Origin of the sequence: Pseudoalteromonas sp. P1-11 (genome assembly GCF_001399995.1) — a bacterium.
GTDB lineage: Bacteria > Pseudomonadota > Gammaproteobacteria > Enterobacterales > Alteromonadaceae > Pseudoalteromonas > Pseudoalteromonas atlantica.
Map to the genome: position 1 here is coordinate 1,248 of NZ_LJSP01000003.1, position 230,686 is coordinate 231,933.

The following is a 230,686-nucleotide window of genomic DNA, read 5'->3' on the forward strand; positions in this document are numbered from 1 at the left end:
AGATCTATTGCACAAAGAGAAGTGAAAGAGGAGTAAATGAGAAAATACAAACCATTATTTATTAGCTGAGCCCTCTTAAATTAGCTTGTTTTAGCTTTATTACTCCTTCTAAAAGCGCTGCGTCTCTTATCCTCTTTGTGAATATGCGTTTATTAAGGGCTTTGCCCGTCACGCCAACAAGTTGTGCGTCTACAATTTAATATTATTCACGGTGTTAAAGTTCTGCTGGCTATTAAAACCACTTAAAGATCTATTGCACAAAGAGAAGTGAAAGAGGAGTAAATGAGAAAATACAGGCTATTGTTTATTAGCTCTTTCAAATTAGCTTGTTTAGCTTTATTACTCACTCTAAAAGCGCAGCGTCTCTTATCCTCTTTGTGAATATGCCTTTATTACGGGCTTTGCCCGTCACACCAACAAGCTGAGTGTACAATTTTAAATTCACTGTATGAAATTTCGCCCGTAGGCGTGAAGCTTGCTCACGCGAGAATCAGCGTTTTGGTTTTTTTAATTTTTTACTAATAAAAACACTTAAAAATCTATTGCACAAAGAGAAGCGAAAGAGGGGTAAATGACAAAACACATTTCAGGACAAGACAGGTATTAAAACAAAAAAGCCGCGCTATTTTTACATAGCGCGGCTTTTTAATGAGGCTAAGGGTTACTCAGCGCTCATTGTTTTAGTCATGTCTGAACTAGCACGACCTGCAGGTTTAATTGACCCTGCGCGTAAGCCACTATCAGGAACTAACTCACGTTTATCGTGTGCCATGGCAACTGATGTATGCTTTACGTCGCTATCAGCAACTGGTGTCGGTTGAGCCATAGGTGCGCTTGCAGCCCCTTTGCTAATAACTGTTTTTGCATTGGCATCTTTTTGCTCAGCTACTTCAGTCTCTGCTTTAACAGGCTCAGGTTTCGCTGGTTGCTCAGCTACTTCAGGCTCTGCTTTAACAGGCTCAGGTTTCGCTGGTTGCTCAACTACTTCAGGCTCTGCTTTAACAGGTTCTGGTGTTGCTGGTTGCTCAGCTACTTCAGGCTCTGCTTTTACAGGCTCTGGTGTTGCTGGTTGTTCAGCTACTTCAGGCTCTGCTTTAACAGGCTCTGGTGTTGCTGGTTGTTCAGCTACTTCAGGCTCTGATTTAACAGACTCAGATGTTGTTATTGGTTGCTCAGTAACAACAACTGGCTCTTCAGCTGTTTCTGGGTCAACAGTTTGTACTGCATCGTCATTGGCTGTTGGTTGCTCTGCTTTAGGAGCAGCTTCAACTTTAGCTAAGTCTTCTACAGCTAACGCTTGCTCAACATTTTCTGATGCATCGTTTGAGGTTGGCTGTTCAGCTTTTGCTTTTAGCTCTGCCTCATACTCAGCGGCAGCTTGATCTGCTACTGGCACAAATGCCGGAGCTTCATCTGCTTTTTCTTCTGTAGCTTCACCTTGTTCAGGACGACGGCGACGCTGGCCCGAAGCGCGAAGGTGACGAGGAGAACGGCGTGAACGCGTACGTGTTTGCCCTTGCTCATCTTCAGAGTTTGCTTCGTCAGTTGACGCTGCAGCTATTGGCTTTTCTTCTTGCTCAGGTTGTGCCTTAGGCGCTTGCTCTTTCACAGGTGCAGGTTTTGTTTGCTCTGACTTTTGCTCATTTGCAGTTTGCTTTGCTGCTGGCGCTTGCTCTTTAGGCTGCTCTACTTTAGCTGTTTCAGTGCTTTGCTGCGCTTGCTCAGTCGTATCAGATGCTTTTACTTGCTCAGTATTTTCATCTTGGATACGTACTTTTTTACGAACATTACGACGTTGACGGCGAACTTTTGGCTTTTGCTCTTTAGGCTCAGTGTTTTGCTTAGCCTCAGTTTCATTCGCTTTTGCGTCTGTTTTAACTTGCTCTTTGTCGGCGGTACGATTGTCGTTATTACGGTTATCGTTACGCTTACGCGAGTTAGGATTACGACGGCGCTTATTGCGGTTCTCGTTTTTCTCTTGGCTTTCGTTCGCGGTAGATTCAGTTTTCACTTCTTCTTCAGCAGGACGTTCACCACGAGGTTTAGAGCGAGAGTTATTACGACGACGCTGGTTGTTATTGCGGCGACGGTTATCACTGTTACCACGGCGATTGTTATTACGTGTTTGCTGTTGCTTTTCTTGCTCAGCTTTTTCTTTTGCTTGCTTTTCTTCTTCGCTTTCACCAGCAAATAACGACTTAAACCAATTACCAATAGCAGCTAATAGGCCACCTTCAACCTTAGGTACAGCAACAGGCGCTGCTGGTTTGTCTACTTTAGCTTGTGGCGCTGGCGTTGAAGGCATAACAACACCTTTAAGCATCGGCTCTTCACGAACAGGCGCAGCTGCTGGTTTAGCCATTTCGAACGATTCTGGCTCAGGTGCAACAACTTGCTCGTAACTTACTGTTTCTAGTGTTTCGTCTTTACGTAAACGCATCACTTCGTAGTGCGGTGTTTCCATGTGTTGATTAGGAATAATAACCACATCACATTTATGATGTTTTTCAATACGATGAACGCTTCTGCGCTGCTCGTTTAATAAATAAGCGGCAACCGCTACAGGCACTTGTGCATTTACTTGTGCTGTGTTGTCTTTAATTGCTTCTTCTTCAATTAAACGCAAAATAGACAAGGCGATAGACTCGTTAGAACGAATAGTACCTTGGCCGCTACAACGTGGGCATGGGCCTTGGCTTGCTTCACCTAGTGAAGGTCGCAAACGCTGGCGCGACATTTCAAGTAAACCAAAGCGCGAAATTTTACCGATTTGTACACGCGCACGATCTGGACGAGCGGCATCTTTTAAGCGGTTTTCTACTTCACGCTGATGGCGTGGCGGTGTCATATCGATAAAGTCGATAACAATTAAGCCACCTAAGTCGCGAAGACGTAATTGACGAGCAATTTCATCAGCTGCTTCTAAGTTAGTATTCAGTGCTGTTTCTTCGATATCTCCGCCTTTTGTTGCTTTAGACGAGTTGATATCAATAGAGGTAAGCGCTTCTGTTGGGTCAATTACAATTGAGCCACCTGAAGGCAAACGTACTTCACGTTGGAACGCAGACTCAATTTGGCTTTCAATTTGGTAATGCGTAAACAATGGCGTGTCGCCTTGATAAAGCTTTACGCGGCTCATAAAGTCAGGGCGAAAACGCTCAATGTGCGCTTTAGCTTCTTCAAATACGCGTGGTTTATCAATTAAGATTTCACCAATATCACGACGTAAATAATCGCGAATAGCGCGGAAAATTACATTGCTTTCTTGGTGAATCAAAAACGGTGCTTTAGCACTGTCGGCTGCTTGTTGAATTGCATCCCAATGTACTAAAAGTGCTTTTAAATCGTAGTTTAATTCTTCAAACGATTTGCCAACACCTGCTGTGCGTACAATTAAGCCCATACCTTTAGGAAGTTCTAATCGGCTAAGTGCTTCTTTAAGGTCTGTACGCTCATCGCCTTCAATACGACGAGAAATACCGCCTGCACGAGGGTTGTTTGGCATTAGCACTAAGTAGCTACCCGCTACGCTGATAAAGGTAGTAAGGGCTGCACCTTTTTGGCCGCGCTCTTCTTTATCAACTTGTACAATTACTTCTTGGCCTTCTTTAATCACGTCGCGAATATTTGGGCGTCCATGAAAAGTGTAACCTTGTGGGAAGTAAGTACGGGCAATTTCTTTTAAAGGAAGGAAACCATGACGATCGGCGCCGTAATCTACGAAAGCCGCTTCTAAAGAGGGTTCAATGCGTGTGATTTTGCCTTTATAAATATTGGCTTTTTTCTGTTCGTGACCTGGGCTTTCTATATCTAAATCATATAGGCGCTGGCCGTCAACCAGTGCTACGCGCATTTCTTCTTGCTGCGTTGCATTGATTAGCATACGTTTCATATTGTTACTCTACTTATTTTTTGTCGCTGACATGACGAAACGTGTTCGCCTGTTCAGTTGTTCCTTTTTTTAGAATGTGCAGCCTCACGACTGGGTCTGTAACGGAACGCTCTGTAATGTGTATGCAGTATTTTTTAAATGCTGGCTAACAATAACGTACGCTTACGTTATTAAATTCTTTATGGTGCTAAAACTGTCGGCTCTTACGCTCTTTACAAGTTTTACCCAGAAGTTGGCCTGTCATATCAATCTTTTTAGTACGTTTATGTTAGGCGCGTAGGGCTCGTTAAGTAACTTAAATACGATGAGTATTTTCTAAGTACTTGCGAGCAAAGTTCGCTGCCGAATGTTAATAAACGCTTATTTGCTAGATTTTTAGTTCTAAATAAGCTGCTATACGGTACTACGTGTGAGCAAATGCTGAACAACGTTTTTACGTCGTCACTATCAAACAAATTATTTGTTCATTGCTTTTATTTTTACATTAAATGTAAATTCATGTTCAAACTTAACCAGTAATATATTACGCGCATTACTGTTAGTTGATCGCACGTGTTAACTGAGTAGGCATAAAAGCTTTGGAAAACTTAACTCGGATCTGTATGATCGGCTACCCAGAATGTGCATCACGAATGTTTTAATGTGTTAAAAAGCACCGTTGTTATTTGCAAATACTAAATATTTGCGCTGCTGATTATCCCACTATTATAACCGTGTTAGCAACTAAATTATTTTACTTAAATCAGTGATTAGGCAATGTCAGAAAAAACCGGCTTACAAGTAACTTTTGTCACAATCAACGAAGACCATTTAGGTCAGCGTATTGATAACTTTCTTATTACCCATTTAAAAGGGGTGCCTAAAAGCGCTGTTTATAAAATTTTACGCAAAGGCGAGGTACGCGTTAATAAAAAGCGTATTAAGCCCGTTTACAAATTACAGCTTGATGATGTAGTGCGTATTCCGCCAATTAAAGTAGCAGAGCGCGAAGAGTTTGTGCCTAAAAAGCTCGATAAAGTAAAGCAATTAGAAGACGCAATACTCTTTGAAGACAAATACCTTATTGTAATTAATAAGCCCTCGGGTATGGCTGTACATGGCGGCAGTGGCTTAAGCTACGGTTTAATAGAAGCACTACGCGTATTACGCCCAGATGAGCGCAGTTTAGAGCTAGTACATAGGCTTGATAGAGACACATCGGGGTGTTTATTAATTTCAAAGCGTCGCTCGGTACTTACCGCATTGCATGAGCAGCTGCGTGAAAAAACAATGGAAAAAAATTACTGGGCGTTGGTAACAGGGCAGTGGGATTCGTCGGTTAAAAATGTAACTGAAGGGCTGCGTAAAAACACCCTCAAGTCGGGCGAGCGCGTGGTGCGTGTAGATAATAACGAAGGTAAACCTTCACATACTCGCTTTAGAGTACTTGAGCGTTTTAACGAGTGCTCGTTAGTGCAAGCCTCACCTGTGACTGGACGTACTCACCAAATTCGTGTTCATACACAGTGTAAAGGCCACCCTATTGCATGCGATGATAAATACGGCGACCAAGGGTTTGATGTATCAATGCGCAAAATAGGCTTAAACCGCTTATTTTTACACGCCCACGATTTAAGCTTTTATCACCCTAAAAACGAAACTACCATGCGTGTAGAGGCACCGCTTGATAACGCACTTAAAAGTTGTATTTTAAAATTAAGAGATGCTAAAGCGTAATGACCACCGCTGTATTAAAAAAATATAAACTGGTTATTTTTGATTGGGATGGCACTGTAATGGACTCAATTAGCAAAATTGTTAATTGTATTCGTCACAGTGCGCTGGCGCTTAATATTGAGCCGCCGAGCGACACTGCAATTAAAAATATTATTGGTATGTCGCTTGAACTTGCTATTGAGGTGCTATTTCCTGAGGACGTAGCGCACCATCCCGCATTAATTAACGGCTATAAACAGCAATACCGTGTTGATACGACTGCCACTCCTGTATTTGATAATGTAGAAAATGTACTAAGTGCGTTAAAAGCACAAGGGGTTATTTTAGCGATTGCCACAGGTAAAGGGCGTGATGGTTTAATGCGTTTATTAGAGCAAACTCAGTTAGGGCATTACTTTAGTGCCACGCGCACAAGTGATGAAGCACGCTCTAAACCTTCTCCCGATATGCTTGAACAACTATTAGCTGAATTAGCAATAAATGCCGACGAAGCACTCATGATTGGGGATACCAAAATAGATATGGCCATGGCACAGGCAGCCAACATAGATAGAATTGGCGTTACCATGGGCGTACACAGTGCAGCGCAGCTAAGTGAGTTTAGCCCCGTTGCAACCGTTGATAATTACCAGCAGCTGCAACGCATACTACTTGGCTAAGGTTGAGCGGCGAGTATGTCGAGATTAAACTCAGCCAATAGCTGGCTGAGTTTAATAAGAGGCAAGCCTATTAAGCTATTAGGATCGTCTCCGTTTAATTTTTCAAATAAGCAAATCCCTAATCCTTCACTTTTAAAGCTCCCAGCACAGTTATATGGCTGCTCTGCATCGCAGTAGGCTTCTATTTGCTCTTTGGTGAGTGCTCTAAATACTACCTCAAAAGGCTCTATTAACGTTTTTGCTTTATCGCTAGCAATATCGTAAACACACAGGCCTGTTAAAAACGTGACAGTTTGGCCGCTAAACAAAGAAAGCTGCTTTATGGCGTTTTCTTTATTATGAGGTTTACCAAGTATTTGCCCATCAAATACGGCCACTTGGTCGGAGCCGATTGCAAGGCCTTTAACAAAATGATCGCAAGCGGCACGCGCTTTGCGCTCGCTTAGGCGCTTAACAAGTTGCTCAGGGGGTTCGTTTGGTATGGCGGTTTCGTCAATATCAGGCGAAAAAGTACTAAATGGCAGATTAAATTTTTGCAATAAAGACTGCCTAAATGGCGAGCTTGACGCTAATATAAGCGGGTGCTTCATAAATTATTATCCTAATTAAAATTAGTTTGAGTTAGGATAAATCAGATCCGTAATGAAAACACGTGAAAAACCATGTAAAAATGCTTTTTTGCTTTGACTAACCAATTAACTATCTATATGATGCAGCCCCTATGCAAAAGGTAAAAATTCCCATCACTCTTCATCCTGGGAAAGCAGCGCAACACCGTTTAACTTACGATGGTATTGTACCGCTTGAAAAACTTGCTCGTTTACGAGGTGTTGTACAGGAAGAAGTAGGTGAAATAGCGGTAAAAATTCAGTGCAAAACCGATGAGCAAGGTTTAGTTGTGATTACTGGCAATTTGTCTACACACGTAACTGTAACTTGTCAGCGTTGTAATGATGATTTAGGGTTGGATTTGGATCAAGACTTTATGTATTCGCCTGTTGGTTTGGATGCTGAGTCAGATGATCTTCCTGAAGTCTACGATGAAGTAGCGCTTGATGAAAACGGTGAAATTAACGTGTTTGAGTTAATCGAAGACGAGCTAATTTTAGCAGTGCCATTAGTGCCTACACACAACGAAGCTTCGTGCAATTACTCATCAAAGCCTGCTAGCTTTGGTGTACTAAAGGCGGAAGATGATAAACCAAATCCATTTGATATTTTGAAACAACTTAAGAAAGATTCTTAGGAGAAGACTAATGGCTGTACAAAAAAGCAAAAAGTCTCGTGCAAGACGCGGCATGCGCCGTTCACACGATGCGATCAACGGTCCAACTTTAACAGTTGACCAAACTTCAGGTGAGACTCATCGTCGTCACCATGTAACTGCTGACGGTTACTACAAAGGCGTTCAAGTAATTTCTAACTAAGAGATTGCTTTATGCTGACTAATCTAACCATAGCGTTAGATATGATGGGGGGCGATTATGGCCCCCGTTCATCTATCCCCGCTGCCGTTTGCGCAGTAAATGCTCATGCCAATTTAACACTCATTTTATGTGGCAACGAGCAAGTAATTACTAATCAATTAGAATCCCTCGATTCGCTTTCACACCCACGTTTAATTATTCGCCATTGCAGCGAAGTTGTCACTAATGCCTGCGAACCCGCTTTAGCTGTGCGTTCTAAAAAAGACTCCTCTATGCGTGTCGCCCTTGATTTAGTTAAATCGGGTGAAGCACAAGCCTGTGTAAGCTCGGGTAACACCGGCGCTTTATTTTTTATGGCTCATTACGTATTAAAAATGCTGCCTGGCGTTAAACGCCCCGCATTAATATCGGCCGTTCCTACAGAGCGAAAAAATCCAGTTTATCTGCTTGATTTAGGCGCTAATGTGCATTGTGATTCAGAAATACTTTATCAATTTGGCATTATGGGCTCGGTAGTAGCAGGCCAAGCACTTGGCTGCGATAACCCAAAAGTGAGTTTACTTAATATTGGCTCTGAAGACATAAAAGGCCATGAAGGCATAAAGCAAGCAGCGCAGCTTATGCAGCAAAGCCCTTATATTAATTACACGGGTTACAGTGAAGGCAGTGATATTTTTTCGGGGAAAGCCGATGTCATTGTGTGTGAAGGGTTTGTCGGAAACGTTGCATTAAAAACCTGCGAAGGTATTGCTAAACTGATCATGAAAAAGTTTACAAGCGCCTTAGAAAAGCACTTAATTTACAAATGCATGGCGTTTATTTTAAGTCCTATCATAAAAAAACTCTATAATCGGGTGAACCCCGACCAGTATAACGGTGCTTCTCTGGTAGGATTGCGCGGTATTGTCGTTAAAAGCCATGGAAATGCATCAGCAAAAGCATTTCAAGCTGCAATCGATGAAGCGGTAAAAGAGGTTGAACGTCAACTTCCAGATAAAATAGCCGCTATTTTCGAAAAAACACATTCTAAAAACTCGGCGGCCGAATAACGTTTAGGTGCCGTAGTTACACTAAATTTTTGTTTAATTAAAAAGAGCAAAGTATGGCACAAAAAATTGCACTTCTATTTCCTGGTCAGGGCTCACAAAGCGTTGGCATGTTAAGCGAGCTACTAGAGAGCTCTGACATTGTAAAAGCAACCTTTAGCGAAGCGTCAAGCGCACTTGGCTACGATTTAGCAGCGCTTGTACTAAATGGCCCAGAAGAAGAACTTAATCAAACTCACCGCACTCAACCTGCTTTATTAACAGCAAGCGTGGCAATTTACCGCCACTGGTTAGCTGCAAACCCAGATGTGGATGTGGTCATGGCTGGTCACAGCTTAGGTGAATACTCTGCATTAGTATGTAGTGAGGTTATTAGCCTAGGTGAAGCGGTAAAACTTGTTGAAAACCGTGGCTTATACATGCAAGAAGCTGTGCCTGCGGGCGTAGGCTCTATGGCTGCCATTATTGGTTTAGGCGATGAGCAAATAAAAACAGCATGTGAAGAGTCTGCACAAGGCGAAGTTGTTTCACCGGTAAATTATAACTCACCAGGGCAAGTGGTTATTGCAGGGCATAAAGCTGCTGTTGATAGAGCTTCACAAGCGTGTAAAGATGCCGGCGCAAAACGTGCCTTACCACTGAGTGTGAGCGTGCCTTCACATTGTGAACTAATGAAACCAGCGGCTGAAAAACTTGCCAACGATTTAGCCGCTTTAACATTTAATACACCTAAGTGTGATGTAATTAATAATGTTGATGTAAAAGCACAAAGCTCGGCTGATGCAATTAAAGATGCATTGGTACGTCAACTATACAGCCCAGTTCGTTGGACAGAAACAGTACAGGCTTTAGTTGCTCAAGGTATTACGCAAAGCTACGAATTTGGCCCAGGTAAAGTATTAACTGGCCTTGCAAAACGAATTGATAAAGCAATGGTATGTGGCTCAGTAAATGACGCTGCTGCTATCGACGCTGCAAAATAAGAGAATATAAAATGACTAATTTATTTTCATTAGAGGGCAAAGTTGTCCTAATTACTGGCGCAAGCCGTGGTATTGGTAAAGCAATTGCAAACACTTTAGTAGCCCAAGGCGCAAAAGTAGCAGGTACTGCTACGAGTGAGTCAGGCGCGGCTAAAATTAGCGATTACTTAGGTGATAACGGTAAGGGTTATGCTTTAAACGTAACCGATCCTGCATCGATTGAGGCTACATTAGCAGCAATAAAAGCCGACTTAGGCGATGTTGACGTACTTGTAAATAACGCAGGTATTACCCGTGATAATTTATTAATGCGTATGAAAGACGGTGAGTGGGACGATATTATCGACACTAACTTAAGCTCTATCTTCCGTTTATCTAAAGCGGTATTACGCCCAATGATGAAGAAAAAGAACGGCCGTATTATTAATATTGGCTCAGTTGTGGGCACTATGGGTAATGCAGGGCAAGCTAACTACGCGGCGGCTAAAGCGGGTGTTATTGGCTTTTCTAAATCGCTTGCACGCGAAGTTGCATCACGCGGCATAACAGTAAATGTAGTAGCCCCTGGTTTTATTCAAACTGATATGACCGATGAGCTAACAGAAGATCAAAAAGCGGCCACCCTTGCTAATGTACCAGCAGGTCGATTAGGTCAGCCTGATGAAATAGCAGCGGCAGTGTGTTATTTAGCATCTGACGCGGCTGCGTATGTATCTGGCGAGACTTTGCATGTAAATGGCGCGATGTACATGGTTTAACCGCCATTGTTAAAAGTAAATGCTAAAAATAACTTAAGTAAGTGACCTCAAAAACATTGAAATTTTTATGATCTTGCTTTAAACATACTTGAAATCGCTGTGAAAATAAGCGATAAAAGACAAAACAAACACTCAGAGGTTTGACCAGACAATTATTTATGGTCAAATCATTGAATCAGAGAATTATGCGGCGTAAACTACGCCGCAATCTGAAAATAACGCATTGGCGTTTTTAATAAAGGAAAGAAGAATGAGCGATATCCAAGAACGCGTAAAAAAAATTATCATCGAACAGCTAGGTGTTAAAGAAGAAGAAGTTAAAAACGAAGCTTCTTTCGTAGACGACCTAGGTGCAGATTCTCTTGATACTGTTGAACTAGTTATGGCTCTTGAAGAAGAGTTTGATACTGAGATCCCAGATGAAGAAGCTGAAAAGATCACTACAGTACAATCTGCAATCGATTACGTATCAGCTCACGCTGAGTAATTAATCGCATATTAAAGGCAGCATTCGCTGCCTTTAATCTATATATCCAAACCACCTCAAAGTTCATGATTCAAATTCACCTGCTTTTACTCTCTACTGCATTCATTTGTAATAGCACATCTTTAGTTGAATTTGAGACTCGCACTTTGAGGTCGCTTGGGTATGAATTCCCTTTGTAATGCCAATAGATTTAAACTTAGTGAGTTAAACGGCTTACTAAAGTAATACTATTTTAATCAATTGGTTTAAATATCCCTTATTGGAGGCAAACCGTGGCTAAACGTCGAGTCGTCGTAACTGGCTTAGGAATGTTGACGCCGCTAGGTAATGATGTGCAATCTACCTGGCAAGGCTTATTAGATGGTAAAAGTGGTATACAAAATATAACCCACTTTGATACATCAAAATTTGGTACTAAATTCGCTGGACTCATAAATGACTTTGATGCAACTGCATACATGTCGGCGAAAGATACTAAAAAAATGGACTTATTTATTCAGTACGGCATTGCAGCGGGTGTTCAAGCCTTTCAAGACTCAGGCCTTGAAGTTACTGAACAAAACGCAACACGTATTGGTGTTGCTGTAGGCTCAGGCATTGGTGGATTGACCCTAATTGAAGAAAACCACATAAAGCTACTTAACAGTGGCCCACGTAAGCTTTCTCCATTTTATGTGCCATCAACCATTATTAATATGATCTCGGGCCATTTATCAATGATGCATGGTTTACGTGGTCCTAATATTTCTATTGTGACGGCGTGTACTACAGGCCTGCACAATATTGGCCATGCAGCGCGTATGATTGCTTACGGCGATGCCGATGCGATGGTTGCCGGTGGCGCAGAAAAAGCCTGTACACCTATTGGTATGGGTGGTTTTAATGCTGCACGTGCGCTTTCTACCCGTAACGACGACCCGCAAGCTGCGTCGCGTCCGTGGGACAAAGACCGCGATGGTTTTGTACTATCTGATGGTGCAGGGGTTGTTGTAGTAGAAGAGTATGAACACGCTAAAGCCCGTGGCGCTAAAATTTATGCTGAGCTTGTTGGCTTTGGTATGAGCGGTGATGCGTATCACATGACCTCGCCACCGGAAGACGGTGCAGGTGCGGCACTTGCTATGCAAAATGCATTAAACGATGCACAAGTAAATACAGACCAAGTTGGTTACATTAACGCACACGGTACATCTACTAATGCAGGCGACAAAGCCGAAACGCAAGCTGTTAAAACTATTTTTGGCAGTGCAGCGCAAGATGTAATGGTAGGCTCGTCTAAATCGATGATGGGACACCTATTAGGTGCTGCGGGTTCTGTAGAGTCTATTATTTCTATTTTATCGCTGGCCGATCAAAAAGTATCGCCCACCATTAACCTAGACAACCCAGATGAAGGCTGTGACTTAGATTACATAGCCCACACTGCACGTGATGCAAAACTTGACTTTGCATTGTGTAACTCATTCGGTTTTGGTGGGACTAATGGCTCGTTGCTATTTAAAAAGGTATAATCCTTTTTAACAACGAACCACATTATAAGAGCTCAGTTGTTTAACTGGGCTTTTTTTATGCAAGCCATTCAATATGCAAACAATAATAACAACCGATGATACAAGTTCGATTAATACACGCGATAGAGGCCTTAACTACGGTGATGGTTTTTTTACCACAGCCAAAGTAATTGCAGGGCAGGTAGAGCATTGGCAGTACCATAAAGCACGTTTGGTAGAATGCGCAGAACGCTTAGCGTTTCCTGCAATTAACTTTACTGAGCTTGAGCAACATATTGCAAAGGCGATTACTGGCTGCCAATTAAATGTGCTTAAAATAGTGATCACCCGCGGAGAAGGTGGGCGGGGCTATGGATTGCCGCAACACACCCATTTAACCATTTTAATTACCGTGTTAGAGTTTCCTCAAAGCTACCCAGCATTAGCAAAAACAGGGGTGAGTTTAGCCCTAAGCCCAATAAAATTAGCAGCCCAACCTTTATTAGCTGGTTTAAAAACACTTAACCGACTAGAACAAGTGCTGATTAAAAACGCCATGGCAAAACAGCAATGTGACGATGTTTTAGTACTCGATCATCAAAACAATGTGATTGAAGCCTCGGCAGCTAATATTTTTGCTATTCGTGATAATAAGGTATATACGCCAAGCCTTGAGCAATGCGGTATTAAAGGGGTTTATCTGCAATCGTTATGTGATAAATTAGCGGTTGAATTTAAGCAAGTAAGCCTAAATGAATTAACCCAAGCTAGTGCTGCATTTATTTGTAATAGCTTAATGGGCGCTGTGCCCGTTAATCGTATAGAACAACATACATTTAATGTTGAGCAAAGCATGTGTTTATTAAATGAATTATTAGCCAAGGAGGCTAAGTGTTAAAAGTTATTTTATCGGTATTATTGTTAGCTTTAGTTACAACGCTAGTAGGGTATCAGCAATTACAAGCAACAATAACTAGCCCGCTAAATATAACAACGCCTACCCAGTTTGAAGTTAAAAAAGGCATGGGCTTTAACCAGCTATGTAAACAATGGCAAGCTAATAATTGGTTAAAAAGCTGCTGGCGCTATCAAGTAATTGCAAAGCTTGACCCAACACTAACCGACTTAAAAGCCGGCTTGTACGAGCTAACGAATACAAGCGTTATTAATAATATAAAAAAAATAAACAACGGTGAGCAAATCAGTTTTAGCTTTACTATTATCGAAGGGCAAAACTTACGCGAAGTGATAGCAGCCATTAGTAGTGCGCCGCATTTAACTAATAACTTAAATACAGAGCAACTGGCGCAGCAAATAGTAGGTGAAAAAGGCCATTTAGAAGGGTGGTTGTTTCCAGATACGTATCATTATCACAGCGGTGATACTGCCAGTAGTTTATTAAAACGTGCGGCCGTTAAAATGCAGCAAACACTTGAGCAAGCATGGCCACAACGTGCAGAAAACCTACCGTATAAAAACGCATATGATGCACTTATCATGGCCTCTATTATCGAAAAAGAAACAGGCCTTGCCAGTGAGCGCCCGTTAATAGCCGCCGTTTTTATAAATAGATTAAACGCAAATATGCGCCTACAAACCGATCCCACCGTAATATATGGCCTAGGAGAGAGTTTTGATGGTGACATTAAACGAAAAGATTTACGCGATTACACACCCTATAATACGTATCGCATTAAAGGGCTGCCGCCAACACCCATTGCCATGCCCTCAAAAGCGGCTATTTTAGCAGCGCTTAATCCGCCTAAAACACAGTATGTTTATTTTGTGGCGAAGGGCGATGGCAGTCATCAATTTTCAACCACGTTAAAGCAACACAACGCGGCAGTTAAAACGTATATATTAAATAAAACGAATTAAACTTTATATGAAACCAAAATTTATTGTTATTGAAGGCCTTGAAGGCGCAGGTAAATCAACGGCTATTTCGTTATGCCAAGACTTTTTAAATAAAAAACAAATAGACTTTATTAACGTACGCGAGCCAGGTGGGACACCGCTTGCCGAGTCTTTACGTACTTTAGTAAAAGCCGAACATGAAGAAGACATAGCCTTTGAAACCGAACTACTTATTATGTACGCAGCTCGCTCGCAGCTTATGCATAATGTAATTAACCCGGCGCTTGATAAAGGGCAGTGGGTATTAGCAGATCGCCACGATTTATCATCTCAAGCGTATCAAGGTGGTGGGCGCGGGATTAGCGCTAATACGTTATCGTCTTTGTCGTCTATGGTATTAAAAGGGTTAAAACCTGATTTAACCATATACCTAGACATAGACCCCGTAATAGGCCTTGAGCGTGCTAAAGGGCGTGGAGAGCTTGATAGAATTGAGCAAGAAGCCATTGAGTTTTTTCAGCGCACGCGCATGCGTTATGTTGAGCTGGCAAATGACGATAGCTCAATAAAAACCGTAGATGCCAACCAAAGTATTGATAAAGTACACCGCGATATAACCAATGTACTACGCACCTTTTTTGAAGGGTTAAAATAACATGGCATTGCCATGGCTTAATAACGTAGAGCAACAGCTTGCGCAAAGTTATAAAGCGCGGCGTTTTCACCATGCGCAGTTGTTATGCGGGCCAAAAGGCGTTGGTAAGTTTGAGCTAAGCGAGCAATTAGCTAATAGCTTATTATGTCAAAATATTAATACCCACATGCAAAACGAAGGTAGCAAGTTAGCCCCGTGCGGCCAGTGTAAAAGTTGCTCATTAACACTTGCGGGTAACCACCCTGATAAACGGCTAACGCAAGTTGAAGGGCAAAGCATTGGTGTTGACGATATTCGTGCGATAAGCGATTTTATGAACCACTCTGCTGCACAAAATGGCAATAAAGTGGCTATTATTGAAAACTGCGAAAAAATGACCACGGCAGCAGCAAACGCGTTATTAAAAACCTTAGAAGAGCCCAGTAATAGCCGTTTTTTAATTTTAACCACAAGCCACACTGCGCAGTTACCTGCCACCATTTTAAGCCGCTGTGCTAAAACAGACATAAAAGTCGCAAACCCAGAAGCGGCTAAAACCTGGTTAGCCGATTTAAATATTAGTGACTATGTGTGGCTGCCTTTGTTTTATACGCAACCACTTTTAATTAAACAGTGGCAAGCGCAAGAGCAGCTGCAACACATTGATACTTTATATAAATTTGCAACTGAGTTTAAACAAAGCCATAATTTTAGTCCGCTTGTAAATATTATAAACAAACAACCTGAGCTAATACGCATTTTTACATTATTTTTAAGCGAGCAATTAAAACAGCAGCTTATAATGGGTTTAAGCTTTGACGCGTACCAAAGTGCTCAGCAAGCGTTGAATGAATTTTTACAAAATAGCACAGAGGTACTCGGGCTAAATTTACCTCTAGCAGTGTCGCGTTTAGCGCATGCCCTGCGTAACATTAAATAGGAATACATATGCAAGAGCTTTTAGTTGATGTAGATAACCTTGACGAACTTTATCGCTGCTACATGCCTTATTTAAAAAAGGGCGGCCTATTTGTACGTACCAATATGCGTTACGAAATCGGCTACTCTTTAGCGCTTAGAGTGACTTTACCTGATGCGCTAGAAGATGACGTGGTAACGGGTAAAGTTGCCTGGATCACACCACAAGGCGCACAAAGCTCTAATCCACCAGGTATAGGTATTAGTTTTTTAGATGATAAAACAAATTTAAACGCTAAAATCGAAAAGCTATTAGGCACTATGTTAAACTCTGGTAATCCTACATATACAATGTAGTTTTAAACGCATTTGCTTAATAGTAATATGCATAAAGCAGCCGGTTAGCGAGCGCTTAACCCTCGTTAACTTGCAATACTAACTTGTTTATTCCAATTTGTTTAATACCCATTCGCTTACTTAAGTGATTTACTTTGAGGCTGGAAAAACGAGTTGATAGCTAGGTAAAGAATTCGCTATTTAGTTGTGCTCGGCAATTGCTCCTGCATTGCTCTGCATCCATGCAGTCGTAAATAAGCATTGTTTAACGCAGGCAGCGACACACACGTTTAGCTCCGCAAAATGATTAGGTATTATTGCAAATTGGTATAACTAAGTATTTTTGCAGGTTAGTATAATTTAACACCCAAAACCATACAGGCCGTATAGTGATTGTAGATTCTCATTGCCATTTAGATCGTCTTGATTTTGACAAATTAGATTTAAACCTAGATCAAGTACTCGACAACGCCCGCGCAAAGCAAGTAGAGCACTTTTTATGTGTAAGTGTAACGCTTGATCAATTCCCAAGTATGCTTGAAAAAATTAAACATTACGACGATGTATCGGCATCGTGTGGCGTGCATCCGCTTGATCAAAAAGATGCCCTTAATAAACAGCAACTCATTGATTTAGCATCGCATGAAAAAGTAGTCGCGATTGGCGAAACAGGCCTAGATTACTATTATTCGAAAGACACGCACGCAGTACAACAAGCCAGTTTTGTTGGCCATATTGAAGTAGCAAACGAACTACAAAAGCCACTGATTATTCATACCCGTGATGCCAGAGCCGATACCATTAACTTAATGCGTGAGCACAAAGCAGAAAACTGCGGTGGCGTACTGCATTGTTTTACCGAAGATTGGGATATGGCCAAAAAAGCGATTGATATGGGGTTTTATATCTCTATTTCTGGCATTGTTACCTTTAAAAATGCCGTAGAGCTTAAAGAAGTTGTAAAACAAATCCCACTCGATAGATTACTCATCGAAACAGACTCGCCTTATTTAGCACCTGTGCCGTACCGTGGAAAAACAAATCAGCCTGCGTATGTAGAAGATGTTGCCTACTATATTAGTGAGCTTAAAGGCATTAGCTTTAACGAGCTTGCAAAAGCAACAACGGATAACTTTTATTCACTTTTTAAATTAGCAGCAAAAGGCTAACACATGACTACTCAATCGGCGCAACTCCCACTTTTATTAATGGGGCCTATGGTGCGCCGAGCTGAGCAAAGTGGTATATGTATACAGTTTGCTACTTCACGCCCTGGCAATTGCCAAATCACACTTGAAAACCAACAAAGCTACAGCGAGCAGCAAAGCATTGCATTAGGTAAACACCTTTACCTGCATTTTATAATTATAAAACCCGTTGATAGCCAGTTTCCGCTCGACACATTATTAGCTTATACCCTGTATATTAACGAGCAAAAAATTGACTTAACACCTTGGTGCTTTAAAGGGCAGACGGCGCCTTCGTTTGCAATTGCCAACAAGCTTACGCATATTTTACATGGCTCGTGTCGCAACGCCCATCACCCCGCAAAAGACAGCTTAGTATCAGCAAGTGAATGGCAAAACACCCAGCGGAGTAATAAACTGCAGGGCGCACAGCTTTTACTCCTTAGCGGAGACCAAGTTTACGCCGATGATGTAGCCGGCCCTATGCTACTGGCTATTCATCAGCTAATAGATGCATTAGGTATTTATAAAGAGCAACCGCTTGAGCTCAATTTACCAGCAGATATAAATGAGCAGCTTTTTAACCGCCATCATTACTTACCTAAAACACCATGGCAAAAACGTTCAAAACTGGGCGTTGGGTACTGGCTAAAAAAAGACGAGCCGCATTTTTCTAGCGTAAAAGCGCATAATCATTTAATTCACTTTGAAGAATTTATAGCGCTGTATTTACTTAACTTTAGTGCCGCCGCGTGGCAATGCGTTGATATTAAAAATAGCCATTACACACAAGGCAATGAAAAAAATAACACCATTTTTAACGCAGAAAAAAAGGCGTTAATTGACTACGCAAAAGGCTTAAATAGCGTAGGGCGTTTATTTGCTAATGTATCTACCTTGATGATGTTTGACGATCATGATGTTACCGATGATTGGAACTTAACAGCAGGGTGGGAGCAAGCTATAAATCAAAACCCAAGTAGTAAACGCATCATTAATAATGGGCTAATAAGCTATTGGCTATTTCAAGGGCTCGGTAATGATGCGCTACATAAAACCGGCGCGCTTATAAATGATTTTAAACAAAGCCGTAGCGCCAATAATATTTGGCAGTTTAAAGCCTTTGATAAGCCTCTGAACGAATTTAACTATTGGCATTATGAGCTTACCACCACGCCTAAAGTAGTTGTGCTTGATACCCGCACGCACCGCTGGCGTAACGAAAGTAACTTTAATGAACCCTCAGGCTTACTTGATTGGGAGCGCTTAACAGAGCTTGAAGAAAGCCTGCTGAGCCACAGCAAAGTAATTATTGTATCGCCAGCGCCTGTGTTTGGCGTTAAATCAATAGAAGCAATACAGGCGGCGTTTAATATGTGCGGCCAGCCGCTTATGGTTGATGTAGAAAACTGGATGGCACACGAAGGCTCGGCCAAAAAACTGCTTGATACCTTTAGGCGTACAGACACACCCAATGAAACGCTTATTTTATCGGGCGATGTGCATTATTCTTTTTGTTTTTCGGTGCAAAAGCGCTTTGGCGATCACCCAAATAGAATATGGCAGCTCACCGCCAGTGGTATTAAAAATGAATTTCCGCGTAAGCTAATTAATGTACTCGATAAGCTCGACTCAATATTATACGGCCCCAAAAGCCCGCTTAACTTTTTCACCAAACGTTGGCACATGGAAGTAGATAAACACCAAACCAAAGGTGAAGGCCAAAAGTACCTAGTAAGCGACTCTGCCATTAGCTTAATTACACTGGAGCAAGGAGATTTAGCGCGTTATCAACTAATCCACGGCGACGGCCACACCACCGAGTTTGATTTAGAAGAGCAGTAAAACACCCAGAGCCATTGTATAAGCTCTGGGCTACAAATGGCTCTTAGTTGAGCCTTGCGCTAACTAAATACACTTTCGCAATTCTTAGGGAGAAGAAGAAAGTACCTGTAAGTGTAGTTAACTAATTTGCAAAACTCTAAATTTTGTTTGTTTATTAACCGCAAATGATAACAAAGACTTAATAATATTGTGCACAGGTTACCCTTTGTGTTGAGTGATTTATGCCCAGCTTATTAACTGGGTATTTTGCACAAGATCGCGAGGCAAAGAGTTTTTTATTTTATTTTTTTGCCATTTACCCAGCCCAATAGGGCAGCCACACAAAGTTAATATTACTTCGCCGGTGGCTTTTGTAACGTCTTCTAGGCGTATATCTTTACCATTAAAGTAGTCGTTTGCTTGCGCGTTTGTTAAAGCATACGTGTTGCTTTTGCATTCATTCCCAAACACGGTAGCAAACTCGTGAGTAAGCCTTACGCCATTTTTATGAATAATACCTAGTTGAATACCTAAACGTGCGTATTTTATTTTGTTTTGAACGGCTTCAAACCCATCAGGGAATAACCACAGTTCTTTATCGCGCTGCATTAACTTACCTGGCAGCGCTTTTAAGCCAAACTGTTTTTTAAGCTCGCTCATAAAAGAAGTGGTTTGTTTTTTATCAAAGTCGTTAAACGGAAACGCACCTTTTTTAACGCTTTGGGTTGGATTATTGCAGCTTGCGAGTTTTTTAAACTTAGCGATAAAAAAGCCTTCACTGTCGAATGTTTGCGGCCACACATGTAAATAGCCCTCGGCGGTTGTTGCTTTTTCTGCCCCTTCAAATAAGTCACTTAGCGATTGCGGCTCAATATAGTCGCCAAATTCATTCAGTAGGTAGTTGCATACTTGTTGGTTTTCGAGCGGGGTAAGCGTACAGGTTGAATACACCAGTGTACCGCCTGGTTTTAATGCGTAAAAAGCGCTTTTGATTAAATCTTTTTGAACTTGAGCAATTTCTATATTTGATTCTATTGACCAGTTTTTAAGTGCATCGGCGTCTTTACGTACGGTACCTTCACCAGAGCAGGGCGCATCGAGCAAAATGCTATCAAAGCATTCAAACATATAGTTACCAAATATTATGCCATCAAAGTGCGAAAGCGCACAGTTACCAACGCCCATACGTTTAAGCGTAGCGCTAAGTACTTTTAAGCGTGATGACGAAAGCTCGTTGGCAACAAGTACGCCTTGATTATTCATTATTGCGGCAAGTTGCGAAGTTTTAGAGCCAGGCGCTGATGCCATATCAAGTACGTAATTATCTTGTAAATCTGAGTTTTCAATACTTTGTTTTAGTGCCATAGGCGGCAGCATTGAGCTTGCCTCTTGCACGTACATGGCGCCGCTTAAATGTAAGTCGGTATTGCCTAATGCTAAGTTTTGTTCTTCATCGCTTGGGCGTTCTAGCCAAAAACCTTCATTGCACCAAGGTATGGGTGTAAGTTGCCAGTTTTTTTGCTCTGCACGGTGTTTAAATTCAGCAACGCTAATTTTTAATGTATTTACACGAATAGATTTTCTGAGAGGGCGACGGCACGCGTTTATAAAGTCGTCTAAATTGAGGTGCGCAGGTAAATAGGTTTTTACGTCGTCAATAAAATGCTCAGGAATAAAAGTGTTGGCGTTCACGCGTTGGCTCGTACATTAAAAAATAAAGCGCGATATTAGCACTTTTAACGCACTATTTCAGTGTTAAATAGCGGCTTTATAATTTGTTGGTGTGTCGGCATATTGTGTTTTTAGTTTAATTTTAAAGCAATTTTATACGACTTTAGATTAACAGTGTCGACAATGAGTGTGTTTTTTACTCATTTTCACCTTAGGTGGGGTTGACATGTTTTTTTATTAAGCACATAGTTAACTCATCAATTGTCGACAATTTATTTATAAAGCCATGACGCAACCTTTTTTAAACGATACACCTATTACTACAGCATCTGATCAAGTGTTTGTTGATATGCGCCGTGAAATAGTAGAAGGCAGCATACAGCAGGGCAGCAAAATATCGGAGCCTGAGCTTGCAAAGCGCTACGGTGTAAGCCGTGCGACGCTTAGAGAGGCGCTTAATCGCTTAGAAAGCTGTTACTTAGTGGAGCGTAAAGCCAATGTAGGTTGCCGAGTAGTGGCGCTAACCGCAGAGCGTTTAATTGAAGTATACCAAGTACGCAGCTCGCTTGAAGGGTTGGCATGTAGGCTTGCTGCCGACAATATGGCAGCTGACGAAGTTAAAGGCTTAAAGCAATTACTTAACCAACATTTGCAAACGCAACGCGTTAAAGAGGGCGAGTCGTATTATCAAGAAGCGGGCGATTTAGACTTTCACTATCGCATTATTAAAGGCAGTAAAAACGCTCATTTAATCCATTTGTTATGTAACGAGCTTTACCAATTAATACGTATGTATCGTGTACAAATGGGCATGGTCGGTCCGCGCGTATCAAAAGCGTTTGACGAGCATTTAGCCATTATTAACGCGATAGAAAACCACGATGGTGAACTTGCCGAAATGCTGATGAAACGACACATCAGTGCATCGCAAGCAAATATTCAAACCAAATTTGATGTATACCAATCAATATGAGTATTCGAACAATTTAACTGATTAAATCGCTCTATAACGTCGTTAAGAATTTTTTATTTAGAACCACTAAACATAAAAATTATTGCCTAGTTACAGAACGATTTTCTTAGCGTTAAATAGACCTCATACACATACAGATTGGTATTTGTCATAAACAAAAACTTCTAAAAGCTAAAGCTAATAACAGTTAAACAGTCACAATGTAAGATTAAAAATATAAGTTACTCCATGTAGCAACCGTTCAAAGTGAGGAGAAAATAATGTCAGCAGGATTGAAATTTAAACAGGCCATTGCGAATAACCGCCCATTACAAGTGGTGGGTACTATTAATGCCTACACAGCCATGATGGCTGAAAAAATGGGCCACCAAGCTATTTATCTCTCAGGTGCCGGTGTGGCAAATGCCTCTTACGGTATGCCAGATTTAGGCATGACCAGCCTTGATAATGTACTTGAAGATATTCGCCGTATTACCGGTGCCAGCGATTTGCCACTATTGGTAGATGCTGATACAGGCTGGGGCGGGGCGTTTAATATTGCGCGTACCGTTAAAGAAATGACCAAAGCCGGTGCGGCGGGTTTTCATATTGAAGACCAAGTAGCGCAAAAGCGTTGCGGTCATCGTCCTAATAAAGAAATTGTAAGCCAAGGTGAAATGGTTGACCGTATTAAAGCCGCGGTTGATGCAAAAACCGATAGTGATTTTTACATTATGGCGCGTACCGATGCGTTTCAAAAAGAAGGTTTAAGCGCCGCGATTGACCGCGCAGCTGCCTGTGTAGAAGCGGGCGCTGACGCTATTTTTGCAGAAGCCGTGCACGACCTTGCCGATTACCAAGCATTTGCAAAGGCGATTAATGTACCAATTTTAGCTAATATTACAGAGTTTGGCCAAACGCCTATTTACACCAAAGAGCAGTTAAGTGAGGTAGGTGTTGAAATGGTGCTTTATCCACTTAGTGCCTTTAGGGCAATGAATAAAGCCGCGCTTAATGTGTACTCTGCCATTTTAAATGAAGGCTCGCAGCAAAGCGAAATTGAGAACATGCAAACACGCGCTGAGCTTTACGAATTTTTAGATTACCACACATACGAAAACACACTCGATAACCTTTTTTCATCAAAATCTGACAAATAATAACTATTAAAATAGATAACACACACAAATTTAGATAGGAGAAGATCATGGTAGATAAAGCATTAGGCGGAGCAGGTTTACGCGGGCAAGTTGCAGGGCAAACCGCATTATGTACAGTAGGGCAAACAGGCTCAGGTTTAACGTATTGTGGGTACGATATTAGCGAACTTGCCGAAAAAGCACAGTTTGAAGAAGTGTCTTTTTTACTTTCACGCGGGGAGCTACCAACAGCCAATGAACTAGCCGAGTATAAAGCTAAATTAAAAAGCTTACGCGGCCTGCCAGATGCACTAAAAACCGTGCTTGAAAATATTCCTAAAGACGCGCATCCAATGGATGTTATGCGTACCGGTTGCTCAATGCTGGGTAACCTAGAAATGGAACTTGATTTTAGCCAAGCAAACGATGCGATTGACCGCATGGTTGCGCTCTTCCCAAGTATTATTTGTTACTGGTACCGATTTACTCACGATGGCGTACGCATTGAAACACAAACTGATGACGACTCAGTGGGCGCGCACTTTTTAACTCTATTACACGACAAAGCACCGAGCGAGCTTTTTGCGCAAGTAATGAATGTGTCGCTAATTTTATACGCAGAGCATGAATTTAATGCCTCTACATTTACTGGGCGAGTGTGTGCATCAACGCTTTCTGATATTCATTCTTGCGTAACGGGCGCTATTGGTACGCTACGTGGGCCACTGCATGGTGGTGCAAACGAAGCCGCTATGGATATGATTCAGGGTTTTACAAGTGCAGATCACGCTGAGCAAGAAATCATGGGTATGCTAGAGCGCAAAGATAAAATAATGGGCTTTGGACACGCTATTTACCGTGAGTCAGACCCACGTAACGTTATTATTAAAAAGTTCTCTGAAAAACTAGCGGCTGAGGTGGGCGATGATGTGCTTTACCCTGTGTCGGTTAGGTGTGAAGAAGTTATGTGGCGCGAGAAAAAACTGTTTTGTAATGCTGATTTTTTCCATGCATCGGCGTATCACTTTATGGATATTCCAACCAAATTGTTTACGCCAATATTTGTTATGAGCCGTGTTACAGGCTGGACTGCACATGTTAAAGAGCAACGTGCTAATAACCGTATTATTCGCCCAAGTGCCGATTACACAGGACCAGAGGCACGAAGCTACACGCCAATTGAATCAAGAGGCTAATTAGTTACACATAATACCAATCCGTAACAATACTTAATTAAGCGGATTGGTATAGGGTGAGCAATACGCTCACCTCTTGCCTTTTATCTCCCGTCACCTATTAGCGAACAGATATTATGACCATAATTAATAACACCCAATACCGAAAACCATTGCCCGGCTCAAATGTGGATTACTACGATACGCAAGAAGCCGTTGATGCAATAAAGCCTGGTGCTTATGCCACATTGCCTTACACATCACGCGTACTTGCCGAAAACTTAGTGCGCCGCTGTGAGCCTGATATGCTAACTGATGCGCTTAATCAGCTTATTGAGCGTAAGCAAGATTTAGACTTTCCGTGGTATCCGGCGCGCGTGGTGTGCCACGATATTTTAGGCCAAACTGCATTAGTTGATTTAGCAGGCCTGCGCGACGCAATAGCTGCAAAAGGTGGTGATCCAGCAAAAGTGAATCCGGTTGTCCCTACACAGCTAATTGTTGATCACTCATTAGCGGTTGAGCATGCAGGCTTTGACCCTGAAGCGTTTGAAAAAAACCGTGCAATAGAAGATAGACGCAACGACGACCGTTTTCATTTTATAAACTGGACTAAAACCGCTTTTAAAAATATTGATGTTATTCCGCCTGGTAACGGCATTATGCATCAAATTAACCTTGAAAAAATGTCGCCTGTTATTCAAAACCGCGATGGCATTGCATTCCCCGATACCTTAGTTGGTACCGACAGCCACACCCCGCATGTTGATGCACTTGGCGTAATTGCCGTAGGCGTAGGCGGGCTTGAAGCCGAAAGCGTAATGCTTGGCCGTGCCTCGTACATGCGCCTGCCTGATATAGTAGGAGTTGAGCTTACAGGTACTCGTCAGCCAGGCATTACCGCAACCGATATAGTGCTGGCTATTACCGAATTTTTACGCGCTCAGCGTGTGGTTTCGACCTATTTAGAATTTTACGGTGAAGGTGCTGATGCACTCACCCTTGGCGACAGAGCAACTATTTCAAACATGACACCAGAATTTGGTGCCACTGCAGCCATGTTTTATATAGACGATAAAACAATCGATTATTTGCGTTTAACAGGTCGTGATGAAGAGCAAATAGCCCTTGTAGAAAACTACGCTAAAACGGCTGGCCTTTGGAGCGATAGTTTAAAAACCGCAAAGTATGAGCGAGTGCTTAAATTTGATTTATCGAGTGTTGGACGCAATATTGCTGGGCCTTCAAACCCACATCGTCGTGTATCCACCAGCGATTTAGCAAAAGAAGGTATATCTGGCGTTGTTGAAAACGAAGAAGGCTTAATGCCAGATGGCGCCTGTATTATTGCTGCTATTACCAGTTGTACTAACACTAGTAACCCGCGCAACGTAATTGCTGCCGGCTTACTTGCACGTAACGCAAATGCCAAAGGGTTAATGCGTAAACCCTGGGTTAAAACGTCATTAGCACCGGGTTCAAAAGCGGTGCAATCATACCTAGAAGAAGCAAAATTACTCCCTGAACTTGAAAAACTTGGCTTTGGTATTGTGGGTTTTGCTTGTACTACCTGTAACGGCATGAGTGGCGCGCTTGACCCTGTAATTCAACAAGAAGTGATAGATCGCGACTTATACGCAACAGCGGTACTCTCGGGCAACCGTAACTTTGATGGGCGTATACATCCGTATGCTAAGCAAGCGTTTTTAGCGTCACCGCCATTAGTGGTAGCTTACGCTATTGCCGGCACAATTCGCTTTGATATTGAAAAAGGTGTACTAGGGAAAGATCAAAATGGTAACGACATAACGCTAAAAGATTTATGGCCAAGCGATGAAGAAATAGATGAAGTAATAAAGCAAAGTGTAAAGCCAGAGCAATTTAAAAAAGTGTACGAACCTATGTTTGATTTAACCGTAGATTACGGTGAAGACAACGACCCGCTATACAATTGGCGCGAGCAAAGTACCTATATTCGCCGCCCGCCATACTGGGAAGGCGCCCTTGCAGGTGAGCGAACAATGACCGGCATGCGCGCCCTTGCTGTACTTGGTGATAACATTACAACGGATCATTTATCGCCTTCAAACGCTATTATGGCAAGCAGTGCTGCGGGTGAATACTTAACTAAGATGAATGTTCCTGAAGAGGATTTTAACTCGTACGCAACGCACCGAGGGGACCACTTAACAGCGCAGCGCGCTACATTTGCAAACCCTAAATTGTTAAACGAAATGGTACGTGATGAAAACGGCGAAGTTAAACAAGGTTCATACGCACGATTAGAGCCACAAGGTACCAATACCCGTATGTGGGAAGCAATCGAATCTTATATGCAGCGTAAACAACCACTCATTATTGTAGCCGGCGCCGATTATGGGCAAGGCTCATCGCGTGATTGGGCTGCAAAAGGGGTAAGGCTTGCAGGCGTTGAGGTTATAGCTGCAGAGGGCTTTGAGCGTATTCACCGTACTAACTTAATTGGCATGGGTGTATTACCGCTTGAGTTTAAACCAGGCACTACCCGCAAAACGCTTAACATTGATGGCAGCGAAAGCTTTGATGTAAAAGGCGAGCCAACACCAGGTGCAACGCTTGATTTAGTGATTACACGTAAAAACGGTGAGGTACTAACAGTACCTATGAAATGCAGATTGGATACCCAAGAAGAACTTTCTATTTATGCCGCTGGTGGTGTATTACAGCGCTTTGCGCAAGACTTTTTAGAAGCTACGCAATCAGCATAAGGGGCGTGCATTATGTTTAAACCACAAATTAAAGTGCCAGCAACTTATATGCGCGGCGGCACCAGTAAAGGTGTATTTTTTAAGTTAACCGACTTACCCAAACCTGCCCAAGTGGCAGGTGAGGCGCGCGACAATTTACTGTTACGCATAATTGGTAGCCCCGACCCATATGGCAAACAAACCGATGGTATGGGCGGAGCAACATCAAGTACTAGTAAAACGGTTATTTTAAGTAAAAGCGAGCAACCTAACCACGATGTGGATTATTTATTTGGCCAAGTGGCAATAGATAAACCTTTTATAGATTGGAGCGGCAATTGCGGTAATTTAACCAGCGCAGTAGGTGCGTTTGCTATAACGAACGGCTTAGTTGATAAAAGCACAGTACCCGATAACGGTGTAGCCGTGGTGCGTGTATGGCAGGCTAATATTAAAAAAAGCATTTTAGTTCATGTGCCTATCACCAATGGCGAAGTGCAAGAAACTGGCGATTTTGAACTTGATGGCGTGACCTTTGCTGCTGCCGAGGTAAAGCTAGAGTTTTTAAGCCCCGCCGATGGTGAAGGGGCGTTATTCCCTACAGGCAATGTAGTAGATGACTTAGAAGTACCAGGTGTTGGTACTTTAAAAGCCACCATGATAAACGCGGGTATTCCTACTGTATTTATTAATGCTGCGGAGATTGGCTATAGTGGCACTGAGCTGCAAAGCGATATTAATAACGATACTGACGCACTTAAAAAGCTTGAAACTATTCGTGCCTATGGCGCAGTCAAAATGGGGTTAATAGCTAATATTAACGAGGCGCAAACACGCCAACATACACCTAAAGTAGCCTTTGTGGCAGCGCCATTAGATTATAACGCGTCAAGTGGTAAGTTTATTGAAGCTACAACAATTGATTTATTAGTACGTGCTATGTCTATGGGCAAGCTTCATCACGCTATGATGGGCACAGCCGCAGTCGCTATTGGCGCAGCCGCCGCTATTGAAGGTACGCTTGTTAATGTGGCCGCAGGTGGCGGGACATTGAACGAAGTTAACTTTGGTCACCCCTCTGGCACGCTAAAAGTAGGCGCAGAAGCTAGTAACATAGCTGGAGATTGGCAAGTAACCAAAGCAAGTATGAGCCGCAGTGCTCGTGTGCTTATGGAGGGCGTAGTTAGGGCTTTGCAATAAGCTGATTTTAACGTTTTATATTGAGTCATTAACGCTACCCTTAGTCGTTATTGACTCTTAAAATGTTTAGATTTAAAAATAAACAACGTAAACTTTGTGTTTAAATATCCCCCTTCCAAAAACTCTACAGAACTAATTCTTTTTCATTACATCAGTGCTTAGATGTTTTTTTTTAACGTATCCGACGTATTTACTTGAAGAATATTATTAACAAACTAAATTAAATGTAATATTCACTTAATATAGTGGATATATGGTACGTCAGAGCGATGCTTCTTAAAGGTTTTAACATATCCTATTGAAAAATAGTAAAGCCTATGAAGAAGCGTCGTTTAAATTTAGATAAAAACTTGTACTTATAGCGCATAAAAATGTAGCAAAAACTCATTGCTTAATGTTACTTTAATTAATAAGTAACAAAGGTTGTTATTGTGTGTCTGTTTATGTATTTTTGTAAACTTTCACGCGTATATTTTATAAAATAATTTCTGATACTCATTGCAGGCTATCAAGGAGAAATAAATGGCACAGCGTATGAATAAAATTACCCCAATTGCAGCATCTGTTGCACTTACCCTAGGTTTAGCGGGTTGTGGTTCGGACAACGACAGAAACACTTACGTTCCTCCAGTTGAATCTGTTACTTCATCTGATGACGCTCAATTTAACGTAGAAATAACAGGTAAAGCTGTTAAAGGAGCCATGAAAGGTGCCGTTGTTAGCGTGATGACACTTGATGAAACAGGGCAAAGTGTTCCAGTTGCATTTAGATTAGAAGCATCAGCAGAAGCTGAAACGTTTACCGGCGAAGCAACTTCTCAAGATGCGGCGGATGCGGCAGTAGAAGCTAGTAAAATAGCAGGTAACCCAGATGCGCTAGTAACCGGCGATAATGGTAGCTACAGCATTTACCTTGAAGATGACTTTACAGGCCCTGTATATATTACAGTGACTACTGCTGAAGAAGGAGACGATAGCTTCTTGCGTTGTGATGCTTACGTTGGTTGTGGAATTTACGATGAAGCGCCAGAAGCAGATGACGTAAACGATGGCGATACTAACATTGAGTTTGGTGAATGGTACAAAACCGACCTAGAGCTTTCTGTTGTTAAATACGTTACTCCAGCAGAAGCTAACACATCAGGTGCGAGCGGCGCAGCTGGCGATGAAAACGTAGCACGATCGTTTAAAGCTAACGTAACTTTTTTGACTACATTGGTTGCTCAAGCTCTACTTGAAGCCGAAGGTGAAGTTGACGCTGATGCTATTGCATCAACAAGCTTAAACACAGTGATCCAAGTTTTAGGACCAGATGCAGCGGTATTATTATCAGCGCTTATTGGTGACTTATCAAACGGTGGTGCAGTAGATTTAAGTGATGTAGACGGTGAAGAAAGTCTTACGCAAGGCGTGTTGATGATTGCGCAGTTGTCATCTTCGGTTCAAGGCTTACCATCAATCTCTGATGCTATAGCAAGCATTAAAGCCGGTGTTGCAGCAGGCACTTTAAGTACCACCGACATTGCAGCAACCTTACAAACAGCTGTTTCTAGTACTGCAAGTGTATTTGTGGCTATTGCAACGGGTGATGAAGATGCTATTAAAGCGGCATTAGAGGCAGCCTATTTAGCTAATAACCCGGATGCTTCAGCTGAAGATATTGCTGCTTTTGCACAAAATTCTGCGGGTATTGCTGCTAAAGCAAAAGAAGCAAAGGATAATGCAGTTAAAAATGGAGCTGCAACTGATGCAGAGCTGGCAGAAATTGCTACTGTTGTACAAACAGTGCTAGATGAGCTGGGTTGTACTGGTGATGAGTGTGTTGCAGGCGATGACTTTTTTGCAGATTTAGCGGTTGCGTTATCAGCGCAAATCAACACATCTTCTAGCGAACTTACTGAACTTCAAGAAGCGATAGATACTGCTGAAGAAATGCTTGCTGATATTCAAAAGATGAGAGATGCAGTGTCAGACGCAGCTTCTGCGATTGAATTTGCTAATGCTGTCGCAGCACTTGAAAATGAGGCTGAAGCAGCCAGTTTATCAACACTAGTAAATGTTTTATACGCAAAAGCACAAGACTATGTTAGCACCGCCACTTTACTTGTAGAGCAAAGCTCTGACTACCAAGGCATACTGGATTCTGCAACTGATTTACAAGAGTTAGCATTAGTAGAAGTAGAAAACGTAAGCACATACGATGCAGCACTTGCACAGTTAGTGCTTGATGCAGAAGCCGCTATTACTGAATACGAAATTGAAGTAGAAGCCGCTAAAGAAATTGCTTTGAATACTGCAGATGTTGCAGATGAAAAGAAAGCCGCTGCTAATACTGCAGAAGCCGCATCAACAAGTGCACTTGCTGATGCGCGAGCTGCTGTTGACTCGGGTGACGATGCACAAGCAACTGTTGAATTAGTTTATGCTGCGGTAACTGCTGCGTCAGATTTTTCTGCTGCTGTAGATGCGCTTGAGCTTGCGATTGGACAAGCCTTAGAAGCTGCAACTGAATATGCAGACGCAGCAGTGACTGAAGCTGATATGGCTGAAGCCGCTGATTTAGTTGAAAGTGCAGAAATGATGGCCGAAGCTGCTGAAACTCAGGCTGAACTTGCAAACGAGCAACTTGTAACAGCGCTTAGCCTTCAAGCAGAAGCAGAGCTTGCGGTTGCAACGGCATCTGTTAAAGAAACATCAGAGTCACTTTCTACGATGACGGTATTAACAAGTACCGGTGGTGATGCACTTTACGACACAGCTGAAGTGTTATTTGATGTATTTGAAGAGCTTGCCGATATGGGTAACTCTGGTGAAGGGACTTCAACAGCGCATCCTGAATGGGCATACGAATACAGCTTAGATGATTTAACGCTAATGCTTACTAATGCGACGACCGGTAGCGAAATTACAGCGTCAGCAGCGTACCAAGATAATCAACTTGTTGTAGCTTGGGGCGGCATGCTAAATATCGAAAACGATGCTACTGTTGAGCTTGTTACAGGTGATGTAGCCGCAGATGCACTTGAAGAGTGTCAAGCATTTGCTGATGGTACAATTACTGACTCTACACAAATTGATTCGTGTTTAGTATTTACGTTTGACGGTGATGTGAGTGCAGATACCGTTGATGACGCTGAGCTTACGATGGCTCAAGCGTGGAACCGTGTTGAAATTATGGACGGCGACTCAGACTTTATGGGGACGCTAAACCTAAGCGGCATGGAAGAGACAGACATGGCTATGCTAGAACTAGCAGGTATGTCTGGCGACTTAGACTTTAGCGTTATGTCTGAGGTGGATAGCAGTGGTGATGAAGACATGACCATGCTTGAAATTAAAGTTAACGGTGACGCTGCAATGGGTTACACGCTGTCTATGTCGGGTACTGAATCAGCTGGTTACATGGGCGATGTTAAAGCTATGTACGATGGCATGATGATGACCTTTGGTACAGCAACTAAGGTAACAAATGGTGTTTCAATTACTTACATTGATGATGAAGTAATTGAATACACAGATGTGACTTTAATTGACTCATCTAACTAATACTTAAACTATAAAAGGGAAAAGCTGTGTGCTTTTCCCTTTTTTTATAGAAAGCGATTAAATTATGAAAAAAAAAATTCTCTTGTTAGGATTTTCAACTGCTCTACTTTCACCTCTAGCTTCTGCAAATAATCAATTTCAAATATTTACTCACTTTGACGCCGAAATTTACACTGAGGCACAGCCAGTACAAGCATTTGTAGATGATTTTGACGAGCCTATTAAGTCTGGCGACAGTGCATTTACTTATAATATTTTTGAGATTGGCGTGGGTTACAACAATTTTAAAGTTGGTTTGCAGAGCCGTTATGACTACGTACTTAATTTTGATCCCGATACTGCACTTTATACTTATTTAGAAAAAAACGATTTACCCTTTGAAGAGCGTTTTTACACGTATCAGCTAGATGCTAAGCAAGTGACCTCTAATGGGGTGTTTGTTTCATACGATTTTAAATTTTTAGATAAAAACGCGCTAACTATTACACCAAAAGTGTCTGTTTTTGCCAGTACACATTTTCAAGATGCCTCAGTAGATGGGCGAGTGTTTAGTGACGATGTTGAAGGCAGCATTACTGCTGATTATAATTTTTCGAAAGATATTTTATTTAAAAAATTTACTCCTTCGCAAAACCCTGAAGGCCTAGGCTATAGCTTAGATATTTTTGCTGATTGGCAAGTAAATGACGATTTAAAAGTAGGGCTAAGTGTAAAAGATCTGCTTTATAAAACTGACTTTGATGATACCGGCGCGGTAAAAGGGCAAACAACAGAAATCCCTTTCAGTGAAGATGAAAGTGGTAATGTCACCTCTACGCCGACTGTTTCTCTTCAAACATCTGCTTTTGGTAATACCGAGTCGCACACACTTGATATGGAAATGCGTATTACCGCCTTTGCCGATTATCGAATCAACCGTCGATATTCAACGGCGCTTACAATCAAGCAGTACGACGAAGATTCATTTAGTCAGCTAAAAGGGCGTATCCATTTTTGGGATCATTGGAAGGTACAAGCTGGTTATGAAACAAAAAGTGAGGCGTTTTTAGTCGGTATTGAAAACGAGTACTTTGGTCTTAATTTACAAACCGACAGCTTAGATTTAGATAAAGCTTATTATGCGAATGTAAATTGGTACATGAACATTAAGTTTTAAGGAATGAAGATGTTAAAAAAACTTTTACCTTTGTCAGTTGCTCTAGCGCTTAGTGGCTGCGGTGGCTCTTCAAATGACAGTAGTGACGAAGCGGTTGAAATAAGCGTAGTATCTACCTCTACCGTAAACTTTTATGTACCTCAGTGGCAATCAGCCAAAGGTACGCTTAATCAATTAGACAGCCAAGGCAATGTGGTTGAGTCTGTCGCGGTCGAAAACATAAATACCGCCAGCGTGAGTGTATCGCCTCTTAATTTTTATACATTTGAATTTATACCTGACGATAGCGCCTTGCCGTGCCCACGCTTTACAGGCTGTGGCAGAACGCTTCGCGGTGATGTAAACGATATAAACGAAAACCGTTTAATTGATTTTGAAGAGATAACTGGCGTTAATTTAAACTATGCCGCCCGTGCCTATGTTGCGCCAGGCGTTAATGAGGTGTTTTTCTCGCCATTGAGCACCGCAATTACGAATGCAAATGTTGACGCGACCCTTGCAAGTTTATCTGCGAGTCCTTTTTATCAGCTTACACATAGTAGCTTGAGTAATACACTAGAGGCAGAAATCGTTGCTAACGCATTTACGTATAGCGCTATCATCGCTGGTGTGTCTGTTGAAGGATTTGATTTAGCCACTGCATTTGATGATTTTATCACCCAGCAGGATGAGACAAGTGCTTGGCAAACTTACAGCAGTTTAGCTGATCAATACATCGCAGATAACCTTTACAGTGAACAAGGTAATGGTTTAATTCAAAGTGTAGCTGGGCAGGTTAAGCAAACTATTGCGAGCGTGACTAGTTATACCAATTGGCAACAAAAAGTTGAAACTGAGCAAGCATTAGAGTCACGCGAATTACTCGAAAATATAAGAGATGCGCTAGGTGTTATTCGCTTACAGGGCACAACCTACGCTGATGATTTAGACGCGAAGCTTGAACAACTAGAAAGCGCACTTGATGATGATACGCAGCAAACTATTACTGTGCTTGCAGAAGTAATTAATGAGGTACTCATAAATTACTCTCCACTTGCAGAAGTATCTGCGAGCGAAGGGCAGTACACGTTACGTAATCTTGATATTAGCTATTCAACCTCACCCTACGAATGGCTAATTACCGGTACCTATGATGGCTTGCCAGTAAATATAGACATGTCTATCCCCACATTTAGAATAAGCGGTGTACTTGGTGATAAAATAGAAGGGGTAATGAGCGCTTCTGTTATTAATGGCGATACGCGCTTAGATGTTGATGTAAGTGAATTGCTGGTGGAATTTGATGGGGTAAGTGAGCAAAGTGAATTATTACCCGATGCACAAACAGGCATTGCTAATATTACCACTGACGTAGTTATTGCTAAGCAATCAGGCGAGCTTACTGGTGAGATATCATTAGATCTAAATCGATTTGTTACTGCGTTTGCACAGGAAGTTACGTCTTTATCTGCCTTTGATTTTGCTGGCCAATATCAAAGTGATATTCAAACTACGCCTTTTCATATTACAGCATTAGAAGCTTCGCCACTGACGGGTGAGGAAAACGATGATTTAATGTTTGGCCTAGAACTGGCTCTGCCATTAGGTGGTGCGAGTGACTTTAGCTTAGCGTATGTAGGTGATGTTATTGATTTATCGCAGCTTACCAGTAGTGATGTATTTATTAGCGTAAAACAAAAAGCCTTAGATTTACGCATTAGAGAAGTAAATAGCAATATTAGTTTAACCGCAAAAGGTGAAAACGGTCGCTGGCTTGATGTAAAACAAGCTGGCAGCAACTACAGCGGTGGCTTGTATTTAGGCGATACAAAAATTGCGGATGTAACCGCAGTACGTGGTATTCCTGGGGTATTATTTCCTAATGGTGATTTTGAGTCGTTATTTTAATAGCGGTTTAAACCTAAACTTAAGCCCAGCAAGTTGCACATACTTGCTGGGCTTTTTTATTACTCGTGCTTATATACTACCTAACAAGCAAATTGGCATAAGTTATAGTAGCTCTATTTCTACGGTTTCGTCTTTTGCAATATTGCCACTTTCTGCGGGCACCACAATAAGGCAGTTAGCGTGGCTAAGCGATGAGAGTACCCCTGACCCTTGCTTATTTATAGGCGTTACCAGTAGGTTATTGTTTTCGTCGGTGCTGGCAATACCACGTTGAAAGTCGGTACGGCCGGGGCGCTTTTTAATCAGCGCTGTGGTGGTTGCTTTTAAACGTAACTTAGCAGTATGTTCATTTCCTGAAAGCTTTGTAAGGGCTGGCTTTACAAGTCGCTCAAGCGTAACGGCTGCCGATACGGGGTTACCAGGTAAACCAAAAAAGTAGCTGTTAGGTAATTTACCAAAAGCAAAGGGTTTGCCCGGCTTCATGGCAATTTTCCAAAAATGGATATCGCCAATTTCATTAAATACTTCTTTAGTAAAATCGGCTTCGCCAACCGATACACCACCAGAGCTTATTACGGCATCTGCTTGCTCGTTTGCTTTTAAAAATGTGTTTTTAATGAGCGTTTTATCATCGGCAATTATGCCAAAATCAATCACTTCTATATTGTTATCATTAAGCTCGCTTAATATAACAGCGCGATTACTTTCATAAATAGCACCTGCAGGAAGGGCATTGCCAGGCTCTATAAGTTCATCTCCTGTAGAAAATACCGCGACCTTTAGTGTTTCATATACACTTACTTGGTTAATACCAATAGAGGCAAGTAAGCCTACATCTACCGCTTTTAGTTTTCTGCCCGCTTTAAAAACAACACTATTTTTTGCAATGTCTTCACCTGCAAAGCGCACATTATTATTGAGCTCAATATGACCTGTAAATGTTATTTTATCGTTATCTACGCTGGCGTTTTCTTGCATAACTACCGCATTAGCGCCAGGGGGCAGGGCAGCGCCGGTCATAATTCTAACGCATTGCCCAGGTGTTAAGGTGTTTTTAAAGGTTTGCCCAGCAAATACACTGCCTACTTGCTGATAAGTTGTTAGCCCTTCGCTTAGGCAAAGTGCATAGCCATCCATTGCCGAATTATCGTGAGCAGGCACATTTATATTGGATTTAATATCGCTTGCTAAAACACGGCCAACACTGTGCATTATTGAAATGGTTTCTGCGGCTTTATTAAAGTTAATAGCGCTTAGCATGTTACTAATTGCGGTTTCTACTGGCAATAAACCAGGTGCATTGCATACATCGTTCATATATATTGTTTTTTATAATGTGTCTGATTTTTAAAACAATACTTATAATGTTAAAGCTTTACAATACATGGTGTGGTTATTTGTTATTACTGTTAGTGGTATTTAGCAATCCTCTTAACGCAAAAGAAACGCTGCATATAGCCGTTGCGAGCAATTTTAAACCTGTGCTGCAAACGCTGGTAACTAACCCAGCCCTGAAAAATATTAATATTAAAATATCAGCTGCTTCTAGCGGCGTATTACACTCACAAATTATGCACGGTGCACCGTACGATATATTTTTATCAGCCGACGCTGCACGCCCACACGCACTGATCAAAGACGGCTTTGCACTCAAAAATAGCTTAACCACCTATGCGATAGGTTTATTAGCGCTGTGGCAGCCAAGCAACTCAGTTTTTAATAATAAATTAGCCATTGCTAATCCGCGGTTTTCGCCATATGGGCAATCATCGGCGCATTATGCTAAAAACTATATAAAAACACCGTATGAATTCGTGTATGCAAATAATATTACTCATGCGTTTCAATTTGTAGAAACAGGCAATGCCGCAAAAGGCTTGGTCGCGTTATCTACGTTAAAGTCGGCGTATCGCAAAACTAAAAATAAAAAATATTTAAATTACACGCTTATCGAACCTGAAAAACACCCTGAAATAACGCAGCAAGGCGTTATCATAAGCGCTACTAAGCATTTAACGGCAGCTAAAAAATTTATGGCTTTTTTAAATGACCCCTCAACCGCAAAAACATTATTAGAGCTTGGTTATAAAGCAAAGGAAAGTGATGTTAGTAAGTGATGTAACAGCGCTGTGGCTTACAATTAAACTTGCCTTTATAACGGCTGCTATTTTGTTGATTATATGCATTCCGCTTGCATGGCAGCTAGCCAGTTATAAAGGTAAGTTAAAGCCTATATTAGAAGCACTTATAGCAATGCCTTTGGTGCTGCCGCCTACGCTAATGGGCTTTTATTTATTGGTATTGTTTTCACCTACTCATGCATTTGGCCAGTTTTGGTTTTGGCTCACGGGTACGCAGCTCGCGTTTAGTTTTCAAGGGGTGGTTATTGGCTCGTTATTTTACTCTCTCCCTTTTGTGATGCAGCCGTTACTGGCGGGCTTTAAACAAATAAATACTACTTATAATCAAGCTGCTATTGCCTTAGGAATAAGTCCATTTAAACGTTTTATGTATTTAACGTTACCGCTATTAAAGCCAAGCATAGGCAGTGCCTTTGCACTGGGCTTTGCCCATACATTGGGAGAATTTGGTTTAGTGCTAATGATTGGTGGCAATATACAAGGCGAAACCCAAGTGGTGTCTATTGCGTTGTACGACCATGTAGAGTCGCTTAATTATGGGGCAGCGCACCAATTGTCGTTGGTATTGCTAGCTATCTCGTTTGCGTGTTTAGTGTTGTTGTTTAAATTTAATAAAACCGTGATAAACGGAGCTGCAAATCGTGCTTAAAATACAATGCCATCAACGTTTGGACGATTTTGAATTACATGTTGATTTAGCTATAAATCAATTTGATATTTTAGGGGTGTTTGGCCCTTCGGGCTCTGGCAAATCGAGCTTATTACAGGCGATAGCAGGGCTTACGACGGCGCAGAATGTGTGTATAAATAATCATAATATTACCCATTTAAAGCCCGATAAACGCCTACTTACTTTACAGCTACAGTCGTGCCCGTTATTTCCACATTTAAATGTAATGGGTAATTTACTGTTTACTCACAAGCATTGTAAAAATAAAAGTAACAACCTAACGCCTGATCAGGTAATTGATTTATTAGCACTAAACCCATTACTAAATCGTGATGTGTCGGGGCTTTCGGGCGGGGAGCGCCAGCGCGTAATTTTTGCAAGAACACTACTAAGTGGGCAATCTGTTGTTTTACTTGATGAGCCATTTAGCGCCTTAGATTGGTCAACGCGTTTTACGATGTTGGGGGCTGTTCAACAACTTAATAAATCCCATGGTATTAAATTTATTATTGTTAGCCACTCTTTAAAAGAGCTACTTTATTGCAGCGATACATTACTTCATATAGCGAAAGGCAACGTGCTCCAGTGCGGTGCAACACAAGAAGTGGTGCAAAGTATTTATACAAATAAGAGCCAAACGCCACTTAGTATACTTAGTTATAGTAAGCCTGAATTTAATGATGCTTTTGGTCTTTACCAGCTTACTCTTAGTAATAGCCAACAGCATTTATATGCAGTGCCTTCGCTGGTAAAACAAAACCATAAGTTAATTATAGAAAGCAGCCAAATAACCTACAGCAAAGTAAAACCAATTAACGAGAGCAGTGCAAACGTGCTAATAGGTATGCTTGAAAATGCCCAGCAGCTTGATGAGCAATGGCTGCTAACTGTTAACGTAGATACGCAATTACTGTATTGCACGGTGTCTAAAAGGCAATGGCAGCAAAGTGCTGTAAGCCTAGGCGAGCAGATTTATTTGACAATAAATAACCTAGAAACGCTAAGTTAGGATCTAAAAAACAGTCATGTATTTACCATGTACTAAATTAAGCACTGCAAACAGGGCAGTGCTTATTTTTAACAATGTTAAAACGGTTAAACTCCATACTCAAACCATCTACAAGTAATAGCTGCTCGGTGAGTTTACTAGGCAGTCCTGCAATAATTTTAAGTGCTTCAGTCGCTTGAATACTGCCAATAAGCCCTACAATAGGGGAGAGCACGCCTGACTCTGAACAGCTTTGAGTTTGTTCGCCAAAGAGCTGTGACACACACCCGTAGCAATGGCTATTAGGCGCCATTGTAAAGCAGGCTACTTGTCCCTCTAACCTTATGGCAGAGCCCGAAACCAAGGGCGTGCGGGTGTTATAGCAGGCACTGTTGAGCAAATTTCGTGTTGCTAAGTTATCAGTGCAGTCAATAACTACATCTACTTTGCTAAGTAATTGTTCAAGGTGCGAGTTTTCATTTAAAAATTCATCAATAGTGTGGATCTCTATTTCATCATTTAACTGAGTTAACTGTTTTTTTGCACTGTGGGTTTTTAAGGTCCCAACATCACTTTGTTTATAGAGCACCTGCCTTTGCAAGTTAGTTGCATCAACCACATCGTTATCTACAAGCGTTAAAGTACCTACGCCCGATGCCGCTAAGTACTGCGTAACTGGGCAGCCTAATCCACCTAACCCCACAATAAGAGCATGACTTTTCCATATTTTTTCTTGTCCATCTATATCTAGCTGAGGAAGCATAATATGGCGAGAATAGCGTAATTGCTGCTGATACGTTAAAGGGGGTTTTTGCATTAATGAGTTCTCATAATTTTTTTTAACAATACCAATTAGTTAAAACCTAGAGCAAGTAAAGCTTAAAAATTCTTTGCACTGTTTACGCCCAACAAAGCTGCTTAAATAGTGCAAAGCGAAATAAATATTAATTCCCAAAAATATAAGTGACTGAAAAACCTACCTATTAATTATTGGCTTAGTAATTGCTGAAAGCGGTTAACGTTAATTTAACAATCGTCGCAGTGTTATTACTACCAAAGTCGTACTCACTGCTTAAAATAATAATCGTTACAAGGAAAAAAACATGCAACCGAGTTCTGGGTTTAATCTCATATCGTTTAGCGGAAAAATGAAAATACTACATTTAAGCTGGATGGTGTTTTTTATCTCTTTTTTTGTATGGTTTAACCATGCTCCATTATTAGGGGCAATAGCGGGCTCGCTAGGTATAACTATGGCACAGGTAAAAACGCTTCTCATTTTAAATGTGGCCTTAACCATTCCCGCGCGTGTTGTTGTTGGCATGCTGACAGATAAATTTGGCCCGCGTATTGTTTATGCCGCTTTACTTATTTTATGTAGCATACCGTGTTTTATGTTTGCTATGGCCACCACGTTTGAGCAAGCCGCTATCGCGCGTTTTGCACTAGGCTTTATTGGAGCAGGCTTTGTAGTGGGCATTCGTATGGTTAGCGAATGGTTCCCGGCTAATGAGCTTGGAACAGCAGAAGGTATTTATGGTGGCTGGGGTAATTTTGGCTCGGCTGCCGCTGCCATGTTACTACCTGTATTAGCGCTTATGTTTGGCGGCGACGATGGCTGGCGCTATGCCGTTGGTTTAACAGGCGTACTTAGCGTTATTTTTGGTGTTATTTGGTACATAAACGTAACCGATACACCAAAAGGGGGGACGTACTTTAAGCCTAAAAAAGTAGGCGCAATGGAAGTAACCAGTAAAGGTGACTTTGTATTATTGCTTATTATGAAATTACCTATGTATGGCGCACTGGCTTTACTTACTTGGAAGTTGTCTCCTACAGGCGCTAATTTAATTTCTGCCAATTTTGTTTTAGCCGTTTATGCATTTTTAGTGCTGTTATACGCTTACGAGGTATATAAAACCTTTGATATAAACGGACATATCTTTAAACAACCCGTGCCAGAATCACACCGCTACGAATTTAAACAAGTAGCTGTACTTAATATTTTATATTTTACCACCTTTGGCTCAGAGCTGGCCGTTGTATCTATGCTGCCATTATTTTTTATGGAAGTGTTTGGCCTAGATATGGTGTACGCAGGTTTACTCGCCTCTGCTTATGCGTTTATGAATTTAGCCTCGCGCCCGGGTGGTGGTTGGATCTCAGATAGAATGGGTCGTCGTAAAACACTTATTGTTCTTACCTCAGGGTTAGCTGTTGGCTACTTTGTTATGGGCTTAGTTGACGCTAGCTGGCCACTTTGGCTTGCAGTAGCTGCTGCCATGGCGTGTTCGTTCTTTGTGCAAGCTGGTGAGGGAGCGGTTTTTGCTGCTGTGCCACTTATTAAACGCCGCTTAACAGGGCAAATTGCAGGTATGACAGGCGCTTACGGTAACGTAGGCGCGGTGGTGTATTTAACGGCGCTCTCATTAGTGGATTACCAAACTTTCTTTATGATTATTGCTGCCAGTGCATTGTTAGGTTTAGGGGCGTTATTTTTCATGAAAGAGCCAGATGGGCACATGACAGAAGTAAACGAAGATGGCTCTGTTGAACTTATTTCAGTGACTTAAGGCAGCGTTAACCATGTTTGATGAAACCCAACACGCTCAAGTTCGTAATAATACGCTAGATGTTTCTTTTGGTGGGCACAGTGCCGCGGGCATAAAAGATGAAAATCAAGATGCGTTTGCTGCTTTAAATACTGAGCACGAACAACAAGAGACAAAAGGCGCTATTGCGTGCTTAGCGGATGGGTGTTCATCGGCTAAAAATGCCAAACAAGCATCGCAGCTCAGTGTTACTCACTTTATAAATGAGTATTTAAATACACCCGACAGTTGGGCGGTCAAAAAATCGGTTTCTAAGGTTTTAGCTAGCTTAAATCAGTGGTTATATTCGCAATCAGTTAACTATAACCACTTAGGGCAACACCAAGCTGATTGGATGACCACCTTTACGGCGCTTATATTAAAATCAGCTACGGGGTATATATTTCATTTAGGCGATACTCGCATTACGCGTTTACGCGATAATCAAATAGAAGCGATAACGCGGGATCATAAAGTAAACGATACGCTCACTCGTGCTTTAGGCGCGCAGTCACATCAAGAAATTGATGTTTACGAAGTTGACCTAAAAGCCGGTGATATTTACATACTGACTTGCGATGGTGTGCATGATGTATTGCCCTATAGTGAAATTACCAACGAAATAAACGCCCATAACAACTTAGAGCAGGCAGCAAGTGCCATTACCTCACGCGCTATAGCACAAGGCAGTGATGATAATGTGAGTTGTTTATTAGTGAAGGTAAATAGCATTGCGCAGCAAAATCTAGATGAGCTTTATCAATCGTTAACGCAGCGAAAAATACCACCCGCATTAGAGGTTGGCCAAATAATTGATGAATATACGGTTATTCGTAAAATCAACGAAAGCAGCCGATCGCACATTTATTTGGTACAGCAAGCACCTGATGCACCTCCCGTTGTATTAAAGGCACCCTCGGTTAATTTTGAAGACGATATACATTACCTTCAAGGCTTTATACGCGAAGGGTGGGTAGGGCAACGTATTAATCATCCTAATGTAATGAAGGTTTTAAATACGCAATCGCAAAGCCGATTTTTATATCATATTTGCGAGTACATGGACGGACAAACCCTCAGTGACTATAAGCACGACGTCCCTTATTTAGAAATAGCTCAAGTGCGCAGTATTGTAGAGCAAATAGTGCATGCGCTAAGGGCATTTCAGCGATTAGATATGGTACATCGTGATTTAAAGCTCGATAACGTGATGATAGATGCTCACGGTAAAGTTACGTTAATTGATTACGGTACTGTAAGTGTTGCGGCTATGGATGAGTCGGTTAAGCAAATAGCCGATGACTGCCCGCAAGGGACTATAGATTATACGGCTCCTGAAACACTTATTTCGCTGCATGCCGATTTTAAAAGCGATATGTTTTCGCTTGGGGTGATTGCTTATGAGTTATTGTGCTCGAAGCTGCCTTATAAAACATTACCGGCAAGTCATACCCCTATTGATTACAGCCACTGGCAATACACAAGTATTCGCAAGTACCGAGCCGATATACCCTTTTGGTTAGATCAGGCTTTAATGAAAGCACTTGCGCCAAAACCAGCGCTCAGATACCACGCATTATCTGAGTTTTTAACAGATATTAGTAAACCTAATCCACATTTACAGAGCTCAGCCAACAAAATTTCAATAATGAAACGCGATCCAGTATTACTCTGGAAGAGCATTTCGCTGTGTTTATTTATCATTTTATTGTGCGTGCTCATAATTAAAAACTAAGAGACCAAGATGTTAAATTATAAAAATAACTTACCTATAATTTTAATGATAGGGTGCATTGCTGCGCCTTCTATTAGTGTTGCAGCGCAAACCGACCTTAATTTTAGGTTGCGTTATGAAAGTGCAGAGCAAGATAACGCACTAAAAGATGCCAGTAGCTTAACGCTGCGTACTCGCCTTACTCATAAAACGGATGAAATGAATGGCTTTTCTGCTTTATTAGAGGTCGAAGATAGCCGAAGCCTATTAGGTGTAGACGATTACAACAATACGCTGGGTAAAAATACAAATTACTCAGTAATAGCCGACCCTGAAACCACAGAGGTAGATCAGGCTTTTGTTAAATACGCAAAAGATGCTTTATCAATTAAAGTAGGTAGGCAAGTAATAGCGCTTGATGGACAGCGTTTTGTAGGTCACGTTGGATTTAGGCAAGACAGGCAAACCTTTGATGCTGCAACAGTAAATTACACCTTTAATGATATTAACTTGCACTATAGCTACATAAGTAAGCGCAACCGTATATTTGCCGATAGCAAAGATATTGATGCATCCGATCATCTTATCAATGCAAGCTTTAAAACAAGCCTAGGTAAGGTGGTTTTATACAGCTATTTATTAAGTGACGATGCAATAGATAATGACAGCTTAGATACTTATGGTGTTTCTTTTAATGGTAATAAAACGCTCAGCGAGATTAAATTTTACTATAAAGCACAGTACGCCACGCAATCTGCATCAACGAGTATGAGTGATTTTGACGCTGATTACTATGCATTTGAAGGGGGGATAGATTTAGGCGGTTTAGGCATTGAAGCCGTTACATTAAAAGCTGGTATTGAGTCACTGGGCTCTGATAACAGCGATTATGGTTTTGCCACACCGCTTGCCACAATGCATAAATTTAATGGCTGGGCCGATACGTTTTTAGCAACCCCAGCACAAGGGCTTGATGACACTTACGTAAGTTTAAATGGTAAAGCTTACGGCGGTAAATGGCTGTTGGCGTATCACAGCTTTGATGCCAACGATAGCGCCAATGGCGTTGATGATTTAGGCACAGAGCTAAACGTACAATACGTAAAGCCTATTAATAAAACCTATGCTGTAGGCGCAAAATATGCCGATTATTCAGCAGGTGATAGCGCTGCAGGCAAAGTTGATACCCAAAAACTGTGGGTATGGGTAAGCGCTAAATTTTAAGTATTTAACCTAAACCCTCGTTATTTAATTTAAAGCGTTACAAGTTGGTGCAATAGCGCCAGCTTGTGGTGCTTTCACTTCTTTTTTACTGTGTTAACTCAGTTAAGTTATTGAAATGTAGTGCTTATATATCTGGCTTGCATATTGCTATAACCAACACATAATAAATTATACATTTAAAGTACCCATTTAAAGTTAAGTGTATTTTAAATCAAACAGGTGATTTTAATGCCAAGCAAGCAGCGTGTTGTAGTTGTCGGAAATGGAATGGTTGGCCATCATTTTGTACAACAGCTAGTATCACAACAAGGTGATACTCAAAATATGGAGATTACCGTACTCAGCGGTGAAGACCGACTCGCTTATGACCGCGTACAGCTTTCGTCTTTTTTTAAAGGTAAAACCGAAGACGATTTAGCACTTACCTGCAGTAAAACCTATCAAGATTGGCAAGTGTGCTTTCATACTCATTCTAAAGTGGTTGATATAAACCGCGATGCAAAAACAGTCACTACTGCAAAAGGCAAAACATTTGAATACGACAAGTTAATATTGGCTACCGGTTCATTTGCATTTGTACCACCCATTCCAGGCAAAGACCGTGAGCACTGCCTAGTTTACAGAACCATTAACGATTTACACGCCATAAAAAAATCTGCACATGCCAGCAAAGTGGGCGTAGTAATTGGCGGCGGTTTATTAGGGCTTGAAGCAGCCAACGCGTTAAAGCAGCTTGGCTTGCAAACCCATGTAATAGAATTTGCACCACAACTTATGGGCGTACAAATAGATGGTGCTGGTGGTCGATTGCTTAAAAATAAAATTACCGAGCTGGGCGTTACTGTGCATACATCAGTGGCGACAGAGCAAATTATAGAAGGTGAAAACAGCCGTTATAAAATGTGCTTTAAAGGGGGGCAAACCCTAGAAACCGACATGATTGTATTCTCGGCCGGTATTCGACCATACGATAACTTAGCTCGTGAGTTTAATTTAGAAATAGGTGAGCGCGGCGGCATCGTAATAAACAACCATTGCCAAACGAGTGATAAAAACATATACGCCATAGGCGAATGCGCCCTTTGGAATAACTTTATTTTTGGCCTTGTAGCACCGGGCTACGCAATGGCAAAAGTAGCGGCGGGGCATGTTTTACAACAGCTGTCTTCAAACAAAGCTTTACACAATTCCTCAAATAGTGCTGATGAATTTAGCGGTGCCGATATGAGCACCAAGCTTAAATTAATGGGTGTTGAAGTAGGCTCAATTGGTGATGCTCATGCACGCAGTGAAGGCGCAATTAGCTATTACTTTGAAGATCAACTAAGCGGTATTTACAAAAAAGTAGTCACTAATGAGCAAGGCAATAAGCTCATAGGTGCTGTACTGGTTGGCGATACCAGTGATTACGATAATTTATTGCAGTATCACTTAAATGGCATTGAGCTTAGTGTGCCCGCAGAGTCATTAATAATGCCGCTTGCAGGTGACGCGGGCGAGCTAAACGCTGATGATTTGCCACAAGATGCCATTATTTGTGCGTGCCACAAAGTGACAAAACACACTATTGAACAAGCGGTTATACAAGGTTGTAGCGATTTAAATAAAGTGCAGCAAGCCACTAAAGCAAGTACGGGTTGTGGAGGCTGTGAAAAACTAGTGCAAAGCGTTATTAGCAGTGCACTTAATAATAAAATAGCCACGCTAACCCCAGTAGATGAGCCTGTATCCCAGAGCGCTTAACGCAAATAATAAGAGAGCAGTATGGAAACATTAAACACATGTTCAAACACACCTTTGCTTAAACAAACCACCTGCGCTTATTGTGGTGTAGGCTGTGGGGTTGATATTTCATTATTAAATAATACCCCAACAAAACTTGAAGGCACGCGCGAGCACCCCGCTAATTTTGGCCGCTTGTGTGTTAAAGGCACGCATTTGCTTGACACCACAGGCACTGATAATCGCTTAACATCGCCTCTTATTGACAACGAACCCGCCAGCTGGGATACGGCAACTGATTACGTTGCCAACAAATTTAACGCCATTATTAAAGAGCATGGACCGGAGTCGGTTGCGTTTTATGTATCGGGGCAGTTACTGACCGAAGATTACTACGTTGCCAATAAATTAATGAAAGGCTACATAGGCTCAGGCAATATAGATACAAACTCAAGGCTGTGTATGTCATCGGCGGTTGCCGGTTATAAACGTGCGTTTGGTGAGGACGTAGTACCATGTAGCTACGAAGATTTAGAGCAAACTGAGCTACTTATTTTAATTGGCTCAAATGCAGCTTGGACTCACCCGGTACTATACCAGCGTATGGAGCGCGCAAAAAAGCTTAATCCAAACATGAAAGTAGTGGTTATCGACCCGCGAAAAACAGATACAGCCGAACTTGCCGATACCTTTTTAAATATAAAACCAGGCAGCGACGGGGCTCTTTATAACGGCTTGCTTACTTATTTAAGTGAACATAACTATTTAGATACGCAATTTATAAACGCGCATACAAACGGCTTTGAAACAGCGCTTGCAGAGGCTAAAAAGTGGAGTATTAAAGCGGTCAGTGATTTTTGTGATATTGACGCGCAGCTAGTCAGTGACTTTTACGCCTTATTTGCACAAAGCCCAACCGCTATTAGTTTTTATTCAATGGGTATTAACCAATCAAGCTCAGGGGTTGATAAGTGTAATGCCATTATAAATGCGCATTTAGCCTCGGGCAAATTGTTAAAACCTGGATGTGGCCCGTTTTCAATAACGGGGCAGCCTAATGCTATGGGTGGGCGTGAAGTAGGGGGTTTGGCAAATCAATTAGCAGCACATTTAGACATTGAAAACGACGCGCATCAACAGTTAGTGCAGCGTTTTTGGCAATCGCCAACAATAGCTAAAAAAGCAGGGTGTAATGCGATTGATATGTTTGATGAAATCGCCAAAGGGAAAATAAAAGCTATTTGGGTAATGGCAACCAACCCGATGGTGAGCCTTCCTAATAACGCAGCCATACAACATGCACTTGAGCAATGTGAGCTGGTGGTTGTGTCTGACTGTATTGCTAAAAGTGATACGCTAAAATTTGCTAATGTGGCGTTCCCATCAACCGGATGGGGCGAAAAAAACGGCACAGTGACTAATTCAGAACGCAGAATATCGAGGCAGCGCCCGCTAGTTGAGCCATTTTCGGGGGCTAAAAACGATTGGCAAATAATGTGTTTAGTTGCTCAAAAAATGGGTTTTGAAGGATTTGACTTTACAGACCCCAGTGGCATTTTTGAAGAATGGGCACAACTTACTGATTTTGAAAATAACGGTGATAGGCTATTAAATTTATCAGCCTTAGTAGGGCTTTCGCAGCAGCAATACGATAACTTAAAACCGGTTATGTGGCCCGTACTAAAAAATGAGCCATATAAAAACGGGCAGGTTTTTGTTAATAATCAATTTAGCACCGCAGATAAAAAAGCCCGCTTTATTCCTATAACGCCCAAACTTCCTGTGCAACAAACATCAAGCGATTACCCTTTTGTAATGAACTCAGGGCGAATACGCGATCAGTGGCATACAATGAGTCGCACCGGAAAAAGTACAGCCCTTTCTACTCATATAACGCGCCCATATATTGAAATAAACCCCATAGATGCCAGCAAATTAAACATAAAAGCAAACGATTTAATAACTGCCAATGCTAAAACAGGGCAAGTGACGGCTCATGCAAAAGTAACGGATGCTGTGCGTAAAGGCGAATGTTTTATGCCTATTCACTGGAACAAGCAATTTGCCTCATCCGCTACGGTAAGTGGGCTTTATCAATCGGTTGTAGACCCTATTTCGGGCCAGGCTGAGTGTAAGCATGGTGCTGTTGATTTAGTTAAAGTGCAGTTTGCTCAGTATATGCAAGTTTTTAGCAAAACAGAGCTTAAAATAACCAGTGATTTTTGGCTTAAAGTTAACGCAAGTAATTGTGTTAACTACCAGTTAGCGCTCAATGAGCCGCAAAATGATTTGCTTTATTATTGTCAAACACTGACAGGCTTACAAGGGCAGTGGTCGGCAATGGGCAGTGCAAAAGCGATGCATGTTCAATGTATTCAAAACGAGCAGTTAGTGTTTGTTGCAGTTATTTCGTCGGCTCAAAAAGACATATCACTTGAGTGGATAAATCATTTATTTGCAGAGCCTTTAATAACCTTTAGCCAATTACAGTCATTATTGTATGCCACGCCTGATGAAGAATTTACTCAAGGCGCACAAGTATGTAGTTGCTTTAAAGTACGTGAACAACCCATTATAAACGCCATTAAAAGTGGTGAAAATACAGTAGAACAATTGGGGTCTAAACTAAAATGCGGCACTAACTGTGGGTCGTGTAAAACCCAGTTAAGCCAATTAATAAAGCAGCATACTACGCAAAACGCTAACAGTATTAATGTTGCAGTTGAAATGTAAATAAACAAGGAAGTATATGCTTAATGATCAATTTGGTCGGCAGTTTAACTATTTGCGCCTCTCAATTACCGATGTGTGTAACTTTAGTTGCACCTATTGTTTACCAAACGGGTATCAGTGCGATACCCCGCGTAACTTTTTAAATAAAACCGAAATAAAAACCTTAGTAAATGCTTTTGCTTCACTTGGCACAAAAAAAGTGCGTATTACGGGCGGTGAGCCGTGTTTACGCAGTGATGTAACCGACATTATAAAGCAATGTAAAAATACTCCAGGTATAGAAAAAGTCGCCATAACAACTAATGGTTTTAACTTATTTAATAAAATTGATGAGTTTTACAGCGCTGGCCTAGATGCGCTAAACATTAGTATAGATAGCTTAAACCCGAGTATGTTTAAATTAATTACAGGACACGACAAGCTAACCCATATTTTAAAAGGGATAGACCGGGCAATTGAGCTGGGCATAAAAGATATAAAAATAAATGCAGTGCTGGCTAAGCAATTTAATAAAAACCAATTAAATGATTTTTTAGACTGGGTAAAACATAAAAAAGTAACGGTACGCTTTATTGAATTAATGGAAACAGGTAATGGTGCCACCTTTTTTGAACAAAACCATTTAAGCGGGCAAAGTGTTAAAACGCAGCTTTTAGCACAAGGTTGGTTACAGGTAGTAAGAGGTAAATTAAACGGCCCTGCAGAAGAGTTTTGTCATCCCGATTTTAAGGGGCGCATTGGCTTAATTATGCCCTACAGTAAAGACTTTTGTAAAAGCTGTAACCGATTAAGAGTTTCGTCATTAGGCAAACTACATTTGTGCCTGTTTGCCGAGCAGGGAATAGATTTACGCCCGTATTTAAATGCGCAAGATACGCCAGCCACTGTAAACGCTATTCAAGCAGCAATGGGCAATAAAACTATTAGCCATGAGCTTGATAAGCGCTTAACGGGCGCCACAACCCATTTAGCTATGTTGGGCGGCTAAAATGAGCAATAAAGCCGTGTTTACAGGGGTTGTACTCGCTGGTGGGCAATCATCAAGAATGGGCAGCGATAAAGCCAACCTCATTTTAAAAAATAAAACATTACTGCAAAATGCATGTGAGTTATTAACAGCAGCAGGGGCAAGTGATGTACTTATAAGCCGTAATGTACAAAGTGCTACTGCGCAATACATACCTGATATATACCCAGGTTCTGGCCCGCTTGGGGGGATTTATTCAACTTTAATGGCAACAGAGCAAGATATACTTGTAACCGCTGTTGATATGCCGTTGCTGACTTGCACGTTGTTATCGCAAATTGCATCAGCAGCAAGCGATAACCCCCACTTTCAAACAAATCAGCCACAAATACATGCGTGGCACTTTGAAAATGAACCGTTACCCCTGTATATTCGTAACACCCAAAGCGTTAAACGTCATTTAAAACAATTACTCATAAACGCAAATAGTCATAAATCAGTTAAACAGTTTACCCGTAGTATTGGTGTGCAAATGCTAAAATGTAATAAAGCTCATGCACTTGTTAATACCAATACACCGGCGCAATTTAAAGCTGTTAACGAGCAATTTGACCAACACAAACCTAATTTATTGAGAAGAACCCTATGAGCCATACCACAGAGTCACAAATTGCATTAAACATTGCCGTAATGACAGTAAGCGATACACGCGATGAAATTACAGATACTTCAGGCCATTATTTAATTAAAGCCCTTACTGAAGCAGGCCATCACTTAGCGGATAAAGACATAGTTAAAGATGATGTTTACCAAATGCGAGCAGTTGCATCGCAGTGGATTGCCGATGACACCATTCACGCCATTTTAGTAACCGGTGGTACGGGCTTTACCGAGCGCGACTCAACACCAGAGGCATTTACACCGCTGTTTGATAAAAGCGTAGATGGATTTGGAGAGCTATTTAGACATATTTCGTACGGCGAAATTGGTAACTCAACTATTCAATCACGTGCGTTGGCGGGCCTTGCCAATAACACCGTTATTTTTTGTATGCCTGGCTCTACAGGCGCATGTAAAACAGCCTGGACAGGTATTATAAAAGATCAGTTAGACTCAATGCACAAGCCATGTAACTTTGCCCCGCATATTACTATTGGTAAAAAATGCGAATCGCGAGAGCAATAATATGCTGAGCCACGTAGATGAAAACGGCCAAGCAAACATGGTTGATGTATCGCTAAAAGAGGTCACTCTGCGCGATGCATCTGCCGAGGCCTACATTAAAATGAGCAAACAGGCTTTTGAGCAAGTGTTGCTTAATCAAAATAAAAAAGGTGACGTGTTAGGCGTAGCCCGTATTGCGGGTATTCAGGGCGCTAAAAAGTGCGCTGATTTAATTCCGCTTTGTCACCCGCTGGCACTGAGTAAAGTAGCCGTTGATTTTGAACTTGATGAAGCAAATAGCCAAATTAAAGTTACTAGCTACTGTAAATTAGCAGGTAAAACGGGCGTTGAAATGGAAGCACTCACCGCTGTATCTGTGGCGACCCTTACATTATTTGATATGTGTAAAGCCGCCGACCCGCTTATGGAAATACACGGTATGCGTGTAACGCAAAAAGCAGGAGGCAAGCATGGTAGCTGGCAGCGAGACTAATTTAAATGATACTGATGCAGCTGCAGGGCATGTAAACGTACTGTTTTTTGGCCAACTAAAAGAGCGCCTAAAGTGCGATAAGTTAACCGTTGATATAGCGCATACCCTTAGCATTAAAGCGTTTAAACACATGCTGGTTGAGCAAAACCCACATTGGCAGGCATGGCTTGAAGAGCGTGATGTATTGTGTGCGCTTAATCAAACTATGTCATCAAGCGATGAGCTTGTAAAAGCAGGGGATGAACTTGCTTTTTTCCCACCAGTGACAGGTGGCTAATGAGTATAAGCATTAAAGTACAAACGCAGGATTTTTCAGTAGGCGAGCAACATGACGCACTTTGCAGTAATAACAAAAGTGATGGTGCCGTAGTGACGTTTACAGGGCTTGTGCGAGAATTTAGCAGCGGCGATAACGTAATCGCCCTTGAGCTTGAACACTACCCAGGGATGACTGAGCAACTACTGCAATCTATAGCCGAGCAAGCGCAAACACGCTGGCAACTTGCTCGCATAAGCATTATTCATCGAGTAGGTTATTTAGCCCTTGGTGAGCAAATTGTATTTGTTGGTGTAACCTCCCGCCACCGCCAAGCCGCGTTTGAAGGCGCACAATTTATAATGGATTACTTAAAAAACCACGCCACGTTTTGGAAAAAAGAACATTTTAAAGACTCCTCAAACTGGGTTGAGTTTAAACAAAGCGACAAGCAAGCGTTAAACAAGTGGGAAAAGTAGGTCTGTGTAAGCCTATATAAATGCGTTTATATAATATTAATGAAAAAATTTATCTCAAAAAGAGAATCAATAGAGTCAGCTTACCTTTGGATAGCGGCTCTACTTATTTTTATAATTATGTTAGAGCTATTAACTGGCTGGTCAATTGGGTCCAAAAGCTCTCCGAGTCAATCTTTAAATATTAATCCGGAGCAGTTTTGGCTGGAAATAAAACTTCAATGCGGTTTTGTTTCATGGGCAATTTTTAGAGCTTTTATTACATTCCCACTTTTTAGAGCGACTTACAATGGAATGCTTCGCTTTAGAGAAAAACACAAAACCATAGCAAATATCCTTTTCTATGTACTTACCCCTGTATTTGTAGTGTTTCTTATTTTAACTTTGTTATATATTTTTGACTTATAATCTTACTTTGTTGACCATCAAGGATGAATGATGAAACTTACGCACTCTTACTTTTAGCTATAATCAAAGGTTTAAGATGAAAATAATCTCTACCAACATCTCTAAAATAAAAACGGTTGTGCATAACGGCAAAGAGGTCAAAACCGGTATATTTAAAACGCCAACCAAAGAGCCGGTTGTTATTGAAAAGCTAAATATAATAGGTGATGAGCAAGCCGATTTAGTTAATCATGGCGGGGTGGAAAAAGCGGTTTATGCGTTTTCGCACAATCATTATGATTATTGGAAGCGCACCCTTAAAAATGATGATTTAGCAGTCGGTGCCTTTGGCGAAAACTTCACAATTTCAGACCTTGATGAGCAAAACATTCACATAGGGGATCGTATTCGTTTAGGTACTGCACTGCTTGAAGTAAGCCAGCCCCGTGTGCCGTGCTTTAAATTGGCTATTGCACTTAATAATAAACAAAGCCTAAAACTGTTCACTCAGTATTACCACACGGGTGTTTATTTTAGAGTGCTTGAGCAAGGTGTTGCTAAAACGGGCGATGCAGTGACTATTGAACATAAAGCTGAGCATAACATTTCGGTTAAAACGTTGTTTCAGGCGTTTTTTGATAAACAATACCCAGATTATGAAAGCGTATTATTAGCAGCACTTGAACTACCCGAGCTTGCACTTGAGTGGCAAACTAAAATCAAAAAGAAATTGGGGAGTTAAAAGAGCGTTATTAAAGCTGTATTACTTTTAATAAAAGCTCACTTTTAGCTGTATTATTTAGTTTGTTAAGTGAGCGACCGCTGATATGTATTTACACACCAATTGGCTTAATGTGTCGTATTGCTGTTTGTTATTTACCGGCTTACTAAAATCGCTACTTACCGCCACTGCGCATGCCCCCGCTGCAAACCAATGTGTTAGGTTGTCTAAATTAATGCCGCCTACGGGCATTAATGGCACATCAGAAAAAGGCCCCGTTAGCGCTTTAAAGTAATTAATCCCCATACTGCCTGCCGGAAAAACTTTAATAATATCGGCGTTATACTCTATGGCATTGGCAACATCGGTAGGAGTGAGTGCGCCCATTAATACAGGTAAACCATGGCGGTGGGCAAGCTCTACCACGGCTTGATTAGTACTTGGTGTAACTATAAATTGCGCACCGGCATCAATCGCTTGTTGCGCAAGGGCGGTGTTAATTATTGTGCCAGCGCCAATGAGTGTATTTTTATAAGCAGCGCGTGCTTTTGCTATTTCTTGCTCAAAGCCAGGTGTATTTGAGGTGATTTCTAGCGCGTTAATGCCTGCATTGACTAAGCAATTAATTAAGGGGGCTACATCGCTTTGTTGCTTTAAGCGAAGTATAGCAACTAACTTATGTTGCTTTATTTGGTTGCTTATTTTTATTCTGTTGACATTTAAAATTTGGCTCATAATGTCACTTCACTTTATTTAATCCAGAGTCACACGTGTAACAGCAATCGGCAATAATACTTAATCATTTTGGGGTTAAACGCGTTAAAAAACTCTCATCTTGATCATTTTGAATAATTAAATAGCGAGTTTTTGTCTAGTTATCAACACGCTTTTGCACCCTAAAAATAGCACACTTAATTAAGCGGATTGGTATAAACATTTCTTTTCTCATAAAAAAACCGCTGAAATATCAGCGGTTTTTTATAAGTAATAAATTACATTACACGCATGCCTGGCTCTGAGCCATCGTCTGGGTTAAGAATGTAAATTTCTTTACCGCCAGGGCCTGCAGCTAATACCATACCCTCTGACATACCAAAGCGCATTTTACGAGGTTTAAGGTTTGCAACCATTACAGTCAGTTTGCCTTCAATGTCTTCTGGTGCGTAAGCCGATTTAATACCAGCAAACACTTGGCGTGTTTCGCCGCCTAAATCCAGCGTAAGTTTAAGTAGCTTATCGGCGCCTTCAACATGCTCTGCTTTAGCAATTTTAGCAACGCGTAAGTCTACTTTTGCAAAGTCATCAAATTCAATTTCATCCGCAATTGGCTCTTTTGCAAGTGGGCTATTAGGGTCAATTGTTACTTTTGATTCTAGGCTTTCTTTTGATTCTTCAACCATTTTGTTCACTTTATCCATTTCTACACGTTGCATGAGCGGCTTAAATTTATTGATAGGGTGTGCAACAAGTGCATTTTTAACGCCATCCCATGCTAAGTCGTCATTTAAAAAGGCTTCTACGTTTGCAGCCATACCTGGTAATACAGGTTTTAAATAGGTAATTAAAACACGGAACAAGTTAAGGCCAAGCGAGCACACTTCGTGCGCTTCTTGTTGTTTTGCTTCGTCTTTAATGAGTACCCATGGCGCTGCGGCATCAATAAATTGGTTGGCTTTGTCGGCTAGGGCCATAATTTCACGAATCGCGCGGCTGTATTCACGGTTTTCATAGTGGGCAGTAATGCTCGGTGCAGCAGCTTGAAATTCTTCAAGTAGTTCTGGCTGCATAATTGTGCTACTTAATTTACCGTCAAACTTTTTAGTAATAAAGCCTGCACAGCGGCTTGCTATGTTTACTACTTTACCTACTAGGTCTGAATTTACACGTTGTGCAAAGTCTTCTAGGTTTAAATCAAGGTCAATAATACCGCTGTTTAATTTAGCTGCGTAGTAATAACGTAAGTACTCTGGGTCTAGGTTATCAAGGTAAGTACGTGCTTTTATAAACGTACCCTTTGATTTAGACATTTTTTCGCCATTGACGGTTACAAAGCCATGTGCAAACACGTTAGTTGGCTTTCTAAAATTAGCGCCCTCTAGCATGGCTGGCCAAAATAAGCTGTGGAAGTAAATAATGTCTTTACCAATAAAGTGATAAAGCTCAGCATCAGAACCTTCAGCCCAAAATGCATCAAAGTCGAGGCCTTTTTCGTCACATAGATTTTTAAAGCTTGCCATGTAGCCAATTGGCGCATCTAGCCATACGTAAAAGTATTTGCCCGGTGCATTTGGAATTTCAAAACCAAAGTAAGGCGCATCGCGGCTAATATCCCACTGTTGCAGGCCATCGGTAAACCACTCATCTAACTTATTCGCCATTTCTTGCTGAATAGAGCCCGAGTGTAGCCACTCTTTAAGCATGCCTTCAAATGCTGGCAGGTCAAAAAAGTAATGCTCTGAATCTTTTAAAATTGGCTCTGCACCTGACATTACCGAGCGCGGGTTTATTAATTCGGTTGGGCTGTAAGTTGCGCCACACGAGTCACAGCTATCGCCATTTTGGTTTTCAGACTTACAAGTTGGGCAAGTGCCTGTTACAAAGCGATCTGGTAAAAATATGCCTTTTTCAGGGTCGAATAACTGTGAAATAGTGTGCTTTTTAATATGACCCGCATCATTAAGGCGGTTATAAATAAGCTCACTCAGCTCTTTATTTTCTGAGCTGTGGGTGCTGTGGTATTTATCAAACTTGATGTTAAAGTCGGCAAAGTCGCGCTGGCGTTCAATGCTTACATTTTTAACCATTTCTTCAGGCGTGATCCCTTGCTTTTGCGCATTAAGCATAATTGGCGTGCCGTGAGCATCGTCGGCGCAAACATAATAAGCTTCGTGGCCTTGTAGCTTTTGAAAACGTGACCAAATATCAGTTTGAATATATTCCAATAAATGGCCTAAGTGAGTAGGGCCATTTGCATAAGGTAATGCGCTGGTAATGAGGATCTTTCGCTGCGTCATAATCATTCCGAATTGAGGATAAACCACCATTTTTACTACAAAAAAGGCGGTTATCATTAATTTATCCATAAGCTTTGGACTAACGGTACGCGCAGCTTATGGATTTTTGTTAATTGACTGGTGTTAATGCCCTGAATGTTACATAATTCTGTGGCACTTTTCATCAAAGAAACGCTATTTAATTGCTATGTTTGGACTGTCGAAACTATTCTCCTCTAAATCGGTGCAAAAACAACCGATTATTACTGCCTTAGCGGCGTATCGAAGCGCGGCATTTGCCGTAGGTATTGATGAAAGTTTTATTGATACCATTTCGCAAAATGACGATAAATCAATACACATTAAAATAACGCTGCCATTTGCGGCTCAATCAGAAATGCCGTTAGTTGAGCAGCACGTAAGTGAAAGTATAAATACACCGGTTACCATAGACTCTGTGGTGACTATAAAAGAGCCTGCAAAATTTAAAGCCATTAAACACATTGTGCTGATTGCCTCAGGTAAAGGGGGGGTAGGAAAATCCACGACCGCTGTTAATTTAGCTGGGGCGCTTAAAAACGAAGGCGCAAAAGTAGGGATTTTAGATGCTGATATTTATGGGCCATCTATTCCTATGCTTTTAGGGCTTGTGGGTGCAGAGCCACAAACCAAAGATAACAAACTGCTTCAGCCATTTGATGCCAACGGCATTAAAGCGCAATCAATCGGCTTTTTAGTGCCAAGTGATGACGCAACGGTATGGCGAGGGCCAATGGCATCGGGAGCGCTCAACCAATTATTAAACGAGACAGATTGGGGCGAACTTGATTACTTAATTGTTGATATGCCACCGGGTACGGGCGATATTCAGCTAACTATGAGCCAAAAGGTGCCTGCCAGCGGCACTGTTATTGTGACGACACCGCAAGATTTAGCCCTTGCCGATGCGCAAAAAGGCATTGCAATGTTTAATAAAGTTAACGTACCTGTGCTTGGGCTTATAGAAAATATGAGTCACTACATTTGTAGCCACTGCGGTGAAGCCAACCATGTATTTGGCAAAGATGGCGCAGAAAAACTTGCCCATAAACACGGCGTACCGGTGTTAAGCCATATTCCACTTGCCATAGATATTCGTGAATACTCAGAGCAAGGTAAATTAATCGCCAGCGATACCAGCGCGGCTATTAGCAACACATACAGCGCAGCGGCAAGACTGATTGCCAGCACGCTTTTTTATCAGCAGCACCAACACAGTGTTGAGATAGTGATAACGCAGGACTAAGAAAAAATGAGACTCTCAGATACCCATATTAAAGAATATTTAAGCGATGGCCGCATAGTGATTGAGCCTGCGCCGACTAATGAAATGATTTCGGGTGTGACAGCCGATTTGCGCTTAGGTAACAAATTTAGAACCTTTAACGCACATAACGCAGCGTACGTAGATTTAAGTGGCCCTAAAGATCAGTTAAATAAGGCTATGGAATCAATAATGAGTGAAGAGATTGAGCTTGCCGACGGCGAAGCTTTCTTTTTACACCCAGGTGAGCTGGCATTGGCCATTACCCATGAAAAAGTTACACTTCCTGCCGACATAGTAGGCTGGTTAGATGGTCGTTCATCACTTGCCCGCTTAGGTTTAATGGTGCATGTAACAGCGCACAGAATCGACCCAGGTTGGAGTGGTAATATTGTTTTAGAATTTTACAATTCAGGTAAGTTGCCACTAGCGCTGCGCCCAATGATGAAAATTGGTGCAATGAGCTTTGAAATGCTTTCAGGACCCTGCGAAAACCCATACAACATTCGTAAAGACGCAAAATATAAAGATCAAAGTAGTGCGGTAGCAAGCCGCATTAGCGACGATAACCTATAACAATATAAAACTATTAAGCGTTTAAATGGCTTTTTTTGCTAGCTTAAACGCTTAATAATTTATACCAATGTACATTATTGCTTAAACTGATATTAAATGTGTTTTTTATTTCTGGCTTTATAAACGAGTAAAAACTCGACTAATATAGATAATAAAATAACTATAATTACAATGCCTTGAATAGTGTGCAGCCTTTTAACCCTGTCAACACTCTCTTTTTCGTACTGCATAACTACCGTATTAAACGCTTTTAAAAGCGGCTCTTTTGCTAAAGAAAAAAAGCTTTCTTGCGCTGTATCTAAATTAAGTGTTTGTGTTTTTAACTTGAGTACTTCTTCAACTCTATCCGAAAACATACTTAATTTTTTATCGACATTAATAGGCTCTTTAAAATACATTGCTAACAACTCCTTAGATAGCGGGCTTTCATCGCCTAATACTTGCGCCCCATAATGCTCACTTAATAAGTATTTATGATTATTTTTTAAAGAGTTTAAAGCATTAATGGCAAGTAATTTAGAATCCTGCGAGCCATACATTAAGTACTCTAAAGTAAACATGCTCACCCGTTGCGAAAGCATTCTTTGTTGACCACTTACATTTACGAGTTTTCCAGTATCGGTTTGCGCTTCAATGACTTCATCAAGCATAAAGTGAATACAGATAGATAAAATTGCAATTACAGTTAAGGGAACAATATAAACAAAAGAGATAGCGCCATGCTTTTTATTTGAAAAATCAGTATTTACCATTTAATTGCTACTTATTTTAAAATTATTAATGCTTTAGGATAGGATAGATTAAATGTAAGATTTTTCACGTAATTAAAGTTTACAAGGTAGTTTGTGGCTTATTGAGATTTATGAAGTGCATAACCTAGTAGTTCAAAATACTTATTAAGCGCTTCATTTGCTTTATTAATATGCTGAGCACTTGGGTATATTAAATTACTGCTTTTTAAGCCACTAACCAAAAAGCTATTTTGAATAGTGCTGTGAGCATCTATACAGGCTTCAAAGCAGCGCGCGGCTAACTCCTCAGGCATACTCATGTAGTTCATGTTATGCGCTTGGTCGTGTTTTATGCACGTTTGTACAAATTCATTCGCATCTTCCCCATCAAAATCTAAAAACACGTTTTTGTAAAAATCGTTTAGCGCACTATTAAGTGGGTGCGATAAATTTGGCGTATTTGAAAGCCATAATTTTGATGCAAAACCAAAGCGAGGTTTTGCATTAAATAAATGCTCGCTTATATGGTGATCAAACGCATGAAACCATTCGTGAGCCAATGCGCCACCGCCGGCGTTTTTTGCTAAAGCAAGGGTTTGTGAAGCTGCGTTATAATGCGCTTGTACGCCTTTTTGACCACCATGCCCAAAGGCAAAATTTAGTTTGCCGCGCAGACCAATAGCTTTGGGCGGTAAATGTAATATTTGAGCAAGGTCGGCGAGGGCGTCGTAAATTAAGTTTGCACTAATAAAATGCTCTTCTTTGGTCACCCATTTTCCTACAACCATAGATCTAAAGCCAAAGGTGTCTCTAATATCACTAAAGTCAACTTGGTCGTCAAAGCGGTAGTCTGGCCCTTTACGAGTGAATCCGCGTTTTAATCTGTTTGGGTAATTACGCATTTACATTTAATGGTGGCTAATTTAAGTAACGTGCTTTTACGTGTTCGGGCATGTGTTGGGTTTGTTTTTGTATTAATTCATCTAATAAATTATAAAGTGGAGCAGGGTTTAACTGCTCTATTAACAACAAACTATGTGCAACGGCCTCAAGCGTAGAAAGACTGTCGGCTCTAGGGGCTTTTCGAATAGCGTAACGGCTTTGCGGTAACTGCTTAAAGCTCACTGTTTTAAATTTAGTGAGTAGCGGGGTCAGCTGCAAAATTTTATAGGCTTTTTTCCAGGTGCCATCAATCACGACCAAATGCGTAATGTTACTTAAGGCTTGCTTTGGGTTTGTATCATCTAAGTTGGTGGCGTGCTCATTAGGGTAGAGCAGTACCGTGGACTTAACAGGTAAAGAGTTGAGCATGGCAAAGTCGGTGTTATTTTCCCCTTTGATTATTTTACAGTCAGTTAGGCTCAAATTAAGCAATTTTGCCGTGTTTTTCGCTATTTTTTCTTCACTGGGGTGTTGTAGAATAACCACGCTAACTTTATTTGTTAAACGTTTAATGGCCCCGCATATACAGGTAGAGGGCGTAAACAAACAGCGTTCACAAACTTGGCGAGTCATTAATTAAACTTTTTATTGCGAGTGTATTTTGATAATTATACATTTATAAAGTAATAAAGTTGGATTTTTTTACGCATAGATATACAGTAATACTATTAATTATAAAATGACACGGAATGTTTAGAAGGGCTTAAAATATGACAGAAGTACAAATAGATGAGGCTGCTTTAGAAAGTATGCAGTCGTTACTTGGTGAGCAGTTTAAAGATACACTTGAATTTTGCTGCAGTGAATTTGAGCGCCTTGGTAATGAAGTAATTGCAACCATTGGTAACGATAAAGAAGCGGCGATTCGTCATGCCCATAGTTTAAAGTCGAACGCGGCACAGTTTGGTGCCACGAGTTTATCTGATGTAGCCCGTGATATTGAGCTTAATCTAAATCAAGATAACTTAGCGCAAGCTGTTACTGCATCAACTGATTTATTGGCGCAAGTAAGTGCTTCGCAGGCCCAATTAAGAGCGTGGGTAGAGTCTAATTAACTTTATTTGTTAACGTGAATTTATTTCAGTATTAAGCAACTAATTACGCTGGCATTTTACGCCTTTACTAGGGTAGTCTTAGACTTTACTAGGGCGTGTTTGGCCTCTCGATAATAAATTTGATCACGCATTGCCCAAGGACCACCCTTGGGCTAGTAACACAATTTTACCGAGCCCATTAGGTTATAACCCTCACATTGAATAAAACCCACTCCTAGTTAATTATTTTTTTCCATAAAGCCAGTTCGCCCCAAAGAGGTAAAAATGTCAGATATTAAAAAGAGTCACAAATTAGAAGGTGTATGTTATGACATTCGTGGACCGGTTTTAGCACAAGCCAAAAAAATGGAAGACGAAGGTCAAAAGGTACTAAAGCTTAATATTGGTAACCCTGCGGCGTTTGGTTTTGATATGCCAGAGGACATGCACCGCGATATTATTCGTAATTTGTATTCGGCCCAAGGCTACTGCGACTCTAAGGGGTTATATTCAGCCCGTGTAGCGGTTTATCAACATTACCAGCAACGAGGTTTACATAACTTAGATGTAGATAATATTTATATTGGTAATGGGGTGAGCGAGCTTATTCAAATGATCACCCAAGCGTTATTAAATAACGATGATGAAGTGCTTATTCCTGCGCCTGATTACCCTCTGTGGACCGCGTCAGTTAAATTAGCAGGCGGCAACCCTGTTCATTATTTATGTGATGAAGAGCAAGATTGGTTTCCGGATATTGCCGATATAAAAAGTAAAATTACGTCCAAAACAAAAGCGCTTGTACTAATTAACCCTAATAACCCAACCGGCGCGGTTTACAGTGACGATTTACTTTTAGAGTTAATTAATGTGGCGCGCGAGCATAAGCTGTTATTGCTTAGCGATGAAATTTACGAAAAGATTTTATACGATGGCATCACCCACACTTCAATTGGTGCGCTATGTGACGATGTGCCCATTATTACCTTTAATGGCTTAGCTAAAACCTACCGTGCGGCAGGTATTCGAATGGGCTGGATGGTACTAAGCGGGCGCACCTCAGCAATGGAAGATTTACGCAAAGGGCTAGATATTTTATCGTCTATGCGTTTGTGTGCCAATGTACCCGCGCAATATGCGATACAACAAGCGCTAGGGGGGGTGCAATCAATAGATAGCTTAATCGACCCAGGCGGGCGATTATATGTTCAGCGCGATATTGCTTGGCGTGGGCTTAATGCTATTGAAGGGATAAGCTGTAAAAAGCCAAAAGGGGCGCTTTACGCCTTTGCTAAGGTAGATACGGCTCATTTTAATGTCACTGATGATGAAAAAATGATGTTTGATTTACTAAAAGCAGAAAAAATATTGTTAGTGCATGGGCGTGCATTTAATTGGCCAGAGCCTGATCACTTTAGGTTAGTGTTTTTACCTAACAAAGACGATTTATCGAGTGCGATGCTTAAAATGCAGCGCTTTTTTAAAGACTATCGCCAAGTTTAGTTAATTCCAACTAATGCGCTGTAAAATAAAAAACGAGCTTAAATAGCTCGTTTTTTATTTACGCGATAATGCTGATAGGGCTTATTAGTACGCGCGGTCAACTCTTACAGTATTATCACTTAAATAGACCAACCGTACGTTATCACCTTTACTAAAGCGCATTGACTGGTCTTGGTCTTGTACCACCATGTATTGATCGCCGTTTTCTACCTGAATCAATAACTCTACTAGGTGTGTTTGCTTATAATAGCTTTTTTGCTGATTATTATGCGCCACGCTTCCGCCAATGACTGAGCCTAAAATAGTGGCGACGGTACGACCGCTCCCACCACCAAATTGATTACCGACAACACCCCCGAGTAGGGCGCCGCCAAAGGTTTTCCAGCCATTGTTTTTGTCTTGCACAAGCTCTTGTTCGGTAATTTTACGTACAGATTTTACATCGCCAAATAAAACCTGTTGTACAGGCACGGCTTTGTTTCGCTCATAGTTAGCAAAACTTGGTGCACTGAGTGTAAGCAATGCACACATTGCTATGGTTAAGGCTTTCATAGGTGTCTCCTATTGGTGTTACGCAAAGGCAATATTTTTGCCTTTGCGTGGAAATGTATACCAATGCGCAAAAATACTTAAATATTTTGGGGCTAAACGTGTCACTACCGGTGTTAAAAATTCTCATTTAAAAACAAACTAAATAGTATTTTCTGCCGAACTCTCAACGCGTTTATCCAGCCTCAAAATAGATCAGTTAATTAAGCTAATTGGTACTATTACCAACCAAATGTCGATTTTTCTTTTGTTTTACGAATTTCAGTTTCGTCTGCCCACTCGACTAGACCGCTTTGCATATCCATTAAGCGCATTGTAAATTTGTAATACACATCTGATTTATCAGCATTTGATTTAACAATGCTCGATAAGTTGCCGTACAACATGTATTGCGCACCAATTTGTTTACCAAAGGCAACTGCGGTGGCAGGGTTTACAAGGGCATCTTCGTTTTGAAAGTTAAGCTGCTCACGTACTGATTCAACACGGGTCATGTCAACAAAACGAAACTTACCGCTGCGCAACAGTTGCGTAGAGATTGAGTCGGTAATAGATTCAGTGTCTATGTGTTCACTGGTTTTATTTTTAATGCGCTCAACAAATACCACAGGGCGTTTGTTTTGGGTCATTGTGCCAATAACCGGCGAGCTAAGTAGTGAGTCGGTCATTTGGCTGGCTACTTTTTGTAAATCGGTAGAGCCAAAGTTTATATCGGTGGTTTCTACTGCTTGCGCGTCGCCATAACTAACTACGGCTTTATTGGCACAACCGCTTAAAATGAGTGCGCTGAGGCCAATAACTGCATAACTCGATAACGTTTTAAATTGTGTAGTGATCATTTTTATAACCCTTATTCTTTAAATTCTTGTGCGTCGGTAGACACTTCTCTTACAGCGAGCGAAAATGTAACCGCATCCGGTGTTGGCGCTAAGCCGGGTAATTGTGTTTTAGAAAAACCAAACAGTGTTAAGGCTTGCCAAGGTGAGTGGTTTCCTTTAATTACAAACCCGTCTTTGTCGTACCAATTAAACTGATACTGTAAATATTGCGACTTTTTATATTGGCTGCTTAGTGTTACTACCACGTCGGTTAACTGGTTTGTTTGGCGTGTTTTAACGTCGGTAATGGCAAGCTTTTCACCTAGAGCAGGATTATCAACATGTAACTGCTCGTTAAATGTATTTTTGCTTTGCTCAACCGAAATGCCTGATGTATCAGGTTGGCTTGCACATGCCCCAAGCATTAATGCAGCCACTAATGGCAAAGTATATTTCATGATGACTCCTAGAGTTGAACCACATGGTAGTTAAAATAGTTATTAATAGAGGTTAGGTAAATTAAGGTTAACCCTTGCTTACTAACGATAAAATTAATAGGCGCATGGTTGCCTATTAAAAGTGTATGCGACCCTGCATTTAAACTGCTACGTGCCATGCTTATTTGATTAGGTAAAGTGAGCCAGCTACGTGTATCAGCCTGCTCAGACGCCAAATTATAAATATTAGCAATGATATTGCCTACATCGCCTGTGCTACGTGCAAGCTCTGCGCGCACTTTTTCTTTGGCTACTAAGCGTAATACTTGCCTAGATACGCGAGCCGGTATTTGTTGCTCTAATGTTTTAGCCGCTAATGCTTCTATATGCACTAACGGGTTGAGCTCTAAATTTTTCGAACCTATATTTACGCCATTAATATTAGCTATAAACGCATTATCTTTATAAACCGGCATTGCTAAACTGTAAAAACGCGCATCGCCACCTGAGGTATAAATAGGCAAGCGTAATTTAAATTCATCTTGTTTAGGCACTAAGCCTTGTTCAACCAATATAACCACTTCACCGTGATTAGCATGAAGGGGCTTTAATGGGCTAAAGCGGCGCTCAAACTCTTCTAAATCTTGGTTAAAACCTTGCTTTTTAGCTAATCGCATTACATCTTGCTGTAAGTAGTGATTGTCAGGTTGAATCTCTAATGCTTTTTTATAATCAATGTAGGCATCATCGTATTGTTTATCACTTTGGTACAACAGCGCAGACAAATAAAACGTAAAGGCATTTTGAAAACCATTTTTAATACCGCGTGTCACATTACTCATACTTGGGTAATGCTGTTGTGCTTGCTCTATTGTGTCGTTTATTTGTGTTTTATTATCAGCAAGCGCATCGACTTGTACTTTGTTAGCGCGACGTATTTCAACCAAGGCACCTTCTAAATCACTGTTGTATACATAATTAAGTGCTTTGTAGCTATGTAGCATGCTCATTTCATATGCCGGTGGTACATAAGTAATAGCAGAGTCGTTAGTAAATAAGGCGTTACTTTGTTCAAGCCCTGCACTTAATTGAATTTTTGCTGCTTCTCGTTTTGTTTGTACCTGGGCGTATACGTTTTCAAATTGTTGTTGTGAAAGACTTTGCTCGTTAGCAAGGTCTTTTAAACGGGCTTGCTCTAATTGGTTAAGTAAATAGCTACTGTGTAACTTACTATTGTTGGCAATAAGTGATTGAGCCTGTTCAATATTGTTATTTTGAATTGCGTTTCTTACAGGCGTCATTTGGCTTGCATAGTCGTTAAATAAATCATTAAAGCCTATGGTGCTGCATCCACTTAATATAAAACAAACACTTAAAATTATACTTTGGCGCACTGAGCACTCCTATATAGTTAGGTTTTAAAGATTAACATACTCTGGTTTTGGATTTGTGTGAAATAGTGTAAAAAAGCGTAGCCTACTTTAGGGTATATAGACCTGTGAGGATTTAAAAATTATCCTCCCTAAGGTCAGCGCGCGTTAGTTAAATTACGTGTATTTAAGGTAGGCAAATCATCATGAATAGCTTGTGAATACCAGAGGATAGACGCTTAATTACAGCAATTTAGCAGTATATAAAGTTATAATGCTGCGAATAAGATTAGAGTAATTACAACAATGCCGCTTTACAGCTAAATGGCTCAGCTGTTTAAATACAGCGCTGGCTGAGCAAGCCAATTTAAAGCATCTCATTATAAGGTTTTAGTTAAGGAGCGATTTTGAAAGCCACTTTATACACCCTCGTTGCATTAATAGCCTTTGCGGCAAATTCTTTACTTTGCCGTATGGCGTTAGCGCAAGGTTATATTGATGCGTGGAATTTTACAATTATCAGGCTCGTAAGTGGTGCCGTGTGTTTAGGCTTAATTATGGCTGTATATACGTATAACCTTAAGCGTAAGGGCGCGCTGAATGATGCTATTTTAAGTGATACCGGTAGTTGGCGAAGCAGTATTAGTTTATTGGTATATGCACTTTGTTTTTCTATTGCTTATATAGAGCTAGATACAGGCACCGGTGCGCTTATTTTATTTTCAGCGGTGCAACTTACCATGATTGGTTGGGGCATATATAAAAAAGAGCAGCTGAGTAAATTGCAGTGGGGGGCTTTTTTTGTCGCGTTAGCTGGATTTGTGTATTTAATGTTGCCTTCTGCCGCTGTGCCTTCTTTGTTAGGGGCCTCGCTTATGGCGTTAAGTGGTGTTGCATGGGGCGTTTACAGTATACGTGGTAAAGCGTGTGTATCGCCGCTGCGGACCACCGCCTTTAACTTTATAAGAAGCTTAGTGGCTATTCCTGTTTTATTACTTGTAGCAATAGGCTATTTAAAAACAGTAAGTATGCAAGGTGTGTTACTAGCGTGCGCCTCGGGCGCCATTGCATCAGGCATTGGTTACAGTATTTGGTATGTGGCCATGCCGCTACTAAAAAGCACGCAAGCGGCGGTTGTACAGTTATGCGTGCCTGTACTAGCTGCTATTGCAGGTATGTTGTTTTTATCTGAGCAGGTAACAGTGGAGTTTATTATTGCAAGCTCACTAATACTTGGCTCGGTATTGGTGTTTATATTAAATAAGCATACAGCGCGGTAATGCCAATAAAAGTTGCCACGTTTTATCAGTACTGATGGCTTTTAAAGTGAATAAAAGCCCGCTATTAAGGCGGGCTTACATTTGTTATAAAACGTTTATATAGCGCGGGTAAATTATCTAAAATAGCTGACTTACCCTCTAAATCGCTGTTGCTTATACATTCGTAAAGCATCGCTTCACTCAATGTGTTTACTAACCGCTGAGATTGCTTAATATGGCTAATATGCCAAAGTTCAGGTGCTACGCCGCCTAAATCCTGTTTGTAGGGGCGATAAAAACCATATTTAGCTAGATTTTTATCAAGCCACTGGCTGAGTGGCGCAAATGGCCCACCATGTTGGTATTCATCAGGGGTAAGTTGCAGCTTATAGTCATCGTTAATTGCAGCGGTATCATACACATCAAGGTCGGTACCTAAATGATGCCGACTAGCCCCTGGCAAGGCAGAGTAGAGCATAATAGCCGTGCATTTTTCCAGCTCATTTAGTTGGCTTAAATCCACTACCTGTTGCTGTTTATTAAAAATAGGGCGTATACCTAAAAACTTGTTATTCCAAATCATAGCTTGGCGATTAAAATCGCGAAAACTTGAGGCAATAGTCAACTCAAAACCAGCATTTTTAGCGCCATTTTGCAGGGCTAAAAAGTCATCAATAATATCAGTATGTAACCGATGCGATTGAATCTCAGTGAGGTGTGTATCACTTTGTCCAGTGATACACATTGCTAATGTATTGGTATCGAGTGCCATTAGGTTAACAATTGCTCTAAAATTTGCTCGTAAATATCAGCTAAAGCGATTAAATCATCGGTGCTTACACATTCATCTACTTTATGAATAGTGGCGTTGCGCGGGCCTAGTTCAATCACTTTTGCGCCTGTTTGCGCTATAAAGCGCCCATCTGATGTACCCCCGGTGGTTTCGAGGTTAGTGGTTAACCCCGTGACAGATTTAATCGCATTTACAGTGGCATCAACTAACGGACCATGCTCGGTAATAAACGGCAAGCCATTTACTATCCAGCTTAATTCGTAGTTTAAGTCATGCGTTTGTAAAATAGCATTAACCCGTTCTTGTAGTTGCTGATGAGTTACTTCGGTACTAAATCTAAAATTAAATTGCACCTCAAGCTCGCCCGGTATGACATTCCCGGCCCCCGTGCCACCATTTATATTTGATACCTGGAAGCTGGTTGCAGGGAAAAATTCATTGCCGTTGTCCCACACTGTTTGGCTCAGTTCAGTAATGGCGGGGGCAGCCAAATGAATTGGGTTTTGTGCTAAGTGGGGGTAGGCTACATGGCCTTGCACACCTTTTACTTTTAAAAAGCCAGTAAGGGAGCCACGACGGCCATTTTTTACTACATCACCGAGTACATCTCGCGATGAAGGCTCACCCACTAAGCACATATCAATTTTTTCGCCGCGTGCTTCAAGCGTGTCTATTACTTTGGTTGTGCCGTTGATAAAGGGGCCTTCTTCATCGGAGGTAATTAAAAATGAGATAGAGCCTTTGTGATCAGGGTTTTTAGCCACAAAGCGCTCAGTAGCAACAAGCATTGCCGCCAGAGAGCCCTTCATATCAGCTGCGCCTCGGCCATGCAGCAAACCATCTTCAATTAAGCCTGAAAATGGCGGGTGCTGCCAGTTTTGTGCAGGTCCTGTAGGGACTACATCGGTATGACCAGCAAAACAAAAGTGTGGCGACTGGTTTCCTTTTCGGGCCCATGTATTGAGTGTATCGGTAAAAAATAACGACTCAATATTAAAGCCTAGGGCTTTTAAACGCTCGTTCATCATTGATTGGCAACCCGCATCTTCAGGGGTTACCGACTCGCGCTGAATAAGCGCTTGTGCAAGTGCAATTACTTCATGTGTCATTATTTAAATATCTCATCGTATTGCGCAGCTTTAAAGCCTAAGTGGTAGCTGTTGTCATTAACAAGCACTGGGCGCTTGATCATAGCTGGTTGCTCTACAAGTAATGTTATAGCAGTGTCTTTGCTTAGGTTTTGCTTTTGCTCATCACAGAGTGCGCGATAGGTTGTGCCACGCTTATTAACTAATTGCTCCCAGTCAATATGCTCAGCAAATTCACTTACAAGCTGCTCGTTTACACCGTCTTTTCGGTAATCGTGAAAGGTAAAATCTATGTTGTTGTCGGCGAGGTATTTTTTGGCTTTTTTAATGGTGTCGCAATTACTAATGCCGTAAAGAGTGATCATAGGTTTAGTTCTTCTTAATAATAGTTAAAAGGGGGTCTACACCCGCATTTACTTGCGTGTGTGAATAATGAAAAGTGCCTAAGTTATGGCCATTTAATAGCACCAAGCTGGCTAGTAAGGGCGATTTAAGTTCGCGTAAATCAAAGTAAGCTAAGCGCTGCCCTTTACTTATTTTGCTGCCATTTAGCTGTGCAATATGTGTGTGTGTAATAGGCTGCTGCGCCGGTAGTGACAAGTTAATGAGAACCTTTAAACCGTTATTTGCTTGGAGAATAAATTCACATCCTGCATTTTTAACCTGCACTAGAGTGCCATCAAAGGGCGCTAAAATTTTATGATTACTTAGTGCAACCAACATGGTTGGCCCAAGGGTAGAAAATTTAAAAAAGGGCTCAGGGTGCAGGTTCAAATCAATGACTTTGCCGCTAAAGGGGCTGGTAATTTTTAATGCGCTGGCGGGGAGTTTATTTTGCGCTAAAAACTCGATAGAGGCTGCTCTCATTTATTGATCTACTACTAAATTGTAGCCATCGTTTTTAAGTGCAGTGATGGCTTGCTGCGCAGTGTGTTTTTTTACCAAAATATAATCTGTGTCGTAGGTTGAGATGGAAAAAATAGAAATATTAGCCTTTGCAAGCACGCCAGATATATTGGCCATAATCCCCGTTAAAGAAAACCCCAACGGGCCAACCACTTCAAGTGCTTGCCAATCAGGCTCTGTATCTAAACACTCAATAGCAAAATGACTAGGGCAAACAATAGAAAGCTCATCGTGAGTTTTAGAAATAAAAAATAGGGGTAATTTTAATAGCGCTACAGGAATGTCTGCATCCACTTCTAAACTATGAATTGACAACAGCGTGCTGTGTAATTGTAATGTTTGTTTTGACATTAATAACCTGCAAACAGCGTATAGAGTCAGTTAATAGTATAGATTATTGGCTTTAAATTAAAGGTGTAACAGCCACTAAAATAAAGGCTGTGTGGCTGTGGGTAATAAGGATTTAAAACTTACCCACAATTTCTGTGGATAAGTATGGGAATTGGTAGGTATAAATAGCCTAACTAACTAATTAATAAGTAAATATTAGCTAGGCTATAAAAAGCACTAGTTTGATTTAGGCGTTTTCGAGCGCTTCAACTTGAGCTGCTTGAATAGCCGTAAGTGCAATGGTGTACACTATGTCATCGACTAATGCGCCACGGCTTAAATCGTTAACGGGCTTTCGCATACCTTGTAGCATAGGCCCTATGCTGATTAGATCGGCACTACGTTGTACGGCTTTGTAGGTTGTGTTACCGGTATTAAGGTCTGGGAAAATAAATACCGTAGCTTTACCGGCTACTGGGCTATTTGGTGCTTTTTTAAGAGCAACATTTTCCATAATCGCAGCGTCGTATTGCAATGGCCCATCAATAATTAAATCAGGACGTTTTTGTTGAGCAATTTGCGTGGCTTCACGCACTTTTTCAACATCGGCGCCAGAGCCAGAAGTACCTGTGCTGTAGCTTATCATGGCAACACGTGGCTCTATGCCAAACGCGGCTGCAGAGTCGGCTGACTGAATAGCGATATCTGCTAATTGTTCTGCATTAGGGTCGGGGTTAATTGCACAGTCGCCATATACCAGTACTTGGTCAGGCAGCAGCATAAAAAACACAGACGATACAAGTGATGACCCTGGAGCGGTTTTAATTAACTGCAGCGGTGGGCGAATTGTATTAGCTGTTGTGTTAACAGCGCCAGATACTAAGCCATCGACTTTACCTTGCTCAAGCATCATAGTGCCCAGTACAACATTATCTTGTAATTGCTCTTGTGCTACGACTTCTGTTAAGCCTTTGTTTTTACGAATTTCGACCATAGGTGCAACATAGTCGTTAATCACCGATTTTGGCTCAACAATACTTACATGTTCGTTAAGCTCAATACCTTGTTGCTCGGCAATACGCATTATTTCATCGCGATCGCCAAGTAATACTGTTTTGGCAATACCACGTTGTCCACAAATAGCCGCGGCTTTAATAGTACGCGGCTCATTTCCTTCAGGAAGTACCACTGTTTTAGCTGCTTTACGGGCTTTATCTGTAAGTAAATAACGAAACGCAGGAGGAGAGAGCTTACGTGTTTTACCAACATTTTTTGCAAGCGTATCGAGCCAATCAGAATCGATATATTCTGCGTTGTGATCTTTTACTTTTTCAATACGTTGGTCATCATCGCTTGGTACTTCCATATTAAAATTATGCAGTAGTAATGATGTACGCCAAGTATCGGCCTCTGTGGCTAAAATAGGCAAGCCTGTTTGCATTGCTTGTTCACACAGCGCCATTATACGCGGCTCTGGTTCAAAACCACCGGTAAGTAAAATAGCACCAATTTTAGTGCCGTTCATGGCCGACAAACACGCAGCGACTAAAATATCTGAACGATCGCCCGGGGTGACTAATAATGCGCCCGGTGTAAAGTGGTTCAAAATGTTTGATACAGTACGCGCACAAAATGTAATACGGCGTAAGCGACGGTGTAGCATGTCGCCTTCGTTAATTATGGTGGCTTTTAAATACGCGCTTAAATCTTTAACGCGCGGCGCAACTAAATCAAAGTCCCACGGGATGGCGCCTAACAGCATAAATGGGTTTTTTCTAAAAATAGGTAAAGAAGCTAAACGGTTTAATTCGTTATCGAGCTCTTCTGCTTTGTATGAATCGACCAAATCAGCGCGGGCGCGGCCTTCTTCATCAAGCGGGGCATTCACTTTGTTAAAAATACAGCCTAAAACACGCGGGTGATCAATGCCACCATAATACCCAGCAGCAATTTCTAAACGGTCTTCAATTTGCGTAATGGTGTAATTACCAGGGGTTAATACAAATACAATATCGGCACCCAGAGTTTGGGCTATTTCGCGGTTTACACGCCCTGCGTAAGGTTGGCGGCGAGTAGGCACCATGCCTTCAATAATAGCCACTTCGTCATCGTTAATTTTACTTTCAAAGCGCTCTACTATTTCTTCAAGTAAATCATCGCCTTTACCATCTCCAATCATTTGCTCTGCATAGCTTAATGCAAAGGGAGTTGGTGGGGTAATTGATGAGCCTTGCATAATAATTTGAGTCGACTTTTCAGGGCCTGTTTCACCCGTACGTGGTTGGGCAATTGGCTTGAAAAAGTTAACTTTCACGGTTTTTTGCTCAAGCGCACGCACTAACCCGACAGAAACAGATGTTAAACCAACACCCGTAGAAACCGGAATTAACATAATACGACGTGCCATAATTAAAGCTCCTTCACAATGTTAGCGGCATCAAGGGCAATTACCCATTCTTCATTAGTTGGCATTACAACCGCTTTAGTGATCGTGTTGTCAGAGCTAATAATGCCTTCATTACCAAATCGCGCATCTAAGTTGGCTTGTTTATCGCAATCTAGGCCTAAAAACGCCAGTTGTGTGATTACTTTTTCGCGGATAATATCTGAGTTTTCGCCTATACCACCGGTAAAAATAAGCGCATCTAACTGCTGTAATGGCACCATGTAGGCGGCAATTTGTTTAGCAAGGCGGTAGCAAAAAATGTCAAGTGCAAGGGCGGCTTTTTCATGGCCAGCTACAGCGGCTTCTTCTATGGTTCTGCAGTCGTTAGACAGTTCACTAATACCTAACAAACCACTTTCTTTATTAAGTAAGTTGTCGATTTGTTTTGCATCATAATTAAGTTGTGTTGTTAAAAAGTTAAATAAACCAGGGTCGATATCACCACTGCGGGTGCCCATTACTAACCCAGCAAGCGGGGTTAAGCCCATGCTAGTATCTACACTTTTACCGCCTTTAATTGCACACACAGAACAACCATTACCTAAATGCGCACTAATAAAATTGCTTTGCTCAACAGGCTTATTAATTAATTTAGCGGTTTGGCCTGCTACATAATAGTGGCTTGTGCCGTGCATACCGTAACGGCGAACACCGTGCTCTGTGTATAGCTTGTAAGGGAGTGCATATAAGTAGGCTACTTTATCCATGGTTTGATGAAATGCAGTGTCAAAAACAGCAACCTGTGGCAAACCAGCAAACGAAGCCTGCGCTGATGAAATACCCAGTAAGTTTGCATGGCCATGTAAAGGGGCAAGGCTTGAAGCATCTGAAATACCCGCAATAACTTTTTCATCCACTAATGCAGATTGAGTAAAGTGCTCACCACCGTGTACAACACGATGGCCTACGGCAATTAAATGCTCATCTAAGTGGTGATCTTTAATTAGGCTTACAAGCGTATTAATGGCTTCATCATGCGCCTGATTAGCAGCTAAGGTGATAACGGTTTTATCACCTTGGTATTTATATTTAATAGATGGATTTTCTGAACCTAGGCGTTCAGCTAAGCCCGAAATAATTTCATGCCCGTTATCAGCATCAATAATGGCAAATTTTAAACTCGAACTACCACAGTTTAATACTAAAACGTGTTGTGATTTAGAGGGCGTAGTTGGCATAGATACAGTTTCCATAAACAATAAATTTAGTAAGTGTACGTTAAGATATGAACAATACACTTATGGTGCAAATTAAAGGTAAACTTAGCCACCATATAGGTGATAAAAAAGCGACTAAAGTCTAATTTATAAGATGAGTATTTTAACCCAGTTAATAAATTTAGTTTAGTGTTTAGTTGCTTATATATACAAAAACAATAACTTTTACTGCTAAAGTGTGAAGCTATTTATTTGTGTTACACTTACAGGCAGTGGCAAGCAGGCGCTACGGGTTTAAAAGTTTAGATGTGAGGAGTCATGATGCAAAAAAGTGTGATGTCACAATTACAAACGGGTAGGGCATATGCAAAAAAATGGCCTATGCGTAAAGAGTTAGCACCGTTGTTTAACGAATTTAAAGTAATTAAGGCAACCGAGCTGGCAATTACTGTAATGCCAATATTAGCCATGCTTACGTTATTTTTTCAGCTTAACTATTTAGGCCCCGATTTTTTACCGCAAGCGATTGCCAGTGCATTGTTTTTTTTATCGTTGCCGTTGCAAGGCTTGTTTTGGTTAGGTAAGCGAGCCGAAACACCATTAGAACCGAGCATGCAAAAATGGTACAACGAGTTATATACCAAAATGGTGGCAAATGGCTATCAAGCCCAAATAAGCGAAAACAAGCCCCGTTATATGGAACTTGCACACTTATTAAAAGACATGTTTGATAAAATGGATAAAGCGTTTACTAAAGAGCAATTTTAGAGCGCATTTATCTATAAGTGTATGAGCAGAGCGCACGCTTTGCTCTATTTATTTATAACACTCCCTCTGGCATATGAGCTGACTCAATATAGCCTGTTAGTAATTTCCTCACAAACACTCGTTATTAAAACATCAATCGGCTTTACTAAACTCGGTAATGTAAAACGATAGGGTGACGCTTTGGGCGCCTTTTTCTTCAAGAGTTTGCCAATGTTCAGGTCTAAATTTCCACGCAAATGGTGTCATCATTATTAAATTTTTAATATCTGAAAAATTAAGCGTAACCTGCTCTGTAATGAGCTTTTGATCTGCTTTTATAAAGCCGCTTGGCGTGTCAATTTCAGTGTGTTTTGCTACATCTGCATAAATATATTCTTTAAGCTCTTTTAAATGCCACGGCCCTGGGCTTGCAACTACTAATGTGGCATTTGGCGCTGCTAAACGCGCCAGCTCTTGCTCAAACAGAGGCGCAAAAACACTCAGTAATACGTCAGCAGTGCCTGACTTAAAAGGCGCCTGGCTAATTGATGCAACGCTAAAATGACATTGTGGGTATCGCTTTGCTGCATATTTTACGGCTGATTTAGAAATATCGACGCCGTATACCTGCGCCTCTATTTTATCGGCAATGGCATGAGTATAAAATCCTTCGCCGCAGCCTAAATCTATTAGCACGTTTGGTTTGCGCTCACTAATTATATTACTTAGTGCGCGCTGTAAAAATGCGTAAAAGCCTTGCTCTAAAAAAGCACGTCTTGCTTGTACCATTTCAAGCGAATCACCCGGTTGCTTTGAGTTTTTGTGTTGCACCGGTAATAAATTTACATAGCCTTCTTTGGCAAAGTCGAAGGTGTGATTATTGTCACATCTAAGTGATGAATTATGTTTTAAAAGTGCGTGGTTACATAAAGGGCATTGGTATTGCAGACTCATGAGTCTAGGTAGTCCTTATCATAAAAAGTTTTGACCCAGTGTGGCCGATAAGTGATCAAAAGCGTAATGGCCATACCGTTGAGCATTGCCTCAGGAAACCAAATGATAGCACTTAGGTATACGTAATTATCTGCCAATTCTTGCCAATTATATTGCCCTATAAGCAAATAAAACAAAGCCCCTAAGCTTATTTTTAGACATGCAATAAAGCCTGCCAATATAAAAGAGCATACAAAAATATAAACAAAAAAGTGACGCGGTAAATACTGATAACTCATTATAAAGCCAAGGTAGCTTAATAATGTAGGAATAAATGCACCAAACAGTATTTGCATGGGCAAAAGGTTAAGATCAATGTTTGCAAAAGCCGCCAATAGGGCACTGGCCAGCAGGCTACTTAAAATAGCAAGGCGCCACCCTAAAATTAGCGTTGCGGCAGTTACACCTAAAATGTGTAAATCAAGACCGCTTAAAATACCCGCTTTAATTTGCCATAACATGGCAAACACTAACGCACACGCAAGTACCCCTATTTGCCGTGCAGGCGTTTTATAAAGTGCTTTATAGGTATTTTTTTCTACGCTTATAAAGGTAATAATTAAAACAAGGGCCCAAAGTAGCCCTTGCATTTTAAGCGTTAACATAGCAATTATTTAAAAGTTGACCAAATAGGGGCATGGTCAGAGGGCTTTTCTATGCCGCGTAATTCGTAATCTATGCCGGTATCAATACAGCGCTCGGCAAGGGCATGGGTAGCAAGTACAACATCAATACGTAGGCCACGATTATCCACAAACCCTTTAGAGCGATAATCAAACCACGAGTATTTGTCGCTTGTATCAGGGTTTTGCTCTCTGAAGGTATCTTTAAAGCCCCAATTTAATAATTTAGCAAGCCATTCGCGCTCCTCTGGTTGAAACGAGCACTTACCTGTTTTAAGCCAGCGTTTAGCGTTTACTTCACCAATACCAATATCTAAATCGGTAGGCGAAATATTGATATCGCCCATAACGATAACGTCTTCATCGGGCGTGTGGTTTGTTTGTAAATGGGTCATTAAATCTTTGTAAAACTGGCGCTTATAAGGGAATTTTGTTTCGTGATTTATATTATCGCCTTGTGGAAAATAACCATTCATTACCGTTAGGTCGCGGCCATTTTCTTGCTCAACTGTCACACTTATCATGCGTTTTTGTGCTTCTTCAGTGTCGCTGGCAAAACCTTTTAAGACCGATTTAGGCTCATTTTTGCATAACATTGCCACACCGTAGTGCGCTTTCTGACCATGAAAATAAACGTGGTAACCCATTTTTTGTACGTCCTCGAGAGGGAACGCCTCATCATGAACTTTAATTTCTTGCAAACCAATAATGTCTGGCTGGTGTTTATCTATAATTGCTTGTAACTGGTGTAAGCGAGCTCGCAGACCATTGATATTGAAAGAAATAACCTTCATAAAATTTACCTTTAATTAGACTCTGTTTTTATAACTAAATTGTATCAGTAAATAAGCCTACATAACATGATCGAAATGAGAAAATAGCTGCGCAAATGTTGATCAATTGGTGCGTAAAGTTTAAACATTGTAAATGCTTTATTAATTATTTAAATAAATAAAAAATTCAATTGATCTCGTAATGATTGAATATATAATGCGCAAAAATTACTTGTTTAGTCGTTCAAATAGGATCTCTCTCATGAAAACACAATTACTTTTAGCTACTGCTTTATTAGCCTCTGCGTCTGTATCAGCAAAAAGCAACACTTACTTTAGCCAAGATAATAAACTTGAATCTAAATTATGTGTATTAAGTGCAAATGAAGGCTTTAGCGCAGCGCGTAAAGAAGCAGCACAACACGGTGTATACTTATCGCGTTTTTCTAAAAGTGTTTTATGTAATGGTCAAGATATTCGCGACATTGCTAAAAAAGTAACGTCTAACCAAGCTGCTGAATCAAAAGTTGAAGTGTTTGCAAAAGATGCACACCAAGAAACACAGTTATGTATCACAGCGTTAAAGCAAGGCCTTGCGCCTGTTCGCCAAAAAATTGGTAACTTAAACTCATTAAAGTGTAACGGACAAAACGTAACTGAATTTGTAAAGCGTTACCAAAACGCAGCAATCTAATTGCGCGGTAACATGTAGATTAAAATAATGCCCAGTTTGTACTGGGTATTTTTTTGCAAAAATTACAAGGTATGCAGCAATCATTGCAAAGCTAAGTAATTGATTAATGTATATAAAATAAGCTAAATACACGTAACTTATTGATTGTTGGCGGCTTGTGCACTTTGGCATTGGACTTGTATTAGTTAAAGTGACATTTACTAACTACAAGGATACGTCTTATGAAAAAGTTAACACTCGCAACAACTATTTTAGCTTCGTTAAGTTTAGCCGCTTGTGCCTCAAACCAAGGCCTTGAAAAAATCGATAGCGATTTTGCAAGTTTAGATAACGACAGTGATGGTTATATTTCAAAAGTAGAAGCAGATGACGATAGCATCTGGGGCCACTTTTCAAATATTGATACCAATATGGATAACGAGATCAGTCGTAAAGAATTTAACACTTACATGCAGTTAAATACCGGTAAGGTAGCGACTGATAGCGAAGTAAGTGAGTCGGCGTTTAAAGCTAAAATAGCTAAATTTGATAAAATCGAAAATGATTTTAGAAGTTTAGATAACGACAAAAATGGTTACATCTCAGTAGAAGAAGCTGACGATGATGATATTTCAAACCATTTTGGTTACATGGATGGCAACAATGATAAACGCATCAGTAAAGGTGAGTTTAAAGGCTACATTAGCAAATACGGTAAAGCCGTTGCTGAAGATGATGCACTAAAGCATTATAAAAACAGCTAATATTAGCTAAATACGCTACACATAAGAGCCAGCATTAATTGCTGGCTTTTTTGTGCATTTAATTTGTTTTAAAAGCAGATATATTTTCCCCCTTTTGCGATGTTCTGTCATAATAGATGGCTACGTATTTTAAAGGGCAAAGCAAATTATTATGGCGGGTCGTCGAATTAGTGATGAACAATTAATTGAGATCATTGAAGCGGCTATATTTGTCGCAGACAAACCTGTTAGCAAACGCCACTTAAAAGATACCGTATTGGCTGATTTAGCTATTTCAATGTCACGAATTAACACTGCAATAGACGCTATACATACCCACTATCAAACACGTGGCATTAAGCTAGTTGAAGTAGGCAGTGGCTATCGCTTTCAAGCGTGTAGTAGTTTAAGCCCTTGGCTTAGTAATTTATGGCAAGAACGGGCACCTAAGTACTCTCGCGCACTACTAGAAACATTGTCGTTAATTGCCTACAGGCAACCAATAACGCGTGGTGAAATAGAGCAAGTACGAGGCGTAACAACCGGATCAGCAATTATTAAAACCCTCCTTGAGCGAGAGTGGGTTAAAGTAGTAGGGCATAAAGAAGTACCTGGTAAACCAGCGCTTTATGCAACAACAAAATTATTTTTAGATTATTTTTCGTTAACCGGTTTAGATGAACTCCCTGCATTGCCAGCGCAACAGGAAAGTAAAATAAACCAGTTATTAAGTGATCCTTCTGTGAGAGAACCATCCGAATGAGTATTCAAGGTGAAAAGTTACAAAAAGTCCTAGCCCGTGCAGGGGTAGGCTCACGACGTGAAATGGAAAAATACATTGATGCAAACCGCGTTAGTGTTAATGGTAAAGTGGCTAAATTAGGTGACCGTGTTGAGGAAACAGACTTAATACGTGTTGATGGCCACAGCGTAAAAATTGAAGAAAAAGCCGACCGTATTTGTCGTGTAATTATGTACAACAAGCCAGAAGGGGAGTTAAGTACACGTAAAGACCCTGAAGGACGTCGTACCGTTTTTGACCGTTTGCCACGCATAGAAGGTGAGCGTTGGATTGCTGTTGGTCGACTAGATATTAACACGGCAGGTTTAATGTTATTTACCAACGATGGTGAGTTAGCGAACCGTTTAATGCACCCAAGTTATGAAGTTGAGCGTGAATATTCAGCCCGTGTATTTGGTGAAGTGACCAATGAAACCATTAAAAACCTAACGCGTGGCGTAGAGCTAGAAGATGGTCCAGCTAAGTTTTTAACGGTTAAATCTTTGGGTGGTGAAGGCATTAACCGTTGGTACAATGTAACGCTAAACGAAGGACGTAACCGCGAAGTTCGCCGCTTATGGCAATCGCAGGATGTAGAAGTATCGCGCCTTATTCGTATTCGTTACGGAAAATTAGAGCTAGATAAGCGCCTTCCTCAAGGTGGCTGGGCTGAACTTGATTTAGAAACCGTCAACTATTTACGTAAAACCGTTAAATTAGGCCGCGAAACACAAACTAAACTGTCGGTTATGCCTGAAAAACGCAAAGATAAGCGTGCTAAAATTAACCAAATTCGTAAAGCGGTTAAAAAGCATAACCAACGTGTTAAGCAAACTAAGCGTAAGTAATACCAATACGTAATAATACTTAATCATTTTGCGGGGCTAAACGTGTCGTTACCTAGGTAAAAAAATGCTCATTTAGCACAGCTAAATAGCGAATTTTTTGCCAAGCGAATAACACGTTTTTCTAGCCTCAAAGTAGCTCGCTTAATTAAGCGAATAGGTATAATTACAAAAAGATTACCGACAAAAAAGCCGCAATGTATGCGGCTTTTTTTATAATTAAAAATGTCTTGTCCTGAAATGTGTTTACACATTTAGGACTTATTTTATGAAAACCACTAAAACTAAAGACGTTAAGCGTACTCAGCGAGATTATACATTAGGCTTTAAATTATCTATTGTTGAGCAAGTAGAAAAAGGCGACTTCACCTATAAACAAGCGCAAAGTCATTACGGTATTCAAGGCCGCAGTACCGTTCTGGTATGGCTGCGAAAACATGGTAAATTAGATTGGTCTAAACCAACTTATATAGCCAACATGCCTAAATCGAAAGAAACCCCAGCACAAAAAATTAAACGTTTAGAGCGCGAGATAGAAGAGTTACGCCTAAAGGATTTAATCAAAGATGAAATGATTAATATTATGGATGAAGAATATGGAGCGGGCTTGCGAAAAAAGTACATATCCGAGCTATCACGCGCGCAAAAGAAAACCATCAAATAAAGCTTACTCCGTTATGCCGTGCATATGGCGTAACGCGACAAGGTTACTATCAAGCTATGCGCAGAATAGATGCTCGGAATAAAGAATTGGAGCCAGTCAAAGAATTAGTGATGTACTGGCGGCAATTCATGCCTCGTATTGGTGGGAAGAAACTTTATCTGATGATAAAGCCAGACCTGCAAGAGCGTGGCATTAAACTAGGTCGTGATTTTTTTTTTTGATTATTTGAGAGAGCATGACTTTCTTGTAAAACCAAAGAAAAATTACACTAAAACAACAAACAGTAACCATTGGATGCGCAAGTATCCCAATTTACTAAAGTAATACATGCCTACTGCGGCCGAGGAAGTCTTCGTTAGTGACATTACATACGTAAAGTCAGCGCAAGGCGTGCATTACCTATCGTTAGTCACTGATGCTTACAGTCGAAAAATAATGGGTTATGAGCTGAGTGATGAAATGAAAGCAACCGATGTAGTCAGAGCATTAGAAATGACAATTAAGCAACGCGTATATAAACGTGATGCCATTCATCATTCAGATAGAGGTTTACAATATTGCTCTGAAGTATATCAAAATGCGCTATTAAAAGAGGGCATTAGACCATCGATGACCGATGGGTATGACTGTTATCAAAACGCATTAGCAGAGCGTATTAACGGGATATTAAAGCAAGAGTTTTTACTGTATAAATGTCGCAATATGGCAGAGTTAAAACAGCTCGTTGAAGAATCGATATTTATATACAATGAAATGCGACCGCACTTAAGTTTGGATATGAAAACACCAAATCAAGTGCATAAAAAAGACCTGGCGCTTTCGCACCAAGTCTTTCATTAAAGCCGTCAACCTATTTCAGGACGGGACAAAATGTAGTTTACTTTTTTTGTTGCGCATCGAGAGATTCACCGTTTACATCGCTCGAGTCATCACTCATTAAATATAAATACGTTGGCATTAAATCTTCGGGGGTAGCAAGCTTATCGCGATCCTCCCCTGGGTAGGCTGATGCGCGCATAGAGGTACGCGTTGCGCCAGGGTTTATACAATTTACACGGATATTGGTTTTACCTACTTCGCAGGCCCATGTTTGCATCATGCCTTCAACTGCAAATTTAGATATTGCATAAGGCCCCCAAAATTCGCGCCCTTTACGGCCAACGCTTGATGAAGTGAAAACAATAGAGGCATTTTCTGATTTACGCAGCACAGGGAATAGCGCTTTGGTGATCATTGCTTGCGCAGTAACATTCACTTTCATGATGTTTTCAAACGTAGAAGAGCAAAAGTGCTCAAGTGGCCCTAGCGACCCTAAAATACCGGCATTATTCAATAAGCCGTCTAATCGGCCAAATTGACTTTCGATTGTAGCTGCTAAATCGCGGTAGTTTTGTTTTGTCGCGCCTTTTAAGTCCATTGGCACAATAGCAGGCTGAGGGTAACCAGCATTGACAATCTCATCGTAAACGCATTCGAGCTTATTTGTAGTTTTACCAAGTAAAATAACTGTCGCGCCATGCTTTGCGTAGGTAATTGCTGCTACGCGGCCAATACCATCGCCGGCACCTGTAATTAAAATTACTTTATTTTGAAGTGCATTTGGAGTTGCTTGATAAGTTTGCATATAAATACCAATTTATAAAATTTTTTTGATTTTAACATAGCAAATCGTCAAGTAATCGAATTTATTGAAAATTTAGGTGGCGGAATTATAAACTTTACGTTAAGTTTAACTGGTCTAATGTCTCATTAATAAACTGATTACATTGTTTTAACTTTACTACACTGATTAAACACACTTACTTTGAACGAACACACTATAAAAATAAAGATATGTGCGGAGCCAACAATATGAAAAAAATGCTACTCTCACTCTCGGTTACAGCTGCGTTAGCAGGTTGTGGCGGCGGAGAAACATTAGAAGATGTTAAAAACGATACTGCAACCATAATACCTAATGCCACGGTGACCTTTGACCCTGCGAATGGGGTTTTATCTGTCCCTAACGATTTATTAATGAGCGGCACTCAAGACGGCACAATTAATATTCCAGGTGAATTAGACGATGATAACGTCTCTGTGCCTCGCACTGCTTATGCAGATCCGCAATTAGCGCTAGGTGCGTTAGATGGCTGGTCATCGCAAGTGCCTTACAAAATTGATTTAACTTTCCCTACAGGTGTATCGCTTGATGAAACCTCTGCAGCGTCGCCTGGTACAGTAAGAATTTTTGAAGTGGTTATGGGCGCAAGCTTAACTGACGCAGAATGTGCTGTTGTTACAGCTGGTTCAGCGTGTAAATTGGTAGGTGAATTAACCTACGGCGTAGACTTCATTTCTCAAGCCTCTGGCGATGCAGTTGCTATTATCCCATTAAAACCTTTCACACCAGGAAGTTCTTACATAAATGTATTAACCACTGGATTAAAAGACTCTCAAGGGCGTTCTATTCAGCCTTCTTCTACTTACGCTTCTGTAAGTGAAGAAGCGCCATTGATTACTGATGCTCAGCTTGGTCTTCAAGCGGCAGTAAATAGCTATGAGAATGTGGTTGTAAGCTCAGGTGATATTACAAAAGATGATATTATATTTTCTGCTGCTATGACTATTCAATCAGCGGGTCCTGTGCTTGGCACAATTAAAAACTTACTGGCAGCTAGCTTACAAAATGATGCTTTGCCAACACCAATGGTAAGTGTACCTGAACAAGCAATGGTAAATGTGCAGCAAGTATTTGCAGCTGCGGGTGTTAGCGTATCGGATGCGTTCTCTGGTGTGCAATATTTAAAAGGTAGCGTTATGTTACCTATGTATTTAGGCACCCCAACAGGCACTGAAATAAGCGATTTAAATGATACATATTGGCAAGGTATGTGTGACAACGCGGTAGCTGTTTTAGGTTACAAAGCTGCAGCAGGCGAGGCTTTCCCTGCAGAGCCAATTAGCGATAATGATGGGCTTTGTGCTGCGTTAAGTGACGGACAGTTGCGTGATTTAGGTTTAGACACTACGCGCCATTTAACTAAGTATAACTCTATTCCTAAAGTGCAAAGCATGGCGAATGTGCCAGTGCAAATAACCAAACCTATTTTACCGGTTATTAATTTTATTCGTGATTCACAAGGTCTTGATCCAATTGAAATGCCAGAAACTGGCTGGCCAGTTGTTATTATGCAACACGGTATAACAACAGACAAAGAAAGCATGTTGGCACTCACTGCACAACTTTCAATTCAAGGTTTTGCCACAGCGGCGATTGACCATCCTCGCCATGGTGAGCGTGGTGTAGATGTTGATGCTGATGGGACAGATGACTTTAATGCAACAACAGGTTCAGTACTAAGTTACATGAACTTAAACTCGTTGTTAGTGGCTCGTGATAGCTTGCGTCAATCATCAGCAGATTTATTAGGCTTACGCTTAGGTTTAAACTTTATTAATGATGCGACAATTAACGCACAAGATGTAACCTATGTAGGGCATTCTTTAGGCTCTATTGTTGCACCTGCATTTATAGCTCAGGCTAATACTCCGCTTGCAGATACAGTTGACCCATTATTTAAGGTAAACACGGTAGCACTTGCCAGTGGCGGTGGCGGTATAGCAAGCTTTTTACTTGAATCGGCTGCGTTTGGGCCATTTATTCAAGGCTCTGTATTATCGCAAGCTGGTACAGCAGAGTCGCAAGAGTTTAACGAGTTTTTACAAGCAGATGCTATTTCAAACTGTGGTACATTATTACCAGATATGGAAGCGTTTTTAACTTGTGGCTATCAGGCGTATGTAACCTCACTTACTACGGCAGGGGAAACTACAAAGCTTGCTAACATTCAAGCGGTAATGACCGAGTTTGCTTTTGCAGCGCAAACCGCACTTGATAGCGGAGACCCAACAAATTACGCAGCAGCGGTAAATGCATTAGGTACCCCTGTATACACTAATGTAGTTGTAGGCGATGGCGCAGATAACAAACCAGACCAAGTTATTCCGCCAGCGGCAGCAAATAACCCTATATCGGGCACAATTCCGTTAGCAACATTAATGGGGCTTGAAACAGTAAGCACTTCACAAGCACTAAGTGAAACCCCGGCGAGTTATTTGGTGAAATTTACAAAAGGGCACCATGGCTCAATTTTAACGCCAGCACAAGACGATGCCCAAGCGGCAACAGTTGAGGGCAGTGCAGCAGCAAACGCTGAAATGCAGCTCCAAGTAGCTACTTATTTAGCTGCACGCGGGCGTATGTTATTAGTCAGTAACCCAGAGGTTGTGACTGATTAATCAGCAAAAACCTTATTAACCTTGAAAAGCCACTGTTTAGTGGCTTTTTTTTGTTATAAAGCATGATAAATTAGCTTAAATTTATAAATGGAGAGACCAGTTGGAATTTTTATACGAATACGGTTTGTTTTTTGCTAAAACGGTTACCTTTGTTATTGCTATTGCAATTATTTTAACTCTTATTGTGGGTTCAGCAGTAAAACCTAAAGCTAAAAAGGGAGCCATAGAAATAGACGATTTGTCTGAGCAACTAGATGACTTAAAACACAGCTTTTTAGAAAATACTTTAACTAAAAAAGAGTTAAAGGCGCATCATAAAGCGCAAAAAGTCGAGTCTAAAAAAGCGGCAAATGATGAGCCGAAGCCACGCCTATATGTTATTGATTTTATAGGTAGTATGGACGCTCATGAAGTTGAAAGCCTACGCGAAGAAGTGACCGCAATTATTGCCATTGCTAATCCTGAGAAAGATAAAGTATTAGTTCGCTTAGAAAGTGGGGGCGGCGTGGTGCATGGCTATGGTTTAGCTGCATCGCAATTACAGCGTTTTAAAACTGCAGGTATTAAGCTTTCGGTTTCTATTGATAAAGTAGCAGCGAGTGGCGGTTACATGATGGCCTGTGTGGCCGATGAAATATTAGCGGCTCCTTTTGCTATAGTTGGCTCTATTGGTGTAATTGCACAAATACCTAACTTTAATAAAATTTTAAAGAAAAACGATGTAGAGTTTGAGCAAATTACAGCAGGCGAATTTAAACGTACGTTAACCTTGTTCGGCGAAAATACAGATAAAGCCCGCGAAAAGTTTCGTGATGAAATAGAGCAAACACATGGTTTATTTAAAGAGTTTGTAAGCAGCCAACGGCCAACACTTAGTATTGATAATGTGGCAACGGGTGAGCATTGGTTTGCAACACAAGCAATTGAAAAGGGCTTAGTTGATGTAATTAAAACCAGTGATGATGCGTTATTAGAGCAACAAGCTGAGCGTCAAATATACAAAGTAAAATACAAAATTAAGAAAGGGTTAAGTGATAAGTTAGCAATTGGGCTAAGTAGCTCTGTAAATAAAGCAGGCGTTAATTTAATGTCGCGTTTTAAAGCAATGAACCCATAAAACGTTATTAAAGGTAATAAAAAACCCTTGCATAGCAAGGGTTTTTTATGGGCTTAAATAATTACTCAGTAGATTTGTGGTAATCTTCTAAGTCTTTAGCTGCGTTCGGGTCGTTAAATATTGTTTCATCTAATTGACCTTCTGATTTAGCAACCACACAAGTTACCATACAGTCACCCGTTATATTAACGGCTGTGCGCGTCATATCGAGTAATCTGTCAACACCAATAATAATTGCAATCCCTTCTACTGGTAAACCTACTTGGTTAAGTACCATTGCAAGCATGATTAAACCCACACCAGGCACACCCGCAGTGCCTACCGAGGCAAGCGTTGCGGTTAGAATAACCATTAAGTAATCAGAAATCGTTAAATCAACAGCAAACACTTGTGCAATAAATACTGTTGCCACGCCCTGCATAATGGCTGTGCCATCCATGTTAATGGTAGCGCCTAGCGGAATAGTAAAAGAGGCAACCGAGTTATTAGCGCCGAGTTTTTTGGTCGCAGTTTCAAGTGTAATAGGCATAGTCGCGCTTGAGCTTGAAGTGCTAAAACCAAATAAACACGCATGTTTCATTTTAGCTAAAAAGGTAAGCGGGTTAAGGCCTGTTAATACTTTTAAAATAATACTGTAATTAATAAACGCGTGAATTAATAACGCCGCCACTACTACAAGGAAGTACTTAGCTAGGCTGAGTATTAATCCCATTTCGATAGTGGTAAAAAGTTTAGCCATTAAAAAGAACACACCGTAAGGTGCAATGTTCATAAGTAGCGTTACTAGTTTTAAAATAACCGTGTTTAAATCTTCAAATACTGCGGCTACACGTTTACCTGCTTTGCCACTTAGCGCCATTGATACACCAAATAAAAGCGCAAACACAATAACTTGCAGCATGTTCCCTTTAGCCATCGCTTCGAATGGGTTAGTAGGGAACATATCGATAATCACTCGCGCTAAGGTAGGGGCTTCTTTAGCATTAAAGCTTGCATCTGATGGCAGTGCAATGCCTTGACCTGGGTTAAATAATAACGCCAGTGAAATAGCTACGGTAATTGCCACGGCAGTTGTAACTAAATATAAGCCAATCGATTTACCACCTAAACGGCCTAATTTTTTAGGATCGCTTAAGCTACACGTACCACATACAAGTGATACAAATACCAGCGGCACAACCAACATTTTTAAGCTGGCAATAAAAATTTGTCCGCCAACATGGAAAAGGCCATCTACAAAAAAAGCTTTAATTGGCAAAGAGAATAACCCAAGAGGAATTAGATAATCGTCTTCACCAGCTAATATAGCCTGAAATAAAAAGCCTACTGCAATACCTAGTGCCATGCCAATCATGATACGGGTAGTTAAACTCATTGAACGTATTTTAGACATATTCCCTAATCTATTTTTTCAAATTTGCCATAGACTACCAGCAAGGAAATATTTACTACAGAAAAAAATAGCCTTTGCGGAATTATTTACATAAAAAAGTGACAAAAAACTGTGATATTAGACTAAGTTATAGGTTAATATTAGGTAAACAACTATTAGTAAATAATAACAACGCTAGGGAGAGGTCCATGCCTTTAACGCGACTACTCAGCATTACACTATTTAGCATTTTGCTTTGCGCTTGTGGTGGTGGTGGAACAATCGAAAAAGACGGCACCATCGGAGATGATGACGATTCTACTACAGAAACATCCACTTACACGGTAACTTTAAAAGGTTACTTACAATCTAGTGACACTGAGTCAAACACGGTCACAGCGGCTGCTCCTTTAGAGCTTAGAGCTACTTTAGAAGATGAAGATGGCGATGCAGTCTCAGGTGAGCGTATTACTTTTACCCTTGCTGACTCAATCGGTGAACTAAACCCTACAGCAGGTACAGCGTTAACCCAATCAGATGGTATAGCGATACTGGAACTTACCGCGGGTGAAAATGCAGGAGCTGGTGAAGTAACAGCAACCTATACAGTAGATGGCGAAAGTTACACCGATACGTTTGCATTTGAGTCGGATGGCGCACAATCAACAGATCCACAATTGAGTGTAACGCTTGTTGATTCATCTGGAGCTACGACTCGAAGTGTTGATTATTTAAACCCTGTTACCGCGCAGGTTGAACTATTAATTGATAATGAACCCGCTGCTTACCAATTAATTGAGTTTGTACTTACTGGTTTAGGGAGTATAAATCCTACAAATGGTACAGCTTTAACAAACGAACAAGGCATTGCAACAATTAGCTTGCTTGCAGGGACTGAAGCTGGGGCTGGCTCTATTGTGGCCACCTACACCGATAACGAAAATACTGTTTATAGCTCTGAAGGTTATACATTTACAACTGAAGGGGATGCGCCCATTCAAGGTGAATCATTAGACTTTTCTATCGGTTTAAGTCTTACCTCTTCAACGACGTTATCAGAAATTAGCACAATCAGCGCTGCAGATAGCGCAGTTGTTAAAGCAACTATTCTTGACGGAGATGGCGTTGAAGTTGAAGGGGCAGTTGTAAACTTCTCATCAACTTTAGGTAATTTAATCCCAAGTATTGGTACTGCACTAACGAATGAGAGTGGTGTTGCATCAATTAACTTAACTTCGGGTACTGTAGAAGGTGCAGGCGTTATAACAGCCCAGTACGAAGGTGTTGAGCAAACGCTGGGTTTTTATACAAAAGGTGATGCTGTAAATCCAGACCAAAGTACTGCAGATATTAGTTTTTCAATCCTAGAAAATTGTCCAGCAGACTTTAAATCTCAAAGAGATGCAAGCCAGTGTGATCTAGTAACTAGTATCTCAGGTGATTCAACGGCGATTCTTTATATCGAAGTGACTAACGAGAATTCGACAACTCCTCTTACGCAGACCCTAGTAACAGCGAGTACAACAATTGGCTCAATTACACCTTCAACTGGCACGGCTATTACCGATGCAAATGGTATCGCACTTTTAGATATAGTTCCTGGTCAAGATGTAGGCGCCGGTGAAATTACTGTGTCAGTGCTCGATAGCGATTTAACTAAGGCATTTCAAATTGCTGCTGTAGATGTTGAAATTGCTATTAGCAGCTCGGTTGCAGACGATGAACTATTAGCTGCAGGTGCAACAGCACTTATCTCAATTGAAATCTCAAAAGACGGTGAGCTATATACCACACCACTTACTGTTGAATTTTCATCTGGTTGTGTTGGCTCTGGCCAAGCACTTATAGACGAAACAGTAACCAGCATTGGCGGCTTTGCACGCTCTACATACCGTCCGCTTACTTGTGTGGGTGGCGACATAATTACGGCTACCGTGATCACCGGTGGCGATACGGTTTCTGCTAGTACCACTATAAATGTATCACCTGCCAATATTGGCTTTTTACAATTTGTAGAAGTGACTGAGCCAGTAATTGCATTAAAAGGTACGGGTGGTGCTGACAGAACTGAAATCTCTGAAGTAACATTTAAACTTGTGGATTCAAATGGCAATGATTTAGCTTCAAGAACGGTTAACTTTGAGCTGTCAACGGCAGTCGGTGGTATAACGTTAGGCACAGCCAGTGCAATTACTAATGCCAGCGGTGAAGTGACTACCTCAGTTCAATCAGGTTCAATTGCTACGCCTGTGCGTGTTATCGCTTCTAGCGAAGAAGACGTAGATGGCGACACGGTTATTGTAACCGCCCCTTCAGATATTCTTGTAATTAGTACAGGTATTGCTGATCAAAATAGCTTTTCGCTATCGCGTTCAATATTTAACCCTCATGCGTTAAATGTTGATGGTAATACGGTATCGGTTAATGCTCGCCTAGCTGATCACTTTAACAACCCTGTGCCAGATGGAACAGCTGTTAGCTTTATCACAGAAGGGGGCGTAATAGAGCCCAGTTGTACAACAACCAATGGTACGTGTAGCGTAACGTGGACCAGCAGTAACCCACGCCCGTTTACTGACTCTATGTATGAAAATACCATTACGCAAAAGTGTGATGGTGGCTTACCATGCCCATTAGGAATTTTAAATAATGACTTAACGGTAGATTTACCGTTAGGTGGACGTGCAACTGTACATGCTTATGCAATTGGTGAAGAAACGTTTTCTGATTTAAATGGCAACGGCTACTTTGACAGTGAAGACTTTTTTGATGATTTATTTGATATTCCAGAAGCCTTTATCGATAACAATGAAGATGGCACCTATGGCGGTAAAGACTGTAATGATGGAACCGACCCCTGTTCACGTGATAACTCAACCGGTGATGAGTTTGAAGAATTTGTCGATTTTGATGGCAATGGTACATGGACCACAGAAAACGGCCTATACAATGGTTTACTGTGTCGTGAAGAAGACGAAGCCGCAGGTATTTGTAGTCGTCAACTGGTTAATGTATTCCAAAATCAAGAAATAGTGATGTCAGGGGATGCTGCGTTCTTCAGGGTTGTTACGTTTGCTGATGACTGTGCCGCAATACCTGGTGTTACAGCGACCGAAGTACGCGTTAATAGTGACCCTGCAAGTCCACTCGTACGTAGGAATCCTGTAGATCCAACAAGTGCGCAAATGTGTCAAATATCGCAAATTGATTTAACCGAAGGCACCGGGGTTACTACTGCTGGGGTGACGGTATTCATTGCAGATATTTATAATAACCCTTTACCAGCGGGCTCTGAGGTGAACGTCAATACGGATCAAGGAGAACTTTCAGGCACGACGAATTATACTTTCCCTAACACGACAAGTATTCAACCTGCTAATCTTTCATTTAGCATATCAAGAGTGTTAGTTGAAGATAGAAATGCGGTAGTTAGTGGTGCTTTAACTATTACCACAACGGCAACATCAGGTTTGATTTCGTCGTCGTCAATAACAATATTACACGATGCAAAACTGTAATTCGGTAATGATTAAACAAAAATGCCAACCTTAAGGTTGGCTTTTTTATTTGTGTTCTATATATTCCACAGCAATTATTTTAAAAACACCGGTTTGTATAATTTAACAACAAAAATTGTTTGTTTATTCAGTAAATACTGAAAAGTTTGTATTAAAAGCTTGTAACAATAGGTGTTTGTAGATATACCTATAAATATTCGCGCCGTTTATGTCGGCAAAACACATTTAAATATTTGGTTAGAAATAGGCAACTATGGGCAAATCGCTAGTAATTGTAGAGTCACCTGCTAAGGCTAAAACAATTAATAAATACTTAGGTAAAGACTTCATCGTAAAGTCCAGTATTGGACATGTGCGTGATTTACCTACTTCAGGTTCGAACAAAGCTAAAGTACCGGCGACTAAAACGCCAGCTGAAGTTCGTAAAATGGAGCCTGAAGAAAAGGCAGCGTATAAACAGCAACGAGATTACACTAACTTAGTTGCACGTATGGGTATTGATCCTGAAAAAGGGTGGGAGCCACATTACGAAATTTTGCCAGGTAAAGAGAAAGTAGTTCAAGAGTTAAAAAAGCTGGCCGAAAATGCAGACCAAGTTTATCTCGCAACGGATTTGGATAGAGAAGGGGAAGCAATTGCTTGGCACCTTCAAGAAATTATTGGTGGTGAGCCTGAAAAATATAAACGCGTTGTATTTAACGAAATTACAAAAAATGCGATTCAACAAGCGTTTGAAACACCTGGTGAACTAAATACCGACATGGTATATGCACAACAAACACGCCGCTTCTTAGACCGTGTAGTTGGCTTTATGGTATCGCCATTATTATGGGCTAAAGTAGCGCGCGGGCTTTCTGCTGGGCGTGTGCAATCGGTTGCGGTACGTTTATTAGTAGAGCGCGAACGTGAAATTAAAGCGTTTATTCCAGAAGAGTTTTGGGATATACACGCCGATGTTAAAAATACTGAGTCACAATTACGCTTAGAAGTCACCAAACAAGCTGACAAGCCATTTAAGCCGGTAAATGAGGCTCAGGCTACAGCCGCAGTTAAAAGCCTTGAGACAGCCGAATATAAAGTAATAAGTGTTGAAGAAAAACCAAGCAAAAGCCGCCCAAGTGCGCCTTTTATTACTTCAACCATGCAACAAGCCGCCAGTACACGTTTAGGCTATGGCGTTAAAAAAACAATGATGCTTGCACAGCGCCTCTACGAAGGCGGTTACATTACTTATATGCGTACCGATTCAACTAATCTGTCAAAAGATGCAGTTGAAATGTGTCGTGATTATGTAACCCAAGAGTTTGGCGCAAAGTACTTACCTAAAGACCCAATTAGCTACAGCTCTAAAGGCAACGCACAAGAAGCGCACGAAGCGATCCGTCCTTCAAGTGTCACTGTACTTTCTGGGCATGTTGAAGGTGTTGATGCCGATGCCAAAAAACTGTACGAATTAATTTGGCGTCAATTTGTTGCCTGTCAAATGGTACCTGCAGAGTACGACTTAACAACGCTTACTGTGGCCGCTGATGAGTTTCAACTAAAAGCAAAAGGGCGAGTACTTCGCTTTGATGGTTGGACAAAAGTACAACCTGCGGTACGTAAAAAGAATGAAGAAGATCAATCGCTGCCAGCAGTAAAAGAAGGTGAAGTACTTAGTTTGATTGAGCTTGACCCTAAGCAGCATTTTACTAAACCGCCAGCGCGCTTTAGTGAAGCAAGTTTAGTAAAAGAGCTTGAAAAACGTGGTATTGGTCGTCCATCTACGTACGCATCAATTATTTCAACAATTCAAGACCGTGGTTATGTACGGGTAGAAAACCGTCGTTTTTTCGCTGAAAAAATGGGCGAAATTGTTACCGACCGTTTGGTTGAAAACTTCACTGATTTAATGAACTTTGACTTTACAGCAAAAATGGAAGGTCGTTTAGATGATATCGCCGAAGGCGAGCGTGTATGGACCCAAGTGCTTGATAAGTTTTATGCTGATTTTTCTACGCAATTAAACATAGCCAAAGATGAGCCAGAGCAAGGCGGAATGCGCCTTAATCAAATGGTCGAAACCGACATTGACTGCCCTACATGTGGCAGAAAAATGGGTATTCGAACAGCATCAACGGGTGTTTTCTTAGGGTGTACAGGTTATAACTTACCGCCTAAAGAACGTTGTACAACCACTATGAACCTAGTGTCAGGGGATGAAGCGGTTGCGGCAGATGTTGAGGACATTGAAACTGAAACATTAATGCAAATGAAGCGCTGTCCAATCTGTGAAACGGCTATGGACTCTTACCTAATAGACGAAACCCGTAAATTACATGTTTGTGGTAATAACCCTGCATGTGAAGGGTATATCGTTGAGCAAGGTACCTTTAAAATTAAAGGATACGATGGGCCTATTATCGAATGTGATAAATGTGGTTCAGACATGGAGCTTAAGTCGGGCCGTTTTGGTAAGTATTTTGGCTGTAACAACGAAGAGTGTAAAAATACGCGTAAGTTACTTAAAAACGGCGAAGCTGCGCCACCAAAAGAAGATCCTGTGCACATACCTGAACTTGAATGTGAAAAGTCAGAAGCTTATTTTGTTTTACGTGACGGGGCTGCAGGTATTTTCTTGGCGGCTAACACTTTCCCTAAATCACGCGAGACGCGCGCGCCTAAAGTGGCTGAGCTAAAGCGTTTTAGAGAGCGTATTTCACCTAAGTTTTATTACTTAGCTGATGCGCCAGAAAAAGATCCTGATGGCAATTTAGCCGTAGTACGTTATAGCCGTAAAAATAAAGCGCAATACGTGATGACTGAAGTTGACGGAAAAGCCACAGGCTGGACCGCTCACTATGAAGCGGGTAAATGGGTAGAAGAAGCGAAGAAAAAAGCAGCGCCTAAAAAGAAAGCGGCTGCGAAAAAATCGCCAGCTAAACCTAAAGCAAAAAAAGAAGCTGAATAAACGTTAAAATTTATTTAGCCTAAGACAAATAAAAACCGGAATACACAGCCTGTGTCATTCCGGTTTTTTTATGATTATATGCGTCGCAATGGCTTTATTAGCCGCATATTTTTTATTGTTTAGATTTGTACAGTAGATACTTTTTTGTAGCCTTCAGACTCTAATTCATCATTAACGCATTGAAGAACATAGCCAAATAGATCGTCGTTACTTACATCATCATCTTTAGCCCAATTTACACACATATCTGTGTATTCTTTAATTGTTTGTGCAGAAGCTACTGGTGCATCGTCTGCGATTGCAACCGTTGCAGATACAGCAAAAAGTGGTGCAACTATTAATGCTAGCAATGCTTTATTCATTTGTTGATTCCTAAATAAATGGTTTTACGATTTAAATACATTTTAAAGCTGTATTTAAATAGTGCCCAATGCAGAACAACTCTGTTGGTGTAGTGATTTTTAATCGAAATTAAAATAAAAGATAACGAAAAATTTTTATCGTCAAGATGAGTAAATTACGCTTAAATAATTATATAAGTAATTGTGTTGTAATAAATTATAAGCTAAGGTCGCTTTTTTATAAAAAGATAAGTTAATGTCAGAACACCAAGCAAAACCAACCAGTACGCCTCGTAAAATACACAAAGTAGAGCAGGGCTTAGAGTCGTTTATATTTAAAGGGCGCTGGTTATTAGCCCCGTTTTTTGTAGGCCTACTATTTGCTGTAATATTGCTATTAATAAAGTTTTTTAAGCAACTTTATTTAATGGGTATTGCCACTTTTAGTGCAACAAACCAAGAGTTATTAGTGGGTATACTTACCCTCGTTGATACCGCTTTACTGGCTGGTTTATTACTTATTATTATTTTTAGTGGTTATGAGAATTTTGTTTCAAAGCTTAATATTGAGGGCCACGAAGATAGGCCGTCATGGATGGGAAAAGTAGGTTTCTCTGGCTTAAAAATGAAGCTTATTAGCGCAATTGTTGCCATATCTGCGGTTGAGCTTTTAAAGGTATTTATTAATTCTAATATTCATTCAAGTGAGGAGCTATTTTGGAAAGTGATTATCCATGTCACCTTTGTAAGCTCTGGCGTGTTATTTGCGCTCACTGATTATTTAAATAGTAAAACACAATCACATTAGAAAGGTTAAGTTAGTGGTTTGGTGGCCTGTATTTCGTCTTAATACCGGCTATAGCAGTCCCACTATTTGAGCGCACAAAAAAGCCCGATAAAATCGGGCTTTTGAGCATCATACGTCAGGGCATTCTTATTTTACAAAAGCAAAGTAACAGCCAAAACCATTCATGTTTAGCTTATTACCATCTAAAGTAGCATTACAATGAGATAGTGAGTCATGCGCCTCAGTCACTGTTTTAGTCAACTCAAATGTTTGATTGCTATCAGCTAAGTTAAACACACATAACATAGTTTGCTCGTTTAGCGTTCTGTAAAAAGCGAGGATAGGCTCAGCAGTATCAATAAAATTAATATCGCCTGCTAATAACACAGTATGCTGTTTACGCCATGCCATAAACTCACGATAGGCATTAAGTATAGAGTTTGAATCTTTATCTTGTACAGACACAGCCTGCTGCGTATGCGCGCTATCAACCGGTAACCACGGTTTAGCAGCACTAAATCCTGCGTTTTGTGTGTTGTTACCTTCCCATGGCATTGGCGTTCTACAGCCGTCGCGACCTTTAAAGTTTGGCCAAAAGGTAATGCCATATGGGTCTTGTAGGTCTTCAAATGCTACAGAGGCTTCACCTAGCCCCAGCTCTTCACCTTGGTACATACATACGCTACCACGCAAAGAAGCTAATAAAGCTGTAAGCATTTTGCATTGTGCTGGGTTTATTTCACCATTTTGGCTCCAGCGGCTCGCAACACGCTCTACATCATGGTTGCTAAACGCCCAGCACGGCCAACCTTCAGTCATGCGTTGCTCTAGAGTCTGTACGGTTTCTCTTATGTATTCACTTGAATAATCATCCGTGAGTAGCTCAAAACTGTAACCCATATGCAGCTTATCTCCGCCTTGGGTATATTCTGCCATTGTTGCCAATGAATCTTCCGATGAAATTTCACCAAGTGATACAGTACCCGGGTATTTATTAAGTAGTGCACGTATGTCTTGCATAAACTCAATGTTTTCTGGTTGGGTGTTATTATAATAATGGTACTGAAACGCGTATGGGTTATCTTCACTAAAGCCACGGCCTTGGCGTTTATCTTTAGGCTTTGCAGGATTGTCACGTAATTGTGCATCGTGGTAGCAAAAGTTAATAGCGTCTAATCTAAAACCATCTACACCTTTTTTAAGCCAAAACTCTACGTTTTCTAAAACAGCTTTTCTTACATCTGGGTTATGAAAGTTTAAATCAGGCTGTTCGGTTAAAAAGTTATGTAAATAATATTGACCGCGACGAGGCTCCCATTGCCAAGCACCGCCACCAAAAATAGATAACCAGTTATTAGGCGCTGTGCCATCTTCTTTAGCATCTGCCCATACGTACCAGTCAGCTTTATCATTGTTTTGGTTTTCGCGGCTATCTAAAAACCATTGATGTTGGTCTGATGTATGGCTTAACACTTGGTCAATAATAATTTTAATGTCGCGTTTATGTGCTTGATCTATTAACTCATCAAAGTCGTTTAGGTCACCAAATATGGGGTCTATATCGCGATAGTCACTTATGTCGTAGCCAAAATCTTTCATTGGAGATTTGAAAAAAGGAGAAATCCAAATAGCGTCAACGCCTAAGCTTTTAATGTAATCAATGCGATTAATTATCCCTTTAAGATCACCAATACCATCGTTATTGCTGTCTTGAAAGCTTCGCGGGTAAACCTGATAAATAACCGCACCTTTATACCACTGCTGTTGGGCCATGCTTTTCTCCGTCGTTCCACACAGTATTTATATTGTTATTAGTTTGATTGAAACAATCACTAAATTTTCAAAAAGCATACGTGAAGGGTGCTGCTCTGTAAAAAGTCTGCATACGTATGCAGCTAATTTACTTACATAAAAGCGGTTTTAGCTAAGCAGAAAGTTACGCATAAAAACCGCTGCAGCACTTTTACCAATCATGTTTATTTATGTGTAACTAAAACAACTGGCTATTTTGGTGCTTATTTTTAAAGGGCTGCATAGCTTTGGTGATTTCATTCTTTGGTCAGACCAATTTAATCTGATATTTTTTACAAAAGATATGCGTGTAAATTTATAAAAAACCTTTAATTAACGCTATTTACAAACGATGACAAAGGGATTTCAGTTAAATAATTGATGTATTTTTATAATGATAATAAATCACTAGGTTGCACCAATATAAAACTATTTAAAACAGTGGGTTAAAGTTTTATTTGTGAACTCATTGTTAACTTTTAGCCTTTTGCATAGTACTGAATACGTATGCATAAAGTTGTTAATAAAATAATTCGAGCGTTAATATTGATGCTGACAACAAAATTAGCTCGCCTGTTTGACTATCACTCAAATAAAGAAGCGAGTATCACAATATGGGTAACGGGAAAAACATCATGTCTATGTTCAAACCAAGTATATTAACGTTGGCAATGGCTACTGCAGGATTAGCAAGCTTTGCCTCTGTAGCAGCACAAGAAGATACAGTTAAAAATGATGACGTTGAGGTTATCGAAGTAAAAGGCTTTCGTGGCAGTGTTGTAGAATCAATCAACACAAAGCGTTTTTCTACTCAAGTCGTTGAGTCAATTTCAGCTGAAGATATAGGTAAACTTCCTGATTCGTCTATTGCTGAGTCTATTGCACGCTTACCAGGTTTAACGGCGCAGCGCCTAGATGGTCGCGCAAGCAGAGTATCAATTCGTGGTTTTGGTGAAAACGAAAGTGGCACCACATTTAATGGCCGCGAGCAAGTATCTATTGGCGATAACCGCGGCGTAGAGTTTGACCTTTACCCATCAGAAATTATGAGCGGCGTTACCGTATATAAAACACCTAATGCAAGTATTGAAGCAGAAGGTATTGCCGGTGTTATTAACATGCAAACCGTACGTCCTTTAAGTAAAGGCGAGCGTGTATTCCAAGTTAATGGCCAATACGAGCAAACTAGCTTTGATAAACTAAACCCAGACGGTAACGACGATGGTTACCGCGGTACTATTTCATACATTGATCAATTTGCAGATGACACCATAGGTGTTGCGTTTGCACTAAATACCATGAGCTCTCCAAATCAAGAAAAACGTTGGAACTCTTGGGGTTACCCTGAATTTACTGCTGATGATGGTCAAACGTACTCTATATTAGGGGGTGCAAAACCATTTGTACGTTCATCAACCCTTGAACGTGACTCAGCAATGCTCGTACTAGAGGCCGCGCCTACAGACAAATTAAACATGACGTTTGATGCGTTATATGTTGATTTTACAGATGAAAAAATCTTACGTGGTATCGAAATTCCATTCGCATGGGGTCAAGGTTCGATTGACCCTGCAAGCGTAGCTGTAGATGACGCAAGTGGTTTTATTACCAGTGCGGTAACAAATGGCCAACGTGTGGTTGTTCGTAACGACTACGAAGAGCGTGAAGCAGAACTAACCGCGTTTGGCTTTAACACTAAATACGATATTGATGACTCGTGGTCAGTAGAGTTTGACGCAAGTTACTCTCAAGTTGACCGTAAAATTTGGAGCCTTGAGAGCTACTCTGGCACAGGCCGAGGCGATGCTCGCGGTGTTGCAGATAACCTTGGTTACACATTTAACGGTGGTAATACAGGTGCTACGTTTACTCACGATTTAGATTACAGCGATTACAGCTTAATGCAATTAGGTGGTCCTTTATCATGGGGTGCAAGCTCTGCTTTAAATGATAAATATGGCTTAACCGGCACCGAGTATGAAAACCAAGCGCAAGATGGTTTCATTAATGCACCTACAATTGAAGATGAGTTATCTACGTTAAAACTAGCGGCATCTAAAGTATTAGAAAACGAATACTTCAGCTCAATTGAATTTGGTATGTCTTATAAAGAGCGCGAAAAAACCAAAGATTCGCAGGGCTTCTTTATGACGTTATCTGGGTTTTCACTTGATAACCCGGGTTTAGTTACCGTGCCAGAGCAGTATCGAATGGGCAGCGTTGATTTAGACTTTATTGGCATGGGCGATATGATTGCCTACGATGTAAATGGTCTTGTTAATGACGGCTACTACGACTTACTAGATGAAAGCTTAACAAATACGAGCCACTTAACTAAATCGTGGACCGTAAAAGAAGAAATTACCTCTGCATTTGCACAAGCTAATATTAATGCCGAAGTAAGCGGCTTAGCGTTAACGGGTAATATCGGTGTACGTTACGTTCACACTGATCAGTCATCGCAAGGTAATGCATTTAGTACTGTAGATGGCATTGTTGTGGCATCACCTACCAATATTAGCCACGATTATTCACACGTTTTACCAAGTTTGAACTTATCACTTGCGATTGATGAGCAGCAAACAGTACGTTTTGGTGCAGCTAAAACAATCTCACGCGCCCGTTTGGACGAGATGAACTCATCTATTGATGCATCATACAACACAACGCCTGATGAAAACGGTAACTTTTGGTCTGTATCGGGTGGTAACCCTAACCTAGAGCCTAAAGAAGCAACTGGTTACGATTTAACGTACGAAAACTACTTTAGCGATGAAGGTTACTTCTCTGCTGCGTTTTTCTATAAAGACTTAACCCAGTGGATTTTTGACGGCACATACGAAATTGATATGTCGGGCGTTGCTGCCCCATCAACAGGTGAAATACCAGCTACTTCTGAAGGTACTGGCAGTGGTAAAGTAAATGGCGGTGGCGGCGACCTATACGGTTACGAGCTATCTCTCGCATTGCCATTTAAAATTTTCCACCCATCACTTGAAGGTTTTGGTTTAATTGCAAGCCATACAGGTATTGAGTCTGATATTGAAGATCAAAACGGCAATGAGTACGAGTTACCGGGCCTGTCTGACAAAATTCAAAGCTTAACGGTTTACTACGAAATGAATGGTATTCAACTGCGTACCAGCATGCGTAAACGTAGTGCCTTTAAAGGTGATGTATACGGGCTAGGTTTTGATACCGAGCAAGTGGATATCCTAGGCGAAACAATTTGGGACATTCAAGCTGGCTACGACTTTAGTGAGGCCGGTGTTGAAAGCCTTGAAGGGTTATCAATTCAGTTCCAAGTTCAAAACTTAACAGAAGAGCCGTTTACATCGCTTTCTGGCGATAACGCGCTACAAGTTCGTGACTACCAAGATTACGGACGTACTTACTTGTTAGGCTTTAGCTACAAGCTATAATAAAGGTTGTGTGTAGGAGCCCTTGTAATTTGTTTTACAAGGGCTTTTTTATAGCTACTTTATCTAAATTTTATCAAACTTAACAAAGCTTTAAACTGTAAACGTGGACAATAATATGAAACCAATAAAACACGTCGTAATCGCAGGCGGGGGCACGGCAGGGTGGATAACAGCCGCCTTGCTTAATAAAGTGTTAGGTAAAGTAATTAAAATAACCCTTATTGAGTCAAGTACTATTGGCACTATAGGCGTGGGTGAAGCAACAATTCCGCCTATTATTCAACTTAACAATGCACTGGGTATAAACGAGCAAGATTTTATAAACGCTACAAATGCATCTATAAAACTAGGAATTGAATTCGAAAATTGGAAAACCCCCTCTCATAGCTACATGCATGCTTTTGGCTCATTTGGCAAAGACTTCCCCTTTTGCGATTTTTACAATTTTTGGGTAAAAGGACATATTAGCGGTGCAGAAGAAAGCTTATGGGACTTTTCTCTTAACTACCAAGCGGCTAAACAGCATAAATTTGCACCCTTAAATACCCTACCTAATACACAATTGCCTGGCTTGAGTTATGCGTATCACTTTGACGCAACCTTATATGCTGAGTTTTTAAAAAAGCTCGCAACATCACGCGGTGTTGAGCATATTGATGACAAAATAGAGCAGGTTGAACAATGCCCTCTATCAGGGAATATAAAATCATTAACCCTTGGTAACACACAGCAGATAAATGGCGACCTTTTTATAGACGCTACAGGCCAGCGCGCCTTACTCATAGAGCAAACCCTTAACACAGGTTTTGTCGATTGGTCTCATTATTTACCGTGTGATAGCGCCGTAGCGGTGCAGTCTCAAGGTACTAGCGAGCTAAAACCTTATACGCGTTCAATTGCACACAGCGAAGGCTGGCAGTGGCAAATACCGCTGCAAAGCCGAATAGGTAATGGCTTGGTGTACTGTAGTCGTTATTTATCTGACGATGCGGCAACGCAGTTATTATTAAATAATTTACCCGCTGAGCCAATGACTGAGCCGCGGGTGATTAAATTTAAAACAGGACGGCGGTTAAAACAATGGCATAAAAATGTGGTATCGGTTGGCCTTGCCAGTGGCTTTTTAGAGCCGCTAGAGTCTACCAGTATCCATTTAATACAAAGTGCCGTAACCCGTTTAATAAAGCTGTTTCCACACAATGGCATAAGCGATGCTTTAGTTACTGAATTTAATAAGCAAAGCGTGATAGAAATAGAGCACATTCGTGATTTTATAATATTGCATTACACACTAACAGCGCGAGAAGACTCTCCATTTTGGCGACAATGTAAGCAAATGGACATTCCTGACTCATTGGCCCATAAGCTCAAATTATTCAAGCAAACCGGCAAAGTAGTGCGCGAAAACGACGAATTATTTGCCGAAGTTGCCTGGCAACAGGTGTTTATTGGCCAAGGTCTTATCCCCGAAGATTACAACTGCATTGTTGACTCACTCAGTAGTGAACAACTAAACGATTTATTCTCAACACTAAAAACGCTTATTACCTCAACGGTAGATCAATTACCCACTCATAAAGATTTTTTAGCAAAAATTAAAAAGGCCTGATGATGCAACTTTTAAAAAAACTTTTACTTGTAAGTGCCTGTACTTTACCAACCATTAGCTTCGCACTTGACGTTGAGCCAGCTAATTGGTGGGTTGGCATGAACAAAAACACGATTACCATCATGGTTCATGAGCAAAACATTGCAAACGAGCAAATTAAATTAGCTAAATACAACGGCGTTAAGTTAAATAAAGTAACCCGTACCGACAATCCAAATTATGTATTTTTAAATATTACCATTACCGACGCCGCTAAAGCCGGAACACTTGAATTTAATAGCAGCGAAACGAGCAATAACTTTGAGTTTCCACTTCTTGAGCGAGATAAAAACAGCGCTCAGCGTCAAGGGTTTACATCAGCTGATACGCTTTATTTAATTAACCCAGATCGCTTTGCTAATGGTGATAAACAAAACGATACCGTCCCAAGCATGTTAGAAGCGGCAAACCCGAGTATAAAAGGTGGGCGCCACGGTGGTGATATTCAAGGCGTTATAAACGCGCTACCCTATTTAAACGACTTAGGCGTAACACAGCTTTGGTTAACCCCAGTGCTTGAAAACAACATGCCTAATTATTCTTATCATGGTTATGCAATTACTGACTTTTATAAGGTTGACCCACGAATGGGCTCAAACCAGCTATACAAAACGTTATCAGTAAAAGCAAAAGAGCAGGGTATAGGGCTAGTAATGGATATGGTTCTTAACCATTTTGGCTCTGAGCATACTTGGGTTAAAGATAAGCCAACTAAAGATTGGATTAACTTTAATGGTGAATTTAACAATGGCAAAAATGCCACCAGCCATGCGCGCCAAACCATACAAGACCCACACGCCAGTGAATACGATAAGCGCCAGTTTAACGATGGCTGGTTTGTAGAAACCATGCCTGATTTAAATCAGCGCCAACCACTATTAAGTGAATACTTAATTCAAAATGCAATTTGGTGGATAGAATACGCCGATTTAAGCGGCATACGTGTTGATACCTACTCATATTCAGATAAAGCATTTTTGAGTGATTGGACAAAAGCCATAATGCAAGAGTACCCAGACTTTAATATTGTGGGAGAAGAGTGGACGTCTAACCCTGCTATTGCCTCTTACTGGCAACGTGGAAAGCATAACCAAGATGGCTATACATCAAGCTTACCAAGCGTGATGGACTTTTCGTTGCAAGGGTCGGTAATTCAAGCGCTAAATGAAGATGAAAGCTGGAACACGGGTTGGGTTAAAGTATATGAATCGTTAGCTAATGACTTTTTATACCCTGATACAAATAACATTATGGTATTTGCCGATAACCACGATATGAGCCGTGTTTACACTGAGCTTGGTCAAGATGTAGCCAAAACAAAAATGGCGATGACCTTGTTTTTAACTACACGTGGCATAGCGCAAATGTATTACGGTACGGAAGTACTATTAGATAACACCCCAAGTAAAGACCATGGTGATATTAGAATCGACTTCCCCGGCGGGTTTGAAGGGCAAACTCGTAATGCCTTTACCAAAGAGGGCTTAACAAAACAGCAAAAAGAGATGCATAACACCATCAGTACGCTGCTTAACTTTAGAAAAAACAGCTCAGCATTAGATAAAGGAAAGCTTGTACATTTTACGCCTCAACAAGGGGTTTATAGTTATGCGCGTATTAGCGATGAGCAAACAGTGTTGGTATTTATGAATAAAAACACACAAACGCTACAAAAAAATATTGAGTATATGCAAGAGGTAATGCCTAACAGCACAACAGCATTTAATTTATTTACTCAAAAAACACAAAAGCTTGGCAAAACCATTGAATTACCAGCGATGAGCGCAACGGTACTCGTTATGAATACGCCACAATAGTGACCTGAATACGTATGCAGCAACTGTATGGTTGCTGCAGTAATCTTTAGTATAAAGTTAATAACAATACTGACAAAAAGACACACAATGAAAAAATCAGTTTATGTACCCGCAGTACTGTGTAGTGCACTTATTGCTACAGGGTGTTCAGAAAATAACAAACCTGAACAACAGCAAGCACCTGCCCACACGCAAAATGAGCTTACCAAGCCGGTTGTATATCAAGTATTTACCCGTTTGTTTGGTAATACCGAAACAGCCAATGTGCCATGGGGCACTAAAGAGCAAAACGGCGTAGGTAAATTTGCCGACTTTAACGATGCAGCCCTCAAAGGCATTAAAGAGCTAGGTACCACGCACGTTTGGTATACCGGTGTATTACACCACGCGTTAGTGGGCGATTATACCGACTACGGCATTTCACAAGATGACCCCGATGTAGTAAAAGGCCGCGCAGGGTCACCGTACGCAATTAAAGATTACTACGATGTTAATCCCGATTTAGCCGTTAATGTAACAAACCGCATGGGAGAGTTTAGCCAGCTTATTGAACGTACACATAGCCACGGTATGAAAGTCATTATTGATATAGTGCCTAACCATGTTGCCCGTAATTATCAATCACTTGGAAAGCCTAAAGGCGTAGAGGATTTCGGCGCACAAGACGACACCAGTAAAACGTACGATAAAAATAACAACTTTTATTATGTGCCTGGGCAGTCATTTCAAGTGCCTACCTCTACAACTTATACCGTGTTAGGTGGAAAGGCTCACCCACTTGCGGATGGCTTTTTTGATGAAACACCTGCTAAATGGACAGGTAACGGTGCCCGTGCACCAAAACCCGACATTAACGATTGGTACGAAACAGTAAAAGTAAATTATGGCGTAAAGCCTGATGGTAGCTACGATTTTGCTCAGCTGCCAAACGATTACAAAGACAAAGATTACCGTGCTCATTATGCGTTCTGGCAAGATAAAGAGCTACCAGATAGCTGGTACAAATTTAGAGACATTGCACTTTTTTGGTTAGACAAAGGCGTTGATGGCTTTAGATACGACATGGCCGAAATGGTCCCGGTTGAATTTTGGAGCTTTTTAAATTCGTCAATAAAAATGCAAAAAAGCGATGCCTTTTTATTGGCCGAAGTATATAACCCGTTAATGTACCGCGCGTATATTCAGCAAGGTAAAATGGATTACCTTTACGATAAAGTCGGCTTTTACGATACCTTAAAAGCGATAATGCAACTTAAACAACCTGCCAATAGTATTTTTGATGCGCATCAAAGTGTGCTCGATATAGAGCAACACATGCTGCACTTTTTAGAAAATCACGACGAGCAACGAATCGCAAGCCCAGACTTTGCAGGTAATGCCCAGTGGGGTAAACCTGCTTTAGTTGTTTCTAATTTAATTAGCCGCGCGCCAACACTTTTATATTTTGCTCAAGATGTGGGAGAAGATGGCTCTGAAAACGCGGGGTTTGGAGCGCCGACACGTACCAGCATTTTTGACTACATTGGCGTGCCAGCGCACCAAGCATGGATGAATAATGGGAAATTTGATGGCGCTAACTTAACCGCAGAGCAAGTAGCACTTCGTGAGTACTACAAAGCGGTTATGTCACTGAATAGTTTACCTGCTGTAGTAGGCGGAGAAATGTCGGCACTTAACCTTGTTGGAAGTGAACGTGTTGTTGGTTTTACCCGCTCTTTAGGCCAGCAAAGTGTATACGTGTTAAGTAACTTTAGCGAGCAGCCACAAACAGTTACGGTTAATTTATCAAAGGCACAATTAGGTGCAGTGAGTGAAAATACGCTATTAAATGATTTACTTGAAAATCACACCACCGAGCTTAAAGCTCACCCGCAAGGCGCTACATTTAACCTAACACTTGATGCATTTAGCAGCGCAGTATTAACAAATAAGGCTAATAATGAATAATCAAAATAATAATACCGATAAGCCAAATTTAAGTTTTTGGCAAATATGGAACATGTGCTTTGGCTTTTTAGGCATACAATTTGGTTTTGCCCTGCAAAACGGCAATGTGAGCCGAATATTTCAAACATTAGGCGCACAAGTTGATGATATTCCCATTTTATGGGTTGCAGCCCCGCTTACCGGTTTAATTGTACAGCCAATTATTGGTTACTGGAGTGACAAAACATGGGGGCGCTTTGGTCGTCGTCGTCCGTTCTTTTTTATAGGCGCAGTGTTAACAACGCTTTCACTATTTATTATGCCGCATTCACCAACGCTTTGGATTGCCGCGGGTATGTTATGGATCATGGATGCGTCAATCAACGTAACCATGGAACCGTTTAGAGCACTTGTTGGTGATAACTTGCCAGAAAAGCAACGCGCGACAGGTTACGGTTTACAAAGCTTTTTTATTGGTATTGGGGCGGTGTTAGCCTCAGCGCTACCATGGATGATGACCAACTGGTTTGATGTAAGTAATACCGCAGCCCCAGGGCAAATTCCTGAATCTGTTAAATACTCATTTTATTGGGGCGGGGTGGTGTTACTTGTCGCCGTGCTTTGGACCGTAGCACGTACTAAAGAATACAGCCCTGAGCAATTAGCGGCTTTTGAAAAGCAAAGCGCACAACCTACAACAAGCAAAGTGGTTGATATAAACTTTAATAAAGGTGCCATTATTTTTGTGGTACTGGGTTTAGCAACTCTTGCATTAGTCATGGGCTTATCCCTTGAAAAAGAATTATACCTACTTGCTGGTGGTTTATTAGCGTTTGGTATTGTGCAGTGGATTGCAGCGGCGCTTAAAAGTGCGAATAAAACCCAAGGTGGTTTTTACCAAGTAGTACAAGATGTATTTACTATGCCAGAGGCCATGAAGCAGCTTGCCTGGGTGCAGTTTTTTAGCTGGTTTACTTTATTTGCTATGTGGATTTATACCACCGCTGCAGTAACAAGCTTTCATTATGGTAGTAGTGATGCAACTTCTAAAGCATTTAACGATGGCGCTGACTGGGTGGGTATTTTATTTGCCGCCTACAATGGATTTGCTGCAATTGCCGCTATGTGTATTCCGTTTTTAGTTAAAAAAATGGGATTAAAAGGCGCGCATTGCTTTAATTTATTGCTGGGCGCGTTAGGTCTTGCAAGCTTTATGTTTATTCAAGACCCTAAAATGCTACTTATACCTATGATAGGCGTAGGGTTTGCGTGGGCGTCTATTTTATCACTCCCGTATGCCATGTTAAGTAACGCACTACCGAGTAACAAAATGGGCGTTTATATGGGGATTTTTAACTTTTTTATAGTTATACCTCAGTTACTTGCCGCCAGTATTTTAGGGCTTATTTTACGCCACGTATTTTCTAATCAGCCTATTTACGCATTATTAATTGGTGCAGCTTCGTTTGTTGTTGCTGCTGTTGCAGTAATGCGCGTTAAAAATTCTCATTAAGGACACACAATGAAAAAATATAACCTTATAACCGCCTCTCTTTTAACGTTAGGTTTAGCGGCTTGCGGCGCTCAAAACACAAGCACAACTAACGAAAGTACCACAGCACAGGTTACATCAGCACCAGGCGCCCCAGGTGCAGAGCCTTTTTGGGCTTATGCGGGTAAAACAGGTATTGGTACATCATACGAGCAATACCAAAACGGCCAATACACTGATGCAGCTGCAACGGGGCATGTGTCTAAAGTATGGTTTTCAATAGCTAAAGGGATGATCACCGAAACCATGTTTGGGCTTATTCACCAAGCACAAATAAAAGACATGCAATTTATAGTAACAGGTAAAGATTTTACCGTTAGTGAAGCGGATGATTTAAATGTCACCATTGATTATTTACATAAAGATGCACAAGGTCGCCCGTTATCGCTGGCTTATAAAGTAACAAGCACTGATAAACAAGGCCGCTTTAGCATAGAAAAACACATATTTACTGACCCAGATGGGCAAACCCTGTTTGTACGCAGCGTGTTTAATACTGAGCTTGAAGGGTTAAAAGCGTATGTGTCTGTTAATCCGTACATTAATAATAACGGCTTAGGTGACTTTGCTAAAACGACAGAGCAAGGCCTAGTAGCATGGGAAAACGATAACTATCTATCACTTCAATCCGCGTCACCATTTAAAGCAAAAACGGTAGGGTTTACAGGAAAAAGTGACGGCATTAACACCCTTAAAACTACGCAATCTATAAATACCCAATACACAAATACCGGCGAAACTGCTGGTAATGTAAACATGCTTGCAGAGCTTGGCGAGATAACTGCAAATACTACTTTTGATTTAGCCCTTAGCTTTGGCAAAACGCAGCAGCAAAGTATACAGCAAGGCGAAAAAAGCTTAGCTAAAGGGTACCAAGCGGTGCTAGATCACTACAACGGCAAAGGAGAAGCGCTAGGCTGGGAAGATTACCTACAAAGCCTAAAACCACTTAATACCATGGTTGAACAAACAGCTGATAACGGTAAGCTTTTATACACCAGCGCCATGGTATTAAAAGCACAAGAAGATAAAACACACGCAGGGGCATTAATTGCTTCTTTATCTAACCCATGGGGCGAAACGGTTTCAGCCAAAGAAGGTTCTACGGGTTATAAAGCGGTATGGGTGCGCGATTTTTATCAAGTAGCCATGGCATTTATGGCGCTTGGCGATACTGCCACAGCAAAAACAGCGTTCGAATATCTTGAAAAAGTGCAAGTAAACAGCAAAACACCAGGTAATAAAGGCGATACAGGCTGGTTTTTACAAAAAACACACGTAGATGGTGAGTTAGAATGGGTAGGCGTACAGCTTGATCAAACTGCTATGCCTATCATGCTGGCATGGAAGTTACATAAAGCCAACGTACTTAGCGATGAAGAGCTAAAAAGCTGGTACGGAAAAATGTTAAAACCAGCGGCAGATTTTTTAGTCGAGGGGGGGCTTGCTAAAATTTTGTGGAACGACACACAAATTACACCTCCGGCAACACAACAAGAGCGCTGGGAAGAGCAAAGCGGTTATTCGCCATCTACAACTGCGGCAATAGTGGCAGGCCTTATTACCGCAAGCGATATCGCAACGCTTAGTGGCGATGATAAAAACGCGCAGCGCTACCTTGCCACGGCTAAAAAATACAGCAGCGATATTGAATCGCAAATGTTTACTACCGAAGGTAACTTAAAAGGCGAAAATAGCGATGGCGAATACTTTATTCGTATAGGCCAAGATACCGATGCAAACTCAAATACTAAAATTAACGCTAATAATGGCCGCGAAGGGTTTAATAAAAAGCAAATCTTAGATGGCGGCTTTTTAGAGTTAGTACGCTATGGCGTACGCGGTGCAAATGATGAAAGCATAGTTAAAACACTACCTGAGTATGACGACGAAACACTTGAAGATAACCTACAAGTTAAATACAGCTTTAGCTTTGACGATGGCAGCGGCACTTTTGCAGGCTACCGCCGCTATGGCAATGATGGCTACGGTGAAGATGAAGTTAAAGGCACAAACTATGCTGAGGGTGGTAGTAATACACCAGGCCAACGTGGGCGTGTATGGCCATTTTTCACCGGTGAGCGCGGGCATTACGAAATCGCAGCAGCTAATGCAAACAACGCTCTGGATGATGCTAAACAAGCGCAAATTAAAAACAGCTATGTAAAAGGCTTAGAGCAATTTGCTAATAACGGCCTTATGTTACCAGAGCAAGTATGGGATGGTGTAGGGGTTAACAAAGCAGGTTATGAGCTAGGCGAGGGGACTAATTCAGCAACACCATTGGCATGGACTCATGCCGAGTATATTAAATTAGTTCGTTCACTGAGCGACAAACAAGTTTGGGATCATTACCCAGTTGTTGAGAAAGCTTTAAAAAATTAAATTTAAAATTAAAGCTCCTTAATTGGAGCTTTTTTATATTCTTTATATTCTTTTTTACAACTATGGCCGCTACTGAAACTATTAAAGTGTTTATGGTGAAATGTTTGGATTAATTACTAAAACACAACTTTTTTAATAAACATCGTTGTTCAAAGTATTATAATGTGGTTTTAACTTACGGTGTTTTTTTAAAAAAACATTAAATTAACATTTGAAACTTCTTTTTTGAAAAAACAAAAAAACCTACCGTTGCGCAATGTACAATTTAATTTAATATATTGTTAAATTACTGTTTAATATCCTCTTTTTTTGCTGTTTGGTAGGTGTCGCATATTATTGACGCATTTGTTTTTATTATGTTATTAGTTTGTTCCTCTTTTTGTTTAAGAGGTTTTTCATTTACATCTTAGATTTATATGTAAATGAAATTGATTTTATAATAATTAAAAATTATTCAGGGATATGTTAAATATGAAAAGTAATTTCTCTAAAACATTTAAGCGCTCATTAACTGCTGCTGCAGTAGCAATGACAATAAGCGCGGCCATGCCTGTAATGGCAGATAACGTTAATGGTGCTATAAAGGGGAGTATAACAACACCATCAGGTTTATCGTTAGCGGGTGCTAAAATAACAATTACTGATGATACGAAAGGGTATTCAAAAACTCTAATAGCAGATTCAAATGGTGAGTTTGACCTAAAGCAAGTACCAGTAGGCAAATATGACATTATAGTTTCTCAAACTGGTTATGATCAGGCCCAAGTTAAAGATGTTGTTATTGGAGTGGGTAAAACAGCTCTAATCGAGATTCCACTGACTGCTGGTAATATTGAAAGGATTGCAGTTGTAGGTGGTTCAGTTAGAGCTATCGATGTGTCTGTATCTGAGTCATCATTAAATATTAGTTCTGAGGAGTTAGAGCTCTTACCTATATCTCGTTCTGTAACTTCTGTTGCACTGCTTGCGCCTGGCGCAACAGAAGGCGACAGTCGTTTTGGTGACCAGGCGTCTTTTGGTGGTGCCTCAGTTGCTGAAAACGCGTATTACGTAAATGGTCTAAATATGACTAACTTCCGTAATGGTCTTGGTGGTGCAACAATTCCATTCACGGCTTACGATAGCTTCCAAGTTAAAACAGGCGGTTATTCTGCAGAGTTCGGTCGTACTACAGGTGGGTTAATTTCATCGGTTACTAAATCGGGCTCTAATGATTTTCATTTTGGTGTTGAAACGATTTATTCATCTGACTCGTTAAGTGAGCAAGCTCCTAACTCACTTTACAAGCAAAATGATCGCTGTGTTGATGCAGACGGGCATTGTATTGGTGATTTATATGTGAATAACCAAGACGATTATGATAATTCATTTGAAACAAATATTTATGCTTCAGGTGCGATAATTGAAGATACATTATTTTTCTATGGTATTTACACTGCAAGAGATAATGATTACGAATACGGTAATGCATCTCAAACAGATTTAACTGTCGAAAAAGATGATGACCCATACTACCTAGCTCGTTTTGATTGGAATATAAACGAAGATCACCAGCTAATGCTGTGGGGCTTTAGTGATAAACGCACATATTCAGAGAAAACGATTTCAGATCCTGAAGGAAATGGTAATTACACTGAAGATGGCGGTACAGCTTACCACAAGCGAGGCGGTGAGAGTTTTGCAATTCGCTACACTGGTAATCTAACTGAAGATTTAAGCATGTCTGCTATGTATGGTGAAGTGAAGTTCTCGGAAACAGATTACTCAGATTTTGATGACTGTCCTACAGGTTACGATGCTGACTTAGGTGAAGATACCACGTGTTATGTGAACTTTACCGTTGGTGCAAATGAAGATAAACGTGAACAATTGCGTGTTGACTTTGACTACTATCTAAACGATGAGCATACATTAAGATTTGGTTATGATTCGGAAACCAATACAGCTGACTCAACAACCATAAACTCTGGTGGCGTTTACTACTACTACAGAACATATGAAGAAGGCGCTAGACTACCTAATGGTTATGTTTTACCAGAAGAAATGAAAACAACACGAGTTCGTGATTATAAAAATGGTGGACAGTTCGAAGTAGAAAACTGGGCTATTTATATTGAAGATCAATGGTCAGTTACTGAAGATTTAACGTTAACACTTGGTCTACGAAATGACAGCTTTACTAACTATAATGCTGATGGAGAAGAGTTTGTTTCTATTGATAACCAAATTGCTCCGCGGATAGGTGGGTCTTGGGATATCAATGGTGACGGTGATAGTAAATTATACTTCACAGCAGGTCGCTACTATTTACCTGTAGCTGCGAATACTAATATTCGTTTAGCAGGTGCAGAGACATACATTCAAACATGGTATGCATATGAAGGCTTAAATGCAGACGGTACTCCTGTTGGTTTAAGCACACAGTTAGGTGATCCTGCTATTTCTAATGGCGGTGACGGTACTGCAAAACCATCAAATACCCTATCAGACAAAGATCTAGAACCAATGTATAACGATGAGTATATGATTGGTTACCAAGCAGCAATTAATGATGATTGGTCATGGGGAATCAAGGCAACTTACCGTGTTTTAGGTAATCAAATTGATGATGGTTCTTACATCTTTAGGGATGAAAACGGTGAATACTTAGGTGAAAACTGGTTCTTATTTAACCCTGGTAATGGTGCTACTTTCAATTTCGATCTGGATGGTGACGGCACTACTGAAGAATATAGCTTTAGTGCTGAAGAGTTAGGCTATCCAGACGCTAAAAGAAAATATGCTTCAGTTGATTTAACATTAGAGAAAACATGGGATCAGGTATGGTCTTTAAAAGCACTATATACATGGTCACACAACTACGGTAATACAGAAGGTTTTGTTAAATCTGATAATGGCCAAGATGATGCTGGTCTTACGCAAGATTGGGATTACCCATATTTAATGGATGGTGCTAATGGTAATCTACCTGCAGATCGACGTCATAACATTAAAATTTATGGGGCGTATGCTGTTACAGAAGACTTCTTGATTGGTGCAAATGTTAATGTTGCTTCAGGTCGTCCTTGGACAGCTTTAGGTCAAGGTTATACACCAGATCCTGATTTATACCAATATGGTGATACATACTACGTAGGTGACAAACGTTTCCCTCGTGGTAGCATGGGTACTACACCATGGACAGCTCGCTTAGATCTTAACTTTACTTATAACCTTCGCTTTAACGATCAAAAAGTTCGTTTAGCCATGGATATATTTAATGTATTTGATGCTTCTACAGCAACTCGTTACGATGAGGAAGCAGAAGTTGCAGCTGGTGATGGAAATGCTACATTTGGTTTAGCTCAAACTTACCAATCACCACGTAGAATTCAATTATCAGCTTCATACGACTTCTAATAAGTTAAATAGCAGAGTTTGATTAACTAAAAAGCCTCATTATGAGGCTTTTTTTATGACTTTTTCAGAATTTTAAATGATATAGACTATGAGAATGATATTTATAAGTAGATAAAAAAGCAGTTTTACTATTAAAATAATTTATAAGCATTCTATTTTATAGACATTTGCAATTCTAGCTACTCCCTCTAGCAATTAATACCGGCGGTAAAAGGGTGCTTTGCACCTCTTCTTCGCGTATTAATTTAAGTAAATTCTCTACTAACATTTGCCCTGCGACGGTGGTGTCTTGCGCTATGGTGGTGAGCGGTGGGTTTATGTAGCTTGCAATGGCTATGTTATCAAAACCGACCACGGCCACTTCGTTAGGAACATTAATATTGGCTTCTTTTAAAGCGCGAATTGCACCAATGGCAATTAAATCACTGGCGGCAAATAAGGCGTTAAATTTTATGTTATTAGCAATAAGTGAGCGTGTAGCATGATAACCAGACTCTTCAGTTGAAATAGCATTGGCCATTTTTCGCTCATTAATGGTTATACCGTTAGTAAGTAGCTCATCTTTAAACCCCTGAAAGCGGGCAAAAAATTCTGGGCTGTGATCAGATGCATCACCGATAAACGCGCAATCGGTGCGGTTATGGGCAATTAAATGGCCAGCGGCTAGTTTGCCCCCGCCATAGTTGTCGCAGCATACAGTAAGATCTGGGCGGTTATCTACTGTTGCGCCCCAGCATACAAACTTAGTATTTTGGTCAAGCAAGGTTTTAAATTTTGGTTGAAAGTCTATGTAATCACCATAGCCGAGCAAAATAATACCATCGGCTCTGTGGCTGTCTTCGTAGTCGGCTTGCCAATCGGCGCTAGCTGATTGAAACGATACTAATAAGTCGTAACCTTCTTTTGCACACGCACGGGTAATACTGCCCAGCATTGATAAAAAGAATGGATTGATTTGTGATTCATCTGATGTTGGGTCTTCAAACAACAATAGCGCAAGGGTACTACTTTGCTGAGTACGCAAGTTGCTGGCATTTTTATCAACTTTATAGTTAAGTTGTTTTGCTATGTCGTGGACGCGTTTGCGTGTTTCTTCATTAACAAGGGGGCTGTTACGTAAAGCGCGAGATACAGTTGATTGTGAAACCCCTGCATAATGGGCGATGTCAAATGAGGTGGCTTTACCTTTCATTGTTACAACTTAATTAAATGCTAAATAATTGTGTCATTTTCGACTATTAGTGAATTATTTCAAGCTTTTTGCGATTTATTATTGATCTAATCCTGACACCGGTGTCATAATGCCAATGTTTTATCATTTTGTTGTCAAAACGTATTAGCTGCTATTTTATATAGCAGCCTTTTTTACTGTGATAGCTACTTTGAGGTGATAGCTCAAAGTGTATAAATAACAACGCATAGCCGTTGTAAAATAATAAGCATAAGCCGCTTACACAAAAGAGATAATACCATGAGCCAAAATTCTTCTGCCCAGTTTAACCCTATCCTAGTTGCCGATATTGGTGGCACCAATGCGCGCTTTGCATTAATTACCGACTTTAATGAGCAAACTAACCAATTTGTTATTGAGCATATTAACATATTTCCCAGTGCTAATTTTGGCTCATTAGAAAGCGCACTTGAACAATACCTAACAACGATTCCTCATGTTACGCCAACTCAGGCATGTTTAGCTGTTGCAGGCCCTATAAAAGCAGGCCAAGTGCATTTAACCAATTTGGGTTGGCATTTTAGTGTTAGTGAATTTAAAGCACATTTTAATTTAACACAATTAGAAGTAATTAATGACTTTGCTGCATTTGCTTATGCAGCGCCTTATTTAGACTCAACGCAAAATATTACTATTAAGCCCGGTCAAGCCGATGCAAATGCAAATATTGGTGTTATGGGACCAGGTACTGGCTTTGGTGCTGCGTGTTTAGTGCGTACAGCGCAGTCAACTGCAGTATTAAGCTCTGAGGGCGGGCATATGTCGCTTGCTCCTGTAAACGAGCTAGACGCTTTATTAATTAACGAGCTTCGAAAAGAGCACCCTCATGTATCTATAGAAACTGTTTTTTCAGGCCCAGGTATTGCCCATTTATACAAAGCAATGGCAGCCGTGAAAGGGGTTACAGCTAAAAATTTAGATGCGGCACAAATTAGTAGCCTTGCAAACAGTGGCGAGTGTGAAGTGTGCGATGCAACGCTTAATCAGTTTTGTGACTGGATAGGCAGTGTGGCAGGCGATTTAGCGGTAGTATACGGCGCATTAGGTGGCCTATTTATAGGCGGCGGTATTTTACCGCGCATGCAAACCCGATTACTTGAAAGCCGTTTTGTAGAGCGTTTTTCGCAAAAAGGTGTTATGTCGCAATATGCAGGGCAAATTCCAGTTACTTTAGTAACACAAGATAACATACCGCTAATTGGGGCGGGTGCGTGTTTATATAACAGCAAGTAAATTTGCTTAATGGTTGTATTTGGATAATGAACAAATGAAAAAAGTAACCATAAATAGCGTAGCAAGCCATGCGGGCGTTTCTAAAAAAACCGTGTCGCGGGTTTTAAATAATGAGCCTAACGTGAGTGCAGCTACGCGCGAAAAAGTACTTAAAGTATTTAAAGAGCTTGATTACACGCCTAACCCAATAGCACGCGGGCTTGCGCAAAATCGCAGCTTTATTATTGGCTGCTTATACGACAACCCCAGTAAAAGTTATATAACACGCGTACAAACAGGTGCACTTGCTGCCTGTAAAGAAAATAACTACAACTTATTAATACACCCGTGCGAATTACGTGGTGATGATTTAATTAACGATATAGAGCAGTTATTACAAACCTCGCGTTTAGATGGCGTAGTACTGACCCCTCCATTTGGTGATTTTGAAAAGCTCGCTAATTTTTTAAAAGCTAAAAAAATACCCTACGCACGGGTTGCATCGGCACTGCTAGAAGATGATTCAATTTCAGTGCGCAGTAATGACGAGCAGGGCGCCTATGAAATAACCGAGCACTTAATTTCGCTTGGTCATAAGTCGATTGCTTTTATTAAAGGCCACCCTGATCACAGTGCTACGCAACAGCGCTTTAAAGGTTACAGGCGCGCGTTGGCAAGCCACGGTATAGAATTTGACGAGCGCTTAGTAGAAGAGGGTAACTTTAGTTATCACTCAGGTGTAGACAGTGCGCGCAGCATTTTAGATTTATCGCCACGTCCTACTGCGGTATTTGCATCAAACGATTACATGGCGGCGGCGGTATTAAAGCTTGCCACACAGCGCCAATTACGCGTACCTGATGATATTTCTATTGCAGGGTTTGATAATGCACCAATTGCTCGCCATATATGGCCGGGCTTAACGACTATTGCACAACCTGTAGAAGAAATGACTAAACAAGCTGTTACGCAGCTTATATCGCATATTTCGCAGCCACAAGAGCAGCCGTATCAGGTAACGCTAGAATCACGTTTAATTACCCGCGAGTCTACAGCAGCAATAAAATAACCTCCTTTTTTGCTTTTCACAGTAACCCGAATTTGAGTGACGCTTATTCGGGTTTTTTTTGTGCGGATTTTAGCAAATAAACTAAAATTAGCATGGTCATTAATTGGTCACGTTAAAATTTTACACTATTTTTGTTACTCAGGGTTGACACCGGTGTCAATGCTGTGCGTTAATACAGTGACACCGGTGTCAGGGTTGTTGTGAGAGGCTCCCTGGTAGCGTACCTTTGAACGGGTAAATCAAAGATGCTCAGTGCAGTTATTTACGTGGAGTCTGTAATTGCTACTGAGCCTTTTTCCTCTAACTAATAGAGATGAGCTAAATTATGTTGCACCCTCGCATTGAAGAAGTCACCCAACGCGTTATTGAACGCAGTAAACAAACCCGTCAAGATTATTTAGATCGTATTTCGCACGCAAAAAAACAAACAAGAGTCCGTGCCGGACTAGGCTGCGGAAACATCGCTCACGTTATGGCTGCGTGTAGCAGCGACGACAAAGCGCGCTTAAAGGCTGATGAGCAGCCAAATCTTGCTATTATCAACTCATATAACGATATGCTTTCGGCCCATGTGCCATACAAAGATTTCCCAGATTTAATTAAAGACCTTGCTACTAAGTACGACGCAACTGCCCAAGTTGCAGGCGGTGTACCAGCAATGTGTGATGGCGTTACGCAAGGGCGTGACGGCATGGAATTATCGCTTTTTTCTCGCGACGTAATTGCTATGTCTACTGCGGTATCACTATCGCATGACGTATTTGACGGCGTTTTTTGTTTAGGCGTATGTGACAAAATTGTCCCAGGTTTATTAATTGGTGCCTTATCTTTTGGTCACTTACCGGTATTCTTTTTACCTGCTGGGCCAATGCAATCTGGTATTCCTAACAAAGAAAAAGCACGTATTCGCCAAAAATTTGCACAAGGTTTAGTAAGCCGTGAAGACTTACTCGAAGCTGAAAGCGCCTCGTACCACAGCGCAGGTACGTGTACGTTTTACGGTACTGCTAACTCAAACCAAATGTTAATGGAAATAATGGGCTTACACCTTCCTGGTAGCTCGTTTATTAACCCTTACACTGAGCTTCGCGATGGTTTAACAGGTAATGCTGTAGAAACCATGCTTAAGCAGCTTACAGATGATAAAGAAAGCCCGTGTTTAGCAGATGTAATCAGCGAAAAAACCATTATTAATGGTTTAGTTGGCTTGCTATCTACAGGTGGCTCTACTAACCACGCTATTCATATTGTTGCTATCGCAAAAGCGGCGGGCATACAAGTAACGTGGAAAGACATGTCTGACTTATCAGAAGTTGTACCACTACTTACGCGTATTTACCCTAACGGCTCAGCCGATGTAAACCATTTCCAAGCCGCAGGCGGTATGGGCTTCTTAATGCGTGAATTAGCCGGCGCAGGTTACTTGCATACTGATGTTAAAACAATGCTTGGTGAAGGTTTAGCGCCTTACATGATGGAGCCGCGTTTAGATAAAGACGACAGCTTAATTATGAGCAACTCAACAGGCCCTTCAAAAGTTAAATGGGTAGATTGCCCAGAAAACTCACTCGATGAAGAAGTACTGCGTCCAATTAGCAATCCATTTAGCAAGCAAGGCGGCCTACAACTACTTACGGGTAACCTAGGTAAAGCAGTCATTAAAGTCTCTGCTGTAGCCACTGAGCACCAAGTAGTAACAGCCCCAGCTAAAGTATTTAGCTCACAAGGCGAACTGCAAGAGGCATACAGCCGTGGCGAGTTAAACCAAGACTTTATTGCCGTACTTAAAGAGCAAGGCCCTAAAGCGAAAGGTATGCCAGAGCTTCATAAATTAACGCCAGTAATGGCAACACTTCAAGACGAAGGCTTTAAAGTAGCCATTGTCACTGATGGCCGTATGTCGGGCGCATCAGGTAAAGTGCCTGCTGCTATTCACTTAGCGCCAGAAGCTGTTGAAGGTGGCATTATTGCAAAAATTCTTGAGGGCGATTTAGTAACACTGGATGCGCCAAACGGAATATTAAAAGTACATGTTAGCGACGAAGAGCTTGCTAAGCGTGAACTACAACTTAGCCAACCAAGCTTAACCTTTGGTACAGGCCGAGAGTTATTTACTGGATTTAGAAATATTGTAAGCAGCGCCGATTTAGGTGCGAGTGCTTTTGGACTTGAATAATAATTGCCACACACTGGGTAATGAGGAACAAGTAATGAGTATTGAAAAAATCTTAGCGTCGGCACCTGTGGTGCCAGTGGTTGTAATCGAAAAACTAGAAGATGCAGCACCACTCGCTAGAGCGTTATACAACGGTGGCTTAAAAGCCCTTGAAATTACGCTACGCACGCCTGTTGCAGTGGAAGCTGTAAAACTAATGAAAGCAGAAGTTCCAGAAGCTTACGTTGGTACAGGTACAGTGGTTGATAAAGCAAGCTTTGATGCTTCAGTAGAAGCAGGCGCTGATTTTATGGTAAGCCCGGGTGTAAGTGATGAATTATTAGCATTAGCTAAAGATTCAGACATTCCGTTTTTACCGGGTGCAGCAACTGCAAGCGAAGTAATGCAGTTAGCAAGCCATGGCTTTAAGTACTTAAAATTCTTCCCTGCAGAGGCTGCAGGTGGAACGGCAATGCTTAAGTCGATTGGCGGGCCATTGCCGCACATTACTTTTTGCCCAACCGGTGGTATTAGCCTAGCAACAGCCCCTAATTACTTAGCGCTTAATAACGTTATTTGTGTTGGTGGTACGTGGATGCTAGATAAGCAACTAATTGAAAACAAAGACTGGCAAGCCATTGAAGCGCTTGCTCGACAAGCAAGTGAAGTTAAATAGGAGTCTAAAAATGATTAATGTAGCAATTAATGGCTATGGCCGTATCGGTCGCAACGTATTACGTGCACTTTACGAGTCAGCACAAAACAGTGAAATTAAAATTGTAGCAATTAACGATTTAGCACCGGCTAACGTAAATGCGCATTTAACACAATTTGACTCAGTTCACGGTCAATTTTCTCAAAAAGTAACGTTATCAGATAACACTATGCTGATTGGTGATGACGTAATTACTTTGACTCAAGAGCGTGACCCTGCAAACTTACCGTGGAAAGAGTTAAACGTAGATATCGTTTTAGAATGTACCGGTTTTTTCACTAAGCGTGAAGACGCAGCTAAGCACATTACAGCAGGTGCTAAAAAAGTAATTGTGTCTGCTCCTGGTAAAGATTTAGATGCAACGGTAGTACACGGCGTTAACAGCGATGTAATTAACGCTGATAGCAACATTATCTCTAACGCATCATGTACGACTAACTGTTTAGCGCCAATTGCAAAAGCAATTAACGACACAGTAGGTATTGAGCAAGGTAGCATGACTACAATTCATGCTTACACAAACGATCAAAACTTATCTGACGTTTATCACCCAGATCTATACCGTGCACGTAGTGCAACACAGTCTATGATCCCAACTAAAACAGGTGCTGCTGCAGCTGTTGGCTTAGTACTTCCTGAGCTTGCGGGTAAATTAGACGGTATGTCGGTACGTGTACCTACTATCAATGTTTCTTTAGTTGATTTTACGTTTATCACTAAGCGCGAAACAACTGCTGAAGAAATCAACGAAGTAATGAAAGCCGCAGCAACGGGTTCAATGAAAGAAATTTTAGAGTACAACGAGCTTCCGCTTGTCTCTATTGATTTTAATCACAACCCTGCGTCATCAATTTTTGATGCAACGCAAACTAAAGCTGATGGCAAATTAGTTAAAGTAATGGCTTGGTACGACAACGAGTGGGGTTTCTCAAACCGCATGTTAGACCAAGTTAAAGCATTAGGTCAGTACTTATAATTGACCCTGTAAAAGTTTAGCTTTATCCAACCAAGCCTGCATTATGCAGGCTTTTTTATTTTGATTGATTTATACCCGCTCGTTTAATAAAGCGCTTAGCTCTTTAAAACTAGGCCGCGATGCAATATCAGTATTTATAGCACGCGCTGCTATATCGGACATTTTATTAAACAGTTCGTTTTGCTTATCTGCTGCGCTAACAGTACTTAGTAAATCCTCAATTAAGCACCCAAAAGCACGCACTTCTATTAATTGTATTTGCTGTTGCTGATATTCACTAAGCATAGCTAAATTTGTTGCAGCACCAAAATCACCAAATAAAACATCGTATTGCTCGTTGATCATGGTGTTATGGGCGTAAATGTCGCCATGACTTACGTTGTTAGCATGTAAGTGGGCAAGGGTGCTTATCATTTGCTGGGCAACTTTATAAATTGCCTCAGGTGAATAGTGACAGTGTGTATTAAATGTATCGCGCGTACAGGTTTCTAAACTTGGCGGCAAACCTAAATTAGTAAAGCGTCTATCTATTAGCTCCATAACTAAACCAAGCTGTGTGCTTTGCTCTATGTAGCTTAATACGTTAATTAAGTTTTTATGATAGCCTGCTTGTAAACAGCAGTTTACTTCATCAAGTGGGTAGCCATCGCTTGTAATTGCCCCTTTAAATAATTTTACCGCCACATCGTGCTGTGCTTTTTTAGCTAAATGAATAATGCCCGATGCACCTTGGCCAATTACTTTTTTAAGCTGAAAATTTTCAAGTGGGGTGTTTTGCAAACGACTGTTAGTTAAGCATTGAGCTTTATTAAATGCATTACCCGCAAAGGCAAGCCAAGCAAGTTTGGGGAGTTCTAATAGCCAATTATCAAGTTTTGTTAGGTTATTAGCAGAGAGCCTAACTAGCTCTAAATTAGTACAAGAGGCCATACTCGCGGGTAGTTGTTTTAGGTTATTTCCAGCAAGGGCGAGCTTTTTAAGCTGTGTGTAATTACCAAAGTCACTTGGCAATGCGCTTAATTTGTTATCGGTAAGTATTAACCATTCAATATTTTTAGGTAAGCTGTTTAGTGCAAACTCTTTTATTTGATTGCCTTTAAATGCCACCATAATTAAAGCAGGGCACTTAGCGAGTACTTTAGGTATATGTTTAAATTGGTTAAACGATAAAAACACCCGCTTAAGCTTTGTTAAGCACGCAAACTCATCTGGCAGTGTAGTGAGATTATTGTTTGATAAATCGAGTACTTCTAGGGTATCTGCAAGGGTTAAAATTTCTAAAGGGAACTCAGTTAAGCCTTCTACGAGTTGTAAGCGAGTAACACCATTCAACCTACCAGCTCTAAGCTCTGCAAGGGTATTCATAAATTTTCACAAGCCTTATAAAATAAAAAAGCCAACATCGCTGTTGGCTTAAAGTAAATACGTTTAGTAAAGTTTAAAATTGCGCGTTATGGTAAACGTTTTGCACGTCGTCACAATCTTCAAGCATGGCTAAAAAGCGCTCCATTACTTCTACGTCTTCACCTTCAATAGGGGCTTCAACTTGTGGTACAAACGAAATTAAATCTACGTCAAAATCTGTAATACCCATTTCTTCAAGCGCTGTACGGGTGTTGTTGTATTCTGTATGTGGTGCAAAAACCGTCACTTTACCGTTTTCTACTTCTACATCTGTTACATCAACATCGGCCATCATAAGGGCTTCTAGTACAGCTTCATCGTCATCGCCATCAAAAACAAAAATAGCGAGGTGATCAAATAAATGTGATACCGAATTTTGTGCGCCTATTTTAGCGTTTGCTTTGGTAAAACAAATACGTACATCAGCAAACGTACGTTTGTTGTTGTCGGTTAAACAGTCAACAATAATCATACAGTTACCAGGGCCGTAACCCTCATAACGTGTGGCTGCGTAATCTTCACCGCCGCCGCCTTTGGCTTTGTCTATTGCGCGCTCAATAACGTGTGCGGGTACCTGGTCTTTTTTAGCGCGCTCGATTAAACGGCGCAGCGCAAGGTTACCATCTGGATCTACGCCACCATTTTTAGCGCATATGTAAATTTCTTTACCGTACTTAGAATAAACTTTAGTTTTAGCACCCGCAGTTTTAGCCATTGAATCTTTTTTGTTTTGGTAAGCTCTTCCCATCTGCGTTTCGCCTTAATATATGTAAATTATTGAATAAAATTGCAAGGCCGTATTCTAAAGGTAAAGCCGCAGTATCGCCAGTAAATGGCGTTAATTAATCATCTTGCTGTTGTAATTGCCACATTTGAGCGTATTGACCATTTTGTAATAAAAGCGCTGAATGTGTGCCTTGCTCAACCAGTTCGCCCTTTTTAAATACTAATATGTTATCGGCATCAACTATAGTTGATAGCCGGTGTGCAATCACAATACTGGTGTGGTTTTGAGTTACATCGCGCATTGCCTTTAAAATGGCTTGCTCCGCGTGCGAGTCGAGCGCCGAGGTCGCCTCATCAAAAATTAAAATAGGAGATTGCTTTAAAATTGCACGTGCAATTGCAATACGTTGTTTTTCGCCGCCAGATACTTTTAAACCGCGCTCGCCCACTAACGTTTTATCGCCTTGCGCTAAAGTTGAAATAAAGTCCTTTAAATGGGCCATTTCTATTGCTTTATCTATTTCACTATCGCTTGCTGTGGGTCTGCCATAGGCGATGTTTTCGCGTATGCTGGTGTTAAATAGCACGGTGTCTTGTGGCACTATAGCAATGGCTTTACGCAGGCTATCGAGGGTGACGGCGTCTATAGCTTGGTTATCTATGGTTATACTGCCCGCGCTAATATCGTAAAAGCGATAAAGTAACCGCGCCAAAGAGCTCTTACCTGCACCACTTGCACCTACAACGGCAACCTTACTGCCTGCTTTAACTTTAAAGCTAATATTACTAAGAATAGGGCGGTTGGCATCGTAACTAAAACTGACATTATTAAAGGCTATATTGCCTTTGCTAACACAAAGGTGTTGAGCATGGGGTCGCTGCGTTACCTGTGGTTTTTTATTAAGTAAGCCCAGCATGTTTTCTAAATCGGTTAGGGCGCGTCTTATTTCTCGATAAACAAATCCTAAAAAGTTAAGCGGTAAAAATAATTGGATCATGTAGGCGTTTATCATTACAAGTTCGCCAATTGTTAGAGCGCCCGTTACCACTTCTTTGGCACCTAACCACATTAGCGCTGTAATAGCGCTTGCAATTATCAACGCTTGGCCTGAATTAAGCGCAAGCAACGACATTCTATTTTTTAAACGGGCGGTTTCCCAATTTGCTAAAAAAGAGTCGTATGTTTTGGCTTCAAATTCTTCGTTATTAAAATATTTTACAGTTTCGTAGTTAAGCAGGCTGTCTATGGCGCGCGTATTACTAAGGTTATCGGCGGCGTTTGCCTCGCGTATAAAACGGTTTCGCCACTGCGTTACTGTTACAGTAAAGGTAATATAAATAGCAACCGCTAATAAGGTTATTAACGCAAACCAAATAGAAAATAGCGAGCCAAAAATAATAGCAACGGTCAGTATTTCAAAAAGGGTGGGGACAATATTAAACATTAAAAAACGCATTAAAAAGCTCAGCCCACTAGTACCACGCTCTATATCACGGCTTATTCCACCGGTTTGCCTATCGAGATGAAAAGCAAGCTCCAGCGAGTGTAAATGTTTAAATACTTTTAACCCAATATCGCGCATCGCGTGCTCTGTCACACGAGAGAACACCGCATCTCTTACTTCGCCTAAAAACACGCTGGCAAACCTAAGCCCACCATACAAAATCAATAGTAATGCAGGGATAACTAAAACTGGATTGATTGATTTATCAACCGAGTCGATAATTTCTTTTAATGCCCAAGGCATTAAAAGAGTTGCGCCTTTAGCTCCTATAAGCGCTAAAAGTGCAATAAATACGCGCCCTTTAAATTTAGTAATGTATGGCCACAGCGTTTTAATGCTTTGTTTTAAGGTCATTGCATCGGCGCGTTTTATAGTACTGTGTTTAGAGCGCATTACGGATCTCAGTCAAATAAATACTTAATTAATATGCATTGTATTTTAAATACTTGCCCATATATACTACGCATCCCTTATTTTAGTTTGACGCAACCATGTTTAACATTCGTGTGTTTATATCTGCTTTTTTACTGTTTTGTGCGCTTTTTAGTGTTCAAAGTAGTGCGCAGTGCGCGACACATAAATTAAACACTGTAACCACCTCATTGAGTGTGTTTGCTGATAGCGTTGAGTTAGCTAAAACGCTGCCTATATCAAAATCGGTAAAGGGAAATGAGCACAAAAAAACTCATCAAACAGGGTTTGACGCTCATCAACCTAGGTTAACGGCTAGTAATTCTTCGTTATTTTTACATGTCGCGCAAAGTGAGCCTGAATACGACGTTGTATTTGAACTTTTTGCACACACCCTTTTTAGAGAAATATACCTAAGCCCCAACGCGTTTATTGCCCAACGGCCATGGTATACACTTGTAACGCATAGCAAAAAGTCGCGACTCAGCGGCTGGAAAGACGCTAATTTACTTTATACCGCCGTAAGCACCTATCACGCTTAATTTTCTTATTTAATTTTTATTAGGTTTTAACGTTTTACGTTTAAGCCTTGAGATTAATTGTGCTTTTAAAAAGTACGTTACCGGTTCTGGTAATAAGGAAACACCATGTTAAGTGTAAAAAAAGATCACAAGCCGTTTATGGCAAAATTTAAATTAAGCTATATAGCCATGCTTATTGTGCTGGTTTTATTAGCCATTAGCGCATTACCCAACTTATACCCAAATAAATCGTGGTTACATGTAAGCAATGCACCTCATAGCGAAACACAAGCTGTGCTAAGCACTAATGCATTAGTTACTTTTTTAAATAACCAAGGCTTAAAAGTTGAGCAAGGGCTAAATAATCAAACATCTATAAATATTTTGTTAAACGAGCCAACTAAAAGCGCACAAGCGCAAGCGGCTATAAAGGCGCAGTACCCACACACGCAAGTTAAAATTGTAGAACATGCAACGAGCCCACTTTGGCTGCAAGAGTTTGGTTTATCGCCAATAAAATTGGGACTAGATTTAAACGGCGGTGTGTTATTTGTACTCGACGTAGATTTAGATAAAGCAATTGATGAGCAATTAGTCAGTGCGTATCAACAAGCAAAATCAATTATTATTAAGCAAAAAGCGTACGGCCTTAAAGTGCTGCAAACAGGGCACGGCTTTGAAATAAATGCACACCCAAATGGAGCAAAAAAACTTACCCCGGTAATTAATGAGCTACAAAGTCGATTTGCTAATTTAGCAGTTTCAACAACCAGTAATGGTGATATTAAAAATGCAAAATTCACCTATTCAGAGCAAGGGCGAAGCAACTTTGATAAAGAAGTAATGAGTCAAACGCTCACAACGCTTCGCTCACGCATAGAAGAATTAGGCATTACCGAAGCCGTCACTCAGCGCCAAGGTAAAAACCGTATACGCATAGAGCTACCTGGCGTGCAAGACCCAACAGAGGCAAAGCGCATTATAGGCGCAACTGCATCACTTGGGTTTTATAAGTTAAAAGAAATCGGTGGGCAAACATTTGATATGCAATCTGGCGGGACCATCAAACTTGATCCTGTGCCAATTTTTACCGGTGAGCATATTAATAATGCCACCATAGGGCGCGACGATTGGGGTAAACCCCTTGTGCAACTTAGCCTTGATGGGCAAGGCGGCGATGCCATGTCGTCGTTTTCAAAAGCGAATATTGGTAAGCCTATGGCCACGGTTTACTCTGAGTACTCTCAAAATGCTAAAGGTGAAACGGTTAAAAAAAGCGAAGTTATAAATGTAGCGAATATTGCGCAGCATTTAAGTTCACGTTTTAGTATTACTAATATGAAAAGCCAACAAGCAGCGGCCGATTTAGCAGTATTATTACGCGCAGGCTCGCTAACTGCACCGGTTACTATTGTGCACGAGCAAACAATTGGCCCAAGCCTAGGTCAAGAAAATATAACTAACGGCTTGGCCGCATTGATGCTGGGCATGGGTATTACACTTGCCTTTATGGCAATGTGGTATCGCCGTTTAGGGCTTATTGCAAATGTAGCGCTGTTATTAAATTTAACGTCGCTAGTGGGGCTAATGTCGTTATTACCTGGGGTTGTGTTAACACTTCCGGGCATTGCCGGGCTGGTACTCACCATTGGTATGGCGGTAGATACCAACGTTATTATATTTGAGCGAATAAAAGAAGAGCGTAGAAAAGGCCGCTCTGCTTATCAAGCTATTCAAGAAGGTTACAAGCAAGCCGCTAACACCATATTTGATGCCAATATAACCACCATGATCACCGCGCTTATATTATATGGAATAGGTTACGGCCCGGTTAAAGGCTTTGCCATAACATTGGCACTTGGCTTAATAACCTCGGTATTTACTGGCGTGTACGTATCAAAAGTACTAAGCCAAACGGTATATTTAAAAATGACTAAAAAAGCAGGAGTAAATGCACATGCTTAACACTTTTTTAAAGGGCGAGGCGGGTACACGTATGCGTTTTTCGGGCATGCTTTTGAGCGCCATACTTGTACTGCTATCGGTATTTACGCTTAGTCAAAAAGGGCTTAATTTTGGGCTCGACTTTACCGGTGGTTACCTAACAGAATTTACCACCAGCCAAGATGTTGAGCTAAAACAACTTGAGCAATTTATTACTAAAAATCACAATGGCGAGTTTGAACTAACCGCACAAGGTAATAGCCATTATCAACTTCGCGAAGCGCCCAGCGGTTCAACAGCAAACAGCAATGATTGGCAAAGCGCCATTACACAAAATGCAGATATCAACGCCGAAGTTTTATCATCAGCGTATATTGGCTCGCAAGTGGGTGATGAACTGTTTGAGCAAGGTTGTTTAGCGCTATTTTCAGCTATGGTTGCAGTAATGCTTTATTTAGCTGTACGGTTTGAATGGCGTTTAGCTGTTGGCTCTGTGGTTGCGCTAGTGCATGATTTATTACTGGTACTGGGGCTATTTTCGCTATTAAGTATTGAGTTTAATTTAACCGTACTTGCCAGTTTGCTGGCGATTATAGGTTATTCACTTAACGACTCTATAATAGTGGGCGATAGAGTACGCGAGCTTTTACGTGTTAAATCTAATAATGCGCTTAGCCCCGCGAGTATTATTAACAACGCCATAAAAAGTACCTTAACGCGTACGCTTATTACATCGGGTACCACACTTGCTACAGTTGCAAGTGTTTGGCTCCTCGCGGGTGCGCCATTACAAGGCTTTGCCATCGCGCTATTTACCGGCATTGTAGTAGGTACGTTCTCATCTATTTGTATTGCCGCCACGTTACCCGAGCTATTAGGGTTAAGTGCTAAAAATTACGAAGAAAAACAAGATGAAGAAACGCAAGCGTTGCTCGATATGCCCTAGCAATAAATACTTTTAAAATCAGCATTAAAATACAGGCGCTTAAAATAATGGTTTTAAGCGCCTTATAACGTTAAAATTAACCACATAGTTTACCGTATTGGTTATTAGCGCCTTTCATGAATAAATCCCACGTAATAGAACACCTTAAATTTGCACTCGAAGCACAATTAAACAGTGCAAAACAAGCAACAAAAGCCGCGCACGACGCCGCCACTCACGAAGAAAGCGTTGCAGAAACGCAGTATGATACCCTAGGACTCGAGGCCGCTTATTTAGCACAAGGCCAAGCCGAGCGTGTAAACGATTGCTACAAAAGCATTAAACAATTTGAAGCCATTTTTAAAGAGCCCACTCACAATAAAGTGATTATAAGTTCTCTCGTTTGCCTAGAAGATGAAAACGCCCTACAAAAATGGTTTTATTTAGGCCCAGCCGCAGGCGGGTTAATGGTTGAAGTAAAAGGACATACTATTCAAGTTGTTACAGCCGAAGCACCACTAGGTAAACAACTTTTAGGCAAACAACGTGATGATGAAGTAAGCCTAACCATTGCAGGCAAAAACCATGAATATGATGTGGTACAGATTTTATAAATATCTTTTCAGCAAAATGAACTTTCTGAGGCAGAACTTTTTATATAAAGGCTGAACTAGTTTTTCTGATTTTGTAGCTATATTACTTTGATAGTACTTATGTAGAGTGTAATACTCAAAAATGTAAAATGCTCTCTATTAAATTAAGGGACACCGAAGGAAACTATGACAATTCATAAAGGCGATATTGCTATGGATATGATAGAAGACGCTATCGACCTATACAATGATGAACGCTTTATTTCTAGCTTACACTTATCTGCTGCAGCATCTGAATTATTATCTGGTTTGAGTGAAATTTATGGGTTTGAAAGCTCACATCAAAACTTAAAGAAAATGACCTGGGACTTTCATAATTCAAATCCAGGTTTTTTCTCTAAGCCTAGCCTTGCTATTAAAAGGTTTAACTACTCTAAAAATGCTGTAAAGCATATTAATGGTTACAAAGATCAATATGCATACATTTCGCCTAAGATGGATGCTGAAATGTACATCAAACAATGCCAAAAAATGTTAGAAAATTTTGGTATATGCTTATTGAAGCGGATATGAAAACATGTCTTCGCTTATATATATTAGGTTTAATTATTCATTTATAAGGGGGGTAACTCAGCTCACTTTTTTCACAAACTTCGCTGTTACCATCATTTCGCCAATACCATCTACTTTGCAATCTAGCTCGTGATCTTTTTTATCAAGAACACGCCTTACGACCGCTTTGGTGCCAATTTTAATGACTTGTGAGCTGCCTTTTATTTTTAAATCTTTGGCTACGGTTACTTTATCGCCATCAGTAAGTTGGGTGCCATTGGCATCTTTAACTAAAATTGCGTCTTCATTGTTTGTACTGTTTGGGTTCCATTCGTAGGCGCATTCAGGGCATATAAGCAGTTGCTGGTCTTCGTAAACATATTCAGATTTGCACTGTGGGCAGGCAGGATGTGACATTTATAACGCTCATAAAGTAGTAATTTTGCGTATTTTAATCTGCATTAATAGGAAAATATAGTTAATCAATATTTTTTATCTTCACGCTAAAAATATCTCGTTTGTGTGGTTTTTAAAAAGGGCATATAAAGCAGATGTCGCTTAAGCAATTTAAGCGCTAACACTTACAGTAGGTATTTGTTAAAGCACCCATCGTATTAAGTGATACGCGCAATGCCCACTTAGTACGATGGGTGTTTCTATTTATAGTGCTGAGTATTTTATTAGGCATGCTTTTTATATTTTTGACTTAACTAGGAAAAGTCGTGTTTAAAACCTTAATAGTGGTTGATAACAACGAGCAAACACTTGCTCAATCGTTCGACAATGTGATTTCGTTTAATAGTTACTTACGTGATTACCCAAAACATAATGAACCTAAAACCCGCATTATTAATTTATGCGACTCAAGCCAATACTTGAGTAAGGGTTACTATTGCTCTTTGCTTGCAGAGGCCCGCAAACACCAGGTGTTACCCAGTGTTAAAACAATAAACGCGCTTCGAAGCGGTCAAGCTCCTATGTTAAATATTGGCTCGATTGATGGCGAAATTTACTTTGGTAATGCCTTAAACGAGCTACAAAGCAAAGCGGCTAAATCGGTATTTAAGCAATACCCAGCGCCTATTTTATATGTAGATGAACAAGGCTTGTTACAGCAAGGTTCGCTTAGCACTTTAAACGATGAGCAATACAGCAATTTTGTAGCAAAACTAAATACGTTTACTCAAACCCAATGGCGCATTGGTACTGTGCAGCGCCGTTTTAGATGGGATATGGCAATCCTTGTTGATCATAACGAAAAAGTACCACCGAGCGATAAAGATGCCATAGCCCGTTTTATAAAAGCAGCGGCTAAGCATGGTATTAATGCTCAAGCATTAAGCTTTGAAGAAATAGACAACATTGCCCAGTTTGATGCGTTATTTATTCGCCAAACTACAGCGATTGACCACCCAACGTACCGCCTTGCAAGTAAAGCGCAAAGCCTAGGTTTAGTGGTTATTGACGATGCTGAATCTATTTTACGCTGTTGTAATAAAGTGTATTTACACGATGCGTTTAATTATCAAAAAGTGCCCAGTTTAAAAACGGTGGTAGTGGCTGATCAATCAGCGCAAACGCTTGAGCAATTAGAAGAGGCGTTTACCTATCCGCTGGTTTTAAAAATGCCTGAAGGGTCGTTTTCTAAAGGGGTGTTTAAAGTTGCAAACCGCAGTGAGCTTGAAGCTAAACTAACCGAGCTGTTTGAATATAGCGCATTGGTACTTGCACAAGAATACATGTACACAGAATACGATTGGCGAGTAGGCGTATTAAATGGCCGCGCTATTTATGCGTGCCGCTACTTAATGGCGCGTAATCATTGGCAAATTTATAATCACGACGCTAAACGGTTTTTCTCTGGTGGCTTTGAAACGCTACCTACCTTTGAGTTACCAAAAGTTGTGTTAGATGCCGCTTTAAAAGCATGTAAAACTGTTGGCAAAGGCTTATATGGCGTAGATGTTAAAGAACATCAAGGCAAAGCATATGTGCTTGAAGTAAATGATAATCCAAGTATTGATCACAAAGTAGAAGACGGCTATTTAGGCGACGAGCTTTACATGATCATTATGGACGAATTTAAACAACGTTTAGAAGCGCGAGGCCGTGGGTAATAACATGCGTAACCTTGTTATTCGACAGGCACTTAGCAGTGATTTAAACGCATTGATTGACGTTGAAAATACTTGCTTTAATAACGATAAATTGAGCCCGCGTAGCTTAAAGCGCTGGTTAAATGCTAAGCACGGTATTTTGCTCGTTGCCGATAACGGCGAGCAAGTATGCGGCTATGGGCTGGTGTGGTGCCATAAAGGCACGCGTTTGGCGCGTTTATATTCGCTTGCTGTAAAACCCACAATGCAAGGCAAAGGCATTGCCAAAATGTTATTAGCTGCGCTTGAAAAACAAACCAGCGAGCGTGGGCGAATTTACTTACGTTTAGAAGTGGCCGTAAATAACGAAAGTGCTATTGGGCTTTATAAAAGTTTGGGTTACAGAGTGTTTGGTCAATATAGCGATTATTATGACGATCACAGTGATGCGCTGCGAATGCAAAAAAATATTCGCCAAACGCGTGAGCTAAAAGTAGCGCGATTAACGCCATGGTATCAGCAAACTACCGAGTTTACTTGTGGGCCTGCGGCGTTATTAATGGCAATGGGGGCACTTGAGCCAACAACGGAGCTTAGCCAATCACATGAGCTGGCACTTTGGCGCGAAGGCACCACTATTTTTATGACATCGGGCCACGGTGGTTGCCATCCGTTTGGTTTAGCGTTGGCGGCTAATAAACGCGGCTTTAAAAGCGAGGTAATGGTAAATACCACAGAGCCTTTGTTTTTAGATGGCGTACGCAATGAAAACAAAAAAGTGGTGCTTTCAACAGTACACCAACAATTTGTAGAGGGTATAGCGCAGGCAAATATACCGCTTAGCTATAAAGATGTAGAGCTTGAGCATATTGAACAGTGGTTAAGCCAAGGCTTTAGTGTGCTGTTACTAATTAGCACATACCGGTTTGATGGTAAAAAATCACCTCATTGGGTGTGCGTTACCCACCTTGATGAGCACTGCGTGTATGTTCATGACCCGTTTTGCGAACCAGGAAGCGATAAACAACTCGCTATAGATTGCCAGTACGTGCCTATAGCGCGCAGTGATTTTAGTAAAATGTCAGCATTTGGTGGCCAACGGCTAAGAACCGCGGTGGCCATTGCTAATAATTAATAGGTTTTAAGTAAAGAGTGACTTTTTTAGATTTAATTGATGTAGCCCCTTATTCGTGGGCGGCCATTGGTACCGCCGCTTTTTGCGGTGCCATAATTGGCTTAGAACGGCAATTGCGCGGTAAACCTGTGGGTATTCGTACCTCAGCTTTAATAACGCTGGGCACGTATTTGTTTTTATCAACCGCGTTTAACTTACAAGGCGATGTAATTGATCATTCGCGTGTAGTGGGGCAAATAATTACAGGTATTGGCTTTTTAGGTGCAGGTGTCATGCTTGCAAAAGACGGCGCTGTAGTAGGGGTTACCTCAGCTGCAACCATTTGGGTGCTTGCCTCAATTGGCGTAATGATAGCCACCGACAATTTAGGTGCAGCTATTAAACTTTCGGTGCTGGTGGTTGGTATTTTATACGGTGTAGATGTACTGGAGGCAAAATTTAAAAGCTTAAGCAAAGGCGTGCACACTAAAGTAAAAAATTATCAAAAGCGCTACTACCGAAAAGACTTTAACGACACAGAAAGCCACTGATTTAACGCCACTAATTTAGTGGCGTTATTATATGAGTGTATTAGCTAAAGCGTGACTGCTTGGTACTCTATTGCCTCGTTAATAGGCGCAGGGCGACCAATAAAGTAGCCTTGGACGTTATCTACTTTTAGCTGCCTCAATGTGAGAAGCTCTTCTTTATTTTCGATGCCTTCAGCTACAATCGTACAATTAATTGCTTTTGCAAAACCACATAATGCTTTTGCGAGTAAAAACTTTCTTTGGTCGTTATTTATATTTTCAGTCAGGCTTATATCAAGTTTTATAATATCGGCTTCTAACTCCAATATGTGCTGAAAAGACGAAAACCCAGCGCCTACATCGTCAATTGCTAGTTTTACGCCTTTATTTCTCAATGGCTCAAGTGCCGCGCGCATAGCTTGGTAATCTAAAATAGGCGAGTGCTCTGTGACTTCTAATATAATGCGGGTGCAATCAACATTTTGTAATACATTATTAATTGAGCCCGATAATATATGTGCAGGAGATGTATTTATAGTCAAGTAGGCATGTGGGGCAAGTTCATCCATACAATGTAGGGTGTTTTGTATAGCAAGAATTTCCAGTGCTTCACCTAGCCCTAAGTTGTCGGCATCTTTAAACCATACATCGGGGGTTTTGTAAGGTTGAGTAAAAAAGCGTGAAAGCGATTCATAACCCGATAGCCGATTCGTCGCTAGGTTAAAAATGGGCTGAAAATGAATAGTGATGGCATTTGTTTTTATAATATTTTCAATCAGTATTTTTGTCTCATTACTTATGGTGTCTGATTGCGATCTTTGTTCAATGAGCTCGGTAGCAAGCTCTGAAATTAGTTTTAAAAAAGCCAGATCTCTATCATTTAAATCGTCATCAAATGTGGTTTTATAACAGCAAAAGGTACCATACGTTTTGCCTGATGCTAAAACAATCGGTACACCTATGTAAGCGCCTATATTTAATTTTTTGGTGACCGGCATAGCCTTAGTAATAGGGTGTTTATGTGTGTTAGGAATTATTGGTTCAAGGTCGTTGTCTGAAATTTTTTTACAGTAAGTCTCACAAATAGGATCTGAATTACCTACTGATACGCAGTGGTTATCGGTATGATTATCGACCACCTTAAAAACCCGATCTGTTTGTGTAAATTCTGATATAAACGCCACATCCATTTTAAGATGTTTGCGAACAAGCGAAAGTAACCTTAATAACTTTTCGTCCACTGAGCCATTATTTTGTTGTTCAAAAAGGTGCTGTTTTATTTCATCGCTCATACAATAACCTAGCTAGGATTTTAGCTAATAGTGTAATTTATATAAGGAAAAAAGCCACTTAATTGCAGCTTTGTATTAGCCAAATAGTTTTCTTCGTACTACTTTTCTGTACTCGCTTGGCGTTTGGCTAAGCACTTTTTTAAACACGCGGGTTAAATGGCCTTGGTCATTATAGCCGACCTCAAGTGCTACTTCTTGAATCGTTAAATTAGATGAAGCTAATAACTCTTTAGCGCCTTCTACCCGTAATTGTTGCCAATATTCTATAGGGCTTTGATTAGTCGCAAGCTTAAAGCGGCGGGTAAATGTACGGTAACTCAAACTAAATTGGGCGGCTACTTCTTGTAAGTTTAACTCGCTGGCTAAATTAGTTTTAAGCCAAAACTGAATTTGCGCAATGAGTTCATCTGGATGGCGGTCAACCGCGCCTTCAAGGTAGCGCTGATCTTCGTATGGTTTACGTACTTCGTGCGAAAAGTTACGCTCTACATGTTGCGCAGCTGCTTTGCCATAGTATTGGCTAATAATATGAACGATCACATCGGCAAGGGCATTTAAGCTTGCCACCGTATACATGCGCTCAGATTGGGTGATAAAAAAGTCAGGCTTTAAGCGCACTAATGGGTAGTCGTTGCTAAATTGTTTTGCATAATGCCAGTGGGTTGTTGCAGGGTGCCCATCCAGTAAGCCCGCTTCTGCAACTAGGCAATTACCCGTGCCTACACCAATTATATGACTGCCGGTTTCAAAACTTTCTTGTAGCCATTCAACAACTTCTTTATTAGTACGAACAACAGGGCGAGGGTTTCGCCATATACCGGGCACAATAATTAAGTCGTTGTAGGGCGCGTTGTGTGTGGTGCAGTCGGGGACTATGGCAAGCCCAGTACGGTTTTGTATTGGCTCATTATTTTTAGCAATTAAATTTATACTAAGTGGTCTAAAATCCGTGTGGCTTAAATGGCCTTTTGCATAAGCCTCACCGGCTCTTAGCATTTCAATAGGCAGTGTTAAACTGGTAATAAGTAAATGCGGGTACACCGCTATGGCAATATTTAACGCTGGGTTTACTGATTTTTTATGCATGTGAATGCTCCGACCAGTACTTTTTGGCCTTTAATGCTGAATATTTGGCTATTAAAGCACAAAGCGCTGTGATTAATCCAATTAAACTGTTGGCTTCTCCTATAACACGTTTTAAAGGTTAATTATGACAGCATTACCCGTAATAGTAGGCATGGGTGGTATTAACGCCGCTGGCCGTACTTCTTTTCATCAAGGTTACCGCCGTATCGTGTTAGACGCATTAAACGCACAAGCTCGTAGTGAAACATTTTTAGGCCTCGCCACATTAATGAACTTAGTACGCGTTGTTGATGGTCAATTACAAGACACAAACGGTAATAATGTTGAGCAAAGCGACATAGAAGCACGCTTTGGTGAGCAAATTATTGCTGGCACACTTATTCGTAAAATTGAAAAAGAACATTTTGACGCAGATGCCACGCCTTGGCAGCAAAAGATGACGTTAAAGTCCTCTGATGAAAACGCAATTGTGTTTGAAACGCGCGCACGCGATTTACCAACCCCAGTGCCTGCCAGTTGGAAAATACAAGAGCTTGAAGGCAAAAAAGTAAAAGTGACTATAGCGGCAGAGCTAGATGTAAAATTAGATTCTACCCGTGATAACCCAATTAAATCGGCAGGTCAGTTTCCTACCGGGTTTGATCCATCAATAATGTATAACAGCCGTTACCAGCCACGTGGTTTGCAAGCCACTATATTTGCTGCAAACGATGCTATTAAGTCAACTGGTCTTGATTGGCAACGCATAATGAATAGCGTAGAGCCAGATAAAATTGGTACTTATTCAGCCTCGGTTATTGGTCAAATGGACGACAAAGGATTAGGCGGTTTAGTTAAAGCACGCCAGCAGGGCGATCGTGTTAGTACAAAGCAATTAGCACTTGGCTTAAACACGATGTCGACTGATTTTATAAACGCCTACGTTACAGGTAATGTAGGTACTACGTTTTCTACCTCGGGTGCATGTGCCACATTTTTATATAACTTACGCGCTGCAGTAAACGATATTCAAGCAGGGCGCACCCGTGTTGCGGTAGTAGCAAGTGTTGAATGCGCTATCACGCCTGAAGTAGTTGAAGGCTTTGGTAATATGAGCGCCCTTGCTAATGTTGAAGGCCTGCGCCGTTTAGATAATTTAAGCAGTGAACAAGAGCCCGATTACCGTAAAAGCAGCCGTCCATTTGGCGAAAACTGTGGCTTTACATTAGGTGAAGGCGCACAAGTGGCCATTTTAATGGACGATGCGTTAGCACTAGAGCTTGGTGCAGATATTATGGGCTCAGTGCCTGATGTATTTGTAAATGCCGATGGTATTAAAAAATCAATCACCTCACCGGGCCCTGGTAACTACATTACAATGGCCAAATCTGCAGCGCTTGCAACAAGTTTATTAGGTAAAGAGGCGTTACAAAAGCGCAGCTTTATTTTAGCGCACGGTTCTAGCACGCCGCAAAATAGAGTAACAGAGTCACTTATTTATCATAAAGTGGCACAAACGTTTGCCATTGATAGCTGGAAAGTGACGGCGCCAAAAGCTTATGTAGGGCATACAATTGCTCCCGCCAGTGGCGATCAGCTCGCTATTGCGCTGGGTGTATTTAGCCATAATATTATGCCGGGTATTACTACCATAGATAAAGTTGCCGACGATGTTTATGCTGAACACTTAGATATACGTAACAGCCACTACGATTGTGGCGACATGGACATAGCCTTTATAAACTCAAAAGGTTTTGGCGGTAATAACGCCACTGCTACTGTACTAAGCGCTAAAGTAACACTGCAAATGCTTGCTAAGCGTCATGGTGAAAAAGCGATGAGTGATTACGCTGATAAAAATACATCCGTTGTTGCTGTGCAAAATACCTATAAAGCGCAAGCTGACCTTGGAGAGTACGAATTAGTATATCGTTTTGGTGATGGCGCCATTGACGATAACGATATTGTAATTGGCGAAGACGGCATAGAGCTTCCTGGTTTTGATAAAGCAATTTCGTTTAATACAACCAACTCCTATCAAGATATGTTTTAGAAGATCAGTTTTGCATAGGTTAGCATAATTTCATACCCCCCGTTTTTGCTGGGCTGTAGCGTAGACATAAGTTATCAAAGCTTATAATCGGTACAGACCCAGCATGGACCCATACCCAAAAATAGACCCGAAATGGACCCACAGTGGACCCACTTTTTCTATCTTCGAAACTCTAAAAACGCCGAGCTTTTAACATTGAAGCTTAAGTATTCGTAGTCATCACCGAACGACAGAAGTTGCAAGTTTTAAGTTCTTAACTTAAATTGGTACAAAATCATCAGTTAACATCATTAAGAGGCCGCGTGAGATTATTCGCTTTATTACTTTTGTTGTCCTTCACAGCTAACGCTGAAAGTATAAGAAACAAGAATCATGGCACTTTGATAGTCTCAGAAGTAACCTCAATCTATGACGGCGATACCTTTAGAGCTAACATAAGAGGACTTCATTCCTTAATAGGGGAGCGAATCGGCATTCGAGTAGCTGGTGTCGATACGCCAGAGATGCGCGGCAAGTGTAAACAAGAAAAAGATCTAGCTCGCCAAGCAAAGCAAGTAACCGTTGAAGCTTTACGTTCGGCAAAGGTTATTGAGCTTAGGAATACAAAGCGTGGTAAGTATTTTAGGATAGTTGCTGACGTATACGTGGACAACAAAAGCCTGACTGAAATTATAATTAGCTCAGGTTTAGGAGTGACCTATGATGGTGGAACTAAAGCGAAAGATTGGTGTGTTTAAGTTTAGTAGTGAAGGGCAGCCAAGAGCGAAATATAGTCATTCAGGTGAGTCGTCATTAGTTTAGTAATAATAAGAGGAAACTCTCATTTTTTTACATCTTTACATATACAACAGAAAGCGTAACATTCATAGCTGGCAGTAATTTACACTATTTGCTATTAATATACGCCCACAAAAAAGGACGCTTTCGCGCTAAAATAGGGAAAATCATCCTCTGATAAAGTTATTACGTTTACATGGAGTATTAAATGGATATAGTTTCCACCGTCAACAATTCGCTCAAACTTGTTAAGCGTTTAAAAGAAATATCGAAAAACATTTCTGATGCTGAGTTTAGTAATTTATTAGCAGATCTTTCAATTGAGTTAGCTGATGTAAAACTTGAATCAGCATCCCTAAAAGAAGAATTAGCCTCTCTTAAAGATGAGGTTAGAATTTTAAAATCTACAACACCTGCACCAGATGAAAAACCAACTGGTACAAAGTGGGGGTTTTATCAATTTGTGGATGATTCTGGTTTGTATTGTACAGCCTGTTGGGATTCTAAACGCAATAAAAGTATGACTAATCGCGTAAACGCAAGATTCCGTAGTTGTCCAGTTTGTAAAACCGTAATTGGCTCGTAAGCCTAACAATCTGTTAAAAAAGGAAAAAAAGTTGGTTTTGCTCCTTTCGTCGCTTATTCTAACCAACTATTATCAGCCTCTTAGTGAGGCGTTAAATTTCAAACCTGAGGCAAGTATGGAAGATAAAATTAAAACAGTATTTATTGAGGCTACAAGAGACTCAGAAAAAGGGTTGTTTGGAGGAGATAAAGTACAGGATAAAGTTAAAGGCGAGTTGCTTTCAAAACAAATAGAAGTCGCCTGTAATGGTCTTGTGTCTAACGGTTATATGATATCAAATATCATGCCGATTAATTCTGGAGGGAACAATTATAAAAATGGTACTGGGTATGGTTATGGATATGCCTATACATCTGGAGTTGTAATTGTAGCAACCAAAATTTAACAAGCGGCTGCAACGGAAAATTTTACTGTCACCTTTTTTGCAAAAAAAACACCATTAAAATTTGCTCAGTGAGCCGGGCGTACCACTGTCCGCTGTATATGGCGCACTGCCGCTCCTCTGAGGTTAGATTACTACAGAGACCACCCGTTAATCACATTATTAATGTGAGCAAGATCACCTGCTAACCTTTAAAAAATGGCTGTACGTATATACAGTGTTTATCTATAATTATCTAAATGCTCTTATTTAATAATTGAAATAGCTATATGCTCATAGAAAACGCCCAAATTGGGTCTCAACTCACAGACTTAGAAAATACGCTTGATTCTACTTTCATCAAAGACTCTATGTTCATAGGCCGCGCCAGTGGCAGAAGTATGGAGGGTGTAGGGATATATGACGGTGATTTATTAATTATCGATAGGGCGCAAGATGTAAAGCATTATGACGTCATCGTAGCCTGCTACAACGGTCTGTTCATATGCAAAATAGCAGATATGAAGAACAACCAGCTTGTGTCTGCTAGCCCAGATTATAAGCCAGTCAAAATAAAGGCAACTGACGAATATTGTATTGAAGGTGTCGTTACACAGTCGATAAGAATGCATAGGGGGAGTTCTAGGTTGGGGTAGGCATGGTTTTCGTGCCTAGGTTAATAAATTGATCAAGATAAATTTAGTTTAATAAAATATGAAAGGCATAAAATGGATATAAGTAAAACAAAAAGTTCATTCTATAGGAGATTGCTCCTTGCGGGCTATATAGAAAATGGTGTTAATACTATCCCTAAGATAATGCAAGAAATAGATATACCTAGAAGAACTGCTCAAGACACTATTAATGCACTAATAGAATTGGATATTGAGTGCTGCTATGTTGGCTCGACTAAAAATGGCTATTATGAGATTTGTAGTTGGGGTGCTATAGACAGGGAATGGGTTAAAGTTAACCTAGAGCATTTGAAAAATACTCTAGGTTACTAAATTTGTAGGCAGAAAAACTCATTTATTGTAAGTAGTTTTAATAGCTTGCTCAGGCCTCTAAGTCATTTAGAAGCCTGATTAGCGATCTACCTATAGCTGCGGCCATATTTACAGGTACAGCGTTGCCTATTTGCTTATAAACGGCTGATAGAGGGCCTATAAACTCCCAACTATCTGGAAATGTCTGTATACGTGCGTACTCCCTAGATTGTAATGGCCTTGTCTCTGTAGGGTGACACCTTTCAGTTTGTTTCTGTGCAGGTGCTGTAGTCAAGGTAAGGCTAGGTTCAGACATGGAGAGCCTTCGAGCCATCCCCGTTTTTCCCCCACCTAAAAAGTAGCTAGCTTTCATGTATTCTCTCTGAAGGTTATCAGGCAGATCACGCCAATAACCTCCCTGTGGTACATGTTCCATTATTTCTTTTTTACGGGTAGGATAGAGTTGCCCTTGTGAGAGTGGCACATCAGTATCGTATAGCTCACCCTTATAAAAAGCATCTTTTAGAGAAAGTATTTTATTGTACGGTGAAGGCCATTTAAAGGAAGCGCCTTTGTCCGCTAAATCTTTTCTTATTCCTACTAATATTAATCGTTCACGCTTTTGAGGAACTTTATAAAATATTGCTTTTAATACCTTTGGCTCGACGAGTATATAGCCTAACTCGTCGATAACTCCTTTTATAACTTCTAATGTACGCCCATTGTCGTGCTTTAGTAGGGCTTTCACATTTTCAGCCATAAAAACTTTAGGTTTAACTTCTTTTATAGCACGAGCCATTTCAAAAAATAATGTACCTCTAGTGTCCTCTAAGCCAAGGCTTTTACCTGCATATGAAAACGCCTGACAAGGGAATCCACCCGTAACTATGTCAACATCTTTGTTAAGGTCTGTAAAATCAATAGTTGAAATATCACCTTGGACTACATTCCATTCAGGCCTGTTGTGTTTTAGAGTATCACAAGCATGTTTATCGAGCTCATTTAGCAGCACACTGTTAAACCCAGCTTCCTCCATACCTAAAGCTAAACCGCCACCGCCAGCAAAAAGCTCTAGAAGATTATAAGTTCTTTTGGGCTTAATTTTAATTTCGTCCTCCCATGAAGAAGCTAATAAACTTTTTACTTCTAGGTGGTGAGAAACTTGCTCTAACGGGATTAAGTTCGTATTCGGATTTGGAGTCAACTCTCCTTTTTTAATCCTTGACTCAACAGAGCTTTTCGATAGAGAAAGTACGTCCGCTAATAGCTCTGGACTGAACCCATGGGTGAGATTTTCTGAATTTAGCATTTTTCCTGCCATTATAAAAACTACTGCATAAGTAATAAATTACTTACCTTTTACCTTGAAACAAGCTTCGGAATTTAAAAAGAATTTAACTTACACCTGCTTTAATTGTTTATTTTACAATATTTAGATCTTCAAAACCTTGGTATTTTGCGAAAGAGAGTAAATAAATACTTTTCAGTGTGTCAGGAGAGAGTTCTTTTAATTCTTCGAAAACTGTATTTTCTGCACTTCTGACATCACCCTCATTTATAACATCATCAATAACTTTGGGGATCTGCTCACACAAGTTTTTAAATGAGTCTTTTTCTCCCGTTACTATTTCATAAAATTTATCTATAGAAATCCGTCTAATATTTTTGTTAGAAACTGGCTCACTGTCTAAGCTAATGCTCCATTTAATATCTTGGCTATTTTTTGCAATTATTTCCACCAAGTAGCACGTAGCTTCGTCATCACGCAGGATTTTATTCTGCATCTTTATATATGTTTTTTGCGCTGATGCAGAATTCATCGTGTTGTGCTTGTTTTTCATTTCTACATAAATTTTCAGAGTTTCATTTATGGCGTCAAATCCCTGAGTTGGCACATCCCATCCATCAAAATACTTAAAAATATTTTGATGGAAGTACCCTATATGGTTCGTGTTTGATTTATCAATTTGTCTTAACGATTCAGATTCAATAATTTCTTCAATTGTTTTTCTGTATATCTTAGAGTCAAAGGTAAGTTTTATTGGGTCAACTAGATTTTTATTAAATTCTTTTAAATTTATAGTAAACCTATACTTTTCAATAGTTTCTTTGACATGCTCAAATAAATCGTTGTCTGTGATAAATGATAAACCATATTTATTACTCATTTTTATTCCTTCAGGGAGTAGATAATTTTTTTTTACGTTAAGTAGAGCATATTAGCATTTAAAAGATAGTAACAGACATAAAAAATTGCTTGAGGGTATTACTTAGTTATTGTACTTCAGTAAATATTAATAGCCTCCAAATCTACGAATAGTTTAAGAGGCCATTTTAATGTGTATATGGAGGGATAGCGCCTAATTAATTTACAGTATGGCCCTTGATGAGCTGCCTATGCTGAATCCAACCACGGAAGTTACCTGACCAACGGCCACCGTCTACGTCAAAGTGTGTAACACCAATACGTTTAGCTTTGGCCTTCGTTAGCTTATGGTAAGTAGGAATAGGTGTAGCTTGGTGCTCAAAAGGGGAGGCATGAACACGGTCGCCTGACGTTAATGCCTCAAAGATGCGCAATGCCTTCTCGAACGACAAATCAAGCGTCCGGTAGCTAACCTGCGCGCAGCACGAGACAGAAAGAATTAGTAGCTCTTGTAGCTCGTAGCACTCACGCATTTCGTCAGTAATGTAGGGTAAGTGCCACTCCTTATAGCTTAGTTCATTAGGAACACTGTTATTTAAGGCCGCGCCTATTTGACGTGCAAGTTCACGTATCTCTGGCTGTGCGTCTTTGTGGTCGCGTAACCATAAGAAATTCGCCCACTCCGTCGATGTAACCACTACCTTCATTGTCTGGAAGGTTTCTAATATACGATTCGAGACTTGCTTGTGTAGCTTTACCTTTTCCATCCCCCAATGAAACATGCATGCCGCTTTCGATGCACCTTTCCACAAAGCGCGCGCTAAGGAGGACGGGAGGGTCTTTAAAGTCGTCTGGGCTTGCATACCACTCTGGTTCGCGCCCCAGTGTATAGGCAACTCTGGTGTAGTCCATACTTGTTGTCTCACTTTCTTTGTTGGTATAGCGCGCGAGCTTGCACTGTTACGTGAAAAGACACGATGAGTCATAAGCTCCGCGTGAATGAATCTAGGGTACTCTAGTTCTGCTGTTGTAATACGTACGCCATTGGCGATTGAATCTGCAATAATTTTTACTGTTATCATATTTATTAGTGTTACTGCTTAAGCCAGTCGTTAAAATTTTCTACATGTATGAGTAAACGCCCGTCCTGAGCTCTGCGCCAGTGCTTTTCCTCAAATAATTGTCCACGCTTAATTTTGCTACGTAGGGCGGCAACGGTGTAACCCGTTGCCTTAGCCATAGCGTTAAGCGTTACCCACTCAACGTTAAAAGCCATATTAACCCCCGTTAAGCAGTAAGTGTTCTGCGGCGATAGGGAACAGCTCAAGCTGCCTAGCACGCGCGATTAACATTTCGTAGTCACCCATAGAGGCAGATATAAGGGCAACTAAAAGCTCGAATTGTTCTCTTTCAAATTCTTCGGCCATTGCTGATAACATGCGAATCATGCAGTGACCAACGTCCTCAGATACAAAGTTGGGTCTGTATATAAGGGCGTTCTTAATGTAGTAATTTCTCTTTCCGCGTTCCAAGTCGGTTGTGTCTTTCAGGCCGTAGCGCCAAATATATTTAAACGCATTACCTGTCGCAAAATCCATATGCCTAATAAAGTGAATAGCCTCCACCGAACGGGTATTGTAGTGGGGCGATTTTTCTATTATGTCGTGTTGTTGTGCTGAGTCAGGCATTTAAATTCCTTTAGTACACACTCGTACTCTATCTAAATTTTCTCCCCCTAGCTTGCGGATTATATACAGACACGACTCTAAAAACGTCGTCTTTAGGGTCAACTAAATAGCGTCTTCCACCTTGCCAGAGTTGTTCCAAGATCTCCCAGCCTTCTTCGGTTTCTGATAGCTCACCAAACACAATTGGTTGTCCCTTCTTACGAAGGTAAACCACTCTGTCGCCATCCCGTACGTTACCCTTTGGGTTAACGAGCAGCATTGACCCTTTTCTTAGGCCGAAGTCGTCGTAATCCACTTCTATGAAATACGACTCGTCGCATTCGAGTATGGTTTGTACAAGCACTGACGGGTTCGTTGGTTTGCGACCCGACAGTGTTGCTAATACTCGTAACGGCTTCTCGGGAACAGTGTCCGAGGAAGCACCGAAGTCAGATAGTTCTAGCCCTGTAAAAGCAGTGAACTTAGTCAAAAAGTCAGTGTTAAGCGGAATCGTCCCTCTCAGATATTGACTGAAAGCCGACTGGTTCATGCCCATAGCCTTTGCTGCTCTGGCCTGACTTAGCGCCGTAGCATCTTTATGGGATGACCATGCAAGCTGTACTTTCTTTAGTACATCATTACTGTATTCCATCTTAAAAATCCCCGTTGTGGTTGTGTTGCTTATACATAATTTAACAGTAGCACTGTTACATGTCAACGCATATGTTAACGTTTGCTAAGACATGAACACCACATTCGGAGTGGCCTCCAGCCGATCTAGCCTCCTTATAGTCGATGGTCTGAAAGCCCTCCCTCTAATGTAGTTTCCTCAATAAACGCTGCTATAGCTGTGTAGTTTAATTTTTCTGCACGATTGGCAAATTCTTCGGCGGTTATGCCGTTAACCCATTCGCTAGGGTCAGTTAGGACAACACCACAAACTTGTCGTTGATGTTTTATGGCTTCGCAGCCGATGATCACTACTGCAAGCTCATTGGCCTCTACAGCTTCATTAAGCCACAATAGCTGCTGTGCAGATAAGTCGGGCTTAACGACCGTCGTAGGCCGCTTAGGTAGTGTCTTTATGAATTTGTACTCAGCCCATAACGGGAGTTTTCCATTGCGGTGTCGATAAAATGCGTCAGGTACACCACCTGCGAAATTATCGTTGATTTTCCACGTACGCATTATGTCCGAACTCAGTCGTTTGCCGATGTTCGCTGTGTACTGTGACTCAATCATTACAGACCTAACGCCTCTAGTCGTTTGAATAGAGTAAGCGCTTGTGCCTCCGCATCGAATAATGCGTGATGGGCAACAGTTGGCTCAACTCGTTCAATTTGCGGGGTTAGGTTCTTAATAGTGCGGTAACACATATCGCCTCTGTATGACCAAGGGCGGGGGAGGCCACAAATCTTGAAAGCTTCGGCTATCAGAGCATTGTCCATTGCTACACCATCACCCCATAGACGTATCTCATCTGCTGGTACACCTTTCGATTGTTCAGCGATAAATTCGCTTAGCTCGATTAGTGCGTCTTTAACTGGCTTATGTGCGTAGTTACCCTTGAACTCGTCACGCGCTGCTTGCTCTTGCTGTAGCCACCATAGGACGGTGCTCGCGTCGATGCGGAAACCCGCTTTTTGGCTATCTTCGAGGCTAATACGAGTGTAGTAGCCTTTGTGTATCTTTTTGTTTTTTAAATCCATTGGAACAATGCCGATTGACAGAATCGCGTCACCTGCGTTCGTGCCCATAGACTCGATGTCCACCATGTAATCGCTGACCATTATATTCTCCTGTTACCATTGGCCACCAAAAATTTAAGGCGCTAATGTAAAGTATTGTAAAGGTGTTTTGAAGTGTTAATTTTATGAAATTTAATAAAAAATTAATTGTTAACTAAAGATTCAAAAAATAGTAAATTTTTATGATCAAACTTTAAACATTCATTCATTTTGCTTTAATATTTTACACAAAAAAGCCGACCCAAAAACGAGTCGGCCAATGCCCTAAAGTGGTAGGGCAGTTATGCTGCTTCGGTCTTTGAAGCAAATAAAGCGCTATACATTTCAACAGCTTGATCGTATAACTCGTCAGGAGCATGAGCTACAAGTGATACGTCGTAGTTGAAGAAATTACCTGAGCTATTAGACTCAGACACAACGCCTAATTGCCACACACAACCAAAGCGAGGGTTGCCTTGTTTTTCTTCGTCATTAATCAGGGTGTTCCAGATTCGTGACTTTTTGACTTTAACCCCAGGCATATCAAGTAGTGCAACAGATTTCGGATTACCTTCGTCGTCTAGAAGTAATACTAGGTGAGTAGGGTTCTCAGAAATATCATGGTCTTTAACCGCTAGACCTTGTTCTTCTAGTGCGTCTAGGGCTTCTTGTTCTGTGTCGTATGAACCGACCATACCGCCACCTAACTTCCGCTTACGCCATACAACGATTTTCTTTGTAAAGCTTAAATTGATTAGGAAAAGCGATGTGTACAGTTCTTCTGTAACGCTATTCATGATCATACCAGCTTGCGCACCTTCAACTTGTTTAGGGTTGCCAGGCTCTACTTCTGGGTTGATCATTTGTAACAATTTCAAGCGAGGAATGGCTAAATCGTCTGTGGTTACATTCTCTGAGCCACGGCCAACGTAATCGCCACGTTCTTCGATAGTTGCTACACCGCCGAATTTTTCCGCTTGAACAGCTACGTTAGTGTTATTCGCCATGATGGTATTCCTTATGTTCGTTATTCGTTAATCGTTAATGAGTCATTGGATCAAATAGTTTGATCGAAAAACCCCCAACAACTGACTAGGAAGTAGGGGGTTAGCAAGCAACCACAACAAGTACATAGAGAGAACCAGTTGAGGCTGCAATATTAGTATCACTGTTAATGCAAGTCAACAGTGTTACTAATTAATTTTTACGCACCGATAGTTTTCGCACTTGAACAGGTTTTACACCTGCTAGTGAGTCACCCATCGAAATAAGCTCTCTGAACGGCGCTGCATTGACTTTACGTTGTAGAAGGTAAAATGCATCATTGTCTTTAATGTGCTCGTACAATGCGTCCCAATCAGTAACAGAGGGCTGTGTTTCTTCACTCATAGACACAGCGCCTATGCCAACGTAAGCCACTTTTTCGCCTACTTCTAAGGTTGCCTTTAAGTAGTTCTCAAGCTCGGTTTTACGCTCTTTCAGGGCTTTTAATTGCTCAGCTTCTATTAGAGCTATCTCGCGACGTACGCGAAATAACTCGGTAACTACAGCCTTACGGTCTGGTAGCTCGCTAGCGGGGATATCTGATAGGTCAAATTCTTCTTTTAACTTCTCTGCTGCTGACATTTTATGCTGCCTCTTGTTCTGTGTTTTCAGCTAATTCCTTTGGGACACGGCAACCCGCCTCGAAGAAAGCGTGTAACTTGTCCATCGCTTCGTCGAATGCTTGCACTTTGGTTACTGGCGTAGTTTGCAACTTGGCTTTTAGTCGTTTGCACTCGGCGGTTAGCTTCGTTATCTCGTCAAGGTTCAAGTCGGCCATAGCGCTTTTTAAACCTTCTTCAGCTTCAACTAACTTCTCGCGTGTTTCTTCGAAGTCGCTACCGAACTCAACAACTTGCTTGCGCGTGTGGCGAACGTCTTTTACGGCCTCGTTGAACGCTTCAAGGTCAAAGTCTGCTGCTGTGATTTGGAATTTGTTTAAAGGTAAGTTGCTCATAATGGTTCTCTCTATAATGTAAAAGTTGTGGTTAGGCTGCTTGCGACAGTCCTGCGATAGTGTTTAGTAAGTCAATCATGTTCATCTGCTTGTTGAGCATCTTCTGGTAGACTTCTTCCTCTACCGTTTCCTCAGCCGCAATATGAATAATCTCGGTCTTACGTTTTTGGCCTGTTCGTACGATACGGTGGTTAAACTGCTCGTAGAGGTCGGCACGATAAGTAGGGCTTGCCCAAATAACGCGATTCGCCATAGTCAATGTCAAACCGTGCCCTGCTGATTGCGGGTGAGCGAAAATCACTTGAATGTTGCCCTGCTGAAATTGATGAACGATTCGGTTACGCTCCAATGATGGCGTGTCACCATCTATTACCGCGTAAGTAATCTTTCGTTTTTCGGCCTCGGCTATTAGGCCGTCACGTTGATGTGTCCAGTTGAACGCAACAAGCGCGTGGTCTGTCTCTTCAACCAAATCAAGCACCAGCTCGTAACGTTCTTTGTGTACGTTAATGACTGATCCATCTTCGTTGTACACGCCACCCGACAGCGTTTGCAGTAGCTTCTGCATACGTGAACCCGCGTGGACGGCATTCAGCATTTCGCCGCTCTCCAACGCTAAAACTGACTCGCGTTTTAGGAACTCGTAGTCACGGCGTATCTTCTTAGGTAGCTCAACCGTTACCTCTCGGTAAATGGTCTCTGGCAGCTCTTGAACGTCATCAAGCGCAACACGGGAAGTAATGTCAGATAGCATCAGCGTCACATGGTCTGCTGCACCGGCTTTATCCTCCCATTTCATTGCGCCCGCTGGCGCGCCAAGAATAGGCTTGGGGTCACATACTTGTTGACGGAATCCAAAGAAGTTTTTGCCAAGGCGCTCACCTCGGTCTATGAGGAACGCTAAGTGCCAAATGTCGAGAATGGTGTTAGGGGAGGGTGTACCCGTCATAAGTGCCATTTTCTCAATGTCACCTGCTATACGGTTAATCGACTTGGAACGCATGGACGTTCTGTTTCGGAAGGCGTCGCCCTCGTCAACAATGAGGACATCGAATTTAGGCGCGTAGCCCTCGTTGTCTATCATCTTAACCGTGTCGTGGTTCGTGATTACCCATTGGGCATTACCTTCGAAGGCTTTACGTTTTTTGGCAGCAGTGCCCGCAGCGATAGCATAGGTCGCTTCGGGCCAGCCGAAACGTAGGTCTTTAGCCCACGCTGGCGTTAAAATGGATAGTGGCGCGAGTACAAGAACACGCGCGTCAGGCCAGTACGTTTTCACTGCATGAATGCAGGCGAGCGTTTTGCCCGTCCCGCATCCATCGAAGTTCAACACGCGCTCTTTATCACCCCACAGGTTAGCAAATGCCTCTTGGTGGGCGAACGGCTTAAATGTCGGTTTCTCTTTTTTATGCAACATCTAAACCTCGATAGTGGTCAAAACCACATGCGCCGTTACCGTATGCTTTACCATCACGGTTAGTGTTGCAGCCGTACTCACAGAAACGACAGGTATGCGCGTTAGCTGTAGGTATGAAGTCTTTGGTCGTTGTTAGTTTCTTGGCACGGTTATGGTAGCGAAGTAATAACATGCCCAGCTGACGACGGTTGAACGTGCGAACCATCTTAGTGCCATCATCTAAGTACCAAAACTCGACCTTAAACACGTCAATCTCAGGGAATCGGTGCATCGTGTGCAGCGCGTAGCTTAGCCCTTGGTCAGCGTGTTTCATTTCGTTGCCAAACTTCTGACCTGTTTTATAGTCAATAATGCGGCATGAGTTTTCATTCTCACGGATAAACACGTCAAGTTTCGCACGGCCCCACAGCTCGTCGTCATCCCAATCGCACGGCGACCAATCTTTGCGGATACCCCAATTTTCTTCCATCGTGATTTTACCTTCACGGTAGTCCTCACGCAGACTAGAGAAGTCCGCTGAGAATTGGTCGAACTTGGTGCGGTTGTCCGCTGGCAATTCTTCTACGTCACCACGAACCCATGCCTCGCAGCCGTCGTGAATGACTGTTCCGCGTTGTGCGGCCTCACCAGACTCAACAGGTATTTTGTCTACTTTGCCTAGTTTGACTGCCCATTGACAGTTTTCGAACTTCTTGAGCGTTGAGAATGACCAGGCTTTGACAGCTGCTGTTGGAAAGTCAACGACCATTGCGCCGCGTTCATCTTCTCGCGTTTGCTTCGCTTGTTTAAGTGCATCCGATAGAGCATTCAAATCTCCCGCTTTTTTAATTTTGTTGTTTTTTGGTGCTTGCGTGATTACCGCTTTTTGTTTTGTTTCTTTAGCACGAGCGCCTAGCATTGCTGCTAGACCCTCCTTGCTATCAGCTTTCACAGCGTCCGAAGGCTTGGGCGTACTGCTTTTGCCTTGAATTGTTTGTTGACCAGACTCAGCGACCTTGGCCTTAAGTTTGGCAGCAAAGTCCATTACGCGGCCTCCTTCGCAAAGCGGCGAATGAACGCCGCACAATCGTCTATCCCTATGTAAATCTCACCATTATGCTCAATCGCTGGCGCTGAGCGGAGGCCATGTGGGTTACTTTCCGAGAGGCGAACAACATCAAGTTCTACGCCAGCTAGCTCAGCGTATGATTTAACGTCAGGGCAGAATTTACATCCTCGGGCGGTGTATAAGATTGGCTTTTTCATAGGTCGTATCCATTATTTGAGTATATTTCGGGTTCAACGGATTTTTCTAGCTCAGCTCTGGCCTCAGCCATAGCTCGCTCGAAGTCCTCGCTGGTTCTTTTTTCGGGGTCGATTGATGAAACGTTGCTTGGCAGGGTGCTGTTGGCATCTTTAATAGCCTCAAGCACTTCCTCGTCGTTGTAGTTCCAGAACACTTCAACACATCGCGGACGCGACGGTAGGGGCGCTCTAGCACCTACAGGGCGAGACTTACGTTTCTTCTCAACGTCGTGCGTAGATAGCATTCGCGATAGGGCGTTTTCAGATATTTCCTTGCCCGCCAGATAGCTATAAAGCATGCGTAAGTCGTCAGGCAGCAAGTAACATGCTTTACCTGTATTCACGTGCTCTAAGTTGGCTGTCAGGAATGTCTTAACACGCGTCAACTGTGCAAACTCTTTAGGTTCAAGGTTCGCTGTTGACTTATCAAGAATACCAATGAACGCACCAAAATCACCGTCACGTAGCGCGGTAAAGAAGCTATCAGATGCGCTCATACCTGCTTTCTGCGTGTCGATTCGTGCTTGGTTCATGATGATTGAACCAGATTGGTGAGTGTCTACCTTGAATGAGCGAAGGTAAGTGGCAAAGGCGTGTAGCTCGCCCTTAATTAACTCGTCCGTATGCTCACGGTGCGATTTGATATACTCAAGTCGCGCCTCAAGGTTTCTCTGCTGCCTCGGTGCAATGTTGTAGCGTCGTTTATCCGTTACAGGCATTGCGTCCAAGTCGTTTGTCGCGAAGATGAAGTTCAGACGTTGAACAACCTCTCGCTGTTGTTGCTGCATCTTACGAAGCATCATGGTTGGCTCGGTAATACGCGTTTTTAACAGTGACGCTGCTTTTGTTAAGCTCGCCGCCCCGCGCATGTTGAACTCGTCAACCATCAACAACATTAAATCTTCCATCCAGCCGTTAAACTGGTCGTCGGCTATACCTTGCAGCGTGTTCTGCGCCACGTACTGCTGGCCGATTAATGGGCGTAAAACTGACTTAAACAGTAAGCCTTTACCAGTACCCTCTGTACCATGGACAAGCCAAGCGGTCTGTGTCTTGTCTCGTTTCTGCATGATGAACGCAAGCCAGTTAATGAAATGCTCGAAGCAGTCCATATCATCACCCAACATATTTAAGATGATTTCACTAATGACAGGGCAGTCGTAGTGCAGCATCCAAGCGTTGCCATATGTTAGGGTCTCAGGGTAGTCATGCGTCGTTTTGTCGCGCATGTAAACCGATGGCTTGAAACGGTTTATGTAGTCCTTGTCACCTATCGCGTAACGTGTCTCACCTCGGTTCGGGTCCAAGGTCACATGAATAGCAGGAACAGGGTCAGGAACAAGTTGGCCGTAATGCTTTAGCCACTCCGCAGCAATTTGCGCGTTCTTACGCTCTTTGAGTTCAACTACTTCGTCGTTCTCTTTGTCGTACTCCATCGTCATATACATGTCAGATGTTTGGTCAATGAACATCGAACGTTGAACCTTGCGAACGATACCTTCGTCGTCCTTCACTTCCTCGTACGCTTCACCATATCTCTCAATATGTTTGGCGTATGCCTCCGCGTCGGCGCTTTTAAACAAGAAAGCTGGCTCGTCAGGTATGAAACAACGCACAACCTCGGGGTTAGAGCGAGCAACCCAATATGCATTGTTCTTACTACCGCCTACGTTATAGCGAACAAACTCGTCGTCCTCGTACGCAAACTCCATACGAACAGTCGGCGGGTTAGCCATAACATTCATCGGACGGCCATCGACGTTTATACGAGTAAACTTCGGCTTGTGTCGTACGATCCCCGCTTCTTGTTGCAACTCCTTAATCTTGGTATCACGTATCTGGTTGATCGCATCCATCTTGTCGTGAACGGCCTCAAGTAAAGGGTCAAGGTTAAGCAACTCTTTACCTTTTTTAACCAGCACAAAACGCTCGTCATCGTTGATAAACGGATTAGTGCGCTTAGGACCAAAACTAGGCGGGGCGATATAAATTAGACGGGCAGGCTCTGCTAGACAGGGGTCAATAACACTCTTTAAACGTGTCTTTGTTTTTGTGAGCTTCAACCTGTTATAAATGTCTGACTGCGAGTAGTTCAGTGACGTTAGCCACTCTTTTAACGCACGGGGCGACACTGAATTTTCAAGTAAAAAGTGTATGTGAACCGACACTTCATCTTGGTTCAGGCCAAATGAGCTTGAGGCCATAGCTACGTAAGAAACGTCATGCAGCGCGGTAGGCAACATTTCTATCACCGACTCGGCAACCTGCTTTACGTCCGACGAACGGTAGCGGTCTTTAAGCTCGCCCTCTAACTTCAAACCGTCAACGTCCAGCACCATAAACTCGGTGCGAGCGTCTTGGTCGGTCATGTTCCGACGCGATTCATGTGCTAAAGGGCGAATGAACAAACCTTTGTATAGCGCACGACCGTATCGGGCATTCTCCAATAGCAACTCTCGGTAGCCTGCTAAGCCTTCTTCCTCTACGTTCAACTCTGCTTCGTACGACGTTAATTTTGCAGCAAGCGGGTACGAGCGTGAGCTACCATCAGCTAGGCCAATCGTTTTTCGCATCGGACCTATCTTGCTGTGCGCGGAAACAAAGTGTAGTTTCATCGTCTTTATGCCTCCCTTGGGTATTTTTCGAAATCGTCTGCACAATCTTTGTCACAGAACAACCTGCCTGGCTCATGCACTAGGGGTTCATCACAGTTGTAACAGGCTTCTTTAGGTGTTAGGCGAGGGGTCTTAACCTTCGCATTTGCGAGCTGAACAGCAAGCATTAACTCCTGCTGCTCAACTGATTTGTCTATGTAATCGGGCATCTCGTTAAATTAAATTATTAGTAAACAGGTCGTGTATTTTAACAGTGTTACTAATTAAATTCAGCGGTATAAAACTGATTTTAGTAGTATCACTGTTAAAATTCGCTCTGCTACAGTTTGATATTTAATCCAGTCGGGTCGTAATCCATTTTCCTTCGTCTTGAACGGCAACTAATGCATATGGGTAGACAAAGGCTCGCTGCTGTGTGCGGGGGTTAAGTATCATTAGAATTGGCGCTAGAGGCTCATCTTCTGGGTAGTGATACATACCCTCATCGTCAACCGTTGCGCTGTCTCCCCATCTGTGCCCATAAACGTAGTTGTTGTCTACGTTCTGCTTAAACGTATTACCCTCGTCACCGTTGCATAGTATCTGTGGGATAAGGCCAGCGTACTCAACAAGGTCAGATGGCGTTAGCTTTGGGTCAAAGCCCTCGTAAAGCGTCGGGTTCGTCACACCAATGAATGACAGGCCGTCTGCCGTTACACTCGTAAACTCTTGATGGTTGTTCATAGCTACTCACCTAAGTCGCATTTCGGGCAATCTAGCTCTGTAACGGCCAGCTCTGAACCGTCAGGCATTATCGATTTAGTTTGGCGGTAGCTAGGGCGTAGATACTCGTTGCACTTTAAGCAGCGGCGGTTGTTCGTTTCCTCGCGGTCGCCAGCGCCCATTACAGGATTTTCGTTGGCGTACTCAATGAAAGGGTGGAACTCAGGCTCTACCTTGTTCGCTACGTGCTTCTGAGCTTTACGTAGGTTAGGGAATACCATGACTTCGTTGTTGTCATCTTTGAGCACTTTAGGCTCGTCGTCCGGTAGCACTAGTAGCACTACCGTAGGTTTAGTTGTCGCAAAGTTATTTGGTTTAGCCATCGTTATGCCGCCTTGTTAATTTCTTTTATGAACTTCGTCGCCACTTTGTTGCGTTTGCAGTAATCCAAAATGTGGTCTTTTGCTATTTGTGAATCTATCTCGGTAGGTGATGAGTTTTGAGCCATTGCCCAATTGATTTCACCTGTTTTTAACAGTACGCCTTGTCGTGTAATCCCACGCGCTTTATGGTGGAACTCAAGAACAGGGGTATCAGGCACACCGTTGTATTCGTTGTCCTTGCTTACGTACATGTGTGGAATCACGCGAATGCTATTTCCCGTTTCAGGGTCTTGGTAGAACGGTGTAAAGCCCTCAGCTTTCATCGTACGCGCTAGGTCTGTGGCTTTCTTCATTGCCTCAACCTTCTGCTTTCTAGCCGCTTCAACGTCCGCTTTAAGCTCCGCAATTTTCGCTTTCTGGGTCTTGTTAACCTTCTCAAGACGCTTAGGGTCAAGGCGCTGCAATAGCTTAAGCTCAGCACGTAATTGTTGTATCTCAGCTCGGTCCTTCTCTTTGTGCTCGATAGCTTTGTCGATCACTTCACTCTGCTTGTTCAGCAGTCGATTCTTTTCGTTAATGACAGCCTGCATGTCCTCTACCTGTGCCTGTAGAGCTTCAATGTGGTCAACCGCTTCGTTAAATTCGTCCACAGTTTTGTTGTGTGCTTCTGCAACAGCTACGATGTCCTCAAGTATCTTAGTTGCGCTGTCTGCTATGGCTTGTACTGTCATTTTCTGTCTCTCTGTTATCTGTTTGTGAAAAAAGGGGACAGGAAAATATCAAAACCCGTCCCCTTTGCTTTTGAACGTTCGTTACTTAGAATATTCTTTGGCGTAACCGCCTTCATTCGCCAGCGGTAGCCCGATAGCCCATTCAGGGGCTTTTGACATGTTGCGCTCCATGATTGAAAACGCTTCGTCCTCGTTGCCTTCCTTCAAAGCGGCAAGTAGCTCATCGTGAACACTACCCATCACCCAGCCCAGATACTTCTCATCTAGCTCTCGGTCTACGTTCACAAGCTGCTCGGCCAGAATGTCACGTGCTGTCGCCTGTGCTATGTTCTCGATAAGCAGGCCGTGCCATAAGTATTTAGGAACAGGCTTGCCCCAGCGGTCGTACTTGTCAGAGTCAAACACCACCTTCATCGAAACACCTGACTGCGTTTCTTCGCCCTTATAACGTGCATTGCTATACTGTAGAACGCGACCAGACGGCAGAACCACTTGGTCTTTACGTGCAATGTATAAGTCGTTTGGCCCAAAGCGAAGCTCACCACCGTTCACAATCACCGGCATGACCGTGTTCGCCAAGAAGTGCCACATCGCCTTAATCGCGAAGTGCTTAACGTCATACGCATTCTTTACGTTGCGACAAAACTCATCGTCTTTGAACATCGGTTCCATGCCAAGCGGACCACTTGCAAGGTACTGCTGGAAGCCAAACCAACCCATTGAGAAGCCAAGGCCAAGTGCCGCAGCCTTACCCATTTGACGCTCGTCAGGGTGCGTTTTCTTCGTCACCTTGTAGCTGAATATGTCTGTCGCAATGTCACTGTATAGGTCGAAGTTCGGGTCATTACGGAAGTTTTCCAGCAAGTCCTCTTGGCCGCAGAACCACAAGTTCACACGTAACTCAATGTTCGATAAGTCACACACGCCAATCTGGTAGCCATCAGGCGCTAGCATCGACAAGCGGTGCTTACCACCACGAGTGTTATTCTGCTGGTTTAGCTTCTGCCCACCCGACCAGCGGCCTGTCTGTCCCGCCCCGTAGTAATTAAGGAAAAACGGCATACATGCGTCAGTGAACCCATGCTTGCGGAAGGTGGATGACACGCTAATCATTCGCTCTGCACGGCTCTTGGCGATAGTCGACTTCATACGCTCACGTGCTTTGTACAGCACCGCATACTCAGGGTTATCTATCTGTAGGCGAATGTACTCAGGGTCGCCTTTACCAAGGGCAGGGGTTAGCAGGCCTGTCGTCTTAGAAATCTTCTTAGGAACACGAAGTTCAAGACCCGCAAGCAATGTCGCGTACTGCTGATTTGAGCTGAAAGTTTTCGGTGTAATATCATCAAACCCTTGCTCGTAACAGTATTCAATAGCCTCAACAACCGCCTCACCATCTTTGATGTTTTCTTCCTCGATAACTTCCTCAAGCAAGTCGTGGCGAATATCAAACTGCGGCTCAATGTTCCCGCGTAAGGTGATGTGCATGGCGCGTAGCTCTGTGCTGTTCGCCAGACCGATGCGCGGTATGTATGACAAGAACAAACGGCGCATTAGGTTAACGTCTTGGCGACAATACTTAGCCAGTGACGCGTGCTGTTCCTCACTAATGTACTCATACTTGATACCGTCAACGTCCGCTAGGTCGTTACCTTTACGAAGGGCAGGGTCGTCAGGCCATTCGTCCTTCGCACACGCATTTAGACTGCTCGGTCTATGCGCCGCTAGGTACTTACGCATCAACATGGTGTCAAAGTAGAAATCGAACTCTAACCCATAGCGCCAGTTACAGATTGCACCGTCGAATACCGTGTTGTGCGCCACTAGGCCGATACGTAGGCCATCCGCACGAGCGTCTTTCAACTTCTGCATCTGCATGTTGTAGAACTTACCGCCGTGGCCGTACTCAATGTGTGCGTCTAGGTCGATAACCAGCCCTAGGCCAGTTTCATGAAAGCGCGGGTCATAGATGTACTCAGGGTACGTCATCGACTTTAAGCTAAATGACTTAGAGCCATTGTTCGCACGTGACTTGTAGAACGTCTCCCAATCAAGGAATACAATTATGTCTAGCTCGAACGCCTTTTTAATGACGTCCAGCGCTAGTTTGTCGTCTTGAGTGAAGCAGCTCATGCCACTTCACCTTGTAGGATGCTGTCTAATGACTTACCTTCTTTTTGCTCTTCGCAGTATTCTTCAGGAATAATGTCAGCGAGCCCTGGCGTTTCTTCAACAGCCGTTCGTAACGTTTTGTGGGTCTCAAGGTATTTGATCATCTTAAGCTCAATCTCCTCCGCTTGCTGTTTAACAAGGGCACTCTTAGGGAATAAGCCCATGATGCGCTCTTCGAACATCGGCAAGTCGTTAAACAGTGTTTCGTTCACATTGCCAATTTGGTAGCAGTAAGGGATAGGCTTCTCACCACCAAAGTCCAAGTTCATAATGTCGGCCTTGTCAGCGCTTGTAACAGTGATGTGAGGTGCAACGGGTAGTGTGCCGTCCATAATGGTTGATACGTCCTCACCGTCAGCACACAAGTTACCTATGCCGTACATATCGAATAGGGCGGCGTACACGTCACGGCCTAATTCAGCCAGCTCTCGGTTAAGGCTCTCTATGCGCCCGCCAATCTGTGCGTTAACAACAGCAAGGGCTATCTTGCGACGGTTATAGGCATTAAGGCGTAAGCCCAGTTTTAGTTTTTTCATGGTCAAATACCTGTATTGGTTAGAGGGTGAGTAGCGCAACGCACTACTCGCTAAATTATTAGTGTTACTGTTAATTAAAGTGATTCTAAAACAGCGATAGCCGATTGCATGGCCTTTAGCCTGTCATGTGCTTTTAGTCGCTCGGCGTGTGTAGAGCCTTCTGAGTCGCGCACATTCGCTAGCTCTTTGGTTATCATTTCAAGCCCCATCGTAAGCCCGTCAATTTGTGCCTTACGGTTGGCTTGGCGCTGCTGCTCTGTCTCGTCATCATCGCCAGTGATGCAGTTCGACAGGGTGTTTACAAAGCGCCGAGCAACGTGTGCTTGAGTGCGCTCGTTAAACATTATGTAAAGGTTTTGGTTGCCTATATGACGCTCGATGAAGTCGATAGCGTACTCCATTTGGTTGTCGTCGCTCACATCGCGTAAGATTTCGCTAATGTCGTCACCATCTTCCACCGCATCTTCAATAAGGCTCGAAAGGTCGATTGCCACCTCTAGGCGCTCTAAGTCGTGTGACTCTAATGTGTAATTTGAAAATCGTGACATTTAAAATTCTCCCATGTGTTGCTTTAATACTTGGTAGTCGTCGTAACTCATTTTTTTCCATAGCCCCATTTATCTTCCCATTCACTCTTACAGGGGGAGGCATCGTGCTCAAGAACGTAGGCTGCACGCCTTTTCGCTGCTTGTAGACTATCAGGCCAATTCATGCTGAATAGGAAGTCCCACTCTTCGCTCATGAGACTGTGCCCACACAGTTCTGTCGAGTATCCTGTAAAGTTAAAGTGATCTTCGCACCAGTACTCATCGGGGAAACCGTCTATGTGTGCTAAGCGTCCCGCTATGCAAAATGTCGTCCCACATTCGTTGGCTCTTTGCCTTAAATTCTCTAGGCTTGAGTGATTGGATATATTTGAGAAGCAAACCATATCAACCTCAAAAGGCTCAAGTTCAAGTATCCGTTTGGCTGTATGCTGATATTTGCTTAACTGTGTCATGCCGCTTGCGCCATACGATGTTTTGTAACGAACAGTGACTTAGGACGTGTGCCACTGGCTATGTCTTTGTGGATTTGCATGTAATCCCACATACGGCCGCCTTTCTCAAAGCTGTGCGAACGCATACCGGTATAGTGCTCAATGTTCGCCGTGCGTAGATTGGCTTGGTCGATACGATTGTGTGCCTTGTTGGTGTTACGTGCTAAAGCTCGCACTTGGCCTTGTAATTCGGTGATTGCTTCTTCTAATTTGGTTAATTGGTCTTTGTTTCCAAACATGACTGGTACTCCGTGTTTTGTACTCTAATGCAGAGGGCGAACAGCGTCTGTATCGCGCTTTGCTTTTTCAATTTCTGTTGCTAGTTGCTCGAATAGGGCGTGTAATGGGTGGTTCGCGTCAACCTTCTCGACGGTCACGCCTTCATCATCTTCTGGCTCGTCGCCAATGTCCTTGTAGTCGTTCTCATAGTTGCGCAGCACAATCGCTTTGAAGCTTTCGTCATCTCCAATACGGTCTCTTAGCTGGCTGATAATGTTGATTGCTTCGTCAAATGCGCCCGAAATAGCCTCTTTCACTTGCTCTGGCTTGAAGTCTTTGTAGGCGGGTGCGCTCTCTGAGACAAAGCTCGTGACGGTCGCTGCTAACACTTTCGCTCGGCGGTCCATTGTGTGCGCATCGTCCATCAGTATTGAGGTGATTGGTACATAAAGCGGCATCTTCTCAAGCGCTTTAGGGTCGCTCTCGTGCTTCTCCATCGCGTTCTTGATTTTCGCTATAGCTAAAAGGTTCTCTATCATGTGTTTCATTGGTTTGTCCTTTTATTTTGCTCGTGTTTAAAGGGTGATTATTAGTATTTAGTAGCAAATGCTAACGCGCTGGTTAACAGTAATACTACTATCGCGGCGCACGACAAAACGGTGCGCGTAAGTCGTTGCTCGACGCGACGGTGGTATCTTGATTTCATAGTGTCTCCGCTTAAAAAAGTGGCCGCATAATATAAACACTGCTAACTCATGTCAACAGTGTTACTGTTAAAAATAAGGTGGTCTAAGCTGCTTGTAACTCGTTGGTAAACAAGGGAACAGCTTTGTCCGGCGGTAAGAAGTTGGGCAGCGGCTCTAAGCCCGATTTCGTAAACTCTACTAATACCGTACGCCCGACAAGCTCACCTAAATCAGACAGGTCTCGAATGCCTAAAGCCCCAAGAAGCATGTCCAATTTCCTCTCCCACAAGGCTCTCGACTTAGGGGTAGTTGCTGCAGTAAGGTGAAAGTTACGGTAGTAGTACACGCCAACCCGACGGCCATCGAATGACTCTACGACTTGCATGTTAATCGCTGGGTCGCCTGCGCCATTCAATGATGCGCCTTTGATTTGGAACTTGTATTGACCAACATCAAAGTAGGGCTGCTGGTACTGTCTTGTTCGACGAAAGGCCGTTGCACTCATGCTGCCTCCTCAAGCGCTACAGGCTCTGCGACAGAGGGTGCGCGTAATGTACGTGCGAAGGTCAACAGGGCTTTCACTTCCTTGCGATAGCTCTCGTCAGGGTGCTCGTCAACCAGCTCCTCCCATACGCTGTGTACCGCAATTTCTTCGTTCACTCGCAGTGCGGTCGGTGTCAACAGGGCAGTGATTGGGTCGCCATTTGGCAGCGCACGGTCTAGTACATAGTAGTTGGCAGGCAATCTCGCTGCACGTAGGTCAACAGACTTCACATCGCATGGGTCAAACGTTGATGACTCAAGGTTCGCGCTGTACATACAGGCGGCGTAAACGTTAACACCTGTCAGGTCTGAGTGACGGAAGGTGGCCGACTGCACTGAGGCAAAGGATAAGTCAGCCCCCTTAAAGTTACAGTTGATGAATGATGAGTCCTTCAAGTTGGCGAACGACAAGTCCATGCCCTCAAAGTTACAGTCAATGAACACCGCTTTCGAATAGTCGTTGTCCGCTGTCTTTAGTGTCGTGAAGTCTACGCCGTGCTCTACGCGTTGCATGTTAGTTTGTGCTTGTTCCATATCAGTCTCCTAAAGTTATGGTTTTATGGTGTTTGCCCGTCAGTGGGCGTTAAAGAATAGAATTTAGTAGTTACTGGTCATTTGTTGAGCGCTGGTATGACCTGTGTTCATGTTTTGTACAAAGTGTCCAGCTTTAGAAAAGGGGTGTCCAAGTTTGAAAATAAAGGTGGACACTTATTTTTAATTTTGAGTGAGTGCTCACTAACCCCCCGCACCCCGTTAGGACGCATGTGTGAGAATATAGCATCGTCGCCCGACAGGGGTCTGTCCACCTTGTCCATGTTGTCCAACATTTGGATACCTAGCATTGAGAAAAAGTTTTTTGTTATTACTCTTTAATAAGTATTAATTAATAATAAATATATAATAAGAGGTATGGACAAAGTTGGACAACATGGACACTTTGGCCTGAAGCCTTTGCTGGTGCTGCTTTCGGGCGTCCAACCCCCTTGGACAGTGCTGAAAAAAGGTGGACAGGTGGCCTAAAAAGGTGGACACTTTTGCCAATCCCCAACCTCTGTCCTCCATCCCCCAACAACCGCCAAAGAACGCCCATCCGTAGGCCACTCATTTGTCGTCAAAGGCTCATAATTATAAGTTTTGTGTCGTAAGTTGCTGATAACTAAGCGCTACCTGTCACTCGTTTTCCAACTTTCGCCATCGCCTACCAATATACAGCACCCGACCGCGCCATCAGCTGTCTGCACTCCCTCGCAAATCGCACAGCCTGCTCCGCGTGATGCCTAGCCCTCGCTGGTAATCCCTCGTTCATCGCCCGTTGCCATGCCGCCCGTTGTTGCTCCGCCGCTAGTCTCGCCGTACCCGCTCGCTGTCTCATATCCTGTGTACTCATGCCCATCAGTCTGTCTCCTATGCCGCACGTTGTAAGTTAATCTGCATGTGACGCTCAATCTCTTTCAATTGATACGTGATGTTCAATACCTGCTGCTTTAATCGCGCCGCAAGTCGTAGGTCTCCCAACTCACGCGCTAGGTCGGTCGCTAACTCATAGTCGCCAATCGCATGCCAGCTCAGCGCTATCCCGTCCAGTATTGAATAGCCACTCGCTAGCAGTCGTCTGTGTAAAGCGTTTATCGGTTGCATCGTGTTCTCCCGTCTGTAATGGTTGCTCTGTGTTATGTGCCAACCGCTCAGCAGCAGTCGGTCTCTGTTAAGTGGTGTGTGTTGGTCGGTGGTCGTTGCTCGATGAGTGTTGAGTGTTGAGCAGTGCGCGCCCCCCGTTGAATGGCCTCTGTCGTTCGGATACCTCTTAATTTCTGTAGTCTAAGACCCCCGTAAAAATAAATTCAGCATCGGAACCCGACTCCGGCTTATGTGCAGGATTAAGGGTGATTGCTTGGACTTTCGTGTCAGTCGTGGAATCTACCTTGACGCAGGACGCAGGACATGCGGAGCGAGGAACGAGCGTAGGAGCGTAGCGGGCTGTACTAGCGTACTAAGCGTTGAGGTTAAGTGGAACGTCTGTAAGCGAAATCTAAGCTCCCTTAATCCCAACATCAGCCCATTCTCCAAACAGAACGCAATTCAATCCTGTCCACATTGCGCTATCGAACTCTCCAAACCGTCTTATCCGTGGAATCTGATTGATGACCAACATCTGCTATTCGTCCTCTGCCATCCGACACTCGCCCTTTTTCCTTTGACGATCCTCACGTCCTCACGTCCTCACGTCCTCACTTCTCACGTCCTCACTTCTCACGTCCTCACACAAAAGGTCTAATCTCTTCACCTTCCTCACTTCTCACTATGTAGGGGATAACAGAACAACATACTTTGGGGCCATGTGGCGCGGGTGGTGAGTGTTAGCAGGGCAGGTCACTCGGTAGGGGGTTAGAGGGAAAGGCTAGGCTTTAGAGGCTAAAGACCAGGGCTCACTGTCACACTAGCTATTAGTGTAAGTAGTCAGTGTGGCTTGTGCTCATCGCTAGACCTTTAGCACGGCGTGCTGCGTATGCACGGCTACGCGCTTCGTCAATAGCCGTCACTTTACCTTTACCAGCACACTTGGCGCATGGAATGTCTTTGTTGTGCTTATGGATACGGTACAGACCTGTCCCGTTACATGCTTTACAGTGAGTACCAGCTACAGACTCAACTATCGCCTCCACAGCATTTATCTCAGGGCTTTTCTCGGGTGTAGGTATACGTTTGCCTATCCATTGGTAATACTCCTCGCTGTAGGCGCGTATACGGATTTTTTCTATTTCCTCCTCCTCTGTTTCCACAGGTGCATCTAGGGCGTTAAGTGTTGCTTCATAGGCAGCAGCGCTACCGAATAAGTCGTCAGTGTCGAATAATGAATCAAGTGATAATGTGTTGGTTGACATAGATATTTACCTCTTTTATATTTCAGAAATGAGCAGGGTGTTCCCGCACCCTGCTCGTAGTTTCTTAGCTAAGTTATCTTAGAAAAGAAATTTGTTTGTGATAGCCTCTAGCTCTAACGGGCTAGTAGGCTTTTTATTGCGCATTGCTGTTGATTTCGTTAGCTTCTCAAGCTTCGCAGCTCTTGCAGCCAACTCGTCTTGGCGGTATTGGATTGCGCGTACTTTGCTTATCTCTTTAGCAGCCTCGGCCAGCTTCTTCTCGCTACCTTGTGTGAAATGAACACCCCAGAACTCAACACCGTCGTCAGTTGTGAATGACTCGATTGTTGTTGGGTTGCCCAGCAGTCGGTATGCGTCAGCTTGGAACTCAGCTTGCTTGCGTGGACTAACGCGTGTTCCTGTGTAGCCAGCCTTCTTAACCATCTGCGCCACTAGGAACTCGATAGGGTCGAAGGTCATGTATGATGAGTAGACGCGAACTGGCGTGTCTAGCTCTACAAGGTCTAGCAACTTGCGGAACTCTGCTGCGTAGTGCTCTAGGTAGGCGTGTACGATACGTGTCTCACGTAGTAGCTTATCAACCTCTGTAACTTCGTCGTCGCGAACTGCGTTAGACATTGCAGCGATTGTTAGCTCCTCGCTTGTGTTATCCATTTTGTGTATTTGGTCGAGTACGTATTGCTTTCTACCCTCAAGGCGTTCGATTTTGTTTGAGAAGTCGATGGCCTTGCGCATGCACTTGGTAGCAAATGGTATGCTCTTTTCTGGCATATCACCGATGTGTTCAACCACAAGCCCGTAGTTTTTATCCGCAATGGCTTTACCACGTAGTTGCTTCATGATTGCCCAAGCACCGTATTGAGCGCCTTGTGTCCACTCGTCAGGTGTTCTGTGTAGGCGGTCATCAATCCACTCCTCTTTGCTCACGTCCTCGTACACAACCTTGCGTTCGCTATCCATCGCTTGTGCTACGTTGACCTTTTGCTTGCGTAGGTCGTGTTGCTGCATATCATGCACTAGCTCATTCTCTGCCAGCCATTCTGCGGCCTCATCGTCCTCCTCGTAGAAGCCAAGGTCTGCAAGGTCGTTAAGCTCTCCATCTTCTAAGAAGCCATCATCAAGGTCGTTGTTAACCTCGAACGTAGCCTCGATAGCACGTTGGAATGGATGAAGCTCGAACACGTAGTCACCAAGCGTACTAAGCACTTGAGCATGTCCTTGATACTGTTTGAACAGCTCCTCAGCCCAATCAGCCACGCTGGTCACTGCGCTGCTCATCTTGCGTATTCTCTCGCTGTCTGCGTCCTTGATTGCCAGTGCCATTGACGTTGCGATAGTGTTGTCCGCTTGGCGCACCATCTTGTTTAACTCTGACTTGATAGCCCATGCGATACCACGTACCACATAGTTCGTACGGTGGCCGTATACTGTTGATAGCTCATCTATTGCTAGCACTGCTTGTTTCGTTAGCTCTGAGGTTGACATGCTTAGCGCTGCTTGGCCGTTAGCTGTGAAACCTTTAGTGTCTGCGTTAGAGATAAGTACGTTTTTCATAATGTTTACCTTTTATGTTGTTGGGACTCCTAAGTAGGTTCAATGTCCCGATTTATGAATGACTCGAATCAAACTCGATCCGAACCGACCGCGCCTTCTGAGAGAAAGCACATACATATGAACAACCAACCACAGACACAGAAAACGCGGCCTTCGACCTAGGACAAAAAACAAACAAGGGGGGAGGGGCTTCACAGGGGGATTTGCCCATATTTTTTTCTAATTTTTTTGCTGTAAAACTTAACAGTGTTACTATTAGTAAAAATAACAGTGAGGCTAATAATAATGAAAACAAATGCCCTTGTTGAATCGTTGCGTAACACCGCCGTAGAGCTTATGAACACGGCCAGTGAACTTGAGACCAAGTACGTGGTTACGCCACGAAGCAACCCCCAAGAATTTAAACTCGTTATCCCGCTAGGCATGTTCGCTGGGACGGCGATTGACACGCTTAACTTGAAACATGCGCCTAACGTAGCGTACGTCGGCGAGTGCCGTATGGGTGGCGTTGACTACAGCTCAGTGCGTATCCTCGTACGTGAACCTTTCGATATTGATATTGCTCAGTGGGAACTTGTTGGTGACAACACGTTAGTTTGGAGTGAGTAAATGTCGGGGGAATATTCACTATCAACGCTTAGCGGGAGTTATGCGTCGCTTGGCATTGCCCGCCTAACAGCACAAGAAGAAACCTACGTTCAACGCCGCACTCAGGGGATCAATCCTTCTGCGGCGGCTCGTGCGGCTGGCTACAAGTACCCAGCAAGGGCGGTGGCTGAGCTATCTGAACGGGAGGACATAAACCTAGCAATCTCTTACATGCGCGAAATGCAAAGGCAAGTTGCAGTCCAAGCGGGGGCTATTGAGTTCACCAAGGACGACGCAACAGCCCTATATCTTGAGGCGCATGCCAAGTCAGCGACAGCGATGGAAGAAATACGTGCGGTGGATTCGCTCGTTAAGCTGCATGGCCTAGCAACACCTGAAAAAGTCGAAGTTAACATCACTAACCGTAGCCAGATGGAAACTATGGACGATGAGCAACTACTCAAAATGGCTGGACAAGATATTCAATTGTCGCCTGATGAGTATAAGGTGGCGCACGATGAGGACTGAGCATTGCCATGAATGTTTACGCACTGTTCCTCACTTTGAAATGTATGACCAAAAACACTGCCTAAGTTGCGCAAAGCAGCTGGGAACGTTTGTGAGGCCATCTAACAAAGAGTCAGTGCAACGAATCGAACATGAGTTCAAACGCGTCAGAGAGGAAGAAATAGAGGCGTTTAACGTAGAGCTTGAGGCTAGGAAAGAGCTTGCTGAACGTGAGCTGGTTCGTCGTCGTCTTTTACCATTCATTAAGCGGCATAATGACGCTTACATGCCCGGCTGGGTTCATGCCGATATTTGTATGCGGCTTGAGAAATTCGCGCAGGACATTGAGAACGGCCTATCGCCACGGCTGATGATTACGATGCCACCGCGACACGGTAAGTCGGAAATAGGCTCTAAAACATTCCCTAGCTGGTACTTAGGCCGTAACCCTACGCATGAGGTTATCACCTGTTCGTACTCGGGCGACTTAGCAGAGGACTTTAGCCGTAAGTGTCGTGACCTACTGGACACCGACAAGTTCAAGGCAGCATTCAAAACACGTCTATCGCCAGACACCAAGAGCGTTAAAAAGTGGATGACTACAGAAGGTGGTGGCTTCACTGCGGCGGGTGTTGGTGGTCCGATAACGGGTCGTGGTGCGCACTTAGGTATCATTGACGATCCCGTAAAAAACCGTGAAGAAGCTGAGTCGGAAGTTACCCGCCAAAAGGTAAAAGATTGGTACTCATCGGCATTCTACACGCGTCTTGCACCAGGGGGCGGTGTGCTGATAATTCAGACTCGCTGGCACGATGATGACCTTGCGGGTTGGCTATTAAACGTATTTGAGGAAGCGAAAAAAGAGGCTGAGGAGAAGGGCGAACCTATCCCAGAGGACGTAGACCAATGGGATTTGGTTGAGTACCCAGCTATCGCGACACAGGACGAAAAGTACCGTAAGAAGGGCGAGGCGCTACACGAGGAACGCTATCCGTTACCCGCGCTACGTCGTATAAAACGTGCCATGATACCGCGAGATTGGGAGGCGCTTTACCAGCAAAGGCCAGTGTCTGAGGACGGTGACTTCTTCACGCGTGATATGTTCCGCTACTACAAGATTGGCGAGCTACCACCGTTGGAGGACATGCGTCTGTATGCAGCGGCTGATTTGGCTATCTCTACAAAGCAAACGGCGGACTACAGTGTGTTTGTGGTAGTCGGTATCGACCGTAAGCAGAATATTTGGATTGTTGACCTGATACGTGGCCGATGGAACTCGTTGGGTATCATTGACCGTATGTTTGAGATTCAGACGAAGTATAACCCTGAGCTGTTTGGTATCGAGACAGGCCAGATTGAGCTAACGCTAGAGCCGTTCATTCAAAAGGCCGAGCAGGAACGTGGTATCTCACTGCGCTACGAGAAGCTTAGAACACGCGGCGCAGACAAAGGTACACGTGCTAGGCCGATACAGGGTCGTATGGAACAGGGCAAGGTTATTTTCCCTACCATAGAGTCGACACCGTGGATGAGTTCGCTACAGAACGAGCTACTTAAGTTCCCGTTAGGCGCTAATGATGACCAAGTGGATGCGTTGGCTTGGATTGGTCAAATGCTCATGCTATTTGGTATTCGTAACGAGAAGAAGCCCAAGCCTAAAAAGTCGTTTAAGGACAAATTGCGTAAGTTTGGTGGCGGCACTAGAGGCCGTCATAAAAGCGGTATGGCTGCTTAGCGTTTATTGAGAATTAACAGTGCTACTGTTATTATTGGCTAACAGTAAATAATAATAATAACAACAACAGGTCGTGAAACTTGGACGCTGAAACTATAAAACAGATAATCGCGTTAGGCTCGCTTTTTGTGGCCGTGATTGGCTTGTGGCATAAGCTAGTCATACTACCCATCAAAGAGGAGCTGAAACTCAACGCGACAAGTATCCGCACACTTGAAATTGACAGTGCGAAGCTGGATACAACGCTCACAGCGCTTACTAACGCAATTGACCGACTAACCGATAGGTTGGACCGTGAATGAGTAGAAATAAGAAAAGAGACCCGAGGGTTGTTGCTCGTGATAATCAGACCCGATTTGAGGAAGCGAACAACACCAAGCATAAGGACTTTATCAAACGCGCTGTGCGTAACAACAACTTTTACGCAGGTGATCAGTGGAACAAAGAGGATAAAGCCCGCCTAGACCGTGAAGGCCGACCAGCCTTGACGCTTAATATGATCTTATCAACGGTGAACGCCATCATAGGTGAGCAGCTTGAGCGTAAGGTTGAAGTTGTCTACCGACCGCGTGACTACGGCGATGAGGGCACTGCGTTCGCGCTTAATGCCATCACCCGCAGTATTCTTGCGGTAACGCACTTCGACGATACCGAAGAAGATGTGTTTGCTGATGGCCTAATCACAGGCCGTGGGTACTATGACGTTCGTATGAGTTTCGAGAAGAACCTACAAGGTGAGGTTGTTATCACGTCTGAGGACCCTATTGACGTTATCCCTGATAGTGAGGCTAAAAGCGCAGACCCGTCTACATGGAACGAGGTGTTTATCTCACGTTGGCTAACGCTTGACGAGATTGGTGCTTCATATGGCTGGGAGAAGGTCGAGGGCTTAGAGCGCCTAGTTGATACTAGCAGCTATAACACGGACGATAACTTCGAATACTTTGAAGGCACGTTTGGTGGCACAAGCCGCACGACAACAATGGACGAGAAGGACAGCCGTCAGCTAAGACGTGTTCGCGTTATTGAGCGCCAGCACTTTGAGGTAGATGAGCAGTACCACTTTGTCGATATGACTACGGGTAACATGCGACCTGTACCGTTTGGCACTGATAAAGAAGAAATGGAGGCGTTCGCAGAGCAGTATGGCCTTGAGCTAATTAAGCGTAAATGTCGCCGAGTGCGAATGACTGTTACAGCGGATGACATTCTGCTGCATGATGATTGGTCTATCTACCGCTCATTTACTATCGTGCCTTTCTTCCCGTACTTCCGCCGAGGTAATCCGTTTGGCCCTGTAGATAATCTAATCGACCCACAGAACCTACTGAACAAGACCAGCTCGCAAGAGTTGCACATTGTTAACACGACGGCTAACAGTGGCTGGGTGGTGCAGGAGGACTCACTGGTCGATATGGACGCTGAGGACTTAGAGGAACGCGGTGCTGAAACTGGCCTAGTGCTACAGTACAAACGTGGGTATGAGAAGCCGGATAAGATTCAGCCGAACCAGATACCAACGGGCATCGACCGTATCTCACAGAAGGCCGCTGCAACTATCCGTGAGATATCATCGGTTAATGCGTCAATGCTTGGTACGGCACGTGCTGACCAGTCAGGCCGTGCGCAGGAGGCCGCTGTAAGTCGTGGTCAGATTCAGGTGTCGGTAATCGTGAGTAACCTTAAACGTGCCCGCCGTATGGTTGGCCGTAAGGTACTTGAGCTGGTTCAAGACTTCTACAGTGAGACTCGCTACTTTAAAGTGACGGGTAGCAGTATCCTTCAGGGCGAGGAGCGCACGGAGGAGGTCGGCATTAATGTGCCAGATGAGGACGGGAACATAATCAATGATGTGACCATTGGCGATTATGACGTTGAGGTAAGCTTTAGACCTTCGGGCGGTACAATGGCCGACCAAGAGTTTGAGGAAGCGTTGCGCTTGCGTGAAATGGGCGTTGCTATCCCAGACCATGTTATTGTCCAGCACTCGAACCTTACTAAACGTGGTGAAATTGCCGAGTTCCTTAAAGAAAGCCAGGGCTTCGGTGAGCCGAGCGAAGAACAAGCGGCGCTTGAACAGATGCAGATACAGCACCAAATCAACATGCTGCGTAAAGAGCTTGAAAAAGTTGATGCAGATATTGATGTGGCACTGGCGACGGCTAAAGAGAAAATGGCTAAGGCTGACTCGCTAAGTGGCTTCAACCAAGCGCAAATGGAGCTACGACGACTCGAACAAGAACGTGTGGCCAAAGAGCAGGAGCTATCACTTCGCATTGCTCTGGCGGCTAGAGGCCATCAGAATCAGAATGCTATGAACGATAAGCGTATTTCTAGCCAAATCGCTATGAAATCTATGGATATGGCGTATAATGCGTCGAATAAAGATAACAGTAACACTAATAAAAATAATAACAGAGGTGACTAATAATGGCTGCAAACCGTAACCTTGATGGACTTAACGCAACATCGGCAATTCTTGATGATTACACGCCACCTACGCCAGAGGAGCGTGGCGACTTCGTTGAGGACGATGAAGCCCCTGCGGATGACGTTGTTGATGAGCTTGAGGGCGATGACGAAGAATCAAGCGAGCTTGAAGAAGAATCGGATGAAGATGAAGAAGAATCGGATGAAGATGAAGAAGAATCGGACGGAGATGAAGATGAGTCTGAGTCAGAGGGCGAGGGTGATGTGGATGGTGCTGAAGGCGAGGAGGAAGAGCCTGCTGAAAAGCCTTCTAAGGGTGCTAAGGGCCGACGTGTACCACTCGAACGACTAAACAAGGAGATTGAGAAACGCCGCAATCTTGAGTCTGTAGTACAAAGCCTCCGTACAGAGATCGACGCGTTGAAGGGCGCTGGTAGCCAAGAATCGCAAGGCGAACAGCAAGCCGATCCTGTTGGTTTCACCCGCGAGGAGTTTGAGGGTATGCAGGAGGCTATGCTTGACGGCGAGACTGATAAGGCTTTCGAGTTATTCGGCAAAATGATGGCTAGCCAAACTCAAGCGATACAGGCCAAAGCTGAGCAAGAAGTATCGGAACGCGTACGAAATGAGCTTAACCAAGACCGTGCAATGTCTGAGTTGCAACAAACGGCGCAGGCGTTAGCTGAAAAGTACCCAGAGCTTGATAGTGCTGGTGACGAGGCGGACGAAGGTCTGATTGAAGAAGTGGTGGAAATGCGTGACCTGTACGTTGATCGTGGTCTATCGCCAGCCGAAGCGCTTAAGAAGTCAGTTCGCTTAGTTGCCCTTGAAAATGATTTAGTTGACCGTACAGCTAAACCTAAAGCAGATATGGCTAAGCCTACGAAGAAAACTAACACTAAGGCCAAGCTAGCTGCGGCCAAGAAAGAGCGTGGCAAGCTGTCGGGCACAGGTGGTGGCAATAGTCGCCCTGATATTGATATTTCACGCATGTCAGACGACGAGTTTGCAGGTCTTAGTGCTGAGGCTAAAGCTCGTGCACGAGGAGACTACGTAGAGTAAGTTGATTTATTTTTTGAAATTTTTTTTTCGAAAAGGCCGATTAAAATGTCGGCTTTTTTTGCGTTTGCAGAGGTGTAGAATGCGTATTTATGGGTAAGATTTTGTTTTTACAGCTCTTTATTTAAATTTCTGTCCGAGCTGCTTTCACTTGCAACTAATTATCGGTGCATTTCCATGTTTAGCCATAAAGTAGTATCATGGTTGCTTGTTTCGGTGTTTCAAGTAAAAAAAGCCCACACCATGATATGGTAGCGAGCTTATTTAGCATAAAAAGTATTAGCCTACTCTTTATGTTAGTGACGTATGTGTCATCTGTTATGCGCATACTATGCGGTATCCGCCTAAAATGCAATATGTTTTGCGCGGAATTGTGGATAAGTCATTATAAGTAGCTGTTGTGTCAGAGATTAAAACTTTTAATATTTTTAGGAGAACGCATAAATGAAACATTTTATGGTCACTTCCTTCGTTTTAAATCTGAAATCAGTTTTTGACGAACCGTGTGTGTATACTTTGGCTGGAGTTTGTATTTCAGCTTCGGTAGTAACCCTTTGGGTGGTGCTGGAGCATAGACGCAAGTCTAAGCGATAAATGGTATGAGATTAAGACTAGTTTAGGCTAGTCTTTTTTGTGTTTATTTATTAGTATTGCTGTTGAATTTTTAATAAGTAAAAAATATAATTACTGTTATTCAAGGTGATACCTTGTTAATCAATCCTGCCTCACAGCTCAGTTATGCCGTGCATTCATTTCGATAGACCCACGTTACGGGACGACTCAAAACATTTGGATTTAATAAGTCCACTGTTAGTCGTTTCGCGACAAAGCCAACGGCTCAGGGACTAACGAAGGGTATGCTTTAAATGGCAAAGACTAATTTCTCAGCGTTAGACGACGACGCTAAAAAAGTATGGTCACGTGATACGTGGCATCAGGCACGTGAAAAAATGTTCGTGTCGAAGTTCATGGGTTCAGGCCAGAACGCAATGATTCAACGCATTACCGAGCTAACTAAGTCAGAGCGCGGTACAGAAGCGATTGTGACATTAGTACCAGATATGCACGGTGACGGTATCGTTGGTGACAACGAATTAACCGGAAACGAGGCAACGCTAACAGCTCACCAAGATAAGGTTGAGGTTGACCAACTTCGTAACGCGGTTAAAAACACCGGTAAATTAAACGACCAAAAAACGGTTGTTAACTTCCGTGAACAAGCTCGTGACCAGCTAGCTTACTGGCTATCAGACCGTATGGACCAAATGACGTTCCTACAATTAGCGGGCTTAGACTTCGCACAAACTAACGATGGCCGAGTACGTCCTGGTCAGGGTGCGAATGACGACAACCTTTCAGACTTAGCGTTCAACACGGCAGGTGGTTTAGCACCAACTTCTGAGCGCCACCTAATGTGTCTTAAAGGCGGCAAGGTAGTTGATGCAGATACTACTGCAATCACTGCTGACGACAAGCTGGGCTATGACCACATCGTACGTTTACAAGCGATTGCTAAGACTCGCTATATTCGTGGTATCCGTGGTAACGGCGGTTCAGAGGTGTACCACTTATTCTTACACCCAATGGCATTAGCGACGTTGAAGCTAGACCCAGACTTCAAAGAGAACGCACGTCATGCAGGTGTTCGCGGTGATAGCAATACGCTATTTGCGGGTGGTGAGTCTTACATTGTTGACGGCCTACACATCCACGAGTTCCGCCATGTACCAACTACTTTAGGTGCAGATAGTGGCTCTAAATGGGGTGTTAACGGTACTGTTGACGGCTGTATGGGTCTGTTATGTGGTGCTCAGGCGCTAGGTTTCATTGACCTAGATACTGCGTCTTGGGATGAGCGTGATCACTTCGACTACGGTAACAACTACGGTATTGCTTACGGCAAAATCTTCGGTATGAAGAAAATGCAGTTCAAGGACGCTAAGAAATCAGCGGACCGCAATGTTAAGCAAGACTACGGTGTTTTACGTATCGACTTCGCTATCTAAGTTGGGTTAAGGGAGTGAGTCGACCACTCCCTTACATATGCAAGAGAATTACAAATGAAAGTTAAAAATTTTACACGCCAAACAATCCGAGTAACAGCCCCGATTGGCGGCCACGTGCTACTTGTTAAATCGGGTCAAACTCGTGATGTTCCAGCGCACCTTGAAGATGCAGCTATCCGTGCTGGCTTAGTTCCGTTGGAAGATATTGAGCTGCAAGCAGAGCGCGAGGCAGCGATTCTAGCGGAAGAAAAAGCCAAAGCTGAGGCAAAGGCCAAAGAAGAAGCGAAAGCGGCTGAGGAGCAAGCAGCGGCGCTAGAAGAAGCGGCTCGCAAGGCAAAAGCAAGTGAAGCTGCAAAGAAAGCGGCTGCGACACGCGCGGCAAACAAAGCGGCTGGTAAGTAATAGAGGCATATTGTCATGTTAACCGTAGGAACAATACTAACAAATCGCGTCCGTGTCCTTCTACGAGACATTGACGAAGGCGGCGTACAGTGGCGTGACCCAGAGTTGATCCAATGGTTCAACGAGGCATGTGCTGAGGTCGCGAGAGTTCGCCCAGAAGCGTGTAGCACTACAGGCTCGTTTCAGCTCCAAGCTGGCTCAAAACAGAGTGTGGCAACGCTAGGTGCGTCACGTGTGCTTGAGGTTATCTGCAACATGAAAAACGGCGAAGAAGGCCGTGCGGTTCGCCACGTCGAGCGCTCTACGTTGGATAATGAGGACCCTAATTGGATGGCGGGCAGCAAGACTGACACCGTATTTCGATACAGTGTTAGCCTGACAGACCCACGCTCATTCTACGTGTACCCACCTGCTGACGGCACAGGTAGCTTGTTGATGGTTACTGGCACAACGCCAAATGAGGTGGAATCGCTAACCGACCCATTCCCGCTACCGTCAATGTATGCGGCGTGTGTGGCTAACTACATTCTTCACCGTGCGTTCGCTAAGTTCACTGAGTCGGAGTCTATGCAGGCTCGGGCACAAAACTACTACAACGTGTTTGTGTCTCAGATTGGTGACACTCAAGCAAGCATGGAGAATGACAACGCCAAGACCCGTGACCCAATAGGGGCGTAACATGGCGTACGTACAAGAATGGGTTGATAGCATCAGAATGGACGTACCCGAGCCGCTGGATTCTACAGTGGCTCGTCAAGTTAGGTACGCCATTCAAGAGTTTTTCCGAGCTTCGGAGGCATGGCTGCATACAGAGCGTATAGCGCTTGTTGATGACAACGCGCCTCTTGAGGGCATGCCTGATGAAACGTACGTCGCTGCTACGAAGTACGCTTATTTCGAACCAGCTGACCGAGAAGGGCGCTATAAGCTCGTAAGTGAGCTACCCCATAGGTTAATGCCCGCAAGGCGCATAGGTTGCTTTGCGCACAGTGGTAACAGAATCCTGTTAGACGCATTCGAGGAAGGTACGCTTGAGGTGTCGGTTGTCGTGCAGCCCAACCGTAATATCGACAGCGTACCTGACTCACTAGGCGACAAATGGTTTGATGTAATCCGTCGTGGTGCGATTGCCCGTCTGCTTTCTATGCCTGAAAAAGAGTGGTCGAATCCGCGTGCTGCTGCAACGTATGAAGCGCATTTCCGCGAAGGTATAGCTAAGGCCAAACGTGAGGCGAGAGACGACCGAAGCAGGCCAAAGCGTTCGGTGAGATTTAATAAGAGTTTCGCATGGTAACTGACCCTTTTGCAGTTGACGATATTGAATTGGTGTTCCCTACGATAGAGCCGTATATCGAACGGCTCTATCGTTGTTTCGGCGGATACCCAGTGGAGGAGGTTAAGCGCCTCCTTAAGATCCGAGCTGCAACACTCCACCTAGTAGGTGAGGACTCGTTTTTTATAGCCCAATGGGAAGAGGGCAAAGCGCATGTGTTGTGCGCCGCAGCAATGAGCGGCCATGTTAGTGATTGGTCGGAGATAATGACAAGTGTATCGGCTTACCTAAAAGAGCTGGGGTGCAAGAAGTTCACGTTCACGAGCCCGCGTAAGGGCTGGTCGAAGGTGGCGGAGCAGGTCGGTTTTAATGTTGAGTCTGTAACGTATGTGAAGGAGCTTTAATGTCTAGCCCTGATAAGCCTAAAACATCAGAAGGCGAAAAATTACAGGTCGAGCTAGCGTCAAGAATGTTTGACGAGGGTTCAAAAGTTAAAGAGGCTACACGAGATTCGTTCATGGCCTCAAATAGACGTGACAACCGCTCGCAGCTTATGGCTCGTGTGGGTGCAGAGTCTGCTAAAGTCAGCAAGGAACGTCTACAGCAGAGCCGTCGACAGGGTTCATACAAGACTGTAGATGGCGGTGTTGATGTTAAGTCTGCGGGTATCGCAGCGACGGGTAAAGGTGGGCGTTCTTATGATGCAGAAGGCGATATTGTCCGCCGTGATACGTCAAGCACAGAGCGAGTTGCCCGTAGCATGGGGGCAGAAGGCCATCAGCGTTCAATGAGTGACTTCGTTGAGGACAACAAGAAAAAACAAGCAGTCTTTGATTTGATTGGCGCAGGCGCGCAGGTTTACATGTACGGCACGGATTCCGAAAAGAGTGGTAAAAGCGATAAAGGCAAAACGTCGGGGAATGACGCTAACGCAAGTGTCGCGGATATTTTAGGAGCGTTAGAATAATGGCAACAACTACTAGCGACGCCAGCTCGAACAATACCCAATATTCTGGTTTACCTTGGAGCATGAGCAGCATATCGCAGTCGTCTACAGCTTCGGTGGTCAATAATATGATCAACAAGGCGAAAACGGCGGCTGCTTCGGAGCTTGATTATGAGGCTGAGCTTGAGCGTATGTATCAGAACCAAATCACGGATTATGAGCAAAATACGCTACCTATCATTAACGACTTACTAGCCGAGAGTGAGAGTACATCGATTGTTGATAGGTCAAGGTCACTCAGCGAGAACTTAAATGCTAAAACAACTGAGGTAGCGAATAGACAATTGGGCTACAGCATGGGAGGTCAGCTTGCTTCGCAGCGTAATGCGATCAATCGAGGTCAAAACCGTACTGTTGCGGCTTCACGTTCGGCCACCATGACGCAGGCGTATGAGGACCAGCGCGTTAAGCAGCAGGCGGCTCGTACGCAACTTATGTCTATCAGTGAGCAGTTACAGTCATCTGGTACGGCTTCAATGTCGCAAGCATACCAAGCTAAAGAGCAGCGTGATGCGGCCTACAAAGCGGCTAAAGGTGGCTTCATGTCACAAGTTGGTGCCGTGGCCGGTGGTGTAATTGGCGGGGTATTTGGTGGCCCAGCGGGTGCGGCTGCGGGTGCGTCAATTGGTAGCGCAGCAGGCGGAATGATAGGAGGTTAAAATGGCAGGTTATGGAATGCGTGATGGTTCGGCTATTATTAATGCGATAGGCCAGTATGCACAATATGCGGAAAGACGCGAAGAACGTGAGTACCAGCGTGAGCGACAAGAACGCTTAGACGCAGAGAACATGCGACGCCAGCGACTAGCTGATGAGCGCAGTAGTGCCTTGTTTGAGCGCCAGATGAGCGAGTATGACCACAAAGAGGCTGAGCGCCAAAGAATAGCTGATGAGCGCCAGCGATTAAGGGACGCACGACAAGGCTATGTTGATGATGTTACGGCTTCAATTGACGAGCAGGAACGGGCGGAGCTGAACAGGTTTAATCGTGCGTTAACGCGCGATGGCGGCGACATAGAAGTAGCCAGCAATGGTGATGGTACGGTGTCGTTTGGTGTGCTTAAGTCTAACGGCAAACGAGCGCCATTAACCGTAAACCCAAACGACAACACGAGTACGCCTTTGCGAGCCAAGGAGGAAGATTTAAGTCGCCTACAGGCTCACGCTGCTAAAAGTATTGAGGTCGCGGAACAAAACGGCATAGCCCCTGAGCACCATGCAGCTTATGTACGCGCGAGTTTTACTGCGGACGAGAACGGTGTTGTGCGCGAGGCTTCACGCGATGAGTTTAAGGAAAACCTCAAGCAGCAAGGTTTGCTAAATGTTGCGCAGGATAAGCAGGTTTCACCGGATGAGGATGTTCCTACTGAAGAAAACCTCAATCGTTCAGCTGCGAGGCAAGAGGCCGCGAATGAGGCTAAGCGGGAGGGCACTCGTCGTTTAGCTGGTGTTAGTGGCCGTGTTGCTGCGCTGGAAAAAGCTTTCGGTAAAAAGGCGCACGGTGACTCTGCGAGGGCATCGTTTAAGGGTGATGTTGCGAAAGTTACGCCGAGCAATAAGGTTAGCACTCCCGAGGGAGCTGAGGACTTAGCCAAGACTAAGGAAGCGATTGACCAATCAGGTGAAGCACTGCCAAAGGTGAATCGCGCCCTAGAGCCAATTGCACAGGTTGAGGACGTTGAGCAGAAGATGCAGGCCATTAAGGACAAGTATGCGGCTAAGCGCAAGCGCGCAGCTGTTGTCGGCGAGCTGTATCTAACGGGTAATATCAACGAAAAGCAAATGCGTAACTACATGGATACGGGCGATATGCGTTTCAGTACGCATGATATTGAGAAGCACAGAGCCGATATTTATGAGGTGCAGGCGAACGCTAACGCTAAGGTAATTAAGGCGCGTAAAGAGCTGCTTAACGCTCAAGTGGCGGCGGCAAAAGCTACAACCACCAATGTAGAGTCACAGCAAAAAGCGCTTAAAGACACACGTAAGTACCTCGGTGATGTTGGCGCGTCGGTCGCTGGTTATATTGGTAGCATTCGAGGCTACAAACCTGCGCAAATCAAAGGGCTTGAGTCACAAATTAATATCCTTGCTGACCGCTTTATGGCTAATGGCCGCTACAGTGTTGAGGCTATGAGTACGCCAGAATTTGCCGCAATGTGGTCGCATGGTATTGAGTCTTATCTTCGTGCTGAGCCAAATGCTGAGTTAACGGTGATGAGTGTTACGCCTTACATAACAGCGGTTGAGGCTAAGTATAAGCCCGAAACGGCTAATACAATCAAAGCTGTTAGCGCGTACTCAGGACTTGGCGTTAGTGAAGTCAGAGACGTTTATAACGACAGGTACAACGAGGATCGTGCGGAGTTCGAGCAAAAGGGCGGCCAGTGGAATGAAGCAGCCCAACGCGATTTCGACGAGCTATTTAAGGAAACGTACCTTTATAAAAATTAGTAACACTACTAAAAAATATAGTAGTAATAATGTTAAAATCCCTATCACTTAATTGTGTTAGGGATTTTTTTATAAGTATGAGTGATTTCATAGATGAGTTGATCCGAAGGGGCGAGCGTAGAGGAGACTTTGCCAAGAACAAACCAGAGGACGCAATTGATGATGTTGAGCTACGGGATGGCGATAGTGGCGGTATCGGTGAGCCAAAAGATGCGCGCTTCGAGGGCTTTAACACTGTGGAAAAGCCGCATGATTGGCGTAATGACGACCACCCAAACGCAAGTGACGCGCAGGCCGTAACGCAGGGTGTGCTTGATGAAGGTGGCTACGTTGTAAAAGGCAATGAACGAGGACGGTACAAGCGCCCACTGTCACGTATGTATGATAAGAATGGCAATGACATTGCGTCGCGCATGGTTGAGTCGGGTGCGGCTGCACCAGATAGAAGTGTCGACGCCACGCAGGCTGAAATGCTTGGCATTGCCCGTCGAGCGTTGGGCTATGCTCCGTCAAGTGACGAGAAGATGAACGCAGTAGGCCAGAAAATCCGTGAGAGCAACGATGAGTTCAGGCCGTGGGAAAATGCGGTTTTAGAGTCTAAAGTGTACGACCGACGCTCAACGTTTGAACGTGCATTTGACCGTGGTACTGATGAAACAAAAGCGGCGCTAGGTGGCGCGCTTAACTATATCGGTGAAATGGTCGGCAATGAGGAATGGGCTGCCGAGGGTCGGGAGATTGCGCGTAGGCACGGTGTTGATGCGGCTCTTAACAAGCGTAAATTCGAGTCTGTAGACAAGATTGAGGGCTTTAGTGATGCTTTAGACTATGTGGTCGAAACTCTAGGCGAGGCCGCCCCTGGTCTTATAGTTGATGCGTTAGCTACTGCTGGTACTGTGGCAGTCGGTGCAGTGACAGGTGGCGCAGGTGCTGCTGCGGGTGTCGGGCTAATGGGGGCTATGCGAGCTACCGCTGGTCGAGCGCTCATGAAAGGTGCGAAAGCTGGCCTATACGCTGGCCCCGCGTTATCTGGGTTCGTACAGTCTGCGGGTGCTATGGAGAACCGTTTGGACAGCACAGGTGAGGGTGAGCACACAGAGGCCGCGACACTATCGGGTGCTGCTGGCGCTGCGCTAAATGCACTGCCTTTCGTTGCTGTGCTTGGTAAATCGCTCAAAGCTACTGGCCTGTCCGATGAGGCTGCAAAACCAGTGATGGATGCGCTATCGAAGCCGTCTGTTGCTAAGCGTTTAAAAGATGTTTTAGGCACCACGGCAATCGGTGCTGCGGCAGAGGGCGTTACTGAAACGGCGCAAGTTATAACTGATGAGATTATCGCCACAGAGGTAGGCGATGATGAGTGGAGACTAGAAACGCGCGACGCTGTTGAAGCGGGTATCCGAGCTGTTATCGGCGGTGGTGCTATGGGTGGTATCGCATCTACAGCGGGTAATGCTGTTGGCTTCATGCGCGAGTACAACCAAGCTCGTCAGGGGGCAGATGCAGAGGGCGAACAAGTAAATGCTGATGGCTGGAGGGCTGACACTGTTGAGGAAGTAGAGGACGACGGTGTTCCATTTTCAAGTGACGACTCGCTTGAGCAGAGTGTTGAGCGAGCAGCTAAAAAACGCCCTAAAAGCAAACCGAATGCCAAGGTAGAAACAGATGATACGGGAGTCGTAGGCCAAGGCCAATTTGATTCGCTAACTGCCCGTGATGTGCCAAACCTAAGCAGTGACCGCTACGATGAGCTACGCGAAATACTTGAACCAAAAGGTAAGCCGCTTAATGAGTCTCAGGTAGGAGCGCTTATTGATAATGGCACACTAACAAATGAGGAATTAGCGCGCTACGCCGCTGATAGTCACTATGGCGCAAGCACTCCGCTAAGTGGCGGTTATGACAAGGCTCGTGGTGATGAGGCACTTGCCCGTGTATTTAAGCAAGTAGTTCGTCTGTCTCGTGATGGTAAACTCAAGCTGACTGAGCAAGAACGCAACCGTTTAACCGAGGCTGAGGAAGAAAGCACGGATACCGCGTTAAGAGCGGCGTTAGGGTCTATCAACCCAGAGTTCAATAACATTGTGTATCGCAATGCTAACCAATTCGATGGTCGCGCCATGTTTCGTGACTACAGCAAAATCAAACGCGACCGAATAAAGAACCGTGAACGTATCAAGAAAGAAGCGCAAGTCGAGAAGTCAATTGAGAACGCGCCGACTGTTAAGATTCCAGAAGGTGAAGCGCCTAAAGAAAAGCCAAAAGGTGTCGTAAAAAGTGCCCCAGATTGGATCAAAGAAGGCCGCAAGCCAAGCAAAGAAGAAATCGACGAAGCGATGGCTTTGCTGGATAACGCGAAGGACAAGCTTAAAGTCCGCATCAGAAGTGTTATTCAGGGCAAAGGCAAGAATACACAAGCCGCTAGAGATATATTCGCTGTCGAGGTGGCTAAGAATGCAAAACAACTAGCCGAGGTAGGCCAACACTATGACTTCGAGTCGTCAGGTTCGCTTGAGGCCGACAAGCTTACTCTACTGAACAAGATTGTTGATAGCAGCATTGAAGGTACTAAGCCAGATAAACCCAAGGCGAAGAAGAAAGCGCAGAAGCCGACCACCACTGAGGGCAAGGTTGAGTATCTTAAGCAAGAGCTTGGAACACGTACGGCCAGTGATGGTGATATGGGTAAATTGCTGGAATCGCATGACCAGTACCGTAAGTTCGTTAAAGATGGTGACGCGGTTGACCCGTCTAAATTGTCCGATACTGCGCGTAACACGTTAAAACAGCGCGCTAAGTTCGCTGATAATAAAGATATAGTTAAGCAAATCGATGAGCTACAGGCGCGTGTTGATAAGTTCGAGTTCATTCAGTCGTTCCGCAAGGCGGTGGATTCAATGTACGAGGAGACCGCAGCAACGAAGTCTCAACGTGAAATGGGTGAGCGCACAGACCAGCAAGTTGCGTACAGTGAGCGTGATGAGAACGGCGATGAGCGAAACGTTGGTGATGTTCAGAGTGTTGTGGACACCGGCGATAATGACCTAGAGGTTGCGGCCAACTACACCCGCAGAACGCAAATGGCCGAGCGTGTCTATAAAGAGCTAAAGAAAATCAAGGGTATGAATAACGCGGCTCTTGTTAAGTTCATGCGCGAAACTGTAAAACCTACAGAGCGCGAAGCAGCCCTTGGAGACCGCCTGCCTAAGCGAACCCGCAAGCGCAAGGCTATTGATAACCAGAAAACGACCAAGGACAACCAGTTTGTTCAGTTCGATACGAGCAAACCATTGTTCACCTATGGCGACCAAGAAAAACGCCCAGATACTCGCCACTTATCGAAAGGCACGGTTAACCGACTCAAAGAGCACTTGGAGAACGATGATTTAGAAGCGTTTGGCAAGCTGTTAGAAAAGACGGGGATTATGCCCAAAGAGGCGACAATTGGTGAAGTGAAAATGACACCTAGTGAGCGCCTAGCTTCGGCGGCGCGTAATTCGTTCGCGAACAACAAGCTATACAGGTCAGCTCGCGCACGTTCAGGTGAGAAGCGAAGTGATCGCGGCCTTGTGGTACGTGACAATGAATCGGGTAAACCACTTAATGTTGACTTGGACGCTGTTACTCGATGGGCATTGCGTGAGGACAAAATTGACCTTAATGACGGCGACATAAATCTCAACGAAGAGCTTGCTACTGCGGTGCTAAGTGGTATTTCAGCGTTGGCCGACCTACGCCTTGATGATGGCCGCCCAATGTTTAGCTTTAACCTAGATACTATTCGCGATAGCGCTGTAGTGTACCGTGTTGGTGGCGATAAACTGGCATCTGTAACTATGGGGTCTATCCGCAACGGCCTTAACTACAAAGGCAAAAAGCGCAGTACGAAAGTTGATGTTGTCCAGCCTAAGCATGTGGACAGAGATAAGCGCTCTCTGCTGCGTAGAATAGGCATTAAGCTGTCAGATAAGCCAGAGTTCAGTACGATCATTGCAGCGGCTGAGAACGCCGTAGCGGTGGGTGATTTACTGCCTAAAGAGCTGGTTTCTCTTACTTCGTCAATTGAGCACAACTTGAGGTCGAGCCGAACGCTGTCGGACTTAATGCCAGAAGATATAGGCAACGTGTACCGTGATGAAGTGTCCTATGACGATATTGCTTCATTGGTCTCAAAGGCTGTGAACGAGGATAAAATCACTGAGGAACGCGGCGATGAGATACTGCTGGATGCCAAAAATAGAGTGTTTGATAAGGACTTCGAGCAAGCGGCCAAAGAAGGTGGGGAGCTAACTATCGACACGGCGCGTGTTGATGATGAGATAGCGAACCGCGATGAAGTCTCTACGGCTAACAGTACGCGAGGCGTGTTACGTAAGACCAAGCGCAAGGACAAAAGTGGTGGCGGAGCGCAAACGGCTATTAGAAGGTCACTTGAACAAAGTGTAGAGTCGGCAAAAGCAGATTACCAACTTGCCGTAAGGAGGCCTGATAGAGTTTCAGCAGACGGTGTTGATGTTAAGGCGAAACTAGTAGCGGAGGCCAAACGTAAATTAGAGGTGGCTGAGTTAGCGCTTAAAAGCTACAAGGATACAGAAGTTGGAGAAGGCACGGACTTGAGCAAAGGCCGCAAAATTCAGCTAAACCGCAAGCTAAAGAAAGTGGTTAAGCGCAACCGTGGACTAGCTAGAAAGTCTATGTTCCGTTTCTTTGAGATGACGCGCACACGTCTAGCTCGCATTCACCCAGATGCTGCGGCGAGGGCGGACAGGTTCACTGCACTACAACGAAACGCTACGGAGTATTTCGCGTCACGTATTGGCAAGGAAGTAGGAGACAATAAGGCGATTCAGAAGGGCTACGAGGACTCTATTAACAAGGTTAAAAGTCCCGAGCGTGAGAAGTACGAGGCTTTCATAGCACAGCTAAATGCGTACGTTAGAAAACATGATAAAAACTTCAAGCCTGTAGCATCTAAGGTCCACCTAGACTTGCATGCTGTTGAACGAAACAGAGCAGGTTTCTTGTCCATACTTCGTGAGGCGGGAGTTAAGAACCCAGAGGCGACGCTTGACTCAATACTGGACGGTCGAGGATACCCAGAGTACGCAATTAGGCCGGAGCTTAGCAATCAACCAAGGTCGGGGCGTAGGGTGCTAGAGCCACTTTACGAGAAGCTAAAGGAAGGTGGATACGTGGATACAGACGCACCGAGACACTTACTCCGCCTTGTTAACTCGTCAACTAGCTGGGCTGCATGGAATGAGACGCATGGCGGCGTTAAAAACGGTAAGTGGGATTCTAATGCAGAGTTCAATCGCATACAGAGCGAGGTGCATACGGGCAATCGTCAGGAGTTCGCTAAGTTGTATCAGGGCGTTACGGGGCGTTTAGGCATGAACATGTCGCCTATACTACGTAACCTTAACTCTGCTGCTTTAGCTTTTCAGTCGGCTACGGTGCTGTGGTTCACTGGCCTAGCGAGTGTGCCAGAGGTAGCGGCAACATACTCTCGTATGCGTGGCGATACTAAAGGAATGCTGGACGACGCCAAGAGCGTTTTAACGGGGGTAGGGCGAGAGAAAATGTTTAAGGTCGCTCGCGATTTTGACATTATCACCGATGACGCTATCGAGCACTCGCTACAAGAAATGTACAACATGAACGACTTAACTATGGGTCGTATCTCACAAGGTATCCAAGCCTTTGTGTTCAAGTACAACGGCCAAAACTATGTGACCAAAATGACACGTGCAATAGCGACTAAGGCGGCTGAACGCTACCTTGTTCGTGCCGTGGAAGATGGGGCTGATGGGGAGAAGCGCTTAAAAGAGCTAGGCGTAACTGCGGCAGACGTTAAAGCATTCGCATCGGACGCAGACTTAACAAGCCCAGCTGGTAAACGTTACCGTGATGCGGTTCACCAGTTCGTTAATGAGGCCGTGACTAACCCACGTTCTACGCAGCTACCGCTTGTGGCAAATGATCCGCGTTTCTTACTCGTGACTACCCTTAAAAAGTTCTTCTACGGGTTCTATGACAACGTACACAAGTCGTTGGCTAAAGGGTTTAAGGACAGAAGTTCAAGTGTCGATCCTTGGAAAGCAGTAGCCGTTACAGCGGCGGTTGCCCTCCCATTGGCACTAATTGCGGAGCTTATACGCGAGCAGATTAGATATCCGTTTGGCCGCCCTAAGTGGCAGGGTGAGCGTGACTTGGTGGATTGGGGCGGCAGTGTTCTCGCGGCTACTGGCCTACTCGGACCCGCAACGATGGCCGAATCTATCTACGCTGGTACAACCTATGGTAATCACCCTGTCGTGGCCGCTATGGGACCAACCGCTCAGTTTGCTGTTGATGTGGCGACACTTGAAATGCAGCCGAGCCGTGTTGTGCCGCTGGCTAACCAGATACCTTGGATGGCTAAGCCTATCAACGAGTCGGTCAAGAATTTAATTAAATAAAACAGTAATACTGTTATAATGCCCCATAAGTAACACTAATATTTATGGGGCTTTTTCATGGCAGAACCAAGAACAAAAAACTTCAAGCCTTCGGAGCTACGCTGTAAATGTGACTTCTGCAAAGGTGAAGTGGAGAACGAATGTGATCCATATGCGCTGCGGATGCTTCAAAAAATTCGTGATGAGGTTGGTCCTCTTGCGTTAACGAGCGCCTACCGCTGTGCTAGACACCCCGAAGAGGCGAAAAAAGAACAACCAGGTCAACACTTCAAAGGTGTCGCTTTTGATATTTATGTGCCGTGGGGCGTAAAACGAATGCAGATTGTTGAGCTTGCGTTAAAGCTGGGCGCAAAGGGCTTCGGCTTTGCTAACTCGTTCCTGCATATCGACTGGCGCGTGTCGAGCGAACCTGTTAGTTGGACGTATCATTAATGAAAATTCTGTTTAATGCTTTTCTAGGCACTGCGCCTAAGTTCGACGATGAGCAATTGCCAGATGGCTACGCTACGTTGTCGAACAACACTAAGTCAGAGCGGGGAATCTTAGAACCGTGGGCGCTCCCTACATCATTGGGCAGCTTTGGTCGTAGTGATACTAAGTCTATGCACAAGTACCGTGACCAATGGTTTACATGGCCTGAGATTACGTATGCTGTTAATGCGCCACTCAAGAATGACGCTTACGACTACGCACTGTTTGCTTCGGCCAATAGTGAACCACGGGTCGTGTATAACCTAAATGCAGAGGAGGGCAGTGGTCCTTATCCTGCGGTTACGTACCCGTTGAATGTACCAGTTCCTGACAAAATCGACTCTGTTATCACTGGTGATGCTGAGCATTGGTACTACGAACCCCAAGAGGAGGGCGTAGACTCAACGGGTGACACTGATGGTGATGGCATCGTCGGCCTGAAGCCTTACCAAGACCCAGAGGACAGTGAGTATGACTACTCAGAAGTTGCATACTCTTACTGCTATGTTGACGCTTGGGGGCGTTTGAGCGCGTTGGCAGACCCTACGGATATAGTAAAAATCCGAGAATGGGAGTACGTAAATACAACGGCGGTTACGCTCACTTTCCCTACGCCGCCAGATAGTCTTTTGCTTACTGATCCATTGCGCGGAACAAACGCAAAAATTCGCATATTCAGAACGAACCTAGCGAGTTCAGGTACGGCTGTCTACCAGTTCGTTGCTGAAATTCCAGCGACGCAGAACACCTACACAGACACAACGTACAGCGGTGACTTATTGGACTCACCTATCAATGAAGATTGGGTGGGCGCGCCAGACTTGAACACGGAGCTTTACCCGAATGGACCAATGCAAAAGGTCGTTGTTATGGGTTCAGATATTCTTGTGGGGCACAATAAACGTATCTTGTGCTTTGCTGAGCCAGACGCTTTCTACGCGTGGCCTGTCAAGTATTACAAGGTATTCCAAGAGGACATTGTGACAATCGAGACTTCGGGTTCAAACCTTGTTGTGCTAACGACGGGTGTGCCTTATGTGGTGCAAGGTGTTCACCCTGAGTCGATGGACGCGGCACGTCTTGCAGACCCCGTTCCTTGCTCAAGCCCACAAGGTTCGACTGAGGTCGCGGGCGCTGTCTACTTTACTAGTGAAACAGGGCTGCACCGTATCGAGGGCTACGCGATTGCTAACGTGAGTACAGGTTTTATAGACAATGACTCGTGGCGCAAGCTTGACCCAAGCACAATGATACTTGGTAACTACGATAACAAGGTTTTTGTTCGCTGCCCGACGGTGGATAAAACGCTCGTGTTTGATGCGCTAGACCCAAATGCGGGTATTAGAACGGTAGACCTAAGAGCTGAGTCCTTCGTTGAGCTAGAGGAGACAAATGACCTAGCTTACGTTGATAGTGATACCCGTGAGTTGATGCTTTTTGATTCGTCAGAAGATGGGTTCATGGAATTAGGCTGGGAGTCAAAAACATACCTGTTCAATGACCCTGTTTGCTTCAATATCGCGAAGGTACGAGCCAACACGTACCCCGTTAAAGTGCGTGTGGAGTATGACCATGCCACAACGGGTGAGACCGTGGCCTATACGAAGCTTGTGGAAAGCCCATCGTTTTTCTACCTGCCGTTTAACAGTCGTGCCTTTAGATGGCGAACGGCTGTCGAACCAATAAGCCAAGCGGCTAAGTTAGAGGTTCGTGACATTCAGCTTGCGCAATCACCGGAGGAGCTTGTATGAGTCGAGCTTTACCACCTGTTCCTAAAGACGTATCTCGCTCTGTTTCACAGTTCCTTAACTCGTTACGTGAAACTGTCCAAATACAGGCGGGTATGGGGCGTGGTAACACGCTAGATCGAGCTGTAACGTTCAGAGATTTAAAGAAAGCGATAGGTACTGATGATTTATCGTCTGTCGCTACAAAATCCGCGACAGGCGTTGTTACGGCGTTTAATGACCCTATGCCGACGAAGCCAACTAACTTTGCGGCATTCGGCATGTTCAACATGGTAGGTCTTGAGTGGGATAGGCCAAAGGCCGATTGGTACGCGGCTACAGAGATTTATCGCGTTGATGTGACTGATGACCTAACGGCTACGCCAGTGTTCAGCGAGGCTGAATACGTTGGTACGTCGGCAACGGGTTTCTTCTCTGACTTGGTTGAGCCAGCTAGAACTTTTGTTTATTGGGCTAGGCACTTAAACCGTGATTACCAAGCGGGTGATATAAGCTCGCCAGAGGGTACACGTGCTAGTACGTCTGAAAGCCCAGAGCAAGTGCTGGTTAGGTTCAGCGAGGAAGTCGCGGACAGCAACAACTTTAAGTGGCTGCGCAGTGACCTGAGCATAATGGACACCATAAACCGAACGCTCCAAGGCAGCGGTTTAGGTGACTCAGGGCTTGCTGATTTGATCAACGGAAGCGCTACGCTCAGCGATATGCTGGCCGAGCAAGCTATGAGCGAGGCATTGTCGAAGCACACGCAGACAGAGAGCATTCAGCAGCAATTCGCTAAAAACTATGCTCGCCTGTCGGGGGGCATACATGCGGCGGTCAACGCGGACGAAGCTTATGTGCTGCGTATCCAAGAGCTTGAATCCAAGTGGGAGAATGACCTCGGTAAAATAGTTGACGCTAAAATAACTGAGTTCGATACGGTGCTTAGTAGCTCGGAAGGGGCTATTGCACAGGCTATTAGAAACTTCACTGTTGACTACGACGGCACAAACGTAAGCCTTCAGCAATTGGCTAGCACTACCGCATCACAAGGTGGAATCTATGAAGCGCAATGGGGTGTAAAAACAAGTGTCGCTGGCCTCCAAGGTGGCGTGGGTTTCCTAAACGACGGCACTCAAACGAGCTTTGTTGTCGACGCGCAGACCTTCGCGGTAACGGGGGGCAATGAAAATGTGTTCCCGTTCATCATCAAAGACGGCAAAACGGTTATAGACAAAGCGTTTATTCAAGATGCAGAGATATACAACTTGCTGGCCGCTAACATCGTAGCGGAGCGCGTTAAAGTGGGTCTTTCGTTCTCATCACCTAGCATTACTGGTGGTTCGATTGACGGTGCTACGTTGACAATTGGCGACAAGTTCTCAGTTAGCCAAGATGGAATCATGCGAACCCGTGACGGCTTCTTCGAGGGTAACGTAGCGGCCAAGAGCGGATACCTTGAAAATGTGCGGATTGATGAGTCTTGCACGATAGAGGGTACGTTATACGCGCAGAATATTGAGGGCGATATTGTTGACCGAACGGTAATCGTTGTTGATCGCGAGATTGAGGTTGGTCCTAGAGAGGTTTACATCCTGATCCAAGGAACAATCAGCCCTGGTCTTTTAGGTGCGACCGAAGAACGCGTACTTGTGATTAGTGGTATTGCGCTAGACCACCAAGGCGGCGGTGGCTCTACGAGTAACTTTGACGTTTATCTAAGGCTCGATGGCTCTGTTGTGCAGAAGTTCCATTCGCACAACGTTGAGGAAGAAGGGTCGGTGACAGTGCAGATGGGCTGTCATATCCCTAAAGGCACTGCGGAACATACATTTGCCGTAGAGCTTAGGCCAGACGTAAACGATAACATTTTAGTGCAGCAATCAGCGATTGTTGCGGACGTATTTAAGACAGGCAGCACGTTCAAAGATGTGTCTGGCCTTCACTACTAGAGGAAAAATTAATGAGTAAATGGTACAGAACGGGTGTTGTTAATCTAACTAAAGATAGTGACATTGTTGAGGGCATCGGTACGTATTGGGCATCGGCTGCAAACAAGCCCGCTGAGGGGGATATGTTCGTCCTTGATACACGTGTTTATGAGGTAATGGAGGTTATTGATGACTCGACAATCCGCATCGATAAACCATACAACTTAACTACAAAAACCAATGTGTTATATGGTATTATGCGCAGCGTGTCAGCAACCACAAACACACGACTTGCAGCGCAGGTCAGTGATACATTAGAGAAGCTAGGTAATCGCGTTACTGTCTCTACCACAGCCCCAAGCGCGGGGCAGGGTAAAGATGGTGACATTTGGATTGTCGCAGCCCCCTAATGGAAACCCGCAATGTCGGCTATAAAAATAAACGGGACTTGGCAACGAGTCTCGTCAATAAAGATAAAACAAGACGGGGTGTGGAGTGACCACACCGCGTTGTATGCTAGGTTAGATGGTGTTTGGCACTTAATCGACCTAACTGCCGAAGCTCAAGGCCCAGCCTACCATGTTTGGAAAGCATACGCTGATGACGCGCTCGGTAACGGTATAGTCCTCTCCCCAGAAGGCAAAGAATACATTGGCTTCGCCGTAGGCCAACGAACAGAAGAACCCGACCTTTCAGACCCGTCGCTTTATGATTGGTCTCTAATCAAGGGCGCGGATGGTAAAGACGGCCAAGACGTAGACCCCGAAGTCCTCGATGAAATCCTAGAAAAGCAGAACAGTTACAATAGCTCGCTGTCTGATGTTAATGACGGCCTGTCTGCGGTCGAGCAAGCTTTAGCGGACGCTGACTCCCGATTAAAAGCGGCGGATACAGCTCTGAATCAAGCCCTTCAAGCCGCGCAAGTAGACTTTTCAAACTCTGTTGACTCGTTGAATCAGTCTATCGGTGATTTGGACACAACGCTGTCCGGTCAAGTGCAAGACTTAGACGCAACGCTGTCTGGCAAGGTACAAGACTTAGACGGTAGCCTTTCGAAGCAAATACAAGATCTGGATGCTAGCACCGCAGGCCATGTGTCGCGTATTGATACTAAGCTGAATGGTGTCGATTCGTCACTAACGTCTATCACCACGTCGATGAATAGTGAGTTCGACCGTGTTGATAGCTCTTTAGCAGCGGCTTCGGGTCGAATCGGTGAGGTCGAGAATGACCTACTTAATCTGACAAGTCTAAGCGGGGAACAGGGTTCGTCTATAACGCAGCTCGAAAACGCCACTGATGAACAAGCGCAAAAAATCTCTGTACTTGAGACTAATGATGGCAGTACCCGCGCACGAGTGGCCTCACTAGAGTCAACGTCGGGCGAACAGGCTACACGGTTGTCTAGTCTTGGTGTTTGGGATGGTGAAGCGTTTGCCACTATCAAAACGTTAGAAGAAGCTGACGCAGAGAATGCTAGCTTGATCCGAACGCTTGAAACACGAGGCGAAGAGGCAGATTCTAAGATAGCGACGCTTGAGTCTACGTCGTCTAGCCATTCGTCACGCCTTACTAACGTAGAGACTAAGGCAACTAACACGCAGAACCGTGTAGCTACAGTCGAAGAGACAACGCTAGCGCATGCGACTCGACTTACTAACGTGGAAACGAAGGCGAGCGATACTGAGTCTAAAGTCTCTACACTTGAAGAAACTAGTAAGGGTCATGCATCACGTTTAACGAATGTGGAAACCAAAGCTACAACGGGTGTTAATAAAGCTAATGCTGCACAAGCGTCTGCTGATACCGCTAATGAAGCGGTTGGTGAAGTAACTAACCGTGTTTCAACTTTAGAGGAAACTAGCGAAGGTCATGCGTCACGTTTAACAAACGTAGAAACAAAGGCTACAACGGGTATCAATAAAGCGAATGCGGCTCAAGCGTCTGCTGATGCAGCGAATAGCGGTGTGAGCGAAGTAACTAACCGTGTTTCAACGTTAGAAGAAACTAGCGAAGGCCATGCGTCACGTTTAACAAATGTGGAGACCAAAGCCACAACGGGTATCAATAAAGCAAATGCCGCACAAGCGTCTGCTGATACCGCTAATGAAGCGGTTGGCGAAGTAACTAACCGTGTTTCTACTTTAGAAGAAACTAGTGAGGGTCATGCATCACGTTTAACGAATGTAGAAACCAAAGCTACAACGGGTGTCAATAAAGCAAATGCCGCACAAGCGTCTGCTGATGCAGCGAATAGTGGCGTTAGTGAGGTAACAAACCGTGTTTCTACACTTGAAGAAACTAGCGAAGGCCATGCGTCACGTTTAACGAACGTAGAGACCAAAGCCACAACGGGTGTTAACAAAGCGAATGCTGCACAAGCCTCTGCCGATGAGGCAAACGAGAGTGTTAGCGAAGTAACTAACCGTGTTTCTACTTTAGAAGAGACCAGTGAAGGCCATGCGTCACGTCTAACAAACGTAGAAACCAAAGCTACAACGGGTGTTAATAAAGCGAATGCTGCACAGTCTATGGCGGACAGTGGTGTAGCTAAAGCTAATGCAGCTCAATCTTCGGCTAACACGGCAAATACTAAGGTAACGGCGGTTACTAACCGTGTTTCTACCTTAGAAGAAACTAGTGAAGGCCATGCGTCACGTCTAACGAATGTAGAAACTAAGGCGACTAGCGCTGTCACTAAGGCAGATAATGCGCAAAGCACAGCGAACAGCGGTGTGTCTAAGGCAGATGCAGCCCAAAGTACGGCTAATAGCGCGAACACGAAGGTTACGGCTGTCACGAACCGTGTAACATCACTGGAAGAAACCAGCGAAGGTCATGCGTCACGTTTAACGAATGTTGAGACCAAGGCTACTACGGCGGTTAACAAGGCCGACGCAGCCCAAGACTCAGCGGATAGTGCGAATACAAAAGTAAGCTCTGTGACTAACAGGGTCGGTTCACTTGAAGAAACTAGCGAAGGCCATGCATCACGTTTAACAAACGTTGAGACTAAGGCTTCTAATGCGGAGAGTAAGGCGAACACTAACTCTAACCGTGTTAGTTCGCTTGAGAGTACAAGTAACTCTCATGCGACGAGGCTAACTAATGTCGAGTCTGTAAACCTTGAGCAACTATCGGGTTCTCGCATCCAAAGCGCATTGTCACCAAATATCGGTTGGACTGGAAATAGCAGCTACGAGGGTGCTAATAAATTTACGCTTGCTTGTGGGTACGCTGGCAAAGCCGCACTTCGTCTAAAACTGTGGGATGCAGAGGGCGGACTCCATGTGGCGTTCAACGGTACGGAGGTGTCACCTCTACCTAAAGGCTCTAATGAGCAAACTAAATGGTTTGAGTACCTTGTTGACGCACAACAAGGTGATAATGAGGTCGCGTTCTGGTCGTCATCTGATGGCGGCAAGATACTTAGAATAGAGCTACGCGGAGGTGATTTAGGTTCGTCTGTACAGACCCTTGAGTCTACTAGCACAGGCCATGCGTCACGTTTAACTAATGTTGAAACGAAAGCTACAACTGCTGTATCAAAAGCGGATGCAGCCCAAAGTACAGCGGATAGTGGTGTATCTAAGGCGAATGCTGCCCAAAGCACTGCAAACAGCGGTGTATCTAAAGCAAATGCTGCGCAAACTGCGGCGGATAACGCTCAGGAAACGGCGGACAGCGCAAATACAAAGGTAACAGCGGTAACAAACCGTGTTTCTACTTTAGAAGATACGAGTGAAGGCCATGCGTCACGTTTAACAAACGTGGAAACCAAAGCTACGTCGGCTGTCACTAAAGCAGATAACGCACAAAGCACGGCAAATAGTGGGGTTAGCAAGGCGAACGCAGCACAGTCGTCTGCAAATGAGGCCAATTCGAAGATTACGACTGTCACTAACCGTGTCTCTGTACTAGAGGAATCTAGCGAAGGCCACGCGTCACGTTTAACAAACGTAGAAACTAAGGCAACTACGGGCGTAAATAAGGCGAACGCCGCCCAAGCGTCTGCTGATGATGCTAATACTAAGGTGTCTAGTGTTTCTACCCGCGTAAGTGTGCTGGAAACGTCGGACACTGATAAGGCTACAAGGCTGTCGGAACTTGAATTTAAGGCGTTAACTGAGGGTAGCGACGATATTAGCGAGTTCGCTAGCATGGGCGCTATGGCCCCTCGTTATGTAATGGGCTTTATTGGCACTATCAGGTACGGTGCGTTCGAGAATGAAACGGTCATATACGTCAATGGTAGAGCTGCGGTCGAGGCCGACAAGGGTGATACGGGTACGCTAAGTGGTCTGACAGAAGGGGATAAGGTCGAGTCTAACAAACCGGTAGCCCTTGTGGGCGTGTCGGGTGAAGTCCTGCCACCTGCACAGTTTGCGTCGACCCAGCTGTTGGCCGTGTCACGTTCGGGTAGCAGCACTGGTGAACGCAGACAGAGAGCTAACTTACTTTCAGTCTACGGTGATGCTGAGGTCGAGCTAACATACAAAGATGGCAGCCCAGCGGTCGATACAATAAGTGGCTCAAGCTCTATTAAACTAGACTCTGGCGCAGTAAAAACCATAGAGGTTGATCGCCCAAGTGGCACAGAGTATTTCTTCATTAAGGCGACTAGACCGATCCTTGCTGTTGGTACTAACGGTGTTGGCGCAGATAGCGTGGCCTTTAAGGCTCCCTCGCGAGAATACATTACGGGGTCTCAGGGCGTTCGTGTCATAAAGACGGGCGACGCTCAGGTTCATAATAACGGCTCGGGCTACTACTACAGTGACGACCCATTCTACCTGTACGACTATGGCGATGGCGCTGGAACTGACGCGGAAACGGGTGTCCCGCGAAAAATGGCGGGTGACACATACCTTTTACCCCACACGGTTTATGACTTCTCTATTATCTCGGCGGAACCGTGTTCTGTTAAGGTCTACCACTTAGACGGTAACTTACACGGTACATACGATATAACAGCAGTTAAAGGCGGTAGGGTAAATGTCGGTGCGCATAGTGGTGCAGCTAGCTCTGGTGTTCTCGCGCCTAATGGCATGTTCTTCGTCGGTAGTGCGCCTTTTGCTGTCAGGACTAACATAAGTGAAGGGGAGTACCACGCAGTTGGGTATAAGTCGTCGTTGCGCCCTGCGTTCGAAGCTCAGGCTGTTAGTAATGTTTCGCTGTCTAGGGTTTCAACCCTTGAGACTACGGCATCGGATCATTCATCAAGGCTGAGTGAGGTAGAAACAAAGTCCGAAAAAAATGAGAGCAGGGTAGGCGTCCTTGAGGTCGCAAAAGAGGGTCATGCTTCTCGCCTAACGTCAGTTGAGACCAAGGCCAATAGTGGTGTTAGCAAAGCGGAGGCCGCCCAAAGTACAGCCGACTCAGCGACGACTAAAGCGAATAACGCCCAGAGTACAGCTGACTCAGCAACTACTAAAGCGAATAATGCGCAGAGCACAGCTAACTCAGCGACAACTAAAGCGAATAACGCGCAAAACTCGGCAGACCAAGCGAATGAGAAAATCACTGCTGTTACTAACAAGGTGTCTACGCTTGAGGAAACGAGCGAAGGGCATGCGTCAAGACTTAGCTCGGTTGAGACTAAAGCGACCAGTGGGGTTAATAAGGCGGACGCGGCGCAGGCGAAAGCAAACTCAGCGGATAGCAAAGTAAACGCAGTAACTTCGCGTGTCACGTCACTTGAAAACACGTCAGCTACTCATGCTACAAAAATAGATGAAGTCAGCCTTAGCCGTTCAAACATAGTTACACGCGGTGTGTTCGGCGCGGACTTAAGTCGTGGTGGCTGGACTGCGGGCAGTGTGGTTTCGACAAAGGCCGTAGGTATCCCAACATTGTCGGGTCGACCGTATGTTCTAAAGCTTACGACACGTGATTGCTATGACTACAATGCGCAGTTCCCTATAAGTGTCGGCGATAAGATTTACATTTCAGCGTGGGTATACACTACTGACACAGATATTTCGTTCAATCTTGGCCTAAGAATGATGATCGACGGGCAAGAGCAGTCTAAGTGGCCATTAACTGCTCGTATAACAGACCGCTCGGGTAAGTGGGTGTATGTGGAAGGAACGTACACGCATACATTTGAGGCTTATAACGGTGCAACCCCATTCTTGCAAATGGGTGGCAGCGGCACTATGCCACCGGTATATATTAGCGACATTGTTTACAGTCGTAGTAGCCATAGTGGTGCGCTAGCTGCTGTCACTGATGAGTCTAAAGCCTATGTTGACCAACAGACGGGCGAGTTAAAGGCCGAGCGTGTGATCAAAGCAGATGCCAACGGTAAAGTATCAGGTGTTCACCTGCTAGCTAATGGCAGTGGCGCGGAGGCAGGCGGCAAGCTGTACTTCCAAGCCGATGAAATTGCGATTGTACCGCCAAACTGGAATGGTAGCTCAGAGCTGGACAAGTCTAAGTTCCCTTTCTACTTCTCAGAAGATAGAAACTACATGTACTTGGACGAAGCGACTATCCAACGCTTGTCGGCTGAAACGATTGACAGTGGTAGCTTAGCAGTTGATGGCTTAACGCTTCTATCGGATAATCTGTCATTGCCAGCGGGCGCCGTTCGTGAGCATATGATTGACCCAGCGTTTAAAGACGGCATTGTTCGTGTGAACCCCGACGCTGAAATCTTAGGTGGTACTAAGTCGGTGTCGTCAACGGGTATAGGCCAAGGCAAGAAGATTACCGTGCCTGTGTTGAAGTCAGGTGGTAGCGCGCAGAAGATGACTATTACGGTAGTTGGTCCGAACGTGGCAAACAGTAAAGACGTTCGTTTCGACCTAGAAATGAAGGTAAATGGCGCGCCTTACAATTTCAGTAGCGGCCAATCTAAGATCCGATTAGAGTCTACCATTACGTACTCGGAGGAAGATGAGGGCTTTAGAATATACCGAACGTCGTTCAATTTTGAGGACACAGTGATACTCCCCGCGCCAACGAAGGGCAATGAGTACACGTATGAGTTCACTATCACCAATATGACGTTTAACCCTGCAAACACGTCCACGTTCAATTACGCGGGCAAGCTGCAATTCTCAATCTCTGTTTCAGAGCCTACGGTGTCTAGTGGTGGTTTCATTACGGACGTTCGCTGGTCAGAGGTCAAGGAACAGCCTAGTTTTGTGGCACTAGATACATCAGGGAATAGTTCATACCCGCGCATGGTCGCTGGCAATAATCCTGCATCTTCAAACATATGGCTACGTGTGCCATCTACAAGCGGCGGCTTACTACCATACAGTAATGGCAACAGCTTGCTAGGTACGAGTTCATGGAAGTTTAAAGAAATACACTCGGTTAACTTTTATGAGAATGGCACTGCATTATCGTCAAAGTATCTTGGCAAGTCAGGCAAGGCCGCCGACTCAAGCAAGCTAGACGGGCGTGGTTATTCTGATGGGGCAAATGCAAACTCTATCGCCAGCCGGAATTCAAATGGTGACATTTACGCACGATTGTTCAGGTCTACCTATGGCAACCAAAATACCATTGGGGGCGCAATAGCGTTCAGGAACAGTACGACCGATAACTATATTCGTTTCTGTTCGGATATGGGCGCTGTGCGTAACTTCGTTGGCGTTTACTCAAAAGACGAAACGAATAGCAGGTACATGCCAAGCTCAGGTGACTCTTTCACTTCGGGCAACGTCATAGGGAGTCTTAACGGAAAAACAGCACTGGCCACTAACGATGGCTATGGCAACTCAAATGTTACGTTCAATCACACTAGAGGCGTTCCTGTGCAGAATGGCAACGCTGCTCGTATTGAGGTTAATACAGACAGCACGTCTAACCCTAGTTTTAACTTCGAGCTAGGCGCAGGAGTGACAGCAGGTAATGCCGTAGGCCTAACTACTGTTTTAAACCTTAATCTTACTGATGTTCGCTACAGGGGGAACGTCATGTGGCACGCGGGTAATATTGGCCTAGCTACTAACAATTGGGGCGGTATCACTTCAAAGAACGCTAGCGGTTACATTGACATTGGCCCCGCAAATACGAGCTACGCGCATATCTATACTGACCGCCCGTCCTTCTACTTCAATAAAGACTTGAATGTCAACGGTAAACGCGTGTACCACGCAGGGAATAGCAGTCATTTTGCGACTAAAGCCGAGTCTGATTCTAAGTACCTAGGTGTAAGTGCCACTGCGGAAGCAGCCAAGCTCGTCCAGTATATGAGTCAAGTTGAATATGGGCGTACAGGACTACAGGCCGCGAACGTGTCGGGCAACGGAGGCGACGGTAAAGACGGCAATACCCTATCTAACCCGACTAACGATTGGTGGTATCACATTATTGCTAACCACTCGAACAGTGCAGGGTACTATTTTGATATTGCGTGTTCGTTCCATAGTAACAGGATGATGTTTAAGCGCGTTGCTTCTGGTAATCATTCTGAATGGTTTGAGCTATTCCACACAGGAAAAATGGGTGCAGGCTCTGGGCTGGATGCTGATACTTTGCAGAAGGTTCCAGCTACGGGGTTTGCTCGACTTGGGACTTCATCACCGCATAGTAACTTCTTGTACGTCCACAGGGATTCTACAAATAATGCTAGTTACTTTGTGCAGTCTGGCACAGGTGATATAGCGCGGTTCATTAGGGGCTCTAAGGGAGTTACTGGTGTTAGTACAGGGGTGACGATTGCCAATGATGGTACAGTTCAGGCAACAGGTCAGATTGTATCTACAGGTTCTTCGATAGGTACAAACCAAGTTGTAGCGCTGTTTAAACACCCGTCACAGAACACCAACATAGCTATCGTTGGTAAGAACTCAGCAAACGGTGCGTTTCGCCTAGAGGCTAATGCGGACGGTGGGGAGCTTAGGATACAAACGGCAGGCGTGACAGGGGGGTACTCGTCGTCTGGTGGTGATGTAGGCTCTATCGCTAGGTTTTACCGTAATGGCGATGTGGTTGTCAACGGTACTGTCCAAGGGGGGCGGGGGTTCAGAAGGGACAACACTGGCTCTAGCTGGATCAGCCAACGCGACTCAAGCTACGTTGGTATTTACAATGGCGCTAACGTCGGTAATAACTCATATGCGGCGGTAATAAGACAGCGGCACGCAAGCTACACATGGACGGTGGGCGGTTTAGGTAATGCCTACTTTGGTATATTTGCCTACACCAATAGCAGGACAGTCAATGGCACCGATGGCTATTTCCGCATGGATTATAAAGGTAACTGCACAGCGAGCGGTAAGATGTACGCACCTGACTTCATATCGACTTCCGACAGACGTGTTAAGGACAACATTAAGGTTATCCCTGACGCCCTGAAAAAAATCTGCAAGTTGACAGGTAACACGTACACTCGTAATGACCTAGAAGATAAACCGTCTGCGGGTATCATTGCGCAGGAAGTGCAGGAAGTGCTACCAGAGGCAGTGACAGAAACAGAGGGCAAACTCCAAGTAGCTCATAACGGTGTAATTGGCTTGCTAGTCGAAGCCGTCAAAGAGCTAACGGCTAAAGTTAAACAATTGGAGGCACAAGTTGGCTAGTAGTTTTACTATACGTATTAGGTATGACGGGGAGTTTAAGGCAGCTAAGGCTTTCCCTAGCTCTCTCGATTACCTAGAAGCGGGTGATACAGTTACGTTTTCGGGTTCTGGAGTGACCATTACTGGTTTCTCTAGTTCCTGCTGGACTAGCTCAGCTAACATATCTGGAGGTAGCACAAAGACCGTTAAGTCGGGAGTGCCTAATACCACAGACTATGTATCAGCTACGGTAGGCGGTAAGACTGTATCTATCCCGCTTAGGTTCAGAGTCGGGGATAAGTACCCCGACAGCTTCGGCCTAAGTAATATGTCGAACATTGACCCAAAGGCGCTCGTAACGCTGCCCGTCATTAACGTGTCGGGCATCAATAAAGGGGTGCAGGCGAAGGGCACAACGTCCGACGGCGGGCTGGTGAATGTATTCGTGAATAGCGTAAATAACGCACCGCGCTCGTACACGCTCGTAGAAAATGGCGATAAGGTTTACTTTCAGGTTGAAGCGGCCAGAGACTATATGCAAAGTGTGTCGGTTACTATAACAATCGGCACACGCAGCCAAACGATAACGCTCGCTAACCGTCGTTTCCCGTTGGTCGACCAAATGATAAAGCTAGGCGTAACATCGGTGCCAATTGCGTTCAAGGCACAGGTGGTCAACTTCTTCGGCTCTAAGTCCAGCCAGCCAAAGTTGACCGATTACCTACGGGGGAATGACCTAGTGCCTTCAATCGAGCAGAACGAACATGTACCTACGTCGCCACCTATCAAGTTAACCGACCTGCTGAACACGGCCAGTGCTTTATATTTCCGCTACAGGCCAGCGTCTAAACGTATTGGGGCAGACACAACTAGCAGCGCCCAAACACGTAGCTTAGTGTGGGATATTGAAAACGAGTACAACGTGGGGTATGGCGAACTGGCGAAGGAGCTAGAGTATCGTTACGTTGTCACGCGGGACGATAGCAATTCAGGGCTAAGTATAAACACGGCAACAAGCACAAGCTACTCGTCGTGGAGTCAGGGCAACCGCTATATATCGCTCACAGCGTCCAGTGGCACTAAGGCCGTTGAGAAGCACTTTAGGGGTTCGCTGACTATCTACGTCCGTAACGCTATAGACCACTCGCTTGTGATATCTACGACAGTCGATTGGGCTATCTTTTTCTATGGTCCATAATTAACAGTGCTACTACTTTTTTAATGAGTAGTAGCGCGTTATAATCGGGACTCACTAATAATAAGAGGCTTAAAAATGTTTACAGCAGCATTTACAGACCCACAGGGTACTGAGTTCGAGGCAGCCGTGTTTCAGGTTCTTCGCTCAGATTTTACGGCAAATACAAGCGAAGCTTATGTATATGACATTCGTGCGGGCAGTGGTGAGATTGAGTCAGAAACGGCCAGCTTCTCGCTTAACTACCGCATTGGCTACTGGCCGTCGCAGACAGCAAAGGACAATGGCGCAGCGCCTTATATCCTTATCGATACCGAAACGTACAACGCAGATTTTGCCAGCTACGCGTTACCCGCAGAGCAGTACAGCGGACTTAGCGCAGAAGAGGCGGCAGAGCTTCATTGTAAGACTGAAGTAATCGGGGTCGAATAATGGGTGAGGACAAGGTAAACGAACTACAGGCTCAGGTCATTCGCCTAAAAGCCCGTGTACTCGATGCCCAAGATGAAAGTAAGGGGCTTAGCGAAGTATTAGGCCAGATTGCGCAGCGTGTTGGCTTCACAGGCCAAAGCCTAGCTGAACTCGTAGAAGCTGTGCCAGTAGTAGATAAAAAGGAAGAAGCTGATGCTTAGAAAACTACTTTCGTTCTTAGCTACTAAGCTTTTTACGACAAAGTTTTTTATAAAGTTTGTACTTTTTGTCTCAGGTAAACTCGTCAAGAGCACAAAGCCAAAGTGGGATGATGAGTTGCATGCGATGATCAAAGAGGCGTTAGAGAGCTAGCAGCCCATAAACGAAAAACCCCGCCTAGTAGCATTCTAGGCGGGGCTTTTTTATGTCAAAAACGTAGACACACAGATCCCCGTACTTTAATCTAAATAGCGGGGGGTAATCACTGTCAGGAGTATAGCCATATGAGTGATTTAGAATTACCCAAGGGTATTACAATACACAGAGACAAGCTGCGTATTGCATTTCGCCCACCGAATGAAAAGAATCAGTGGAAACGATCATTAGGAATACCACCGACTAAAGCAAATATCAAGGCCGCAGAGCAAATGTTGAATGCCATAAGGCGGGATATTAGCTTAGGCCAGTTTGATTTAGCGCAGTATTTCCCAAACGATCCAAGTTTGAAAAAAGACGAGCGAACGCTGGGTGCTGTTATCCAAGAGCACTTCATCAAAGCTAAAAAAGGTAGGGTTAAAGGCTCAACCCATAATACCTATACAATACGCGCAGAATGGGTCATAGAGAATTACGGCCATATAGATGCGGCGAACGTTACACCAAAAGAGGCTATGGAACTTAGGGAGGGTATTATTAGTAGGTCGCCCTCACCAGAGTTGGCATCTTTTAGACTTTGGCTTATACGTTTTGCTGTGACTCGCGCCGTTAGAGCACTTGTTCTTGAGGAGGACAGATTTGGTCCTATGCTAGATTCCGTTGAGTCGAAGTCAAAAGCGCTAACGCTCGAAGGTCTACATAAAGGTATAGAGTCCAATGAGGTGTTCACGATTGACGAAGCAGAGCGAATTGTAAAAGCTTGTACCAGTGAGAGCCGTAAACGCTTAGTTACATTTCTTTTCTGGTCTGGTTTAAGACCAGGGGAGGCAGCAGCATTAAGGAGAGAGGACATATGTTTACCCTACATCATTGTGAAACGCACTTTAACCCAGAACGGAGAAGAACAATCGCCGAAGAGTGGCCGAGCAAGAAAGATATACCTTCCGTCCTCCGCGAGATTGGCCTTAGAACAAGAATTGCGGACTCACGATTCAGACAGGGCTTGGGTGACGAGCATGGGGAAACCTTACACGTCGTCAAGGCTGTTCACGACCAAACATTGGAGGGGGATACTTAACAAGGCAGGCTTAGCCTACCTAGCGCCTTACACTACTCGACATAGCTTCGCCAGTTGGATGCTAAAAGCTGGTGAACCGGAGTCGACAGTTGCAGCCCATTTAGGGCATACTGATACCGCAATGATCCGTAAGGTGTATGGGAAATTCATTCCAGATGCTAAGCCAGTTTGGACCCTTGATGACCCCACTAAAATTGAAATTGTTAAAAACTCAATGATTTCAAAGTCCTAGCGGAACTACTCCTAAAAAGATATGTTTTAAGCACACATACTTGAATCCAAAGGCGCTGTTTAAAGCGCCTTTTTTTATGCCTGTGTTTTTTATAAAAGCCATAATAATACCAATCCGTAATACTGAATCATTTTGTGCGGCTAAACATGCCGCTACCTGCGTTAAAATTCTCAATTAGAATAATTAAATAGCCAACTTTTTTCCTAGCTACAAACACGTTTTCCAGCCTTAAAATAGATCACTTAATGAAGCGGATTGGTATAAAGTTGATTAAAAAATGACGTGTTTTTTATGGATTAACTTGCATTTATGGAGTACCTTTGTTTTTATAATAGAAACATAATCTAGGATGGATATATCGATGAAAAAACTTTTACTAGCACTTTCTCTCGCTTCAACCTTTACTCACCTATCAGTATTAGCAGATGATTTTGTAGCTGCTGAAATTATTAATAAAAATTACGACCAACTCACTACTACCTCGCCGCGTGCATCAAGGTTAGAAGGGATTAATTTAAGTAGCTACGTGGTTGATGAGAACGGCCAAGTGAGTGATATCGAAATTGTGGCTTCGCTTGGTCAAAAAAAATATCAACGAGAAGTTCTCGATTATGTTTCTAAGCTTAATTATAAAAGTGCACAGATAAATGGCAGTGCCGTGCCTACGGCGAAAACTATTACGGTAAGCTCGCAAAATGTACATGCTAGTTTTTCTAACGATCAGGCATCCCCGGCGTTTTTTGACGATTATGAGAAAGCCAGCCAGCTTATTGATGATAAAAAGTACGATGAAGCTAAAACGTATATTACTGAGCTTGAAAACGAACACACTAAAAACACAGTCGAAATAGTTTTACTGGCTTGGCTTAAAAGCCAACATAGCTACTTTGTGCAAGATTGGAAAAGCTTTGATAAGTCTATTTATGAAGCCTTTTTGTTTAGAGATAACTTACCGGATCAAATAAAAAAACGCGTTATTAAAAATGCATTACAGTGGTTTATTTCAAAACAAGACTACGTACGTGCTTACGATGCAATTGATGCATTAGGTGATATTGAATCAATAACGTTTAGCGAGGAAAATAGAGCGCAATTACTTGCACAAGTGAATGACATTTATAAAAACTCTGGCGCTATAAATCAGCAAATAACGCTTGAGTCTGAAAAAGCGGTTTTACCTTTACTTTCTAAAGGTACGGTTGAACTTAGTGCGAGTAAACCGTTATCTAAAGTACAACTTCGCTGTGAAAACAAAGTCGTTAATTATAATACCAACGAGATTGATAAAATATTAATTTCAAAAAATGATATTCGTTGTGGGCTATTAATTAAAAGTGCACAGGCGCAAACGGTTACTTTAAAACAAACTGGTGAAAGCTTTTTATAAAGTATTTTATTGGTAATAAACACTTAAATAAAAACCCCACAATATTATGTGGGGTTTTTGTTATATATATTTAGCAATTAGAGTGTGCTTATTATTGCGCTTCCAGCCTAAATAGCGTTTTGCAAGTAAAGTGGTTAAGCCTATAACAACAGCTATAAATAACAGAGTTGCGCCATAACTCATACCGTAACCCGGTGGAAGGCCTACTAATGTGTCGCCGTAAGTCATATCGCTAAAACTAAGTCCTAAAACAGGGATAAGCAACCAAGCGACAGCGTGTAATAAATACAAATGTGCAAGGTATGAGAACATACTGGTTTTACCAAGCACTTGTAAAAAGTTACGAGAAAAGTCGGCTTTAACATGGCTTAAAAGTTTAAGCGCAATTAGCCCAAGGCCCACGGTTAGCAACATAAATTGTAATGAGAGTGGGTATTTAGTCGGATTTAAAAACGACATAACAGTATTAATAGTGTTGGTATGAATAGTAAATACTGAAGTGTCGCCGTATAAATTAAAACCGCGCAGCACAGTGTATAAAGCAAGGCAGCTTGCACCTAATATAGCTGCATAATTCATCACCTGGGCTTTGTACTGGTGTTTTTTATAATATACCCCCGCGCAGTAAGCTAAAGCCATTAAACCTACAATAGGCGCAACTGGGTAAGTTGTTCTCATTTTTATGCCCAAAGGTAGTTCAAGTACATTTTTTTGATGTGCAATAGACCAAAGTGTATGTGCAAGCGTATTTGGCTCAAAGCTTACGCCATCAAATAGATTATGGCCAAACACCAACAATAAAGCACTTATTAGCACTGCATAAATGCCTAGTAAACGTAATAAGCCTAATATGACAAATCCCCAGCCTATCGCCCAAATGACCTGTGCGTATAACATTGGAAAAGCGGGGTTAAAGCTCCATGACCACGAAACAATGGTAAATTCAAAAATGATTAGCACCAAACCACGGACAATTAAATTGTAAGAAAATGACTTAGTTGAAGCGTATTTATGCTCGGTAACAGCTGCTGAAAGGCCTGCTAAAAAAACAAATAAAGGGGCGCAAAAGTGCGAAATAAAGCGGGTGAAAAAAGTAACAGGGCTGGTACCCGGAACCGCCATAGGATCGGTTACTGAGTAATTAAGACAATAATACATACCATGGTCAATCACCATAAATATAATGATAATGCCACGCAATAAATCAATATGATGTAACCGAGGGGCTGTAGAGTGAGACGACATCATTAAGCTCAAATACGTTGTATAAATTTGCCGATATTATATGTTATATAGTATCGTCATGCGAGCTTGAGCGCTTTTAAGCGCCTTGATTTATTACATTAATTTAGGTTGCAGTAGTTACTCACAATTTATCTTCTTTTTAGTAATTACATAGTGGTACACCTTAGCATTACTTAAACTTTTTAATGTACCTCAGTGTTATAAAATTAATGATAGCTAATAAAATAGCAATTTCGTAACGGCTGTAGGCAACCGCTATACCAATTAAACCCATATTCCATATGCTTGCTGCTGTTGCGGTACCCGATGTAGATTTATTATTTTTTAAAATTGCACCACCGCCAATAAAGCCTATGCCGGTAATAATCCCTTGTAGCATTTTAGATTGCGCTTCTGCACCTTCTAGCACTGACATAGCAATTACCGCATAGCCGCATGAGGCAACTGCCACAAGTGGAAAAGTCCTTAACCCTGCGCCATGGTGGCTTCGCTCCCTGTCGTAAGCCATAGGCAGGGCGAGTATGTAGGCAATGCCAAGGTGTACTAAATTATCGATGATTTCGTTCCACTGTAAATCAATTTCCATAATGGTCTCTATTAGTTAAGGGTGTAAACTAATAGCAACCTACAGGCCAGCTTATTTTATTGTATAAATTCAATGTGTTAAATTTAAATATGAGAGGCGTTAATTGATTAATTGGTAACATTTACATAGCTAATTTACGCTTTTACAGATAAACCCTGCCTATGCGTTTAATTAATTATGCAAAGTGCGTATTATTTTATTATTAAACATTAATAAACAGTATTTCACTTGCCTTTACATACAACCAAGCTTGAAAAAACAGCGTTATTACTTTGCCTTACTCTTTGTGCTATTGCATTTTTGGCGCCTCAATTACTCACTAATCATTTTCAACTGCTTATAAATAACGCCTTAAGTTTTTTAGGGGCGCCGTTTTTTTTATTAGTAAATTTTTTATTAGTTGCAGTTATCGTTATTGCCATAAGCCCGCTTGGAAGGCGAAAAGTAGGTGGTGACAATGCCCATATTGAATTTGGCTTATTTGGCTGGCTTTCTATGCTTTTTGCCGCAGGGATGGGGTCGGGCTTGATTTTTTGGGGAGTTGCAGAGCCTGCGTTGAATGTAGTTAACTCTCCCTTAAAACATACACTTTACCCTGACAAAGTAAGTAGTGCTTTAGCGCTGACGTTGGTTAACTGGGGGGCGCATGCGTGGGCTCTGTATGCTGTATTTGGGCTTGTGTTAGGTGGCTTAACAAAAAACAGTCATTGCAGTGGTGATATTAGCGCACCGGTAATCAGTGCGTTAAAAGGCGCTATAAATATAAAATACCAAAACAGGCTTACCTTTATTGTTAAATTAGTGGCCGTGCTTGCCATTTTTTTTGGTGTGGTTGGGACAATTGCAAACTCTACGTTATTGCTACGCAAGGGAATTGAAATCAACTTAGGAGTAGGGTCCGCGCTTGTATCTGGTTTTATCATAATCAGCTTAATTGTATTGCTGTATACAATATCGGCCAAGCTTGGGCTTAAAAAAGGTATTCAAACATTGAGTAAGTTTAATGTTTGGTTGGCTTTTTTACTTTTATTGTGGCTGCTTTTGTTAATGCCCATACAGCCTATAATGGCTATTGCCATTGATGGCACAAGGGATTACCTACGGCTTATTTTTACAGGGGCATGGCAATTACAAAGCCAACTTAATAACCCCGAGTGGGCAAATGGCTGGACCTACAATTATTATTTTTGGTGGTTAGCGTGGGGACCTTTTGTTGGCGTGTTTTTAGCTAAAATTAGCCAAGGCCGGCCAGTGTGGCAATATATAATGGGCGTAGTTTTGCTACCTACGCTTGTGACTATTGTGTGGTTTAGTGTGTTTTCGGGCTCGGCTATCGCATGGGATAAAACCTACCATGCCGGTATTTTAGATGCCATTAAAGCCGACTATACCCAAGGGCTATTTATATTTTTTCAGCAACTAGGCTGGCAAGGCGCCGTACTTATTTGGTCAAGCTTGTTATTGTTGCTTATTTTTGTGGTTACCTCAGCCGATTCGGCCATATTAGTAATACGTGATTTAACAAATAGCAAAAAGGCAAAAGCATGGAGTATTTATGGTTGGTCACTCGCGCTTGGTCTTTGTGCCTTTATTTTACTGGTACAAAATAATGAGCCAATAAACAGAACCATTGCTATTATTGGCGCTTTACCGTTTTTAGTTATTTTTATTTTGCAGCTGGTGGGCTTTATAAAAGAGTGTATAAGTGAATTTAAGTATTAGGGCTTAAACCCATTTTATTAATAAAATGATGATGCACTGTATTAAATTGTACGCTTAGGCCGTTCAAAATTAAGTATATAGAACAGGTATACATATTTTTACAATACTATTTTTAAAGATGTTTATAATTTAGGTAATATTTTTGATCAGGATGAGTCATGAGAGCGCTAACTTTATGTTTATGTGTTATTTACCTAAGTGGCTGCACAGTCGCTGGTGTTATAATTGATGGGCAGGCACAGTCAAATGCACGCGCCAATAAATATAGTAATAGCCCAGCTCGCTCTGAGCCTTATAAAAATCCACTCGAACCTGTACCGAAAGACAAAAATGGGTTTAGTTTTACCGATATAGGGTTAAAAATAGATTCATTGCTGATCAATTTAGTAAAAGGTGAGGGCAATACGGTACAAGTGTGTAGGCAAGTGAGTAAAGTATTGAAAGAGTGTGTAGAAGTAGATAAATCTGATCTACACACTAATGAGATTACGCAGTTAAAAACTGACTATGAAATGATAAGTGTTGGTCAATAAAGCTGCTTATAAAAAAGTAACTATGATCGTAGCCAGCTTGCATTTCAATGCTAAGCGGGTAACCTTTATTTTTAGCAACAGCCGCTAAATTTTGTGGCTTAAGTTGCTCCTCTAAAAACCCATCGGCTTCGCCCTGTGTAACAAGCATAGGGAGAAAATCAGCCTGCTGCGCTTTTTTCATCAATTCGCACGAATCGTATTGAGCCCAGAGCTCTTTGTCAGTGCCTAAGTAACCCGTAAATGCTTTCACGCCCCATGGGCAGTCAATTGGATTAACAATAGGGCTAAAGGCCGAAGCGCTAACAAACGCTTTAGGGTTTTTAAGTGCCACCATTAAAGCGCCGTGCCCGCCCATTGAGTGACCGCTAATTGCTTTAGTACTGGTTACTGGGAAGTGTTGCTCAATAAGCATAGGTAGTTCATCAACTACATAGTCATACATATTAAAATGTGTATTGAACGGTGCTTGTGTTGCGTTTACGTAAAAGCCTGCGCCTTGGCCAAAGTCGTAGTTGTCGTCATCAGGGACATTATCACCACGTGGGCTTGTATCAGGCGCTACAATTGCAATACCCAGCTCAGCCGCTTTTTTAAATGCGCCGGCTTTTTGCATAAAGTTTTCGTCTGTACAGGTTAAACCCGATAGCCAATATAGTACTGGCACTTTATTTGTTTCACTTGCGCCAGGTGGTAAAAATACCGCAAAACGCATTGTGCAATGGGTACTTGTTGCAGTGTGGGTATATTGTTTGTGCCAACCACCTGCTACTTTTGTACTTGAGATATTTTCTAACATAAAAATCCTTAAAAGCCGCAAACAATTAAGTATTACGGCTTTTTAATACATAGGTTACCAATAGCGTATTAGTAGTGAATTACTGTACGAATACTTTTACCTTCGTGCATTAAATCAAACGCATCGTTAATTTCTTCAAGGCTCATGGTATGCGTAATAAAGTCGTTAAGAGCAAATTCGCCTGCCATGTAACGCTCAACAATTTCAGGCAACTGTGAACGGCCTTTAACGCCACCAAATGCGCTACCACGCCATACACGCCCTGTTACAAGTTGGAAAGGACGGGTTGAAATTTCTTGGCCAGCACCGGCTACACCAATAATTACCGACTCCCCCCAACCTTTATGACAACACTCAAGTGCTGAGCGCATTACATCAACGTTACCAATACACTCAAACGAGTAATCAACACCGCCATCGGTCATATCAACAATCACTTCTTGGATAGGCTTGTCGAAGTCTTTAGGGTTTACTAAATCGGTTGCGCCAAGTTTTGTTGCAAGGTCAAATTTGCTGGTATTAATATCAACACCAATAATGCGACCCGCGCCTGCCATTTTTGCACCAATAATAGCCGATAAACCAATGCCACCTAAGCCAAAAATAGCCACGGTATCGCCAGGTTTTACGTTTGCAGTGTTTGTTACCGCGCCCATACCTGTGGTTACGCCACAGCCTAATAAACAAATTTCTTCAAGCGACGCTTCTTTGTTTACTTTTGCGAGTGAAATTTCTGGAAGTACTGTGTACTCAGAAAAAGTAGACGTACCCATGTAGTGATAAATTGGTTGGCCGTCTTTAAAAAAGCGTGTAGTGCCATCTGGCATTAGGCCTTTACCTTGTGTTTCGCGCACTGCTGAACACAGGTTAGTTTTGCCTGAAGTACACATTTTACATACGCCACATTCAGCGGTGTAAAGTGGAATAACGTGATCGCCTACTTCAACACTGGTTACGCCTTCGCCCACTGCATACACAACACCTGCACCTTCGTGGCCTAAAATTGCTGGGAAAATACCTTCAGGATCTTCACCTGATAAAGTAAATGCATCAGTGTGACAAACACCAGTAGCAGTAATTTTTACCATTACTTCGCCTTTTTTAGGCATCATTACATCAACTTCTTCAACGCTTAGAGGTTGGTTTGGACCCCACGCAATAGCTGCTTTTGATTTTATAAATTCAGACATGTGTTTATCCTTTGTAGTGGTTTTAAATAACAATTGTAGACCCAATTTGTTTGGGTGATGGCTCTATTGTATTTGTTTCTCAAATAATGATAATCTCCGATTTATTAAAACACTTTTACAGTATGGTAATAATGGCGCGTTGGGATGGCATAGACGAATTTATAGCAGTGGGTGAAGAGGGTAGTTTTACAGCAGCGGCTAATGTACTGGGGTTGTCGGTTGCTCATATAAGTCGCCATGTAACGGCGCTGGAGCAGCGTTTAAACACCCAGTTACTCACCCGTACAACCCGCAAAGTTGTATTAACTAAAGAAGGTGAAGCCTTTTTACATCAAACTAAGCAATTACAACATGCTATGGACGATGCCACGCAAAGCTTAGCAACGCAGCAAACAACGCCTAAAGGTAAAATTAAATTAACAGCACCAGTTATGTATGGTGAAACTTTTATTATGCCCATTGTGCACAATTTTATGCACGCTCATCCTGAGGTCGAAGTAATTGCTACGCTTTCTAACGAGCAAGAAAATTTACTCGAAGGCGGGTTTGATTTAGCCATTCGGTTAGGGCATTTAAAAGATTCAAGCCACAGAGCACGGCGTTTAAGTGCTAGGCGCTTTATAATGTGTGCCTCCCCAGATTATTTATCCCGAGTAGGTGAGCCTCATACCCTAGGCGAGCTAAACCAACATCAATGTTTAATTGGTAATAGCAGTTACTGGCGAGTAAACGAAAACGGCCGCGATAAACACATTAAAATTGCAGGACGCTTGCGCTGTAATAGTGGTTGGGCATTGGTTGATGGTGCAAAAAAAGGCTTAGGAATAGTGCAGCTGCCAAATTATTACATTGAAAATGAGCTAAGAACGGGCGAGCTTGTGCCAGTATTAACTTCTTATCAGCCGGATCAAGAAGGCGTGTGGGGAATTTACCCACCGCGTCAGTTTGTCGCCACCAACGTAAGAGTATTACTTGATTATTTAGTGGCCGGGCTTGAATAAAGCGCGTTTAAAATATAGCCAAGTATAAGATTTATAAATTATTTCTTACATTTATGGTCATATTCAATTCATCTTAGTTCGTGCTACTATAGCCGCACACTTTTAGCATAAATGTTTTAAATAATATGTTTCAACCGGTTAGCTTATTTATAGGGCTCAGATATAGCCGCTCCTCCAAAGGAAATGCGTTTATATCGTTTATCTCGTTTTTTTCTATTGCCGGAATAGCCATAGGGCTAATGGCCTTGTTCACTGTAAGCAGTGTAATGAATGGCTTTGAAAACAGTTTAAAAACAAATATGTTAGGGCTCATTCCTCACGTAGAAGTACAAGCCAATAAACACACCAGCGCACAAATGACAGCGTTAAAAGCCGATTTAGAGCGCTCAGATTATGTAGATCACGTAAGCCTTTACCGCCACGGCGAAGCCATCTTACAAACCAATAAAGATTTACACGGCGTATTACTGCAAGGCTTGTATGGCGATAATGGCTCGCTATATAAAATTACTGATAAAGTTGTGCAGGGCAATTGGCAAAACGTTTTAAATAATAGCTACAACATAGCTATTAGCCGTTACTTAAGCCGAAAACTTGGCGTTGGTATGGGAGAAAAACTGCGCGTAATTATGCCTAACGCCTCTACTTACACGCCACTTGGGCGCGTACCTAGTCAGCGTTTATTTAAAATAGCCGCAATATACGAAACCGGCTCAGAGATAGATATGAGCCTTGCATTTACCAGCGGCGCATCTTTACAGCGGGTATTAAAGCTTAACAAAAATACCGCGCCTAACTTAAGTGTGTCGTTACATGAACCCTTTGAATTAGCGCAATTTACAAAGGACAGCCAGCGCATTTTACGCGACTACCAAGTAAGTGACTGGCGCAGTAGCCAAGGTACTTTATTTGCCGCGGTTGCCATGGAAAAACGTATTATGTCTATGTTGTTAGGGCTGATTGTATTAGTGGCTGTATTTAATATTGTTTCGGCACTGACTATGATGGTGAGTGAAAAACAAGGCGAAGTAGCGATATTACAAACCTTAGGTTTAACGCCTTCACAAGTACAAAAAGTGTTTATGGTGCAAGGCTTGTATAACGGGGTGATTGGCACCGCGATAGGGGCACTTTTAGGTGTGTTGTTTAGCTTATACATTAATGAACTACTCGCTGCTGTGGGGCTAAACCTACTAGCAGGTGTAGAGCTTCCGGTAAAATTTGATGTGTTAAGCCTCGTTATTATTGCGCTTAGCAGTATTGCAATGAGCTTTTTAGCCACTTTATATCCTGCGCGCAAAGCCGCAAAAGTAAAACCAGCAGAGGTATTGCGTTATGAATGATTTAGTTATTAGCTGTCAAAACTTAAGTAAAGTTTATCAAGATGGCCAAAATCAAGTAGAAGTATTAAAAGGGGTGGACTTATCTCTTAACCAAGGGGATATGCTGGCTATAGTGGGCAGCTCAGGCTCAGGAAAAAGTACCTTATTGCATATTTTAGGAACCCTGGATACGGCTACATCGGGTAGCGCGAAAATAAAAAATCAAGACGTTGCTAAATTATCGCGAACAGAGCAGGCGGCGTTTAGAAATAAAAACTTGGGCTTTATTTATCAGTTTCACCATTTATTAATGGAATTTAGTGCGGTTGAAAACGTGGCTATGCCGCTGCTAATTAAAGGGCTCAACGCAAAAGAGGCGAAAGAGCAAGCCTTGCAAATGCTAGATAAAGTAGGCTTAGCGCATCGCAGTGAGCATAAGCCTTCGGCACTGTCTGGTGGAGAGCGCCAGCGTGTTGCTATTGCTCGAGCGCTGGTGACTAAACCCGCATTAGTGTTAGCCGACGAACCTACCGGTAACCTTGATAAGCAAAACGCGATTAAAATTTACGATTTAATTAATGAGCTAAATAAAAGCTTAAATACTAGTTTTGTGGTGGTTACTCACGACTTAGAGCTTGCAGACAAGCTAGGTAAAATTGCGTATTTAGATGATGGGAAACTTGCCATTAAAGAGCCGCACCATGTTGCTTAGTTTATTTTTAAGTGAACGCTTTAGAGCGTATTCTGGCCATAAAGACGAAAAAAACGCATTTGTAAGTTTTATTGCCAAAGCCTCTACCGTTGGTATTTTATTAGGGGTGGCGGTGTTAATTGTTGCGCTTTCTGTTATTAATGGCTTTGAGCAGCAATTAGTGCATCGTTTATTAAGTGTGGTACCGCAAGTTGAATACGTAGCGCCTAGCCGCCCCATTGCTGATTGGCCTAACAAAGTAGAAAAACTTAGAGCAGAGCCTCATGTTACAGGTGCTGCGCCGTTTATAGCAGTAAATGGTATGGCGCAATTTAAAAGCCAGCTAAAAGCGGTAGAAATACGCGGCGTTGAACCTCGCTATGAAGGGAATGTATCGGCCATAAATCAATTTACCAAAGGCACACTGGTTAGTCAGCTGCGCACGGATGACGTTATTTTAGGCAAACAAATTGTAAAGCAATTAGGCGCTAATATAGGCGATAACATTACTTTACTCATTCCTAAAATTAGTGAGCAAGGCAAGTCTCTATTAGCCCCTAAACGCGTAACGTTAACACTTGCGGGCATTATAGAAATGGGTGGGCCAATTGACAGTAGCGCTGCATTTATTCACTTAAATAAAGCACAGTCAGTTTTAGGTTACGACCCCAACCAAGTGACAGGTTTACGATTGAGCGTAGATGATGTGTTTGCTGCGCATCAAATTGCACTGCGAGTAGGGCAAACTATTAGTGATTATGTGTATGTCTCTAGCTGGTTTAGAACGCAAGGTAGCCTGTATCAAGATATTCAAATGGTACGCACAATTGTGTACATTGTGGTGTTTTTAATTATAGCGGTAGCTAGTTTTAACATTGTATCGTCGCTTGTAATGGAAGTGCGCGAAAAACAAGGCAACATAGCTATTTTAAAAACCATGGGCGCTAAAGACAGTACCATTTTAGCGACCTTTGTCATGCAAGGTTTAACGCAAGCCTTTGTTGGCGTGTTACTTGGCACACTAGTTGGGGTTATATTAGCGCTTAACATTAGTGAGCTGTTTACATGGGTTAGCCAGTTATTTGCAGCTAATCCGCTTGAAGGTGTTTATTTTATTGAATTTTTACCCAGTAAATTAGTACTCAGTGATATTGGAATAACAGTTATTGTTACCTTTGTTTTAGCTGTGCTTGCTACTATTTACCCGGCGTGGCAAGCAACTCGAGTCGACCCTGCCAAGGTATTGGGTAATTAACAACTCTTTATAGTGTAAATATCAATAGGGCAGCGTGCCTTAAGCTGCTAAACTGCGCGCTCATTTAACGTGGGCGCTGTAATTTAGCCTCGCTCTCTACTCAGGAAATTACTTTGACAAATAACGATATTTTACGCCGTGTTCGCTATACCTTTAATTTAACCGATACTGCCATGGTCGGTATTTTTGCCGCCGCAGAGGCTACAGTTACCACTGAGCAAGTCGTTGCATGGTTAACAAAAGAGGGTGAGCAAGGGTTTGTTAAAATGTCAGACACTGAGTTTGCTACGTTTTTAAATGGCTTTATTAATACTAAGCGTGGCAAGCGCGAAGGCCCACAGCCTGTGCCAGAGGCTAAGTTAAATAATAATATTATTTTTATGAAGCTACGTATTGCTTTAAACATGAAAGCAGAAGATGTAATAGCAACACTTGCAAAAGTTGACTTTGAATTAAGTAAACATGAGCTCAGTGCGTTTTCTCGCAAAGTAGAAAATAAACATTATCGTGTGTGTAACGACCAAGTTTTGCGTTTGTTTTTAACAGGTGTTCAGCAGCAGTATCGCCCTGCAGAGTAGATAAATTATTCAACGCTAAAAGCTCAGCAATTGCTGAGCTTTTTTGTAGTTAATGGTTGCGGTTAAGAAAAGGCCTTATCAGTAAGTGATTGCTGCATTTGCTCTCGCATTTTAAACTTTTGCAGTTTGCCTGTTACTGTCATTGGGTAACTCTCTACAAAGCGAATATAACGGGGCATTTTAAAATAGGCGAGTTTGTCTTTTAAAAATGCACGTATTGCTTGCTCATCAAGTACTGCATCTTCTTTTGGCTGGATCCACGCACACACTTCTTCGCCGTACTTCTCATCACTAATACCAAATATAGCGGCATCTTGAATACCTGGGTAAGTGTAAAGAACCTCTTCAATTTCGCGTGGGTAAATGTTTTCGCCACCTCGAATGATCATGTCTTTAATGCGGCCAACAATACTCACAAACCCTTCGCTGTCCATTACCCCTAAATCACCAGAGTGTAACCAGCCTTCGTCATCTATAGTGGCTTTTGTTTTTTCTTCGTCATTCCAATAGCAGCGCATTATACCGGCGCCCTTACTACATACCTCACCAGGTACACCTATTTTTTGAATGTTACCCAGTTCGTCAATAATTTTAACTTCAGTGTGAGCAAGGGCTCGGCCAACGGTTGTTACTTGGCGCTCTATTGATGAGTCGGTTTCGGTTATATTGTTGATTGGGCTGCACTCAGTTTGCCCATACGCAATTAATACTTGATGCATGTTCATTTGTGTTTGGACTTTACGCATAACTTGCTCAGGGCACGTTGAGCCCGCCATTACACCAGTGCGTAAAGTGCTGAGGTTATAATTAGTAAAATTAGGCAGCTCTAGTTGACTAATAAACATAGTAGGCACACCATGCAGCGCGGTACAGCCCTCTTGCTGGACAACATTAAGCGTGGTTTTTGCATCAAACGCATCGCTTGGGTATATAGCTGCGGCACCTTTACTTACACATAGCAGGCTGCCAAGCACCATCGCAAAACAATGATACAGAGGCACAGGTATGCACAGTTTATCTTGCGCAGTAAAATGCATAGCCTCTGCAACAAATAACGCATTATTTAGTATGTTTTTATGGGTGAGTGTAGCGCCTTTAGGGTTGCCCGTGGTGCCAGAGGTAAACTGTATATTTATGTCTTGATCCGCGTTTAAATTTGCTGCAATCGCATTTAATTCAAGCTTGTGGGCTGGGGTAGCAAAATTCATCACATCAGCAAACGTAAACATACCAGGGCTTTTTTCATTGCCAATGCGTATTACATTTTTAAGGCTAGGTAGGGCATGTGCATTTAGCTCACCGGGTTCACATTGGGTAAGCTCTGGCGCTAAGCTGTTAAGCATGTCTATATAATTGCTGCCTTTAAAATGTGACGCGGTAATTAATGTGCTGCATTCTACCGAGTTCAAAGCATAGGCTAACTCGTTTGGCCTGTAGGCAGGGTTAATGCACACCATAATGGCACCTATTTTGGCGCTCGCAAATTGGGTTAAACACCACTCAATGTTATTGGGTGACCATATTCCTACTCTATCTCCTGGTTTAACGCCGATTGCTAGTAGCCCCATAGCGAGTTGATTAACTTCATTTTGAAATGCTTTATACGTTAAGCGTACATTTTGATGGCTAACAACGACAGCGAGCGAATCAGGGTGTTTGTCGACAATAAAATCAAAGTACTCGCCAATTGTTTTATCCGTTAGCGGCGTGCTTTGCGCACCTTTAAAATAGCTTTTTGTGAGCGGTAATGTGTTTATTTGTTCTACTTCTTTTACCGAGCGCGATGGTGTGTGCATGTGCTTCTCCGTATTAATGTGTGTCAGTTACTTATATCAATCCGTGCTGATAAGTCAGTATTCATTTGCTTAGCCACGAATAGCTGTGTAGCAAAATAAAAAATAGTTAAGCGAATTGTTATAGGCTGTAGTTAAAATAAACACAAATTGTCGACAAAGAAAGGGTGGTTAGACTAATGTACTAAGCATAAAGAAAAGTTAAATGGAACGTTTTACAGAGGGGCAATAAAAACTAACTTTTATAAAGGCATAAAAAAACGCCACTAAATGGCGTTTTTATAGTTTGTTTTAATCGCTTTGTGACTTATAGCTCGTCACTGCGGTAGGTTTTTTTCATAATGTATACATAGGCATTAACAAAAGCGTTTTCTTGGTACTTTTTAAGGCCTGTGTCTTCAAACGCAATAGGTATAGGGTTGCGTTTAAGCTGCTCTTTAATTTCGGTCGTTGAGAACACGCGAACGTCTAACTCTTCAATTAATTGAATCGCTGTTTCCATTTTAAAGCCCTTTGCACTGCCTGCAAATTTACCTTTAGGTTGGCGCTCACGAATGGCAACAGAATCAATTTGGTAATCTTGCATTAGTTTTGCAAAATCAAATTGAAATTTACGCATTATTTCAGTGTCGTTACCGTTACCTAAGGTAAAGCGTGTTTGGCGCACATCGCGAATATCAAATACGTCGTTATCTTTACTTAAAATACAAAGTAGTACATCACTACCGGTAATTTCTACACCACATGTTCTCATTGCTGTTCTCTAATATAACTTAATTGCTTGGTATTATACCCAACATCTAATAAATTGCGAGAGCAAGGCGGTGCAGGTGCATTTTAATAATCAATAAACTCAAGTTGTCACATGCTTAATTTAAATTAGCGAGCGAAAAACAAAAAAATGACAATTTTAGGTGAAATTTCAAGTAATGAGCGCGCTTTAAACTTGTAATTGATACTCTATCACGCGACAATATCTTTTTTGTAGTTGAGCAGACTCAGCATCTACATTAGTCATTTATGGCGAAAAATAGTCAATGCTTATTCGTAAAAGCGTTGTCGAGTCATTCTCATTTAATTTATTTAAAAATACACGTGATACATTGTAGGTGTCACCACTGTATGTAAGGATTTATAATGCCAGTTATTACTCTTCCTGACGGCAGTCAGCGTAGTTTTGAAAACCCTGTAAGTACTCTTGATGTAGCTAACGACATTGGCCCAGGCCTTGCTAAAGCAACCATTGCTGGTCGCGTTAATGGCGAGCGTGTTGATGCGTGCGATATGATCAACGAAGATTCGCGTCTTGAGATCATCACCGCAAAAGATGACGACGGCCTAGAGATTATTCGCCACTCGTGTGCTCACTTAATCGGTCACGCAGTTAAGCAGCTTTTCCCAGACGCTAAAATGGCTATTGGTCCAACTATTGATAACGGTTTTTACTACGATATTGATATGGAACACTCTTTGTCTCAAGAAGACTTAGACGCCATTGAAAAGCGTATGTTGCAACTTGCAAAAACAAACTACGACGTAGTGAAAAAAAATGTAAGCTGGCAAGAAGCACGCGATACGTTTGAAGCGCGTGGCGAAACATACAAAATGGAAATTTTGGACGAAAACATCGCAAAAGATGATCGCCCAGGACTATACCACCACGAAGAATACGTAGACATGTGTCGTGGTCCGCACGTACCTAACATGAAATTTTGCCAAAACTTCAAAATAATGAAAGTAGCTGGCGCTTATTGGCGTGGCGACTCTGAAAACAAAATGCTACAGCGTATTTACGGCACAGCGTGGGGCGATAAAAAGCAACTTAAAGCGTACCTTAAACGCTTAGAAGAGGCTGAAAAACGCGATCACCGCCGTATTGGTAAAGCGCTTGATTTATGGCACTGGCAAGAAGAAGCGCCAGGTATGGTATTTTGGCACAACGATGGTTGGAGCATTTACCGCGAGCTTGAAGAATTTGTTCGTGAAAAACTGCGTGAGTACAGCTACGAAGAAGTTAAAGGTCCAATGATGATGGACCGCTCTTTGTGGGAAAAATCAGGTCACTGGGAAAAATACTCAGACGCCATGTTTACCACAGAGTCAGAAAAACGTGAATACGCTATAAAACCAATGAACTGCCCAGGTCACGTGCAAATTTTTAACCAAGGTTTAAAATCGTACCGTGATTTACCACTGCGTATGGCCGAGTTTGGTTGTTGTCACCGTAACGAACCATCAGGCGCTTTACACGGCTTAATGCGTGTACGTGGCTTTACACAAGATGATGCTCACGTGTTCTGTACAGAAGAGCAAGTAATGGACGAAGTTTCAGCGTGTATTAAGATGGTTTATGATACATATGAGACATTCGGTTTTGACAAAATTGTAGTTAAGCTTTCTACGCGTCCTGAAAAACGCATCGGCGATGATGAAATTTGGGACAAAGCAGAGGTTGCATTAGCCGATGCACTTAAAGCAAACGACATTGAATTTGATTACCTACCAGGTGAAGGTGCCTTTTACGGACCTAAAATTGAATTTACTTTGTACGATTGTTTAGACAGAGCGTGGCAATGTGGTACAGTGCAACTCGACTTTGCATTACCGGGCCGTTTAGGCGCTACTTATGTAGCAGAAAATAACGAACGACGCACTCCAGTTATGATACACCGTGCTATTTTAGGCTCAATTGAGCGCTTTATCGGTATTTTAACTGAAGAATACGCTGGTTTATTCCCAACGTGGCTTGCTCCAAAGCAAGTGGTAATTATGAACATTACCGATAAACAAGCAGATTACGTGCACGAAATTGTACAAAAATTAAATAAACTTGGAATTAGAGCCGCTGCTGACTTGAGAAATGAGAAGATTGGCTTTAAAATCCGAGAACATACACTTAAGCGTATTCCTTACTTACTCGTTGTTGGCGATAAAGAAGTTGAACAACAGGAAGTAGCAGTACGTACCCGCACAGGTGAAGACCTAGGCAAATTTAATGTTGATGATTTTGTAGCTAAAATTAGCGAAGAAATTAAAAATCGACAGTAAAAATCGAGCGTGTAGGGCAATCACAAACAGCCAACTACGCGCTTATATTATTGATATTCTTGGAGGAACGTACCATTAGAGGCGGCAAGAAAGGGCAACAAACAGCTCAAAAAAATCGTATTAACGAAGAAATTACAGCTCAAGAAGTTCGTTTAATCGACATCGAAGGCGAACAAGCTGGAATTCAGTCATTAAAAGACGCACAAGCTATGGCTGATGCAGCGGGTGTTGATCTTGTAGAGATTAGCCCAAACGCTGAGCCGCCTGTTTGTAAGGTTATGGACTACGGTAAGTTCATCTTTGAAAAAAGCAAAGAACTAAAAGAGCAGAAGAAGAAGCAAAAGCAAATCCAGATTAAAGAAATCAAATTCCGTCCTGGCACGGATGAAGGTGACTATCAGGTTAAGCTGCGCAACTTACGTAAGTTCTTAGAAGCTGGCGATAAAGCTAAGATTACTATCCGCTTCCGTGGCCGCGAAATGGCTCACCAAGAAATTGGTATCGAATTATTAAACCGTGTTAAGGCTGATTTAGAAGAACTTGCAGTAGTTGAGTCTTTCCCAAATCGTGTTGAAGGCCGCCAAATGGTTATGATGATGGCGCCTGTTGCTAAAAAATAATTTTTAAGCGATAATACGCACCGAATTTAGCTCAGGTACCCAAGTAATATGCAAATATTCACCTGTGCTAACCGGTTTTAAAGTAAAATTGCGGCATTTTTGCTGGGTTTTCACCGGAATATGGCAGTAAGTTAGGCCTAAAAGTGGAGCTATAGAAATATATCTCACGCCTGCTTACTAATTTTTAAGCAATACATTTGGAGTTATTGCAATGGCTTATAAGCTAAAAAGTCACAGAGGCGCTGCTAAGCGTTTCAAGAAAACTGCTTCTGGCGGTTTCAAGCGTAAACAAGCGCATCTTCGTCACATTCTGACTAAGAAAACTTCTAAGCGTAAGTTACACCTACGTCCTAAGATGATGGTTCATAAAAATGACCATGGTCTAGTTTCACGTATGTTACCATTCGCTTAATAGGGGTTTTTAGAAATGGCAAGAGTTAAACGCGGCGTTGTCGCACGTGCACGTCACAAAAAAGTTTTAAAGCAAGCTAAAGGTTACTACGGAGCACGTTCACGTGTTTACCGCGTAGCTTTCCAGGCAGTTACTAAAGCGGGTCAATACGCTTACCGTGACCGTCGTGCTAAGAAACGTACTTTCCGTCAATTATGGATTGCACGTATCAATGCAGCTTCACGTCAAAATGGTCTGTCTTACAGCCGTTTTATCAATGGTCTTAAAAAGACTTCTGTAGAAATCGATCGTAAGATCCTTGCAGATATCGCTGTTTACGACCAAGTTGCATTTGCAGCGCTTGTTGAAAAAGCAAAAGAAGGCCTAGCGGCAGCTTAAGCTTTTTTAAATAAGTAATAAAGAGGAGCCCTAGGCTCCTTTTTTTGTGCCTGTAATTTAAGACTCGCTTAATAATATTCCCCCGCAATAATACTTTATTATTTTGATGGTTAAATGTGTCGTTATCTGCGTTAAAAAACTCTCATTAAGAACTACTAAATAGCGAAGTTTTTACTACTATCAACACGTTTATCAATTCTGTAAATAGATCACTTAATTAAGCGGATTGATATAAACAACGAATTGCTTGCTAAGCTATTGACACTTTTCCCCAGCCTTAAAATTAACTACTTTAATAATCACTTTATTGAGTCCATGGGTATAAACGGGCTTTCTTTTTTGTTGAATCACCGCACTTTTATAATATCGCTATGTTTACTTGGTATAATTTATTTTATTAAAGCGTTTGTTAGAGAAAACTATGTTTGCAAGCCTGTTATTTTTATCTGCAATTGTGGCAGATAACAGTCATTTACCGCCTCTTATTCCTTGGCAAGGTGATAGCGTTTCGTTATTACAGCAGCAAGGCCCGTTAACCACTGATTTTGAGTTATCACAGGGCAAAGCCTCGCCAAACTATGCCGATACTATGGCGTTTGTAGATAGGCTTGTAGCGGCAAATCCCACGCAGTTTCAGTCTCAAATAATAGGCTACAGTAATAGTAATCGCGCTATTAAAATGGTGGTTGCCAGTGAACAAGGTTTTTTTGAAGCAGGGCAAATGGCCAACAGCACTAAGCCAACCGTTTTTATCCAAGCCGGTATTCATGCAGGTGAGATAGATGGTAAAGACGCCATGTTTATGTTGCTGCGCGATATTGCAACCGGTAAGCGCCGTGACATTTTAAAAAAGGTAAACATACTTTTTATTCCTATTTTAAACGTAGATGGGCATGAACGCAGCAGCGCATTTAATCGCATAAATCAGCGCGGCCCTGAAAAAATGGGCTTTAGAACCAATGCAAATAATCTAAACCTTAATCGCGATTTCACTAAGTTAGATACACCAGAGGTGAGAAGTGTTTTAAAGGTTATTAATGATTACAACCCAAACTTATACATTGATGTGCATGTTACCGATGGCGCCGATTATCAGTACGATGTGACCTATGGTTATAACCCTGTATTTGCAAGCGAATCGCCTGCTATATCTGATGCATTAGATCAGTATATAAAGCCGGTTATTGACGAAACATTACAAAAGCAAGGGCATATACCTGGGCCATTGGTATTTGTTATGGATAAACGCGACTTTAAAAAAGGCCTTGCAGGTTGGGTGGCTACACCGCGTTTTTCAAACGGGTGGGGCGATTTAAAATCATTACCAACAATTTTAGTCGAAAACCATTCTTTAAAACCTTATCAACAACGCGTATTAGGCACCTATGTATTTTTAGATGGGGCAATAAACGCGCTTTCTCAGTACAGTCATGAGCTTTCGAACGCCGTTAAAAAAGAGCAAGAATTTGTACCTGAGAAACTAATTGTTAAACGAGGTTATGCTAAACAAGCAGACACGATTAGTGAGTTTAAAGGGGTAGAATACACATCAAGTGTAAGTGCGCTTTCGGGGCAAACTGAGGTTAAATATTTAGGTAAAGCCTATACCTACACTGACTTACCGATTTATTGGCAAAAAGAGGTTGAACGAGTTGTTGATGTGCCTGAAGCGTTTTTTGTTCCGCCTGTATATAGCGATATAATAGAAAAGCTTAAGTTACATGGGGTGTCAGTAAACAAACTTAAAGGCGCGAATACGCAACCTTTAAAGCTTGCCAAAGTACTTGATTACTCGTTTGATAAAGCCCCATTTGAAGGGCGCTTTAGAGTCTCTGCAAGTTTTGATTATGTACCAGCAATAAATGTAGATTTAGACGGATGGTATCAAGTAAATACGCAGCAAAAAGCAGGGGAGTTAGCGGTTCATTTATTACACCCAGAGGCTCCTGATTCATTTTTTGCGTGGGGTGAGTTTAATACAATTTTTCAACGAACAGAGTACATGGAAAACTACGCGTTAATCCCTTACGCAAGGAAAATGCTTAAAGACAACCCAAAACTTGCTCTCGAATTTGATAAAAAACTTCAAGATAAAGCATTTGCGCAAGATGCCAATGCACGTTTGCACTGGTTATATTCACATACACCGTTTTATGACGAAGCGTATTTGAAATACCCAATTTTAATGTCATATGAGCAAGTAGCCGTTACTCCCGATCAAAAAGATAAAGAAATTTAATATGCACGTTATTACGATACCCGTGACTGCTTTTTCTCAAAATTGCAGAATAATTAGCTGTACAGAAACAAAGCAAGCTGTGGTGATAGACCCAGGTGGTGATACACAAAAAATTATAGCCACGCTTAGTGAGCACAAATTAGTACTGAGCGCTATTTGGCTTACACACGGGCATTTAGACCACGTAGGTGCGGCCGATGACTTACGCTCACACTACAATGTGCAAATCATTGGCCCGCAAAAAGATGAGTCATTTTGGTTTGATAACCTGCCTATGCAAGCACAAATGTTTGGTTTTTCAGCTATTGATGCTTTTTACCCTGATATTTGGCTTAACAATAATGATGTATTAACGCTTGGTAAACTTAGCTTTAGTGTTAAGCATTGCCCCGGGCACACACCCGGTCATATTGTGTTTCATGAGCCTGAACAGCAATACGTTATTGTTGGTGATGTTATTTTTAAAGGTGCTGTAGGGCGTACAGATTTCCCTAAAGGCAATACAGAGCAGCTCATTGAGTCTATTAAAAGCCATATTTTAACACTTGATGACAACACGCGTATTTTAGCTGGCCATGGTGAAGATACCACTGTAGGCCACGAAAAACGCACTAATCCATTTGTAAGTGGCCAATTTGGTTAATTAAAATCCATGAAAATGCAAAATTATTGCAGACGGAATTTTAAATTGGCTGTATAATTTAACCAGTTTATTAGATAAATAAGAAATAAAATGTCTCTAAATCACGTAGATCGCCAAATTTTGGCACTTTTACAACAGGACGCAAGTCTTTCAACTGCTGAAATTGCAGACAAAGTAGGCTTATCTCAATCACCTTGTTGGCGACGCATTGCAAAGCTTGAACAAGATGGCTATATCAAAAGTAAAGTTGCGCTTTTAGATGAGAAAAAGCTTGGTTTTGACATGCTTGTATACGCACATGTGCGCTTATCAAATCATGGCAAGAAAAACTTAGCTGAATTTGAAAAGCTAATTATGAGCTATGACGAAGTGACAGAATGTTACACAATGGCCGGCACCATGGACTTTATGCTGCGTATAATCTCACAAGGTATAGAAGGCTATGAGCACTTTGTACGTGACAATTTACTCAGCTTAGAATACGTTCAAGAGGTACACTCTAACGTAACCATGACATGTGTAAAACGCAGTACATCTCTTCCTCTATAAAATAAACGACACAAAGTTAAGCTATACTAAGAAAGCTAATAACGGTGTGTGCGAATTGTTAAATGAGCGCTAATTTGGTAACATTTAGCGCTTTTTCGATCCTAACCTAATAACCCCCTGAGGAACTCAATGTTTAACTTACTCAGCAAAGCGCCTAGCTCTGCTAAAAACGATATTTTATCTGGCTTAACTGTAGCACTTGCTTTAGTTCCAGAAGCTGTTGCGTTTGCTTTTGTAGCAAATGTCGAACCTTTAGTTGGTCTCTACGCCGCGTTTATCGTTGGTTTAATTACGGCTATTTTTGGTGGCCGCCCTGGTATGATTTCGGGCGCAACCGGTGCATTAGCGGTTGTAATGGTAAGTTTGGTACTTGATCACGGTGTTGAGTATTTATTTGCCACGGTCTTGCTGATGGGAATACTTCAAATACTCGCGGGAATATTTAAGCTCGGTAAGTTTATTCGCATGGTCCCCCACCCAGTTATGCTCGGCTTTGTAAATGGATTAGCGATAGTAATATTTTTAGCGCAGCTTGGGCAGTTTAAAGTGCCTGATGGCGCAGGTGGCCAGCAATGGATGACGGGCAACCCGCTTTACATCATGTTAGGTTTAGTTGCATTAACCATGGCTATCATTCACTTTTTACCTAAGCTCACCACTGCAGTGCCTTCTTCTTTAGTGGCTATTGTAACGGTAACCGCGTTAGTAATAGGCCTTGATTTAGACTCGCGCACTGTACTTGATTTCCTAAAAGGGATGACAGGTAATGAAGCGGCTACCATTGCTGGCGGCTTACCTGAATTTCACATTCCTATGGTTCCATTTACCCTAGAAACTTTTTATATAATTTTTCCGTATGCATTAATTTTAGCGGCTATTGGTTTAATTGAGTCGTTATTAACGCTTAGCTTGATTGATGAAATTACCGAAACCCGTGGTCACTCAAATAAAGAGTGTATTGGCCAAGGTGCTGCTAATGTAACCTGTGGCTTTTTTGGCGCAATGGGTGGCTGTGCCATGATTGGGCAATCAATGATCAACATTAATTCGGGCGGGCGCTCGCGCTTGTCGGGTATAAGTGCTGCACTAATGCTGCTTGCATTTATTATATTTGCTTCAAGTTTAATTGAAATGATCCCACTGGCTGCGCTTGTAGGTGTTATGTTTATGGTTGTACTTGGTACGTTTGAATGGGCAAGCTTTAAAATGATGAAGCGCGTACCACTGTCTGATGCCTTTGTAATTGTATTGGTATCTGGCGTAACCGTAGTAACCGATTTAGCGATTGCCGTGTGTGTGGGTGTTATTGTTTCTGCCTTGGTATTTGCTTGGAATCATGCAAAACATATCTACACAACTAATTACATTGATGAGCAAGGTGCTAAAGTTTACGAGCTTCATGGCCCGCTATTTTTTGGCTCAGTTAAAAACTTTTCTGAGTTATTCGATGTTAAAAACGACCCTAAAGATGTAATTATTGAATTTGAACACAGCCGTGTTGCGGATCACAGTGCCATAGAAGCCATCGACAGCTTAGCTGATAAGTACACTAAAGCAGGTAAACAGCTTCACTTACGTCATTTAAGTAAAGACTGTAAGCAGCTGTTACACAAAGCGCGTGACTTAGTTGAGGTAAACGTAATTGAAGACCCAACTTATAAAGTGGCTTCAGATAAACTTGCCTAGTTTATAAGGTGGCTTTGCCCATACGAGCTGATTGAATCGGCATTTTAAAAGCGAAAGGTTAAAGCCTTTCGCTTTTTTATTGGCTTAACTTTGCGGTAAGGCTCTTAAAAATTAAGACAGTTGGTACTGCTAACACTTTGTAATAATCGATATAATAACAAAACCAGTGGTTAAATTAGCTAACGTAATTTTAACTTATTGGCTAACTTATACGGAGTTGTATTTTATTTTGAATTGGCAATCTTTAGTTGATAACAGGCAACGCTTTTTTTGGCTATTGCAAATTGCAGGCTGGATTGGTTATGCGCTTGTAAATTATATCGGCTCTAAAGTATTTGAAATGCGTGATATTTACGTGTTCGTTATATTATTAAATGCCTATGCGGGCTGTTTAATGACAGTCCCACTTCGTTATATTTACAGAAAAACCTGGAATGCTTCGCCGTGGATATTAATGGTGGTTGTATTTGGTGCCTCGTACATTACAGGTACGTTGTGGGCAATTGTACAAAAATTTAATTTATGGGAAATATACCGCCATGGTTATCGTCCAGAAGATTGGTTTTACTATTTACAGCATGGCTTAGACTCTGTTTACATAATTTTATGTTGGAGTGGCTTATACTTTGGCATAAAGTATTATCAGCTATTACAAAGTGAGCGACAAAAAGCGCTTAAAGCAACTACAATGGCCCATGAAGCGCAATTAAAAATGCTCAGATATCAACTTAACCCGCATTTTTTATTTAATACGCTCAATGCTATTTCTACATTAGTTTTGGTAAAAGAAAACAAAGATGCTAACTTAATGGTGGCAAGGTTAAGCGACTTTTTGCGTTATACACTAAATACCGATCCCATTAAAAAAGTGCCTTTAGAGCAAGAGCTACACGCATTAATGCTGTATTTAGAAATAGAGCGGGTTAGATTTGATGAGCGCTTAAAAGTAAATGTAGATGTAAGCGAGCAAGCAAAAGAGGCACTTGTGCCAAGCTTAATTTTGCAACCGATAATTGAAAACGCAATTAAATACGCCATTGCGCATATGTCACAAGGCGGTGTGATAGACATAAAAGCACAGGTTTTTGCCAACGAGCTACTACTTGAAGTAGGTGATAATGGCCCCGGTACCGAACTAATAGACGGACAACTTGTAAATGCACAAGGGGTAGGGGTGGCAAATACCAAAGACAGATTAAAAACGCTCTATGAAAATAATTATTCGTTTGTATTATCACATAATACGCCAAGTGGATTGAAAGTTAATCTGCGAGTACCGTTTGAGAAGGCTGTGAAGAAATGACTAAAATTAAAACCATCATTGTTGATGATGAACCATTAGCAAGAAAGGGCTTAGCAGTAAGACTTGAAGAATATACTGATATAGAAGTAATTAAACTGTGTAGTTCAGGCTCTGATGCAATAGAAGCATGTAAAGAGCACCCAATAGACTTAGTTTTTTTAGATATACAAATGCCAGGAATGAATGGCTTTGAAGTTGCCCGTGCCTTAAGCGAAAGCACTAAAGCGTTACCCGCGATTGTGTTTGTTACTGCATTTGATCAATTTGCAGTAAAGGCATTTGAAATACATGCTTTGGATTACATTTTAAAACCCGTTGACGATAACAGACTAAAACAGGCGGTAGAAAAAGTGCATAGTTACTTAAAAACACAGCAAGACAACGCCCATAAGAAAAAACTAGCGAGTTTTGTTGCCGGTATTACAGGTAATAACTGTGAAGAAATACTTAAAAAATTAGCCACAGGCGATACCCTAACCGACAAACGTTACCCAGAATCACTGGCGGTAAAAGAGCAGGGTGAAATTATTCGTGTCCCGGTTGCGACAATTCAGTGGGTTGATGCCGCCGGCGATTATATGTGTTTACATTGCCAAGATGGGCAAACACATATTTTGCGCAAAACAATGAAAGAGCTTGAGCAAGAGCTCGACCCACATTTGTTTGTGCGCGTTCACCGCAGTGCAATTGTAAATACAAAACAAATAAGCAAGCTGGTTACACAAGTAAGCGGTGAGTATTTATTAGTGCTTGAAAACGGACAAGAGCTTAAAGTAAGCCGAAGCTACCGTGATAAAGTAAAAGCAGCGCTAGCCAGCTAGTTTGATATTTTACAGGCATAAAAAATGCGAGCTTAGCTCGCATTTTTTATATAAGGCAGAAATTACGCTACAGTTACAATTTTCATTGTGTTCGTTGCGCCCACAGTTTCCATAGAGTCACCGTGAGTAATAATTACTGTATCGCCAGAGTGTAATGAACCTTGTGCTACAAGGGTATCAAGTGCGGCTTTAACCATTCCGTCTTTTTCAGTTTTTGTAGAATCAAAAAACACAGGGTAAACACCACGATAAAGCGCTGTTTGGCCTAGCGTGCTTGCATGGCGTGAAAGCGAGTAAATAGGTAAACCAGAGCTGATACGCGACATAAGTTTAGCGGTGCTACCTGACTCAGTTAAGGTAACAATGGCTTTAACCGAATCTAAGTGGTTAGCAGCGTACATGGCTGAAAGCGCGATAGATTCTGCATTGTTAGAAAAACGGCTGTCTAAACGGTGCTTAGATACATGGGTTTCTTTTTGCGATTCTGCACCTAAACAAACACGTGCCATTGTAGCGACCGTTTCTTCAGGGTAATCACCGGCAGCGGTTTCTGCTGAAAGCATAACTGCATCAGTACCATCAAGTACCGCATTTGCCACATCCATAACTTCTGCGCGTGTTGGCATTGGGTTATCGATCATCGATTCCATCATTTGTGTTGCGGTTACAACAGTACGGTTTAATGAACGAGCGCGACGAATAATGAGTTTTTGTTTACCCATAAGCGCAGCATCACCAATTTCAACACCTAAATCGCCACGAGCAACCATTACAGCGTCTGATGCTAAAACAATGTCATCTACGGCTTCTTGTGTTTCTACGGCTTCTGCACGTTCAATTTTTGCAAGTAGTTGTGCTTTAGAGCCTGCAGCTTCTGCTAAAGAGCGTACATAACGCATATCATCGCCACTGCGTGGGAATGATACTGCAATGTAATCAACATCTATTTCAGCGGCAGTGATTAAATCTTCTTTGTCTTTTTCTGTAAACGCAGGGGCTGTTAAACCACCGCCTAAACGGTTAATGCCTTTATTATTTGATAATACACCACCTACCGTAACCGAGCAGTGCACTAAGTGACCTTCTACTTGCTCAACGGTTAGTTGAATAAGGCCATCGTTTAATAGTAATAAATCGCCAGGGCTTACATCTTGTGGTAATTCTTTGTAATCAATACCTACCGCGTTTACGTCGCCTTCACCTTTTTCCATTTTTGCATCTAGGGTGAATTTAGCGCCTACTTCAAGGTTTACTTTACCTTTTTTAAACGTTGAAACACGAATTTTAGGACCTTGAAGGTCTGCAAGGATAGCAACATGTTTACCTAATTTTGTGGCTATCTCGCGTACAGCTTGTGCACGGTCTTTATGATCTTGTGCAACACCATGTGAGAAGTTTAAACGTACTACATTAGCGCCAGCGCGAATAATTTTTTCTAGATTGTTATCTCGATCTGTTGCAGGCCCAAGTGTAGCGACTATTTTTGTGCGTCTTAGCATCAAATTCTCCTGTGTGCTTAGATGTGTAAGCAGGTTGACGGTTATTTTGTGACTTCAAAATACTTATAACTTATGTATAAACATTTTTAGTTATAGGCAAACTAGTTAGTATTGCCACTATTTTATACAAAACGAATATGTCATCATTATGACACCGGTGTCAAAATCCGTCAATGATCTTAAATTCAAAATACGCAGAGTATTTGTAACCGCACAGCCCTTATATTTGATACAATTGCAGTGCTTTTTAATAGCGTAATAAAAAAGCATGCTGTATTAGCTCAACGTTCGCATTTTATGACGGTATGAGTATAATGCACGCGGTATTATTTAATGAATTACTTAGTTTACTAACCAAATAGTTGTTACCGAGGAGGACACTAAATGCAAGTTGCATTAGTCGGGTTAGGCGTTATGGGCAAAAATATTGCCTTAAACATGATTGAAAAAGGCATAACGTTAGTCGCATATGATAAAAACCCACATGCGGGTGAAGAGTTATTAAGTTGTGCTAAATCGCAAGGCATGGCCGATAGACTTCATATTGTTTCTGATTTAGGAGACATGGTAAGGCGTTTAGAAGCACCTCGCTCTATTTTATTATTAGTGCCTGCAGGCGAACTGGTTGATGCTGTGTGTAATGAGCTTGTTGAAGCTGGCGTACAGTGTAACGATATGATTGTAGATTGTGGTAACAGTAACTACAAAGACGGCATTAATCGTAAACTTAAGTATCAAAACAAATTTGAATTTGCCACCATGGGTATTTCTGGCGGTGCCGAAGGCGCTCGTCATGGTCCTGCAATGATGGCAAGTGGCTCAGAAGGCGGTTGGGAGCGTATCGAACCGTGGTTTGAAAAAGTAGCCGCTAGCTACAATGGCGAGTCGTGTTTTGCACGCGTTGGTCAATCGGCCAGTGGCCATTTTGTAAAAATGGTTCACAACGGCATTGAATACGCAATTATGCAGCTTATTGCTGAAGTGTATCAACTACTTCGTATTGGCACAGGTCGCTCACCAAAAGAAGTGGCTGAAATTTTTGATGACTGGTCTACCGGTCACTTAAATAGCTACTTACTTGCTATTTCTAGCCATATTTTATCTCTTGAAAACACCAAGCAAGAGCCGCTTGTTGATTTAATCGATAACAAAGTAGGCGCAAAAGGCACAGGCCTGTGGACTGCGCAAAATGCACTTGAACTGGGTATTGCTGTTCCTTCATTGGTTGCTGCGGTGCAAGCTCGCCACTTAACCAATGTATGTGACACCACCGCTGCACAAGAAATGACGTATGCCGCTAAAGCTACAAACAAGGTTGATATTGACCTTGAAGAGCTAAAAGATGCATTTACATTGGCGAGTTTATTAGCGTATCGCCAAGGTTTAGCGTTAATTAAAGGGGCTTCTCGTACCCATCAGTGGAAAGTAGACTTGTCTAAAACACTGCAAACATGGCGTGCGGGTTGTATTATTCGTGCTGACTACCTAGATAGCGTAGCGCAAGGCGTAGAGTACATTGATACGCTTGAAAAAGAATCTAATGCGCTTCGCAAAGTAACTGGGCAAGCTGTAATGACTGGCTTAGCGTTCCCTGTACTTGCATCAACACAAACGTATTTAGCCACATTAACCACACCAAGTAATGGGCATTTAGTACAAGCTCAGCGTGATTACTTTGGCGAGCATGGTATTAAAACTCACTCAGGTGAAGTGTGCCACTTAACTGATTTAGTGGGTATAGACGCAAAAGTAAGATAATTACCGCGTTTATAAATTAATAAAGGCACGCTATTTAGCGTGCCTTTTGCGTTTTGGTCACTAAATTTAGCGACTTAATTCACCGCGTAAATTGTCTTGCATTAAATGGCGAATCGTTTCAATTTCTAGGTTTTGGCTAAACAAATAATGCAGCTTTGTTAAACACGCCTCTAGTGTCATATCGTAGCCACTTATTACACCAATATTTAATAACGCGTTACCCGTAGCGTAACCACCCATATTTACATGGCCTTTTAAACACTGCGTTAAATTAACAATAACCATGCCGCGTTTACTTGCCTCACTTAGCACGTCTAAAAAGTCAGGGTCTTGTGGGGCATTACCTACGCCAAAGCTAAGCAATACCAGTGCTTTTATATTGTCATTCACCAAACTTTTAACCACGTCTTTACTAATGCCTGGGTATAAATAAAGTACACCAATTGGCTGAGGTGTAATGGTGGTTACCTGTAGTTCGTTTTCTACATAAGGGCTTAGCTGACCTTTAATTAGCTGAATATTAATTCCAGATAACGCTAAAGGCTCTAGGTTAGGAGATGCAAAAGCATTAAAACCATCGGCATGTGCTTTCGTGGCTCGGTTACCTCTAAATAATTGGTTATTAAAAAATAAGCTCACTTCAGCAATAGGGTAATTAGCCGCTAAAAACATGGCGTTTAATAAGTTAACTTGGCCGTCAGAGCGTAATTGCGATAAAGGAATTTGTGAGCCAGTAACAATAACGGGTTTAGTTAAGTTTTCGAACATGAACGACAGGGCAGAGGCTGTGTAAGCCATTGTATCGGTGCCATGAAGTACCACAAAACCATCGTAATCGTGGTATTTGCTTTTAATGTCATCAGCTATTAGTTGCCAATGCGCTGGCGACATATCTGATGAATCGATTAATGGGCAGTACTCGTGAATATCAAAAAGGGGCATTTCTTCACGGTTAAATTCTGCGTTATTGACCACTGTTTCTGTTAAAAAACCTTCAGCCGGAATGTAGCCACGGCTCGATTTTTTCATACCTATGGTACCGCCAGTGTATGCGATATAAATGCGTTTACGTTTCATAAAAAAGCCCAGTAAAAAAACTGGGCTTAGTATAACGTTAAGTTGTTTTAAATACAGCTGCTTGAGTAAATACGTGCACTTTTATTGTGCAACGCTACACTCTAAACAACGTGCGTATACACCTTGCGGATCGTTATAATCTTTCAGATCAGCGACTTCACTACTTAGGCGCTTTATCACCGTATTAATATTAGCTTGAGTGGCTAAAACAGAGGCTGTATTTGTATTTAAGCCAAGCATAGATTTAACGGATGCACTGCCAAAAATATCTTGCAGCATTTTTTCTTGCGGGCTTAGG

Annotated in this window: 194 protein-coding genes and 1 pseudogene (1 of these 195 running past the window's edge); 124 read left to right on the forward strand and 71 right to left on the reverse strand. The window is 42.6% G+C overall.

Features of this window, described 5'->3' with window-relative positions:
• Window positions 1-661: 661 nt before the first annotated feature.
• Entirely contained in the window at window positions 662-3,892 is a 3,231-nt protein-coding gene (gene rne / locus AN390_RS05735) for a ribonuclease E (RefSeq protein WP_055253200.1), read from the reverse strand.
• A gap of 756 nt (window positions 3,893-4,648) precedes the next feature.
• Between rne and rluC the strand changes: the two genes are divergently transcribed.
• Both rluC and AN390_RS05745 read left to right on the forward strand, forming a co-directional pair.
• Window positions 4,649-5,608: a 23S rRNA pseudouridine(955/2504/2580) synthase RluC gene (gene rluC / locus AN390_RS05740; RefSeq protein WP_004587682.1), complete on the forward strand. Its 960-nt coding sequence runs from the start codon at window positions 4,649-4,651 to the stop codon at window positions 5,606-5,608.
• A complete protein-coding gene (locus tag AN390_RS05745) occupies window positions 5,608-6,267 on the forward strand; it encodes an HAD-IA family hydrolase (protein ID WP_055253201.1) in 660 nt (219 codons plus the stop codon). Before rluC ends, AN390_RS05745 begins: the two co-directional genes overlap by 1 nt.
• Here AN390_RS05745 and AN390_RS05750 read toward each other — a convergent pair.
• Window positions 6,264-6,857, reverse strand: coding sequence for a nucleoside triphosphate pyrophosphatase (locus tag AN390_RS05750; RefSeq protein ID WP_055253202.1), 594 nt, complete (start codon window positions 6,855-6,857; stop codon window positions 6,264-6,266). The genes AN390_RS05745 and AN390_RS05750 overlap by 4 nt on opposite strands.
• A 131-nt stretch (window positions 6,858-6,988) precedes the next feature.
• Here AN390_RS05750 and yceD point away from each other — a divergent pair, with 131 nt between their 5' ends.
• The 14 genes from yceD to AN390_RS05820 all read left to right on the forward strand — a co-directional run bounded on the left by yceD (window position 6,989) and on the right by AN390_RS05820 (window position 19,235).
• Window positions 6,989-7,513, forward strand: a complete 525-nt coding sequence (gene yceD / locus AN390_RS05755) for a 23S rRNA accumulation protein YceD (protein ID WP_055253203.1) — start codon at window positions 6,989-6,991, stop codon at window positions 7,511-7,513.
• Window positions 7,514-7,523: 10 nt separating this feature from the next.
• The gene (gene rpmF / locus AN390_RS05760) at window positions 7,524-7,694 is read left to right on the forward strand and encodes a 50S ribosomal protein L32 (protein WP_004587686.1); all 171 of its coding nucleotides are present in this window, start codon (window positions 7,524-7,526) and stop codon (window positions 7,692-7,694) included.
• 11 nt (window positions 7,695-7,705) lie between these two features.
• Window positions 7,706-8,743 (forward strand): phosphate acyltransferase PlsX, encoded by a 1,038-nt coding sequence (gene plsX, locus AN390_RS05765; protein WP_004587687.1) that lies wholly within the window; start codon window positions 7,706-7,708, stop codon window positions 8,741-8,743.
• Between the two features lie 53 nt (window positions 8,744-8,796).
• A complete protein-coding gene (fabD, locus tag AN390_RS05770) occupies window positions 8,797-9,723 on the forward strand; it encodes an ACP S-malonyltransferase (protein ID WP_054982359.1) in 927 nt (308 codons plus the stop codon).
• Between the two features lie 11 nt (window positions 9,724-9,734).
• Window positions 9,735-10,481: a 3-oxoacyl-ACP reductase FabG gene (gene fabG / locus AN390_RS05775; RefSeq protein ID WP_004587689.1), complete on the forward strand. Its 747-nt coding sequence runs from the start codon at window positions 9,735-9,737 to the stop codon at window positions 10,479-10,481.
• Between the two features lie 250 nt (window positions 10,482-10,731).
• Window positions 10,732-10,968: an acyl carrier protein gene (gene acpP, locus AN390_RS05780; protein WP_004587690.1), complete on the forward strand. Its 237-nt coding sequence runs from the start codon at window positions 10,732-10,734 to the stop codon at window positions 10,966-10,968.
• A gap of 272 nt (window positions 10,969-11,240) precedes the next feature.
• The gene (gene fabF, locus AN390_RS05785) at window positions 11,241-12,479 is read left to right on the forward strand and encodes a beta-ketoacyl-ACP synthase II (protein ID WP_055253204.1); all 1,239 of its coding nucleotides are present in this window, start codon (window positions 11,241-11,243) and stop codon (window positions 12,477-12,479) included.
• A 73-nt stretch (window positions 12,480-12,552) separates the two neighbouring features.
• Complete coding sequence (gene pabC / locus AN390_RS05790; RefSeq protein WP_055253205.1) at window positions 12,553-13,356, forward strand: aminodeoxychorismate lyase; 804 nt, start codon at window positions 12,553-12,555, stop codon at window positions 13,354-13,356.
• Window positions 13,350-14,336 (forward strand): endolytic transglycosylase MltG, encoded by a 987-nt coding sequence (gene mltG, locus AN390_RS05795; RefSeq protein WP_004587693.1) that lies wholly within the window; start codon window positions 13,350-13,352, stop codon window positions 14,334-14,336. Before pabC ends, mltG begins: the two co-directional genes overlap by 7 nt.
• A gap of 7 nt (window positions 14,337-14,343) precedes the next feature.
• Window positions 14,344-14,970 carry a dTMP kinase gene (tmk, locus tag AN390_RS05800; protein ID WP_004587694.1) on the forward strand — a complete coding sequence of 209 codons (627 nt, stop codon included), beginning with the start codon at window positions 14,344-14,346 and terminating at the stop codon, window positions 14,968-14,970.
• Between the two features lies 1 nt (window position 14,971).
• A complete protein-coding gene (locus AN390_RS05805) occupies window positions 14,972-15,889 on the forward strand; it encodes a DNA polymerase III subunit (RefSeq protein ID WP_055253206.1) in 918 nt (305 codons plus the stop codon).
• Window positions 15,890-15,897: 8 nt separating this feature from the next.
• Complete coding sequence (locus tag AN390_RS05810; RefSeq protein ID WP_004587696.1) at window positions 15,898-16,224, forward strand: PilZ domain-containing protein; 327 nt, start codon at window positions 15,898-15,900, stop codon at window positions 16,222-16,224.
• A gap of 368 nt (window positions 16,225-16,592) precedes the next feature.
• The gene (locus AN390_RS05815; RefSeq protein WP_029773701.1) at window positions 16,593-17,372 is read left to right on the forward strand and encodes a TatD family hydrolase; all 780 of its coding nucleotides are present in this window, start codon (window positions 16,593-16,595) and stop codon (window positions 17,370-17,372) included.
• 3 nt (window positions 17,373-17,375) lie between these two features.
• Window positions 17,376-19,235: an alkaline phosphatase D family protein gene (locus AN390_RS05820; RefSeq protein WP_055253207.1), complete on the forward strand. Its 1,860-nt coding sequence runs from the start codon at window positions 17,376-17,378 to the stop codon at window positions 19,233-19,235.
• 219 nt (window positions 19,236-19,454) lie between these two features.
• On the opposite strand, the gene rsmF is transcribed toward AN390_RS05820, so the two are convergent.
• Window positions 19,455-20,906: a 16S rRNA (cytosine(1407)-C(5))-methyltransferase RsmF gene (rsmF, locus tag AN390_RS05825; protein ID WP_055253208.1), complete on the reverse strand. Its 1,452-nt coding sequence runs from the start codon at window positions 20,904-20,906 to the stop codon at window positions 19,455-19,457.
• A 265-nt stretch (window positions 20,907-21,171) separates the two neighbouring features.
• Here rsmF and AN390_RS05830 point away from each other — a divergent pair, with 265 nt between their 5' ends.
• The 8 genes from AN390_RS05830 (at window position 21,172) to AN390_RS05865 (ending at window position 34,666) form a co-directional block, all read left to right on the forward strand.
• Window positions 21,172-21,858 (forward strand): GntR family transcriptional regulator, encoded by a 687-nt coding sequence (locus AN390_RS05830; protein ID WP_024032638.1) that lies wholly within the window; start codon window positions 21,172-21,174, stop codon window positions 21,856-21,858.
• 260 nt (window positions 21,859-22,118) lie between these two features.
• Window positions 22,119-22,997 (forward strand): methylisocitrate lyase, encoded by an 879-nt coding sequence (gene prpB, locus AN390_RS05835; RefSeq protein ID WP_055253209.1) that lies wholly within the window; start codon window positions 22,119-22,121, stop codon window positions 22,995-22,997.
• Between the two features lie 47 nt (window positions 22,998-23,044).
• Window positions 23,045-24,172, forward strand: a complete 1,128-nt coding sequence (prpC, locus tag AN390_RS05840; RefSeq protein ID WP_055253210.1) for a 2-methylcitrate synthase — start codon at window positions 23,045-23,047, stop codon at window positions 24,170-24,172.
• A gap of 116 nt (window positions 24,173-24,288) precedes the next feature.
• The gene (gene acnD / locus AN390_RS05845; RefSeq protein WP_055253211.1) at window positions 24,289-26,898 is read left to right on the forward strand and encodes a Fe/S-dependent 2-methylisocitrate dehydratase AcnD; all 2,610 of its coding nucleotides are present in this window, start codon (window positions 24,289-24,291) and stop codon (window positions 26,896-26,898) included.
• Window positions 26,899-26,910: 12 nt separating this feature from the next.
• On the forward strand, window positions 26,911-28,077 hold the full coding sequence (gene prpF / locus AN390_RS05850) for a 2-methylaconitate cis-trans isomerase PrpF (protein WP_055253212.1): 1,167 nt from the start codon (window positions 26,911-26,913) through the stop codon (window positions 28,075-28,077).
• A 522-nt stretch (window positions 28,078-28,599) separates the two neighbouring features.
• Window positions 28,600-31,623: a hypothetical protein gene (locus tag AN390_RS05855; RefSeq protein WP_055253213.1), complete on the forward strand. Its 3,024-nt coding sequence runs from the start codon at window positions 28,600-28,602 to the stop codon at window positions 31,621-31,623.
• Window positions 31,624-31,687: 64 nt separating this feature from the next.
• Window positions 31,688-32,779: a hypothetical protein gene (locus AN390_RS05860; protein ID WP_055253214.1), complete on the forward strand. Its 1,092-nt coding sequence runs from the start codon at window positions 31,688-31,690 to the stop codon at window positions 32,777-32,779.
• Between the two features lie 9 nt (window positions 32,780-32,788).
• On the forward strand, window positions 32,789-34,666 hold the full coding sequence (locus AN390_RS05865) for a hypothetical protein (protein WP_055253215.1): 1,878 nt from the start codon (window positions 32,789-32,791) through the stop codon (window positions 34,664-34,666).
• A 102-nt stretch (window positions 34,667-34,768) separates the two neighbouring features.
• Here AN390_RS05865 and glp read toward each other — a convergent pair whose 3' ends face one another.
• Window positions 34,769-35,983, reverse strand: a complete 1,215-nt coding sequence (gene glp, locus AN390_RS05870; protein ID WP_055253218.1) for a gephyrin-like molybdotransferase Glp — start codon at window positions 35,981-35,983, stop codon at window positions 34,769-34,771.
• A gap of 47 nt (window positions 35,984-36,030) precedes the next feature.
• Here glp and modA point away from each other — a divergent pair, with 47 nt between their 5' ends.
• The 3 genes from modA to AN390_RS05885 are packed head-to-tail and all read left to right on the forward strand — an operon-like array spanning window position 36,031 to window position 38,486.
• Window positions 36,031-36,783, forward strand: coding sequence for a molybdate ABC transporter substrate-binding protein (modA, locus tag AN390_RS05875; RefSeq protein ID WP_055253795.1), 753 nt, complete (start codon window positions 36,031-36,033; stop codon window positions 36,781-36,783).
• Window positions 36,770-37,456 carry a molybdate ABC transporter permease subunit gene (gene modB / locus AN390_RS05880; RefSeq protein ID WP_055253220.1) on the forward strand — a complete coding sequence of 229 codons (687 nt, stop codon included), beginning with the start codon at window positions 36,770-36,772 and terminating at the stop codon, window positions 37,454-37,456. Before modA ends, modB begins: the two co-directional genes overlap by 14 nt.
• Window positions 37,449-38,486: an ATP-binding cassette domain-containing protein gene (locus tag AN390_RS05885; protein WP_055253222.1), complete on the forward strand. Its 1,038-nt coding sequence runs from the start codon at window positions 37,449-37,451 to the stop codon at window positions 38,484-38,486. Before modB ends, AN390_RS05885 begins: the two co-directional genes overlap by 8 nt.
• A 37-nt stretch (window positions 38,487-38,523) precedes the next feature.
• On the opposite strand, the gene AN390_RS05890 is transcribed toward AN390_RS05885, so the two are convergent.
• Window positions 38,524-39,282: a molybdopterin-synthase adenylyltransferase MoeB gene (locus tag AN390_RS05890; protein ID WP_055253224.1), complete on the reverse strand. Its 759-nt coding sequence runs from the start codon at window positions 39,280-39,282 to the stop codon at window positions 38,524-38,526.
• 286 nt (window positions 39,283-39,568) lie between these two features.
• Here AN390_RS05890 and AN390_RS05895 point away from each other — a divergent pair, with 286 nt between their 5' ends.
• The 13 genes from AN390_RS05895 (at window position 39,569) to AN390_RS05955 (ending at window position 52,934) form a co-directional block, all read left to right on the forward strand.
• Entirely contained in the window at window positions 39,569-41,038 is a 1,470-nt protein-coding gene (locus AN390_RS05895; RefSeq protein ID WP_004587746.1) for a NarK family nitrate/nitrite MFS transporter, read from the forward strand.
• Between the two features lie 13 nt (window positions 41,039-41,051).
• Entirely contained in the window at window positions 41,052-42,791 is a 1,740-nt protein-coding gene (locus AN390_RS05900; RefSeq protein WP_055253226.1) for a bifunctional protein-serine/threonine kinase/phosphatase, read from the forward strand.
• 9 nt (window positions 42,792-42,800) lie between these two features.
• Window positions 42,801-43,994 (forward strand): alginate export family protein, encoded by a 1,194-nt coding sequence (locus AN390_RS05905; protein WP_055253228.1) that lies wholly within the window; start codon window positions 42,801-42,803, stop codon window positions 43,992-43,994.
• Between the two features lie 228 nt (window positions 43,995-44,222).
• Complete coding sequence (locus tag AN390_RS05910; protein WP_055253230.1) at window positions 44,223-45,737, forward strand: FAD-dependent oxidoreductase; 1,515 nt, start codon at window positions 44,223-44,225, stop codon at window positions 45,735-45,737.
• A gap of 21 nt (window positions 45,738-45,758) precedes the next feature.
• Window positions 45,759-48,449 (forward strand): nitrate reductase, encoded by a 2,691-nt coding sequence (locus AN390_RS05915; RefSeq protein ID WP_055253232.1) that lies wholly within the window; start codon window positions 45,759-45,761, stop codon window positions 48,447-48,449.
• A 16-nt stretch (window positions 48,450-48,465) separates the two neighbouring features.
• Window positions 48,466-49,437 (forward strand): GTP 3',8-cyclase MoaA, encoded by a 972-nt coding sequence (moaA, locus tag AN390_RS05920; protein ID WP_055253234.1) that lies wholly within the window; start codon window positions 48,466-48,468, stop codon window positions 49,435-49,437.
• Window position 49,438: 1 nt separating this feature from the next.
• Window positions 49,439-50,065 (forward strand): molybdenum cofactor guanylyltransferase, encoded by a 627-nt coding sequence (locus AN390_RS05925; RefSeq protein WP_055253237.1) that lies wholly within the window; start codon window positions 49,439-49,441, stop codon window positions 50,063-50,065.
• On the forward strand, window positions 50,062-50,601 hold the full coding sequence (gene moaB, locus AN390_RS05930) for a molybdenum cofactor biosynthesis protein B (protein WP_055253239.1): 540 nt from the start codon (window positions 50,062-50,064) through the stop codon (window positions 50,599-50,601). The genes AN390_RS05925 and moaB overlap by 4 nt, the downstream gene beginning before the upstream one ends.
• Before the next feature lies 1 nt (window position 50,602).
• Window positions 50,603-51,073, forward strand: coding sequence for a cyclic pyranopterin monophosphate synthase MoaC (moaC, locus tag AN390_RS05935; protein ID WP_004587754.1), 471 nt, complete (start codon window positions 50,603-50,605; stop codon window positions 51,071-51,073).
• Complete coding sequence (locus AN390_RS05940) at window positions 51,051-51,350, forward strand: MoaD/ThiS family protein (protein ID WP_055253241.1); 300 nt, start codon at window positions 51,051-51,053, stop codon at window positions 51,348-51,350. Before moaC ends, AN390_RS05940 begins: the two co-directional genes overlap by 23 nt.
• Window positions 51,350-51,808: a molybdopterin synthase catalytic subunit MoaE gene (gene moaE / locus AN390_RS05945; RefSeq protein ID WP_055253242.1), complete on the forward strand. Its 459-nt coding sequence runs from the start codon at window positions 51,350-51,352 to the stop codon at window positions 51,806-51,808. The genes AN390_RS05940 and moaE overlap by 1 nt, the downstream gene beginning before the upstream one ends.
• 39 nt (window positions 51,809-51,847) lie before the next feature.
• Entirely contained in the window at window positions 51,848-52,213 is a 366-nt protein-coding gene (locus AN390_RS05950; protein WP_055253245.1) for a hypothetical protein, read from the forward strand.
• 76 nt (window positions 52,214-52,289) lie between these two features.
• A complete protein-coding gene (locus AN390_RS05955; RefSeq protein WP_055253248.1) occupies window positions 52,290-52,934 on the forward strand; it encodes an MOSC domain-containing protein in 645 nt (214 codons plus the stop codon).
• Between the two features lie 57 nt (window positions 52,935-52,991).
• Here AN390_RS05955 and AN390_RS05960 read toward each other — a convergent pair whose 3' ends face one another.
• Together AN390_RS05960 and metG are read right to left on the reverse strand one after the other, a co-directional pair.
• Window positions 52,992-53,648, reverse strand: coding sequence for a bifunctional 4-hydroxy-2-oxoglutarate aldolase/2-dehydro-3-deoxy-phosphogluconate aldolase (locus tag AN390_RS05960; RefSeq protein WP_055253250.1), 657 nt, complete (start codon window positions 53,646-53,648; stop codon window positions 52,992-52,994).
• A 257-nt stretch (window positions 53,649-53,905) separates the two neighbouring features.
• Window positions 53,906-55,927 (reverse strand): methionine--tRNA ligase, encoded by a 2,022-nt coding sequence (gene metG / locus AN390_RS05965; protein ID WP_055253797.1) that lies wholly within the window; start codon window positions 55,925-55,927, stop codon window positions 53,906-53,908.
• Window positions 55,928-56,114: 187 nt separating this feature from the next.
• On the opposite strand from metG, the gene apbC reads away from it, so the two are divergent.
• Both apbC and dcd read left to right on the forward strand, forming a co-directional pair.
• Window positions 56,115-57,191, forward strand: a complete 1,077-nt coding sequence (gene apbC / locus AN390_RS05970) for an iron-sulfur cluster carrier protein ApbC (RefSeq protein WP_055253252.1) — start codon at window positions 56,115-56,117, stop codon at window positions 57,189-57,191.
• Window positions 57,192-57,197: 6 nt separating this feature from the next.
• A complete protein-coding gene (gene dcd, locus AN390_RS05975; RefSeq protein ID WP_004587761.1) occupies window positions 57,198-57,785 on the forward strand; it encodes a dCTP deaminase in 588 nt (195 codons plus the stop codon).
• A 92-nt stretch (window positions 57,786-57,877) separates the two neighbouring features.
• Here the strand turns inward: dcd and AN390_RS05980 are convergent, their stop codons facing one another.
• From AN390_RS05980 to AN390_RS05990, 3 genes are all read right to left on the reverse strand, one after another.
• Window positions 57,878-58,537, reverse strand: a complete 660-nt coding sequence (locus AN390_RS05980) for a type IV pili methyl-accepting chemotaxis transducer N-terminal domain-containing protein (RefSeq protein WP_055253254.1) — start codon at window positions 58,535-58,537, stop codon at window positions 57,878-57,880.
• Between the two features lie 98 nt (window positions 58,538-58,635).
• A complete protein-coding gene (locus tag AN390_RS05985) occupies window positions 58,636-59,418 on the reverse strand; it encodes a CLCA_X family protein (RefSeq protein WP_055253256.1) in 783 nt (260 codons plus the stop codon).
• A gap of 16 nt (window positions 59,419-59,434) precedes the next feature.
• Window positions 59,435-60,031: a tRNA-uridine aminocarboxypropyltransferase gene (locus AN390_RS05990; RefSeq protein WP_055253258.1), complete on the reverse strand. Its 597-nt coding sequence runs from the start codon at window positions 60,029-60,031 to the stop codon at window positions 59,435-59,437.
• Between the two features lie 137 nt (window positions 60,032-60,168).
• Here AN390_RS05990 and AN390_RS05995 point away from each other — a divergent pair, with 137 nt between their 5' ends.
• A complete protein-coding gene (locus AN390_RS05995) occupies window positions 60,169-60,513 on the forward strand; it encodes an Hpt domain-containing protein (protein ID WP_055253260.1) in 345 nt (114 codons plus the stop codon).
• A 264-nt stretch (window positions 60,514-60,777) separates the two neighbouring features.
• Window positions 60,778-61,995, forward strand: coding sequence for a pyridoxal phosphate-dependent aminotransferase (locus tag AN390_RS06000; protein ID WP_004587766.1), 1,218 nt, complete (start codon window positions 60,778-60,780; stop codon window positions 61,993-61,995).
• A gap of 84 nt (window positions 61,996-62,079) precedes the next feature.
• Here AN390_RS06000 and AN390_RS06005 read toward each other — a convergent pair whose 3' ends face one another.
• The 4 genes from AN390_RS06005 to AN390_RS06020 form a co-directional block, all read right to left on the reverse strand.
• Window positions 62,080-62,547, reverse strand: a complete 468-nt coding sequence (locus AN390_RS06005; protein WP_004587767.1) for a glycine zipper 2TM domain-containing protein — start codon at window positions 62,545-62,547, stop codon at window positions 62,080-62,082.
• Between the two features lie 218 nt (window positions 62,548-62,765).
• A complete protein-coding gene (gene lpoB, locus AN390_RS06010) occupies window positions 62,766-63,383 on the reverse strand; it encodes a penicillin-binding protein activator LpoB (RefSeq protein WP_024032666.1) in 618 nt (205 codons plus the stop codon).
• 11 nt (window positions 63,384-63,394) lie between these two features.
• Entirely contained in the window at window positions 63,395-63,820 is a 426-nt protein-coding gene (locus AN390_RS06015) for a YcfL family protein (RefSeq protein WP_024032667.1), read from the reverse strand.
• An 8-nt stretch (window positions 63,821-63,828) separates the two neighbouring features.
• Complete coding sequence (locus AN390_RS06020; protein ID WP_055253262.1) at window positions 63,829-65,193, reverse strand: COG3014 family protein; 1,365 nt, start codon at window positions 65,191-65,193, stop codon at window positions 63,829-63,831.
• Window positions 65,194-65,576: 383 nt separating this feature from the next.
• Between AN390_RS06020 and AN390_RS06025 the strand changes: the two genes are divergently transcribed.
• Window positions 65,577-66,449 (forward strand): DMT family transporter, encoded by an 873-nt coding sequence (locus AN390_RS06025; RefSeq protein WP_054982394.1) that lies wholly within the window; start codon window positions 65,577-65,579, stop codon window positions 66,447-66,449.
• Window positions 66,450-66,513: 64 nt separating this feature from the next.
• Here AN390_RS06025 and AN390_RS06030 read toward each other — a convergent pair whose 3' ends face one another.
• From AN390_RS06030 to AN390_RS06060, 7 genes are all read right to left on the reverse strand, one after another.
• Window positions 66,514-67,200, reverse strand: a complete 687-nt coding sequence (locus AN390_RS06030) for a M15 family metallopeptidase (protein ID WP_055253264.1) — start codon at window positions 67,198-67,200, stop codon at window positions 66,514-66,516.
• Window positions 67,200-68,330, reverse strand: coding sequence for a succinyl-diaminopimelate desuccinylase (gene dapE / locus AN390_RS06035; RefSeq protein ID WP_055253265.1), 1,131 nt, complete (start codon window positions 68,328-68,330; stop codon window positions 67,200-67,202). The genes AN390_RS06030 and dapE overlap by 1 nt, the downstream gene beginning before the upstream one ends.
• A complete protein-coding gene (locus tag AN390_RS06040; protein WP_055019375.1) occupies window positions 68,330-68,674 on the reverse strand; it encodes an ArsC family reductase in 345 nt (114 codons plus the stop codon). The genes dapE and AN390_RS06040 overlap by 1 nt, the downstream gene beginning before the upstream one ends.
• Window positions 68,675-68,678: 4 nt before the next feature.
• Complete coding sequence (locus AN390_RS06045; protein WP_004587775.1) at window positions 68,679-69,176, reverse strand: PTS glucose transporter subunit IIA; 498 nt, start codon at window positions 69,174-69,176, stop codon at window positions 68,679-68,681.
• On the reverse strand, window positions 69,177-69,566 hold the full coding sequence (locus tag AN390_RS06050; RefSeq protein ID WP_004587776.1) for an ACT domain-containing protein: 390 nt from the start codon (window positions 69,564-69,566) through the stop codon (window positions 69,177-69,179).
• Between the two features lie 226 nt (window positions 69,567-69,792).
• A complete protein-coding gene (gene pta / locus AN390_RS06055) occupies window positions 69,793-71,952 on the reverse strand; it encodes a phosphate acetyltransferase (protein ID WP_055253267.1) in 2,160 nt (719 codons plus the stop codon).
• Between the two features lie 2 nt (window positions 71,953-71,954).
• Window positions 71,955-73,169, reverse strand: coding sequence for an acetate kinase (locus tag AN390_RS06060; protein WP_055253268.1), 1,215 nt, complete (start codon window positions 73,167-73,169; stop codon window positions 71,955-71,957).
• Window positions 73,170-73,469: 300 nt separating this feature from the next.
• On the opposite strand from AN390_RS06060, the gene yfbV reads away from it, so the two are divergent.
• On the forward strand, window positions 73,470-73,916 hold the full coding sequence (gene yfbV, locus AN390_RS06065; RefSeq protein ID WP_024034026.1) for a terminus macrodomain insulation protein YfbV: 447 nt from the start codon (window positions 73,470-73,472) through the stop codon (window positions 73,914-73,916).
• 132 nt (window positions 73,917-74,048) lie between these two features.
• Here the strand turns inward: yfbV and AN390_RS06070 are convergent, their stop codons facing one another.
• The 3 genes from AN390_RS06070 to xthA are packed head-to-tail and all read right to left on the reverse strand — an operon-like array spanning window position 74,049 to window position 76,305.
• On the reverse strand, window positions 74,049-74,849 hold the full coding sequence (locus tag AN390_RS06070) for a putative RNA methyltransferase (RefSeq protein WP_029772082.1): 801 nt from the start codon (window positions 74,847-74,849) through the stop codon (window positions 74,049-74,051).
• Entirely contained in the window at window positions 74,846-75,493 is a 648-nt protein-coding gene (locus AN390_RS06075) for an energy-coupling factor ABC transporter permease (protein WP_024034028.1), read from the reverse strand. The genes AN390_RS06070 and AN390_RS06075 overlap by 4 nt, the downstream gene beginning before the upstream one ends.
• Window positions 75,494-75,498: 5 nt before the next feature.
• The gene (xthA, locus tag AN390_RS06080) at window positions 75,499-76,305 is read right to left on the reverse strand and encodes an exodeoxyribonuclease III (RefSeq protein ID WP_029772525.1); all 807 of its coding nucleotides are present in this window, start codon (window positions 76,303-76,305) and stop codon (window positions 75,499-75,501) included.
• Between the two features lie 241 nt (window positions 76,306-76,546).
• On the opposite strand from xthA, the gene AN390_RS06085 reads away from it, so the two are divergent.
• The 5 genes and pseudogenes from AN390_RS06085 (at window position 76,547) to AN390_RS19610 (ending at window position 80,830) form a co-directional block, all read left to right on the forward strand.
• Window positions 76,547-76,978 carry a hypothetical protein gene (locus AN390_RS06085; protein WP_004587783.1) on the forward strand — a complete coding sequence of 144 codons (432 nt, stop codon included), beginning with the start codon at window positions 76,547-76,549 and terminating at the stop codon, window positions 76,976-76,978.
• Between the two features lie 221 nt (window positions 76,979-77,199).
• Window positions 77,200-77,721, forward strand: coding sequence for an EF-hand domain-containing protein (locus tag AN390_RS06090; protein WP_004587784.1), 522 nt, complete (start codon window positions 77,200-77,202; stop codon window positions 77,719-77,721).
• 151 nt (window positions 77,722-77,872) lie between these two features.
• Window positions 77,873-78,463, forward strand: coding sequence for an SMC-Scp complex subunit ScpB (gene scpB, locus AN390_RS06095; RefSeq protein WP_024034031.1), 591 nt, complete (start codon window positions 77,873-77,875; stop codon window positions 78,461-78,463).
• Window positions 78,460-79,329, forward strand: coding sequence for a 23S rRNA pseudouridine(2605) synthase RluB (gene rluB / locus AN390_RS06100; protein WP_024034032.1), 870 nt, complete (start codon window positions 78,460-78,462; stop codon window positions 79,327-79,329). Before scpB ends, rluB begins: the two co-directional genes overlap by 4 nt.
• A 265-nt stretch (window positions 79,330-79,594) precedes the next feature.
• Window positions 79,595-80,830: pseudogene (locus AN390_RS19610) on the forward strand (IS3 family transposase).
• Window positions 80,831-80,867: 37 nt separating this feature from the next.
• On the opposite strand, the gene AN390_RS06120 reads toward AN390_RS19610, so the two are convergent.
• The gene (locus AN390_RS06120; protein ID WP_004587787.1) at window positions 80,868-81,614 is read right to left on the reverse strand and encodes a YciK family oxidoreductase; all 747 of its coding nucleotides are present in this window, start codon (window positions 81,612-81,614) and stop codon (window positions 80,868-80,870) included.
• 227 nt (window positions 81,615-81,841) lie between these two features.
• On the opposite strand from AN390_RS06120, the gene AN390_RS06125 reads away from it, so the two are divergent.
• Complete coding sequence (locus tag AN390_RS06125; protein WP_054982404.1) at window positions 81,842-84,271, forward strand: VolA/Pla-1 family phospholipase; 2,430 nt, start codon at window positions 81,842-81,844, stop codon at window positions 84,269-84,271.
• A 100-nt stretch (window positions 84,272-84,371) separates the two neighbouring features.
• On the forward strand, window positions 84,372-85,388 hold the full coding sequence (gene sohB / locus AN390_RS06130; protein ID WP_055253273.1) for a protease SohB: 1,017 nt from the start codon (window positions 84,372-84,374) through the stop codon (window positions 85,386-85,388).
• A 61-nt stretch (window positions 85,389-85,449) separates the two neighbouring features.
• Here sohB and AN390_RS06135 read toward each other — a convergent pair whose 3' ends face one another.
• Window positions 85,450-86,781: a dicarboxylate/amino acid:cation symporter gene (locus AN390_RS06135; RefSeq protein ID WP_004587790.1), complete on the reverse strand. Its 1,332-nt coding sequence runs from the start codon at window positions 86,779-86,781 to the stop codon at window positions 85,450-85,452.
• 188 nt (window positions 86,782-86,969) lie between these two features.
• On the opposite strand from AN390_RS06135, the gene AN390_RS06140 reads away from it, so the two are divergent.
• The gene (locus tag AN390_RS06140) at window positions 86,970-90,278 is read left to right on the forward strand and encodes an Ig-like domain-containing protein (protein ID WP_054982406.1); all 3,309 of its coding nucleotides are present in this window, start codon (window positions 86,970-86,972) and stop codon (window positions 90,276-90,278) included.
• 253 nt (window positions 90,279-90,531) lie between these two features.
• Window positions 90,532-93,228, forward strand: a complete 2,697-nt coding sequence (gene topA / locus AN390_RS06145) for a type I DNA topoisomerase (RefSeq protein WP_055253275.1) — start codon at window positions 90,532-90,534, stop codon at window positions 93,226-93,228.
• Window positions 93,229-93,347: 119 nt separating this feature from the next.
• On the opposite strand, the gene AN390_RS06150 is transcribed toward topA, so the two are convergent.
• The gene (locus tag AN390_RS06150) at window positions 93,348-93,590 is read right to left on the reverse strand and encodes a hypothetical protein (protein ID WP_004587793.1); all 243 of its coding nucleotides are present in this window, start codon (window positions 93,588-93,590) and stop codon (window positions 93,348-93,350) included.
• A gap of 235 nt (window positions 93,591-93,825) precedes the next feature.
• Between AN390_RS06150 and AN390_RS06155 the strand changes: the two genes are divergently transcribed.
• Window positions 93,826-94,377 carry a TIGR00645 family protein gene (locus AN390_RS06155; RefSeq protein ID WP_055253277.1) on the forward strand — a complete coding sequence of 184 codons (552 nt, stop codon included), beginning with the start codon at window positions 93,826-93,828 and terminating at the stop codon, window positions 94,375-94,377.
• A 126-nt stretch (window positions 94,378-94,503) separates the two neighbouring features.
• On the opposite strand, the gene AN390_RS06160 is transcribed toward AN390_RS06155, so the two are convergent.
• Entirely contained in the window at window positions 94,504-96,129 is a 1,626-nt protein-coding gene (locus tag AN390_RS06160) for an alpha-glucosidase (RefSeq protein WP_055253279.1), read from the reverse strand.
• A 653-nt stretch (window positions 96,130-96,782) separates the two neighbouring features.
• On the opposite strand from AN390_RS06160, the gene AN390_RS06165 reads away from it, so the two are divergent.
• The 7 genes from AN390_RS06165 (at window position 96,783) to AN390_RS06195 (ending at window position 112,296) form a co-directional block, all read left to right on the forward strand.
• Window positions 96,783-99,569, forward strand: a complete 2,787-nt coding sequence (locus tag AN390_RS06165) for a TonB-dependent receptor (protein ID WP_055253281.1) — start codon at window positions 96,783-96,785, stop codon at window positions 99,567-99,569.
• Between the two features lie 115 nt (window positions 99,570-99,684).
• Entirely contained in the window at window positions 99,685-101,178 is a 1,494-nt protein-coding gene (locus AN390_RS06170; RefSeq protein WP_055253283.1) for a tryptophan halogenase family protein, read from the forward strand.
• Window positions 101,178-103,034 (forward strand): glycoside hydrolase family 13 protein, encoded by a 1,857-nt coding sequence (locus AN390_RS06175; protein WP_055253285.1) that lies wholly within the window; start codon window positions 101,178-101,180, stop codon window positions 103,032-103,034. The genes AN390_RS06170 and AN390_RS06175 overlap by 1 nt, the downstream gene beginning before the upstream one ends.
• Window positions 103,035-103,121: 87 nt before the next feature.
• Window positions 103,122-104,981 carry an alpha-amylase family glycosyl hydrolase gene (locus tag AN390_RS06180; RefSeq protein WP_055253800.1) on the forward strand — a complete coding sequence of 620 codons (1,860 nt, stop codon included), beginning with the start codon at window positions 103,122-103,124 and terminating at the stop codon, window positions 104,979-104,981.
• The gene (locus AN390_RS06185) at window positions 104,974-106,473 is read left to right on the forward strand and encodes an MFS transporter (RefSeq protein ID WP_055253287.1); all 1,500 of its coding nucleotides are present in this window, start codon (window positions 104,974-104,976) and stop codon (window positions 106,471-106,473) included. The genes AN390_RS06180 and AN390_RS06185 overlap by 8 nt, the downstream gene beginning before the upstream one ends.
• Before the next feature lie 9 nt (window positions 106,474-106,482).
• Window positions 106,483-108,897: a glycoside hydrolase family 15 protein gene (locus AN390_RS06190; protein WP_055253289.1), complete on the forward strand. Its 2,415-nt coding sequence runs from the start codon at window positions 106,483-106,485 to the stop codon at window positions 108,895-108,897.
• A gap of 471 nt (window positions 108,898-109,368) precedes the next feature.
• On the forward strand, window positions 109,369-112,296 hold the full coding sequence (locus tag AN390_RS06195) for a TonB-dependent receptor (protein ID WP_055253291.1): 2,928 nt from the start codon (window positions 109,369-109,371) through the stop codon (window positions 112,294-112,296).
• A 175-nt stretch (window positions 112,297-112,471) separates the two neighbouring features.
• Here the strand turns inward: AN390_RS06195 and AN390_RS06200 are convergent, their stop codons facing one another.
• A complete protein-coding gene (locus AN390_RS06200; RefSeq protein WP_054982417.1) occupies window positions 112,472-113,488 on the reverse strand; it encodes a LacI family DNA-binding transcriptional regulator in 1,017 nt (338 codons plus the stop codon).
• 279 nt (window positions 113,489-113,767) lie between these two features.
• Between AN390_RS06200 and glk the strand changes: the two genes are divergently transcribed.
• The 5 genes from glk to gap all read left to right on the forward strand — a co-directional run bounded on the left by glk (window position 113,768) and on the right by gap (window position 119,654).
• Window positions 113,768-114,760, forward strand: a complete 993-nt coding sequence (gene glk, locus AN390_RS06205) for a glucokinase (protein WP_024034046.1) — start codon at window positions 113,768-113,770, stop codon at window positions 114,758-114,760.
• Window positions 114,761-114,794: 34 nt separating this feature from the next.
• Entirely contained in the window at window positions 114,795-115,808 is a 1,014-nt protein-coding gene (locus tag AN390_RS06210; protein ID WP_024034047.1) for a LacI family DNA-binding transcriptional regulator, read from the forward strand.
• A 325-nt stretch (window positions 115,809-116,133) separates the two neighbouring features.
• The gene (edd, locus tag AN390_RS06215) at window positions 116,134-117,984 is read left to right on the forward strand and encodes a phosphogluconate dehydratase (protein ID WP_029773525.1); all 1,851 of its coding nucleotides are present in this window, start codon (window positions 116,134-116,136) and stop codon (window positions 117,982-117,984) included.
• A 34-nt stretch (window positions 117,985-118,018) separates the two neighbouring features.
• Window positions 118,019-118,639, forward strand: coding sequence for a bifunctional 4-hydroxy-2-oxoglutarate aldolase/2-dehydro-3-deoxy-phosphogluconate aldolase (gene eda / locus AN390_RS06220; protein ID WP_004587806.1), 621 nt, complete (start codon window positions 118,019-118,021; stop codon window positions 118,637-118,639).
• 10 nt (window positions 118,640-118,649) lie between these two features.
• Window positions 118,650-119,654, forward strand: coding sequence for a type I glyceraldehyde-3-phosphate dehydrogenase (gap, locus tag AN390_RS06225; RefSeq protein ID WP_029773117.1), 1,005 nt, complete (start codon window positions 118,650-118,652; stop codon window positions 119,652-119,654).
• Between the two features lie 69 nt (window positions 119,655-119,723).
• Here the strand turns inward: gap and AN390_RS06230 are convergent, their stop codons facing one another.
• From AN390_RS06230 to AN390_RS06240, 3 genes are all read right to left on the reverse strand, one after another.
• Window positions 119,724-121,019: a leucine-rich repeat-containing protein kinase family protein gene (locus tag AN390_RS06230; protein WP_055253293.1), complete on the reverse strand. Its 1,296-nt coding sequence runs from the start codon at window positions 121,017-121,019 to the stop codon at window positions 119,724-119,726.
• A gap of 73 nt (window positions 121,020-121,092) precedes the next feature.
• Entirely contained in the window at window positions 121,093-121,806 is a 714-nt protein-coding gene (locus AN390_RS06235; RefSeq protein ID WP_004587809.1) for a YebC/PmpR family DNA-binding transcriptional regulator, read from the reverse strand.
• Window positions 121,807-121,900: 94 nt separating this feature from the next.
• Window positions 121,901-123,682 (reverse strand): ABC transporter ATP-binding protein/permease, encoded by a 1,782-nt coding sequence (locus AN390_RS06240; RefSeq protein ID WP_055253295.1) that lies wholly within the window; start codon window positions 123,680-123,682, stop codon window positions 121,901-121,903.
• A 98-nt stretch (window positions 123,683-123,780) separates the two neighbouring features.
• Here AN390_RS06240 and AN390_RS06245 point away from each other — a divergent pair, with 98 nt between their 5' ends.
• The 5 genes from AN390_RS06245 to AN390_RS06265 all read left to right on the forward strand — a co-directional run bounded on the left by AN390_RS06245 (window position 123,781) and on the right by AN390_RS06265 (window position 128,256).
• Entirely contained in the window at window positions 123,781-124,242 is a 462-nt protein-coding gene (locus AN390_RS06245; protein WP_055253296.1) for a hypothetical protein, read from the forward strand.
• A 105-nt stretch (window positions 124,243-124,347) separates the two neighbouring features.
• Window positions 124,348-126,186, forward strand: coding sequence for a protein translocase subunit SecD (gene secD / locus AN390_RS06250; RefSeq protein WP_055253297.1), 1,839 nt, complete (start codon window positions 124,348-124,350; stop codon window positions 126,184-126,186).
• Complete coding sequence (secF, locus tag AN390_RS06255) at window positions 126,179-127,111, forward strand: protein translocase subunit SecF (protein ID WP_055253802.1); 933 nt, start codon at window positions 126,179-126,181, stop codon at window positions 127,109-127,111. The genes secD and secF overlap by 8 nt, the downstream gene beginning before the upstream one ends.
• A 116-nt stretch (window positions 127,112-127,227) precedes the next feature.
• Window positions 127,228-127,704, forward strand: coding sequence for a GreA/GreB family elongation factor (locus AN390_RS06260; RefSeq protein WP_055253298.1), 477 nt, complete (start codon window positions 127,228-127,230; stop codon window positions 127,702-127,704).
• Window positions 127,705-127,869: 165 nt separating this feature from the next.
• Window positions 127,870-128,256, forward strand: coding sequence for a hypothetical protein (locus tag AN390_RS06265; protein WP_055253299.1), 387 nt, complete (start codon window positions 127,870-127,872; stop codon window positions 128,254-128,256).
• A gap of 57 nt (window positions 128,257-128,313) precedes the next feature.
• On the opposite strand, the gene AN390_RS06270 is transcribed toward AN390_RS06265, so the two are convergent.
• Window positions 128,314-128,652, reverse strand: coding sequence for a zinc ribbon domain-containing protein YjdM (locus tag AN390_RS06270; RefSeq protein WP_055253300.1), 339 nt, complete (start codon window positions 128,650-128,652; stop codon window positions 128,314-128,316).
• 305 nt (window positions 128,653-128,957) lie between these two features.
• On the opposite strand from AN390_RS06270, the gene AN390_RS06275 reads away from it, so the two are divergent.
• Genes AN390_RS06275 through AN390_RS06285 form a run of 3 tightly spaced genes read left to right on the forward strand, consistent with a single transcriptional unit; the run spans window position 128,958 to window position 131,996 of the window.
• Entirely contained in the window at window positions 128,958-130,352 is a 1,395-nt protein-coding gene (locus AN390_RS06275) for a RimK family protein (protein ID WP_055253303.1), read from the forward strand.
• Window positions 130,353-130,356: 4 nt separating this feature from the next.
• A complete protein-coding gene (locus AN390_RS06280; protein ID WP_055253804.1) occupies window positions 130,357-131,466 on the forward strand; it encodes a GNAT family N-acetyltransferase/peptidase C39 family protein in 1,110 nt (369 codons plus the stop codon).
• A 17-nt stretch (window positions 131,467-131,483) separates the two neighbouring features.
• A complete protein-coding gene (locus AN390_RS06285; RefSeq protein WP_055253305.1) occupies window positions 131,484-131,996 on the forward strand; it encodes an MgtC/SapB family protein in 513 nt (170 codons plus the stop codon).
• A 44-nt stretch (window positions 131,997-132,040) separates the two neighbouring features.
• Here the strand turns inward: AN390_RS06285 and AN390_RS06290 are convergent, their stop codons facing one another.
• Both AN390_RS06290 and AN390_RS06295 read right to left on the reverse strand, forming a co-directional pair.
• Window positions 132,041-133,267, reverse strand: coding sequence for an EAL domain-containing protein (locus AN390_RS06290; protein WP_055253307.1), 1,227 nt, complete (start codon window positions 133,265-133,267; stop codon window positions 132,041-132,043).
• Between the two features lie 75 nt (window positions 133,268-133,342).
• On the reverse strand, window positions 133,343-134,353 hold the full coding sequence (locus AN390_RS06295) for a GlxA family transcriptional regulator (protein WP_008131596.1): 1,011 nt from the start codon (window positions 134,351-134,353) through the stop codon (window positions 133,343-133,345).
• A gap of 124 nt (window positions 134,354-134,477) precedes the next feature.
• On the opposite strand from AN390_RS06295, the gene AN390_RS06300 reads away from it, so the two are divergent.
• The 6 genes from AN390_RS06300 (at window position 134,478) to AN390_RS06325 (ending at window position 139,116) form a co-directional block, all read left to right on the forward strand.
• Window positions 134,478-136,385: a beta-ketoacyl synthase gene (locus AN390_RS06300; RefSeq protein WP_055253309.1), complete on the forward strand. Its 1,908-nt coding sequence runs from the start codon at window positions 134,478-134,480 to the stop codon at window positions 136,383-136,385.
• Window positions 136,386-136,687: 302 nt separating this feature from the next.
• Entirely contained in the window at window positions 136,688-137,122 is a 435-nt protein-coding gene (locus AN390_RS06305; protein ID WP_055253311.1) for a thermonuclease family protein, read from the forward strand.
• Between the two features lie 248 nt (window positions 137,123-137,370).
• A complete protein-coding gene (locus tag AN390_RS06310) occupies window positions 137,371-137,748 on the forward strand; it encodes a hypothetical protein (RefSeq protein WP_055253313.1) in 378 nt (125 codons plus the stop codon).
• Window positions 137,749-137,863: 115 nt separating this feature from the next.
• Window positions 137,864-138,133 carry a hypothetical protein gene (locus AN390_RS06315; protein ID WP_157686028.1) on the forward strand — a complete coding sequence of 90 codons (270 nt, stop codon included), beginning with the start codon at window positions 137,864-137,866 and terminating at the stop codon, window positions 138,131-138,133.
• 266 nt (window positions 138,134-138,399) lie between these two features.
• Window positions 138,400-138,765, forward strand: coding sequence for a LexA family transcriptional regulator (locus AN390_RS06320; protein WP_055253317.1), 366 nt, complete (start codon window positions 138,400-138,402; stop codon window positions 138,763-138,765).
• Between the two features lie 72 nt (window positions 138,766-138,837).
• Entirely contained in the window at window positions 138,838-139,116 is a 279-nt protein-coding gene (locus tag AN390_RS06325; protein ID WP_055253318.1) for a helix-turn-helix domain-containing protein, read from the forward strand.
• A gap of 49 nt (window positions 139,117-139,165) precedes the next feature.
• On the opposite strand, the gene AN390_RS06330 is transcribed toward AN390_RS06325, so the two are convergent.
• From AN390_RS06330 to AN390_RS06480, 27 genes are all read right to left on the reverse strand, one after another.
• The gene (locus tag AN390_RS06330; RefSeq protein WP_201780869.1) at window positions 139,166-140,416 is read right to left on the reverse strand and encodes a DNA cytosine methyltransferase; all 1,251 of its coding nucleotides are present in this window, start codon (window positions 140,414-140,416) and stop codon (window positions 139,166-139,168) included.
• Window positions 140,417-140,513: 97 nt separating this feature from the next.
• Window positions 140,514-141,263 (reverse strand): Eco47II family restriction endonuclease, encoded by a 750-nt coding sequence (locus AN390_RS06335; RefSeq protein ID WP_055253321.1) that lies wholly within the window; start codon window positions 141,261-141,263, stop codon window positions 140,514-140,516.
• Window positions 141,264-141,459: 196 nt separating this feature from the next.
• The gene (locus AN390_RS06340) at window positions 141,460-142,323 is read right to left on the reverse strand and encodes an FAD-dependent thymidylate synthase (RefSeq protein ID WP_055253324.1); all 864 of its coding nucleotides are present in this window, start codon (window positions 142,321-142,323) and stop codon (window positions 141,460-141,462) included.
• 11 nt (window positions 142,324-142,334) lie between these two features.
• Complete coding sequence (locus AN390_RS06345; RefSeq protein WP_055253325.1) at window positions 142,335-142,517, reverse strand: hypothetical protein; 183 nt, start codon at window positions 142,515-142,517, stop codon at window positions 142,335-142,337.
• A gap of 1 nt (window position 142,518) precedes the next feature.
• The gene (locus AN390_RS06350) at window positions 142,519-142,929 is read right to left on the reverse strand and encodes a DUF3310 domain-containing protein (RefSeq protein WP_055253327.1); all 411 of its coding nucleotides are present in this window, start codon (window positions 142,927-142,929) and stop codon (window positions 142,519-142,521) included.
• Between the two features lie 28 nt (window positions 142,930-142,957).
• Window positions 142,958-143,560, reverse strand: a complete 603-nt coding sequence (locus tag AN390_RS06355; RefSeq protein ID WP_055253329.1) for a helix-turn-helix transcriptional regulator — start codon at window positions 143,558-143,560, stop codon at window positions 142,958-142,960.
• A gap of 134 nt (window positions 143,561-143,694) precedes the next feature.
• A complete protein-coding gene (locus AN390_RS06360) occupies window positions 143,695-144,150 on the reverse strand; it encodes a hypothetical protein (protein ID WP_055253331.1) in 456 nt (151 codons plus the stop codon).
• The gene (locus AN390_RS06365) at window positions 144,150-144,698 is read right to left on the reverse strand and encodes a 3'-5' exonuclease (protein WP_055253333.1); all 549 of its coding nucleotides are present in this window, start codon (window positions 144,696-144,698) and stop codon (window positions 144,150-144,152) included. The genes AN390_RS06360 and AN390_RS06365 overlap by 1 nt, the downstream gene beginning before the upstream one ends.
• A 239-nt stretch (window positions 144,699-144,937) precedes the next feature.
• Window positions 144,938-145,642, reverse strand: coding sequence for a hypothetical protein (locus tag AN390_RS06370; protein WP_055253336.1), 705 nt, complete (start codon window positions 145,640-145,642; stop codon window positions 144,938-144,940).
• A 190-nt stretch (window positions 145,643-145,832) separates the two neighbouring features.
• Complete coding sequence (locus tag AN390_RS06375; protein ID WP_055253338.1) at window positions 145,833-146,261, reverse strand: hypothetical protein; 429 nt, start codon at window positions 146,259-146,261, stop codon at window positions 145,833-145,835.
• Window position 146,262: 1 nt separating this feature from the next.
• Entirely contained in the window at window positions 146,263-146,634 is a 372-nt protein-coding gene (locus AN390_RS06380) for a hypothetical protein (protein ID WP_055253339.1), read from the reverse strand.
• 31 nt (window positions 146,635-146,665) lie between these two features.
• A complete protein-coding gene (locus tag AN390_RS06385) occupies window positions 146,666-148,051 on the reverse strand; it encodes a DEAD/DEAH box helicase (protein ID WP_055253341.1) in 1,386 nt (461 codons plus the stop codon).
• Window positions 148,041-149,075, reverse strand: coding sequence for a PD-(D/E)XK nuclease family protein (locus tag AN390_RS06390; RefSeq protein WP_055253343.1), 1,035 nt, complete (start codon window positions 149,073-149,075; stop codon window positions 148,041-148,043). The genes AN390_RS06385 and AN390_RS06390 overlap by 11 nt, the downstream gene beginning before the upstream one ends.
• Complete coding sequence (locus tag AN390_RS06395) at window positions 149,075-149,296, reverse strand: hypothetical protein (RefSeq protein WP_055253345.1); 222 nt, start codon at window positions 149,294-149,296, stop codon at window positions 149,075-149,077. Before AN390_RS06395 ends, AN390_RS06390 begins: the two co-directional genes overlap by 1 nt.
• Complete coding sequence (locus tag AN390_RS06400) at window positions 149,293-151,950, reverse strand: primase-helicase family protein (RefSeq protein WP_055253347.1); 2,658 nt, start codon at window positions 151,948-151,950, stop codon at window positions 149,293-149,295. The genes AN390_RS06395 and AN390_RS06400 overlap by 4 nt, the downstream gene beginning before the upstream one ends.
• 333 nt (window positions 151,951-152,283) lie before the next feature.
• A complete protein-coding gene (locus tag AN390_RS06405) occupies window positions 152,284-152,673 on the reverse strand; it encodes a hypothetical protein (protein WP_055253349.1) in 390 nt (129 codons plus the stop codon).
• A 2-nt stretch (window positions 152,674-152,675) separates the two neighbouring features.
• Window positions 152,676-153,035, reverse strand: a complete 360-nt coding sequence (locus AN390_RS06410) for a hypothetical protein (RefSeq protein ID WP_055253351.1) — start codon at window positions 153,033-153,035, stop codon at window positions 152,676-152,678.
• A 2-nt stretch (window positions 153,036-153,037) separates the two neighbouring features.
• Entirely contained in the window at window positions 153,038-153,766 is a 729-nt protein-coding gene (locus tag AN390_RS06415) for a hypothetical protein (RefSeq protein WP_055253352.1), read from the reverse strand.
• A gap of 81 nt (window positions 153,767-153,847) precedes the next feature.
• Window positions 153,848-155,899 carry a DNA polymerase gene (locus tag AN390_RS06420; protein ID WP_055253353.1) on the reverse strand — a complete coding sequence of 684 codons (2,052 nt, stop codon included), beginning with the start codon at window positions 155,897-155,899 and terminating at the stop codon, window positions 153,848-153,850.
• On the reverse strand, window positions 155,896-156,474 hold the full coding sequence (locus AN390_RS06425; RefSeq protein ID WP_055253354.1) for a hypothetical protein: 579 nt from the start codon (window positions 156,472-156,474) through the stop codon (window positions 155,896-155,898). Before AN390_RS06425 ends, AN390_RS06420 begins: the two co-directional genes overlap by 4 nt.
• Before the next feature lie 74 nt (window positions 156,475-156,548).
• Window positions 156,549-157,022 (reverse strand): hypothetical protein, encoded by a 474-nt coding sequence (locus AN390_RS06430; protein WP_055253357.1) that lies wholly within the window; start codon window positions 157,020-157,022, stop codon window positions 156,549-156,551.
• 448 nt (window positions 157,023-157,470) lie between these two features.
• Window positions 157,471-157,752, reverse strand: coding sequence for a hypothetical protein (locus tag AN390_RS06440; RefSeq protein ID WP_055253361.1), 282 nt, complete (start codon window positions 157,750-157,752; stop codon window positions 157,471-157,473).
• Between the two features lie 24 nt (window positions 157,753-157,776).
• Window positions 157,777-158,280 (reverse strand): DUF1611 domain-containing protein, encoded by a 504-nt coding sequence (locus AN390_RS06445; protein WP_055253363.1) that lies wholly within the window; start codon window positions 158,278-158,280, stop codon window positions 157,777-157,779.
• 241 nt (window positions 158,281-158,521) lie between these two features.
• Window positions 158,522-158,923 (reverse strand): hypothetical protein, encoded by a 402-nt coding sequence (locus tag AN390_RS06450; protein WP_055253366.1) that lies wholly within the window; start codon window positions 158,921-158,923, stop codon window positions 158,522-158,524.
• The gene (locus AN390_RS19940) at window positions 158,920-159,495 is read right to left on the reverse strand and encodes a pentapeptide repeat-containing protein (RefSeq protein WP_055253368.1); all 576 of its coding nucleotides are present in this window, start codon (window positions 159,493-159,495) and stop codon (window positions 158,920-158,922) included. The genes AN390_RS06450 and AN390_RS19940 overlap by 4 nt, the downstream gene beginning before the upstream one ends.
• Window positions 159,496-161,405: 1,910 nt before the next feature.
• Window positions 161,406-161,843 (reverse strand): hypothetical protein, encoded by a 438-nt coding sequence (locus tag AN390_RS06475; RefSeq protein WP_055253376.1) that lies wholly within the window; start codon window positions 161,841-161,843, stop codon window positions 161,406-161,408.
• 78 nt (window positions 161,844-161,921) lie between these two features.
• Window positions 161,922-163,397, reverse strand: coding sequence for a hypothetical protein (locus AN390_RS06480; protein ID WP_055253378.1), 1,476 nt, complete (start codon window positions 163,395-163,397; stop codon window positions 161,922-161,924).
• A gap of 270 nt (window positions 163,398-163,667) precedes the next feature.
• Between AN390_RS06480 and AN390_RS06485 the strand changes: the two genes are divergently transcribed.
• From AN390_RS06485 to AN390_RS06610, 24 genes are all read left to right on the forward strand, one after another.
• Window positions 163,668-164,006 carry a hypothetical protein gene (locus AN390_RS06485; protein WP_157686029.1) on the forward strand — a complete coding sequence of 113 codons (339 nt, stop codon included), beginning with the start codon at window positions 163,668-163,670 and terminating at the stop codon, window positions 164,004-164,006.
• On the forward strand, window positions 164,007-164,513 hold the full coding sequence (locus AN390_RS06490; RefSeq protein ID WP_055253381.1) for a hypothetical protein: 507 nt from the start codon (window positions 164,007-164,009) through the stop codon (window positions 164,511-164,513). It abuts the gene before it with no gap.
• Between the two features lie 115 nt (window positions 164,514-164,628).
• Complete coding sequence (terL, locus tag AN390_RS06495; RefSeq protein ID WP_157686030.1) at window positions 164,629-166,227, forward strand: phage terminase large subunit; 1,599 nt, start codon at window positions 164,629-164,631, stop codon at window positions 166,225-166,227.
• Window positions 166,228-166,525: 298 nt separating this feature from the next.
• Window positions 166,526-168,655 (forward strand): hypothetical protein, encoded by a 2,130-nt coding sequence (locus tag AN390_RS06505; RefSeq protein ID WP_055253387.1) that lies wholly within the window; start codon window positions 166,526-166,528, stop codon window positions 168,653-168,655.
• A gap of 2 nt (window positions 168,656-168,657) precedes the next feature.
• Window positions 168,658-169,719: a hypothetical protein gene (locus AN390_RS06510; RefSeq protein ID WP_055253389.1), complete on the forward strand. Its 1,062-nt coding sequence runs from the start codon at window positions 168,658-168,660 to the stop codon at window positions 169,717-169,719.
• Window positions 169,720-170,582: 863 nt separating this feature from the next.
• Complete coding sequence (locus tag AN390_RS06515) at window positions 170,583-171,722, forward strand: N4-gp56 family major capsid protein (protein ID WP_055253391.1); 1,140 nt, start codon at window positions 170,583-170,585, stop codon at window positions 171,720-171,722.
• Between the two features lie 54 nt (window positions 171,723-171,776).
• On the forward strand, window positions 171,777-172,124 hold the full coding sequence (locus AN390_RS06520) for a hypothetical protein (RefSeq protein ID WP_055253393.1): 348 nt from the start codon (window positions 171,777-171,779) through the stop codon (window positions 172,122-172,124).
• A 15-nt stretch (window positions 172,125-172,139) separates the two neighbouring features.
• Entirely contained in the window at window positions 172,140-172,802 is a 663-nt protein-coding gene (locus AN390_RS06525) for a DUF6682 family protein (RefSeq protein ID WP_055253395.1), read from the forward strand.
• 1 nt (window position 172,803) lies between these two features.
• The gene (locus tag AN390_RS06530; RefSeq protein ID WP_055253397.1) at window positions 172,804-173,418 is read left to right on the forward strand and encodes a hypothetical protein; all 615 of its coding nucleotides are present in this window, start codon (window positions 172,804-172,806) and stop codon (window positions 173,416-173,418) included.
• On the forward strand, window positions 173,412-173,801 hold the full coding sequence (locus tag AN390_RS06535) for a hypothetical protein (RefSeq protein WP_055253399.1): 390 nt from the start codon (window positions 173,412-173,414) through the stop codon (window positions 173,799-173,801). The genes AN390_RS06530 and AN390_RS06535 overlap by 7 nt, the downstream gene beginning before the upstream one ends.
• A complete protein-coding gene (locus AN390_RS06540) occupies window positions 173,801-174,364 on the forward strand; it encodes a hypothetical protein (RefSeq protein WP_055253401.1) in 564 nt (187 codons plus the stop codon). Before AN390_RS06535 ends, AN390_RS06540 begins: the two co-directional genes overlap by 1 nt.
• On the forward strand, window positions 174,364-175,062 hold the full coding sequence (locus AN390_RS06545) for a hypothetical protein (RefSeq protein WP_055253403.1): 699 nt from the start codon (window positions 174,364-174,366) through the stop codon (window positions 175,060-175,062). The genes AN390_RS06540 and AN390_RS06545 overlap by 1 nt, the downstream gene beginning before the upstream one ends.
• A gap of 1 nt (window position 175,063) precedes the next feature.
• Window positions 175,064-176,857 (forward strand): hypothetical protein, encoded by a 1,794-nt coding sequence (locus AN390_RS06550; protein WP_055253405.1) that lies wholly within the window; start codon window positions 175,064-175,066, stop codon window positions 176,855-176,857.
• Between the two features lie 29 nt (window positions 176,858-176,886).
• Window positions 176,887-183,318 (forward strand): hypothetical protein, encoded by a 6,432-nt coding sequence (locus AN390_RS06555; RefSeq protein WP_157686031.1) that lies wholly within the window; start codon window positions 176,887-176,889, stop codon window positions 183,316-183,318.
• Between the two features lie 57 nt (window positions 183,319-183,375).
• Window positions 183,376-183,750 (forward strand): D-Ala-D-Ala carboxypeptidase family metallohydrolase, encoded by a 375-nt coding sequence (locus AN390_RS06560; RefSeq protein WP_055253409.1) that lies wholly within the window; start codon window positions 183,376-183,378, stop codon window positions 183,748-183,750.
• On the forward strand, window positions 183,750-185,540 hold the full coding sequence (locus AN390_RS06565) for a hypothetical protein (protein WP_055253411.1): 1,791 nt from the start codon (window positions 183,750-183,752) through the stop codon (window positions 185,538-185,540). Before AN390_RS06560 ends, AN390_RS06565 begins: the two co-directional genes overlap by 1 nt.
• Complete coding sequence (locus tag AN390_RS06570) at window positions 185,537-187,468, forward strand: phage tail tip protein (protein ID WP_055253413.1); 1,932 nt, start codon at window positions 185,537-185,539, stop codon at window positions 187,466-187,468. The genes AN390_RS06565 and AN390_RS06570 overlap by 4 nt, the downstream gene beginning before the upstream one ends.
• An 11-nt stretch (window positions 187,469-187,479) precedes the next feature.
• Window positions 187,480-187,857, forward strand: a complete 378-nt coding sequence (locus AN390_RS06575; protein ID WP_055253415.1) for a hypothetical protein — start codon at window positions 187,480-187,482, stop codon at window positions 187,855-187,857.
• A gap of 12 nt (window positions 187,858-187,869) precedes the next feature.
• Entirely contained in the window at window positions 187,870-196,986 is a 9,117-nt protein-coding gene (locus tag AN390_RS06580) for an alanine-zipper protein (RefSeq protein WP_055253417.1), read from the forward strand.
• A 307-nt stretch (window positions 196,987-197,293) separates the two neighbouring features.
• Complete coding sequence (locus AN390_RS06585; protein WP_157686032.1) at window positions 197,294-198,163, forward strand: hypothetical protein; 870 nt, start codon at window positions 197,294-197,296, stop codon at window positions 198,161-198,163.
• A 126-nt stretch (window positions 198,164-198,289) separates the two neighbouring features.
• On the forward strand, window positions 198,290-198,592 hold the full coding sequence (locus tag AN390_RS06590; protein WP_157686033.1) for a hypothetical protein: 303 nt from the start codon (window positions 198,290-198,292) through the stop codon (window positions 198,590-198,592).
• The gene (locus tag AN390_RS06595; RefSeq protein ID WP_055253424.1) at window positions 198,592-198,792 is read left to right on the forward strand and encodes a hypothetical protein; all 201 of its coding nucleotides are present in this window, start codon (window positions 198,592-198,594) and stop codon (window positions 198,790-198,792) included. The genes AN390_RS06590 and AN390_RS06595 overlap by 1 nt, the downstream gene beginning before the upstream one ends.
• A 282-nt stretch (window positions 198,793-199,074) precedes the next feature.
• The gene (locus AN390_RS06600) at window positions 199,075-200,256 is read left to right on the forward strand and encodes a tyrosine-type recombinase/integrase (protein ID WP_055253426.1); all 1,182 of its coding nucleotides are present in this window, start codon (window positions 199,075-199,077) and stop codon (window positions 200,254-200,256) included.
• 361 nt (window positions 200,257-200,617) lie between these two features.
• On the forward strand, window positions 200,618-201,643 hold the full coding sequence (locus AN390_RS06610; protein ID WP_055253430.1) for an energy transducer TonB: 1,026 nt from the start codon (window positions 200,618-200,620) through the stop codon (window positions 201,641-201,643).
• A 60-nt stretch (window positions 201,644-201,703) separates the two neighbouring features.
• Here the strand turns inward: AN390_RS06610 and AN390_RS06615 are convergent, their stop codons facing one another.
• Window positions 201,704-202,888 carry a DUF1624 domain-containing protein gene (locus AN390_RS06615; RefSeq protein WP_055253432.1) on the reverse strand — a complete coding sequence of 395 codons (1,185 nt, stop codon included), beginning with the start codon at window positions 202,886-202,888 and terminating at the stop codon, window positions 201,704-201,706.
• Between the two features lie 169 nt (window positions 202,889-203,057).
• Window positions 203,058-203,474: an MgtC/SapB family protein gene (locus tag AN390_RS06620; protein ID WP_004587826.1), complete on the reverse strand. Its 417-nt coding sequence runs from the start codon at window positions 203,472-203,474 to the stop codon at window positions 203,058-203,060.
• A gap of 228 nt (window positions 203,475-203,702) precedes the next feature.
• Between AN390_RS06620 and AN390_RS06625 the strand changes: the two genes are divergently transcribed.
• Together AN390_RS06625 and AN390_RS06630 are read left to right on the forward strand one after the other, a co-directional pair.
• Window positions 203,703-205,196 carry a BCCT family transporter gene (locus AN390_RS06625; RefSeq protein ID WP_055253433.1) on the forward strand — a complete coding sequence of 498 codons (1,494 nt, stop codon included), beginning with the start codon at window positions 203,703-203,705 and terminating at the stop codon, window positions 205,194-205,196.
• Window positions 205,197-205,354: 158 nt separating this feature from the next.
• A complete protein-coding gene (locus AN390_RS06630; RefSeq protein ID WP_029774425.1) occupies window positions 205,355-205,729 on the forward strand; it encodes a hypothetical protein in 375 nt (124 codons plus the stop codon).
• Here AN390_RS06630 and fghA read toward each other — a convergent pair.
• Window positions 205,683-206,525 (reverse strand): S-formylglutathione hydrolase, encoded by an 843-nt coding sequence (gene fghA, locus AN390_RS06635; protein WP_055253436.1) that lies wholly within the window; start codon window positions 206,523-206,525, stop codon window positions 205,683-205,685. The two genes, AN390_RS06630 and fghA, sit on opposite strands and share 47 nt — an antisense overlap.
• Window positions 206,526-206,593: 68 nt before the next feature.
• Window positions 206,594-207,715 (reverse strand): S-(hydroxymethyl)glutathione dehydrogenase/class III alcohol dehydrogenase, encoded by a 1,122-nt coding sequence (locus tag AN390_RS06640; protein WP_004587830.1) that lies wholly within the window; start codon window positions 207,713-207,715, stop codon window positions 206,594-206,596.
• 131 nt (window positions 207,716-207,846) lie between these two features.
• On the opposite strand from AN390_RS06640, the gene AN390_RS06645 reads away from it, so the two are divergent.
• The 5 genes from AN390_RS06645 to AN390_RS06665 all read left to right on the forward strand — a co-directional run bounded on the left by AN390_RS06645 (window position 207,847) and on the right by AN390_RS06665 (window position 212,562).
• Window positions 207,847-208,716: a LysR family transcriptional regulator gene (locus tag AN390_RS06645; protein WP_029774426.1), complete on the forward strand. Its 870-nt coding sequence runs from the start codon at window positions 207,847-207,849 to the stop codon at window positions 208,714-208,716.
• 125 nt (window positions 208,717-208,841) lie between these two features.
• Window positions 208,842-210,059: a lipoprotein-releasing ABC transporter permease subunit gene (locus AN390_RS06650; protein ID WP_055253438.1), complete on the forward strand. Its 1,218-nt coding sequence runs from the start codon at window positions 208,842-208,844 to the stop codon at window positions 210,057-210,059.
• A complete protein-coding gene (gene lolD / locus AN390_RS06655) occupies window positions 210,052-210,750 on the forward strand; it encodes a lipoprotein-releasing ABC transporter ATP-binding protein LolD (protein WP_055253440.1) in 699 nt (232 codons plus the stop codon). Before AN390_RS06650 ends, lolD begins: the two co-directional genes overlap by 8 nt.
• Complete coding sequence (locus AN390_RS06660; protein ID WP_055253442.1) at window positions 210,740-211,984, forward strand: lipoprotein-releasing ABC transporter permease subunit; 1,245 nt, start codon at window positions 210,740-210,742, stop codon at window positions 211,982-211,984. Before lolD ends, AN390_RS06660 begins: the two co-directional genes overlap by 11 nt.
• A 113-nt stretch (window positions 211,985-212,097) precedes the next feature.
• Window positions 212,098-212,562 carry a DUF1456 family protein gene (locus AN390_RS06665; protein WP_055253445.1) on the forward strand — a complete coding sequence of 155 codons (465 nt, stop codon included), beginning with the start codon at window positions 212,098-212,100 and terminating at the stop codon, window positions 212,560-212,562.
• 62 nt (window positions 212,563-212,624) lie between these two features.
• Here AN390_RS06665 and AN390_RS06670 read toward each other — a convergent pair whose 3' ends face one another.
• On the reverse strand, window positions 212,625-214,358 hold the full coding sequence (locus AN390_RS06670) for an AMP-binding protein (protein WP_055253447.1): 1,734 nt from the start codon (window positions 214,356-214,358) through the stop codon (window positions 212,625-212,627).
• A 304-nt stretch (window positions 214,359-214,662) separates the two neighbouring features.
• Window positions 214,663-215,109: a DUF3010 family protein gene (locus AN390_RS06675; protein WP_004587837.1), complete on the reverse strand. Its 447-nt coding sequence runs from the start codon at window positions 215,107-215,109 to the stop codon at window positions 214,663-214,665.
• Window positions 215,110-215,492: 383 nt separating this feature from the next.
• On the opposite strand from AN390_RS06675, the gene thrS reads away from it, so the two are divergent.
• From thrS to AN390_RS06725, 10 genes are all read left to right on the forward strand, one after another.
• Complete coding sequence (gene thrS / locus AN390_RS06680) at window positions 215,493-217,403, forward strand: threonine--tRNA ligase (RefSeq protein WP_004587838.1); 1,911 nt, start codon at window positions 215,493-215,495, stop codon at window positions 217,401-217,403.
• Window positions 217,404-217,462: 59 nt separating this feature from the next.
• Entirely contained in the window at window positions 217,463-218,023 is a 561-nt protein-coding gene (infC, locus tag AN390_RS06685) for a translation initiation factor IF-3 (RefSeq protein ID WP_024034072.1), read from the forward strand.
• Between the two features lie 211 nt (window positions 218,024-218,234).
• Entirely contained in the window at window positions 218,235-218,435 is a 201-nt protein-coding gene (rpmI, locus tag AN390_RS06690) for a 50S ribosomal protein L35 (protein WP_004587840.1), read from the forward strand.
• 15 nt (window positions 218,436-218,450) lie between these two features.
• Entirely contained in the window at window positions 218,451-218,813 is a 363-nt protein-coding gene (gene rplT, locus AN390_RS06695) for a 50S ribosomal protein L20 (RefSeq protein ID WP_004587841.1), read from the forward strand.
• A 421-nt stretch (window positions 218,814-219,234) separates the two neighbouring features.
• Window positions 219,235-221,052 (forward strand): M14 family metallopeptidase, encoded by a 1,818-nt coding sequence (locus tag AN390_RS06700; protein WP_055253449.1) that lies wholly within the window; start codon window positions 219,235-219,237, stop codon window positions 221,050-221,052.
• A 1-nt stretch (window position 221,053) separates the two neighbouring features.
• Window positions 221,054-221,695, forward strand: a complete 642-nt coding sequence (locus AN390_RS06705) for an MBL fold metallo-hydrolase (protein WP_055253451.1) — start codon at window positions 221,054-221,056, stop codon at window positions 221,693-221,695.
• Between the two features lie 90 nt (window positions 221,696-221,785).
• Entirely contained in the window at window positions 221,786-222,244 is a 459-nt protein-coding gene (locus AN390_RS06710) for an Lrp/AsnC family transcriptional regulator (RefSeq protein ID WP_002960703.1), read from the forward strand.
• A gap of 129 nt (window positions 222,245-222,373) precedes the next feature.
• Window positions 222,374-223,930: a SulP family inorganic anion transporter gene (locus tag AN390_RS06715; protein WP_004587844.1), complete on the forward strand. Its 1,557-nt coding sequence runs from the start codon at window positions 222,374-222,376 to the stop codon at window positions 223,928-223,930.
• A 229-nt stretch (window positions 223,931-224,159) separates the two neighbouring features.
• Window positions 224,160-225,233 carry a sensor histidine kinase gene (locus AN390_RS06720; protein ID WP_024034075.1) on the forward strand — a complete coding sequence of 358 codons (1,074 nt, stop codon included), beginning with the start codon at window positions 224,160-224,162 and terminating at the stop codon, window positions 225,231-225,233.
• A complete protein-coding gene (locus AN390_RS06725; protein ID WP_024034076.1) occupies window positions 225,230-226,054 on the forward strand; it encodes a LytTR family DNA-binding domain-containing protein in 825 nt (274 codons plus the stop codon). The genes AN390_RS06720 and AN390_RS06725 overlap by 4 nt, the downstream gene beginning before the upstream one ends.
• Window positions 226,055-226,116: 62 nt before the next feature.
• On the opposite strand, the gene pyk is transcribed toward AN390_RS06725, so the two are convergent.
• Window positions 226,117-227,553 (reverse strand): pyruvate kinase, encoded by a 1,437-nt coding sequence (gene pyk / locus AN390_RS06730; protein ID WP_055253453.1) that lies wholly within the window; start codon window positions 227,551-227,553, stop codon window positions 226,117-226,119.
• Between the two features lie 384 nt (window positions 227,554-227,937).
• Here pyk and gndA point away from each other — a divergent pair, with 384 nt between their 5' ends.
• Window positions 227,938-229,311 carry an NADP-dependent phosphogluconate dehydrogenase gene (gene gndA / locus AN390_RS06735; RefSeq protein WP_055253454.1) on the forward strand — a complete coding sequence of 458 codons (1,374 nt, stop codon included), beginning with the start codon at window positions 227,938-227,940 and terminating at the stop codon, window positions 229,309-229,311.
• 66 nt (window positions 229,312-229,377) lie between these two features.
• On the opposite strand, the gene ansA is transcribed toward gndA, so the two are convergent.
• Together ansA and sppA are read right to left on the reverse strand one after the other, a co-directional pair.
• Window positions 229,378-230,388 carry an asparaginase gene (gene ansA, locus AN390_RS06740; RefSeq protein ID WP_024034079.1) on the reverse strand — a complete coding sequence of 337 codons (1,011 nt, stop codon included), beginning with the start codon at window positions 230,386-230,388 and terminating at the stop codon, window positions 229,378-229,380.
• An 81-nt stretch (window positions 230,389-230,469) separates the two neighbouring features.
• On the reverse strand, window positions 230,470-230,686 hold the final stretch of the coding sequence (sppA, locus tag AN390_RS06745; RefSeq protein WP_055253456.1) for a signal peptide peptidase SppA. The gene runs 1,649 nt beyond the window's last position; the window shows 217 of its 1,866 coding nt (coding positions 1,650-1,866); the start codon falls outside the window, past its right edge; its stop codon occupies window positions 230,470-230,472.

What these genes read in the sequence shown, in the direction of transcription:
- rne (WP_055253200.1), bottom strand. Translation starts at nt 3,892, where the DNA reads ATGAAACGTATGCTAATCAATGCAACGCAGCAAGAAGAAATGCGCGTA.
- rluC (WP_004587682.1), top strand. Translation starts at nt 4,649, where the DNA reads ATGTCAGAAAAAACCGGCTTACAAGTAACTTTTGTCACAATCAACGAA.
- AN390_RS05745 (WP_055253201.1), top strand. Translation starts at nt 5,608, where the DNA reads ATGACCACCGCTGTATTAAAAAAATATAAACTGGTTATTTTTGATTGG.
- AN390_RS05750 (WP_055253202.1), bottom strand. Translation starts at nt 6,857, where the DNA reads ATGAAGCACCCGCTTATATTAGCGTCAAGCTCGCCATTTAGGCAGTCT.
- yceD (WP_055253203.1), top strand. Translation starts at nt 6,989, where the DNA reads ATGCAAAAGGTAAAAATTCCCATCACTCTTCATCCTGGGAAAGCAGCG.
- rpmF (WP_004587686.1), top strand. Translation starts at nt 7,524, where the DNA reads ATGGCTGTACAAAAAAGCAAAAAGTCTCGTGCAAGACGCGGCATGCGC.
- plsX (WP_004587687.1), top strand. Translation starts at nt 7,706, where the DNA reads ATGCTGACTAATCTAACCATAGCGTTAGATATGATGGGGGGCGATTAT.
- fabD (WP_054982359.1), top strand. Translation starts at nt 8,797, where the DNA reads ATGGCACAAAAAATTGCACTTCTATTTCCTGGTCAGGGCTCACAAAGC.
- fabG (WP_004587689.1), top strand. Translation starts at nt 9,735, where the DNA reads ATGACTAATTTATTTTCATTAGAGGGCAAAGTTGTCCTAATTACTGGC.
- acpP (WP_004587690.1), top strand. Translation starts at nt 10,732, where the DNA reads ATGAGCGATATCCAAGAACGCGTAAAAAAAATTATCATCGAACAGCTA.
- pabC (WP_055253205.1), top strand. Translation starts at nt 12,553, where the DNA reads ATGCAAACAATAATAACAACCGATGATACAAGTTCGATTAATACACGC.
- tmk (WP_004587694.1), top strand. Translation starts at nt 14,344, where the DNA reads ATGAAACCAAAATTTATTGTTATTGAAGGCCTTGAAGGCGCAGGTAAA.
- AN390_RS05805 (WP_055253206.1), top strand. Translation starts at nt 14,972, where the DNA reads ATGGCATTGCCATGGCTTAATAACGTAGAGCAACAGCTTGCGCAAAGT.
- AN390_RS05810 (WP_004587696.1), top strand. Translation starts at nt 15,898, where the DNA reads ATGCAAGAGCTTTTAGTTGATGTAGATAACCTTGACGAACTTTATCGC.
- AN390_RS05820 (WP_055253207.1), top strand. Translation starts at nt 17,376, where the DNA reads ATGACTACTCAATCGGCGCAACTCCCACTTTTATTAATGGGGCCTATG.
- AN390_RS05830 (WP_024032638.1), top strand. Translation starts at nt 21,172, where the DNA reads ATGACGCAACCTTTTTTAAACGATACACCTATTACTACAGCATCTGAT.
- prpB (WP_055253209.1), top strand. Translation starts at nt 22,119, where the DNA reads ATGTCAGCAGGATTGAAATTTAAACAGGCCATTGCGAATAACCGCCCA.
- prpC (WP_055253210.1), top strand. Translation starts at nt 23,045, where the DNA reads ATGGTAGATAAAGCATTAGGCGGAGCAGGTTTACGCGGGCAAGTTGCA.
- acnD (WP_055253211.1), top strand. Translation starts at nt 24,289, where the DNA reads ATGACCATAATTAATAACACCCAATACCGAAAACCATTGCCCGGCTCA.
- prpF (WP_055253212.1), top strand. Translation starts at nt 26,911, where the DNA reads ATGTTTAAACCACAAATTAAAGTGCCAGCAACTTATATGCGCGGCGGC.
- AN390_RS05855 (WP_055253213.1), top strand. Translation starts at nt 28,600, where the DNA reads ATGGCACAGCGTATGAATAAAATTACCCCAATTGCAGCATCTGTTGCA.
- AN390_RS05860 (WP_055253214.1), top strand. Translation starts at nt 31,688, where the DNA reads ATGAAAAAAAAAATTCTCTTGTTAGGATTTTCAACTGCTCTACTTTCA.
- AN390_RS05865 (WP_055253215.1), top strand. Translation starts at nt 32,789, where the DNA reads ATGTTAAAAAAACTTTTACCTTTGTCAGTTGCTCTAGCGCTTAGTGGC.
- glp (WP_055253218.1), bottom strand. Translation starts at nt 35,983, where the DNA reads ATGAACGATGTATGCAATGCACCTGGTTTATTGCCAGTAGAAACCGCA.
- modA (WP_055253795.1), top strand. Translation starts at nt 36,031, where the DNA reads ATGTTAAAGCTTTACAATACATGGTGTGGTTATTTGTTATTACTGTTA.
- modB (WP_055253220.1), top strand. Translation starts at nt 36,770, where the DNA reads ATGTTAGTAAGTGATGTAACAGCGCTGTGGCTTACAATTAAACTTGCC.
- AN390_RS05890 (WP_055253224.1), bottom strand. Translation starts at nt 39,282, where the DNA reads ATGCAAAAACCCCCTTTAACGTATCAGCAGCAATTACGCTATTCTCGC.
- AN390_RS05895 (WP_004587746.1), top strand. Translation starts at nt 39,569, where the DNA reads ATGCAACCGAGTTCTGGGTTTAATCTCATATCGTTTAGCGGAAAAATG.
- AN390_RS05900 (WP_055253226.1), top strand. Translation starts at nt 41,052, where the DNA reads ATGTTTGATGAAACCCAACACGCTCAAGTTCGTAATAATACGCTAGAT.
- AN390_RS05905 (WP_055253228.1), top strand. Translation starts at nt 42,801, where the DNA reads ATGTTAAATTATAAAAATAACTTACCTATAATTTTAATGATAGGGTGC.
- AN390_RS05910 (WP_055253230.1), top strand. Translation starts at nt 44,223, where the DNA reads ATGCCAAGCAAGCAGCGTGTTGTAGTTGTCGGAAATGGAATGGTTGGC.
- AN390_RS05915 (WP_055253232.1), top strand. Translation starts at nt 45,759, where the DNA reads ATGGAAACATTAAACACATGTTCAAACACACCTTTGCTTAAACAAACC.
- moaA (WP_055253234.1), top strand. Translation starts at nt 48,466, where the DNA reads ATGCTTAATGATCAATTTGGTCGGCAGTTTAACTATTTGCGCCTCTCA.
- AN390_RS05925 (WP_055253237.1), top strand. Translation starts at nt 49,439, where the DNA reads ATGAGCAATAAAGCCGTGTTTACAGGGGTTGTACTCGCTGGTGGGCAA.
- moaB (WP_055253239.1), top strand. Translation starts at nt 50,062, where the DNA reads ATGAGCCATACCACAGAGTCACAAATTGCATTAAACATTGCCGTAATG.
- moaC (WP_004587754.1), top strand. Translation starts at nt 50,603, where the DNA reads ATGCTGAGCCACGTAGATGAAAACGGCCAAGCAAACATGGTTGATGTA.
- AN390_RS05940 (WP_055253241.1), top strand. Translation starts at nt 51,051, where the DNA reads ATGGTAGCTGGCAGCGAGACTAATTTAAATGATACTGATGCAGCTGCA.
- moaE (WP_055253242.1), top strand. Translation starts at nt 51,350, where the DNA reads ATGAGTATAAGCATTAAAGTACAAACGCAGGATTTTTCAGTAGGCGAG.
- AN390_RS05950 (WP_055253245.1), top strand. Translation starts at nt 51,848, where the DNA reads ATGAAAAAATTTATCTCAAAAAGAGAATCAATAGAGTCAGCTTACCTT.
- AN390_RS05955 (WP_055253248.1), top strand. Translation starts at nt 52,290, where the DNA reads ATGAAAATAATCTCTACCAACATCTCTAAAATAAAAACGGTTGTGCAT.
- AN390_RS05960 (WP_055253250.1), bottom strand. Translation starts at nt 53,648, where the DNA reads ATGAGCCAAATTTTAAATGTCAACAGAATAAAAATAAGCAACCAAATA.
- metG (WP_055253797.1), bottom strand. Translation starts at nt 55,927, where the DNA reads ATGACGCAGCGAAAGATCCTCATTACCAGCGCATTACCTTATGCAAAT.
- apbC (WP_055253252.1), top strand. Translation starts at nt 56,115, where the DNA reads ATGTTTGGACTGTCGAAACTATTCTCCTCTAAATCGGTGCAAAAACAA.
- dcd (WP_004587761.1), top strand. Translation starts at nt 57,198, where the DNA reads ATGAGACTCTCAGATACCCATATTAAAGAATATTTAAGCGATGGCCGC.
- AN390_RS05980 (WP_055253254.1), bottom strand. Translation starts at nt 58,537, where the DNA reads ATGGTAAATACTGATTTTTCAAATAAAAAGCATGGCGCTATCTCTTTT.
- AN390_RS05985 (WP_055253256.1), bottom strand. Translation starts at nt 59,418, where the DNA reads ATGCGTAATTACCCAAACAGATTAAAACGCGGATTCACTCGTAAAGGG.
- AN390_RS05990 (WP_055253258.1), bottom strand. Translation starts at nt 60,031, where the DNA reads ATGACTCGCCAAGTTTGTGAACGCTGTTTGTTTACGCCCTCTACCTGT.
- AN390_RS05995 (WP_055253260.1), top strand. Translation starts at nt 60,169, where the DNA reads ATGACAGAAGTACAAATAGATGAGGCTGCTTTAGAAAGTATGCAGTCG.
- AN390_RS06000 (WP_004587766.1), top strand. Translation starts at nt 60,778, where the DNA reads ATGTCAGATATTAAAAAGAGTCACAAATTAGAAGGTGTATGTTATGAC.
- AN390_RS06005 (WP_004587767.1), bottom strand. Translation starts at nt 62,547, where the DNA reads ATGAAAGCCTTAACCATAGCAATGTGTGCATTGCTTACACTCAGTGCA.
- lpoB (WP_024032666.1), bottom strand. Translation starts at nt 63,383, where the DNA reads ATGATCACTACACAATTTAAAACGTTATCGAGTTATGCAGTTATTGGC.
- AN390_RS06015 (WP_024032667.1), bottom strand. Translation starts at nt 63,820, where the DNA reads ATGAAATATACTTTGCCATTAGTGGCTGCATTAATGCTTGGGGCATGT.
- AN390_RS06030 (WP_055253264.1), bottom strand. Translation starts at nt 67,200, where the DNA reads ATGGCACTCGATACCAATACATTAGCAATGTGTATCACTGGACAAAGT.
- dapE (WP_055253265.1), bottom strand. Translation starts at nt 68,330, where the DNA reads ATGACACATGAAGTAATTGCACTTGCACAAGCGCTTATTCAGCGCGAG.
- AN390_RS06040 (WP_055019375.1), bottom strand. Translation starts at nt 68,674, where the DNA reads ATGATCACTCTTTACGGCATTAGTAATTGCGACACCATTAAAAAAGCC.
- AN390_RS06045 (WP_004587775.1), bottom strand. Translation starts at nt 69,176, where the DNA reads ATGAGAGCAGCCTCTATCGAGTTTTTAGCGCAAAATAAACTCCCCGCC.
- AN390_RS06050 (WP_004587776.1), bottom strand. Translation starts at nt 69,566, where the DNA reads ATGTCAAAACAAACATTACAATTACACAGCACGCTGTTGTCAATTCAT.
- pta (WP_055253267.1), bottom strand. Translation starts at nt 71,952, where the DNA reads ATGGCACGTCGTATTATGTTAATTCCGGTTTCTACGGGTGTTGGTTTA.
- AN390_RS06060 (WP_055253268.1), bottom strand. Translation starts at nt 73,169, where the DNA reads ATGCCAACTACGCCCTCTAAATCACAACACGTTTTAGTATTAAACTGT.
- yfbV (WP_024034026.1), top strand. Translation starts at nt 73,470, where the DNA reads ATGCAAAAAAGTGTGATGTCACAATTACAAACGGGTAGGGCATATGCA.
- AN390_RS06070 (WP_029772082.1), bottom strand. Translation starts at nt 74,849, where the DNA reads ATGAGTCTGCAATACCAATGCCCTTTATGTAACCACGCACTTTTAAAA.
- AN390_RS06075 (WP_024034028.1), bottom strand. Translation starts at nt 75,493, where the DNA reads ATGTTAACGCTTAAAATGCAAGGGCTACTTTGGGCCCTTGTTTTAATT.
- xthA (WP_029772525.1), bottom strand. Translation starts at nt 76,305, where the DNA reads ATGAAGGTTATTTCTTTCAATATCAATGGTCTGCGAGCTCGCTTACAC.
- AN390_RS06085 (WP_004587783.1), top strand. Translation starts at nt 76,547, where the DNA reads ATGAAAACACAATTACTTTTAGCTACTGCTTTATTAGCCTCTGCGTCT.
- AN390_RS06090 (WP_004587784.1), top strand. Translation starts at nt 77,200, where the DNA reads ATGAAAAAGTTAACACTCGCAACAACTATTTTAGCTTCGTTAAGTTTA.
- scpB (WP_024034031.1), top strand. Translation starts at nt 77,873, where the DNA reads ATGGCGGGTCGTCGAATTAGTGATGAACAATTAATTGAGATCATTGAA.
- rluB (WP_024034032.1), top strand. Translation starts at nt 78,460, where the DNA reads ATGAGTATTCAAGGTGAAAAGTTACAAAAAGTCCTAGCCCGTGCAGGG.
- AN390_RS06120 (WP_004587787.1), bottom strand. Translation starts at nt 81,614, where the DNA reads ATGCAAACTTATCAAGCAACTCCAAATGCACTTCAAAATAAAGTAATT.
- AN390_RS06125 (WP_054982404.1), top strand. Translation starts at nt 81,842, where the DNA reads ATGAAAAAAATGCTACTCTCACTCTCGGTTACAGCTGCGTTAGCAGGT.
- AN390_RS06135 (WP_004587790.1), bottom strand. Translation starts at nt 86,781, where the DNA reads ATGTCTAAAATACGTTCAATGAGTTTAACTACCCGTATCATGATTGGC.
- AN390_RS06140 (WP_054982406.1), top strand. Translation starts at nt 86,970, where the DNA reads ATGCCTTTAACGCGACTACTCAGCATTACACTATTTAGCATTTTGCTT.
- topA (WP_055253275.1), top strand. Translation starts at nt 90,532, where the DNA reads ATGGGCAAATCGCTAGTAATTGTAGAGTCACCTGCTAAGGCTAAAACA.
- AN390_RS06150 (WP_004587793.1), bottom strand. Translation starts at nt 93,590, where the DNA reads ATGAATAAAGCATTGCTAGCATTAATAGTTGCACCACTTTTTGCTGTA.
- AN390_RS06155 (WP_055253277.1), top strand. Translation starts at nt 93,826, where the DNA reads ATGTCAGAACACCAAGCAAAACCAACCAGTACGCCTCGTAAAATACAC.
- AN390_RS06160 (WP_055253279.1), bottom strand. Translation starts at nt 96,129, where the DNA reads ATGGCCCAACAGCAGTGGTATAAAGGTGCGGTTATTTATCAGGTTTAC.
- AN390_RS06165 (WP_055253281.1), top strand. Translation starts at nt 96,783, where the DNA reads ATGTCTATGTTCAAACCAAGTATATTAACGTTGGCAATGGCTACTGCA.
- AN390_RS06170 (WP_055253283.1), top strand. Translation starts at nt 99,685, where the DNA reads ATGAAACCAATAAAACACGTCGTAATCGCAGGCGGGGGCACGGCAGGG.
- AN390_RS06175 (WP_055253285.1), top strand. Translation starts at nt 101,178, where the DNA reads ATGATGCAACTTTTAAAAAAACTTTTACTTGTAAGTGCCTGTACTTTA.
- AN390_RS06180 (WP_055253800.1), top strand. Translation starts at nt 103,122, where the DNA reads ATGAAAAAATCAGTTTATGTACCCGCAGTACTGTGTAGTGCACTTATT.
- AN390_RS06185 (WP_055253287.1), top strand. Translation starts at nt 104,974, where the DNA reads ATGAATAATCAAAATAATAATACCGATAAGCCAAATTTAAGTTTTTGG.
- AN390_RS06190 (WP_055253289.1), top strand. Translation starts at nt 106,483, where the DNA reads ATGAAAAAATATAACCTTATAACCGCCTCTCTTTTAACGTTAGGTTTA.
- AN390_RS06195 (WP_055253291.1), top strand. Translation starts at nt 109,369, where the DNA reads ATGAAAAGTAATTTCTCTAAAACATTTAAGCGCTCATTAACTGCTGCT.
- AN390_RS06200 (WP_054982417.1), bottom strand. Translation starts at nt 113,488, where the DNA reads ATGAAAGGTAAAGCCACCTCATTTGACATCGCCCATTATGCAGGGGTT.
- glk (WP_024034046.1), top strand. Translation starts at nt 113,768, where the DNA reads ATGAGCCAAAATTCTTCTGCCCAGTTTAACCCTATCCTAGTTGCCGAT.
- AN390_RS06210 (WP_024034047.1), top strand. Translation starts at nt 114,795, where the DNA reads ATGAAAAAAGTAACCATAAATAGCGTAGCAAGCCATGCGGGCGTTTCT.
- edd (WP_029773525.1), top strand. Translation starts at nt 116,134, where the DNA reads ATGTTGCACCCTCGCATTGAAGAAGTCACCCAACGCGTTATTGAACGC.
- eda (WP_004587806.1), top strand. Translation starts at nt 118,019, where the DNA reads ATGAGTATTGAAAAAATCTTAGCGTCGGCACCTGTGGTGCCAGTGGTT.
- gap (WP_029773117.1), top strand. Translation starts at nt 118,650, where the DNA reads ATGATTAATGTAGCAATTAATGGCTATGGCCGTATCGGTCGCAACGTA.
- AN390_RS06230 (WP_055253293.1), bottom strand. Translation starts at nt 121,019, where the DNA reads ATGAATACCCTTGCAGAGCTTAGAGCTGGTAGGTTGAATGGTGTTACT.
- AN390_RS06235 (WP_004587809.1), bottom strand. Translation starts at nt 121,806, where the DNA reads ATGGGAAGAGCTTACCAAAACAAAAAAGATTCAATGGCTAAAACTGCG.
- AN390_RS06240 (WP_055253295.1), bottom strand. Translation starts at nt 123,682, where the DNA reads ATGCGCTCTAAACACAGTACTATAAAACGCGCCGATGCAATGACCTTA.
- AN390_RS06245 (WP_055253296.1), top strand. Translation starts at nt 123,781, where the DNA reads ATGTTTAACATTCGTGTGTTTATATCTGCTTTTTTACTGTTTTGTGCG.
- secD (WP_055253297.1), top strand. Translation starts at nt 124,348, where the DNA reads ATGTTAAGTGTAAAAAAAGATCACAAGCCGTTTATGGCAAAATTTAAA.
- secF (WP_055253802.1), top strand. Translation starts at nt 126,179, where the DNA reads ATGCTTAACACTTTTTTAAAGGGCGAGGCGGGTACACGTATGCGTTTT.
- AN390_RS06260 (WP_055253298.1), top strand. Translation starts at nt 127,228, where the DNA reads ATGAATAAATCCCACGTAATAGAACACCTTAAATTTGCACTCGAAGCA.
- AN390_RS06265 (WP_055253299.1), top strand. Translation starts at nt 127,870, where the DNA reads ATGACAATTCATAAAGGCGATATTGCTATGGATATGATAGAAGACGCT.
- AN390_RS06270 (WP_055253300.1), bottom strand. Translation starts at nt 128,652, where the DNA reads ATGTCACATCCTGCCTGCCCACAGTGCAAATCTGAATATGTTTACGAA.
- AN390_RS06280 (WP_055253804.1), top strand. Translation starts at nt 130,357, where the DNA reads ATGCGTAACCTTGTTATTCGACAGGCACTTAGCAGTGATTTAAACGCA.
- AN390_RS06290 (WP_055253307.1), bottom strand. Translation starts at nt 133,267, where the DNA reads ATGAGCGATGAAATAAAACAGCACCTTTTTGAACAACAAAATAATGGC.
- AN390_RS06295 (WP_008131596.1), bottom strand. Translation starts at nt 134,353, where the DNA reads ATGCATAAAAAATCAGTAAACCCAGCGTTAAATATTGCCATAGCGGTG.
- AN390_RS06300 (WP_055253309.1), top strand. Translation starts at nt 134,478, where the DNA reads ATGACAGCATTACCCGTAATAGTAGGCATGGGTGGTATTAACGCCGCT.
- AN390_RS06310 (WP_055253313.1), top strand. Translation starts at nt 137,371, where the DNA reads ATGGATATAGTTTCCACCGTCAACAATTCGCTCAAACTTGTTAAGCGT.
- AN390_RS06315 (WP_157686028.1), top strand. Translation starts at nt 137,864, where the DNA reads ATGGAAGATAAAATTAAAACAGTATTTATTGAGGCTACAAGAGACTCA.
- AN390_RS06320 (WP_055253317.1), top strand. Translation starts at nt 138,400, where the DNA reads ATGCTCATAGAAAACGCCCAAATTGGGTCTCAACTCACAGACTTAGAA.
- AN390_RS06325 (WP_055253318.1), top strand. Translation starts at nt 138,838, where the DNA reads ATGGATATAAGTAAAACAAAAAGTTCATTCTATAGGAGATTGCTCCTT.
- AN390_RS06330 (WP_201780869.1), bottom strand. Translation starts at nt 140,416, where the DNA reads ATGGCAGGAAAAATGCTAAATTCAGAAAATCTCACCCATGGGTTCAGT.
- AN390_RS06335 (WP_055253321.1), bottom strand. Translation starts at nt 141,263, where the DNA reads ATGAGTAATAAATATGGTTTATCATTTATCACAGACAACGATTTATTT.
- AN390_RS06340 (WP_055253324.1), bottom strand. Translation starts at nt 142,323, where the DNA reads ATGATAACAGTAAAAATTATTGCAGATTCAATCGCCAATGGCGTACGT.
- AN390_RS06345 (WP_055253325.1), bottom strand. Translation starts at nt 142,517, where the DNA reads ATGGCTTTTAACGTTGAGTGGGTAACGCTTAACGCTATGGCTAAGGCA.
- AN390_RS06350 (WP_055253327.1), bottom strand. Translation starts at nt 142,929, where the DNA reads ATGCCTGACTCAGCACAACAACACGACATAATAGAAAAATCGCCCCAC.
- AN390_RS06355 (WP_055253329.1), bottom strand. Translation starts at nt 143,560, where the DNA reads ATGGAATACAGTAATGATGTACTAAAGAAAGTACAGCTTGCATGGTCA.
- AN390_RS06360 (WP_055253331.1), bottom strand. Translation starts at nt 144,150, where the DNA reads ATGATTGAGTCACAGTACACAGCGAACATCGGCAAACGACTGAGTTCG.
- AN390_RS06365 (WP_055253333.1), bottom strand. Translation starts at nt 144,698, where the DNA reads ATGGTCAGCGATTACATGGTGGACATCGAGTCTATGGGCACGAACGCA.
- AN390_RS06370 (WP_055253336.1), bottom strand. Translation starts at nt 145,642, where the DNA reads ATGGCGAATAACACTAACGTAGCTGTTCAAGCGGAAAAATTCGGCGGT.
- AN390_RS06375 (WP_055253338.1), bottom strand. Translation starts at nt 146,261, where the DNA reads ATGTCAGCAGCAGAGAAGTTAAAAGAAGAATTTGACCTATCAGATATC.
- AN390_RS06380 (WP_055253339.1), bottom strand. Translation starts at nt 146,634, where the DNA reads ATGAGCAACTTACCTTTAAACAAATTCCAAATCACAGCAGCAGACTTT.
- AN390_RS06385 (WP_055253341.1), bottom strand. Translation starts at nt 148,051, where the DNA reads ATGTTGCATAAAAAAGAGAAACCGACATTTAAGCCGTTCGCCCACCAA.
- AN390_RS06390 (WP_055253343.1), bottom strand. Translation starts at nt 149,075, where the DNA reads ATGGACTTTGCTGCCAAACTTAAGGCCAAGGTCGCTGAGTCTGGTCAA.
- AN390_RS06395 (WP_055253345.1), bottom strand. Translation starts at nt 149,296, where the DNA reads ATGAAAAAGCCAATCTTATACACCGCCCGAGGATGTAAATTCTGCCCT.
- AN390_RS06400 (WP_055253347.1), bottom strand. Translation starts at nt 151,950, where the DNA reads ATGAAACTACACTTTGTTTCCGCGCACAGCAAGATAGGTCCGATGCGA.
- AN390_RS06405 (WP_055253349.1), bottom strand. Translation starts at nt 152,673, where the DNA reads ATGAACAACCATCAAGAGTTTACGAGTGTAACGGCAGACGGCCTGTCA.
- AN390_RS06410 (WP_055253351.1), bottom strand. Translation starts at nt 153,035, where the DNA reads ATGGCTAAACCAAATAACTTTGCGACAACTAAACCTACGGTAGTGCTA.
- AN390_RS06415 (WP_055253352.1), bottom strand. Translation starts at nt 153,766, where the DNA reads ATGACAGTACAAGCCATAGCAGACAGCGCAACTAAGATACTTGAGGAC.
- AN390_RS06420 (WP_055253353.1), bottom strand. Translation starts at nt 155,899, where the DNA reads ATGAGCTGCTTCACTCAAGACGACAAACTAGCGCTGGACGTCATTAAA.
- AN390_RS06425 (WP_055253354.1), bottom strand. Translation starts at nt 156,474, where the DNA reads ATGAAAAAACTAAAACTGGGCTTACGCCTTAATGCCTATAACCGTCGC.
- AN390_RS06430 (WP_055253357.1), bottom strand. Translation starts at nt 157,022, where the DNA reads ATGTCACGATTTTCAAATTACACATTAGAGTCACACGACTTAGAGCGC.
- AN390_RS06440 (WP_055253361.1), bottom strand. Translation starts at nt 157,752, where the DNA reads ATGTTTGGAAACAAAGACCAATTAACCAAATTAGAAGAAGCAATCACC.
- AN390_RS06445 (WP_055253363.1), bottom strand. Translation starts at nt 158,280, where the DNA reads ATGAAACACATGATAGAGAACCTTTTAGCTATAGCGAAAATCAAGAAC.
- AN390_RS06450 (WP_055253366.1), bottom strand. Translation starts at nt 158,923, where the DNA reads ATGAGTGCAACGGCCTTTCGTCGAACAAGACAGTACCAGCAGCCCTAC.
- AN390_RS19940 (WP_055253368.1), bottom strand. Translation starts at nt 159,495, where the DNA reads ATGGAACAAGCACAAACTAACATGCAACGCGTAGAGCACGGCGTAGAC.
- AN390_RS06475 (WP_055253376.1), bottom strand. Translation starts at nt 161,843, where the DNA reads ATGTCAACCAACACATTATCACTTGATTCATTATTCGACACTGACGAC.
- AN390_RS06480 (WP_055253378.1), bottom strand. Translation starts at nt 163,397, where the DNA reads ATGAAAAACGTACTTATCTCTAACGCAGACACTAAAGGTTTCACAGCT.
- AN390_RS06490 (WP_055253381.1), top strand. Translation starts at nt 164,007, where the DNA reads ATGTCGGGGGAATATTCACTATCAACGCTTAGCGGGAGTTATGCGTCG.
- AN390_RS06505 (WP_055253387.1), top strand. Translation starts at nt 166,526, where the DNA reads ATGAGTAGAAATAAGAAAAGAGACCCGAGGGTTGTTGCTCGTGATAAT.
- AN390_RS06510 (WP_055253389.1), top strand. Translation starts at nt 168,658, where the DNA reads ATGGCTGCAAACCGTAACCTTGATGGACTTAACGCAACATCGGCAATT.
- AN390_RS06515 (WP_055253391.1), top strand. Translation starts at nt 170,583, where the DNA reads ATGGCAAAGACTAATTTCTCAGCGTTAGACGACGACGCTAAAAAAGTA.
- AN390_RS06520 (WP_055253393.1), top strand. Translation starts at nt 171,777, where the DNA reads ATGAAAGTTAAAAATTTTACACGCCAAACAATCCGAGTAACAGCCCCG.
- AN390_RS06525 (WP_055253395.1), top strand. Translation starts at nt 172,140, where the DNA reads ATGTTAACCGTAGGAACAATACTAACAAATCGCGTCCGTGTCCTTCTA.
- AN390_RS06530 (WP_055253397.1), top strand. Translation starts at nt 172,804, where the DNA reads ATGGCGTACGTACAAGAATGGGTTGATAGCATCAGAATGGACGTACCC.
- AN390_RS06535 (WP_055253399.1), top strand. Translation starts at nt 173,412, where the DNA reads ATGGTAACTGACCCTTTTGCAGTTGACGATATTGAATTGGTGTTCCCT.
- AN390_RS06540 (WP_055253401.1), top strand. Translation starts at nt 173,801, where the DNA reads ATGTCTAGCCCTGATAAGCCTAAAACATCAGAAGGCGAAAAATTACAG.
- AN390_RS06545 (WP_055253403.1), top strand. Translation starts at nt 174,364, where the DNA reads ATGGCAACAACTACTAGCGACGCCAGCTCGAACAATACCCAATATTCT.
- AN390_RS06550 (WP_055253405.1), top strand. Translation starts at nt 175,064, where the DNA reads ATGGCAGGTTATGGAATGCGTGATGGTTCGGCTATTATTAATGCGATA.
- AN390_RS06555 (WP_157686031.1), top strand. Translation starts at nt 176,887, where the DNA reads ATGTTAAAATCCCTATCACTTAATTGTGTTAGGGATTTTTTTATAAGT.
- AN390_RS06560 (WP_055253409.1), top strand. Translation starts at nt 183,376, where the DNA reads ATGGCAGAACCAAGAACAAAAAACTTCAAGCCTTCGGAGCTACGCTGT.
- AN390_RS06565 (WP_055253411.1), top strand. Translation starts at nt 183,750, where the DNA reads ATGAAAATTCTGTTTAATGCTTTTCTAGGCACTGCGCCTAAGTTCGAC.
- AN390_RS06570 (WP_055253413.1), top strand. Translation starts at nt 185,537, where the DNA reads ATGAGTCGAGCTTTACCACCTGTTCCTAAAGACGTATCTCGCTCTGTT.
- AN390_RS06575 (WP_055253415.1), top strand. Translation starts at nt 187,480, where the DNA reads ATGAGTAAATGGTACAGAACGGGTGTTGTTAATCTAACTAAAGATAGT.
- AN390_RS06580 (WP_055253417.1), top strand. Translation starts at nt 187,870, where the DNA reads ATGTCGGCTATAAAAATAAACGGGACTTGGCAACGAGTCTCGTCAATA.
- AN390_RS06585 (WP_157686032.1), top strand. Translation starts at nt 197,294, where the DNA reads ATGTCGAACATTGACCCAAAGGCGCTCGTAACGCTGCCCGTCATTAAC.
- AN390_RS06595 (WP_055253424.1), top strand. Translation starts at nt 198,592, where the DNA reads ATGGGTGAGGACAAGGTAAACGAACTACAGGCTCAGGTCATTCGCCTA.
- AN390_RS06600 (WP_055253426.1), top strand. Translation starts at nt 199,075, where the DNA reads ATGAGTGATTTAGAATTACCCAAGGGTATTACAATACACAGAGACAAG.
- AN390_RS06610 (WP_055253430.1), top strand. Translation starts at nt 200,618, where the DNA reads ATGAAAAAACTTTTACTAGCACTTTCTCTCGCTTCAACCTTTACTCAC.
- AN390_RS06615 (WP_055253432.1), bottom strand. Translation starts at nt 202,888, where the DNA reads ATGTCGTCTCACTCTACAGCCCCTCGGTTACATCATATTGATTTATTG.
- AN390_RS06620 (WP_004587826.1), bottom strand. Translation starts at nt 203,474, where the DNA reads ATGGAAATTGATTTACAGTGGAACGAAATCATCGATAATTTAGTACAC.
- AN390_RS06630 (WP_029774425.1), top strand. Translation starts at nt 205,355, where the DNA reads ATGAGAGCGCTAACTTTATGTTTATGTGTTATTTACCTAAGTGGCTGC.
- fghA (WP_055253436.1), bottom strand. Translation starts at nt 206,525, where the DNA reads ATGTTAGAAAATATCTCAAGTACAAAAGTAGCAGGTGGTTGGCACAAA.
- AN390_RS06640 (WP_004587830.1), bottom strand. Translation starts at nt 207,715, where the DNA reads ATGTCTGAATTTATAAAATCAAAAGCAGCTATTGCGTGGGGTCCAAAC.
- AN390_RS06645 (WP_029774426.1), top strand. Translation starts at nt 207,847, where the DNA reads ATGGCGCGTTGGGATGGCATAGACGAATTTATAGCAGTGGGTGAAGAG.
- AN390_RS06650 (WP_055253438.1), top strand. Translation starts at nt 208,842, where the DNA reads ATGTTTCAACCGGTTAGCTTATTTATAGGGCTCAGATATAGCCGCTCC.
- lolD (WP_055253440.1), top strand. Translation starts at nt 210,052, where the DNA reads ATGAATGATTTAGTTATTAGCTGTCAAAACTTAAGTAAAGTTTATCAA.
- AN390_RS06660 (WP_055253442.1), top strand. Translation starts at nt 210,740, where the DNA reads ATGTTGCTTAGTTTATTTTTAAGTGAACGCTTTAGAGCGTATTCTGGC.
- AN390_RS06670 (WP_055253447.1), bottom strand. Translation starts at nt 214,358, where the DNA reads ATGCACACACCATCGCGCTCGGTAAAAGAAGTAGAACAAATAAACACA.
- AN390_RS06675 (WP_004587837.1), bottom strand. Translation starts at nt 215,109, where the DNA reads ATGAGAACATGTGGTGTAGAAATTACCGGTAGTGATGTACTACTTTGT.
- thrS (WP_004587838.1), top strand. Translation starts at nt 215,493, where the DNA reads ATGCCAGTTATTACTCTTCCTGACGGCAGTCAGCGTAGTTTTGAAAAC.
- rpmI (WP_004587840.1), top strand. Translation starts at nt 218,235, where the DNA reads ATGGCTTATAAGCTAAAAAGTCACAGAGGCGCTGCTAAGCGTTTCAAG.
- rplT (WP_004587841.1), top strand. Translation starts at nt 218,451, where the DNA reads ATGGCAAGAGTTAAACGCGGCGTTGTCGCACGTGCACGTCACAAAAAA.
- AN390_RS06700 (WP_055253449.1), top strand. Translation starts at nt 219,235, where the DNA reads ATGTTTGCAAGCCTGTTATTTTTATCTGCAATTGTGGCAGATAACAGT.
- AN390_RS06705 (WP_055253451.1), top strand. Translation starts at nt 221,054, where the DNA reads ATGCACGTTATTACGATACCCGTGACTGCTTTTTCTCAAAATTGCAGA.
- AN390_RS06710 (WP_002960703.1), top strand. Translation starts at nt 221,786, where the DNA reads ATGTCTCTAAATCACGTAGATCGCCAAATTTTGGCACTTTTACAACAG.
- AN390_RS06715 (WP_004587844.1), top strand. Translation starts at nt 222,374, where the DNA reads ATGTTTAACTTACTCAGCAAAGCGCCTAGCTCTGCTAAAAACGATATT.
- AN390_RS06725 (WP_024034076.1), top strand. Translation starts at nt 225,230, where the DNA reads ATGACTAAAATTAAAACCATCATTGTTGATGATGAACCATTAGCAAGA.
- pyk (WP_055253453.1), bottom strand. Translation starts at nt 227,553, where the DNA reads ATGCTAAGACGCACAAAAATAGTCGCTACACTTGGGCCTGCAACAGAT.
- gndA (WP_055253454.1), top strand. Translation starts at nt 227,938, where the DNA reads ATGCAAGTTGCATTAGTCGGGTTAGGCGTTATGGGCAAAAATATTGCC.
- ansA (WP_024034079.1), bottom strand. Translation starts at nt 230,388, where the DNA reads ATGAAACGTAAACGCATTTATATCGCATACACTGGCGGTACCATAGGT.